This is a genomic window from Streptomyces sp. NBC_01716, from assembly GCF_036248275.1.
In the GTDB taxonomy this organism is placed as follows: Bacteria; Actinomycetota; Actinomycetes; order Streptomycetales; family Streptomycetaceae; genus Streptomyces.
On sequence record NZ_CP109181.1, the window covers coordinates 4,359,422 to 4,587,892 of the forward strand.

The following is a 228,471-nucleotide window of genomic DNA, read 5'->3' on the forward strand; positions in this document are numbered from 1 at the left end:
CAGCATCAGCGCGGCGACGCCCGCGGCGCCCACGAAAGCGACGTTGAACAGCACGTCGTAGAGGGAGAAGATCCGCCCCCGGTACGCGTCGTCCACCGACGTCTGCACCACCGTGTCCGTCGCGATCTTCGCGCCCTGGGTGACCAGACCGAGGATGAACGCGGCCGCGAGCATCGGGGCGGGAGCGAACGGCAGCCCGAGCGCCGGTTCCAGTACGGCCGCCGACCCGGCGCACGCGACCATCCAGCCGAACGAGCCGAGACGTCCGACCGCCGACGGTGTGACGAGCGCGGCGGCGAAGAAGCCCGCTCCCGATACGAGGAGCGCCACCCCCAGCAGGGCGAGTCCGTCGTCCTCGTCGGTGGTCCAGGCGTAGCGGCAGAGCATCAGCACGATCACGGTCAGCGCCCCGTAGCAGAAGCGCATCAGCGTCATCGCGATGAGCGCCGCGGCGGCGTCACGGCGCTCCGCCAAATGGTGCAGCCCGTGGCCGAGACCCCGTGCGGTCGACGCGAGAGCGGCCTTCAGATGCGGCTGTACCCGCCCCGGATCGGGGCCGAGGAGATCACGCGCCATGGTGACGGACGCGAGCGCCGACGACAGATACAGCAGGGCGGCCAGCAGCACCACGGCGGCGTCGGAGTCGGCGATCAGCAGCCGTACCAGAAAGGCGAGGCCGCCGCCCGCGGTCGCGGCGAGCGTGCCGGCCGTCGGGGAAAGGGAGTTGGCGACGACCAGTCGCTCGTCCTCCACGACGCGGGGCAGCGCGGCCGAGAGCCCGGCGAGTACGAACCGGTTGACGGCCGTGACGGCCAGCGCGGAGGCGTAGAAGAGCCAGTCCGGCAGCGAGGTGAGGATCAGCAGGGCGGTGCAGGCGGCCAGCAGGGCCCGCAGCAGATTCCCGTACAGGATGATCTGGCGACGCCGCCAGCGGTCGAGCAGCACCCCGGCGAACGGGCCGATGAGCGAGTAGGGCAGCAGCAGTACGGCCATGGCCGACGCGATGGCGCCCGGGGTGGCCTGTTTCTCGGGGGAGAACACGACGTGCGCGGCGAGCGCGACCTGGAAGACCCCGTCGGCCCCCTGCGACAGCAGACGCACGGTCAGCAGGCGGCGGAAGTCGGGCAAACGCAGGAGCACGCGCAGATCGCGCACGGCAGACATGTGGATCAGCGTCACACACGATGCCCGCGCCGTACGTGAGGGGTCCCCGGGCAGTGTGCCCCGGGGACCCCTCGGTGGTGCGTGTACGGGGAGATCCGTTCTCCCCGGACGTTCCGGCGCCCGGCGTTCTAGCGCTCGACGTCGCCGCGGATGAACTTCTCCACGTTCTCGCGGGCCTCGTCGTCGAAGTACTGCACCGGCGGGGACTTCATGAAGTACGAGGACGCGGAGAGGATCGGGCCGCCGATGCCGCGGTCCTTGGCGATCTTCGCCGCGCGCACGGCGTCGATGATGACACCGGCGGAGTTCGGGGAGTCCCAGACCTCCAGCTTGTACTCCAGGTTCAGCGGGACGTCGCCGAAGGCGCGGCCCTCAAGGCGCACGTACGCCCACTTGCGGTCGTCCAGCCAGGCCACGTAGTCCGAGGGGCCGATGTGGACGTTGGAGGCGCCCAGGTCACGGTCGGGGATCTGCGAGGTGACCGCCTGCGTCTTGGAGATCTTCTTGGACTCCAGGCGCTCGCGCTCCAGCATGTTCTTGAAGTCCATGTTGCCGCCGACGTTCAGCTGCATCGTGCGGTCCAGGACGACACCGCGGTCCTCGAACAGCTTCGCCATCACGCGGTGCGTGATGGTGGCGCCGACCTGCGACTTGATGTCGTCACCGACGATCGGCACACCGGCCTCGGTGAACTTGTCCGCCCACTCCTTCGTGCCGGCGATGAAGACCGGGAGGGCGTTGACGAAGGCGACCTTGGCGTCGATGGCGCACTGCGCGTAGAACTTCGCGGCGGCCTCGGAGCCGACGGGCAGGTAGCAGACCAGGACGTCGACCTGCTTGTCCTTCAGGGTCTGGACGATGTCGACCGGCGCCTCGGCGGACTCCTCGATCGTCTCGCGGTAGTACTTGCCCAGACCGTCGTGGGTGTGGCCGCGCTGGACGGTCACACCCGTGTTCGGGACGTCGCAGATCTTGATGGTGTTGTTCTCGCTGGCACCGATGGCGTCCGCGAGGTCGAGGCCGACCTTTTTGGCGTCGACGTCGAAGGCGGCGACGAACTCCACGTCACGCACGTGGTACTCGCCGAACTGAACGTGCATCAGACCGGGCACCTTGCCGGCCGGATCGGCGTCCTTGTAGAACTCGACGCCCTGCACCAGCGAGGCGGCACAGTTGCCCACGCCGACAATGGCTACGCGAACGGAACCCATCCTGGTTGCTCCCTGTGTGTGATCTCAATGTTGCGATGAAGCCCCGCGCTGATGCGGAACCTCATGGGGTGGTGTCCACGGACGGATCCGGCCGGCCGGGGGCTTCCGGAGGCGAACCCCCGGAAGACCCCCGGGGCCGGGGCAGGCCATCCGTGTCTCCCGTTGTGGTGCTGTTGGCCGTGCCGCTCGATGTACTGCCTGTCGCGCTGTCCCGCTCCGGAGCGGGGCTGTCCGGGCCGGGCCGTCGCTGGTCCCGTCCCGCCCGTTCGCTCTCGATGAGCTCGTTGAGCCAGCGCACTTCGCGCTCCACGGATTCCATCCCGTGCCGCTGAAGTTCGAGCGTGTAGTCGTCGAGGCGTTCGCGGGTACGGGCCAGGGAGGCGCTCATCTTCTCCAGCCGCTCCTCCAGCCGGCTGCGACGGCCCTCCAGCACGCGCATCCGTACTTCGCGCTCCGTCTGTCCGAAGAAGGCGAAGCGAGCGGCGAAGTGCTCGTCCTCCCAGGCATCGGGGCCCGTCTGCGACAGCAGCTCCTCGAAGTGCTCTTTCCCCTCCGCCGTCAGCCGGTAGACGATCTTGGCGCGCCGGCCCGCGAGCGTCGCGGCGAGCGCCTCGTCGGGCGCACTGCCCGGCTCCTCGATCAACCAGCCGTTGGCGACCAGCGTCTTCAGGCAGGGATACAGCGTCCCGTAGCTGAAAGCCCGGAAGATCCCCAGCGAGGTGTTGAGCCGTTTCCGCAGCTCGTACCCGTGCATCGGGGATTCGCGCAGCAGACCCAGGACGGCGAATTCGAGGATGCCCGAGCGTCTGCTCACTGTTCGCCTCCTCCGCCGTCCTGGCCGCGTATGTCGTCCCGATGTATCGACTCGATACATCGGGACGATAGAACACCGATGCTCATGGGACAAGAGGGGCCATCGTGAACGGCGTCACATCATCAATTCACAGCGAGTAACTTGCCTGGTTTGGGCTGAAGTTCAGAACTCGGCGGGGTTTGACCCTGCGTAGTCTGTGCGGCATGCAGACCACCGGGAACCGCGTGACGTGTGAGAGCGTCGTCGTTCTGGATGCATGCGGGATGAGCCCGACGGCGGGTACATCCGTATTCATCTCGGGGGACCGGAACTCAACTGCCGCTTCCAGGCGCCCGCGCCTGCCCGAGGAGTAGTCGTTCGATGAGTGAGCACCGTCGCAAACAGCCACAGCCGCAAGGTGGCCAGGGTGGCGGACGAGCCGCGGCCAGGCGTGCCGCACAGCGGCCGTCGGGCCGCCGCGCGGACCCCTCCCGTGGAGTCCCCACGGCCTCCCACTCAGACTCCTACGAACCCGAGCCTTCCTACGGAGGGCGCGCCGAAGCACGTAAGGCGGCCCAGCGGGGCCGCCGACGTGCCGCCGAAGGCGGCGGCGCCGGGGCGGGAGGCCACGGCGGGGGCCGCCGTGGCGGTGGACCCGGAGGTCCCGGCGGGGCCGGCCGGGGGCGTGGAGGACCGGGCAAGAAGCGGCTGATCGACTATCCGCGTCACGACAAGTACGGCTGGCAGCGCTGGGTGCCGTCCTGGAAGCTCGTGACCGGCCTCTTCATCGCCTTCATGGGCGGGCTTCTGGCCGCCGGCACGATCGCGTACGCCATGGTCGAGGTGCCGAAGGAGAATCTCGCCTCCAAGGCGCAGAACAACGTCTACCTCTGGGACGACGGCACGCCGATGGTCGCCACCGGCGGTGAGGTCAACCGGCAGATCGTCGGGATCGAGCAGATCCCCAAAGCTATGCAGAACGCCGTGATCTCGGCGGAGAACAAGACGTTCAGAAAAGACCCGGGTGTCGACCCGATGGGCATCGGCCGGGCCGTGTTCAACATGGCCAGGGGCGGTCAGACGCAGGGTGGCTCGACCATCACCCAGCAGTTCGTCAAGAACGCCATGCTCAACCAGGAACAGACCTTCAAGCGCAAGTTCGAGGAGCTGTTCATCTCGATCAAGGTCGGCGCGGACCTGAAGAAGAACGACATCATGGCGGGGTACCTCAACACCTCTTACTACGGACGCGGCGCCTACGGCATCCAGGCAGCGGCCCGTACGTACTACAACAAGGACGCCAGGGACCTGAACGCCAGCCAGTGTGCCTTCCTGGCGACGCTGCTGAAGGGCGCGACGTACTACGACCCCAACGGCAACGAGGCGATCGACAAGAACGCCAGCGCGAAGAACAACACCGAGCGGGCGGCGAAGCGCTGGAAGTGGATTCTCGACGAGATGGTCAAGGACGGCCATCTCAGCGCGCAGGAGCGGGCGACGTACAAAGAGTTCCCGATGCCCGGACCGCCGAAGAAGGACCAGCAGCTCAGCGGGCAGGTCGGCTACCTCGTGGACCTCGCCAAGGCCTACTTCATCAACAACAACGACCGGGGCATCACGGCCGACGACCTGGCCAAGGGCGGCTTCGAGATCAAGACGACCTTCAACCAGAAGAAGGTCAAGGCGCTCAACAAGGCCGTCACCGACGTCTACAAGGCGAACATCGACCCCAAGAAGCGCCCGGACAAGGACACCCACGTCCAGTTCGGCGGCGCCTCGGTGGAGCCCGAGACCGGCAAGATCGTCGCCATCTACGGCGGCGCGGACGCCACCAAGCACTTCACCAACAACGCCGACCAGACCGGTGCCCAGGTCGGATCGACCTTCAAGCCCTTCGTCCTGGCGGCGGCGATGCGTGACGGTGTCCGCGACCCCGACCTCGGGCCGGATCAGGGCTTGGACACGCGCACGCTGGTCTCGCCGGACAAGAGCGAGTACAGCGGCAAGAACAAGCTCAAGATCAAGGAGTACAACGGAGACATCTGGACGAACGAGGAAGGCAAGGAGTGGCTCCAGCGCAACGACGGTGACGAGAGCTACAACGACATCAATCTGCGCGAAGCCATGAAGGTGTCGGCCAACTCCCCCTTCGTCCAGCTCGGCATGGATGTCGGCATCCCCCAGGTCAGGCAGTCGGCTGTCGACGCGGGACTTCTCGCGGACAGCCTTCCGGGCGGCAGCAACCCCTCGTTCTCCATCGGTATCTCCGACCCCAGCGCCATCCGCATGGCCGGTGCCTACGCCACCTTCGCCGACGACGGCACGCAGCGTGAGCCGTACTCCGTCCAGGAGGTCAAGGAGAGGGGCGTCGTCGTCTTCAAGTACGACAAGAAGCCCCAGGCCAGGTTTGACGCCGACGTCGCCCAGAACGTGACGGACGTCCTGAAGTCCGTGGTCATGGAGAAGGGCGGCACGGGCACATCGGCCCAGCTGCCCGACGGCCGCGAGGTGGCCGGCAAGACCGGCACCACCGACGGCAACAAGTCGGCCTGGTTCGTGGGCTACACCCCCCAGCTGTCGACCGCCATCGACATGTACCGCCTGGACGACGACGCGAAGAACAAGAACCGCGAGTTCCTGGAGATGTTCGGCACCGGCGGCAAGGAAGAGATCCACGGTGCCTCGTTCCCTGCCGAGATCTGGCAGGCGTACATGACGGTGGCGATGAAGGGCAAGCCGGCCCTGAAGTTCCCCGAGCCCGAGCCGATCGGCGAGGCCGTCTACGGAGGGGGCCTGTCGTCCCCGGAGCCCACCCTGACCGAGAAGCCCTCGGAGTCGCCCTCGGAGTCGCCTTCCGAGTCGCCTTCCGAGTCGCCGTCGCCGACGGTCAGCGAGTCCGAGTCATGCAACCAGTGGAAGGGCTGTGAGGACGGTGGTCCCGGTGGCGGCAATCCGGGTGGTCCGGGCGGTGAGGATCCCGGCGGGGTGATCGGAGACCCGGGCGGCACCACGTCCAGTCCGCCACCCGACGAGGGAACCGATGAGGGAGCCGACGACGGAGGCCTCTTCGGCGGTCCGGGAGGCGGCTGAGCCCCCGACCTGTGGCACGGCGAAGGCCGCCGCACCAGCGCCGTACACACACCGTGTACGGGCCGGTGCGGCGGCCTTCGCCGTGCCACAGCGGCGTACGGCAGGATGGGCGGCATGCCGAGCACAGAAGACACCACGGTGCCCAAGGACCGGCCCGTCGTACCGCCCACCCGGCGGGACCGCATCGCCGCGTCCGGCAGCGAGCTGATCGGCGGTCCCATCGGCCGCTGGGCCTGGTACGGCGGCAGCCGGCTGACTCCGGTACGGGTGGTCGCGCTGGTGGCGATCGGCATGTTCGCGCTCGGCATGGTGCAGAAGATGCCCTGCTACGAGTGGGCGTGGTTCCGCGGCGCCGGCTCGCAGTACACGCACGCCTGTTACTCGGACATCCCGCACCTCTTCCTCGGGCGCGGTTTCGCCGACGGTCTCGTGCCGTACTTCGACCGGCTCGACGGCGACATGCAGTACCTGGAGTACCCCGTCCTGACCGGGCTGTTCATGGAGGTCGCGTCCTGGTTCACCCCCGGCGGCGGCTCGATCCAGCACCGCGAGCAGATGTACTGGATGGTCAACGCGGGGATGCTGATGATCTGCGCGGCGGTCATCGCCGTGAGCGTCGCCCGCACCCACCGGCACCGCCCCTGGGACGCGCTGCTCCTCGCCCTCGCGCCCGCCTTCGCCCTCACCGCCACCATCAACTGGGATCTGCTGGCCGTCGCGCTCCTGGCGGCCGGGATGCTGATGTGGTCGCGCGGGCGTGCGCTGGCCTTCGGCGTCCTCATCGGCCTCGCGACGGCGGCCAAGCTCTATCCCGTACTGGTGCTGGGGCCTCTGCTGCTGCTGTGCTGGCGCGCGGGGCGGCTGCGGGAGTTCGGGGCCGCGCTGGGCGGAACGGCCGCCTCGTGGCTGCTGGTGAACCTGCCGGTGATGCTGCTCGCGCCGGAGGGGTGGAAGAAGTTCTACACCTTCAGCCAGGAGCGGCAGGTCGACTTCGGATCGTTCTGGCTGATCATCACGCAGCGCACCGGCCGGTCCCTGGAGGTCGAGACCGTCAACACCTGGTCGATGGTGCTGATGGTCCTGGCCTGCGCGGGGATCGCGGCGCTCGCGCTGACCGCGCCGAGGCGCCCCAGGTTCGCGCAGCTCGCCTTCCTGGTCGTCGCCGCCTTCATCCTGACCAACAAGGTCTACTCGCCGCAGTACGTGCTGTGGCTGGTCCCGCTCGCCGCGCTGGCCCGGCCGCGGTGGCGCGACTTCCTGTTCTGGCAGGCCTGCGAGGTCATGTACTTCCTGGGCATCTGGATGTATCTCGCGTACACGACGAGCGGGGACGCCCACAAGGGACTGCCGACCGAGGGCTACCAACTGGCCATCGCGCTGCACCTGCTGGGGACGCTGTACCTGTGCGCCGTCGTCGTACGGGACATCCTGCTGCCGGAGCGGGACGGCGTACGGCGCGACGGTTCGGACGATCCGTCGGGCGGGGTGCTGGACGGGGCACGGGACGTGTTCGTGCTGGGGCAGGCGGCCCGGCCGACGGCGCCCGCGGCGCACACGGTGGAGGCGGCGCAGCGGGTGTCGTGGGGGGTACGGCCAGATCCGGACGGGGCCTAGCAAGCAGGCAGGCTAGCGGTCCACGAGCCGGTCGAACTGGGTGGTCGTGTGGCGCAGATGCGCCACCAGTTCGTCGCCCACCTTGGGCTCCTGCGCGTCGGCCGGCACGAACAGGATCGACACCTGCATGTGCGGCGGCTCGGCGAACCAGCGCTGCTTGCCCGACCAGACGAACGGCGACAGATTGCGGTTGACCGTCGCCAGGCCCGCCCGCGCCACGCCCTTGGCACGCGGCATCACGCCGTGCAGGGCCTTGGGAGCCTCAAGCCCGACCCCGTGCGACGTACCGCCGGCGACGACCACCAGCCAGCCGTCGGAGGCGGTCTTCTGCTGGCGGTAGCCGAACCGGTCGCCCTTGACGACAGGGGTCACGTCCAGCACGGCGCCCCGGTACTCGGTGGCGTCGTGGTCGCCGAGCCACAGCCGCGTTCCGATGCGGGCGCGGAACCGGGTCTGCGGGAACTGCCGCTGGAGACGGGCGAGTTCCTCGGCGCGCAGATGGCTGACGAACATGGTGTGCAGCGGGAGCCGGGCGGCGCGCAGCCGGTCCATCCAGCCGATGACCTCCTCGACCGCGTCGGAGCCGTCCGTGCGGTCGAGCGGTAGGTGCAGGGCGAAGCCTTCGAGGCGTACGTCCTCGATGGCCGCGTGCAGCTGGCCCAGCTCCTGCTCGCGGACGCCGTGGCGCTTCATGGAGCTCATGCACTCGATGACGACGCGGGCGCCCACCAGGGCGAAGACGCCGTCGACCGAGGAGACGGAGCGGATGACGCGGTCGGGCAGCGGTACGGGCTCCTCGCCGCGGCGGAAGGGGGTCAGGACCAGCAGGTCGCCGCTGAACCAGTCCTTGATACGGGCGGCTTCGTAGATCGTGCCGACCGCGAGGATGTCGGACTCGAAGCGGGTGGTCTCCTCGGAGAGCCGCTCGTGTCCGAAGCCGTAGCCATTGCCCTTGCAGACCGGGACGAGGCCCGGGAACTGGTCAATGACCGACTTCTGGTGCGCCCGCCAGCGCGCGGTGTCGACGTAGAGGGAGAGCGCCATGCCGGTCCGGAACCTTTCTCTCGGCTGCGGTGTATGAAGGATATGAACGTCATCGCGGGCCTTGGGGCCTTACGCGATTACTGGGCGCGCTGGTGCGGTTCACCGGTGTCCTGCTCCGCAGCGTGCTGACCACCGGCACTCCGCCGCCCGGGGGCCGGGATCAGCGGCGAGACATGTACATGTCGAGAGCCTTGTGGAGCAGCTTGTTGAGCGGGAAGTCCCACTCACCCACGTACTCGACGGCCTCGCCGCCCGTTCCCACCTTGAACTGGATGAGACCGAAGAGGTGGTCGGTCTCATCGAGGGAGTCGGAGATGCCGCGCAGGTCGTAGACGGTGGCCCCCATCGCGTACGCGTCACGGAGCATCCGCCACTGCATCGCGTTCGAGGGCCGGACCTCCCGCTTGTGGTTGGCCGACGCCCCGTAGGAGTACCAGACATGGCCGCCCACGATGAGCATCGTCGCGGCGGCGACGTTCTCCCCCTCGTGCCGGGCGAAGTACAGCCGCATGCGGTTGGGGTCCTCGGAGTTGAGGACGGTCCACATCCGCTGGAAGTACGAGAGCGGACGGGGCCGGAAGTGGTCGCGCTCGGCCGTGATCTCGTAGAGCCGCTGCCACTCCTCCAGGTCGTTGTAGCCGGCCTGGACGACCTCGACGCCCGCCTTCTCCGCCTTCTTGATGTTGCGCCGCCACAGCTGGTTGAAGCCCTTGAGGACATCGTCCAGGGAGCGGTTGGCCAGCGGCACCTGGAAGACGTAGCGGGGCTGTACGTCTCCGAAGCCGGCCCCGCCGTCCTCGCCCTGCTGCCAGCCCATCTTGCGCAGCCGGTCGGCCACTTCGAAGGCGCGCGGCTCGATGTGGGTCGCCTCGACGTCACGCAGCCGCTTGACGTCCTGGTCCTGGATGCCCGACTTGATGGCTCCCGCGTCCCAGCGGCGGATCACGACCGGCGGGCCCATCTTCACGGAGAACGCGCCCTGGTTCTTCAGATGAGCCAGCATCGGCTGGAGCCAGTCGCTCAGATTCGGGGCGTACCAGTTGATGACCGGGCCCTCGGGCAGATACGCCAGATACCGCTTGATCTTGGGCAGTTGGCGGTAGAGCACCAGTCCGGCGCCGACCAACTGGCCGTCCCTGTCGAACCAGCCCAGGCTCTCCGAGCGCCATTCCGTCTTCACGTCCGCCCACGCGGGGACCTGGCAGTGGCTGGCCGCGGGCAGACTCTGGATGTACGCCAGATGCTGCTCGCGACTGATGGTGCTCAGCGTCAGGGTCATGCGGGGCGCTCCTCGCAGATGTGTCCCCATGGAGTAGGGGGGCTCCGGCTCTCGCGCCGAAGCCTACTTGCCGATGGAGCGCCCCGGCTGGCCACGGGGCGGAGCGGGCACCGGGCCCGCCTTCGGAGCGGGCGTCAGCCCAGCACTCCGCCGAACAGGCCACCGTGTGCCATGCCGAGGTAGAAGCCGACGCCGGCCGAGCCCAGACCCATGAGCGTCGCGAACCGCTCGTGCGTCGTCACGGAGACGTACTGGCTGTACAGGCCGGTGAGGATGCCGATGAGCCCCGCCCAGGAGCTGAGCAGATGCAGGTTGTGGAACATCCCGGAGATGAACGCGAGGACGCCCAGCACCGCGGTCACCCAGAGCAGGGTGTCCTGGAGAGGATGGGGCCGGTGATCGGTGGCGAAGAGAGAACCGGTCGACTTCGGTCGCGTCTGCGTTGCCTGTGCCATGGGGCACCTCCTGGCGCCTTGCCGGAAGCGGCGCTTCGTAACGCCGCCCACACCCGATGTGTACAGAGTGCGTCCGTACCCGGCCGGATTTCAACCGGAAGCCGGTCTGCGGGTAGTCTGTACGGTCTGCACCGGTGTCTGCCCAGGCCAGAAATCGATCATCGCTCGTCGAATCGCTCGTCGAGCGGGATTGTCAGTGGCGGCCGATACCGTTGCTCACGCATCACGACCCTCCTGCCACGGAACGACCGTGGCCGCTGAGTCCAAAGGAGGTGGGTTCCACATGCGTCACTACGAGGTGATGGTCATCCTCGACCCCGATCTCGAGGAGCGAGCAGTCTCCCCGCTGATCGAGAACTTCCTCTCCGTCGTCCGTGAGGGCGAAGGAAAGGTTGAGAAGGTCGACACCTGGGGCCGTCGTCGTCTCTCTTACGAGATCAAGAAGAAGCCCGAGGGCATCTACTCGGTCATCGATCTGCAGGCTGAGCCCGCGATCGTCAAGGAGCTCGACCGACAGATGAACCTGAACGAGTCGGTCCTCCGGACCAAGGTCCTCCGTCCCGAGACCCACTGAGCTCCTAGCTCAGCGGTCATCGGGTCCGAGTAGCAGCCAGCAGCAAGAAGCAATCCCCGCCGAGAGGTTCACCCAATGGCAGGCGAGACCGTCATCACGGTCGTCGGCAATCTCGTCGACGACCCCGAGCTGCGCTTCACCCCGTCCGGTGCGGCGGTCGCGAAGTTCCGTGTCGCGTCCACTCCCCGCATCTTCGACAGGCAGACCAACGAGTGGAAGGACGGCGAAGGCCTGTTCCTCACCTGCTCGGTCTGGCGTCAGGCGGCCGAGAATGTCGCCGAGTCGCTTCAGCGGGGCATGCGCGTCGTCGTGCAGGGCCGGCTGAAGCAGCGGTCCTACGAGGACCGCGAGGGCGTCAAGCGCACGGTCTACGAGCTGGACGTCGAGGAAGTCGGCCCCAGCCTGAAGACCGCCACGGCCAAGGTCACCAAGACCACCGGTCGCGGCGCCCAGGGCGGTTACGGCGGCGGTGGCGGCGGTCAGCAGCAGGGCGGCGGCAGCTGGGGCGGCGGTTCCGGCGGCGGTGGCCAGCAGGGCGGCGGCGGAGCACCCGCCGACGACCCCTGGGCGACCAGCGCGCCGGCCGGCGGCCAGCAGCAGCCGCAGGGCGGCGGGGGCAACGGAGGCGGCTGGGGCGGAAGCTCCGGCGGTTCCGGCGGCTCCGGCGGCGGCTACTCGGACGAGCCGCCCTTCTAGGGCAGCTCGCTCCCACTTTCTTGATCACACAGGAGAAACACCATGGCGAAGCCGCCTGTGCGCAAGCCTAAGAAAAAGGTCTGCGCGTTCTGCAAGGACAAGACCCAGTACGTGGACTACAAGGACACGAACATGCTGCGGAAGTTCATTTCCGACCGTGGCAAGATCCGTGCCCGCCGCGTCACCGGCAACTGCACGCAGCACCAGCGTGACGTCGCCACGGCCGTCAAGAACAGCCGTGAGATGGCGCTGCTGCCCTACACGTCCACCGCGCGATAAGGGGAGGGTGACCTAATCATGAAGATCATCCTCACTCAAGAGGTCTCCGGCCTCGGCACCGCCGGTGACGTCGTCGACGTCAAGGACGGGTACGCCCGTAACTACCTGGTCCCGCGTGGTTTCGCGATCCGCTGGACCAAGGGCGGCGAGAAGGACGTCGAGCAGATTCGTCGCGCTCGCAAGATCCACGAGATCGCCACCATCGAGCAGGCCAATGAGATCAAGGCCCGCATCGAAGGCGTGAAGGTGCGTCTGGCCGTTCGCTCCGGCGACGCCGGCCGTCTCTTCGGCTCCGTCACCCCGGCCGACCTCGCTTCGGCGATCAAGTCCGCCGGTGGCCCGGACGTCGACAAGCGCCGTATCGAGCTCGGTTCGCCGATCAAGACCCTGGGCTCGCACCAGGTGTCCGTGCGTCTGCACCCCGAGGTCGCCGCGAAGTTCGGCGTCGAGGTCGTGCCCGCGTAGGGCTCTGACCGCATTGGTTCACCGGGTCCGCCTGGTGTCCGGCAGACAGTGGGAGGGCCGCGCCCCAGTCGGGGGTGCGGCCCTCTCGTGGTTTCACGTGCGTGGTTTCACGTGAAACCAGAGCGGTCCGGCCGGGCGCGGCCTGACTTGCCGGGGCCTGCCCGACCGGCCCGCCCCGGGGCCGGTCAGCGGGTGGCGCCCGTGACCAGCCAGTGGCCGGACCGGGTGCGGAGCCACAGCGTCAGCATGCGGACCGCCATCATGAGCGTCATGGCCCACCACAGGGCGGTGAGGCCGCCCCCGAACACCGGCACCAGGAGTGCGGCCGGGGCGAAGACCGCCAGCGTTACGACCATCGCCTTCGCCAGATAAGGGCCGTCGCCCGCACCCATCAGCACACCGTCCAGGACGAAGACGACGCCCGCGATCGGCTGGGTGACCGCCACCACCAGAAGCGCCGGGAGCAGTGTGTCCTGGACCACCCGGTCGCCGGTGAAGAGCGGGATGAACAGAGGGCGCGCCAGCACGATGAGCACCCCGAGCCCCACGCCGGAGACCACACCCCACTGCACCATGCGACGGCAGACGTCCCTGGCGCCCTGGGGATCGTTCGCCCCCAGATACCGGCCGATGATGGCCTGTCCGGCTATGGCGATGGCGTCGAGCGCGAAGGCCGTCAGGCTCCACAGCGACAGGATGATCTGGTGCGCGGCGACATCGGCGTCACCGAGCCGGGCGGCGACGGCGGTGGCGATCATCAGGACGGCGCGCAGGGAGAGCGTACGGACGAGGAGGGGTACGCCCGCCTGGGCGCTCGCCCGTATGCCGGCGAAGTCGGGCCGCAGTGAGGCGCCGTGGCGGCGCGCGCCTCGTACGACCACGATCAGATAGGCGGCGGCCATGCCGAACTGGGCGATGACCGTGCCCCAGGCGGAACCGGCGATGCCAAGACCGGCGCCGTAGACAAGGCCCACATTGAGGACGGCGTTGGCGGCGAAGCCGCCGATGGCGACGTACAGCGGGGTCCGGGTGTCCTGGAGACCGCGCAGGACGCCGGTCGCCGCCAGGACGACCAGCATCGCGGGGATGCCGAGGCTGGATATCCGCAGATAGGTGATCGCGTACGGCGCGGCGGTGTCGGAGGCGCCGAAGATGTCGACGAGCCAGGGCGCCAGGGGGAGGGTGACGGCGATGACGGCGGCGCCCAGCAGCAGGGCGAGCCAGATGCCGTCCACGCCCTGCCGGACGGCAGCCTGAAGATCGCCGGCGCCGACGCGACGGGCGACAGCGGCCGTGGTGGCGTAGGCGAGGAAGACGAAGATGCTCACGGCCGTGGTCAGCAGGGCCGCCGCGATGGCCAGACCGGCGAGCTGCGGAGTGCCGAGATGGCCGACGATCGCGCTGTCGACCATCAGGAACAGCGGCTCGGCGACGAGGGCGCCGAAGGCGGGTACGGCGAGTGCGACGATCTCGCTATCGTGCCGGCGCCGGTCGGCCTTGGGCGGTCCGGCCTTCGGCGGGCGAGCCTTCGACGGGCCGGCCTCGGACCGGCTGTCGGGCCCGGACCCGGGTGCCGTGGGGACCTGTGTCATGCGGTCAATCTAATCTTCCACAGGTAAGAGATGCAATGGGGAGTTGATCCTTACCGCTTGGGGAGAACCGGGCGCTGCTGTGCGCCGTTTGCTCGGATCTTGGACCAGCTTGAAAAGTTTTTCTCCCCCACAGCCGGTGGACGGAGAAAGTCCAGCTCAGAGGGGGTGTGGTGGCGGGTTCGCGAGGTTGTCCACAGTGCTGTCCCCCGGTCCGTGCACAGGTTCACCGGGGTTCTCCACAGCATATGGTCCTTCGTCCACATGGCCTGTGGATAACCAGATTGGCGGACGGTCCCCGCAGGCCTACCGTGGACCGGCGTCCGACGTGCCGGAACCGGAGTCAGGCCACTCGATTTGTCAGTGCGGTGCCGTAGAAAGAGTGGCACGGCCAAGGCCTGTCGTGTGGATCGGGCCGCGAGCCAGGCAAGATCCACACGACAGGCCCTAGGTCCGCTGGGCGGACGGGAGGAGGTGGCCGGATGAGCATCCCCGAGCCATTGGACGACCCCTGGACCGAAGCCGGGCCAAGCGATCGTCTGCCCGTCTCCCGCCAGCGCCGCGGTGAGGTGAAGGGCCGCGAGGAGCAGCACGAGCGCGGCAGGGACAACGCGTCGTGGGACGGCGGATCACCCGGCTTCGAGCGGGTGCCCCCCCAGGATCTGGACGCCGAGCAGTCCGTCCTCGGCGGCATGCTCCTCTCCAAGGACGCCATCGCCGACGTCGTGGAGATCATCAAGGGCCACGACTTCTACCGGCCCGCGCACGAGACGGTCTTCCAGGCGATCCTCGACCTGTACGCGAAGGGCGAGCCGGCCGACCCCATCACGGTGGCCGCCGAGCTGACCAAGCGCGGTGAGATCACCCGGGTCGGCGGAGCGTCGTATCTGCACACGCTGGTCCAGTCGGTGCCGACGGCGGCGAACGCGTCGTACTACGCGGAGATCGTGCACGAGCGCGCGGTGCTGCGGCGCCTCGTCGAGGCCGGTACCAAGATCACGCAGATGGGATACGCGGCGGACGGCGACGTCGACGAGATCGTCAACTCCGCCCAGGCCGAGATCTACGCGGTCACCGAACAGCGCACCAGCGAGGACTACCTGCCCCTCGGCGACATCATGGAGGGCGCGCTCGACGAGATCGAGGCGATCGGTTCACGCAGCGGTGAGATGACGGGCGTGCCGACAGGGTTCACGGACTTCGACTCGCTCACGAACGGGCTGCACCCGGGCCAGATGATCGTCATCGCGGCCCGTCCCGCGATGGGCAAAGCCCTTGCTCTGGACACCCCGCTGCCCACTCCCACCGGCTGGACCACCATGGGAGAGGCGCAGCCGGGCGACTTCCTCCTCGACGCGACGGGCCGACCCACACGGGTGGTGGCCGCGACCGACATCATGCGTGATCGCCCCTGCTACAAGATCACTTTTGATGACGGGTCGAGCGTCGTCGCCGATGCCGAACACCAGTGGCTCACGGACACGCGCGCCTCCGGCCGATCGGCTGGGGTCAGGACCACCAAGGAGATCGCCGAAACGGTCCGCTGTCTCACCTCCGACGGGCGCGCGAACCACTCCGTACGGACCACCGCACCTCTTGACCTGCCCGAGCGCGATCTCCCCGTGGCTCCGTACGCGCTGGGCGCCCGGCTCGGCGACGCGGGCGAGGACCCGGCGAGGGGACTTCTGGGGGACAAGCACATCCCCCAGGAGTACCTACGGGCCTCCCTCGCGCAGCGTCGCGCACTCCTCGCAGGCATTCTCGGCACCGACGGCGCGGTGACCGGCACGGGATCGGCGCGCTTCGCCGTTACGAATCGCGCTCTCGCCGAGGGCTTCCGTGAGCTGGTGCTGAGCCTCGGGCACCGGTGCGAGGTGTCGACCGAGCGCGTCGACCGCGTCGACGAAGGGCCGGAAGAGTCCTCCACGCGCTACACGATCAGTTTCACGACCGCCGACGAGGCGACACCGGAGCCCACGCGGCGTTTCATCACGGCTGTCGAGGAGGTGGACAGCGTCCCGGTCCGCTGCGTCCAGGTGGACAACCCCGCGCACCTGTACCTCGCGACTCGTTTCATGATCCCCACCCACAACAGCACGCTCGCGCTGGACTTCGCGCGCGCGGCCTCCATCAAGAACAACCTGCCGAGCGTCATCTTCTCCCTGGAGATGGGCCGCAACGAGATCGCGATGCGTCTGCTCTCGGCCGAGGCACGGGTGGCGCTGCACCATATGCGCTCGGGCACGATGACCGACGAGGACTGGACGCGACTGGCCCGCCGGATGCCGGACGTCTCCCAGGCGCCGCTGTACATCGACGACTCACCGAACCTGTCGATGATGGAGATCCGCGCGAAGTGCCGCCGGCTCAAGCAGCGCAACGGACTGAAGCTGGTGGTCATCGACTATCTCCAGCTGATGCAGTCCGGCGGCTCGAAGCGCGCGGAGAGCCGCCAGCAGGAGGTCTCGGACATGTCGCGAAACCTCAAACTGCTGGCGAAGGAGCTGGAGCTCCCGGTGATCGCGCTCTCCCAGCTGAACCGTGGCCCCGAGCAGCGCACGGACAAGAAGCCGATGGTCTCGGACCTGCGCGAGTCGGGCTGCGTCACGGCAGGCACCCGCGTCCTCCGTGCCGACACGGGCGCGGAGGTCACGATGGGCGAGCTGCTCGCCAGTGGTGAGCGGGACATCCCTGTCTGGTCGCTGGACGAGAACCTCAGACTCGTACCCCGCATGATGACGCATGTTTTCCCGAGCGGCGTGAAGGAGGTCTTTCGGCTGAGGCTGGCCTCGGGCAGGGAGATCGAGGCGACGGCGAATCACCCGTTCCTGACATACGACGGCTGGCGGCCGCTCGGCGAGCTGGGTGTCGGCTCGCGGATCGCGACTCCCCGTCGGATCGATGCTCCCGCGCGTACGACGTCGTGGCCGGAGCCGGAGCTGGTCATGCTCGCTCACCTCCTCGGCGACGGCTGTGTGGCGCCGCGCCAGTCGATTCACTACACAAGCAACGACGATGCGAACCTCCGCGCCGTCGAGGAAGCGGCGGCACACTTCGGGATCACGCCGCGCCGCGAGCAGCAGCAGTCGTGGTGGCACGTCTACCTGCCCGCTCCCTTCAAGCTGACTCCCGGTCGCCGCAATCCCCTTGCCGAGTGGCTGGATCGCTTCGGGCTCTACGGCAAGCGCGCGCACGAGAAGTTTCTGCCGCCCGAGCTTTTCGGGCTCCCGGACGAGCAGGTTCAACTGTTCCTGCGCCATCTGTGGGCGACGGACGGCTCGGTGACGGTCTCCAAGTCCGGCGCGGTGCGGATCTACTACGCGACGACGAGCGAGCGGCTGGCCCGCGACCTCCAGTTGTTGCTGCTGCGTCTGGACATCCGTGGACGGCTGCGCGCCGTGGACAATACCCGGGGGCGGCCGGGATGGACGGTTGATATCTCAGGTGTGGACGACCAGCGGCGATTCCTCCAGGACGTGGGGGTTCATGGGGCGCGGGCCAGGCACGTGATCACGGCCTCGGAGCGGCTGCGGGATGTCAAGCCGAACACCAACCTGGACACGGTGCCCAAGCAGGTATGGGACACCGTGCGCGAGCTGATGCGCGGACAGGCGGTGACGACCCGCGCCTTCCAGCCGGCGCTGGGTACGAATTACCGCGGGTCTGCGCTCTACAAAGCGTCACCGGGTCGTGCGCGACTGTCGAAGGTGGCCGAGGTTCTCCGGAGCGCCGATCTGGACATGCTGGCCACGAGTGACGTCTTCTGGGACGAGGTCGTTTCCGTGGAGAGCCAAGGAAGGCAAGAGGTCTACGACGCGACGGTGTTGGGGACGCACAACTTCGTAGCGGACGGGATCAACATTCACAACAGCATCGAGCAGGACGCGGACATGGTGGTGCTGCTGCACCGGGAGGACGCGTACGAGAAGGAGTCGCCGCGCGCGGGCGAGGCGGACCTGATCGTGGCGAAGCACCGTAACGGTCCGACGGCGACGATCACGGTGGCGTTCCAGGGCCACTACTCCCGCTTCGTGGACATGGCACAGACCTAGGGCGTGTTTTAGAAGTCCCGTCTGGCCCACGACGCCTGGCACGCACGCTCGCTGCGTTGTCGGAGTCATCCAAGTACGTCCAGTACGAGGATGATCCTCCGCCTTGCGATCGCACGCACCAGACGCCGTGGGCCCCGCCCGATGGGCGGACGACGCTACTTCTAAAACACGCCCTAGGCCCTGTCCGGTGGGTCTGGTCGTCCCGCAGCGCGGGTTCATCAGGTGGTGTGGTTTATCCGAGGTTCGGCCGTTTCGCTGAACTTGTCCGCCGATGATCGAGGAGCGCCCGGTCGCCGGCCTGGGGGATGTGTTCGTGATCTCCGGTGTGTCTGGTCGCACGCACTGTCCGACCAAGAGAAATGGCTCATCGTGCATTTGACTCCGCATGAGCGGGAGCGCCTGCTGATCCATGTCGCGGCCGACGTTGCACAAAGGCGCCGTGACCGCGGGCTGCGCCTCAACTATCCAGAAGTGATGGCCCTGTTGACGGTGCATGTCTTCGAGGCGGCACGCGATGGTGCGACGGTCAGCGACATCATGGACTCGGGGCGGCAGTTGCTCACCCGTGACGAGGTGATGGACGGCGTCCCGGAGATGATCAAGAACGTCCAGGTGGAGGCCACCTTCCCGGACGGCACCAAGCTGGTGACCATCCACGATCCTGTTCCGGAAGGTGCGGAGGAGCCGGGCGTCCACCCGGGGAAGGTCGAGCACCCCCGGCCGCCCAGTGAACCGGACTCATCGCAGGTCGGCCGGTATGACCCGATCTACTTCAACGTGCACCTCGACGGGGACACACAGGGCGTCAGCCTGCAGAGGGACGCCACCACCTTGCCGGGTCCTGGCAGGACGAGGATCAAGGTGAGGAACGAGTCGGACCGTCCCGTCCAGGTCGGCTCCCACTATCACTTCGCCGAGGTCAACCCGGGGCTCAAGGTCGTCGGCGTCGAGGTCCCCGCCGGCCAGGCGGTCCCGGATGACCGCGGTCTGTGGAACTGCGACGCGGCGAAGGGGCGACGGCTCAACATCGCCGCAGGCACGTCCGTGCGCTTCGAGCCCGGCGACGAGCGCTCCGTGGAACTGGTGCAGATCCAGGGTGATGTCACGGCCGGCGGCGGCGACACCAGCGACCTGACCAGGATCCAGGGACTGCGCGAGGGGATCGTCCGATGAGGGACCCGCGGGGACAAGGCCACGGCCAGGGGCCGAAGCCGGGCAACGAGCTGACGCGGGCGGACTACACCGCGCTGTACGGACCGACCACGCGGGACCGGGTCCGGCTCGCCGACACCGACCTCACGCTGGAGATCGAGGCCGACTGGAGCGGCGGTCCTTCGTACAGCGGCAACGAGGTGATCTTCGGCGGCGGCAAGGTGATCCGCGAGTCGATGGGAATGTCGCACCTCGCCAGGGACGGAAGGCACACCGACGGCACCGCCACGGACCACCGGCCAGTGGACACCGTGATCACAGGCGCGCTGATCCTGGACTGGTGGGGTGTGGTCAAGGCCGACGTCGGCATCCGCGACGGCGCGATCACGGCCATCGGCAAGGCGTACAACCCCGAGACGATGGACCCGATCGCGAGCGACAGGTTCGAGACGCCGAACCGTACGACTCCGGGCAACACGGTGCCGGTGCCGGTGACGCCGGTGAGTTTCGTCATCGGGCCGAGCACCGAGGTCATTTCCGGCAATGGGCGGATCCTCACGGCGGGTGGCGTGGACACCCATGTTCACTTCATCTGCCCCGGGGAGATCCACGAGGCGCTGGCCTCGGGTGTGACCACCCTGATCGGCGGCGGTACGGGACCGGCGGAAGGCAGTACGGCCACCACCGTGACCCCGGGCGCGTGGCACATCAGGCGGGTCTTCGAGGCGCTGGACGAGTTCCCGGTCAACATCGGTCTGCTCGGCAAGGGCAGCACGATGAACGAGTACGAGCTCAACGCGCAGGTGGACGCCGGTGTCTGTGGTTTCAAGATCCACGAGGACTGGGGCGCCACGCCCGCGGTGATCGACCGGGCCCTGGACGTCTGTGAAGAGCGCGGAGTCCAGCTCGCCCTGCACGCCGACTCGCTGAACGAGTCGGGGTTCCTGGAGAGTACGCGTGCGGCTTTCACCGGGGACGGCAGGGACGCAGGGGGGAAGCCCATGAAGATGAAGGCGCGCTCCCTCCACATCTTCCATGTCGAGGGTGCCGGCGGCGGTCACGCGCCCGACATGATCGAACTGGTCAAGGAACCGAACGTCCTCCCGGCCTCGACCAATCCGACGCGTCCTCTGACGGTCAACACCGTCAAGGAGCACGTCGACATGATGATCGTGTGCCATCACCTCAACCCGGACATCCCGGCGGACATCGCCTTCGCCGACTCCCGGATCCGGCCGTCCACCATGGCCGCGGAGGATCTCCTCCACGACATGGGCGCGATCTCCATGATGTCCTCCGACGCCCAGGCGATGGGCCGCATCGGCGAGATGGTCATGCGCACCTGGCAGACCGCGCACGTCATGAAGAGCCGCTACGGGGCGCTGAAGGAGGACCTCGAAGCCGCGGGGGTCCGCGCGGTCACCGACGACACGAACCACTCCTTCAACGACCGGCGGCGGCAGCCGAACGACAACTTCCGGGCCCGCCGGTACGTCGCCAAGTACACGATCAACCCGGCTATCACCCATGGCATCGACGGCCACGTCGGCGATGTGCGGACCGGGAAGCTCGCCGACCTGGTGCTGTGGGAGCCGAAGTTCTACGGCGTCAGACCGCACATGGTCCTCAAGGGCGGCCAGCTCGCGTACGCGCAGGTCGGTGACGCCAACGCGTCGATCACCACGCCGCAGCCCTATCAGGCGCGCCCGGTCTGGGGCTCCACCGGCCGCTCCCCGGGACGCAACTCGGTGAACTTCGTGGCTCCGGGCGTGGCCGGCAAACTGAACGGAGACGGCACCAGCGGCAATCCGGGTCTCGGTCTCGGCAAGGACTTCGTGGACATCGCACGCACCCGGGACGTGACGAAGGCCGACATGAAACTGAACGACACCGTGCCCGACAGCCTCGAAGTCGACCACAACAGCTTCGAGGTCACCATCGGCGGTGCGACCACGAGCGATGCCCGCACGGAGCTCAACGGCGCGACCGTGCCGCGCTCGTACGTCAGCGAAGTACCTCTGGCACAGCGGTACTTCCTCTTCTGAACGGCCACCTGCCCGGCCGTCGCGGCCGAGCCCCGGGCGGGTACGCCATGCCCGCCCCACGTCCGGCGCGACCTCCGACCCCGTGAATGTGAAAGGCAGCCGCTCACCCATGAGCCGTGCAGCCCTGCTCCTGCTGGCCGACGGCCGCTTCCCCGCCGGAGGGCACGCCCACTCAGGCGGCGTCGAAGCCGCGATCGCCCACAAAGCCGTACACGACACCGACAGCCTCCAGGCGTTCTGCCGCGGCCGTCTGCACACCACCGGCCTGACCATGGCCGGTCTGGCAGCCGCGGCTGCCGCCGGAGTCGACCCGCTGCTGCTGGACGAGGCAGCCGACGCACGCACCCCCGTCCCCGCGCTGCGCGCCGTCGCGCGTCGGCTGGGCCGGCAGCTGATGCGCGCGGCCCGTGCCACCTTCCCGTCCGAAGAGCTGGAACGGCTGGCCGCCGAGCGTCCTCGCGGCGCCCACCAGCCGCTCGTGCTGGGGCTCGCCGCCCGCGCTGCCGGGCTCACCCCGCTGGACGCCGCCTGTGCCGCCGCGTACGAGAGCGTCAGTGGCCCGGCCACTGCGGCGGTGCGTCTGCTCAGCCTCGACCCGCTCGATGCCTCGGGGCTGCTGGCCCGCCTCAGCGCCGAGACCGGCGCCGTCGCCACGGCCGCAGCCCGAGCCGCGGACCGCGTCGCGGTCGAGGGCGTCGACGCCCTGCCGTCGGCGTCCTCGCCGCTGCTGGACATCACCGGTGAACAGCATGCCGCCTGGACCGTGCGGCTCTTCGCCTCCTGAACCTCCCCATCTCTGGAGTTCTTCGTGCACCTCGACCAGCCCGTCACCATGCCGCTCCACCACACCCACAGCGCCGAGCCGTTCAGCGCCGACGGCACCCGCCGAGCCCTCCGGGTCGGCCTGGGCGGGCCCGTCGGCTCCGGCAAGACAGCGAGCGTCGCCGCGCTCTGCCGCGCCCTGCGCGACCGCTGGTCCATCGCCGTCGTCACCAATGACATCTACACCCGCGAGGACGCCGAATACCTGCTGCGCGAGGCCGTGCTGTCGCCCGAGCGGATCACCGCGGTGGAGACCGGCGCGTGCCCGCACACCGCGATCCGCGACGACATCTCGGCCAACCTGGAAGCCGTCGAACACCTGGAGCGGGCCCTCCACCCCCTCGACCTCACGCTCGTCGAGTCCGGTGGCGACAACCTCACCGCGACCTTCTCCAAGGGTCTCGTCGACGAGCAGATCTTCGTCATCGACGTCTCCAGCGGCGACGACATCCCCCGCAAGGGCGGCCCCGGCATCACCACCGCCGACCTCCTCGTCATCAACAAGACCGACCTCGCCCCGCACGTCGGCGCCGACCTCGCCACCATGGCCGCCGACGCCGAACGGCAACGCGGCGGCCTTCCCGTCATCTTCACCAGCCTCACCTCGGACGACGGCATCCGCGAGGTCGCCGACTGGGTCACCGCCCACCTCAACGAGTGGCACGCCAAGGCCGCCGTATGAGCCCCGCCGCGCAACTTGCCGTGGACCAGGGGGCATTGACCGGAGCCCCCTCCGGAGCCCCCGGAGCCCCCTCCGGAGCCGAGGAGCCCGCCGGGCACCCGGACGGGGTGCGGGCCACGGCCCGTATCCGCGCCACGTACAACGGGCGCGCCACCACGCTTCCGCAGCTGCGCAGTGACGGCCCGTTCCACCTCCGGCGCATGCGCACCGAAGGAAACACCGCCAAGGTGGGGATCATCGGTGCGATGAGTGCCCCGCTCGGCGGCGACCGGCTCACCATCGACGTGACCGCCGGGGACCGGGCCGTACTGGAAGTCACGACGGCCGCCGCCACGCTCGCCCTGCGCGGCCCCACCACCGCCCCGGCCACCTACGACGTACGGCTCACCGCCGGGGAACACACCACCCTGCGCTGGCTGCCCCAGCCGCTGATCAGCGCCGCAGGCAGCAACCTCCGGCAGACCTGCACCGTGGAACTCGCCGCCACCTCCCGGCTGTTGCTGCGAGAGGAGCAGCTCCTGGGCCGGGCCAACGAGGATCCGGGCCACCTCGTCAGCCGACTCCTGGTCCACCGCGCCGGAAGACCGCTGCTCGACCAGCGGACGGCGTACGGGGACCCCGAGCCCGGCTGGGACGGCCCGGCCGTCCTGCACACACACCGCGCCGCCGGCCAACTCCTGCTGGTCGACCCCGAGATGGGCACGCCCCGTGGCCCCGTCCTCCTCGGCGAGGGTTCCCGGGACGGATGCGCCGTCCTCACGCCGCTGGCCGGCGGTCCGGCGCTGCTCGCCACCGCCGTCGCACCGACCTCATCGGCCCTGCGGGAACTGCTGGACGAAGCCCTCGCGCACGCCCTGCGGAAGTAGAAGGGGGGCGCGGGCGCGCCCTCGCCGGACGCTTCCGGGGAGGGCACGCCCGCACCCCGTCCGGGTGCCGGTGTTCAGCTCGCCCGGGTGGGCGTCTGCTTGATGCCGTCGACGATGGCGCGGCTGGTCACGGCGCTGGTGTGGGTGACGGTGCCGGGCTTGATCAGCAGGTCCTCGGGGTTGGGGTTCTCGACCTTGGTGACCTGCACGTGCCGCGTGCCGAGGAAGGCGAGGGTCTTCTCCTCGAAGATCCACTCCTCGCGCTCACCGCTGACGTTGTCCAGGCGCGCCACGGCGATGCCCTCGCGTCCCTCGGCGTCGACGGCGCTGTCGACCTTGACGACACCGGGGATCTTCGCCGCGGCCTTGTACAGCGCGGCCTCCAGCCCGGACGGCGGGTAGCTCTCGCCGAGCAGGTCCCCGATCGCGGAGAACGCCGCCTGGTCTCGGCTGTTGCCCTGCCCTTCGCTCTCCGCGTAGACCTTCTTGAGGAGGGCGTCGGGGTCGGTGGGCAGCTTGCTCAGGATGTCCCACGACGAGGAGGAACCGTGCGGCGAGTCGAGCGTCTCGCCGCCCTCGGGGCTGACGCCCGGCTCGATCAGCCATCCCTTGCGCCCGTCGGGCGACTGCCAGACCTGCCGGCGGTGCGGCTTCTTGCTGACCACGGTGTGCTCGTCGCCGGAGGTCCTGACGTGGGTGCCGGCGGTGGTGGACTCCACGTAGAGGAACTGGTCGGCGCGCGGCTCCTGGGCCGGGGACTCCGCGGCGGCCAGGGAGATTCGGTCGAGCAGGGCGACGGTGCCGGTGGCGCTGGCGCTGCCGATCTCGGTGGTCAGGACCGGCCCGGCGATGAGGCCGGTGCCGCCGTCGGTGCCGTCCTGTCCGGCGAGGACACCGCTGGTCGCGATCACGCCGGCCAGGGCACACGCCGCGAGGGGCAGGACGATCGCCGGGCGCCGGAACCAGCCGCGCCGCTCCTGGGGGCGGGCGGGGGCGGCGGCGGGGGCGGTGGTGCGGGTCTCGTCGTGGATCTGGGCCATGAGGCGCTCCTTGTGGAACTCGTGGCGGCCCACCGGCAGATCCCGCTCGGCCGGCGGCAGGAGACCCTCGGTCTCCCGCCACTCGGCCGGACGCGGTGAACGATCGGTGTTCATCGGTTTCCCTCCCGTGCGGACCGGACCGCGGATGCGCGGTCTCCTCTTACCTGTCGAACTGGCGCGACGAGTTCCCTTTTCTCCGCGGCGAGTTCGGCGTCGGCGAGTTTGCTCAGCTTCTTGCGGGCGCGGGACAGCCGGGAGCGGACGGTACCGACGGGGATGCCCAGGACGGTAGCCGCCTCCGCGTACGGCATGCCCTCCCACAGGCACAGCACCAGCACCTCACGTTCGCGGCGCTTCAGGGAGGCCAGCGCGCGCAGGGTGGCGGCCAGTCGCCGGCGGTCGTCCACCCGGCCGGCGATCTCACCGGCGTGGTCGGGGATCTCCAGCGCGCCCCGACGGGCGTCGGTGACCGACGCGGCGGCCGCCGCGCGGTAACGCCGGTTGCTCCGCAAGTGGTTGCGTGCGACGTTGGTGGCGACGCCGAGCAGCCACGGACGCAGCGATCCCCCGTCCGCGTCCAGCTTCTCCCGCATCCGCCAGGCCGCCATGAACGCCTCCGCCATGACGTCCTCCGCGACGGACCAGTCGGCAGTCAGCCGGAAGGCGTGGTTGTACACGGCGCGCGCGTAGGCGTCGAAGAGCTCCGCGAAGGCGTCGGGGTCGCCGTCCCTGATCCGAGTGCGCAATTCTGTGGTCACGTCTGGGACCTGTCCGGCACCGTGTGGCGAGTTCCAGTGACGTGCGTCACGTTGCCCCCTTGGTACGGACTCACCGCGGAGTTGCCTGTTTCGGAGTGGGAAGGACACGATCCGGAGCGGCTGACCCGGGAGGAGTTCGATGAAGTCTGGGACATCGCCCGTCAGGGCATCACAGCCTGGCTTCGTTGATCCATCGGCGGTCCGAGGCACCTGCCATCCTCTTGGGGTGACCTCAGCCCTTCCGCGCACGGTCCGAGCCGTCGACACTGTCGGCCTCCTGGGCCTGGAACAGGAGGCCGCCGTATGTGGCTTCAGTCAGAGGCTCCCGGTCGACTGGCTCCAGGAGCACCTCGCTGCGGAAGCGACGCACTACCTGTTCCCGGCACTCGTGCACCAGCTCAGCCACCGTCCGGAGGTGTCACCACAGTGGAGGTGCGAGCTGCTGCTGACCGTCAGGACCGGCGAACAGATCCACGGCCTGCTCGACGTTCTTCCCGACACGTTCGACAAGATCCCGGAGACCTTGGACGCGGCGGCCAAGACGGACATCGTCAACCGCATCGAGCATGCCGTGAGCGTGCGCGAGTGGGTGGAGCGGGCGGCTGTTGATGCCGGGTCCGAGGAAATGCCGCGGGATGCCGGGTAGTTCGGCGCGATCGTTTATTGGTTTGCCGCCTGTCGGCCCGGTCGGATAGGAAGCCTGCATGCTACGAGGCAGTAAGGTCGGGCTCAGGGCCCGGCATGACGAGGACGTTCCGATTCTGGAGGCCGAGCTCTACGGCGACGTGGTCAACGCCGCGCGGGCCGAGGCGGGGCCGTGGCGGCCGATCACGCCCGGGTCGAAGGAATCGCCGGCCGTGGTGGACGACAAGGAGCAGGGGCACGTCCCGTTCTCCGTGGTGGAGTTGGACGGCGGCGCGCTGGTCGGCGCCGCGACGCTGTGGGGCATCGACACCCACAACCGGTCCGCGCACATCGGACTGGGGCTGCTGCCATCGGCCCGTGGCAAGGGTTACGGGACCGACGTGGTCGCGGTGCTGTGCCACTACGGCTTCGTCGTGCGCAGCCTGCACCGGCTGCAGATCGAGACGCTGTCGGACAACGCCGCGATGCTGCGCTCCGCCGAGCGCAACGGCTTCGTCCGCGAGGGTGCGCTGCGCTCGTCGGCCTGGGTGATGGGCGAGTTCCTGGACGAGGTGCTGCTCGGGCTGCTCGTGGAGGAGTGGAAGCCAGCCTCGGAGGAAACGCCCTAGGCCCGGTACGCCGGCGAGCCCGTACGGCGCCGTCCGCGTCACACAAGGGGGTCGGCGAAGAGTTCGACCAGCCAGCGGGCACTCTCCGCGTCCCCCGGGGCGACCGCGCCGTCGGATGTCCCGGGGAAGAGACGGCCCCAGGCGCAGGCTCGGCCGATCGCGCCGAGGCGCCAGGCCAGGGTGGCGGCGCGTCGCAGTTCGGCCGTGGTGTGGCCGGGGCCCGTCCATGGCTCCAGGTAGGCGTCCCGGAGTCGCGGCAGTACCTCGGAGCCGTATCGGTCACGGGCCGCCAGCGCGGGGACCAGCAGGCTGCAGAAGGGGTGTGAGACCGCCGCGTCGCCCCAGTCGAAGAAGGTGAAACGGCCCGGTTCCGGGGCGAAGAGCTGGCCGTCGTGCAGATCGGAGTGGTCGAGCGTGTCGGCGATGCCGATGTTCGCGAGCTCCGCGCACCAGTCCACGAGGCGGGGGCGCGACGCGCGCAGCGCCTCGCGGCCGGTGGGCCCCAGCTCGGTGTTGCTGTCGACGACGCTGTCGAAGATCTCCGGGAGAACGGCCGGACGGGCGTTGGGAACACCCAGCAGTTCGATCTTCTCGGAGTACGGCCGCAGGGCCCGCTGCATCTCGGCGTACTGGCGCAGCAGTTCCTCCCAGTCCCCCGGGCCGCCGGAGCCGCGGTTCAGTGCGTCCCTGAAGAGCGGCCCGCCGTCCGGAAGCAGTGACCAGCCTCGGTCGGTGTCGACGGCGAGCGGCTTCAGTACGTGCTCGGGGACCCAGCCCGCCAGCGCCTCGGTCAGTCCGGCTTCGAAAGCACTGCCGGGCGGGTTGGCCTTGAACCACACGGCTTCGTGCTCTTCGACCGGCATCCGCACCAGCACGGACCAGGGCCGCACCCGCACCGTACGCCGTCCCGTTTCGCGCAGCCCATGAGCCGCGAGCCGGCGCTCCGCCCAGCCGAGGGCGGTCTCCCGCCACTCGGCCTGTTCCCAGGGGGTCACCGCGTCCGGGTACTGCCCCCGGTCCGGGGCCACCGACGCATCACGTTCCATCGGTCCATCCCACCAGTGTGCCCGTCGGCGCACAACGAACTTTTGTGGCTCGGGCCCTGACCGGTCGTTTGATCCCGCCGGCCGCCACTCGCTTTGATGGCCGGGGTCGGCAGGCCAGCAGGTCAGAGGGGCGAGAGGGGCATGGGTATGGCGGGCGGGGGGAAGCTGGGGCGGCGGTTCGGGTGGCTGTGGGCGTCGTACGCCGTCAGTTCGTACGGTACGGCGCTCGGGTTCGGCGCCTTTCCCCTGATGGCTGTCCTCGTACTGGACTCCGGGCCGGCCCAGGTCGCGGCGCTGGCCGCCACCGGGCGGGCGGTTGGAGCGCTCTTGGCGGTGCCGCTCGGTCCGTGGGTGGAGTTCCGCCGCAAACGGCCGGTCATGGTGGCCATGGACCTGGTCCGGTTCGCGGCGCTGATGAGTGTCCCCGCCGCGTTCGCGTTCGGCAGGCTGAGCTTCGCCCAGCTCCTCGTCGTCTCCGTCGTCGTCGCTGCGGCCAACATCGCCTTCAACGCGGCCGGCGGCGCGTACCTCAAGACGCTTGTGCCGCCGAAGGACCTGCTCATCGCCAACGGCCGCTTCGAGTCCACGACATGGACCGCGACGATGGTCGGACCGCCGCTCGGGGGAGCGGCGATCGCGATCCTCGGCCCGGTGACGACCGTGGCGGCCGACGCCGTCAGCTATCTGCTCTCGGCCGCGGGCATCCGCGCCATCGGCGGGAGCGAACCGAGCCCGCCCTGCCGCGCGAGCCCGCCGCGCGCCGCCGCGCCGCAGCGGCTGCGCGCGGGCGATCTGCTCGAAGGGTGGCGCGCCATCCTCGGTCAACCCACCCTCCGCCGGCTGTTCTTCAACTCCCTCACGGTCAACTCCCTGATCATGGCGGCCGAGCCGCTGCTGGCCGTACTTCTGCTGGGCAGTCTCGGGTGGACACCCTGGCAGTACGGTCTCGCGTTCGCGCTCCCCTGCGTCGGCGGCCTCGTCGGCTCCCGCCTCGCGCGCCGGCTCGTGGCACGGTTCGGGCAGCGCAGGGTGCTGATCGTCTCCGGGGTTTCGCGCGCCTGCTGGCCGGTCGGGCTGGCGTTCGTGCAGCCGGGTGTGCCCGGGATCGCCCTCGTCATGGCCGTCCAATTCGGCCTGGTGACCTGCTGCGCGGTGTTCAACCCGGTCCTGGCCACCTACCGGCTGGAACACATCGCGGCCGACCGGGTCGCCCGCACCCTGACCTCGTGGTCGGTCAGCAGCAGCGCCGCCATCGCCGCGGTGACCGCCTCGTGGGGTCTGCTGGCCGCCCTCACCACTCCCCGTACGGCGATCGCCGTCGCGGGGCTCCTCCTCCTGGCCACCCCGCTGCTGCTCCCGCGAGCAACTTCTAGGTCCTGCCCGCCGGACAACACCTAGGGCGTGTTTTAGAAGTCCCGTCTGGCCGATGGGCGGACGACGCTACTTCTCAAACACGCCCTAGTCGCTGCCCCCGCCTCCGCCCCCACCGCTCCCGCAGCTGAAGCCGCCCGGTTCCGAGGGCGCGTGCGTGCCGGAGCCCGGGTCCGAGGACGAATCCGGGTCGTACGCGTAGTCGTAGTCCGGTTCGGCCGCCCTGCCCATACGGATCAGGGTCCGTCCCAGACCGGACGGGATCGACGTATCCGCGACGAGGCGGCGCAGCCGTCGGTCCGGGTGTCCGGCCGGGCCGTCGAAGATGTACGCGGGGAACGCCGCCTCCTTCTTGGCCGCGGCCAACTGCCGCCTGCCCGCCGGGGTGAGGCGGTACCGGCCCCGGGCGACGAGGCCGATGGCGACCAGCTCCCGCTTGATCTCCGCGACTTCAGGCCCGCCGCGCAGGGCGTTCGCGACGACCTTCAGGCTCCTCCCGCGCGGGCAACTGGCGAGGACCGCCCGTTCGACGGGGTGCTTCGCGAGGCTGTCGCTCTCCTCGGCCGCCCGCACCCGGGGGCCGACGATCGTGACGGCCCCCCGGTCGCGCAGCGCGAAGAGCGCTGCTTCCAGGACGCGTTGAGGTCCACCGGCCAGATAGGCCACTTCGTACGCTTCGAGTCGTCGTTCGGCCGCCGGGACGCGCCGTCGTATCGTGGTCCGCACAGGAGCCCCCGTCCGTGATGTCGTACCTGATGTCGTCTTTCGCCAGTATGGCTGCGATGCCCGGAACGGTCCCCGGCGCGACGGCAGTTCAGAGGAAGACTTGAGGTACGGCCGCGTGCGACGGCGCGGTCCGCGACGGGCCGAAATGTGGTCGACGCGGACCGGCCCTACCGATAGATGTGGACCATGACCTCACCTTTGGAAGACCTCCTTCCCGGTACGCGACGGGCCCTGCTGCACCGCATCGCCACCGCGCAGTCGGAGGGCCGCGCTCCCTCGCTCGTCGGCGCGGTCGCCCGCGACGGGCGCACCGTCTGGTCGGGCGGGCGCAGTTGTGTGGACGGGCACGAGCCGGACGCGGACACCCAGTACCGGATCGGCTCGATCACCAAGTGCTTCACCGCCGTTCTGGTGCTGCGGCTGCGCGACGAGGGGCTGCTCGATCTGGGTGACCCGCTGGAGAAACACCTTCCCGGCACCGGGGTCGGTGCGGTCACCATCGCCCAACTGCTCGGCCACGGGGCGGGCTTGGCGGCCGAGGCACCGGCGCCCTGGTGGGAGCGCACCCCGGGTACGACACGGCCCGAGCTGGCGGATGTCCTCGGCGAGCACCCCGTGCTGCACCCCGCCGGGCGGCTGCATCATTACTCCAACCCCGGCTACACCCTGCTCGGTTCGCTGATCGAGGCGATCCGCGGCGCGTCCTGGGAGGAGGTGCTGCGGCGGGAGATCCTGGAGCCGCTGTCCCTGCGCCGTACGAGCACACAGCCCGTCGCCCCGGCGGCAGGCGGCTGGGCCGTGCATCCCTGGGCCGACGCGATTCTGCCCGAACCCGCCGAGGACCTCGGTCTGATGGCCCCCGCCGGCCAGCTCTGGTCGACGGCCGACGACCTGTGCCGCTTCGGCGCGTTCCTCGCCGAGGGCGACGACCGTGTCCTGAGCGCGGCGTCCCTGCGGGAGGCCCGGACGCCCGCCACACCTCCGGAGAGCGGGGAGTGGGACGGCGGTTACGGGCTCGGCGTGCAGCTGGCCCGCCGGAGGGGCCGCACGCTGGCCGGGCACACCGGCTCGCTGCCGGGCTTCGTCGCCGCGCTCTGGGTGAGTGCCGAGGACGGGCTGGTCGCCGTCGCTCTCGCCAACGCCACCTCGGGACCGCTCGTTGGCGCCATCGCCGCCGATCTCATCGGCATCGTGGCGGACGCGGAGCCCCGTATCCCCGAGCCGTGGCGGCCGCTGCCCGAGGTCGACCAGACGCTGCTGGAGCTCACGGGCCCCTGGTACTGGGGCGCGAGTCCGTTCGTACTGCGCCTCACGGCGGACGGTGGGCTGGACTTCCGGCCGCTGCGCGCGGCGGGCCGCCGTTCCCGGTTCACGGCGCGGCCGGACGGGACATGGACGGGCCTCGACGGTTACTACACGGGGGAGACGCTGCGGGTCGTCCGGCGCCCGGACGGCCGGGTGAGCCATCTCGACCTGGGCTCTTTCGTCTACACCCGCGAGCCGTACGAGCCGGGGGACGCGGTCCCGGGCGGGGTGGACGAACAGGGCTGGCGCGGCCTGTGATGTTTCACGTGAAACCACACAAACGAGCTGCCAGGTCTACGCCCCGGTCTCCAGGCTCAGCTTCAGTCCGACATGGGACGCGGTGAAGCCGAGCCGCTCGTAGAATCGCAGGGCGTCCGTACGCGACGCGTCGGACGTCAGCTGCACCAACTGGCAGCCCTGGCGCCCGGATTCGTCGATGGCCCACTGGATCAGCCGGGTGCCGAGTCCGGAGCCGCGCTCGTCGGAGTGCACCCGTACGCCCTCGATGACCGACCGTGTGGCGCCCCGGCGGGAGATGCCCGCGATGATCGTCAGTTGCAGCGTCCCGACGACGCGTCCGTCGCGCTCGGCGACGACCTGGTACTGGTTCGGGTCGTCGACGAGCCGCTCGAAGGCCCTGCGGTACGGCGTGAGGTCGTCCGGCGACTCGCGCGCCGCGCCCAGCCGGTCGTCGGCGAGCATGGCGACGATCGCCGGGAGGTCGGCGGCTTCGGCGGGCCGTATACGCAGATCCGTGGCCGCATCGGTGTGCGGATCGGTATGCGGATCTGCGCGCGGATCGGTGTGCGGATCGGTCATGGACCGCAGGTTACGCCGGTGCCGACCGCGCCGGCACACGCAGCTCTTCCACGGCCCTGACCAGCGGCGCGAGCTCAGGGTTCGCCGCTGCCGCGTCCAGTGCCTCGCGCAGCGCGGTGTCGTTGGTCGGCCGTGCCTCGGCCAGCAGCCGCAGGCCCGTCTCGCTGACGTCGGTGTAGATCCCGCGCCGGTCGGTGGGACAGAGATAGCGGGTGAGGAGCCCCCGGTCCTCAAGGCGGGTGACCAGACGGGTGGTCGCGCTCTGGCTGAGGACCACGGCGTCGGCGACCTGCTTCATCTGGAGGTGTCCGCCTTCGCCGTCGTGCTGGCGGCTGAGGACGTCGAGCAGTGAGTACTCGCGGACGCTGAGGTCGTGCCCGCTCTGCAGAGCCCGCTCGATGTGCGACTCGATCCTGCTGTGCAGCAGGGAGAGGGCCACCCAGCCCTGGGCGAGTGCGGTGAGTGCGGGGTCCGTGGCAGTCATGGCGTCGTCTTCCTCCGTCGTCTCCGCAGTCTCCATCGACCGGAGCTTCCTCGGCCCAGGATAGGGCACGTCTGCAATATAGCGCGCTTGCAATTAAACGGCGTCTGCAAGTATTGTCCACGCTCGTAAAGCGCACACGCAAGCAGCGCCTGCCATGCGATCAGCGCCTGCCGCGCAAGCGGCGGCTACGCGGCCGGCGCCTCGTACCTCGTACTCCGGGAAAGGCCACACCCATGCCACTCGCCCTCCTCGCCCTGGCCATCGGGGCGTTCGGGATCGGGACCACCGAATTCGTGATCATGGGGCTGCTCCCCGAGGTCGCCTCCGAGTACGGCGTCACCATCCCCACCGCGGGCCATCTGGTCAGCGGTTACGCCCTCGGGGTCGTACTCGGCGCGCCGATCATGACCATCCTGGGCACCCGCGTCAGCCGCAAGCGCATGCTGATGCTGCTGATGGGCCTGTTCATCGCGGGCAACGTGGTGTCCGCCCTCGCCCCCACCTTCGGCCTCATGCTCACCGGCCGCGTCGTCGCCTCGCTCGCCCACGGCGCGTTCTTCGGCATCGGGTCGGTCGTCGCCGCGGGCCTCGTCGCGCCGCACAAGCGGGCCGGCGCCATCGCGATGATGTTCACCGGTCTCACTCTCGCCAATGTCGTGGGTGTCCCCTTGGGTACGTACGTCGGCCAGAACACCGGCTGGCGCGCGACCTTCCTCCTCGTCGCGGGCCTCGGAGTCGTCGGTCTCGCCGGTGTCGCCAAGCTCGTACCGGAGCAGCCGCGCCCGAAGGGCGTACGGATCCGCCACGAGGTGGCCGCGTTCCGCAACGTCCAGGTTTTGCTCGCCATGGGGATGACGGTCCTCGGCTTCGGCGGAGTCTTCGCCGCGATCACCTACATCACCCCGATGATGACGCGGACCGCCGGCTTCGCCGACTCCTCCGTCACCTGGCTCCTGGTGCTTCTCGGCCTCGGCATGGTCGTCGGCAACCTCGTCGGCGGCCGGTACGCCGACCGCCACCTCATGCCCATGCTGTACGTGTCCCTCGGCGCCCTCTCCGTCGTCCTCGCGCTCTTCACCCTCACCGCGCACGACAAGATCGCCGCCGCCGTCACGCTCTTCCTGATCGGGGCGCTCGGTTTCGCGACCGTGCCGCCGCTCCAGAAGCGCGTGCTCGACCAGGCGTCGGGCGCCCCGACGCTGGCCTCCGCCGTCAACATCGGCGCGTTCAACCTGGGCAACGCCCTCGCCGCCTGGCTCGGTGGCCTGGTCATCGGCGCCGGGCTCGGCTACACCGCGCCCAACTGGGTCGGCGCCGCCCTCGCCGCTTCCGCGCTGCTCCTCGCCGTCGTCTCGCACACACTCGAACGCCGTGCGGCCCATGGCGGCGACGGCGCCGCCACGGACCTCACCGGGCCCGGTGCCGCCGCCCTTGCCGCGTCAGTCCCCACGGCTTCAGCACCGACACGACGGTCATGAAGAGATACGCGCCGGTCGCCACGGTCGGCGCCGCGACCAGGCTGATGTCGGGCACGCCACCGCTGTCCGCGGCCTGCCCGATCCCCGGCCGCAGCGCGAAGACCGTCGCCGCGCCGGTGACCAGCGTGATCCAGAACTTGATCCGGACCCAGTGGTACCGGGCCAGCCCCCAGGGCGTACCCAGCGAGAGCACCAGACCACTGACGAGCGTGACGACGACGATGGGCGCGAGCAGCAGATCGGCGAAGACGTCCATCGAGCGGTAGGAGGCATCGGTGAGAGTGGGGTCGCCGGTGGTGTACGCGGTGATACCAAGCGTCAGCAGGCCGAGGGTGAGGCCCAGCCAGCTCACGGAGACGGCGACATGGACGACGAGGAGTGCCCGGCGGGCGGGCCGCTTGAGTGGTTTCACGTGGAACACGGTGTCGTGATTCGCACCGGAGGGCGTCTGACGGCGGGAGTAACCGTCCGTACTAACCTCGGCGTACATGGACAGCCCTGGGAAGCACATCGGCGACCGCCCTCGCACCCTGCACCTCTTCGACCTCGACGGCACGCTGATCCGGGGATCGGCCGCCGCGATCGAGCTGTCCCGGCAGCTCGGCGTGGGTGCCGAGATCGCCGCGCTGGAGCGGGAGTTCCTGGGCGCGCGACTGGCTCCGGACGAGTTCGCCGTACGGGCCAGGGAGCTGTGGGCGGAGCTCACCACCGCACAGGTGGAGGCGGCCTTCGAGGGAGCACCGTGGCTGGCCGGGATCCGGGAGGTCTGGGAGACCATCCGGGGGCGGGGCGACTACTGCGCCGTGATCACGCTGTCGCCCGACTTCTTCGTGGAGCGGCTGCTGCCGTGGGGCGCGCACGCCACGTACGGCTCGCGCTGGCCGGCGCCGCCGTTCACCGCGCCGGTGGACCGGGCGGGGATTCTCAACGCGGCGGCCAAGGTACGGATCGCCGGCGAGCTGTGTGCGCGGTTCGGGGTCCGGCCGGCGGACTGTGTCGCCTTCGGGGACTCCATGTCCGACGCGGCCGTCTTCGCGTCCGTACCGCGCGCGGTGGCGGTGAACGCGGACCACCATCTGACCGGGCTCGCCACGCACACGTACACGGGCGGCGATCTGCGTGAGGCGTTCGCGCTGATCGACGGCCCTTAGGAGCTGAGTCCGGCGTCAGCCCAGGTCGGGCGCGTGCATCGCCCGTACGCCCTCGATGTTGCCGTCCAGATAGTGCCGCAGCGACAGCGGTACGAGATGGACGGCGGCGATCCCGACCCGGCTGAACGGCACCCGTACGATCTCGTACTCCCCGGACGGATCGTCGATCTCCGGCCCGTGCCGCAGCGACGGGTCCATCGATTCGAGCCGGCAGACGAAGAAGTGCTGCACTTTCACGCCGGTGACGCCGCCGTCCGTGATGTGCTCGACGGTGTCGACGAAACAGGGCACGACATCGGTGACCTTGGCGCCCAGCTCCTCGTCGACCTCGCGGTGGAGTGCCGCCACGACCGTGGTGTCGTCCGGCTCGACGCCGCCGCCGGGAGTCAGCCAGTACGGATCCACACCCGGCTTGATGCGCTTGATGAGGACGAGATGGTCGTCGTCGAGCAGGATGGCGCGTGCGGTTCGCTTGACCACGGGACGTTCGGTCATGGGAAGAGCGTGGCCCGATACGGCCGGGTCGAAACTCCTCCGGGCCCGGCGGTCACCAGTCGACCGAAGCACGCAGCAGCCATTCGTGCGCCCGCGCGATGTGCGGCAGGGCGAGTGTGCCGGTGCGTACGACGAGGAAGTACGTGCGCAGCGGCGGCACCGGCGGGTCGTAGAGGGCGACGACCTCGCCGCGTTCCAGCGCGGCTTCGCACAGATAGCGCGGCAGTACGGCCAGTCCGGCGCCCGCCGCCGCGCTCTCCAGGACGGCGCGCAGGTCCGGCGCGATGACGGCGCCAGCGGCGGCCGGCCGTGAGTCGAAGACCGAGCCCCAGTAGCGCGAGACGAGCGGCAGGGACTCGTGGACTTCCACCACCGGCAGCTGCTCCAGGACGACATGGCCCTTGCGCAGTACGTCGTGGCCCAGCCGCGCGGCCCAGCGGGGCGAGGCGACCAGGACGTGCTCCTCGTCGCAGAGCGGGGTCGCGGTGAGCAGCCCGCCGCGTGGCCGGGCGGTCGCGATGGCGAGGTCGTGGTGTCCGGCGGCGAGGCCGTCCAGGGTCTCCTCGCTGTTGCCGAAGAAGGAGGCGCGGAGCGCGAGGCCCTGGCTGATCAGCGGGGTGAGCGCGGGCAGGGCGCGTATGGAGGTGAACTCCGGCGGCCCCGCGAGATGGAGCGTCCGGACGCCCGACTCGTCGAGCCCGGTCTCGGTGATCTCGACCAGGGCGTCGAGATGGGGCGCGGCACGGTGCGCGAGTTCGTCGCCGATGGTGGTGGGGGTGACGCCCCGGGCCTGGCGCAGGAACAGCGGGCGGCCCAACTGGCGTTCCAGGGTGCGTATCTGGCCGGTGACCGCGGGCTGGGAGAGCCCGAGCAGGGCGGCGGCGCGGGTGAAGGAGCCGGCTCGGTGGACGGTGACGAAGGTGCGCAGCAGGGCCAGGTCCATGTCAGCCCTCCTCAGCTTCCGGTCCCACGCGAGCCCGTCCCGGAGCCCGTCGCCGGAGCGTCCAACTATAAATAAGTCGATAGGCCGCTGTCGCTACTGTGATTGGACACTGACGCAGAGTCAACTAGCCTTGTGGACGTGGTTCTTCACGCGTGGGACCCGAGGGCGGCCCGAGCCACGAGGGGGGAGGCTCGGACCGCCCGTTCCGATTCCGGACCTTGTCACGGCGCCGCTTCCGTCAGCGCGCGCAGTACGTCGGCGATGAGGTCGTCCGGATCCTCGGCGCCCACGGAGAACCGTACGAACCCCTCAGGTACGGCGTCGCCGCCCCACCGCCCCCGCCGCTCGGCGGTCGACCGCACGCCGCCGAAGCTCGTCGCGTCGTCCACCAGCCGCAGCCCGTCCAGGAAGCGCTCGGCATGGCCCCGGTCGGGCAGTACGAACGACACCACGCATCCGTAGCGGCGCATCTGCGTGGCCGCGACGGCGTGCGACGGGTCGTCGGGCAGCCCGGGGTAGCGCAGCCCGCTCACATCGGCCCGCCCGCTCAGCGCCCGCGCGAGCAGCAGCGCGTTCGAGCACTGCCGGTCGACGCGCAGTTGCAGGGTGGACAGCGAACGGTGGGCGAGCCAGGCCTCCATCGGCCCGGGGATGGCGCCGGCGATCTTGCGCCAGCGCCGCACCCCCGCCGCCAGTTCGGGATCTTCGCAGGTCACATGACCCAGGAGAATATCGCCGTGGCCCGTCATGCCCTTGGTGTCGCTGGCCACGGAGAAGTCCGCGCCGAGCTCCAGGGGCCGCTGGCCGAGCGGGGTCGCGAGCGTGTTGTCGACGGCGACGAGCGTGCCCTGCTCGTGCGCCGCCGCCACCAGCCGGCGGATGTCGCAGACGTCGAGCCCGGGGTTGGACGGGGTCTCGATCCACAGCAGCCGGGCGCCCGCGAGCACGTCGAGCTGCGCGTCGCGGGCGGTGGGCGCGGTCCGTACCTCGATTCCGTACGCCGTGAGCTGCTCCCGCACCAGCGGCAGCGCCTGATAACCGTCGTCCGGCAGCACGACCGCGTCGCCGGTGCGCAGCTGGGAGAAGAGCACCGCCGAGATCGCGGCCATCCCGGAGGCGAAGGCGACCGTCTCGACCGCCCGGCCGGGGGCCTCCAGTTCGCCGATCGCCCGTTCCAGAAGGGTCCAGGTGGGGTTGGTGTCGCGGCCGTAGGTGTACGGGCCGGTGGGCTCGCCCGGCAGATGGAAGTGGGCGGCGAACACCGGGCCCGGCATGGTCGGTTCGTACTTGACCGGGTCGGGCAGCCCGGCCCTGACGGCACGCGTGCCGTCCCCGGTCCCGTGCTCCATGAGCGATCAGTCCTTGTCGTCGGGGAGCGCCATGTTCAGCGCCCACGACACGACCGAGATGATGAGCCCGCCGAGCACGGCCGTCCAGAAGCCGTCGACATGGAAGCTCAGGTCGAGCTTGTCGGCGAGCCAGGACGTCAGCAGCAGCATCAGCGCGTTCACGACCAGCGTGAACAGGCCCAGGGTGACGATGAACAGCGGCAGCGTCAGCAACTGGACTATCGGCTTGACGACGAAGTTGACCACTCCGAAGATCAGCGCCACGACCACCAGCGCCAGCGCCTTCTTGCCGGTGCTGTCTCCGGTCAGGGTGATGTCATTGATCAACCAGATCGCCACGGCCAGGGCACCCGCGTTGGCGATTGTCTTGACTACGAAATTTCTCATGGTGTGATCGTGGCATGAAGGCATTCCGACTGGACGAGCTGGAGGCGGAACGTGCCGCCAACGACGGGGCGTATCTGCAGTTTGTACGGGAACGGAACATGTCCGTCGGCCTGTACGCGCTGGACGCCGGCACCATCGACCCGCAGCAGCCGCACCGCCAGGACGAGGTCTACCTCGTGATGAGCGGGCGTGCGTCGATCACCGTGGGCATGGAGACGACGCAGGTGGGGCGCGGCAGCGTCGTCTACGTGCCGTCCGGTGTGCCGCACAAGTTCCACCACATCACCGAGGACCTGCGGGTGATGGTCGTCTTCTCCCCTCCGGAGGGCTGAGGCGGACCCTCACCCATGTCGTCAGGGTCGGATCAGGGGAGTTCCAGGGCTCCGGGACCTCCGCTTGGGCCCGCGCCGCTCTAGCATCGAAGGAAGACCGCAGGGACTCAGGGAACGAGGTAGGGACGATGGCGGTACGGGAGATTGTCGCGGGAATGCCCTGGTGGGTGAAGTGGATCGCGTTGCCGGTCGTCGTTCTCGTGGTGTTCGGCGGGCTGATCGCGAGCGTCGTCGGATTTGTGATCGGGCTGCTCTTCAAGGTGCTGATCCTGGTGGCCCTGGTCGGCGGGCTCGTCTACGGCGTTCGGAAGATCGCCTCGTCCTCGTCCTCGCGTGGCAACTGGTAGGACCGCCGCCGCCCCCACCGGGGCGGCCCTGCCCCCGCCGTTAGCCCGCGCGGGGGAATGGAGAAGGCAGAACTACGCCCCGCCCGCAAGCTGCCATTAGAGTGGCAACCCTCTGCTACACCCTGCGAAAACAGCGTCGATGGTCGCTTCGACCAACGCATTGTGCGAGTTTTCGGCGCCGGACCTCAGAACCCTGTCTCGGGTCCCCGGCGGGCGTGGCAGGCGCGGGGGCGGCCCCCGCGAGCGGGCGCACGCCCGTCGTACGCCTGGGGGATCTTTGGCCACCGCGACCACGCCAGCCGCCCCTACCCTCATCGGTTCGGTGCAGCGTGCGCTGCGCCTGCTGGAGTCGGCGGGCACCCATCCGAACGGCGCCCCGGCGAAACAGCTTGCCCGGGAGGCCGGTCTTCCTCTCCCCACCGCCTATCACCTGCTGCGCACCCTGACTCATGAGGGCTATCTGCGCCGGGAGAATGGCGTGTTCTTCCTCGGTGACGCGGTCGACCACCTGGTGACAGGTAAAGCCGCGCAGGCCGACCGGGCCAGGCGCGTAATGATCGAGTCCATGGAACGCTGCCGCGATCTGATCGGGGCTCCGGTGTATTTCGCGGTCTACCGCGAGGGCGAGATCGAGATCGTCGCGGTGGCCGAGAGCCGCGCCGCGCCCGCCGTCGCCGAATGGGCCGCCTTCCCCGAGACCGGGCACGCGCACGCGATCGGCCAGTGTCTGCTGAGCCAGCTCGACGACGAGTCCCGCCGGGACCATCTGGACCGGCATCCCGTGGGTCCGCTCACTCCCTATTCCGTCGCCGACGGGCGCACACTGCTCTCGCGCCTCGGCGCCATGGGGCGGCGTACGGGACCGGTGGTGGAGCGCCAGGAGTACGCGCTGGGCCAAGCCTGCGCCGCCATACCTGTCAGGGCCGGGGAGACGGTCGCGGCGGTCGGGACGTCCGTGCCGTTGCGTCAGGAGAAGAGACTGCTTCCCGCTGTCGAACTGCTATGCAAAGAGATCGGAAGCACGATCGGCTCGCTGGAATTCTCTATCAGTATCTGAAATATCACTCCTTGTGATCTGTTACAGCGTCCTGGACGATTAAGAAGAGGAGCAAGGGGCATCAATACCGGACGTTTCGCCCCTGAAACCCTCGAAAGCCCACTGAATTTCTTTACTCTCCGTGACTCTCTGTCATCCATTGCGGGGTACTTGATGCGCGAGTTTGTTCAGGCCGAAGTCCTGATGAGTTTCCTTGTCTCCGAGGAGCTCTCATTCCGAATTCCCGTGGAACTCCGTTACGAGACGGCGGATCCCTACGCGGTGCGGATGACGTTCCATCTGCCCGGCGACGCCCCGGTCACCTGGGCCTTCGGCCGCGAGCTGCTGATCGACGGAATCAACGAGCCCAGCGGCGACGGCGACGTGTACATCTCGCCGACCGATCCCGAAGAGCTCTCCGACGTCCACATCAGGCTCCAGGTCGGCGCGGAGCACGCGCTGTTCCGGGCCAGCGCCCCGCCGCTCGTGGCCTTCCTCGACCGTACGGACCGGCTGGTCCCGCTCGGCCAGGAGATGGCGCTCGGGGACTTCGAGACCAAACTGGACGACACCCTCGGCCGCATCCTCGCCGAGGAGAACGCCGGCTGAGGGCCCCGGCCCGCGTGCCGCTACGCTTTCCGCCGCCGTCCACCGCGGCCGCCACCGCGCGGCGCCGAGGACTCCGGCCGGTCGGCCGAGACCACCAGCGCCGCCAGCGCAGTGGTCACCGGCACCGAAGCGACCAGACCGATCGACCCCACCAGGGTCCGGACGATCTCCTCGGCCACCAGCTCGCTGTTGGCCACCGTCCCCACGCTCGACTCCGCGATCGAGAAGAGCAGCAGCAGCGGCAGCGCCGCGCCCGCGTACGCCAGCACGAGCGTGTTGACCACGGACGCGATGTGGTCGCGGCCGATCCGGATACCCGCCCGGTAGAGCGCGCGGGGCCCCATGTCGGGGTCCGCCTGACGCAGCTCCCACACCGCCGACGTCTGGGTGACCGTCACATCGTCCAGCACACCGAGCGATCCGATGATCACACCGGCCAGCAGCAGACCGCTCATGTCGATCTCCGGGAACAGTCCGTGGATCAGCCCGGTGTTGTCGTCCGTGTTGCCCGTCAGACTCGCCCAGCCGATGAACAGCGAGCCCAGCAGCCCGATCAGCAGCAGGGAGATCAGGGTGCCGAGCACGGCGACGGACGTACGGGCGGTCAGACCGTGGCACAGATACAGCGCGATCAGCATGATGGCGCTCGCACCGACCACCGCGACGATCAGCGGGTTCGAACCCTGGAGGATCGCCGGCAGGATGAAAAGCGTCAGCACGGCGAACGAGATGACGAGTGCGACCAGCGCCATCAGCCCCCGCAGCCGGCCCACCACGATCACCGCGAGCGCGAAGAGCCCGGCCAGCAGCGCCATCGGCACCGTGCGGTCCACGTCCGTGACCGAGTACTGGAGATCCTTCGGCGCGTCCGGGGCATACGCCACCACTACGTCCTGTTTCACGTGAAACTGCCGCGGCGCGTCCGGCTGGACGACCTCGACGAATCTGCGCCCCTTGTCCTTGCCGCTCTTCACCTCCACCGTCGCCTTCTCGCAGTCGCCGTTCTGCGCGCGCTCCGCCTCCCGCCCCTGGGGCGCCGACGTGTCGCCCGTGGACGGGACTTGAGCGGCGTTCACGTCCTTGCAGTCGACCTGCTCGATCTTCACCACCTGGCCCTGCTGGGTCTGCCGGTCGAAGCCGACACCGGTGCGTTCGTGGGCGGGGGCGCCACCGGGCCAGAGCACGATCAGACCGACAACTACGGCCGTCGCGAACGGAATCAGCACCGCGGCGATGACCTTGCGCAGGTGTCTGGAGACCGGCGCGGCCGGCCCATGACTGTGCGAGTGGCCGTGCGGATCAACTGTCTGCGGGGATGGGGTCACCGACCGATCATCGCAAGAACGGCGGAGGCACTCTGTTCAGCACGCCCGATATGGCGTTAGCGTGGTGGTGCCTTTACACACGCGGGAGCTCGGAGCACCGGGCTGAGAGGGCGCTGACTGTGGAGTTCCGGGGCTTCCCCGGATCCCTGAGCTGCGTCGACCGCCGAACCTGTTACCGGGTAATGCCGGCGTAGGGAGTAGGTCTCAAATGACCGTTCAGGACACACGCACGCCTGCCGCGCGAGCCATCGGCTGGCACAAGGGATACGTGGAAGGATCGCGCCCCGATCTCCGGGTGCCGGTCCGTCAGGTGCATCTCACCAACGGCGACGACGTGACGCTGTACGACACGTCGGGGCCGTACACCGACCCCACCGTCGAAACCGACGTACGCCGCGGACTCGCCCCGCTCCGGGAGAACTGGATCATCGGCCGCGGCGACACCGAGGAGTACGCGGGCCGCCCCGTCCGCCCCGAGGACGACGGACTCAAGCACACCTCGCCACGCGGCGGGCTACGCAATCTCGACGCGGTCTTCCCCGGCCGCCCGCGCCAGCCGCGCCGGGGCCGCGACGGGCAGGCGGTGACCCAACTCGCGTACGCCCGGCGCGGCGACATCACCCCGGAGATGGAGTACGTCGCCATCAGGGAGAACGTCGCGCCCGAGGTCGTACGCGACGAGATCGCGGCCGGCCGCGCCGTACTGCCCGCCAACGTCAACCACCCCGAGATCGAACCCATGATCATCGGCAAGCGGTTCCTCGTGAAGGTCAACGCCAACATCGGCAATTCCGCGGTCACTTCCTCCATCGAGGAGGAGGTGGACAAGATGACCTGGGCCACCAAGTGGGGCGCCGACACGGTCATGGACCTCTCCACCGGCCGTAACATCCACACCACCCGCGAGTGGGTGCTGCGCAACTCCCCCGTCCCCATCGGCACCGTGCCGCTCTACCAGGCACTGGAGAAGGTCGACGGCAAGGCCGAGGAGCTGACCTGGGAGATCTACAAGGACACGGTCGTCGAACAGGCCGAGCAGGGCGTCGACTACATGACCGTCCACGCGGGCGTCCTGCTGCGCTACGTGCCGCTGACGGCCCGCCGCAAGACCGGCATCGTCTCGCGCGGCGGCTCGATCATGGCGGCCTGGTGCCTGGCGCACCACAAGGAGTCGTTCCTGTACGAGAACTTCGAGGAGCTGTGCGACATCCTCGCGGCGTACGACGTGACGTACTCCCTCGGCGACGGACTGCGCCCCGGCTCGATCGCCGACGCCAACGACGAGGCGCAGTTCGCCGAGCTGCGGACGCTGGGCGAGCTGAACACCATCGCCAAGCGGCACCACGTACAGACCATGATCGAAGGTCCGGGCCATGTCCCGATGCACAAGATCAAGGAGAACATCGACCTCCAGCAGGAGATCTGCGAGGAGGCGCCGTTCTACACGCTCGGCCCGCTGACGACGGATGTTGCCCCGGCGTACGACCACATCACCTCCGGCATCGGCGCGGCGATGATCGCCTGGTGGGGTACGGCGATGCTCTGCTACGTGACCCCCAAGGAGCATCTGGGCCTGCCGAACCGCGACGACGTGAAGACCGGTGTCATCACGTACAAGATCGCGGCGCACGCGGCGGACCTGGCCAAGGGGCACCCGGGGGCGCAGGAGTGGGACGACGCGCTGTCGGACGCGCGGTTCGAGTTCCGCTGGGAGGACCAGTTCAATCTGGCTCTCGACCCGGACACGGCGCGGGAGTTCCATGACGAGACGCTGCCGGCCGAGCCGGCGAAGACCGCGCACTTCTGCTCGATGTGCGGGCCCAAATTCTGCTCGATGCGGATATCGCACGACATCCGGCGGGACCACGGCGGTTCGCAGGACGAGATCGAGGCGGGTATGGCGGCCAAGTCGAAGGAGTTCGCGGCGAGCGGGAACCGGGTCTATCTGCCGCTGGCGGAGTGAGCGGCAGGACGTGACGACGGAGGCCCCCGACCGGTACACGGACCGGTCGGGGGCCTCCTTTTTGTCTCTGTGCCCCTGCACGCGCGGAGTTCGGTGCTCCGGCTCCGTAGGTCGTAGCCGGGACTCCCACCAAAGTGGTGGTCGGGGCCGCGAAAGGTGGGGACGGGGCGGAATCACTTGTACCGGGGAGTGGCCGACGTATCGGATGAGTTCCGTGGAAGCAGGCGGCAGAGCGCTTTCACCGACATCCCCAACGTTCCGAGGGATAGACCTGGATGGCCACAGAAGCCGGCACCGGACACGCGGCGCCCGAATCGACACCGACCCCCGTCCCGCCGGCCCTGCCCCCGCGCTCCGGGCTTCTGCTCGGCATTCTGTCGTTGGCCGCCTTCATGGCCGGGCTCGATCTCTTCATCGTCAACGTCGGCTTCGACGCCATCGGCCGTGAATTCGACGGTGCCTCCCTCGCTGACCTCTCCTGGGTACTCAACGCCTACGCCATCGTCTTCGCCGCACTCCTGGTGCCCCTGGGGCGGCTGTCCGACCGCTACGGCCGCAAGGCCGGATTCCTGCTCGGCGTCGCCCTGTTCACCGCCGCGTCCGCGGCCTGCGCCATATCGACGTCGCTGTGGCAGCTGGTCCTCTTCCGGGTGCTCCAGGCGGTCGGCGCCGCGGCGCTGACGCCCGCCAGTCTCGGTCTGCTGCTCTCGGCGTTCCCGCCGGAGCGCCGGGCCGGCGCCGTCCGGATCTGGTCGGCGAGCGCCGCGCTGGCGGCGGCGGCCGGGCCGGTCGTCGGCGGACTGCTCGTCAGCGCGTCGTGGCGGTGGATCTTCCTGGTGAACATCCCCATCGGCGTCCTCGCGCTGGTCGTGGCGGTACGTATCGTGCCCGACTCCAGGGAGGCGGCGATGACCCGGCTGCCCGATCTGCCGGGAGCCGCGCTGCTGACGGGGGCGATCGGGCTGCTGGCACTCGGCCTGGTGAAGATCAACGACTGGTCAGCGGTCCGGACGTCCGCCGTGCTGGCCGGTGCGGTCCTCGGGATCGCGGTGTTCTGGTTCCGGTCGCGGCGCCATGCCTCCCCGGTGATCGAACCGGCGCTGCTGCGGGTGCGGGCCTTCGGCTGGTCGAACCTGACGGCGATCGCCTTCAGCGCGGCGTTCGCCGCGAACCTGCTCACCGCGATCCTGTGGATGCAGCAGGTCTGGCACTACTCCGCACTGCGTACGGGACTCGGGATCGCCCCGGGCCCGCTGATGGTCCCGCTGGGCGCGATCGTCGCCGCGAAGCTGGCGTCCCGTGTCCCGCCGGGCCGGATGGTCGCCGTCGGCTGTCTGCTGTGCACCGCCGGTGTGCTGCTGATGGCGGCGGGCATCGGGCAGAGCCCGCACTACGCGAGCGAGTTGCTGCCCGGCTGGCTGGTCGGCGGCGTCGGGGTGGGCCTCGCGCTCCCCACGATCCTCGCGACCGCCACGACGGACCTGCCGGCGGCCCGGTTCTCCACGGGCAGCGCGGTGGTCAACATGAGCCGGCAGATCGGCAGTGTGCTGGGGATCAGCCTGCTGGTCGCGATCCTCGGCACCCCGCTCACCTACGACGCGACCCACGAGGCGTTCGTCCACGCCTGGGCCGCGATCGGAATCTTCATGATGCTCGGCGCCGCGACCGCGTTCGGCATGACCTCGCGTCCTGCCGCCCGCGGCTCCCGGGCGCCGGCGAGCACGTAACCATCTCCTTTCGAGAGGAAACGTCATGAACACAGGCATCAACCTGGGCAGCGGCACCGACCTCGCCGCGGGCACCGACGGTGCGAGCACGAGCAAGACGCGCGTCGTCTTCGTCGACTGTCTGCCCGCGCTCACCCTCGGCCCGCAGCTCTCGCTGGCCCGCTTCGGTGAGATCGGCCTCGACCGGTCCACCCCGGACACCTTCGAGCGCTACCTGCACGACCTGGAGCCGGGCACCGAACTGGCCGTGGCCTTCATCGGCGGAAGCGGCTCGTCGGCACCGGCGGCCGTCCGGGGCCTGCGCGGTATGCGCGGCTTCTCCAAGACCCGGGTGTACGTCGTCGGCGACGGCGCCGGCGGCCCCGTACCCGGCTGGGCCGAGGTGCACGACGTCGAGGACATCATCGCCCCGGCCGCCTTCGACGGGTTCGGCTTCGCCGACACCGTCGAGATAGGCATGCGGGCCCACGGCTCGCTGATCCTCGACCCGCTCTACACCGACTTCTACCTCGACATGACGTGGAACAAGATCTTCGACTGGTTCGAGACGACCCGCTGGGACTGGCGTGAGCTGGACCTCGACAAGCTCAACCCCGAGCTGATGAGCGCCGACGAGGTCGACTTCCTCACCGAGGCGGCGATCATCGAGTTCGGCACCCTGCCGGGCGCGCACAACTTCCTGCGCGAGTGGGAGGGCGAGACCAGCTTCTCGTCCTGGGCGCTCAGCTGGGGCGCGGAGGAGGCGCGGCACTCGCTCGTGCAGGCCCGCTGCCTCGACAAGCTGGGCGTCAAGGTCCGTTCCAAGCACGCGCTCTACAAGCGCGAGCCGTACCCGATCGGCGACACCCGCGTCGGCACCCTGATGATGAACATCATCTCCGAGGCCCGCGCCGCCGAGCTGTACCGCGCGCTCGCGGCCGAGACCAAGGAGCCCGTGGTCAGGGGCATCTGGAAGCTCCTCGGCCGAGACGAGTCCCGGCACGCCCGCGCCTTCTACGTCTTCACGCAGGAGCTGTGCGACGGCAACCGGGAGAGCCAGATCGCCGCGCTCAAGATGGCGTACGTCTGGCTGGCGGACCGCAGCGACGGCCTCAAGCACCCGGCCGGACACTTCTACCCGCACTCGACGTCCGCGAAGGGCGTGCGGCGCATCGAGACGATCCAGGACGGCGCCACCGACGCCGCCGACGGCAAGGTGCTCTCCATGGTGCGACGGCTGGTCGAGGACGACTCCATCGAGTCGTCGAAGGACCTCAAGCGCAAGCTCCGCTCGCTCATCTGACCCGGCGTCGCCGCCGGCGGAAGCCGGCGGCCGACGACCGGACAGCAGCCGACGACTGACGACTTGAGGAGCGGGGTCTTGCCCGAGTCAGCGTTCAACGACAGCGACACCGGGGCGGCGGCCGACACGGCCAACTGCTTCGGCTGCGCTCCGCACAATCCCATCGGGCTGCGGCTGGTCTTCGAGGAGGAAGGCAACGGATTCGGCACCCGTATCAAACTCGGCGCCGACTACGAGTCGTTCCCCGGCGTCATCCACGGCGGCATCGTCGCCGCGATCCTGGACGAGACGCTGGCCCAGGCCGTCTACCGGTCCGACCGGATCTCCGCGTTCACCACCGGCCTGCGGATCCGTTACGGCAGGCCCATGGAGACCGGCGCCGAGTACACGGCCCACGCCGAGATCATCAAGCGCGACGCCCTGTCGGTACGGGCCTCCGGGGAGATCCGGCTGCCGGGCGGCGATCTGGTGGCCGCGGCCGACGGCACGTTCCACCTGCTCACGGACGACGTCCTCGGTACGTACGACAAGCGCCTGCCGACCGGACTCGTCGACGCGCTCCGCGCCTCCAACAGAACCGTCACCCAGGGGGATTGACCACCTATGGACACCACCGCGATACACGAGAAGATCCATCAGATCATCAGCGACGAGCTCAGCACCCCGGCCGCCGGTCTGACGCCCGACCAGCACTTCCGTTCGCTCCCCAACGTCGACTCGATGCGTGTGCTCCAGATCATCCTGAACACCGAGAAGGCGTTCGACATCGAGATCGAGGACGAGGTCACCTTCCGGGTCCAGACGATCGGGGAGTTCCAGGGCGTGGTGGAGGACCTGTGCCGGCAGAAGGACCTGGCATGAGCACGGGCGGCGGCGGGGGCGGGAGCCTGGTCGACGCGCTCGCCGCCGTCGCCGCCCGCGGCTCGGGCCACGGTATGCGCCTGTTCCGCGGGGACGAGGAGGCCGAGCGCCTCACGTTCGCCGGGCTCCACGCCGAGGCGGGGGAGGTGGCCTGCGGGCTGCTGGAGCGCGGGGTCCTGCGGGGGGAGCGGGTCGCGATCGCCCTCCCCACCTCGATCGACTTCGCCAGGGCGTTCTTCGGCGTGCTCGCCGCCGGGGCGGTGCCGGTGCCCGTGCCGCCGCCGGTGCGTTTCGCCTCGCTCGACATCCATCTGAAGCGGATCGCGCTCGTGATGCGCCAGTCGAAGGTGCGCGTCGTGCTCACCGACAAGATGCTGGGCGGGCTGCTGGAGCCGACGCTCGGCGGCGCCGGCGGCGAGTTCCGGATTCTCGACGTGGCCACGACACGCGCTCCGTCACCGGTGTACGTGGACGTGGCGGCGGGTGATCCGGCGCTCGTCCAGTACACGTCGGGGACCAGCGCGAGCCCGAAGGGCGTCGTACTGACCCATGCCAATCTCCTCGCGAACGTCGATGCCATCGCCGGGGGGCTCGGCATCGACGACACCGATGTGAGCTGCAACTGGCTGCCGCTCTTCCACGACATGGGTCTGATCGGCGCGTTCCTCTCACCGGCGCTGACCGACGCCGAGACATATCTGCTGCCGCCCGAGGACTTCCTCCGGGATCCGGGCAGATGGCTGCGGATCATCAGCCGGTACGGGGTGACCGCGACGACGGCGCCCAACTCCGGCTATCTCTACGCCCTGCGGCGCACCCCGGCCGAGCGCGTACCCGAACTCGACCTGTCCCGCTGGCGGTTCGCGCTCAACGGGGCGGAGCTGATCGACCCCGACACGCTGCGCGGCTTCTCGGCGCACTTCGCCCCGGCCGGCTTCCGCGCCGATGCCTTCCTGCCTGTGTACGGCCTGGCGGAGGGGAGTCTCGCGGTGACGTTCGCGCCGACGGGCAGGGCGGTACGCAGTACGTGGGTACGGCGCGAGCCGCTTTCCCGGGGCGTGGTGGAAATGGCCCCGGCCGGCGGCGACGGCGCCGAGGCGGGCCGGGAGATCGTCTCGGTCGGTCTCCCGGTGGCGAACACCGAGGTCAGGCTGGTCGGCGAGGACGGTACGGCGCTGACCGACCCCTCCCTGGTCGGTGAGATCCAGATCCGCGGCGACTCGGTGATGCGCGGCTACGAGGACAACGAACCGGCGACCCGCGCCACCGTCCTGGCCGGCGGCTGGGTCTCCACCGGCGATCTGGGCTTCCGGCAGGACGGCGAACTGTTCATCGCCGGGCGGAAGAAGGAGGTGATCATCGTCTTCGGCCAGAACTACTACGCGAGTGACATCGAGTCCGTCGCGGGCCGGGTCACCGGGGTGTCGAACGGCGCGGTGCTCGCGGCGGGGACGGCGTTCCCGGACGGTGAGGGGCTGGTGCTCGTCGCGGAGACGAAGGAGTCCGAGGGCGCGGCTCGTGAAGATCTGATCGCGCGGCTGCGGTTCGCCGTGTCGGACTCGCTCGGGCTCACTCCTCGGGACATCGTTCTCGTACGCAGGGGGCGACTCCCGCGTACCTCCAGCGGGAAGCTTCAACGGCACGGGGTGGAAGAGGTGTTGGCGGCAGTCGCCCCCGACTCCGCCCCAGCATCCGACCCCGTATGACGGACCGACGAAGAGAAGGTGAACTGACCCCATGAGCGCGGACCCCACTCCGGAACTCACGGCGACGCAGCGCGAGGAGCTGCTGCGCCGCTCGTGGATGGCCACCGACGGCCTCTGGTACTACCAGACCGCGTTGTCGGGCGGCGTCGACGGCGCCAACGAGGCCAACATCGCGGTGGTGCGCGAGTTCGGGCGCCAGGAGATGGTCCGGCTGATGCGCGGTCTCGGGATCGAGAAGGTCGAGACCGTCGAGCAGTACCGCCGGCTGTTCCAGGCTGCCGTGGATCTCTATCTCGGCTCACTGTTCGAGGCCGAGGAGTCGTTCGACAACGGCACACACGATCTCAAGGTCATCACGTGTTTCGCCTACAAGGGCGTCAAGAAGGCGGGAATCGACAAGGTCTACCACTGTGGTCCGGGTGAGCGGCTGACCGGCTGGATCAAGGCGATGGATCTGCCGGACGACATTGATCCGGATGTCGGGCTGTGCCAGATGGCGCACACCGGCTCATGCGGTTACCGGCTCGAAGTCGGCCTGCCGCACGAATCGTGAGATCGCGGAACTTGACCTAACTCATAACAGAGTTTTACTACGGAATGTAGGTGTTTGGCGGAATTGTGGTGAATATTGTTTCTTGAAAGCCCTGCTTGGCCACGTATACTCCCTAAATATCACGTGGGAGGCTGCGGGATAATGGCGGGGGGCTGCCGTGGCGATCGATCCGGAAGGGCATGCCGGAAATCCCGGTCTGCCGAACGAAGTTCGCGCTAATATTGTTGAGCCATTCTTCCAGCGCTTGCGGGCCATGGACAGCGCGCTGCTCGAAGAACCTGAAATAAGTGCGTTACTTGTCAACCAGGTCGAGTTATTGCTGGACGACATAGCGCGGGGCGCGCGAACCGGTTTCCGTACCAGGACGGCGCCGAGCCGGGAATCCCTTCGAGGGGCGGCCGAATTCAGCAGGACCCGGGCGTCGCGCGGCATCCATCCGACCGAGACGGTCCGCGCCGCCGAGCTGTTCTACGAGACCGCGCTTCCCGTCGTCGTACGCGAGCTCCTGCCGGCCACACCCTCGGCGGACCAATTCCTGGACACCGCGCTGACGTTGAACGACGCGGTGATGACACAGATCGCGCTCGGGTGTGTCGGCTACATTAAATTCCTTCGCGAGAAACTGCACAGTTCCCATCTCGACGAACGGCACAGGCTAGCCAGGGACCTGCACGACCGGGTCGCCCACGAAGTCCTGGTGGCCATGCTCGAACTGGAACTGTGCGATCCGCTGATCCAGAGCGAGAGCGCCGTCGTACGGTCGAAGCTGAAATCGGCCGAGGAAGCGCTCAAGGTGGCGCTGCGGGAAATCGGTGATCTCTCGGGTGAGCTGAGGGAATCGGTGTCCGAAACGGATCTTGAGCGCGCCCTCACCAAATTCATCGACTCCACGGTCCCGGACCGTGTCCGGGCCGAATTGACCGTCACAGGAAATGTCGACGAAATACCGGCGGCCGCGGCGGAAGAGCTCTACTTCATCATTCGCGAGGCGGCCAGAAACGCGCTGCGCCACTCCGACCCCGACGAACTGTGGATCACGATCAGGGTCACGGAGACGCTGGTCCAGGCGTCCGTCATCGACGACGGCGCCGGCTTCGAGGTGGCCACGCTCGCCAAGACCCGGCGAGGCGGCCTGATCTCGATCCGCGAGCGGACCGAACTGCTCGGCGGAAACCCCAGCATCCACAGTTCGGTCGGCGGCGGGACGACGGTCAACGTCTCCATCCCGCTGATCAACTGGCGCCGGCATGGCTGACGCCGGGAAGCCCGCGAGAGCCGACGTCACCAGCGTCGTCGTGGCCGACGACCACACCCTCTTCCGGGAGCTGCTCGCCGACCTGCTCTCCCTGGAGGACTGGCTGGAAGTCGTCGCCCAGGGCGCGAGCGGCACCGAAGCCGTGGAGCTGGTACGCCAACACCGGCCGGGCATCGCCGTACTGGACGTACAGATGCCGGGCCCGGGGATCCGGGAGACCGTACGGGAGATCGGCAGGCACTGCCCCGAGACCCGCTGCATCGTGCTGACGATGCACGACGACCCCGTGCTCTTCAGGGGCGTGCTGGACGACGGCGCCACCGCCTATCTGCTGAAGTCCGTCTCCAGCCGGGAGTTGGTCACCTCGATCCACTCCGTGATCCGCGAGCCGGAGCGGATCCACTTCTCGGTGACCCGGAACATGATCAGAGGTCTCGACGGGCCGGCCGCCGACCGGCTCCTGTCCGCGCGCGAGGTCGAGATCCTCAGCTACGTCGCGCAGGCGCGCAGCAACGCGGAGATCGCCGCCACGCTGTTCCTGGCCGAGACTACCGTCAAGCGCCATCTGACGAACGCGTACCGGAAGCTCGGCGCGGTGTCGCGGGTGGACGCGATCCGCCGGGCGATGGACGCCGGGATCATCGCCCCGTACCAGCAGCCGTGACGCCCGCCGCCGTGTGACGCGGGCCCGGCCGATTCCCGGTGACCTATTCCGGCCGGTGCTCGGGTCCGCCGAAGTCGGGGCTGGAGAAGTCCGGACTGGAGTACGTGGGGCGCTGGCCGCTCGAAGCGCCGTCGTCCGGGCTGGAGAAGTCCGGGCGGCTGTAGCCCATCTTCGGCAGATGCCGGGCCGGGCGGACCTTCGGCGCGGGCTCCACGCCGGGCGCGGCCAGGGCCTCCCGCAGGAACGGCAGGATCCCCCGCTCCAGCAGGGCGGTGCGCCACGCCTCACGGGCCCGTGACACCTCGTCGGGCCACCCGCTGTCCGGCTGGCCTGCCGGGACCTGCGTCGACCCGTTGCGCAGGGCTGTGATCAGCAGCCCGGCCCCGCCGGCGGCCAGACCGACGGCCGTGACGGCGCAGAAGAACAGACCGACCGTCACCAGGGTGTCGGAGAAGGCTGGCACCGGGCTGAGCAGTCTCAGCAGGAAGCCGACCAGCAGGAAGACGACGGCCGCCGCGCCTCCGAGAGCCGGCACCAGGACCGCGACGACGGCGGCCAGACCCGCGCCGGTCTCGCTCGGCCCTTGCACGGCCGGGCTCAGTACGGAGTTGCCCACCGGCGAGGTGGCCGGAGTACGGAATTCCTCCCGGACCTTCGCGTAGTGCTCGTACTCGACCGCCGCGGCGGTGGTTATCAGAGACGTCGCGCCCAGAGCCATGGTGCGCAGTTGTTCGGTGTTGAGGCGCTGCCCGACATCGGCGAGATCCGGACGGTCGTGCGCATGGCGCAGCGTCTCGTCGAGAATCCGCTCGAAATCGGCGCGATCCTCGTTCAGCAGATGCGGAGCGCTGTTCATGTGCGTCCCCCGATGCTCCGTAGGGCCGGATTGTCCGTACAGAACGGACGATTGGCGAAAACGGAGGAGAGCCTGCTACGGATGAGCCGATGGTAGAGCGATTAAGGCACGGGGTGACAGGGGGTTTACCGAAAACACCTGCCCCCACTCTGCTCAGTTATGCAGTGGGAGCCGTACGACCAGAAGCTTTCCGGCCATGGTCACTCCGCCGTCCATGGCGATGGCGAGCCCGTCCGCGTAGACATGCGGCCCGTCGACCACGGGTCCCGAATTCTCCTCGTCGTCCGACGCGTCCTCGGTGCCGACTTCGCCGAGCAGATACGGAATCGGGCTGTGGCCGTGGACAATCCGCTGCCCGCCGTACGCGGCCATCAGCTCCCTGGCCGCTTCCGAACCGCCGTTGTCGCGGAACGCGAAACGCTTGGTGAGCTTGCGGAAGATGTCCCAGCACTCGTCCGCGTCGTTGCGGGTGAGGATGGCGCGGACGTTGTCGTTGACGTCCTCGATGCTGTCGCCGTAGTCGAGATACGCGGTCGTGTCGGAGTGCATCAGCAGATGCCCGTCCTCCTCCACGAGGGCGTCGAGCCGGGACATCCACTGGAGATGGACGTCCTGGAGGCGCTCCATGTCCGTCTTCTGCCCGCCGTTGAGCAGCCAGGCGGCCTGGAAGGTGGCGGTGCCGGCACCGGAGTTGACCGGGGTGTCGCCGAAGCGGCGGGCGCCGAGCAGCAGCAGTTCGTGATTGCCCATCAGGGCCTTGCAGTAGCCGCCGGCGGCGGCGGCCTCGGCGGAGAGCCGCATGACGAGGTCGATGACACCGACGCCGTCGGGGCCCCGGTCGGTGAAGTCGCCGAGGAACCACAGGCGGGTGTTGCCCGCGGCCCAGCTGCCCTCACCGTCGATGAGGCCCTGTTCGGCGAGGGCGGCGACGAGTTCGTCGAGATAGCCGTGGACGTCGCCGACGACGAAGAGCGGGCCGAGGCCGTCCGCGGTGCCGGGGCTCGGGACGGGGGCGACGGTCACCTGCACGGTGTCACCGCGCTTGATCACCGGGAGGTCGCGCTCGGTGGGCGTGTAGCCCTCGGGGACCTCGTCGCGGGGGACGGCGTTGCCGGGATGGTCGGTGGGGGTGACGTCGGCGGCGGGCGCGGCGGGGGTCACGGCGGCCGTGACGGGGGGTGTGACGGCCTGGGAGGGGATCGCGGGGCCCGCGTACGCGTGGCTGCGCGGATCGGGGCGTGACGGGGCGTCAGAAACCCCCGTGGCCACCGGCGTCGGCCCGGGGGCGGACTCCGCCGCCTCGGGCGTCGGGAACGTGACGCCCCGCGGGTCCGTACGCGGCGCGATACCGAGTCCCGCCGGAGCGCCCGGCGGCGTGGCGGCGGCCGGCCGGCCGACGGCGGTCTCGGAGGTTTCGGCTGTCCCGGTGGGCGCGACCGCGACCGCGGTCAGCTGTGGCGCGGACTCGCCGGACCGGCCCGACTCCCCGGCCCGCGTGGTCTCTTCGGGCGGCGCGGGCTGCTCCGGGCGCTCCGGCCGTACGGGAACCTGCGTGTACGGCGGCACCCGGAAATCGCGCAGCGTCGCCGTGCGCACCACGGGTCCCTGACCGGTCCCGGCCCCCTGAGTCATCGACCCCTCCACCACCGTCGCGCCTCCGTACACCTCTGGGTCCGCCTGTTCGGGCGGGGCATCCCCACCGGAGGTAGGGGAAGGTCCGCGGTGTCGTGCGCCCATCATAGGAATGCAGCCACCCCTGTGTGACGCACCAGGGGTGGTCAATCCGATTCCACCCACGTTTCGTCGGCTGTTTTCACGCGGATCGCCCGAATTGTGTGATGCGGAGCGTGTCCGTCCGCCTCAGTCCCTGGCGGGAGACCTCGGAGCGCTGACGGTGGTACGGGGCGGGCGCCGCTGGGACGAGGTCCGGACGATCAGCTCCGTCGGTATCACCTGTTCGACGGGACGCCCGGTGTCGGTCCCCTCGATGGCGTCGATGAGCAACTGGACGACGGCGGTGCCGATACGGCGCGGCTTGAGCGAGAGTGTCGTGATGGGCGGCTCGGTGGTCGCGTACACGGTGGACTCGCTGCAGCAGACCAGCAGCAGGTCCTCGGGCACCCGCAGGCCGTAGCGCCGCGCGGCGGCGAGCAGGTCGGTGCCGTTGGGGTCGAAGAGCCCGTACACCGCGTCGGGCCGGTCGGGCCTGGCGAGCAGCCGGTCGGCGGCGACGGCCCCGGCGCAGGGGTCGTGCGCGGGGTAGGACTCGTAGACGGGGTCCTGTCCGACCCGCTCGCACCAGCGCAGATACGCGGTGGTGGAGAGCCGGGTGTACGTGTCGGTGGTGGTCCCGGTGAGCAGCCCGATCCGGCGTGCGCCGGCCGCGGCGAGATGGTCGAGCAGATCGAGTACGGCGGCCTCGTGGTCGTTGTCGACCCAGGCGGTGACGGGGAGGGTGCCGGCCGGGCGGCCGTCGGAGACGACGGGCAGGCCCTGGCGGACGAGCTCGGTGACGACCGGGTCGTGGTCGGAGGGGTCGATGACGACGGTGCCGTCGAGCGCGACGTTCGACCAGACGTCGTGGCGGGAAGTGGCCGGGAGGATGACGAGCGCGTACCCGCGGGCGAGCGCCGCGGAGGTCGCGGCCCGTGCCATCTCGGCGAAGTAGGCGAATTCGGTGAAGGTGAAAGGTTCGTCCCCGTATGTGGTGACGGTCAGGCCGATCAGGCCCGACTTGCCGGTACGGAGGGTTCGGGCCGCGGCGGACGGGCGATAGCCCAGCCGCTCGGCGACTTCTCGGACATGCCGGCGTGTGGCGTCGGGTAACCGTCCCTTGCCGTTGAGCGCGTCGGAGACGGTCGTGATGGAGACACCGGCTGCGGCGGCCACGTCCCGGATGCCCGCCCGACCTTGCCGGCTGCCCCGGCGGGATGTGTCCGTCCGGCTCACCTGGTGTTTCCCTGCTGGTGTCATGGCGAGCCGATAGTAGGGCTCATCAAGGTGGTGGGGCCGGTCGCACATTCACCTCCCAAGAGTCACGTTTCTGCATGATCAACAACGCTTGGAAGGCGTGGAAAACAAGGTCGCTGAGCGATTCGGTTGTGGTCTGTCAAGCGTGGAGCTTGATGGGCCTGGCGACAGTCCGATGTTTCGAAGAGGTCTCAACTCACCCTTATGGGTGACGCACGCCATGGAGTCAGCCACCGGCGCGGGCCGGATGCGCTAGGGCTCCCCCGCTCGGAGCCCGGTCCTCACTTGCCCGGCGGCGCCTCGGGGCCCGTGCGGGGGCCGTCCGGGGCCCGGTTCCGGGAGGGGTATTCGCAGGGCCCGGCAATCCTCTTAGGGTGAGCAGTATTGGTACATCCGCATGAGGTGGGTCGATCATGTGTACGGAGACCCCAGAGCGCCCGAGGAGGACCCCGCGGTGAGCGACACGAGCCCGAAGCTGCGCGCCGAGCTGGACGGCATCCCGACCTACAAGCCGGGCAGGCCGGCGGCGGTGGGCGAGGCCGTCTCGTACAAGCTGTCGTCGAACGAGAACCCCTATCCGCCGCTGCCCGGCGTGATGGAGTCCGTGCTGGCGTCGGCCGGGGCGTTCAACCGCTACCCCGACATGGCGTGCACCGGGCTGACCAGCGAGCTCGCCGACCGCTTCGAGGTGCCGGTCTCGCATGTCGCGACGGGTACGGGCTCCGTGGGCGTCGCCCAGCAGCTGCTTCAGGCCACCTCCGGCCCCGGCGACGAGGTGATCTACGCGTGGCGGTCCTTCGAGGCGTACCCGATCATCACGCAGATCTCGGGCGCCGCTTCGGTGAAGGTGCCGCTGGACGCGGACCAGGTGCACGACCTGGACGCGATGGTGGACGCCATCACCGACCGGACCCGGATGATCTTCGTCTGCAACCCCAACAACCCCACGGGCACCGTCGTCCGCCGGGCCGAGCTGGAGCGCTTCCTCGACCGGGTGCCGACCGACATCCTGGTCGTGCTGGACGAGGCGTACCGGGAGTTCATCCGCGACACCGAGGTCCCCGACGGCGTCGAGATCTACCGGGAGCGCCCGAATGTGGCCGTGCTCCGGACCTTCTCCAAGGCGTACGGCTTGGCGGGCCTGCGGGTCGGCTTCGCCATCGCCCACGAGCGGGTGGCCGCGGCCCTGCGCAAGACCGCGGTGCCCTTCGGGGTGAGCCAGATCGCACAGGACGCGGCGGTCGCCTCGCTGCGCGCCGAGGAGGAGCTGCTGGAGCGGGTGGCGGAGCTGGTCGTCGAGCGCACCAGGGTCAGCGAGGCGCTGCGCGGTCAGGGCTGGACCGTGCCCGAGACGCAGGCCAACTTCGTGTGGCTGGGTCTGGGGGACCGTACGACCGACTTCGCGGCGGAGTGCGAGCGCGCGGGTGTGACGGTCCGGCCGTTCGCGGGCGAGGGCGTACGGGTCACGATCGGCGAGTACAAGGCGAACGACCTGTTCCTGCGGACGGCGGAGTCCTTCCGCGAGGAGAGCTGAGCGGATCCGGGCGGGGCGCCCGCGGGGCGCCACGGTACGCGGGCCAGGGCGCGGTCGGAGCGCGGTCGGGGCGCGCGGTCACGGCGGGATGTTCGAAGGGGACCCCCCCCTTGAAGATCCGGTCGGGCCGTGCGCCATACTTTTGCTTGTGAATGTGAACGCGTTCACAAGCATGCTCGATGCCTCCTGTTTCGTCCGCTTCCTACCGGGACTTTCGGGACAGGCCGCAGCCCCCGGCGCGGGGCCCGTAAGGAGAAGGAGAGAGACGACGTGGACATCGCACTGGCCCCCGAGACTCTCGCGCGATGGCAGTTCGGCATCACCACCGTCTACCACTTCCTCTTCGTCCCCCTCACGATCTCGCTCGCCGCGCTGACCGCCGGCCTGGAGACCGCCTGGGTGCGGACGTCGAATCCGAAGTACCTCAAGGCGACGAAGTTCTGGGGCAAGCTCTTCCTGATCAACATAGCCATGGGTGTCGTCACCGGCATCGTGCAGGAGTTCCAGTTCGGCATGAACTGGTCGGACTACTCCCGCTTCGTGGGCGACGTCTTCGGCGCTCCGCTCGCCTTCGAGGCGCTGATCGCCTTCTTCTTCGAGTCCACCTTCATCGGACTGTGGATCTTCGGCTGGGACAAGCTGCCCAAGAAGATCCATCTGGCCTGTATGTGGATGGTCTCGATCGGCACAATCCTCTCCGCCTACTTCATCCTGGCGGCCAACTCCTGGATGCAGCACCCGGTCGGCTACCGCATCAACGAGGAGCGCGGCCGGGCCGAACTCACCGACTTCTGGGCCGTACTGACGCAGAACACCGCGCTCGCCCAGTTCTTCCACACCATGACGGCGGCCTTCATGGTCGGCGGCGCCTTCATGGTCGGCATCTCCGCCTTCCATCTCGCCCGCCGGGGGCGCAAGGGGCACCAGCAGCACATCCCGGTGATGCGGACCTCGCTCCGGCTCGGCCTGGTCACCCTGGTGACGGCCGGTCTGCTCACCGCCGTCAGCGGCGACACGCTCGGCAAGATCATGTACGAGCAGCAGCCGATGAAGATGGCCGCCGCCGAGGCCCTCTGGGACGGCGAGGCGCCCGCGCCGTTCTCGGTCTTCGCGTACGGGGACGTGGACAAGGGCCACAACAAGGTCGCCATCGAGGTCCCCGGCCTGCTCTCCTTCCTCGCGCACAGCGACTTCGAGTCCTTCGTGCCGGGCATCAACGACGTGCAGAAGGCCGAGCAGGAGAAGTACGGGCCCGGCGACTACCGGCCCAACATCCCCGTCGCGTACTGGGGCTTCCGCTGGATGATCGGCTTCGGCATGGCGTCGCTGGGCATCGGGCTCCTCGGACTCTGGCTGACCCGGCGGAAGTTCCTGCTGCCGAAGCGGCTGCGGACCGGCGAGGACGAGGTGCCCCATCTCGTGCTCTTCCGCAACAAGGCGCTGAGCCCCCGGTTCGCCCACATGTACTGGCTCGTCGCCCTGTGGACGATGCTCTTCCCGCTGATCGCCAACTCCTGGGGCTGGATCTTCACCGAGACCGGCCGGCAGCCCTGGGTGGTCTACGGGGTGCTGCGCACGGCCGACGCCGTCTCCCCCGGTACGTCGCAGGGCGAGGTGCTCACCTCGATGATCGTCTTCACTCTGCTCTACGCCGTGCTCGCCGTCGTGGAGGTCAAGCTGCTCGTGAAGTACGTCAAGGCGGGTCCGCCCGATCTCACCGACGACGACCTCAACCCACCCACGAAGATCGGCGGTCACGACGCGAAGGACGCCGACCGCCCGATGGCCTTCTCGTACTGAGGAGTTGAACCGAATCATGGAACTCCACGACGTCTGGTTCGTCACTATCGCCGTCCTGTGGACCGGCTACTTCTTCCTTGAGGGCTTCGACTTCGGGATCGGCGTCCTGACGAAACTCCTCGCGCGGGACCGCAAGGAGCGCAGGGTCCTCATCAACACCATCGGGCCCGTCTGGGACGGCAACGAGGTGTGGCTGCTGTCGGCGGGCGGCGCGACCTTCGCCGCGTTCCCCGAGTGGTACGCCACCCTCTTCTCCGGCTTCTACCTGCCGCTGCTGGTCATCCTGGTCTGTCTGATCGTGCGCGGTGTCGCCTTCGAGTACCGCGCCAAGCGGCCCGAGGAGCGCTGGCAGCGCAACTGGGAGCACGCGATCTTCTGGACCTCGCTGCTGCCGGCGCTGCTGTGGGGGGTGGCCTTCGGGAACATCGTGCGCGGCGTGAAGATCGACGCGGACCTGGAGTACGTGGGAAACCTGGCCGATCTGCTCAACCCGTACGCGCTCCTCGGCGGGCTGGTGACGCTGACGCTCTTCACCTTCCACGGCGCTGTGTTCGCCGCGCTCAAGACGGTGGGGGACATCCGGGCGCGGGCACGGAAGCTGGCGTTCACGCTGGGGCTGTTCACGGCCGTGCTGGCGCTCGGGTTCCTGGGCTGGACCCAGCTCGACAACGGTGACGGCGGGAGCCTGGCCGCGATGGTCGTGGCCGTGCTCGCGCTGGCCGGTGCGGTGGTGGCGATCAGGGCGGGGCGAGAGGGCTGGTCGTTCGCGCTCTCCGGGCTGACGATCGTGGCCGCCGTCGCGATGCTCTTTCTGACGCTCTTCCCGAACGTCATGCCGTCCTCGCTCAACGAGCAGTGGAGCCTGACGGTGACCAACGCGTCCTCGACGCCGTACACCCTGAAGATCATGACCTGGTGCGCGGGCATCGCGACGCCGTTGGTGCTGCTCTACCAGGGCTGGACGTACTGGGTCTTCCGCAAGCGCATCGGTACGCATCACATCGCGGACGCGCACTAGCTGACTGGGCGGGTGTTTCACGTGAAACCGATCGATCCGCGTCTGCTGCGGTACGCACGGGCCACCCGTGGCTTTCTGGTGGCGGTGGTGCTCCTGGGACTGGCCGGTGCGGGGCTGGTCGTGGCCCAGGCGATGATCATCGCCGAGGTGGTGGTGGGGGCGTTCGAGGACGGCCTCGACGCCTCCGGGCTCCGTACGCCGCTGCTCCTGCTGGGCGCGGTCGCCGTCGGGCGCGGACTGGTCGCGTGGCTCACCGAACTGGCCGCGCACCGCGCGAGCGCCGCGGTCAAGTCCGAACTGCGCGGCCGGCTGCTGGAGCGGGCCGCCGAGCTGGGGCCGGGATGGCTGAGCGGGCAGCGCACCGGTTCGCTGATCGCGCTGGCGACCCGTGGCGTGGACGCGCTGGACGACTACTTCGCGCGCTATCTGCCGCAGCTCGGGCTCGCGGTGGTGGTGCCGGTGGCGGTGCTGGCGCGGATCGTCACCGACGACTGGGTGTCGGCGGGCGTCATCGTGCTGACCCTGCCGCTGATTCCGCTCTTCATGGTGCTCATCGGGTGGGCCACCCAGTCCCGGATGGACCGTCAGTGGCAGCTGCTGTCACGGCTGTCCGGCCACTTCCTGGACGTGGTCGCCGGGCTGCCGACGCTGAAGGTCTTCGGACGGGCGAAGGCGCAGGCGGAGTCGGTGCGGGCGATCACCTCCGAATACCGGCGGGCCACGCTCCGTACGCTGCGCATCGCCTTCCTGTCGTCCTTCGCACTGGAGCTGCTGTCGACCCTGCCGGTGGCGCTGGTCGCGGTGGGCATCGGGATGCGGCTGGTCCACGGGGACCTGGATCTCTACACGGGCCTGGTGGTGCTGATCCTGGCGCCGGAGGCGTATCTGCCGCTGCGGCAGGTGGGCGCGCAGTACCACGCGGCGGCGGAGGGGCTGGCGGCGGCGGAGGAGATCTTCGCGGTGCTGGAGACGGCGCCTTCGGGTCCGGGGACGGGTGGTGAGGTACCGGGGACGGGTGGTGAGGTACCGGGCTCGCCACGCCTGGAGCTGGAGGGCGTGACGGTCCGCCACGAAGGCCGCGCCGAACCGTCGTTGGACGCCGCCACGCTGGTGGTCGAGCCGGGGGAGACGGTCGCGCTGGTCGGCCCGAGCGGGGCCGGGAAGACGACGCTGCTGAACGTGCTGCTCGGCTTCACCGCACCGACGGAGGGCCGCGTACGGGTGGGCGGCACCGATCTGTCGTCCCTGGACCTCGACCGCTGGCGCGAACAGATCGCCTGGGTGCCGCAGCACCCGTACCTCGTCGCGGGGACGATCGCCGAGAACGTGACCCTGGCCCGCCCGGACGCGGACGCCGCCGCCGTACGCGACGCGCTGCGGGACGCGGGGGCGTACGACTTCGTGGCCGCGCTCCCCCGGGGCGTGGACACCGTGCTGGGCGAGGACGGTACGGGCCTGTCGGCCGGGCAGCGCCAACGCCTCGCCCTGGCCCGCGCCTTCCTCGCCGACCGCCCGGTGCTCCTGCTGGACGAGCCGACGGCGGCGCTGGACGGCGAGACGGAGGCGGGCATCGTGGACGCGGTCCGCCGGCTGGCGGTGGGCCGCACGGTGATCCTGGTGATTCACCGACCCGCGCTGCTGTCGGTGGCGGACCGGGTGATCGAGCTGGGGGGAGGGACGGCGGGGACGGGCGTGGCTGTCGAGTCCGCCGCGGTCGCACGTCCGGCGGCCCCCGGTCCGGCGCGTGGCGACCTGGATGCGGGGGGACCCGACGAGGGCGACGCCGGTGCCGGGACCCGCGTCTGGGCGCACCCCCTCCGCCGTACGCGCGCCGCCGTCGGGGCCCTGCGGGGCCGGTTCCTGCTGGCCTTGGTGCTGGGGAGCCTGGCCCTCGGGTCCGCCGTCGGGCTCATGGCCGTGTCCGGGTGGCTCATCTCGCGCGCGTCCGAGCAGCCGCCCGTGCTGTATCTGATGGTCGCCGTGACCGCGACCCGCGCCTTCGGAATCGGGCGCGCCGTCTTCCGGTACGCCGAACGCCTCGTGTCCCACGACGCGGTGCTGCGGATGCTCGCCGACCTCCGGGTCTCCGTCTACCGGCGGCTCGAACGGCTCGCCCCCGCCGGGCTGCGCGAGGCCCGGCGCGGTGACCTGCTCTCCCGGCTCGTCGCCGACGTCGACGCCCTCCAGGACTACTGGCTCCGCTGGCTGCTGCCGGTCGGCTCCGCCCTGCTCGTCGGCGCGGGAGCCGTCGGATTCACCGGCTGGCTGCTCCCCGAGGCGGGCGCGGTACTGGCCCTCGGCCTGCTCGCCGCCGGCGTCGGCGTGCCGCTGGTCAGCGGCGCCCGCGCGCGCCGTGCCGAGCGGCGGCTCGCCCCCGCGCGCGGCCTGCTCGCGACCCGGGTCGCCGAACTCCTCGACGGCTGCGCCGAACTGACCGTCGCCGGCGCCCTCCGGAGCCGTATCGGCGCGGCCCGCGACGCCGACGTGACGCTGACGGCCATCGCCTCGCGCGGCGCCAGTGCCACCGCGCTCGGCGGCGGCCTGTCCGCGCTGATCTGCGGGCTGACCGTGGCCGCCGCCGCGTACGCCGGTGTGGGCGCCGTGCACGACGGGCGGTTGCCGGGTGTCGCGCTGGCCGTCGTCGTACTGACCCCGCTCGCCGCCTTCGAGGCGGTCGCCGGACTGCCGCTCGCGGTCCAGTACCGGCAGCGGGCCGCGCGCGGCGCCGAGCGGGTGTACGAGGTGCTGGACGCGCCCGTCCCCGTACGGGAGCCCGAGCGCCCGGCCGCCGCTCCCGCGACGCCGTTCCCGCTGGAGGTACGGGGGCTCTCGGCCCGGTACGCGGGGCAGGAGAGCGACGCGCTGAGCGGCGTCGATCTGACGCTGACCGCCGGGAAGCGGGTGGCCGTCGTGGGGCCGTCCGGGGCCGGCAAGACGACCCTCGCGCAGGTGCTGCTGCGCTTCCTGGACGCGCGCGAAGGCGGAGTACGGCTCGGCGGGACGGACGCGGCGGCGCTGGACGGCGACACGGTGCGGCGTTTCGTCGGGCTGTGCGCGCAGGACGCGCACCTCTTCGACAGTTCCGTACGCGAGAACCTCGCCCTCGCCCGCAAGGACGCGACGGAGGACGACCTCCGCGACGCCCTGCGCCGCGCCCGCCTGCTGGAGTGGGCCGACGGGCTGCCGGCCGGTCTCGACACCCACGTCGGCGAGCACGGCGCGCGGCTCTCCGGGGGCCAGCGGCAGCGACTGGCGCTGGCCCGCGCGCTCCTGGCCGACTTCCCCGTCCTCGTACTGGACGAGCCCGCCGAACACCTCGACCTGCCGACGGCCGACGCGCTGACGGCGGACCTGCTGGCGGTGACGGAAGGGCGTACGACGCTGCTCATCACCCATCGGCTCCAGGGTCTCGACGCGGTCGACGAGGTGATCGTGCTCGACGCCGGGCGCGTGGTGCAGCGCGGGCCGTACGCCGAGCTGGTGGGGGTGGAGGGGCCGTTGCGGAGGATGTGGGAGCGCGAGCGGGGGCCGGTGGGGCTGGTCGGCCACGGCTCTCGACTTTCCACCGCAAATGGGACTAACTAATGTCAAGGGCATGAAGGCGCCCGAACCTCAGGACTTCCCCAAGGACTCCCCTCAGGGCGGTCCCGGCGACGGGACCGCGCCTCGTGACGCGGACGCGGACGCCGAAGCCGAGGCCGACACCGAGGCCGACATGGAGCGCCGGCTCCAGAGCAGGTCCACCGAGCTCACCGCCCGCGTCCCGCAGCTGCTCGAAGCCATGCGCTCGGTCGGTACCGGCCTCGAACTGCACTCCACCCTCGACCGCATCTGCGAGACGGCCGCCCGCCTCGTCGGCGCCCGTTACGCGGCGCTCGGCGCTGTCGAGGAGGCGGGCGGCCCGCTCTCCGACTTCGTCACCTACGGCGTGGACGCGGACGTCGAGCGGCGGATCGGCCGCCGCCCGGACGGCCACAGCGGGCTGCTCGGCGAGCTGATCCGCCGTTCCGAACCCATTCGGCTCGCCGACCTCACCGCGGATCCGCGCGCGGTCGGATTTCCGCCGCACCACCCGCCGATGCGGACCTTTCTCGGCGTTCCGATCCGCGTCCACGGCGAGAGCCTCGGGAATCTCTACGTCACCGAGAAGCACGACGGAGCCGAATTCACCGAACACGACCAGCACATGATGCGGGTGCTGGCGACGGAGGCGGGCCTCGCCATCGGCAACGCGCGGCTGTACGAGGCGGCACGGCAGCGCGAGCGCTGGATCGACGGTTCGGTGGCCGTCACGACGGCCCTGCTGTCGGGGAATTCGGCCGACCATCCCGCTGACCACCCCGCCGAGCCCGCTGACGGGCACCCCGCAGACCATCCCGCCGAACACGCCGACGGCGGCGAGCACGCGGACCGGCCCGAGCACACCGACTCCGCCGAGCACACCCACCACGCCCTCACCGTCGTCGCCGAACAGGCCCGCAGGCTCGCCGACTCGGCCGCCGGCTTCGTCCTGCTGCCCACCCCCGAGGGAGGGCTGGAGGTCGTCGCCGCCTCGGCCGACAACCCCGAGGTCTTCCTCGGCACCCGGATCCCGGGCAAGAGCCCCGTCGTCGCCCAACTGCTCGCCGGCGAGGCCACGTACGTCGCGGACTGCACCACGGACCCGCGTCTGATCTCCCCGCTGTCCTCCCGTTTCGGCCCGGCCATGCTGCTGCCCCTGCACAGCGACGGCCGGGTGCTCGGCGTACTCGTCACCCCGCGCGCGATCGGCGCCCGCCCCTACACCGAGTCGGAACGCACCCTCGCGACCCAGTTCGCCTCCCAGGCCGCACTCGCGCTGATGATGGCCGAGGCGCAGCGCGACCGGGAACGTCTCGCGGTGTACGAGGACCGCGACCGCATCGCCCGCGACCTCCACGACCTGGTCATCCAGCGCCTGTTCGCCGCCGGGATGATGCTGGAGACCGCGCAGCGGCACTCGGACGTGCCCGAGGTGCGATCAGGTGTGGGCAGGGCGGTCGACGAACTGGACGTCACCATCCAGGAGATCCGTACGGCCATCTTCGCCCTGCAACAGGGCCCGGCCGAGGCGCCGTCCGGGCTGCGCACCCGGGTCCTGCGCGAGATCAACATGGCGGCCGTGCCGCTCGGCTTCAAACCCACCCACCGCTTCGTCGGCGCGGTCGACTCGGCCGTTGGCGAACTCACCGGCAAGAACCTCATCGCCGCCCTCCGCGAGGCCCTGTCCAACACCTTCCGGCACGCGCGGGCATCCCGCATCCATGTCACGGTCGACGCGAACGCCCGACTGCCCGACGGCACCCCCGCCGTACGGCTGTCGGTCGCCGACGACGGCGTGGGCATCCCGGCGGGCGGCAGGCGCAGCGGCCTGCGCAATCTGGGGCGGCGCGCCGAGTCGCTGGGCGGATCGAGCGAGGTCGGACCGGGTCTGGGCGAGCACGGCGCCGGCACGTCGGTGCTGTGGCAGGCGCCGCTCTAGGCCGTGCCAGACGCCGCGGGCCAGGCGGGACTTCGAAGACACGCTTTAGGGTGCGACGACGCGGGCGATGAGCTGCTCGATGATGACGGCGACACCGTCCTCGTTGTTCGCCACGGTGCGGCCCGACGCCGCCGCGATCACATCCGGGTGCGCGTTGCCCATCGCGTACGACGTACCGGCCCACGCCAGCATCTCCACGTCGTTCGGCATGTCCCCGAAGGCGACGACCTCGTCGGAGGAGATGCCGCGCTCGGCGCAGCAGAGCGCGAGCGTGCTCGCCTTGCTGACCCCGAGGCCGCTGACCTCAAGCAGCGCGGTGGGGCTGGAGCGCGTGAAGGAGGCCAGGTCCCCGGCGGCGGTACGGGCCAGGGTGAGGAAACCGTCGGGGGTCAGGGTCGGGTGGTGCGCCAGCAGTTTCACCACCGCCTCGCCGTCACCGTCCTCCGCCACCTGAAGCAGCTTCTCGGCGGGGGCCACGTGCGCGCCCGGGTCGTCGAGGAAGGGCGGGTACTCCGGCTCGTAGTTGAAGCTGGTCGTCGTCTCGACGGCGAACACCGTGCCGGGCGCCGCGTCGCGCAGAGCCTGTACGACGCCGAGCGCGGCGCCCCGGTCCAGTCCGCGCACCTCGACCAGCTCCCCGCCTCGGCGCAGGTCGACGACGACGGCGCCGTTGGCACAGATGGCCAGCCCGTGACGGTGCACATGATCGCTGACGACCTCCATCCACCGGGCCGGCCGCCCGGTGACGAAGAAGACCTCGATCCCGGCCTCCTCGGCCGCGGCGAGGGCGGCGACGGTCCGGTCCGAGACGGTCTTGTCGTCCCGTAGCAACGTTCCGTCAAGATCGGTGGCGATCAGCCGGGGGCGGGCGGGAAGCGGGGACTCGCTAGCTGAGGTCACCCGTCCATACTCCCGCACAGGTGTGCAGGTGAACGCGGAGGAACGCACATGTGAGCGCCCTCACGCACCGAGCTGCGCGGGGGCCTCGGTGGCGATCTTCTCGAAGACGGCCTCGTCGGCGGCGAAGTCCGAATCGGCGATGGGCCAGTGCACGACCAGCTCCGTGAAGCCCAGATCCTGGTGGCGCCCCGCGAAGTCGACGAACGCGTCGACCGATTCCAGCGGGCGGGCACGGTCCGGGGTGAAACCGGTGAGCAGGATCTTGTCCATCGGCCCGGCGTCCCGGCCGATCTCGGCGCGGGCGGCGCCGAGCTTCCCCATCTGGCCGCGGATGGCCTCCACCGACTGGGCCGGGGTGCCCTCCTCGTACAGACTCGGGTCACCGGTGGTCACCCAGGCCTGGCCGTACCGGGCGGCGAGCTTCAGCCCGCGCGGGCCGGTCGCGGCGACGGCGAAGGGGAGCCGGGGGCGCTGGACGCAGCCGGGGATGTTCCGGGCCTCGACGGCCGAGTAGTGGGTGCCGTGCCGGGTGACCGCGTCTTCGGTGAGCAGCTGGTCAAGAAGGGGCAGGAACTCCCCGAACCGGTCGGCCCGCTCACGCGGGCTCCACGCCTCCTGCCCCAGGGCGGTGGCATCGAACCCGCTGCCGCCGGCGCCGATGCCCAGGGTGAGCCGGCCGCCCGAGATGTCGTCCAGGGAGATCAGCTCCTTGGCGAGGGTCACCGGATGCCGGAAGTTGGGCGAGGTGACGAGCGTCCCCAAGCGGAGCCGTTCCGTGGCGACCGCGGCGGCGGTGAGCGTGGGCAGGGCGCCGAACCAGGGGCCGTCGCGGAAGGTCCGCCAGGAGAGGTGGTCGTAGGTGTACGCCGTGTGGAAGCCGAGCTCCTCGGCACGCTGCCACTTCGCGCGCCCTCCCTCGTGCCAGCGGTCAACAGGAAGGATCACGGTGCTCAGACGCAGACTCATGCTCCGAGCGTACGTCCGGCTCCCGGCGGCCGAGGCGCCGGTCTCCTCGCCGCTCAGGCGCCGAAGCGGAGGTAACGCGGGGGTACGGCGTCGGCCAGCCAGACGCCGTTGGCGCTCACCCGGAAGACGTGGCCGTCGCGGTGCATCGCCGCCGCGTCCACCGGCAGGACGACCGGGCGGCCGCGGCGGGCGCCGACGCGGGTCGCTGTCTCGCGGTCGGGGGAGAGATGGACGTGGTGGCGGTTCATGGGGCGAAGGCCCTCGGTGCGGATCGCGTCGAGGCTGCGGGCGACCGTGCCGTGGTAGAGGTACGCGGGCGGCTCGGCCGGTGGCAGGTCCAGGTCGACCTCGACCGTGTGGCCCTGGTTGGCGCGGATCCTGGTGCCTTCGATCGTGAAGCGCCGCTTGTCGTTCATGGCCACGACGTGGTCGAGCTCGGCGCGGGTGAGGGGGAAGCGGTGCTCGGCCGTGGCGCGGAGCAGGGCGTCGACCTCCACCCAGCCGTTCGGGTCGAGCGTGAGGCCGATGCGTTCGGGCTGGTGGCGCAGGTGCTTCGAGAGGTATTTCGACACCTTCACGGTGCGTCGTTCGTCGGGCGTTCCCGCGCCCGGTGTGTGTGTTCGGGTCATTCACACAGCGTGCCCGGTGGCGTCGGGCACGCGCCACTCATTTCGGTCCGGTCCGGCACGCTTCGATCCGATCCACAAACGATCAGCGCGAGAATGTTTGATCCACAGTCAACTCAGGTTATCCACAGGCTATTTGGCGAATCTGTGGACAACGAGTGCCTGAATTAACCCATTTGGTCAAGTTGACTGTTCTGTCTGTGGGTTGCGGTGAGCGCGTCCAAGGCCCGTGCCCGCACCTCCCGTTCGGTGGCCGTCGCGATGAACTCCGGAACGCTCTCCTCCCCAACGAGCCCCTGGACCGCGTCGATCGTCCCGGCCGGAAGCGCCACGGACCGGGTCCCGGCGTCCGGCGGCCCCAGGTCCCCCGACACCAGGTGCCTCTGAAGATGCCGGGTCGCGAACACCCGCATGGCGCGGGCCAGTTCGGCGTCGACCGTCTGCCGGGCGAGCGGGCGCAGACGTCGTACGAGCGACGCCGCTTCGGCCGCGTCCGTGTCCGTCGGCGGGCGATGGCCGAGATAGCGGGCGAAGACGTGCTCGGTCGTGAACTCCAGGAAGCGCGCGGCGATGTGCTCGACCTGCCCGCGAAGTTCCCGCAGATGGCCGGAGATCGCGGACAGTGGCACCCCCGCCGCGTACAACTCGGCCGCCACCGCCAGCTCCTGGGGGCTCGGTACGAGGAACTCGTCGTCCCGCCCGGGGATCCGCTCCAGCACCCCCAGCTCCACCGCCTCGGCGAGCGCCGCCTCGTCGGGGGAGCCGCCGAACCGCTCATTCAGCTCCGCGCGGGTGACCCGGGTGGCCCGCTCGTCCGTCCACGGCCCGTGCACCTCGGCGACCAGGCCCAGCACCCCGCCCAGACCGCGCCCGGCGTCCCACGCCTCCAGCAACTCCTTGATGGACGCCAGCGTGTAGCCCCGGTCCAGGAGGTCCGCGATCTGCCGCAGCCGGGCCAGATGCGGGTCCCCGTACACATTGGCCCGGCCCCGCCGCTGCGGGGCGGGGAGCAGCCCGCGGTCCAGGTAGGCGCGGATGGTCCGGACGGTGGCGCCGCTCGCGTGCGCCAGGTCCTCGATCCGGTACCGGCCTCCGGCCGGGGGCCGCGACGTCCCCGAGTCCTCCGACACGCTTACTCCTCCCACGGCCCCGGCACGCCACTGTCCCGGCTGTCCCGGCTGTCCCGGCTATCCCAGCGCTGCCCGGCCGACCGCTCCGGCAGCCGCACGGGCCGCGGGAGAGGTCGCCAGATACTCGACGGCCCTGCGGAGCGAGCCTTCCCGCGAGGGATGGTACGACCGCCGGAAGTACCGGGGCACCGCCGCGCCCAGCTCGCCCCAGGCCGGCAACAGGCCTTTGGCCACCGCCCGGTTGTGCTTGCGCAGCGAGTAGCGCGGCCGCCCCGCGAGCTGCGGATCGTGCCGGATCAGATACGCCGCCCCGCGCACCCAGAACCAGAGCATCACCGGCGCCGCGACGGCCATTGTCTCCAGCCGGCGGGCGTAGCGCACCGGATCGGGGCCGCCGCAGTGCTGGTACATGTCGAAGGCCACCGACCGGTGTTCGACCTCCTCGGCGCCGTGCCAGCGCAGCAGGTCGAGCATGACCTCGTCCGCCCCCGCGTGGTCCAGCGCGTCCGCGCGCAGCACCCAGTCCCCCAGGACCGCCGTGAACTGCTCGATCGCGGCGACGATCGCCAGCCGGAACCGCAACCACTCACGACGTGGCCACGGCACCCCGAACGGCGGTTCCTCGCCGAGGAGTATCTCGAAGAGGTAGTCGACGTGCCGGGTGTACGGCTCGGTGTCCAGGCGCTGTTCCGCGAGGTGGTTGAGCACATACGCGTGCTGCACGCTGTGCGTGGCCTCCTGGCCCATGAACCCCTTGACGTCCTTGAGCAGCACCGGGTCACGCACCAGCGGCAGGGCCTCCTTGAAGACCTTGACGAACCAGCGCTCGCCCGCGGGGAGCAGCAGATGCAGCACGTTGATGACATGCGTGGCGGTCGGCTCGTCGGGTATCCAGTGCAGTGGAGTGTCGCGCCAGTCGAACGACACCCGCCGGGGAGCGATCACATACGGCTCGTCCGAAACGGCTATCCCTTCAGGAGCCTGGGAGTTCAGGGTCTCGCCGTCGCGGTTCACGGCTTCTTCGTCCCTGTTCACAGCGGCGGTTCCAGACGGGCGATCGCGCGCAGCGTCCTGGGCGCGAAGCGGGACAGCAGCCGGGCGCCCCGGGCCTCCGGCGTGACCGGCACGACGGCCTCGTTGCGGACGACGGCCCGCAGGATCGCGTCGGCGACCTTCTCCGGCGGGTAGTTGCGCAGCCCGTACAGCCGGGCCGTCCGCTTCCGACGCCGTTTCTCCTCCTCCGCCGAGACCCCGGTGAACCGCGCGGTGGCCGTGATGCCGGTGTTCACGAAGCCGGGACAGATCACGCTGACCCCGATGTCCTGTCCGGCGAGCTCCGCGCGCAGGCATTCGCTGAGCATCAGGACCGCCGCCTTGGAGGCGCTGTAGGCGGGCAGCGCACGCGACGGCTGATAGGCCGCCGCCGAAGCGGTGTTGACGATGTGCCCGCCCTCGCCGCGCGCCGCCATCTGTCCGCCGAATATCCGGCAGCCGTGGATGACGCCCCAGAGATTGACGTCCAGGACCTTCTTCCAGTCCTCGCTGGTGGTGTCCAGGAACGGCCCCGAGAGCCCTATCCCCGCGTTGTTCACCAGCACGTCCACGGTGCCGTACTCGGCGGCGCACTTCTCGGCCAGCTTCTCCATCGCCTCCTCGTCGCTGACGTCGACGGTCTCGGCCCACGCCCGCGGGGCGCCGATCAGCCGGGCCATCTCGGCGGTCCTGGCGACCCCTTCGGCGTCACGGTCGACCGCGACGACCCGGGCGCCCGCCTCGGCGAAGGCGAACGCGGTCGCCCGCCCGATGCCGCTCGCAGCCCCGGTCACCAGGACCAACTGCCCGCCGAACCGCTCCCCGTAGGGCCCGCTCGCCACCAGGTCCCGTGCCCGGCGGGCCCGGCTCTCCCGGCGGGCCTTGCCCGCCGGCCCGAGCGCCGCGCCCTTCGACGCCTTCGCCGTGCCCTCTGCCTCGTCCGCCTCATCCGCCGGTTCGGGCTCGTGAGCGGTGACGAAGTCCGTGATCCAGGAGGCCAGTTGATCCGGCCGCGTCCGTGGCACCCAGTGCTTGGCCGGGAGCGTACGACGCACCAGCTGCGGCACCCACCGCTCCAGATCGTCGTAGAGCTGTTCGGAGAGGAAGGCGTCCCCGGTCGGGGTGATCAGCTGGACGGGTGCGTGCGCGTGCGCGTCGGTGCGCGGTCTGCTCAGCCGCGCGTGGACGTTGTCCCGGTAGAGCCAGGCGCCGTGCGCGGCGTCGTCCGGCAACGAGGCCGTCGGATACGGGTCGGCCTGCCGCCCGCCCCCGGATTCCGCCCCGCCGCCCGGTGCCGGGGACCTCCGCCCCGAAGGCACCTTCTCGAACCGCTCAAGAATCCTCGGCCACTGCCTGCCCAGCGGCCCGCGCCACGCGAGCTCGGGCAGCACCGGCGTATGCAGCAGATACACGTACCAGGACTTGGCGCCCTGGCCCAGCAGTTGGCCCAGCGCGCGCGGCGTGGGCCGGGTCATCCGCCGCTTGATCCAGTGTCCGAAGTGGTCCAGCGACGGCCCCGACATCGAGGTGAAGGAGGCGATACGGCCCGACGTGCGCCGTACGGTTACGAACTCCCAGCCCTGCACGGACCCCCAGTCGTGCCCCACCAGATGGACCGGCCGGCGCGGGCTCACCGCGTCGGCGACCGCCAGGAAGTCGTCCGTCAGCTTCTCCAGGGTGAAGCCGCCACGCAGCGGCTTCGGCGCCGTCGAGCCACCGTGCCCCCGGACGTCGTACAGCACCACATGGAACCGCTCGGCGAGCCTCCCCGCGACCTGGGACCAGACCTCCTTGCTGTCCGGATAGCCGTGCACGAGCAGGACGGTCGGGCGCGCCGGGTCACCCAGCTCGGCCACGCACAGATCGACCCCGCCCGTGCGCACCCGGCGCTCCCGCACCTCCACCGGCCCGCCCGACGGCGACGGAACAGACTGAAGCGACATCACGCACCCTTCGCCCAACGCCGCACATGCGGCAGATCATCATCCAGCCAGAACGCGCTCTCGGCCGGGTCCCCGGAGTCGGTGACCACCAGGATCTCCTCGAACTTGGCGCCCGTACCGCGGAATCCGAGGTGCGGCTCGACCGCCCACAGCCCGGGTCTCGGCGGGTGGTCGGAGAATCTGTACGGGCTCCACAGCGGCGACCAGCCGTCCCGGTGCCCGTGCAGCGCGTCGCTCGCCAGGCCCTTGAGCGCCTGCGTACCGAAGCCGAAGACATGCGGTGACCAGCGCCGGTCCCGCACGCGGTCGATCTTGTGGGCGATCACACCGAAGGGGTAGGCCCGGTGTCTGTTCTCGTATCCCTGGCGGACCATCAGCCGGTCCACGTCCTCGTAGATCTCCCGCAGCGAACGCCGCTCGCGCACCTCGCGCAGGATCAGCTCACGGTGTGCCCGGAGATCGGCGAGCAGTTTGTCGTGCAGTGGATTGGTGCCGTCGGCGCCCAGACAGCCCGAGTAGCCGACATCGGCGGTGAAACCCCCGTGGACCGGTGCCATGTCGAGGATGTACGGCATGCCCTCCGTCAGCCTGCGGTTGGTGGGGAAGAACTGGAGCGGGATCCGGAACCCCGTGAAAGCCGTGCGGTCCCCGAACCAGGCGAAGGGCAGATGGAACCAGTCGCGCACCCCGCGCGCCCGCAGCCACTCGCGCTGCATCCGGGCGGCCTCGCGCTCCGTGACCCCCGGCCGCAGGCGCGCGGCCACCGCTTCGGCGCACTCGTAGGCCAGCCGCTGCACGGATCTGAATCCCCGCAGCTCCGCGGCCTGTTCTGCCGTCACCGCTGAAGCCATGCCACCCCTCCGTGCCGATCGCGGGCGTGCTGCCCGACCGCCCTCGCCGCGCCCGATCGCCGTACGTGCCCGTAACTTGACACTGATGAATGTGACAATGTCCGGCGGCTGCGTCAAGGCCCCCTCCCAGCCTGTGGATAACCTCGCCGACCCGGAACCTTCGTCGTAACTTTTTACGCTGCCCTTACGGGTCCGTACGTCTCAAGGGGGACCCCGAGACAGCCGCCAGGGCTGACGTCCGCTGTGGTGTGCGCCACTACCGTCATGAACGTGACTGTGATCGCCACTGAAGGCCTGAGTAAGCGGTTCCCCCGGGTAACCGCGCTTGACCGGCTCTCCTTGGACATCGGACCGGGCGTGACCGGTCTGGTGGGTGCCAACGGAGCCGGCAAGTCCACCATGATCAAGATCCTGCTGGGTCTGTCCCCCGCCACGGAAGGCCGGGCCGCAGTGCTTGGGTTCGACGTCGCCACCGACGGCGCCGCCATCCGCGAGAGCGTCGGATACATGCCCGAGCACGACTGCCTGCCGCCCGATGTCTCGGCGACCGAACTCGTCGTCCACATGGCGCGCATGTCCGGCCTCCCGCCGACCGCCGCCCGTGAACGCACCGCGGACACGCTGCGCCACGTCGGCCTGTACGAGGAGCGGTACCGCCCCATCGGCGGCTACTCGACCGGTATGAAGCAGCGCGTCAAACTCGCGCAGGCGCTGGTCCACGACCCCAAACTCGTCCTCCTCGACGAGCCGACGAACGGCCTCGACCCCGTCGGCCGCGACGAGATGCTCAACCTGATCCGCCGCGTCTACACGGACTTCGGCATCTCCGTCCTCGTGACCTCGCACCTCCTCGGCGAGCTCGAACGCACCTGTGACCACGTTGTCGTCATCGACGGCGGCAAACTGCTGCGCTCCAGCTCCACGAGCGACTTCACGCAGAACACCGCGACACTCGCCGTCGAGGTCACCGACACCGACACCCACCCGGACGGCACCCGCGCCCTGCGCGAGGCCCTCACCACGGCCGGGCTCTCGCTCCACGCGGGCGAGGAGGACGGGCTGCCGGGCGCCGGCCACATCCTGCTCATCGAGGCCAAGGGCGAGGAGACGTACGACGTCGTACGCGACACCGTCGCCGAACTCGGGCTCGGTCTCGTACGGATGGAACAGCGCCGCCACCACATCGCCGAGGTCTTCCGCGCGAAGGACGCCGCGCAGGAGGCCGCGCGGGACGCCCGGACGGCCACCGGTGACGGACAGCCCGTACCGGCGCAGCAGGGCACCGCGGAATTCGCACTTCAGAAGGGAGGCGGCAGCGATGAGCGCTGATCTCACCCAGATCCACAACATCGGCTACCGCAACTACGACGGCCCGCGGCTCGGCCGCGCCTACGCCCGCCGCTCCCTCTACTCGCAGTCCCTGCGCGGCTCCTACGGCCTCGGCCGGTCCGCCAAGTCCAAGATCCTGCCGATGATCCTGTTCGCCGTGATGTGCGTACCCGCGGCGATCATGGTCGCGGTCGCCGTCGCCACCAAGTCGAACGACCTGCCCGTCGAGTACACGCGGTACGCGATCTTCACCCAGGCCCTCATCGCGCTCTTCCTCGCCGCCCAGGCGCCGCAGTCCGTCTCGCGCGACCTGCGCTTCAAGACGGTGCCGCTGTACTTCTCGCGGCCGATCGAGCGCTTCGACTACGTCGTCGCCAAGTACGGCGCGATGGCCTCCGCCCTCTTCGTCCTGACCGCCGCACCGCTCCTGGTCCTCTACATCGGCTCGCTGCTCGCCAAGATGGACTTCGTCGACCAGACGACGGGCTTCGGACAGGGGCTCGTCTCCGTGGCGCTTCTCTCGCTGCTCTTCGGCGGACTCGGCCTGGTGCTGGCCGCCCTCACCCCGCGCCGCGGCTTCGGTGTCGCCGCCGTGATCGCCACGCTGACCATCACCTACGGCGCTGTCTCCACCGTCCAGGCCATCGCCTTCGAGACCGGCTCCTCCGGCGCCGTCCAGTGGCTCGGCCTCTTCTCACCCATCACGCTCATCGACGGCGTACAGACCGCGTTCCTCGGCGCTTCCACGTCGTTCCCCGGCTCGGACGGGCCGTCGGCCGGTGTCGGAGTCGTCTATCTGCTGGTCGTTCTCGCGCTCATCCTCGGCTCGTACGCCGTCCTCATGCGCCGTTACCGGAAGGTCGGGCTGTGACCACCATCAACATCGAGCACGCGTCGCGCTGGTTCGGCAACGTGGTCGCCGTCAACGACGTGACGATGACCGTCGGCCCCGGCGTCACCGGGCTGCTCGGACCCAACGGCGCGGGCAAGTCGACGCTCATCAACATGATGGCCGGCTTCCTGGCGCCCTCCAACGGAAGCGTCACTCTCGACGGCGACGCGATCTGGCGCAACGAGTCCGTCTACCGCCAGGTCGGCATCGTCCCCGAACGCGAGGGGATGTACGACTTCCTCACCGGGCTCGACTTCGTCGTCGCCAACGCCGAACTGCACGGCCTCGGTAAGAAGGCGGCCCAGAAGGCGCTCGCCACCGTCGAGATGGAGTACGCGCAGGACCGCAAGATCGCGACGTACAGCAAGGGCATGCGGCAGCGCGTGAAGATGGCCTCCGCGCTCGTCCACGAGCCGTCCGTACTGCTCCTCGACGAGCCCTTCAACGGCATGGACCCGCGCCAGCGCATGCAACTGATGGAGTTGCTGCGGCGCATGGGCGACTCCGGCCGCACCGTCCTGTTCTCCTCGCACATCCTTGAGGAGGTCGAGCAGCTGGCCTCGCACATCGAGGTGATCGTCGCGGGCAGGCACGCCGCGTCCGGCGACTTCCGCAAGATCCGCCGGCTGATGACCGACCGGCCGCACCGCTACCTCGTACGGTCCAGCGACGACCGCGTCCTGGCCGCCGCGCTGATCGCCGACCCCTCGACGGCCGGCATCGAGGTCGACCTCACCGAGGGCGCGCTGCGCATCCAGGCCGTCGACTTCGGGCGCTTCACCGAGCTGCTGCCGAGGGTCGCCCGTGAGCACTCCATCCGGCTGCTCACGGTCTCGCCGTCCGACGAGTCCCTCGAATCGGTCTTCTCGTACCTCGTAGCGGCCTGAGCGGCCTTGACAAGGAGCTGTGACGTCCATGTACCACCCCACAGTCGCCCGGCTCACCTACCGGGCCCTGCTCGGCCGGCGCCGGGCCGCCGTCCTCCTCATCCTGCCGGCCCTGCTGGTCCTCATCGCCGTGGCCATAAGGGCCTTCAACGGCGTGGACGACCAGGTCGCCGCGGACGTCCTGGGCGGCTTCGCCCTCGCCACGATGATCCCGCTGATCGGCGTGATCGCGGGAACGGGCGCCATCGGCCCCGAGATCGACGACGGATCGATCGTCTATCTGCTGGCGAAGCCGGTCACGCGGCCGTCGATCATCTTCACGAAGCTGATCGTCGCGATCTCCGTGACCATGGTGTTCTCCGCGGTCCCCACCTTCATCGCCGGAATGATCCTCAACGGCAACGGCCAGCAGATCGCGGTGTCGTACACCATCGCCGCGCTGGTCGCCTCGATCGCCTACAGCGCGCTGTTCCTGCTGCTCGGCACGGTCAGCAGGCACGCGGTCGTCATCGGCCTCGTCTACGCGCTGGTGTGGGAGACGCTGTTCGGCAGCCTGGTCGCGGGCGCGCGGACGCTCAGCGTCCAGCAGTGGTCCCTCGCGGTCGCCGAGAAGACCAGCGGCGAGGGCATGATCGCCTCGGACGTCGGACTGCCGTTGGCCGTCGTGCTGCTGGTGGGCGTGACGGCCGCCGCGACCTGGTACGCGGGGCGGAAGCTGCGCACGCTGACGCTCGCCGGCGAGGAGTGAGCGGAGGGCTTCCCACCGCCGTAGTTGAGTGTGCGCGCCGCCGCGACCCCCTCCCTTCGGGTGGGGGGTTGCCGCGTAACTGTACGTTTATCGGCTCGTTGTTCCGTGTGCGTGGAGGCAACTGGAGTCCGTGACGTCGAGAGTTCGTGAAACTGGGGATTGCCGGTGCCGATTCGAAAGCCGCACCGGTCATTGAGTGAGTAGCCACCGTGAGCCGACCTCCACCCCTGAAGCCCGGGGTGAGGGCCGTCCATCATCGGTTCACGAATGGAAGGCACACACTCATGCCATCGGAAGTCACCCTGCTCGAATCGCGCACCATGCGCGTCGAGCATCTGGGGCGCGTCGAGGCGCTCGACAAGGTGAAGGCCTTGATCATGCTCCCGGACGGTATCCACAACACGACAGACGGAGTCGCGCGCTACTTCGAAGTATCCACAGGCGTCATCAGGCAGTTGACGGCGCGCCACCGCGCCGAGCTGTCCGAGAACGGGATGCAGGTGCTGCGCGGTCCTGACCTGCGTGAATATCAGAGTGACAACATGTCACTCTCATCCGGGAGCGACGGAAGTTATCCACAGAGGCGCTCGGGACTCACGCTCTACACCCGTCGCGCCGCCCTCAACATCGCGATGCTCCTTCGCGACAGCGACATCGCCCGACGCGTCCGCACGTATCTCCTCGACGCCGAAGAAGGCTGGCGTGAGGGGTACGCGTCGCTCGACCGGCGCGTCACCGACGTGGAGTCCTGCCTCGGCGGTGTCGGCGTGGCGCTCCAGGAGCTGGGACCGGTGCTGAACCGGATGTCGTACCGGCTCGACAGTCTGGACCGGCGGCTCGACGCCACCAATCAGGTCGTCGGGGCGATCAGCAACCGGCTCTGCCAGATGTCCGAGGACATCAACCGCGTGGATGCCCGGGTGGACGATGTCGTCCATCAGCTGAAGGATCTGCGCCGCGGCCGTAAGCGCCGCTGACCCGCTCCAGCGGGCTCGCGTCCGTCCGTGGCACATTCGCGGGCGGACGCGGGCAGACGCCGGCAGGCTGTCGACGCGGGCCGTACGCCGACTTCCGGAGCCGGTCACGAATAACTCGGTGGCGCCGGACTCCCGCTCCGGTGCACAGTGGTGGTGGCAGGTACCACTGGACCGGGAGAGGAGCGCGGCGATGACCGGCAGTACGAGTCCGTCGAGTTCCCGACAGGGCAGTCCCGACCCGGCACCGGAGTAACCACTTCCGCTCCGTGCGGCCGACGGTGACCCGCCCGAGGGGGCGGTCGCTTCGAGCGCGCGTCCGCGCGGACCGCCCCCTTCCCCGACGCCCGCGTTCAGCCCTGCTGAAGCAGCTTCTCCAGCACCACCGCGATGCCGTCGTCGTCGTTCGACGCCGTCACCTCGTCCGCCACGGCCTTCAGCGCCTCATGCGCGTTGGCCATCGCCACACCGTGCCGCGCCCACCCGAACATCGGGATGTCGTTGGGCATGTCGCCGAACGCGATCGTGTCGGCCGCCGTCACACCGAGCCGCCGCGCGGCCAGCGAGAGCCCCGTCGCCTTGCTCAGACCCAGCGGCAGGATCTCCACGACCCCAGGACCCGCCATCACCACGGCGACCATGTTCCCGACGGTCTCCTGCGCGACCCCCGCCAACTCGTCGTCGCTCAGCCGCGGATGCTGGATGTAGACCTTGTTGATCGGCGCGGTCCACATCTCGGCGGGATCGTCGAGGAAGACCGCGGGCAGCGGGCCGTCGTGCACCCGGTACCCGGGTCCGATCAGTACGTCACCGTCGAGACCGTCCCGGCTCGCGGCCAGCGCCAGCGGGCCGACCTCCGCCTCGATCTTCGACAGCGCGAGGACCGCCACCTGGCGGTCCAGGGTCACCGACGTCAGCAGTCTGTGCTCGCCGGCGTGGTAAACCTGCGCGCCCTGGCCGCAGACCGCCAATCCGTCGTACCCGAGATCGTCGAGGATGCCCCGCGTCCACGGCACCGCCCGCCCGGTGACGATGATGTGCGCGGCGCCCGCCTCCGTGGCGGCGGCGAGCGCGGCACGCGTCCGCGCGGAGACGTCGTGATCCTCGCGCAGCAGCGTCCCGTCGAGGTCGGTCGCGACGAGCTTGTACGGGAACGCGGAGGCGGAGGCGGAGTCGGAAGAGGCCACCGGGCCGGAGGCGGAGCTCACTTGGCGATCGGTTCCAGCGTCTCGCGCCCGCCCAGATACGGACGCAGCACCTCCGGCACCCACACCGAACCGTCCGCCTGCTGGTGGTTCTCCAGCAGCGCCACGATCGTGCGCGTGACGGCGCAGAGCGTGCCGTTCAGCGTCGCGAGCGGCTTCACCTGCTGCTTGCCGTCCTGCGCGGCCCGCATCCGTACGGAGAGCCGACGGGCCTGGAAACCGTCGCAGTTGGACGCCGACGTCAGCTCGCGGTACTTGCCCTGCGTCGGGATCCACGCCTCGCAGTCGAACTTGCGCGAGGCCGAGGCACCCAGGTCACCCGTCGCCACGTCGATCACCTGGAAGGGCAGCCCGAGGCCGCTGAGCCACTGCTTCTCCCACTCCAGCAGCCGCGCGTGCTCGGACTCGGCGTCCGCCGGGTCGACGTACGAGAACATCTCGACCTTGTCGAACTGGTGCACCCGGAAGATCCCCCGGGTGTCCTTGCCGTACGTCCCCGCCTCGCGGCGGAAGCACGGCGAGAAGCCCGCGTACCGCAGGGGCAGCTTGTCGGCGTCGATGATCTCGTCCATGTGGTACGCGGCGAGGGGCACCTCCGACGTACCGACCAGGTAGAAGTCGTCCTTCTCCAGGTGGTACACGTTCTCCGCCGCCTGGCCGAGGAAGCCCGTGCCCTCCATCGCGCGCGGGCGGACCAGCGCGGGGGTCATCATCGGGATGAAGCCGGCCTCGGTTGCCTGCGCGATCGCCGCGTTCACCAGGGCGAGTTCGAGCAGGGCTCCGACGCCCGTCAGGTAGTAGAAGCGCGAGCCGGAGACCTTCGCGCCGCGCTCCATGTCGATGGCGCCGAGCGCCTCGCCGAGCTCCAGGTGGTCCTTGGGCTCGAAGCCCTCGGCGGCGAAGTCGCGCGGGGTGCCGATCGTCTCCAGGACGACGAAGTCCTCCTCGCCGCCCACGGGCACGTCCGGGTGCACGATGTTGCCCAGCTGGAGGAGCAGCCGCCTGGCCTCCTCGTCGGCCTCGTGCTGCACGGCGTCGGCCGACTTCACGGCTGCGGCCAGCTCACGCGTACGCGCCAGCAGCTCGGTCTTCTCCTCGCCGGCGGCCTTGGACACGAGTTTGCCGAGGCTCTTCTGCTCGGAACGCAGCTCGTCGAAGCGGACGCCGGAGGCCCTGCGCCGCTCGTCGGCGGAGAGCAGGGCGTCGACGACGCCCACGTCCTCTCCACGGGCGCGCTGCGACGCGCGGACACGGTCGGGGTCGTCTCGGAGCAGGCGAAGGTCAATCACCCCACCAGGCTACCGGTGCGCGGTTCCGCCACCTCACCTCCTTTTTCAACGCGTGGCATTTTGTCCGGATTGCCGCAATTGGGGACAGTGAGGAAAGGGTGAAAAGGAGGGGTCGCTTACGTCAATAACGGGTTGCCAATTCCCCGGAAAGAGGCACCGGTCCGTGTGTCGTTGACCCATTTCCCTTGTGGTGAGCGGCACTTGGGGCGACGTTGTCCACAGAGGGTGCCTGCTCGGAAAGTTATCCACAGGCTGTGTGGGGAATCTGTGGATCGCGAGCGATTTCGCGGTGAAAGCCCAAGAGGGGCCAAGGGGATTCTTCTCCCCAACCCGCCTCACGCGCTCATTCGGGTGGGACTTGGTCCCTCTGACGAGTTGAACAAGGGAATTGGGGTGACACGGGCCACTCGCGTGCCCTGTGGACGGAAGGATGGTCGCTGAGGAGATTTGTCGACCGAGTCCGCCGAACCTGTCGACTTGTCCCCAGGGTGGACGGTCGGCCTGTGGATAACTCTGGGGACAACCGGGGCCGACCGCCGCCCCCACCGCCCCCGGCGGCTCAGATCCGGCCGTCCTGGCTCCGCGCCAGCCAGTCGGCGGCGTCCATGAACTCCGCGTCCGACGTCCCCGCCCGCAGCCGCCCCACGTCCTCCGGAGCCACGCCCGCCCTCGGGTACGACCCGAGGAAGCGCACCTTCGGGCTGATCCGCTTCAGCCCCATCAGCGCCTCGCCCACACGCCGGTCCGCGATATGACCCTCGGCGTCCACGGCGAAGCAGTAGTTACCGATGCCCGCACCCGTCGGACGCGACTGGATGAGCATCAGGTTGACCCCCCGTACGGCGAACTCCTGGAGCAGCTCCAGCAGCGCGCCCGGGTGGTCGTCCCCGAGCCAGACCACGACCGACGTCTTGTCCGCGCCGGTCGGCGCCGACGGCCGCGCGGGCCGGCCCACCAGGACGAAGCGCGTCTCCGCGTTCTCCGCGTCGTGGATCTCGGTGACCAGGGCTTCGAGCCCATACGTCGCCGCCGCGAACTCGCCCGCGAAGGCCGCGTCGAACCGGCCCTCCTGGACCAGCCGCGCGCCGTCCGCGTTCGACGCGGCCGACTCCCACAGCGCGTTCGGCAGATTGGCCCGCAGCCAGTTGCGCACCTGCGGCTGCGCCACCGGATGACCGGTCACCGTCTTGATGTCGGACAGCGACGTCCCCGGCCTGACGAGGAGCGCGAAGGCGATGGGCAGCACCACCTCGCGGTAGATCATCAGCGGCTCGCCCGACGCGAGTTCGTCGAGGGTCGCTGTGACGCCGCCCTCCACCGAGTTCTCGATCGGTACGAGGGCTGCCGCGGCGTCCCCGTGCCGTACGGCGTCGAGGGCCGCGGGCACCGACACCATCGGGATCAGTTCCCGGGTGGCGGATTCCGGAAGGGTGCGGAGGGCGGCTTCGGTGAAGGTGCCCTCGGGGCCGAGGTACGTATAGCGCGTGGCCGACATGTGGTCACTTTAGTCCGGCCGGCGGACAGCGCAGGACCGGACCGGGGACCGGCATCGGGACCCGCATCGTGGGCCGGCTCCGCCCCGCCTCAGGACTCCAGCAGACGCTGGCCCACGTACTCGCCCTCGCGCGGTCCGCCCGGCACCGCGTACAGCCCGCTCGACTCGTGCCGTACGAACGCCGACAGCGCGTCCCCCCGGTCGAGCTTGCGCTGCACCGGCACGAAGCCCCTCAGCGGATCGGCCTGCCAGCAGACGAAGAGCAGGCCCGCGTCCGGGGCGCCGTCAGCGGCGATCCCGTCGTGGAAGGAGAACGGGCGGCGCAGCATCGCGGCCCCGCCGTTCTGCTCCGGCGCCGAGATCCGGGCGTGCGCGTTCTCCGGGATGACGAGCCTGCCGTCCGGGCCGGTCCTGTCGAGGTCGAGCGCGGTCGTCTCCGTACCTCCGGTGAGCGGGGCGCCGTCGGACTTGCGGCGGCCGATGACGAGCTCCTGGCGGTCGGCCGGCAGGGCCTCCCAGTCGTCGAGCAGCATGCGGATCCGGCGTACGACGGCGTACGAGCCGCCCGCCATCCAGTCGGGTGTCCCGGCCGGCGGCTTCGCGGGGACGAAGATCCGCCGGTCGAAGTCGGGTTCCGAGGGCTTGGGGTTGTTCGTGCCGTCGACCTGGCCCATCAGATTGCGTGCCGTCATCGGGCGGGCGGTGGCACCGGGCGAACGGTTGAAGCCGTTCATCTGCCACCGCACCTTCGCCGCGTCGCCCGCCTCCTTGAGAAGGGCGCGCAGCGCGTGGAAGGCGACGAGCGCGTCGTCCGAACCGATCTGCACCCACAGATCGCCCTCACTGCGGCGTGCGTCGAGGTGGTCCGAGGAGAAGGCCGGCAGCGGGTCCAGCGCGGAGGGGCGCCGCGCGGCCAGTTTCGTGCGGTCGAAGAAGGTCCGGCCGAAGCCGAAGGTGACCGTCAGCGCGGAGGGTCCCGCGTCCAGGGCGACCCCGGTGTCGCGTTCGCCGGCCGGTTCGCCCGCCATGAGCCGCCGCGCGGTCTCCGACCAGCGGCGCAGCAGCGCGGCGGCCTCCTTGCGGCCGGCGCCCGGTGCGAGGTCGAGGGCGACCAGATGGCCGCGGGCCTGCGTCGGGGTGGTGATACCGGCCTGATGGGCGCCGTGGAAGGCGACGGCGGCCGAGCCGACCGTGGCGAGCGCGGTCGGCTCGTCGGGGCGCGTGGCGGCGTACGTGGCGCTCCCGCCGGCCGCTCCGGCGACGAGGCCCGCCGCGCCGGCCGCACCGGCCGTACCGATCAGCCGCCGCCGGGAGATCGCGCGGGTGGAATCAGCTCCGGCGCCGGCGGTGCCGCCGCCGGCATCGGTGCCGCTGGTCGTTGTACGGGTGTCGCTCACGGTCAACCGATCTTCACGTTCTTCTCGATGGTGGTCTGGTCGATGTCCGAGGTCCGCACGGTCACCTGGAAATGCCATTCGCCCGGCATCGGGATCTGTACGGTGCCTGAGCTCCAGTGTCCCGGTGCCAGAAGTTCAGGGACGACGGGGAGGGGGCCGATCTGTTCGGACTTGAGGGTGTACGCGACCTTCACCTCGGGCACGTCCATCGGCTTGCCGTCCGGGCCGTCGACCCAGACGTGCATGACGTTGCCGCCGGGGCTCGCGGGGTCGACGGTGAGCCGCACCGTGCCCTTGCCCTTCGCGCCTCCGGTGTCGAACGGCGCGGTGAACTCCACGGGACCGGCGGGCGCGGCAGGCGCGGCGGCGGCCGTGCCCGAGCGGCCGACCTCCTTCTCCTGTGTACGTCCGGGCTCGGTGCCCGTCAGCGCGGTCGTGACGGCGAGCACCACAAGGGCGACGCACGCCTCCGTAAGGACGGAGCGGCGCAGCCCGGAGCGCTCGGTGTCGGCGTCGCGGACGCGCTTCTTACGGGCGGTGGCCAACGCGGTCCGCTGACGGGCGAGTTGAGCGGCGCGCCCGGGATCCGACCCGCCCTCGGCCCCACCCTCCGCTTCAGCTTCCGCTTCTTCGCCGGCCTCGGTCTCAGCTTCGGTCTCGGTCTCGGTTTCGCTCTTCGCGTGCTCGCCCAGCAACCCGGTCCAGCGCCGCGAGAACCAGGCGGCACCGAGCAGTACGGCGATCAGCGCGACCTTGGCCAGCAGGAGCTGCCCGTACGACGTACCGGTCAGCGCCGACCACGAGCCGACCTGTCGCCACGCCTGGTAGAGCCCGGTCGCGGCCAGGACGACCACGCTGCCGAAGGCGATCCGCGAGAAGCGCCGCACGGCGGCGCGTTCGATGTCCGGTGTCCGGTAGAGGGCGACCAGCAGTGACACGAGGCCGCCGAGCCAGGCGGCCACGGCCAGCAGATGCAGTACGTCGAGCGGCATGGCGAGACCGGTCTGGATCCCGGTCGACGCGTGCTCGGACAGCGCCCAGGTCCCGGCGATGCCCGCGGCGACGACCGTCCCGCCCAGGCCCAGCCCGAAGGTGAGGTCGGCCTTCGCCTTCCCCGCGTCGGACACCGCGTCGGACCCGGCCCCCGCCCCCTCCCCGGACTCCGCTTCCGATTCCGCTTCCGCTACACGCTTCGCGTACGCGCCGAACAGCACCGCGATGAAGAGCGCCGCCGCGCCGAGCAGCAGCAGCCGCGAGACGAGCGCCGCCCCCGTCTTGGTGTCCAGTACGTCCGTCAGCCCGCCCAGGTCGAACGCGTCGCCGAGCTTCCCGGACCCGGTGTACGGCGTCCTCAGTAGGAGGAGGACGAGTGTCGCCGCGGTCAGGGTGACCCAGCCGCCGACGACGAGGCGTTGCAACGGCCGTACGGACGAGCCGCGTTGCCAGCACGCGAGGACGAACGCCGCACCGCCGACGAGCAGCACGAACCCGGCGTACGAGATGTAGCGCACCGTGTCGTACAGGAAGCCGACCAGTCCGCCCCCGGCCTCCTGGTCGGGCACGGTGGCCGTGGTCTTCGACGGCGCTCCCACGGAGAAGGTGAACGCCCCCGACACCGGATGGCTGTCGGCGGAGACCGCCTGCCACGCGACGGTGTACGTGCCGTTCGGCAGTCCGGGCTTGAGGTCCACCGCGTAGCGGACGGTCCCGCCCTCGCTCAGATCACGCATCTTCGCGACGTCGACGCGCTTGCTGGTGGGGTCGAGGACCCGGATGGATTCGTCGCCCATGGCGATCTGTTCGGAGAAGGTGAGCGCGACCTCCTTGGGAGCGACATCGACCACCGCCCCGTCCTTCGGATCGCTGCCCGTCAGCGCCGCGTGCGCCGACGCCGTACCGGAGAGCGCGCCGAAGAGGCCGACGATCAGTACGGCGGTGATGAGCAGCAGCCGTATGGGCCGTGTTCCGAAGCGGGGGGCGGTGGCCGTCATGGTGAGTCAGTCCCTCAGTGCCGCGTGGGGTTGTAGGTGGTCTCCTTGACGGGAAGGTCGACCTTGATCGGGCCGGTCTTCTCGAAGTGCAGCTCCACCGAGATCCGTTGGCCTTCTTCCAGCTTCTTCTTCAGGCCCATGAACATCAGATGGTTGCCGCCGCGCGCCAGATTCAGCTCGCCGCCGGCCGGGATGCCGAAGGACTTCACCTGCCGCATCTTCTGGTCCTTCGTCTCGTGGATCGTGACGTCGTCCGAGATGTCGCTGGTGACGGAGGTGAGCTTGTCCGCCGCGCCACCGCTGTTGGCGACCGTGAGGAAGCCGGACGCCATGTCGCTGACGGGCCGGGGCATGAACGCCCCGGTGACCTTCAACTGAGGCTCGTCCTCGGACGCGTCCGCCGACGAGCACCCGGCGAGCGAGGCCACCGACGCCAGTGACACCGCGGACACCAGCACCGCCCCGGCGACCGGGCGACGAATCACCCCTCGGCGTACGGGACGGCCGCCGCGCCCCCTCACGGGGTCTCGCCCTTGATGAGTTTCGGCAGGTCTTCCGTGTAGTCGTCGGCCGTCGTGTCCTCGCCGTACAGGACGTAACCGCCGTCCGTCTTCGGCGAGAACGCGATCACCTGCGCCCCGTGCATGGAGACGACGGAGCCGTCCTTCTCCTTGGTGGCCGGCTCGATCCCGATGCCGACCTGGCGCGCGCCGGCCTGGATGGTCGGGAAGTCGCCGGTGAGGCCGACGAACGACGGGTCGCCCGCGCTCGGCAGCCACTTGGCGAGTTCGGCGGAGGTGTCCCGCTCGGGGTCGGTGGTGACGAACACGACCTGGAGCTTGTCCTGGTCGGCCTTCGGGAGCGCCTTCCTGGCGATGGCGATGTTGCTCATCGTCAGCGGGCAGACGTCGGGGCAGTGCGTGTAGCCGAAGTAGATCAGCGTCGGCTTGCCCTTGGTCTCCTCGCGGAAGTCGTACGTCTTGCCCTCGGTGTCCTTCAGGACGAGGTTCGGCTTCTCGAAAGGCTTGTCGAGAACGGTCGCCGCCTTTGTCTTCGGCTGGGCGGAGACGTCCGCCACCGGCTTCGACGCGGCGTCGTCGCCGCCGCTTCCGCAGGCGGACAGGGTGAGTGCCGCGACCGCCGCGAGTGCGGCGGCGGTGAGCAAGGTCTTCTTGCGCATGGAGGTAGTTCCCATTGGTGGAGTACGGGTCGCCCGCTGATCAGCTGGCGGGGGTGCCGGTGGACGGGTTACGGCGGCGTCCGCCCAGGACGCCGTAGGCGACACCGGCAACGCCGATGACGATGCCGGCGATACCGAGGCCCCGGGCCATGCCGTCGCTGCTGTCGGAGGAGGCGGCGCTCTCGGTGTCCGCGCCCCCGCTCTCGTCCGACGCCTTGTCGGCTCCGGCCTTGGCGGCGTCGCTCGCCTTGGCGCCCGCCGCGGCGCCGTGGCCGTCCTCGGATGCGGCGGTCAGGGTCAGCACCGGCGCCGGGCTCTCGGGCTCGGCGCCCTCGGTCGGGGCGTCGATCCAGCGCACGACCTCGTCGTTGTCATACGTCTGGAGGGTCTTGAAGACCAGCTGGTCGGCGTCCTCGGGCAACTGGCCGACGGAGAGCGGGAACTGCTGGAAGTAGCCGGGCGCGACCCCGCCGCCGGCCGCGGCGGTCCAGGTGACCTTCGACACTGCTTCGGTGATCTGCTTGCCGTGCATCTCGATGGGCTCGGCGAGCTTGCTCTTGGTGACGGCGATCTTCCAGCCGGGCACGGCCTGTGGTGACACCGAGGCCAGCGGGTGCTCGGTCGGGAAGTTCACTTCGAGCTTGACGGTCGATGCGTCGTCGCGCTCGTTCGGCACCTTGAAGTTGACCGTCGCGTAACCGCCCTTGGCGGCTTCGCCGACCGGCTGCACACCGACGTGCGCGAGGGCGGGGCCGGCGAGCAGCACGACGGCGGTCGCGGCGACGCCGCCGACGACCACCACGCGGCGCGCGGCGCGGGTACGGCCGGTGGTGGACGGCCGCGGGACGGCGTGACGAGACGTGTTCGTACGAGAGGCGTTCATGACAGGAGACACTCCACGGTGTGGGGGAGACGTTGGGCCGCGCGCGGATACGCGACGGCATCGCGACGTCACCGCCCTACGTACTCCGTACGGAAGGTGCCGTCGCGTCAGGCGGCGAGAGCGAGTCCGGCCGGCGGGCCGCGCCTGATCACCGAGTGCTGGAGTGCCTCCCCCGCGTACGGCGGCGGAGTGTCGTGGCGCGGGCCCGGCCGGGCGGCCGGCCCGGGGGCGGGCGTGAGCGGGAGTCCGGCGCTCAGGGCCCGTACGAGGCCGAGGGCGGCCCGCAGCGCCCGCAGCCGCGCCTTGTCCGCGACGACTTCACCGAAGCCGTCGCCGAGGCCCTGGGAGGAGAGCGCGGCGAGCCGGGCGAGCGCGAGGTCGCCGCGGCGCATGAGCCAGCCGGTCGCGAGGGCCGCCAGCAGATGCGCGAGGAACATGGGCAGGGTCGGCAGCTCGGGCAGCAGCCCGCCGGCGCCGCCGGTCCCACCGGCCGCCGCGTGCACGGCTGTTCCGGCGGAAGCGCCGTGCAGGTGACCGCCCTGCGCGAGTCCGCCGCCGACCGTGGCGGGGTCGATCCCGGCGTCGGTCACGATGCGGCGCGCGTCCCCGGCGCTGAGCGAGGCCGGGCCGGCGCCGCAGATCAGCTTGGCCGCGACACGGATCAGTACGTCGTCGGCGCCGCCGCGCATCGTGAGGTGGTGCTGGCTCATCCCGAACAGGGCGTGCAGCGCGAGCTGTCCACCCGTCAGCGCGAGCGCGATGGCGGGCAGCGAACGCACGCGTCCGGCGAGCGGCGCGGCGACGGCGAACACCCCGGCGAAACCGACGAGGAGCGTCCACCAGGGGACCGCCTGACAGGCCGCGAGTACATGTCCTGTCCCGGACAGCACGACACAGACCGCGGTGAACACCGCGGCCCTCAGGAGCCGCAGACCGGCTCCGGTGTGTGCTGCACGATCCGGCATGGCCGGGTCATCATCGCACTGCGGCCGGCGGCTTCGTACGGCAGGTCCGGAAGATCAGGTTCTGTCCCCTACAACGGCGGGCACCTCATGCGCGTCCGCCGAATGAGTTGTTTCACGCGGACGGTGTGCTTACGAGTCCCCTACAGGGGCAATACGTATCGGTATGTCGAGCTGTGGCCAGGAGGCTGGAGCATGAGCATCTGGTGGTCCCTCCATTTGCGGCGCGAAGCCGCGAGCGTCCCGCTCGCACGCCGTCTCCTGATCGGCACGATGGAGACCGCGGGCGTCGACCCCGACATTTCCTTCGATCTGTCCGTCGCACTGACGGAAGCATGCGCGAACGCCGTCGAGCACGGCGGTGACGACCTGCCCGGTGACCCGTCCCAGCCCTCGGCGGCCTACCGGGTGACCGCCTATCTGGACGGCGAGAAGTGCCGTATCGAGGTGTCCGACTCCGGCCCCGGATTCCCCGCCCGCCGAGCCGTGCCCCGGACCGCGGCCCTGGCCGCCTTCACCGCCGAGAACGGCCGTGGGCTCTCCCTGATCGAGCAGCTGGCCGACCACGTCCACTTCCGTAACCGGCCGGGGCGCGGAGCGGTCATCAGCTTCGACAAGATCCTGAAGTGGCGCGAGGAGACCCCGCTGGTGGCCCTCGGCGGCACGACCGCCGGAGTCTGAGCAGGCCCCTTCCGCCTCATGGACGCGCCGGCCCGGCCGCGCGCGAGGCGCGGCCGGGCCGGCGACCGGTGACTGTCCGGCGGCTCCGGCGAGTGTCCGGAGCCGGGATGATCCCGGGTCAGCCCTGCTTGACGGCCGCCATCCAGGTCTCCACGTCGGCGGACGTACGCGGCAGCCCGCCCGACAGATTCCGGTTGCCGTCCTCCGTGACCAGGATGTCGTCCTCGATCCGGACCCCGATGCCCCGGTACTCCTCCGGCACCGTGAGGTCGTCCGCCTGGAAGTACAGCCCCGGCTCGACCGTGAGGCACATTCCGGGCTCCAGCGTGCCGTCCACGTACGCCTCCGTCCGCGCCGCCGCGCAGTCGTGGACGTCCAGGCCGAGCATGTGACCCGTGCCGTGCAGCGTCCAGCGGCGCTGGAGGCCCAGCTCCAGCACCCGCTCGACCGGGCCTTCGAGCAGGCCCCACTCGACGAGCCTCTCGGCGAGCACCCGCTGCGAGGCGTCGTGGAAGTCCCGGTACTTCGCGCCCGGCTTCACCGCGGCGATACCGGCCTCCTGCGACTCGTACACCGCGTCGTAGATCTTGCGCTGCAGCTCGTCGAACCGGCCGTTGATCGGCAGTGTGCGCGTGACGTCCGCCGTGTAAAGGGTGTGGGTCTCCACGCCCGCGTCGAGCAGGAGCAGATCGCCGGGGCGTACGTCCCCGTCGTTGCGCACCCAGTGCAGGGTGGTGGCGTGCGGTCCGGCCGCGCAGATCGAGCCGTAGCCGATGTCGTTGCCCTCCACCCGGGCCCGCAGAAAGAACGTTCCCTCGATGTAGCGCTCGCTGGTCGCCTCGGCCTTGTCGAGGGTCCGTACGACGTCCTCGAAACCGCGGACGGTCGAGTCGACGGCCTTCTGGAGCTCGCCGATCTCGAAGTCGTCCTTCACCGCGCGCGCCTCGGACAGAAAGACGCGCAGCTCGCTGTCCCGCTCCGCGGTGACCTTGTCCTCCAGCGCGCCCTCGATGGATGCGTCGTGCCCGCGGACGACCCGCACCGGGCCCGTGGCCTCGCGCAGCGCCTCGGCCAGCTCGCGGACGTCCTTCGCGGGCAGGCCGAGCAGCTGCTCCGCCTCGGCGAGCGAGTGCCTGCGGCCGACCCACAGCTCGCCGTAGCGGCCGTCGAGCCAGAACTCGCCGTTGCCCCGGTCGGAGCGGGGGACGAGATAGATCGTCGCCCGGTGGCCGTCGCCGGCGGGCTCCGGCTCCAGCACGAGGACGCCGTCCTCGGTCTGGTCACCGGTGAGATACGCGTACTCGGTGGAGGGACGGAAGCTGTACTCCACGTCGTTCGACCGGGTCTTCAGGCCGCCCGCGGGGATCACCAGGCGGTCGCCCGGGAATCGCGCGGACAGGGCGGCACGGCGGGCAGCCGCGTACGGCGCCTGCGCGACGGGCTCCAGGTCGCGGAGCTCGGTGTCGGCCCAGCCCGACTTCATGTTCTCGGCCAGCTCGTCGGACACGCTCACATACAGGCCGTTCTTGCGCTGCTTCACGGGCTTGCCGGCCGACGCCTCGTCGGCGTCGTCGAGCACTGTGTCCTGATCTCCCAGCGATTCCGGGGTCTCCGGCGTTGTCGGGATGAGCTCCTCGGCCACGGTCTGCCTCCTCTGTACGACATTGGACCTTTCGGGTCCCGGCACCATCGTATGTCTGTACGGGCGGCTGGCCAGGGGGCCTGTGGACAACTCGTCAGGCGGGTGGACCACAGGGGGTGTGCCGTTCGGAGCAGGCCGGAGAGGGATCCTCCGGTTCTGCTCGGGTTCAGTCGAAGCGGACCGCGAGCATCACGATGTCCTCCGCGCTCCCGCGCGCGTCCGGGCCGCGTGCTTCCGGGCCCCGCGCGTCCGCCCCGCCGGGGAGCACCAGCCGCAGCACGTGGTCGGCGATCGCCCCCGGATCGTCCCGCAGGCTCCTCGGCACGCTCGCGGCCGCCGCGTGCAGCCGGGCGAAGGCCCGGTCCATCGGGTCGCCGGTACGGCGCAGGAGGCCGTCCGTGTAGAGCAGCACCGTTTCCCCCGGCGCGGGTGAGAGACCCACGCTCGGCGCCTCCCAGCAGGACAGCATTCCCAGCGGCGCCGACAGGGTCGTCTCGACGAACTCCGTACGCCGCTCGCCCACGATCAGCGGCGGCGCGTGCCCGGCCCCGGCGAGCACGATCCTGCGCAGCGCGGGTTCGGCGTAGGCGAAGAGCGCGGTGGCGGTGCGCGCGGGCTCGGTCAGCCGCAGCAGCAGTTCGAGGTCGGACAGTACGGCGACGGGATCCTCGCCCTCCATCACCGCGTACGCCCGCAGGGAGGCGCGCAGCCGTCCCATCGCGGCCAGGGCGCTCGGCCCCGATCCGCTCACCGAGCCGACGGCCAGCCCCAGTGCGCCGTCGGGCAGCGGCAGCGCGTCGTACCAGTCGCCGCCGCCGTCCCCGCCCGCGCGGTGGCGTACGGCGAGCCGTACCCCGGGAACGCGGGGGAGCCGGCCCGGCAGCAGCTCGTCGGCGATCGTCGCCTCACGCGCGCGGGAGGACTCCAGCTCCAGGAGGCGCGCCAGATGCTCGGCGGCGTACCGGGCGTAGAGACCCACCAGATGGCGCTGCCTTTCGACCGGTTCGGCGGGTTCGTCGTAAAACCAGACCGCGGCGCCGATCCGGCCCGCCGTCTCGGCGGCGAGAGAGACCGCGTACGTGGCGCTGTAGCCGAGCCGGACGGCCACGTCACGGTGGCGCGGGTCGAGACCCGGGTCGCCGAGGACGTCTCCTACGGACTCGGCCGCGGTCGCGGGCGCGGTGGTCTCGTCGAGCAGCCTTCCGTAGGAGGTCGCGGCGCGCGGCACCGTCTCCAGCTGTCCGAGGTCTCCATGGCTGAAACCGAGTCCTACGGTCGTACGGGGGAGGTGCTCGTCCGCGCGGGACGCAGGGGCGAGGACGACCAGGCCGCGCGAGGAGCCCACGAGGGCGGCGCCCGCCCGTACGACCTCGTTGAGCGCCGCGTCCACCGAACCGGTCCTGGTCAGGCGTTCGGTGAGTTCGTGGAGGGTGGTCAGATCGGAGACCCAGCCGGCGAGCCGGTCCTGGATCATCACCACCGGCGCGCCGGTGGGCTCGTCGAGGGGCGCGACATTGTGCGCTGGAGCCGGAACTGCTGAATCGATTCCAGCCACTTTCGGCATGTGCGGAGCGCTCATGGCAACCGGCTTTCTGACTGGTGCGTTTCGCGCAATAGCATCGCAAACCACCAGGTGATTCTGCGCCACTATCAGTGCATCCACATGTACACGCACAACTGAGGCGATGTCCAGCATTGTCCTGGCGGAACAACTGGTGTCTGTGCGACGGTTAACTTGGCGAGAAAATGACCCCAGCGCAGTATTCTGCGATCGACTGAGGGAACTCGACAGGGGCCTCCCCGGTGAAGCGCAGGCGACATCGAGGAGGAGCGTCATTCCGCACGTGACGGGTACGTGAACGGTGACGGACAGGGGCAGTTGGGACGGCCTCGGAACCTGACGGACGGCTCCGGCGTCTTAACCGCCGTAGCCCGCGCGCCATCCCGGAGTGGCAGGACTGTCACAGCACGACGGCAGACCATTGAGTGCGCCACCCATCGCCACGCGTTAACGAAGACAGACTGCGTTCGGCCCAGGAGCGGTGAGCCCTGCCGCAGGTTGGCGAAGTCCGACTGTGCCCCGTCCAAAGGGGCGGCGGAGCGTCGACGACATGCGTCGACTGTACGCACAGCGATACGCACAGTGAAGCCATGCACACAGATTTTCCGGTGTGGCATGGGGACCTCGGCGTTCAACGGAAAGGAACGAGCGCTCATGCGCGAGATCCTCGGAAGGCGACGCAGGCTCCTGTTCAGGCGCAAGGGGATGCCTGCCCCACTCGAAGCGGCGCTGACCTGCGCCACGGCGTGGCAGTGGCCCGTACTTCCCGGAGCCGGCCTCAAGACGTCCGGCGGCCGGGGTGATCGCGGCCGTGGCTGCGCCTGCCCGGATCCCGAGTGCGCCGTACCCGGCGCGCACCCCTTCGACCCAGGCCTGCTGGCCGCCACGACCGACGAACGCATGGTGCGCTGGTGGTGGGCCAACCGGCCCACGGCCCCGATCGTGCTCGCCACCGGGGGCACCGCGCCCTGCGCGGTGAGTCTGCCCGCGGCCGCGGCGGAACGTGCGCTGGTGGCACTGGAGGAGATGGGGATGCGCCTCGGCCCGGTCGTGGCGACCCCCACGCGCTGGTCGCTGCTGGTGGCCCCGTACACCCTGGAACGGCTCGGTGAGCTGCTCTTCGCCAAGGACTGGGTGCCCAGTTCGCTCCGCTTCCACGGCGAGGGCGGCTATCTGGTGCTCCCGCCGTCCGAGGCGGTCGGCGGTCAGGTCCGCTGGGAGCGGGCGCCACTGCCCGGCTCGGCGTCGCCGTGGCTGCCGGACGTGGAGGCGGTCGTGGACGCACTGGTCGAGGCGAGCACGAGCGCGCCGGACGGCGGCAGCAGGCTCGCGTACTGAACACGGGGGCGCCGGGATGCCTACGCACCCCGGCGCTCACGTCGCGTGACGGGATCGGCGCCCAGACCGGCGTTCCGGACGGGAACGGGGGTACCCGGGGCCGTACGCACCACCGAAATGCGTCAGGTGATGAATTTGCGTTCCGCGCTCGGCCTGATGGGGCCCGAGGGGCGCACCGTGCGGTCCCACCGCGTGGCCGAAGACGGCGACGAGCCGGGTTCTTGTGAAACTCCGCGTGAACATACGGCGGGAAAGCCCGAGCGGTACCGGACGGTGGCCGAGTTCGCGGAAAGTGACGAGGGGACCGGGCCGCTGTGGATCAGGTCCGGCAGCAACTCGGCTGCTCGGTCGGCCAGTTGAGGGGCCGGGTCCACTTCGCGGTAGCGACGGCCGGGAGGCCCGCATCGCCGCGGCAACTCTGCAGTCTCCACTCCGGAAATTACAGGAAGGGCGCCGGGGAACGAAGGCGCCCGGTCGCTGGCGACGGGGGATGCACCAGCGACCGGGCTTCTAGAACGGTAACAAGAGATCGGCGGTTAGCAAATTCGATCTGATGTATTCGGACAAGAAATTACTTGCCGGTACGGGCAGTTGTGACCACTGTCACTGTGTGCGACGGTGCCCGTCACGCTCAGCTGAGGGTCACTTGACGGTTGGTGAGACCGCCCCGCGCGCGCCGCTCGTCCCCGGTCAGCGGAGCGTCCACCGCGAGGGCGGCCGACAGCCGTTCCTGGAGCTCGGCGGCGGGCTTCTCGCAGTCCTCCGCGCGCATCGCGCTCGGCAGGTCCCAGACCGGGACCGTCAGCCCGTGCGCCCGGAAGGAGCCGACGAGCCGCGTCCCCTCCCCGAGGCTCGACGTGCCTGCGGCGTGCAGCCGGGCGAGCGCGTCGAGCAGCTTCTCCTCGGGGTGCGGCATGACCCACCGCAGATGGTTCTTGTCGGGCGTCTCGCACCAGTACGCGGCGTCCGTGCCGGTGAGCTTCACCGTCGGGATCGCCGCGGCGTTGGCGCGCTCCAGCGACGCCGTCACCTCGGGGGTCGTGTTCTCGGCGTCCGGCACCCAGAACTCGAAGCCGGGGTGGACGACCGGCGCGAAGCCGGCCGCCGGGTCCAGCAGGTCCTGCAGGCGCGGCCCGTCGGCCGGAACGCGCTGCGCGGCGACCGGGTTGCCGGGCTCGGCGGTCAGTGCCCGCTGGAGCGTGTCGGCGAGGTCGCGGCTGAGGTCGCCGGAGGACGTGTCGTTCTGGAGGGCGAGCAGGACGGAGCCGTCGTCGCGGCGCAGCGCGGGCCAGGCCATCGGCAGGACGGTCGCGAGCGTCACGGACGGTACGCCGTCGGGCAGGCCGCCCTTGAGGGTCAGTTCGGCGGTCGCGGCGGGCACCAGCTCGCGCAGCGCGATCCAGTCGCACTCGCCGGCCAGCCCCTCGAAGGGGCGCTGGACCAGCTCGGTGACGGCGTGGGCGGCTTCCCGGCCGTGACAGGCCTTGTAGCGGCGGCCCGAGCCGCACGGGCAGGGCTCGCGGGCGCCCACGACCGGAATCGGCCCGTCCGTGAGCTGAGCTTTCGCGGACTGAGCCTTCGCGGCCTTGGTCTGGGGGCGCTTCTTGGCCATGGTGGCTTCTCCCGTTGGCGGCAGTGCGGTGTCGGCGCGAGCCTAGCCGTACCGCGTATCGCCATGGGCGCAACGCCCCTTCGGGGAGCGCCGGGTGGGGCGCGTACGGGGCTGTCCGCCGGTACGTCCGCCCGCTTGTCGGCTCAGTCGTCAGCTCAGTCGTCGGCCGAGTCGAACGCGTCGGCGAAGTCCAGTCCGGGGACGTCGACGCGCGTAGCGAAATCGTCGGACCGGTGCCCATCGGTGACGATGACCCACACCGTCACCTCGCCGGCGGAGCCGTTCCGTACGCCCCAGTTCTGGGCGAGCGAGCTGATGATGTTCAGACCGCGCCCACCGCGCGCGGTGACCGAGGGTGTGGCCGGAACGGGTCGCGTCGGGCCGCCGCCGTCCGTCACCTCGACGGTCAGCCGGCCCGCTCCGTCGACCTCCCAGGCCGCGCGTACGTCGCCGTCGCCGATCTCCGCCCGGCCCAGCGGCCTGCCGTGCCGGCAGGCGTTGCTCAGCAGTTCGGAGAGGATCAGTACGGCGTCGTCGACGACCGTGTCCGACATCCCCCGGCGGCGCAGCTGCTCGCGCATCCGATGTCTTGCCTGTCCCACGCCCGCAGGGCCATGGGGAACGGCCATGCTCGACGACGTGGGCACTTCGTGTGCCACCACAAACGCCACCCCCGAGACCTCCTTTGCCCCACGCCACGGTGTGAATGCCCCAATGGCCTGGACCGGAAACCGGCCAAGGGAAGACCAGTGACGCACTCAACAGGCTCGAACACGTACCGAACGCGCCGGTGCACTCCAAGTCACCCTCTGTGCACTCCAATCCCCGGCAAATCAGGCAAGGCGCCCCAGTTGGGACAGCACCTGTTTGGGGCGGTTCGTAATGATTGCCTCCACTCCGAGGCTCGCGCAGAGTTCGACGTCTTCCGGTTCGTTGACGGTCCAGACATGGACACGGTGACCCGCTCTGTGCAGCCGCTCCACATAGCCCGGCTGATTGCGCACGATGCGGATGCCGGGCCCCGCGATCCGGGCTCCCGCGGGCAGCCGTCCGTCGCGCAGCCGGGGTGAGACGAACTGCATCAGATAGACGGTCGGCAGTTGCGGCGCCGCGTCGGCGATGCGGTGCAGCGAGCGGGCCGAGAAACTCATGATGCGTACGGGCGACTCCCCGGGGGCCGGACCGTCGAGTCCGAAGCGCTTGAGCGTCTGGAGCAGCCGCTCCTCCACCTGTCCGGCCCAGCGGGTGGGATGTTTGGTCTCGATGGCGAGCTCGATGCGCCGGTCGGTGTCGGCGATGAGTTCGAGCAGGCGCTCCAGCGTCAGTACGGAGGTGAGGGAGCGGTCCTTCCAGTCCGGGCTCTCCTCGCTGTCCATGGTCTCCATCCACGAGCCGAAGTCGAGGGTGGCCAGATCGGCGAGCTCCAGGGCGGAGACGGCGCCGCGTCCGTTGGAGGTGCGGTTCACACGGCGGTCGTGTACGCACACGAGGTGCCCGTCGGCGGTCAGCCGTACATCGCATTCCAGTGCGTCGGCACCGTCCTCGATGGCCTTCTTGTATGCGGCCAGAGTGTGTTCAGGGGCGTCCTCGGAGGCTCCTCGGTGGGCGACGACCTGGATGCTGGGCTGCCGTGCTTGAGTCACCCCGCCATGGTGTCACCGAGACGGGGTAAGCGTCGGGCGGTGCCCCTCCTGGGCCCTCCTGCGGATGCGTCCCGTTTGTCCAGTAATAAAGGATGGCGGGGAGACACACAGGTCCTGCTTACCGTGGCCTGACGGGCGGTGGGAAAAGCTGAGGGCAGAGACGTACGAGAGACATGTCCATGCCGAAGGGGTCTACCGACACCTGAACGCGGCGGAAAACAGCGGAACTCTTGCCGAAGACTGATGCGGAACCTGAGGAGTAAAAGACTGTGAGCACCGAGAACGAGGGCACAGCGGTCCCGTCCGCCCCGTCCGTACCTCCCGTGCCGGTTGCCGCTCCCGAGGGCACGCCCGCGTCCGCCCCGGGGGAGTTCACCCACGAGCGGCAGTACGCGGGGCGGACGGGCAGCCCGGATCAGCCGGGCGATCCCGGTCGGCCGGGCCGGTCCGGTGAGCCCGGTCACGGCTCCGAGCCCACCACGCAGTTGCCCGGAGCCGTACCGGCGTACCTCCCCGGCTCGACGGGACCCGGCGGCTCGGCCCCCGACGCCGGGTGGCCGCCGCCCCCGCCGAGCCAGCCTCATTACGGAGGCGGCGGCGGATGGGGCGAGCCGCCCGCGTCCGGCCCCCAGCCGTCGCGCAAGCGCCCCGGCGGGCTCATCGCCGCGGTCCTCGCGTCGGCGCTGGTCGCCGGTGTGGTCGGCGGCGGGATCGGCTTCTGGGCGGCCGACAACAGCGACGACAGCGTCGGCGGCGGATCGACCACGGTCTCCGCGGCCGACCCGGCCCTCAAGCGCGACGCGGGCAGCACGGCCGCGGTGGCCGGCGAGGCGCTCCCGAGCGTGGTCACCATCACGGCGCAGGGCCAGGGCGGCGACGGCGGCACGGGCACGGGCTTCATCTACGACAAGCAGGGCCACATCCTCACGAACAACCACGTGGTGGCCTCGGCCGCCGACGGCGGAGACCTGACGGCGACGTTCTCCAACGGCAAGGAGTACGCGGCCGAGGTCGTCGGCCGCGCCGAGGGTTACGACGTCGCCGTGATGAAGCTGAAGGACCCGCCGTCCGGGCTGAAGCCGCTGGCGCTGGGCAATTCGGACAAGGTGGCCGTCGGCGACTCGACGATCGCGATCGGCGCGCCGTTCGGGCTCTCCAACACCGTCACCACGGGCATCATCAGCGCCAAGAACCGTCCGGTGGCCTCCGGCGACGGCACCAGCGACAAGAACTCGTACATGAGCGCCCTTCAGACCGACGCCTCCATCAACCCCGGCAACTCCGGCGGTCCGCTGCTGGACGCGCGGGGCGCGGTGATCGGTATGAACTCGGCGATCCAGCCCACGGGCGGCGGCGGTGGCGGTGGCGGCGGCCAGTCGGGCTCGGTCGGCCTCGGCTTCGCCATCCCGATCAACCAGGCGAGGAACGTCGCCGGGGAGCTCATCAGGACCGGCCAGCCCGTCTACCCCGTCATCGGTGCGACGGTCTCCATGTCGGAGGGCGGCGACGGCGCGACGATCTCGGGCGACGACGCGAGCGGCAGCCCGGCTGTGACGCCGGACGGGCCGGCCGCGAAGGCGGGGCTCAAGTCGGGTGACGTCATCACGAAGTTCAACAACGTGCAGATCGACAGCGGCCCGACGCTGATCAGCGAGATCTGGACGCACAAGCCGGGCGACAAGATCAAGATCACCTATACGCGCGACGGCAAGCAGTCCCAGGTCGACGTCACGTTGGGCGAGCGCAAGGGCGACACGCGGTAGGAGCGGGCGGGGGACTGTAGAAGGACGGGCCGGGTGCCGAGTTGGGGTTCGGCGCCCCGCCCGGCTGACCGCCTGCGGCCGGTCTTCGCCAGGCGGCTGCGGCAGCCGCGAAACGCTGATTTAACCGCGACGGCCGGGCCGTGAAATATGCCTCGGACACCTTTCTCCCAGATCTGACGTAATGACCCGTCCGGGAGAGGTATGGCATGCGAGGAATCCTGCGTCGAACCGCGTTGCTGACGGCGGTCGTCGCCCTGACCGCCGGCACGGCCACCGCCGCCGAACAGAACAAGTCACCCGCCAAGCGCCCGAAGGTGGCGGTCATCGGCACCGGCGGAACGATCGCCGGAGTGAGCGAGAGCAGGGTGGACTTCCAGGACTACCAGTCCGGCAAGATTCCCGTCTCCGAACTCGTCGGCGAGCTGAAGCCGGAGGTGAACGAGATCGCCGACGTGTCCACGGTGCAGTTCGGCAACAAGGGCTCGGGCAGCTACTCCATAGCCGACTTCCGCGAGTTGACCCTGGCGGTCGACAAGGCCCTCCGTACGAATGACGCGGCCGTTGTCACCACCGGCACGGACACGATGGAGGAGTTCGCCTACTGGCTCGATCTGACGGTCCGCAGCGACAAGCCGGTGATCCTCACCGGTGCGATGCGCCCGTGGACCGTCCTCGGTACGGACGGCCCCGCGAACCTCTACAACGCCATCCAGCTCGCCGCCAGCCGTAAGACCACCTGCTTCGGCAGCGTCATCATGCTCAACGACGAGATCCAGGCCGCGCGCGAGGTGCGCAAGACGGACGCGCTGCGCATGGACACCTTCAACAGCGGCGCGAGCGGGTCGCTGGGCGTGGTGGACCAGGAGCGCGTCCGGATCAACAGGGCGCCCGCGCGGGTCGAGAAGTGCGGTAAGCCGGGCTGGCGCACTCCCTTCGACGTCGGCGGCATCGCGGCCAAGGACCTGCCGAAGGTCGAGATCGCGTACAGCTACCAGGGCGCGGGCGGCGAGGCCGTGAAGGCATTCGCCGACGCGGGCGCTGACGGCGTCGTCACGGCGGGTACGGGCGCGGGCGGCATCTCGTCGTCCATGTCGGCGGCGCGCGCCGACGCCACCAAGCAGGGCGTGGTGTTCGCTTCGACCACGCGTACGGGCAACGGCGCCGTCTACGACGCGGGAGGCGAAGGCGCGGTGATCGGGGCGGCGGACCTCACCGCTCAGAAGGCCCGCATCCTGCTGCTGCTCTCGCTGGCGAAGACGGACGACGTGGACAAGATCCGCGGGTGGTTCACGACGCTGGGGACGGCGGAGTTCACGAGTCACGGGTAGTCGAAGGGGCGGGCCGGGGCGCCGGGGCGGGCGGCGAGCGCGGTCGTCGGCCCGTCGACCATGGCGACGACGACGGCCCGGTTGAGCGCGACGACCGGGGACGACCAGACCGCCAGCAGGGCGTCGTACAGGACCAGGATCTGCTCCCGGTCCGTCTCGGCGTACGTCGGCCTGGAGCGCGTACCGCCCCGGGCCGCCACCCCGGAGCGCGCCCATGAATCGACGACGCGCGCTCCCATCGCGGCGATCTGCTCCCCGACGCGCAGGTTGGCCTCCATGACGTCGGGCGGGATGTCGGCGACACCGCCCGGGGTCTCCTTCTCGTAGATCAGAATCGCGTACTGCGGCAGGCCACTTGCCCCCCGGTCCGCCCCCCGGTCCGCCCGCTCACCGCGCGGTTCGCCAGTTGTCCGTCTCCGGGCCCATCGCCCCGTACTCGATCTCGCCGCCCCGCGCGTATGTACTGACGACGACTCCGCTCTCGGACCTGGTGGTGTCGATCAGCTTGAGCCCGGTCGGGACCGTGCCCTTCCCGAACAGCCGCTTGCCGGAACCGATGAGCACCGGGAAGACCAGCAGGTGGTACTCGTCCACGAGGTCGTGCTCGATGAGCGTCTGAAGCAGTTCACAGCTGCCGTGCACCTGGATCTCACCGCCGTCGCCCTCCTTGAGCGCGGCGACGGCATCGGCGACGTCGCCCGTCAGCAGCGTCGAGTTCTGCCACGGCACGGAGTCCAGTGTCCTCGACGCGACGTACTTCGGCATGGAGTTCAGCTTCGACCCGATCGGATCGTCGTCGGCTGCGAGCGGCCAGGCGGCGGCGAAGATCTCGTACGTCCTGCGCCCGAGGAGCAGCGCGTCCGCGCGGCCGACCACGTCGGTCATCCGGTCGAGGAGGTCCATCCTGAAGAGCGGCGCGGACCATCCCCCGTGCTCGAACCCGCCGTCGCGGTCCTCGTCACCGCCGCCGGGGGCCTGCATGACCCCGTCGAGGGAGAGGAATGTGGTCACCATCAGCTTTCGCATGCGCGTTTCCTTCGCTCGTTGGCTCGCAAGCCCTTCAGCAGCTCGCGGGCTCTTCGGTTCGTACGGCTTGCGCCGCCCCTGTGCCGGCGGCCTCACTGACAACGTCGAACGGGACTGCCCGCCATCGACAGGGCGGGAGAAACAAACATTCAGGCGGGGACGTGAGGTGCGCGGCGTGACACCCCGGCCCGGAGATGGTCCGGCGTCGACGAGGGCTTCGTCTTCCGTACGAAGGCTGAGCGCAGTGCGTGGTACGGCGCGCCGGGATCGAAGAACGTGCGCCGCATCCGGGCCAGTTCCGCCTGCCGGTACGAGCTCAGCGGCGCGACGGCCTCGTCCCTCTCGCGCGCCGCTTTCTTCTTACTGATGCGCTGTCGCGTTCCCGGCGCCGACGCGAGACGCGAGGCGTGGCGCGCGACCGCGGAGCCGAAGTCCTCGGGCGTGCTGTCGATGACGACGTCCACCAGCCCGATCTCGCGCGCGCGGGCCGCCGTCACCGGGAGGGCGCGCCGCGTCAGGCGCTCGGCCTCCTCGTCGCCCACCCGGCGGGGCAGCGTGTAGGTCCAGTACTCCGACCCGTACAGCCCCATCAGCCGGTAGTGCGGATTGAGTACGGCCCCGGCCCGGCACCAGACCTGGTCGGCGGCCAGGGCCAGCATGGCGCCGCCGGCCGCCGCGTTGCCGCCGAGCGCGCTCACGAGCAGCCGGTCCGTCGTGGTCAGCAGGGCCGCCACGAGGTCGTCCATGGCGTTGATGTTCGCCCACGACTCCCGCGCGGGGTCGGCGGACGCCTCGATGACGTTCAGATGGATGCCGTTGGAGAAGAAGTCCCGGCCCCCGCCGAGCACCAGCACCGTGGTCGGCCGGGAGCAGGCGAACTCGTACGCCCGGAGCAGGCGCCGGCACTGCGACGTACTCATCGCGCCGCCCGGAAAGGCGAACGACAGGAAGCCGGCCGGTCCCTCCTCGCGGTAGCGGATGTCACTCCACGTGCGCCGTCCGGCGGACAGCTCCCAGGGGACGTCGGCCTCGGGCAGCACCGGCATCCGGTCGCCGAGGGCGAGTACCGCGGGCAGCTTGAAGGTGGCCGCCTCGCCCGCCTTACGGCGGGGACGCAGCTCGGGGATCCACACCGCGCCGTCCACGGTCGCCCGGCAGATCGCACCCGCCCTGGTGGCCAGCAGCTCTCCCGGCTCGCCGCGCAGGGTGTCCTCCGGGTGGCCGCCGTGCAGGTACCACTCCTCTTCGAGGAGTACGTCCCGTACGCCGGGCTGCGAGTCCGCCCCGCGCAGCTTGCGTACGACGGTCCCGGTCGGGTCCGAGGCCCAGTCGACGCGTCTGAGACTCTGGTCGAAGTACGGGCGAGCGCACACCGCCGCTCCAGGGGCGTCCTGCGGTCGCGGAACGTAGGTCCCGGAGGCGAAGCGCTCCACCGCGAGCAGCACGGCTTCGAGGGCGGCGTCGGACACCTCGTTGCGGTAGAGATCGCTCTTCCCGACCGCCGGTACGGGACACCGGACGGAGGCCCACACGTCCCCGCCGTCCATTTCCGCCGAGGCTTGCAGGACGGTCACGCCCCAGTCGGCGGCGCCCGTGTGGACGGCCCAGTCCAAGGAGGACGGCCCGCGGTCGCCGACCGGTCCCGGATGGACGATCAGACAGACGTGCGCGGACCAGATGTCGGCCGGGATCGCGGTCCTGAGCATGGGGGCGATGACGAGATCGGGGGCGGTGCGGCGTACGGCTTCGCGCAAGTGCTCGTCGCCCAGGGCCAGTTCGACACGGACGCGGTGCCCGCGGTCCCCGAGCTCGGCGAAGACGCGCTGGGTCAGGCTGTTGAACGCGCTCGCGACCAGCAAGATGTCCACGACAAGCTCCCTCACGCCGACCGGTCGGGGCGGCCCGTACGCCGCCCGTCGCCGATCATGGCCCACGCACGGGCTCCGGTCCGCCGCCGACCCGCCAAGCGGCGGAGTGCCGTGCCCCGCGCGCACGAGCGGAATTCCCAATCCCCGGACCGGGAAATTGCCACGTACTGGTGAAAGCGGTCGCGGCACCCATTCGTCACGGCTTTACGAGGTATTGATCTCCCCGGTCTCCCCGGGCGAGGACCGCGTCGAGTACCCCACTGCAAGGGGGCCAGAAAAGATGGGCACCATGGACCGGCCGGCCGAGTCCCGGCAAGGGAATCCAAGGCATCAAAGGCGTCCAAGGAATCAAAGGCGTGATGGACGTGACGGGCGTACCGGACGTGCCGGGCGTACCGGGGAGAAGGTCGCGGACTGGGCGGACGGCCGATTGGGCCTCCACAAAGTGGTCAGGGCCACGATGCGGAAGGCTTTCCCGGATCACTGGTCCTTCATGCTCGGGGAAATCTGTCTCTACAGCTTCGTCGTCATCGTCCTCACGGGTGTGTATCTGACGTTCTATTTCCACCCGTCGTCGGCACAGGTCACATACGACGGCAGCTACGCGCCTCTGCGCGGCCGGCTGGTCTCGGAGGCATTCGACTCGGCGCTGCACATCTCCTTCGACGTCCGCGGCGGCCTTCTCATCCGACAGGCCCACCACTGGGCGGCGTTGGTGTTCGTCGCCGCCGTGCTGGTGCACATGATGCGCGTGTTCTTCACCGGCGCGTTCCGCAAACCCCGCGAGGTCAACTGGCTGCTCGGATTCGCGCTGCTGCTCCTCGCCATGTTCGCGGGGCTGACCGGATACGACCTGCCGGACGACCAACTGTCAGGAACCGGCCTCGCGATCGTGAACGGAACGCTTCTGTCCACCCCGATCATCGGCTCCTACCTGTCGATGTTCCTCTTCGGCGGGGATTTCCCGGGAAACGATCTGGTGGCGCGTTTCAACACCATCCATATCCTGGTGATCCCCGGCCTCATGGCGGCACTTGTGGTCGCCCATCTGGCCTTGCTGCTCTACCACAAGCACACGCAGTACGCCGGCCCCGGCCGCACGAAGAACAATGAGGTCGGTCTGCCGGTCCAGGTGTACGCGGTGAAATCGGCCGGGTATTTCTTCATGGTCTCCGGTGTGATCTTCATTGCCGGAGCCATCGCGCAGATCAACCCCATCTGGATGTACGGCCCTTACCGGCCCGACCAGGTTTCGGCGGGCTCACAACCCGACTGGTACATGGGTGTGGCCGACGGTCTTCTCCGTGTCATGCCGGGCTGGGAGATCAATTACTGGGGCCACACCCTGGCGCTCGACAACTTCCTCCCCTTGCTGGCCGGCGTCGGCCTTTTCCTGGCCATGGGCGTATATCCCTTCATCGAAGCCTGGGTCACCGGCGACGACCGCGAACAGAACCTCCTCGACCGTCCCCGCGACCGCCCGGTCCGCACCGGGCTCGGTGTCGCGTGGCTGAGCGTCTACCTGGTGGCCCTGCTCGGCGCGGCCAACGACCTGATCGCCACCCACTTCCATCTCTCCGTCAACACGGTGACATGGGCGGTCCGTTTCGGCCTGTTCGCGGTCCCACTGGTCACCTACGTGATCGCGAAGCGCTGCGCCCTCGGCCTCCAGCGCCGCGACCGCGAGAAGGTCCTGCACGGCCGCGAGACGGGTGTCATCAAGCGTCTGTCGTACGGCGAGTTCGTCGAGATCCACGAACGCCTCACCCCGGCCCAACTTCACACGCTCACGGCCCACGAACAGTACGAGCCCCTCCCCCCACCCCCCGAACGGGCCTGGACCGGGCGCCTCCGCACCCGGCTCAGCCGCGCCTACTACGGCCCCGCCGCACAGATCACCAAACCCACGGCCCGCGAATACGAGGAACTCACCGGCGGCCACTGACCGCCTTGTCGACGGAGACGTTGTCGAAGGCCGCGGCGGTGTTGAAGACCCGTACCCCGTTGGCTCCGCTGCCGTAAGTGGCATCGGTCACCGAGATCTTCGGCGTGGCCATGTCGTCGACGTACACCTTGATCGCGGAGCCGACCGCCGAGATCCGGATGTGGTGGGACGGCCCGGCGGGGCGGGACAGCTGGGCTGAACCCAACTGTGTCCAGGAGTCGTTCGCCCTGCCGAGCACCACCTTTCCGTTCTGGCTGATGCCCGCGTAATAGCCGGTGTAGCTGTCGACGCCGGCCGACGGTCGCGTGGCGCGGAACACCAGACCCGCGTCACCGCGCCCCGAGGTGACCTTGACGTCGGCGTCGTAGGTGAAGTCGGCGAAGTTGGTGTCGAGCAGTGCCTTACCACCCGGGGAGCTCTCGGCCCGATAGCGTCCGCCGTCGGCCGACCAGGACCCGCCGTAGGTCTTCCAGCCCAGGGCGTTGCCGTCGGCGAAGTTGTCCCCGACCCGCATCGTGACCGGTTCGATCGTGCCGTCGGCGTTGAAGTACATGCGGTCGTAGGCGAGTTGGCGGTTGTTTCCGGCGGTCTCGCTGAGCGGCCTGCGGTGATAGACGATGTACCAGATGTCCGTGCCGGGCACATTGACCACGGAGTTGTGACCCGAGCCCTTGGCCACGGCGGGGTCTTGGGCGAGTACCTTCTCAATCTTGGTGAAGGGCCCGGTCGGTGAGTCGGACATGGCGTACGAGACCGAATAGTCCGGACCGGTCCAGCCTCCCTCGGACCACATCAGGTAGTACTTGCCGTCGCGCTTGAACATCTGCGAGCCCTCGACATAGTCGGCGGGCGTGATCTCCTTGTACGTGCTGCCGTCGGCGAAGGTGCCGAGGCTGGTCATGTCGTCGTTGAGCTTGACGACGTTCGCGTGCCCCCAGCCTCCGTAGTACATGTAGGCCTGACCGTCGTCGTCGATGAAGACGTCCTGGTCGATGGGCTGGGCGCCGTTGTGGAACTGCCCGATCAGCGGCCGGCCGATGGCGTCGGAGTACGGCCCTTCAGGCTTGTCCGCGACGGCGACGCCGATACCGCCGAGGCTGTCGTTGTTCTGGATGTCGTTGGCCGCGAAGAACAGGTAGTACTTCCCATCGCGCTCGACCGGCGCCGGCGCCCACACGGCGTACTCGGCCCAGGAGATGTCCTCCGTCGTCAGCGCATCGCTGTGCTTGGTCCAGTTGACCATGTCGGTCGACGAGAAGGCGTCGAGGTACGTCTGCTCCCCGTACGCCTTCGACGTGGTCGGATACACCCAGTACGTGTCGTCGTACACGGCGATGTCCGGATCGGCGTACCACCCGTCGACGAACGGATTACCGGCGCCGATCTCCGGCTGTCCGGGCACCGCGACGGCGGTACCGGGCGAGAACGTGGCGACCAGACAGCCCGCGAGCAGTGCGGCCATGGTCTTCGCGTGGAATCTGAGCATTCGAGCGTTCATCGTCGGCAGCTCCGCATATGGGGGTCGGCAGCACGAACACCGGTCTCGGAAGAACATTCCCGCACACTAAGTAACAGGAACGTACACGTTCCATCAATGCTGCCCGCCCGGCTGAGGGGGCGTCAATAGTCGGTGAGTTCCGCTTCGTTCGGAGCCCGCGCCGGCCGTACGCGGGTCAGCGGGATTCGAGCGCGTCGAGTGCCACGGCCTGGGTGATGGCCAGGCGGCGGTCGATGTCGGGGGCGAGGATGTCCAGCACGTACCGGTCCCGCAGCCCGAACTTCTTGTCCACCGCCATCAGTCGCTTGCCGCTCTCGGTGAAGTCGAAGTGGTACGGCCACAGGAACGGGACGAAGTCGGTGAACGGCAGCAGCCCCCAGATCCGGCGCACCACGCCCACCACCCGGTTGCGCTCCTGGCCGGTGAGGTCCATCGTGCCCGGCTGCCGCACGTTCCACGTCGTGCGCGCCACCGAGGCGAGAGGGTCCTGACGGAACGACCCGATGATCTGGCCCGTCCCGCTCCGCACCTCGTACTCGGCCCCGATGTCCAGGACTTGGCTGGCCTCGAACGTGGACAGGACGCTTTTCCTGGACTCGTCCGTGTAGATGGTCATCTGTTCCTTGAGCGATATCCGTTTCTGCTCGGCGAACGCCACGACTTCACCGTCGGAACCGTCAGGCCGGGCCACGGTCACCACGTAGCGGTTGGTCGTGAGGCTCATCCGCTGCCGGATGTTGAACCGCTCGTACGCCTGTATGTCCTCTGCCCGCATGCGTGTGTTGTCCATGTGACGCCACGTCTCCCATTTCTTGTCTCTCCGGTACTGCCCGGCGTGCGCCGCCCCGGTGTGTGCCGCCCGCCGGCGTTCCCGCTCGGCCGTCCCATCGTCACCGCGGCGGCGGGCCCGGCGCAGTCGCCGGAAGTCGCGGCCCACGGCGACGAAAGGTGGCGGAGCGAGGGCGCGGGCGATCCGGTGATGTCCAGGCCGGTCACGCGTTGTTGACTTTCGTCGTACGGCGCCACGACGGAGGAGCGATGCCGGCGGCTCCAGGGCGCTGCCTATCGTTCATCCGTGGAATCGAGAGTGGAACAAGCAGACGCCGCCCGCATCGCACGGACCCTCCGGCGCCGGCTCACGGCAGGGGTTCCCTGGAGCACGGGCCGGATCGTCGGGGAGACCGTGCTCGCCATCGCCCTCGCCGGGTTCGCCGGGCTGGTCGACGGCGTGGCGGCCGGGTTCGGGGGACGGACCCTCGCGGTCACGGCGGGCGTCGCCCTGCTGTCGGTGGCCCGGCGCGCGCTGCCCGCGACGGTGCTGGTCCTCTCGGCCGCCCTGGCCGGGGAGTTGATAGCGGCGACCCCTCTGCTGGTCTACGCGAGCTGGTCGGCGGGCAGCCGCATCACGAAGCCCTGGCGCGTGGCCGCCGCGTACGGCGCCGCGCTCGCACTCAATACCGCGCGTGCCGTTCACGACGACATCAGCACGGGGTCCGGACTGCCCGTCACGAGCGGGCTGGGCGCGGGGGCGTTCCTGATCCTGTCGATCGTGCCGGGGCTCGCCGCCCGATACCGGGCGCAACGCCGCGCGCTGCTGGAGGCGTTGCGGCGGAACAACGATCATCTCGTGCGTGAGCAGACGGTGGTGGCCCGTGAGGCGCGCCTGCTGGAGCGCAACCGCATCGCTCACGACATGCACGACAGCCTTGGCCACCAACTCGCGCTCATCTCGGTGCACGCGGGCGCCCTCCAGGTCGATCCGGAACTGACCGATCGCCAGAGGGAGGGGGTACGGATCCTGCGGGAGGCCTCCGTCACCGCCATGGGGGAACTGCGTGAGGCCGTCGGCATCCTCCACGGGGCGGCCACCGACGGCAACGGCGGAGAGGGCGGCGGGGATGGCGGCGGGCATCCGGTTCCCCGGACGGTCGCCTCCATCGACGGTCTGGTCGCCTCGTCCCGGGCCGCGGGCGCGACGGTGGAGCTGCACCGGTCGGGCGTCCACCGGCCGCTGGCGCCCGCCGCCGACCACGAGGCGTACCGCATAGCCCAGGAGGGCCTGACGAACGCTCACAAACACGCGCCGGGCGCCCCGATCAGGCTGTCCCTGCGCTACGAGCCGGACAGCCTGGTGGTGGAGGTCGCCAACGGGCCGGTGCCGGGCGGCGGTTCGGAGGTACCGGCCGCCATCAGTGGCCAACAGGGCCTGAAGGGGCTGCGGAAGCGGGTGGCGCTCGTCGGCGGCATGGTGCACACCGGCCCTACGGCGGACGGTGGTTTCCGTATCGCGGGGATGCTGCCGTACGGCGGTGGCGCCGCAGGGAGTGGTGGTGAGGCAGGGGACGGTGTGTACGGCGGGGACGGCGCGACCTCCGGCGGACGGGCGAACGACTTTGTGGGGCAGATACCGCCGGGTGCGGTGGACCACGGTGGAACGGTCACCAATCGTTCCGAACCACAGACGGAGTTCACCACCATCATGAGCACCAGGAAGAACGTGGCCATCGGCTGCGCTGGCACCGCCGTCGTCCTCATCGCCGGAATCATCGCCTTGGGCGTGTGGGGGGTGGGCGCGCTCAAGAGCGAGTTCGAGAAGGCGGAGATATCGCCGAGCGTGTACGAGTCGGTGAAGGTCGGCGATCCCGAGGCGGACGTGCAGGGCAAGCTGCCGGACGAGGACTCGGCGCTGACATCGGACCTGAAGGACCAGGGCCCGGCCCTGCCCGAGGGCGCGAGCTGCCGTCACTTCGTCTCCGCCGCCGACAACCTCGACACCACGACGGTCTTCCGGTTCTGCTTCCGCGACGGGAAGCTGGTCGCGAAGGAGACCTACAACGCCGTGTGAATGACTGCTTTCGCCCCTCTGTGCGATGCGTCAGGCCGGTCCAGGGCATGATGGCGAGGCCACGCCATCCGCTTCATGACCAACACGCGCAGGAGGCTGTGTGATCCGGGTCCTCGTCGCCGACGACGAGCCGCTCATCCGGGCCGGCATCAGGATGATCCTCACCTCGGCCGACGACATCGACGTGGTCGCCGAGGCGGGGGACGGCCGCGAGGCGGTGGACAAGGCGCGGGGCAACGCCGTCGACGTGGCCCTGCTGGACATCCAGATGCCGGTGATGGACGGGCTGACGGCCCTGGCCGAACTGGGCCGCGCCGCCCCGAAGGTGCGGGTGCTGATCCTCACCACGTTCGGCGAGCGCGACAACGTGCTGCGGACGCTCGGCCACGGTGGCGCGGGCTTCCTGCTCAAGGACTCCGCGCCCGGCGAACTGATTCAGGCGGTGAGGGCCGCGGCGGCCGGCAACGCGTACCTCTCACCCGCGGCCACCCGCCACGTCGCGGACGCCCTCGCCTCCTCCGAGGCAACCACCCGCTCGGACGCCGCGAGACGCCGCCTCGACGGGCTGACCGGCCGGGAACGCGAAGTGCTGGTCCTGCTCGGGGAGGGCCTGTCCAACGCGGACGCGGGCAGACGGCTGCACATGAGCGAGGCCACGGTGAAGACGTACGTCAGCCGCATCCTGACCAAACTCGCCTGCACCAACCGCGTCCAGGCGGCTCTCCTCGCCCGCGACGCCGGCTTGCACGCATGAGGGCCGCCCCCGGCCGCGGTATGAGACCGCCGAGCATCCCGACGCCACCGAAACGACCATGATCCCCGCCCGCCGCAAGGCCAACCCCCCAACCGCCTGACGCCCCCAGCCTCGCCGCCCTGAACGACCCCCGCCCCGGACCAGGGACAGCCCAACGCCACGGCGAACCGCCCACACCCGGTACGCTGTACCCGCTCCGCCGCTGGTGGGCGGGGCGTGGGTGGGTTGCCCGAGCGGCCTAAGGGAACGGTCTTGAAAACCGTCGTGGCAGCGATGTCACCGTGGGTTCAAATCCCACACCCACCGCAGATGAACGGCCCCTGACCAGTACGTGTGGTCGGGGGCCGTTGCCATGCCCGCTCCCTGCTGGGTACTGCGGTTCCCCCTGGTTTCCCGCTCTATCGGGCACGCAAGGGGCACGCGGGGGGCACGGCCATGCAGTGCTTTGGAGCTGCCGAGGACTGCCCGCTACTGGCTGATCGGGATCTCGTAGACGATCTCGCAGTGCGCCGCGGGCACCACGATGTCGGCCGTTTCCACGGGTCGGCCTTGGTCGCTGTAGTACGTCCGCCGGATATGCGTCACGAGTGCGGCCTTCTGGATGCCGAGTAGCGACGCCTCCTCGGCGGTCGCCTGCCGCGGCTCCGGCTGCTCCACCGCATGGCTGACGGTCACTCCGATCACGGCCATGCGGTTCACGACACCAGCCCCGGCGTGCGGCCCTCCCTCGGGGAGGACGACGAGTGTGCCGCCGGTGAGGTCGTACGGCTCCCAACTCGTCGACAGCTGAACCGGCCTGCTGTCCGCCAGGAACTCGTACGTCGTCCGCACGCACAACTCGGCCTCGGCGATCCCGAGCCGCGCGGCGATCTCCGTCGGGGCCGGCACCTTCGCCTCGGTCCGACTCTCCCAATCACTCTGCCTGCCGAGAGCCTTCATGTCCTGGCGAAACGGGGACCCCGTGGGCTGTTCGCGTGCCGACGACCGCACGACTCGAACCCGTTGCCGGACTTCGGCGACGTAGGTGCCCGATCCGGCCCGGCCTTCCAGCACTCCCTGGGAGATCAGCAACTCCTGTGCCCGGCGCACCACGTTCTCGCCCACGCCGCACTCATGGCCGATCTGGGCGCGGGAGGGGAGACGGTCCCCCGGTCCCCAGACGTGCTCCGCGATGCGCCGCCGGAGTTCATCGGCGATGCGGATATACGGCGGCTGCTCAGACATATGGAAAATCTAGTCCACTAGCTCTAATCTAGTTAACTAGCTTCACTGAAAGTGATCGCTGGTGACGGAGGCTGCCCTGTGTCTGCTTCGGGAGTGACTGCGGCGGCCATCGCCGCCCGGCTGTCCGCCGCCGGGCTCCCCACGCGCGTGGAGGAGCGCAACCGGTTCACGACGGTCGAAGCGGAAGTGCCGGAAACGCTCGCCGCCGAGTCATGGCGGGAGGTCCTGGACGTGGTGGCCGAGGCCGATCGATTCGGGCTCCTGGCCACCAGCTTGAACGGCCGCACCTTATGGGCGGTCGTACGCAAAACGGTCCCCCCGACGAGCGATGTCGGGGGACCGGGCTATCAGCGATAGGAGCTGAACAGCGTGCTCAACCGTATCCGCCGTGCCGCCTCGCTCACCAGAGAGCGGTACTTCTCCAAGGGCCGGCATCGCCGCCCCTTAACGCCCTCCCGTCCACTGACCGCTCCCACCTCCGCCGCGCCGGCTGACGCGTCGACCGCTTTCCCGGGCCAGGCTTCGGCTGGCGCGGTCCACCGTCGCCCCTTGAGGGGTGAGGACGTCGCGCTTGTCCGTCCGTACCTGGTGGCGTGGGAAGCGCGTGTACGGACGCGAGCGGTGGTCGTCGCGCCTCGTGTGCCGGCCGATGCCTGGTCGGCCCTCGCAGGGGTTCGCTGATGCCCCCTCGTCGACAGCCGCGCGGTGCGGACACCACGTCCGTCCCCTACCGCTCGATCGCGTGCCGGATCGGCACCCACCCCTCCTGCGTTGAGTCCTCCCCGTTCTTGGCACCCGCCGACGTCCCGGTGATCTATGAGGCGTGTGACTGCCCGTGCCATTCGACGCCCGACCGGTCCGCGCCAGTGGATGTGACGCTGTGAGGCCTCAAGTCCCCGGCAGCGCACTGGTTTCCCACATCGAAGTCACTGCGGCCACCGTGCAGCGCGGCGACATCATCCAACTCGGCGGCCACGCATGCCGGGTGAGAGACCTCTTTCAACTCCCTCAGGGGGCCAAACAACTGGTCTTCGAGTCGGGCGAGCTGCTGGCCATACACACACGTACCCGGCTCGCCGCCGTGCGACTGCTGAGAAGGCGGTGACCGGCTCCGTGCCCTCTCGTCACCACGACATCGCCGACGATCTCCGCCACCAGATCACGACGGGCAGCATCAAACCTGGCGAGCGCCTACCGTCCGAAGTCGGCCTGGCCGACCGGTACAAGGTCAGCACAGTGACACTGCGACGTGCCCTCGCCGTACTCCAGGGCGAAGGGCTCATCGAGAAGATCCACGGCAAGGGCAACTACGTCCGTCGCCCTCGCCGCAAGATCATGTACGTCGGCGGCTGGGGCACGCTGGACCCCTGGACCGCTGCCGAGCCAACGTTGCGCGTCACGGTTCGCAGCACCACGGTTCCGGCCTCCGTACACCTGACGACGTTGCTGAAGGTGCCAACGGGCAGCCCTCTCGCGGAGTACTCCTGCCTCAGCCTTGAACAGGGGGCGCCGCACGGTTTGGCCCGCATCTACATCCCGCGAGACCTGGCACCGGCCGGAGTGCTCGACGACGACTCCGTGTGCCGGGAGGCGGTCACGAGATTCGCCGTCCTCGGTCCGTCGCCAGCCACCGTCCGAGAAACGGTTTGCGCCCGCTCTCCGACCCTGGCTGAAGCTTCGGCCCTCCGGATCGGACCTACCACGGCCGTTCTCGCGATCACCCGCATCGCCATCGACGCCACCGGACGCGTCGTCGAAGCCGCGCTCCTGGCCTTCCCGGGAGACCGAGTCGACGCCGTCTTCACCGCCCACCACGGGCTCAACGAGAGGCAAACCCGAGGATGACGACACCGAACGAACTTCGGCTCCTCCCATGGTCGGGCTCGGGCGACAAGCCCTGCTACCTGAGCACTGACGACCCGGACGGCTACATGTCCCGCCTGGCGGACAACATCGAAGCAGTCCAACTCGGCACGGCGGCCGAACTGCTGGAGGTGGTATCGGAAACTCTTGACGACGAGGACGCCGATCCGATTGAACTTCGCCGCCTGGGCCGCACCCTGACCGGTGTACTGAGGGACGTGCTCCGTGTTGCGGTCAGCCGTGGTCATCTATTGGCGGCGGGCGGGCCTCACCGAATCTGATCGGACGCAGGCAAGACGGCCTTCTTCCGCGCGGGGAGGGGAACCCGAGCACAGAACCGGGGCGCCCCTCCCCGCCGCGCTGTGCCCGCACGGATCTGCGGCGCGAACTGGTGCAGTAGGCATAGCTCTTGTACTGGTGCCGTCGATCAGGGGAAGCCTCGTCAGCCGGTCAGTAAGTCACCATGCATGCGATGAGCTTGGGAATCACTGGTCAGCTTGCGGTCCCAAGTCCCCTGAGCGGCAGGAACGGCAATCTAGGGCGTGCTCGTGGTACTTGGTCTCTGCCCGGTAATGACCGATGAGCAGCGCACTTCGGTGCTCTGGTGGGACTTCCAGTAACCGCTCCGAAGTGCATGGTTACATGGTGTGATGGGAGCCTAGGCGCAGGGTGGACCGCCTTGGTAGGGACGTTGGAGGATTAATGGTTTCGGTTGATTTGCCCCAGCTTGTTAGCAGGATCGCCTCGCGGGACAGTGGACGTAGCGAAGCGGACTTGACGTCCGACATCCGATCCCTCTTGCTCTACGGCGGACTCAACCTAAACACTGCAGATGTCGAAGACGTGAGCGTTCGCTTGGAGTCGGCTGCCAGCATGCGCAGGCGTATCGACATCGAGATCGGTACGACCGTCATCGAGGTGAAAAAGGACCTACGGCCGGATAGCGTTCGTGAGGATGCCATTCTCAGTTGGCCGGGTATGTGACCGACAGGTCGGCAGCGACTGGACAGCCTTACGTCGGAATCATCACCGATGGGGTCGAGTGGCGCGCTTTGCACCTCAGCGATGGGAACCTTCGGCAAGTAGGAAGCACCTTCATCGTTGACGCGCGTCGACCGGATGGAGCAGCAAGCAGCCTATGCTCCTGGCTAGAGTCCGTTCTCTCGACTCAGGCCTCTGTTCGTCCCTCGCCTCATGAAATTGAATGCCGCCTCGGAGTGAATTCCCCGTCATATGACTTGGATGAAGCTGCCCTGTGGGACATTTGGGAAAGTTCGCAAAGTAATTCAGAAGTGCAAGTGAAGCGACAACTCTGGGCAAGGCTAGTCGCCACGGCACTCGGAACCCAGTTCCCAGACACGGACGAGTTGTTCGTTCAGCACACTTATCTGGTCATCTCCTCCGGTCTCATCGCTCACGAACTGCTGGGCATTGACGTAACTGAAACAAGTCGTACCGTCGAGTCTCTGCTCAGAGGATCAGAATTTTCCGATTCCCAGGTGTACAACGTCGTCGAAGCTGGCTTCTTCGACTGGGTACTTGATAGCCCGAGAGGAAGCGGATTTGTTCGCCGCCTTGCTCGTCGCATTCACCGCTTCGCGTGGTCGGATGTCGAGCATGACATCTTGAAGGTTTTGTATGAGTCGGTAATTAACGAGGAACAGCGTAAGCAGCTTGGTGAATTCTATACTCCTGACTGGCTGGCGGCTGCTGTAGTCGACACCTCTCTGGACGAGCCGCTTTCTATGCGTATCCATGACCCTTCATGCGGATCTGGTACTTTCCTCTTTCATGCTGTGCGAAAATACCTTGCCAGTGCGGAGGAGGGTGGAGCGTCCCCCGGTGTCGCTGCGGTGGAGGTAACCAGGCACATCTCCGGAATTGACATTCATCCGGTAGCCGTCGTCCTAGCGCGCGTGACCTACCTTCTCGCTATTGGAGCGGATAGGCTCTCTTCGCAGGAACGCAGTTCGATCACCATCCCTGTTTACCTCGGGGACTCGCTCCAATGGAACGAGTCCTCTGATTTGCTTGCAGTCGACGATGTTGTCGTGCCAACCAAGGTGGGATCGAGCTCGTACGAGCAAGAGCTCCGTTTTCCTCGGAGGCTGTTGGCCGACGCTGGTAGGTTCGACGAGCTTGTCGCTGAGCTTGCTATTAGGGCGACTTCACGCACGCCTGACACTGCGGCACCTCGTCCGAACATCGATCCCGTCCTTGATCGGTTCGAGGTGCCAGCATCTGACAGGCCGACTCTGGTCGAGACTTTCGGACATATGTGTCACCTGCATGATGTCGGAAGGGATGGAATATGGGGTTTCTATGTACGAAACCTCGTCCGCCCCGCTTGGCTCAGTCAGGAGAGTCAGCAGGTAGATCTGCTGATGGGAAACCCCCCATGGTTGGGCTATAGGTTCATGACCCCAGCGATGCAAGAGGCTTTTAAGGCTCGTACGGTGGGGTACGGTATTTGGGCTGGCGGCCACAATGCCACTCAGATGGATTTGTCAGCGATGTTCGTCGTTCGCGCTTGTGAACTATATCTCCGTAATGGAGGAAAGTTCGCGTTCGTAATGCCGAGATCTGTGTTGTCAAGAGAGCAATACGCAGGTTTTCGCAAGGGGACTTGGCCGCTTGAAGCCGGCGACTGCCTGCGGGCCCGCTTCAGTGAACCGTGGGATTTGTTTCGGATACGGCCACATTTCTTCCCTTACCCGGGAAGTGTAATCTTTGGGACTGCTGGGCGTGTGGATTACTTTGCGGCCCGCGAAGAAACTCACATGCCGCACACAATGGAATCTTGGGTCGGTCGTATCGCTGAGGTGAGGCGAGCTACCTGGGATGCGGTAAAGAGTGTGATTGAAAAGACTTCGCTTCCTAGGGCTGAAGTCGGAGACTACCGGGCGCATCCCTATTTCGCGGAGTTCTCGAACGGGGCAACACTGTATCCGCGAGTGTTGATTTCTGTAAACGAGACCTCTGGTGGCCTAATGGGGGCGGGGGCTGGACGTGTCCGAATTGAGAGCGCGCGAAGCAATAACGAAAAGAAGCCGTGGAAATTCGTACCCAATTTGCGCGGCACAATCGAGCGTAAGTTTCTGCATCGGTATTACACTGGGAATACCCTGCTGCCGTACAGGCTTATCGAACCTGGAAATGCTGTCATTCCCTGGGATAAAGAATCCCGGGAGCTCCTCGATGGAGACCATAAAAGAATCGATTTGTACCCTGCTCTAGCACAGTGGTGGCGGGAAGCGCAACGCCTGTGGGATAAGCATAAGGAAACTAAGAGCAAAAACCTATCCCTGCGGGGAAGGTTGGATTTTCAGCGCAATTTGAGCGCCCAGTATCCGATTGCGGAACACCGAGTAGTCTACAATAAGTCCGGGCTGCATCTGTTCGCTTCGTATCTTAGCGATCGTGATGCGGTAGTAGATAATGGCCTTTACTGGGCGACGGTAGAGTCCGAAGAAGAGGCGCACTTTCTGTGTGGAATTCTCAACAGTGACATTGTTGAGGATCTCGTGACTCCGCTAATGTCGAGCAGTAAGGATGAGCGTGATTTCGCCAAGACGGTATTCGCCGTTCCGTGGGCCAAGTATGTCCCAGACGACTCTCTGCACGCCCGCATCTTGGCGGTCGCCCGGCGTGCTTCTCAAGTGGCATCCGAAGTAGATGTTTCAGACCTCTACTTTGTCCGTGCTCGACAGATTGTCACTACGCATCTTGAGCAAGAGGGAATTGCCGCAGAAATGAACGATCTGGTAGTAGAGCTGCTCGAACGCGAGACACCTGGAGAGGCCTAGCGTCGCCGACGCAGTTCCAGGGACTGCTGCGTTCAACGGTCTGCGGGAACGGCGAAGCGTTAGGTCGGAGGAGCGGCTTTGGGCGGGAGCTGCTTTGGGGCGAGTGATCATGGCCCCTTAAGCTTCCGGCGAGTCGGGCAGTCTGTGGACCTGCCCGTTAAAGCACGAGGTTGGGGCCATGATCTTAGAGGCTCGCCCCAAAGTGGCTGCCTAAAGCCGTGGAGCCGACCGCCCCAGCCACAGAGGGCGTATCCCCATTTCACGCCCGCAGTCGCCGAGCGCGCCGCCGGGCGCGGCCAGCCGGGGCGGAGACAGGAGGCAGGCCGCGCCGCTGAGGCGGCGCGCGCCCGCGCCGCGCGCGGGCCTTGATGAAGTAGAGAAAGTCTTATCCCGCCGGGATGAGCTGCTTGCCGTCGTGGCTCCGCACGTGAGGGCCGTTGTCGTCCAGGGCGTCCAGGAGGCGGACCGCGTAGACCTCGGACATGCGCTCGCTGACCTCGTCGGGCGTGAGCCAAGAGACTGCCGTCGACTCGCTTGATGTGCGCTCGGTGCCGCCGGAGGGCTTGCAGCGGAAGACCAGAGCGACGATGCCTCGGGTCGTGTTCTTGTAGACGCCGGTGAGCTGGTCCACCTCGACGTGGATGCCTGTCTCTTCCCAGACCTCGCGGGCAACACCGGCCTCGGGTGTCTCGCTGAGTTCGAGGATGCCGCCGGGGAGCTCCCAGGTGCCGTTGTCGGCTCGGCGGATCGCCAGGAGGCGGCCGTCCTCGCGCACCACTACTCCGGCGACGGACACGGAGTGCAGGGGAGTGGGTGCCGCTTCCTGTGGTTGACTCATGTAGAGGAGCATAGGAGGCAGGGAAGGACTATGGGAACTGCGGCGGGAGGGGCCGGTTCCGGTCCTCGGTATGTGCAGATCGCTGATGACCTCGTGCAGCAGATCCGGGCAGGGGTTCTCAAGGCCGGCGACATGGTGCCGAGCGAATCCGAGCTGGTGGACCGCTACGGCGTCTCCGGCGGGACGATCCGTAAGGCCATGGTTGAGGTACGGGCGAGCGGGCTCGTCGAGACCAGGCATGGCAAGGGCTCGATCGTGAAGAACCGGCCCCCTGTACGGCACCGTTCCTCCGATCGCTTCCGGCGCTCGCTCCGGCAGGGTGGCCAGGCCGCCTACCTCGCGGAGTCCGCACAGTCCGGCGCCACCGCCAAAGTCAGCGTCCTCTACATCGGTCCCATGGGCGCGCCCGAGGATGCCGCCGAGCGTCTGGGCGTTCCCGCCGGTACACAGGTGTTGGCCCGTCGGCGCCTCTACTTCCGTAACGGCACGCCGGTGGAAACCGCCTCGTCGTACCTGCCCTGGGACGTGGTGAAGGAGATCCCCGAGCTGTTCGCCGAGAACCCCGGGGGCGGTGGCATCTACGCCCGACTCGAAGACCACGGGCATGAGTTCGCAGAGTTCGTCGAGACGCTTCAAGCGCGCCCGGCGTCGAAGTCGGAGACGTCGGAACTGGCGCTCAGCCCTGGTGCGCCCGTGGTTCACCTGATCCGGGAGGCCCGTACGACCGCGGGTCGGGTGGTCGAGGTGTGCGACACGCTTATGGCCGCTGACCAGTTCGTTTTCGAGTATCGGATCCCTGCCGACGACTGACGTCCGCTCAACTTCCCTCAACCCGTCGTGAGTTCTTCTTCGCGGCGGGTTGACTCATGTACAGGAGTCATGCACTCTTCTTCATGTCACTCATATACATGAGTGGCGGAGTTCAGCATCTATAGAGGAGTGATCTGCTGTGCGTCAGATTCCCGTCGACACCTCCAGCGCTGTCGTGATGGTCGCCAAGACTCCGCAGGTCAAAGTCCGTGACCGCCGCACCGGTGAGATCGCCACCGACATGGAGACCGGTGCTCAGCTCATGACCGTGGACGTGATGTTCGCGGCGAACGAGGAGGTAGAGATCCTGTCCGTCACCGTTCCGGAGCCCGGGATCACCGGTGAGCTGTCCATGGGTACGCCGGTCGCACTCACCGGCCTGGTCGCCCGTCCGTGGGAGAACGACTTCAACGGCCAGCGGCGGCACGGCATCGCGTTCCGCGCGGTCGCGGTCACCTCGCTCGCCGACGTCGCCGCCGCAGGGTCGAAGGCGGCCTGATCATGACCGCCTTCACGGTCGCTCTGGTGCTGGTCGTCGCCGCTGCGGGTCTCCTGCGGTGGCGGCGCCCCGCCTGGTACTGGCTGGCTTTCGGGGTCACTCTGGCCGCGCTGCGGGTCCTGGTCCGGTATCGCTCGGTCATGGACGCGTGCGGGTTGACCGTTCCGCCGGCGCGGTGGCGGTTATCTCTGGCACGGGCCACCAACCGGCCGATACCTGAGCCCCGCCCACCGCGTATCCAGCGACTGCGGCCGACTCGCACCGGCCTGGTCCTCCGACTCAAACTCCGTCCCGGCCAAGACGTCTTCGACATCGCTGCGGCCTCGGACCGGCTTCGGCACTCGTTCTCGATGTTCGGCGTGACCTCGCGTGAGGTGCGGTCCGGTGTCGTCGAGGTGCGGATGACCGGATACGACGTGCTCAAGCGGGTGCAGATGCCTGCTGAGACGGAGACCCGGGCGATGCGGGTACCGGTCGCCCTTCGGGAAGACGGGTCGGTGCACTACCGCGACTACCGCGCGATACCTCACGCCCTCACCCTCGGCGCCACGGAGTCCGGCAAGTCGGTCTACCAACGCAACCTGGTCGCCGGCCTTGCTCCTCTGGACGTTGCCCTTGTCGGCATCGACTGTAAGCAGGGGGTCGAACTCTTCCCGCTGGCGCGCCGGTTCTCAGCGCTGGCCGACAGCCCGGACACCGCTGCCGAACTCCTCGATGCACTCGTGGCGCGGATGGCGGACGTCTACCGCCTCATCCGTACCCAGCAGCGCATCACCGTCGATGTGCCGGACGCGGAGATCGCCGCTGACATCTGGGACCTGCCTGATGAGCTCCGCCCGACCCCGGTCGTCGTCCTGGTCGACGAGGTGGCCGAACTCGCCCTGTACGCAACGAAGGAGGAGGAGAGGCGGCGGGACCGCATCATCACCGCCCTGGTCCGTCTCGCGCAGCTCGGCCGCGCCGCCGGTATCTACCTCGAAATCTGCGGACAGCGCTTCGGCTCCGAACTCGGCAAGGGCATCACCATGCTCCGCGCCCAACTCACCGGCCGCACCGCCCACCGTCTCAATGACGAGACCTCCGCCAACATGGCCTTCGGCGACATCGCCCCGGACGCGGTCCTCGCCGCCATCCAGATTCCCGCCGAACTGCGAGGCCTCGCCATCGCGGGAGACGCTTCCGGCGGTTGGCACCGCATCCGCGCTCCGCACACCTCGCTCCGCCAGGCCGTGAACCTCTGCAACCGGTACGCCGACAGGACCCCGGACCTGCCCGAGCTGGCCCCCTTCCGGCCCGCCATGACCGGTACCGCCACCGAGCTTGTGCCGCCGGCGAAGGCATCTCCGGCCACCGCCTGATCTCTCCCCCACCCGGTAGGCGCGACCGTCTTCGCGCCGAGTCCCTACCACTGCCATGCCCAGAGAAGGGAGAACCGCCATGTGCCCCGACTGCGAGGACTTCGCCCGGACCGTGCTCCTGCTCGGCCAACTCGCCCTGTACGCCGACATGGCCGGCGCCGACCTCGACTTCGTGGACGTCGTCAGCCCGTCCCTCGCCGTGTCGCTGCCGGAGCCGCCGCCGGGCACGTTCCCGGACGACTCCGACCCCGCTGAGGACTCCTGATGGGCGCCCGGCACGGTCTCCGGATCGACGCGGTGTTGATCCAGGCGGTCATCGCCGGAGCTCTGTCCTTCGCGCACCTGCACGACCTCGCCGCCGCGGCCGGACAGGACGGCTGGAAGGCATGGGCCTACCCGGTCAGCGTCGACCTGCTCCTTGTCGCCGCCTGGCGTCGGCTGCGCAGCGAGGGCCCGTCTCGGTTGGCCTGGTGCTGGTTCCTGATCGCCCTGTTCGCGTCGCTCGGCGCCAACGTCGCCACCGCCGGGTTCCTCGACCTGGCCGACCCGCCGGCCCCGCTCCGGCTCGGCATCGCCGGATGGCCCGCACTCGCCTTCCTCGGCGGCACTCTCCTCGCCCACTCGTCGGGGAAACCGGAGCCGGCTCCGCCAGCCGCCGTCACAGAGACAAAGGACGTCGGGCCGAGGCGTGTGCCTGACGCCGCCCCGATCCCATCCCAGGCCGATGAACCCCCTGCGACGACGGCCCTGTCCTCGCCCCCGGCCCCGTCCCCGGATACGCCCGTTCCCGCCGTGCTGATCGACCACGCCCGCAAGGTCGCCGACGAGTACCGCACCCGCACCGGATCACCGATCGACACCGACACTCTCCGCTCCCGCCTCGGTGTTCCGCCCCACCTCGCCGACGCCATCGCCGCCCGCCTCAGCTGACCGCAAAGGAGAACTGAGATGACCCACGATCCCGCCGACCTGACCGTGGCCGACTACCTCGACGGAGCGCGTGAGATGGCCGCAGCCGGACGCCCCTTCCTCGCCCACCTGCTCGCCGAGGAAGCCGCACGACGCGTCGACGACCCGGCCAACGCCCGCAGCATCCGCGCCCAGTACACCGACCCGACGACCGACAGGGGCTGACCGGCATGCCCGCTCGCGACAGCTTCCACTCCGTGATGCGTATCGGCCCTGTGCAGATCGGCACCCACCGCGACCGTACCGGCCGCACCGTCCACGCCGCCGTCTGCACTGCCGACCGCTGCGGCTGGTCCGCCGACTACTCCAACCGGACCGCCGCCCAACTCGCCGCCCGTACCCACCGCTGCACCGTCCGTTAGGAGACAGCGTCCATGGACGTCCCCCTCTGGATCGCCCTGCTGGTCGTCGGCTACCTCGGCATCAAGCTCTTCCGCCCGCCGGTGTGGCTGATCTGCGTGCTCCTCCTCGGCGGCTACCTCCTCGCCGACAGCCTCTTCGGCTCCGTCATCGACACCGCCGTCAAGTAACCCGCGCCCGGGAGAGGAGAACCACCCATGTTCCAGCCCAAGATCCCGACCATGCCGCAGCCCTCTGGCCTGGTCACCCCGCCCGCCGTCGTCCAGCCGACCACCATCACGCCGGGCACGCCTGCCCCGGCACCCGCCGCCGCCCCTGAGCCGTCCCGTCCGGTCGTACAGCTCACCCCCGGCACTGCGGTCGCGCTCGTCGGTGCCGGTACTGCCGTCGTCCTGGTCGTCGGCACCGTCCTGGTCTCGCTGCTCCTGGCGGTCGCCGTCACCGGTGCCTCGGTCGCCGTCTGCGCGGTCGTCCTGCGCTCCCTGACCGCGTCCGACGCCAAACGCCGCTGACCGGCCCCCGGGCGGCCTCGATACCGCCAAGCATCCGCCGCCCGGGAGCCGTGCCCACCGATCGATCTCGCAACCGGAAGGAACCCCCAGCATGGCCCACCGGCCCTCACCCTCGAAACAGAAGCGGTCCATGCCCGCCCCACAGCTCGATCCGACCGTCCTCGGGGACGTCCTCCGGGTGGCCTCGGCCTCCGACTACACCCGCTGGGAGGACCAGATCCGCCGCACCGGCGGCTGCGCGGACCCCGTCCACCTGAGCGGCTGGGTCACCCACAAGGACAAGGCCACCGGCGAGACCCTGCACCGCTACTCCACCGCGTACGAGCCGGGCGGGCGCCTCCGCATCGCCTGCGGCAACCGCCGCGCCTCCCGCTGCCCCTCCTGCGCCTGGACCTACGCGGGCGACACATACCACCTGATCCGTGCCGGCCTCGCAGGAGACGACCGCCGCGACATCACCGCCGGCGTCCGCGACCACCCGCGCGTCTTCGCCACCCTCACCGCACCCTCGTTCGGCCCTGTCCACAACCGCCCCGACCGGGGCACCTGCCGGTGCGGCACGGCGCACGCCTCGGACTCCGGGGACCTGGGATCCGCCCTTGATCCGGAGACCTACGACTACGCGGGCGCTGTGCTCTTCAACAACCATGCTGGGGAGCTCTGGCAGCGTTTCACCACCCGACTCCGCCGCGAACTCGCCATCCACGCAGGAATCCCACGCCGTGAGCTGGGTGACCACCTCCGCGTCTCCTTCGGCAAGGTCGCCGAATTCCAGAAGCGCGGAGCCCTCCACTTTCACGCCGTCGTACGTCTCGACGGCCCGGAGGGACCTTGTACGCCGCCGCCCTCTTGGGCCACGGTTGATCTCCTCACGGACGCGATACGCGCCGCAGCCGCGCACTCGTACACGTCAGTCGCCGTCCCGGCTGCCGGTGATCAGTCGTCCCGGACCTTCCGATGGGGACGACAGCTCGATGTCCGCCCGGTCAAGGCCTTCGGTGACGGTTCCGACGTCACCGAACAGGCAGTCGCCTCGTACGTGGCCAAGTACGCCACCAAAGCCGCCGAGAACACCGGCACCCTGGACCGCCGTATTGGTGAACTCGCCGAACTCGACCGCCACCGCGTTCCCGATCACACCCGTCGGCTCATCACCGCATGCCGTGAGCTCGACAGCCTCTATCCGGACCGGCGCCTCTGGGCCTGGGCGCACATGCTCGGGTTTCGCGGCCACTTCTCGTCCAAGTCCCGCACCTACTCGACCACCCTCGGCGCCCTCCGCCAGGAACGCGCCGACTACCGCGCCGCCCAGGAAGCTCCCGCCCTCGGCCTCGCCGACCGTGAACCGGACACGGTCCTCGTCCTGACGGACTGGCAGTACGTCGGCCACGGGCACACCCCTGGCGAAGGGGCTCTAGCCGCCACCATCGCCCGTGACCTCCAGACCAACCGCGAGACCGCCCGCGCCGCACTGAAGGACCGCACAGCCAACGAGGGGGAGTGGTGACCGTGGCGGACCGACTGCTCACCGTGAATCAGGTCGCCGAACGCCTCGGCACCGGTCTTCGCTTCCCTCGCCGGCTCATCGAGGAACGCCGCATCACGTTCGTCAAGGTCGGCCGACACGTCCGCATCCCCGAGAGTGCCGTGGAGGAGTACGTCAGTGCCCACACGGTGGCGCCGATCGTCCTGCGGCCCGCCTCGGCGTACTCGTACCGGAGGGCTGCCTGATGGCCGCCAAGCGTAAGTCCCGACGTGCCTTCGGTCGGATCCGGAAGCTGCCGTCCGGCCGGTTCCAGGCTCGGTATCCGGGGCCTGACGGCGTGCTGCGTGCCGCTGATCAGACGTTCGCGACAACGACGGACGCCGATCGCTGGCTGGCACGGAAGCGAATCGAGATGGAGGAGGGCCGCTGGCTCGACCCCGCCGAGGGACGGACCACCGTCCGCGATTGGTCGGCACGATGGCTCACCGCGGTCTCCCCGCAGCTCAAGCACAAGACACAGGCGTCGTACCGGTCCCTGATCAACTCGCTGATCGTTCCGGCGCTCGGTGATCGTGAGCTGTCCAGCCTCCGGCCGATCACCATCGTGGAATGGGTCGGTGCGATGAAGACACGCGGTCTCAGCGCATCGCGGATCAGGCAGGCCTACCGGGTGCTCTCGCAGATCATGCGGGCGGCCGTCGACAACGAGATGATCGGGCAGACCCCGTGCCGGGGTGTGAAGCTGCCTCGAATGCCGCAGACCGAGCCGCACATCCTCACCCCGCTGGAAGCCTCACGGATTGTGCGGAGCGCGACGAAACCGCATGACCTGCTGATCTCTTTGCTCGCCTACGCGGGTCTGAGGGTTGGTGAGGCGTTCGCGCTGCGGCGGGCGGACATCGATGTGTCCGGCGGCCTGGTCCTCGTTGATGAGAACCTGGCCGAAGCGAACGGCACTCTTGTCTTCGACACCCCCAAGTCCCATCAAAAACGGGTCCTGCGCATCGGGCCGTCACTCGCGGCGCGGATCGGCCGGCACCTGGAAACGCTGACCGGCGGGGAGGACGCTCTCCTCTTCGTCACGCCCGGCGGGAAGCCTCTGCGCTACAACCAGTGGCGCAAGGCGTACTTCGACCCCGCCGTCTCGGCTGCTGGCCTGACCGATGTCACCCCACATGATCTGCGTGCCTCGCACGGCACATGGGTCGCCGACCGGTACGGCGTCATGACCGCTGCTCATCGGCTCGGCCACTCGAACGCGAGCGTCACTACCCGGCACTACGCCCGGCCTGTCGTCGGCCGTGACGAACAGGTTGCCGAAGCGGCGGACTCCTGGCTCAGTGGCAACGAAGACAATGACGACGGCTCCGCTGCGGTGCCTGCTCAGACGTGATCTAGAGTCCGTCTTCAAACGGATCTCGCCCAGAGCAGGAATGTCACCAGACTGACCGCTGCCTCGTAGGAGGTGGCGGTCTTGTCGTATCTGGTCGTGATACCGCGGAGCCTTTAGCCGGTTGAAACAGCGCTCGGCGACGTTGCGTCGGCGGTAGACCTGCCGGTCGAATGCCGGTGGCCGGCCGCCGTCCGTTGTCGGTCTATGACGAGTTGACCGGCACCCACCCCTTCACCACCCACCCGACCACGAGGTGATCTTCCCGTTGTGCGGTACTCAGCCCTCGGTGGGGTAGGCGACAAGCTCACGGTCCACCAGTACCAGGCCCTGGTACTCGTTTACCAATACTGGAGCGACGTCGAGCCCGGCGGGCCTGTCCTTGCCGGTCCGGGCGTCAAGGGCCACCGCGGTGGTCGACGAGGCGCGGGCGTAGATCCTGCCGTGCCAGGATGCTGTGACCTTGGGGGCGAAGCGGCCGTCAGCCTGGCCGTCCTCCAACCGCCAGAGTTCCTTGCCGCTGGTGGAGTCCAGGGCGACGAGAAGGCTCTGAGACGTGCAGACGAGAGTCTTGGCCTGGTCGAACGGGCAGCTCAAATTGTCCAGGCCCTTGGGCACGTCCGTCTGTACCTTGCCGGTGCCAGGCTTCAGGAGCCGGTCGAAGCGCGTGCCCTCGTCGCCGGCGTAGCCCCGCACCCGAACGAGGGACGGGCCGGCAGATTCGACGGTGGTGTCACCGATGTTCTTCTCTGTCCGCCACTTCTCCTTGCCGGTGGCCGGGTCGGCCCCGACCAGCTGGTCGGGGCCGAATCCGCCGAGAATATCGACGCCCACCGCGGCCTCGGCGGTGACGGCCCGCGTCCTCATGTTCTGTGCTGTCCACCGCACCTGGTGCGTGGCGATGTCGATACCGGCCGTCGCCGCGTTGTAGCCGGTGTACACGGTCACGATGACGTTGCCGCCCGCGAAGCCGACCACGTGAGCCTCGGGCGTGGAACTGTCGCGCTCTGCCCATGCTCGCGGGATTCTGAGCGATGTACTCCAGGCGGCCTTTCCTGTCTCTGGCGTGGTGGCGACGACCTCGAGCTCCATCGAGGGAGACTGCGTTCCAGCGCCGGGCTGTCTGGTGACGAACGGCGTCACGACCAGGGAGCCGTCGGCCGACACGAGCGGCGCGGTCGCATCATCGTCTTCGCCCAGGGCCTCCGCGCGCGGGCGCGCCACCGCCACCACCTTCCCGGTGGTCAGGTCGACGGTCTGCATTCGGTCGGCGGAGGCCACATACGCCGACGTGCGGTGCAGGGCCACCGCGAGGTCACGCACATCGCCCAGCAGATTGGTCCGGCCCGCCGTCGCCTCCGGCGGCAGGGCCACCGCTCCCCGGGCGGTGAACGACTCTGGCGGATCGTGCTGAACGCGCTCCGGCCTCCCCTTTTCTGCGGGCCCCTCCGAGGAAGAATCCGACGGCACCCCGTCTGCAGGACCCCTGTCCGCCGGTGAACCGCAGGCCGAAAGGCCAATGGCGAGAAGTGCAACAAGACAGAACCGCCGCGCGCGCATGAACTCCCTTTCCACCCGCAGCGAGGCAACGCTGCCGCTGATGATCAAACCGCAGCATGTCACGACCCGTACACGGTCGGATGCGGGTGCTCGGACACTGGCCGAAAGCCGACGAACGAGCCGCGTGCCCCGATAGCCGTGGCTGGGGTGTTCGCTGTCGGAGAGGTACTCCGAGCACGACAAGAGAGCCGATCGGGTGCTGGGGCACGTAGCGGGCACGACACCGAGGGCGACGGCCGGAGCTGGGAGCGCACAAGCCTCTGAGCTGCGAAGGGGACCAAAACGTGCCCGACGAGCGAAAGGTCTTGAAAACCGTCGTGGCAGCGATGTCACCGTGGGTTCAAATCCCACACCCACCGCAGCAGGCCAAGGTAGTTGCAGGTCAGAAGGGGCGCCTCCAGGCAGGAGGCGCCCCTTCAGCGTTGCCGCCCCCGGGGGCCGGCCGGTGGGAGGGAGTGAGAAGCCGGGTTGGAGGAGTAGTTCCCGACGCTCCAGGGATCGCGTTGGAGCACTCCCAGCAGCCAAGGCATGTTCTTCCGGTTCGTGACCAGGAGCACCCGGACGCCCCCGTCCTCGCACTCCAGCACCACTGGTCCGGGTCCGTCCAGTACGGCGGGCGGGTGCCGAGAGCGGTCAGGGGCGCGGGGATGCGGCGGCGGAAGGCGGCGCCCGTGTGGTCGGGGGACGACCACAGCGATGTGGGGCCGGCCACCAGGAAAGCGTTGGTCGCGTACGGGACTTCGCCCACGATCCGGCCAGGGAAGACATGTTCCTCGGCCGGCACGGACGGTGTCAGCACGATCGTGTCGTCGCCGTGCATACGGCGGCTGAGGATCAGGGCCGTCACCGAACCGGCCGCCAGGATCACCAGTGCGGCCGGCCCGGCCACCCGGATCGCCGCCCCCGAAGCTGTCGGTGACCCATGGCGCGGCCGCCGCCAGCAGGGTGAGGGGGATCGTGCCCATGAGTGGCACGCCGACCTGCCAAGGGTCGGCCCTGGCCGTGACGCCGGAGTGGCGGGCCCACCAGTACCAGACCCACAGCATTCCCAGCCCGAAGGCGCCGAAGCCGAGGCCGAAGGCGCTGAAGGGTTTGTAGTCGTCGCGTGGGTCGGCCGTCGTGTACGAGCGGGCGGAGTCGAAGTCGACATACCTGATCTGCCCCCGCCAGTACGTGACTTCGACGCTCGTCCCCGCCCCGGATACGGGGGCTGCTGGACGTACCGTCCGCCTCGGTGAGGTGGAGGAGGTACGAGGGTGTCTTCCGTCCCTCCACGGGTTCGGTCCGGTCGATCCGTGCCGCCGCGGTGCGCAGGCAGTCCTCGCCCGATTCGCATCTGACCGCGGCCCGGAACGCGCGCCCGTCGTCGAGCGCCCTGGGCACGTTGAACAGCAGCAGCCACGCCGCCACCGGCGCGCGACGGCGCGGGGGGAACCGGCAGAGGGCCGACCGCAGAGCAGGGGCGGACGTCGGCGCCGGTCATCGTTCCTCCACATCCGTGGGCACAACCAGGCATGGAATTTCGATGTCTAGCAGATGACCAGCGGGACTCACGCTCCCGGCTCCGCATGTTCGAGGAGACCCACCGTGCATCACCACAAGCGCCTCTCGCGCATGACCTCAACTGCCTTGGCCTCAGCTGCGGTTGCCGCTGCCCTGCCGCTCGCCCTCGCGCCCGGGGCGTACGCGGATGAGACCGTCGCGCCGGATCTCGCCGTGTCTGAGCTGTCGGGGAATCAGCTCAGCCCCGGCGAGGTCCGTCACGACTCCGTCACCCTCACCAACAACGGCACCGCCGCCACCGACGGCGTGACCTTCCGGCTGCGGCTCACGCGCGGGCTGGCCTTCACCGAGCCGGTCGACGGCTGCACGTACTCGACGGTCGGGGACAGGATCAAGCAGGCGCTGTGCGAGCTGGACGTCGGCATCGCGCCCGGCGAGAGCCACACGGTGCCGGTGACGTACAAGGTGCTGAAGAACGCGCTGATGGAGGTCGTCGAGTACGGCACGGACCGTACCGGCGGGGCCCCGGGCGAGGGTTACGACGAGGCCCACCGCCGGCTCGCGCTGAACACGGACAGTTCGGCCGATCTCGTCGCGACGGGGGACGAGGCCGCGGGGAAGCCCGGCGCCAAGGTCGTCGTCACGCCCGCGATCCGCAACGACGGACCGGGCTGGATCCAGAACAACGAGAGCGACGACCACCCGGCGCTCCTCGTGAACATCCCCAAGGGCACGACGGCCGTCGAAGTCCCCGAGGAGTGCAAGCCGTTCGGGATCGACGGCCCGACCGGGCCCTCGGAACCGGGGCACCCGAAGTACGTTTGCCAGGAGGACGACTACACCCTGGAGGTCGGTGAGATCGAGGCGTTCGCCATCGTCCTGAGGATCGACAAGGGGCGGCGGGCCGATACGTCCGGCGAGGTCAAGGCCACGTCGAACTACGACATCGACCCGGTCTACGACACCGACAAGTCCAACAACAAGGCGACGTTGACGATCGACGTGCGGTAACCACCGTCGTACGCGGGCCGCTACACGGGGCGCTACGCGGGCCCCGCCGTCAGGCGTGACGCCGAGGCGATCGTCGCGCGCGCCTCGTGTTCGGTGAGGCCCGTTCGTACGGCGGCGTCGACCAGCGACTCCGCGAGGGCCTCGCCGAAGCCGTGCTCGTACGCCCGGCACGCCGCCCAGAACAGCCGGGTGTTGCGCTGGCCCGCGTGCGCGGCGAGGACGAACTGCACCAGGCCGTGGCCCTGCGCCGGGCGGCCCCGGCGTCCGCCCGGCCCCGCGTGGCGAGCGCGCTCGGGGGGCGTGAGCAGGCGCAGGAGGGCGCGTGGGCAGGGCGCGGGGGTGAGTCCGGCCGAGCCGGGGGCCAGCCGGTACGCGCCGCGGGCGGAGACGGAGCCCGGCCCGACGAGATAGCCGCCCGCGCCCCGTACGTCGATGCCGGGCGCGAGGCGGCCCGCCGAGTTGGGGACCGTGACTCCGGCGGGGCCGGACAGCCAGATGTGCCGGCCGCCGCTCGGGGTGAGCACGACGACGGTCTCGGGCAGCGTGAACAGATGCTGGAAGGCGAGTTGTTGGAGCGCGGCCGCCGAGTCCGGCGTGGCGTCGACGCCCGCGCCCAAACTGGAACCCGCCCCCGTCCGCGTGACGTCCAGGTCGATGCCGACGAGATGGTGCGGCGCCCGTCCGCAGGCGATGCCGTAACCCGTCGCCCAGGGCGCGGCGGCGAACAGCGCCCGTACGGCGGCCGGGTCGGTCGTGGCGTCGTGCACCCCGTGACCTGGGAGGCCGCACTCACCGCGGCAGGGGCTGGCCCCGGAACCGGGCCGGTCCCGATGGGGTGAGCGCAGGGCGGGGAGCTTGCTGGGGGACAGCGGGATGACGGGGAACCCGCTTTCGGCTGCTGAGAGCGCGTACGCGAGGGCCAGGGTGGTCGAGTGCGGGGCGGTGATGGCCATGCGTCCATGTTCGCACTGTTGTTCGAATAAAGGGAGTGGGAAAGATTGGCCGAAACTGTGCCGAAACGCTTCCCCCCTTGCGGGCGCTGGCTCCTGGCGCGCTCCGTACGGGTGCATACGGACCGAACTGGCCTGTTGATGCCATGAAGGGGGTTTATCGACATGTCCTCACGCTTGCGAGGGAATAACCCGCTGAGGGCTGGTTCGCCGGGGATTCGGTGGGCAATTCTTGATCCGCGACGTCGCGAACAACGTCGGGGCGGTCGGCCAACTGCCCTGGCAAAAGCCGTACTTCTCGCTCAGAAGATCTCGTTCCTGGAGGAACTGACATGGCAAGCTTCCGTACCGCCCGCGTCTTCGCCGCCGTCGCCGCCCTGCCCCTCGCCGCGGCGCTGTTCACCGGCTCGGCGTCCGCCGCCGACTTCGCGGACGACGGATCGAACGCCAGCGTGGCCACGATCGTCGGCAGTGGTGTGGGCGACGACAATTCCGGCAACTCGACGACCACACAGCAGACGGCGACCGGCGCGGGTGCGTCGAACCAGAACAACACCGCCAACGTCAACGGCTCCGGCTTCACCGTGATCGACCAGTCCAACGAGAACATCGCGGTGAACTTCATCGATCTCTGGTAGCGCGCGGCCCGACGGGGGGCCTGGCTGAGGGGTGAGCGGCGGTCTGCGCGACGGCACTTCGGTGCTGCCGTGCGGACCGTCCTCGTTTTCCCCCTCGGCCAGGCCCTCGCCGCCCCGCGACCCCCCGCCGCCCCCCCGGTCCCACCCCATACCCCCGCCCGACAACCCTGGTAGTACGTCCCGTCCCCCGGTACGACACGCCGCGGCACGTCTCTTCCTCATCACCAAGGTGTACGGCTCCGACACCCCCGCCCTCGCGTGCGCGGCCCGCACCGCGCCCACCTGCGGAGTCAGTTGGCACAAGGCCTCAGGGCCACCCCGCCACACACCGCCGAAGATCAACAGCGACCCCCCGCCTCCGGGGCCGACCCTGACGAGAGTGATCCCCTCCTCCATCTACAGGAGGTGTGGCCGGCACCACCTCTACTCCCTGAGGCGGACGTACCTTCGGGACCTGGGGCCGATCCCCTGAGAAGGGCCCGCTCCTAGCGTGGAGCCATGACCACGCCTGTCTGCACGAGCGCCTCGAAGGCCGCCTCGTATTCGCCGTACCTCCCGAACTCGCACCCACCCGCCCACGCCCATGCGCAGCAGTCGCACCCGCATCAGCCGTCGCACCCTCACACGCCCTACAAGTCCTTCTCGTCGTACGTACGGGCGCGGGGGCCCGTGCTGCTGCGTACCGCGCGCTCGCTCACCGCGAATCCGAGCGACGCCGAGGACCTGCTGCAGACCGCTCTCACCAAGACGTACGTCGCCTGGGACCGGATCGAGGACCACCGTGCCCTCGACGGCTACGTCCGCCGGGCCCTCGTCAACACCCGTACCTCGCAGTGGCGCAAGCGCAAGGTCGACGAGTTCGCCTGCGAGGAACTGCCCGAGCCGGCCGGTCTGCCCGCGCCCGACCCGGCCGACGAGCAGGTGCTGCACGACGCGATGTGGCGCGCGGTGATGAAACTGCCCGACAGGCAGCGCGCGATGGTGGTGCTCCGTTACTACGAGGACCTGAGCGAGGTCCAGACCGCCGAGGTGCTCGGGGTCTCCGTCGGCACGGTGAAGAGCGCGGTGTCGCGTGCGCTCGGAAAGCTGCGCGAGGACCCGGAGTTGACGCCCGTCCGCTGACCCGCGACTTCCGTAACTCCGGCATCCGCAGGGGACGCCGCGTCGGACGCCCCGTTCCGCACCGAGTGTCTCCGCGCCTAGTATTTCGTACTCCTGGGTAGTGACATACCGATCGGTATGTGCGCAGAATCTCCGCAAGCCTTTCTGCCACACCGCGCCGCTGTCGCCTGGCCGACGGCGCCCACCGGGAGGACGCCGTGCTGAGCACCATGCAGGACGTACCGCTGACTGTGACCCGCATCCTGCGCCATGGGATGACCATCCACGCGAAGTCGCAGGTCACCACCTGGACCGGGGAGAGTGAGCCGCGGCGCCGCAGTTTCGCCGAGATCGGCGAACGCGCGGCACAGCTCGCCGGCGCCCTGCGCGACGAGCTCGGCGTCACGGGCGACGACCGGGTCGCCACTTTGATGTGGAACAACTCCGAACATGTCGAGGCATACTTCGCGATCCCCTCCATGGGGGCCGTCCTCCACACGCTCAACCTGCGCCTGCCTCCTGAGCAGTTGGTCTGGATCGTCCGGCACGCCGCCGACCGCGTCGTCCTGGTGAACGGTTCCCTGCTGCCGCTCCTCGCGCCGCTCCTTCCCCATCTGACGACCGTCGAGCACGTCGTCGTGTCCGGCCCCGGCGACCGGGGCCCGCTGACGGAAGCCGCCGGCAGCGCCGTCCAGGTGCACGAGTACGAGGACCTGATCGCCGGCCGGCCCACCACGTACGACTGGCCCGAGCTGGACGAACGCACCGCCGCCGCCATGTGTTACACCTCCGGCACCACCGGTGAGCCGAAGGGCGTCGTCTACTCGCACCGTTCGATCTATCTGCACTCGATGCAGATCAACCTGGCCGAGTCGATGGGGCTGACGGACAAGGACACGACGCTCATCGTCGTACCGCAGTTCCATGTGAACGCCTGGGGCCTGCCGCACGCCACCTTCATGACCGGCGTCGGCATGCTGATGCCCGACCGCTTCCTCCAGCCCGCCCCGCTCGCCGACATGATCGAGAGCGAGAAGCCCTCGCACGCCGCCGCCGTGCCGACGATCTGGCAGGGGCTGCTCGCCGAGGTCCTCGACAAGCCGCGCGATCTGACCTCCATGCTCCGGGTCACCATCGGTGGCGCTGCCTGTCCGCCCGCGCTGATGGAGGCGTACGACAAGCTCGGCGTACGGCTCTGCCACGCCTGGGGCATGACGGAGACCTCGCCGCTCGGCACGACGTCCAACCCGCCCGCCGGTCTGACCGCAGAAGAGGAGTGGCCGTACCGCATCACCCAGGGCCGTTTCCCCGTCGGCGTCGAGGCGCGGCTGACCGGTCCAGGCGGCGACACGCTGCCGTGGGACAACGAGTCGGCCGGTGAGCTTGAGGTACGCGGGCCCTGGATCGCGGCCTCCTACTACGGCGGCGCCGACGCCGAACCGCTCAGGCCCGAGGACAAGTTCAGCGAGGACGGCTGGCTGAAGACGGGCGACGTCGGCGTCATAAGCCCCGACGGCTATCTCACCCTCACCGACCGCGCGAAGGACGTCATCAAGTCCGGCGGCGAGTGGATCTCCAGCGTGGCGCTGGAGAACGAGTTGATGGCGCATCCGGACGTCGCCGAGGCCGCCGTCGTCGCCGTGCCCGACGAGAAGTGGGGTGAACGGCCGCTGGCGACAGTGGTGTTGAGGGAGGGCGCGAGCGTCGACTTCACCTCGCTGAAGGCCTTCCTCGCCGGGACGGTCGCCAAGTGGCAGCTGCCGGAGCGGTGGTCGGCGGTGGAGTCGGTGCCGAAGACGAGCGTCGGGAAGTTCGACAAGAAGGTGATCCGCAAGCGGTACGCGGACGGGGAACTGGACGTCACCGAGGTGTAGGTCCTGTCCGGCGGCACTTCACGGATGCCAACTGGCCTTGTCCGAAAGGTCAGTTGGTACCGATCTTCGCGAGCAGGTCCACGATCCGCGCCTGCACGTCCTCGCTCGTGGACCGCTCGGCGAGGAACAGCACGGTCTCCCCGGCGGAGAGCTGCGGCAGTTCGTCGCGGTCGATGCTCGTGGAGGTGTAGACGACCAGCGGCGTACGGTTCAACTGGCCGTTCGCGCGCAGCCAGTCGATGATGCCCGCGCGCCGGCGCCGTACCTGCATGAGGTCCATGACCACCAGGTTCGGCCGCATCTGGCCCGCGAGTGTCACCGCCTCGCTGTCCGTCCCCGCGCGCGCCACCTGCATGCCACGGCGCTCCAGCGTCGCGGTCAGCGCGAGCGCGATCTCCTCGCTCTCCTCTATCAACAGCACGCGCGGCGGGTGCTGTTCGCTGTCGCGTGGCGCCAGCGCTTTGAGGAGTACGGCGGGGTCGGCCCCGTACGCCGCCTCACGCGTCGCCTGCCCGAGCCCGGCGGTCACCAGCACCGGGACCTCGGCGGCGACCGCGGCCTGGCGCAGCGACTGGAGCGCGGTGCGGGTGATCGGGCCGGTCAGCGGGTCCACGAACAGCGCCGCCGGGAAGGCCGCGATCTGGGCGTCGACCTCCTCGCGGGAGTGGACGATCACCGGGCGGTAGCCGCGGTCGCTCAGGGCCTGCTGGGTGGAGACGTCGGGGGCGGGCCAGACCAGCAGCCGGCGGGGGTTGTCCAGCGGCTCGGGGGGCAGTTCGTCGTCGACGGGCCGGGGCTGGGGGCGGTTCGCGACCTCGACCGCGCCGCCGGGGCCGTCGAGCGGCTGGGGGCCTTCGGCGCCCTCGTCCGGAGCTTCTATGGCGTAGGCGCGGCCCTCGGAGTGCGGGCCGTGGGCGAGGGGTCCGCCCTGGCCGCCGTGGGAGGGGCCGGAGGCGCCGGCGCCGGTGTCGTCGGGGTCGTGCGGGGAGGAGAGCCTGCGGCGGCGGCCGGAGCCGAGGCTCTGGTTCTGCTGCTTGGTGATCTGCTGCGAGAAGGGCACGCCCTGGCCGAGCGTACGGACGCTGTACGCCCGCCCCTGTGTGGAGTCGGCCGGCATCGGCTCCTCCTCGGGCAGGGGCTGGGCGGGGGGCAACGGCTGGGCGGCGCGGGGGTCTTGGGGGGTGGCGGCGGTGTTGCTTCCGCCGGTCCCGTTGCCCGTGCCGTCGGTGTCGGCCGGGCCTGTGGTGCTGTCGGGGCCTGTGGTGCTGTCGGTGGCGGCGGGGCGGTCGGGGCCGTCGGTGTCGTCGTCCGGATGAGTGTGCGTGTGCTGCTCGGGCGGCGGTACGGCTCCGGGGACGGGCCACGAGGGTTCACCGGGAGCGCCTTGGCCGGGTGCCGCCGGGCCGGGCGCGCCCGGCATCACGCCGACGCCCGATGAGGTCGGCATCGCGGGCGCCCAGCTGTTGGGGTCCGCGGGCGGCGCGCCGTTGTCGCCGGGCTCCGGCGCGAGCGCCCGGCGCGGGTCCTTCGTACGCGGGTCCTTGGTGCGGGGGTCCGTCCTGCGCGGGTCGTTGGGGCGCGCGGGGGCGTCCGTGAGCCCCCCGGGCCGCCGCCCCGGCTGGGAGGTCTGGGCCGCCACGGGATGGGGCTTCAGCGGTGTGTGGTCCGCGCGAGGGTCTGCCCCCACGGCGTCGTGGCGCCCCGGCAGCGAGGCGTCGGGCGTGCGGTCGGCCTCGGCCGGGGGGAGCGCGAACTGTGCGCGCGCGGGAGCGGCGTCGCCGGCGGGCGCCGGCGCGGGCTCGGGCCGCTGCTGCGTGGGCGCCAGCGCGCGCCGGGGACGACGGACGGCCGGTTGCTGCTGGGCGGGCACGGGGTGCGCCGCCGCCTGCTGCTGTGCCGGAACGTGCCGGGGGGTCTGCGGCGGTGCCTGCCGCGGTGCTTGTTGGAGTGCCTGCTCCGGGGCCGGGGCAGGCGCAGGCACCGGCGACGGACCGGAGGGCAGGGCCGGGAGGGCGTTCTGGCCGCCGTGCCGGGCACGGCGCCCCGTACCGGCAGCCGCGGCCTCCTGCTGTGCGCCGTGCGGTACGCCCTGCGGCGGAACGGCCTGGCCCAAGGCGGCGCGCCCGTTCGGATGCGCCCCCTCGGCGGCGGTCACGACCGACCCCTCGGAAGCGGCGGCCGACAGAGTGGGGGGAGCGGGCGGAGCGGGCCGGGCCGACACCGCGAGTTCCGCGCCCGGTACGGCGGCGGCCGCGCTCTCCGCCGGGCTGGGCCGGCCGCGCCTGCGGCCGGTACCCCCACCACCAGGAACGCTGCCGCCGCCGGTGCTCTCACCGGAGTCCTGAGCCGGTACGGGCACCGGCTGCCCGTCCGTGCCCGGGGCCGCATCCGTACGAGCCCTGCGCCGCCCCGTCGGCTCGCCGGGCTCCTCGCCCGGAGCCCCGAGGAACGCGTCCGTCGAAGCCCGTCGCGCACGCCGCCGCCCGCCGCCGGGCCGCCCGGAGCCACCCGTCGACCCGGGCGCCGACTCCGGCTGCACCGGCTGTACCGGCTGCGCCGGTGTCTGGCTCTCCTCGGGCGCGGGCGGGTGGTACGTCCCCGACCCCTCCCCCAGCGGCACTTCGAGTACGTACGCGCTGCCGCCCATGCCCGGCATCTCGTGCGTCTGCAACACCCCGCCGTGCGCCCGTACGATCCCGCGCACGATCGGCTCGTGCACCGGATCGCCGCCCGCGAACGGCCCGCGTACCTCGATCCGTACGACATCGCCGCGCTGCGCCGCCGCCACCACGATCGTGGAGTCGACGTAACCGCCGCCCGGCACCACCCGCGTACGCCCGGTGGAATCGACCCCGGCCACGTCCGCCGTGAGATGCGCGAGTGCCGTCGCGAGCCGTACCGGGTCGACCTCCGCCTCGATCGGGGGGGCGTGCACGGCGAACTGCGCCCGGCCCGGACCGATCAGCTCGACCGCGCCCTCGACCCCGGCCGCCACGACCCCGTCGAGCAGCACCTTGACCTTGGTCAGCCGGTCCAGGCCCTCGTCGAGCCGCTGATAGCCGAGGACGTTGTCCACCAGCGTCGTCATCCGCGCGTACCCGGCGGACAGGTGGTGCAGCATCTGGTTGGCCTCGGGCCACAGTTGCCCTGCCGGGTCGGCGGCGAGCGTCGACAGCTCACCGCGCAGCTCCTCCAGCGGACCGCGCAGCGCGCCGCCGAGGACGGCGGTCAGCTGGTGGTGCCGGCGGGCCGTGTTGTCGTACCGCTCCGCGAGCTCCTCGATCTCGGCGGCGTAGCGGTCGCTGCGGTCGGCGAGTTCGGCGGTGTGCCGCTCGACGGCCTCTTCGAGTTCGGCCGTATGGCGCTCGATTGTCTCCGCGAGCTCCGCCGCGTGCCGCTCGGCCGTCTCGCCGGCCTCGGTCGCGTGCGCCTCGACCAGTTCCTCGTACGGACGCCGGTCGGTGAACGTCATCACCGCGCCGACGAGCTGCTCCCCGTCCCGTACGGGCGCGGTGGTCAGGTCGACCGGTACCTGCTTGCCGTTCTTCGCCCACAGCACCTGCCCGCGCACCCGGTGCTTGCGCCCCGACTTGAGGGTGTCGGCGAGGGGCGAGTCCTCGTACGGGAACGGCTCCCCGTCCGCGCGCGAGTGCAGGATCAGCGGGTGCAGCTCCTGGCCGCCCAGATCGCTGGCCCGGAAGCCGAGGATCTGCGCGGCGGCGGGGTTGACGAGGACGACGCGGCCGTCGGTGTCCGTACCGACCACGCCCTCGGCGGCGGCCCGCAGGATCATCTCGGTCTGGCGCTGCGAACGCGCCAGCTCCGCCTCGGTGTCGACGGTCCCCGAGAGGTCGCGGACGACGAGCATGAGCAGCTCGTCGCCGGTGTAGTTGTGCAGGTCGTTGTAGGCCTGCCGGCCGTCCTCCAGATTGGCGCTGGTGACCTCGACGGGGAACTCGCCGCCGTCCGTACGGCGCGCGATCATCCGGGTCGGCTTCGTACGGCCCCGCTCGTCGGAGGCCTCGGGGCGGCGCATCGAGCCGGGGATCAGGCGCGGGTCGAACTGCGGCAGCAGATCGAGCAGACCGCGCCCGACCAGGGCCGTACCAGGGGTTTCGAAGGTTTCGAGGGCGATGGTGTTCGCGTTGACGACGGTGCCGTTGCTGTTGACGAGCACCAGTCCGTCGGGAAGCGCGTCAAGTATCGCCGCGAGGCGAGCAGCGCCTCGGGATGGCCTGCTGCTCACGACGACGCTTCCTCCCTGACCCACTGCACCTTGCGGACGGCCGGTCCCATCTTGCCCCTCGGAGTCTCAGCCTGTCACTGGAGGGAGTCTAAGGGCTGGGGGGCGGGGCGGGGCGGCGGATGAGGGGGAGCTCTCACCAAGGTTGTGTGCGGACCCGGTACGTACGCCGTCCCCGCGCTCCCCCACCCGCCCCCACCTGCCCCGCGCGTGCCCGCGTGCGGCTGAGTGTGGCTGGCTGTGGCTACGCGTGGCTCAGCCCCGGGCGGCGGGGAGCACGGGGACGAGGTTCTGCCAGCGGGAGATCTCGCAGCCATTCTTACGGCTGAACGTCGCGTCGACGCTCCGGCCGTGCCACGTCCCGGTGACCCGCGCGGTGGCGGGCCCGCCCATCTGCATGGTGCACATCTGGCCATCGGGCACCGGCGCGAACGGGTTCTTGTCCTCGGCGGCCAGCTCGTCCAGCCGCGCACAGGCGGAGGCGGCTTCGGGGTGCGTACCGCCGGAAGGCCCGCAGCGCAGCTCGTACGTACCGTCCGCGCGGGTGATGTTGGTGTCGACGACGGTCACGGTGAGCCGGTCCGGCTCCTGCTCCTGCTCCTGGAAGAGCGAGTGGAGCGGCAGCGGCGCGAGGTCGAACGGGCCGACCGCGGCGGCGGTGGGCGCGAAGGCGCCCAGGGCGGCGAGCGAGCCGGCGAACACGCCGGTGGCGGTGAGGGAGAAACGACGCGACACGGGAACTCCTGACGGCAGACGATTCCGAAGGGCCCGACGGTGCGCGCCCGGCATCACTAACGCGCGCGCGGCCCAGTCGTTGCGCCCGGGCCGGGGGCGCGAGGAAGTGCTTTGCCCTGCGGGCTTCCCGCCTAGTACCGTGGGCGGCGATTGGTGACACCGCGCTCGGCTGTGTCATCATCTGACACGCACCATCCGCGCCCGCGCGGGTGTGCTGGAGGCGTCGCCTAGTCCGGTCTATGGCGCCGCACTGCTAATGCGGTTTGGGTCTTAAAGCCCATCGAGGGTTCAAATCCCTCCGCCTCCGCGCATCGATCACCGAAGCCCCGTCCACCAGGCCGGGGCTTCGGCCGTTCAGCCCGCCAGTTTCATGACGTTTCCGCAGCTCAGGCGGGGTGCGGCTAATGGATTTCACGTGACGCCGCAGGTCATGTAATGTTGTTCTCGCAACGCAGGGGGCCCCAAAAAGCCCAGCACGGCAAGCACTCGTAGCTTAACGGATAGAGCATCTGACTACGGATCAGAAGGTTGCAGGTTCGAATCCTGCCGAGTGCACAGCAGACGAGAGGCCCCGGACGACGAGTCCGGGGCCTCTCGCGTGTGCCGTGACGGGGGGATCCGGTGGGCGGCTGCGTTGGACCACCTCGTCCTCGAAGGGTAGGACGGGTACGAGGCACCTGAGTCTCAAGAAGTGCCCCTGCCTGAGGGGCGGTCAGCATCCCCCACAGGGCGTTGGTTCTGATGCGCCGTTCGGCTGGTGGACGTGTCGTCTCTGATCGGGGCCTGCGGGTCGCTTCGCGGCGATCTTGATGGAATCGGAGAATGCGGGGCTTGCGGCGGAACACCTGGCGACCAGCGCGAGCGAGGACGGGCATGGCCAGTGCGGGCGGACGGGAAGAACGGCCCGTTCACACGGGGAAGGTCATGAGCGGGCTGTCGAAGGTGTTCGAGCTCAATCCTGCGGGGCTCAACTGGCCGCGAGGGGTGATGTTCCTGGACGTCGCGCTGGTGCCGCTGATCGTCTTCCGGGCGATCGGGCATGAGCAGTATCTTCTCAGTGCGTTGTTCGGCCTGCTGTTCGCGTGGCTGGCTGACCCTGGAGGCGGCTACGGGTACCGCGCCTGGCACATTGCCGTCTTTGCTGTGATCGGTGCGGGCCTGACCGCGCTGGGATCCGGCATCGGGGGAGACGCCTGGGGCTGGATGGTTCTCGCGGCTTTCGCGGTCACTCTGGCGGCCGGCCTGGCAGCCGCGTTCGGGGTGCGCAGGTTCGTCACCGCCGTGCTTCTCAACCTCTGGTTCATCATTGCCCTCGGGAACGCGTTCAGCCTTCATCATCACACCCATGTCACCAGCCACACCTGGGCACAGGTGCTCGCCTGGACCGGAGGGGCGGCGCTGTGGATCGCGGTTACGTTCGTTGTGTGGCTGATCCGCAGGCGCGAGGACCGGCCCCAGCCGGTCGCGGAACTCCCCGGTGGCACCGCACGGCGGAAGCTGACCCCACCGTTGATCATGTTCGCGTTGATCCGTGCTCTGGTCATGGCCTGTACCGTCGCGCTTGCCTTCGGCCTGAACCTGTCGCACGGCACCTGGCTGCCGATCGCGGCCATGGTAGCGATGAAGCCCAGCCTGGAGCAGGCCACGCTCGTATCCGCTCAGCGCCTCACCGGCGCGCTGATCGGCGCCGCCGCAGCCGCGCTGCTGCTGCTGGTGCCCGCCGGTGAGCAGGGACTCAGGCTCTTCGCAGTCGATCTTGGACTTGAAGTGGTCGCGCTCGTCCTGTTGATGCACGCGGTAGCAATTCGCTTCTGGAACTACGCGCTCTACTCTGCGGCCGTCGCCATGGGAGTGCTCCTCCTCGTGGACGTTGGGCAGCCCTCCGACTATGCCGCCGAGGGCTACCGGGTGCTGTGGACGTTCTGTGGCGTGGGGATCGCTCTGCTCGTCATGCTGCTTGCAAGCCTGCTCGCCAAGCACACCGCCGAAGCGCCACCACAATCAGCCTGAGGGTGTTCCGCTCACATTCAGCCGCCGACCGAGACCTTCCATCGCGATGAGATTCTTGCGGCGCCGGAATGGCACGCACATTGCCGCACTGATCCGACCGGGAGCCGGACGAAGTCCGAAGGCAGCGTTCACCCTGCTGGCGGCGTGGCGCAGGAATCGCATCCGCCCGTGTTCAGTAGGCCGTCCCGCGCCATTGCGTCGGACCCGGACCGCCGTCGCTCGCTCGACCTCGGTCTCCGGGTGCCAGGTTGGTCCGCAGCGCGCATCCTGGCACTGCTGGAGCGGACCGCACGCTCCTGACCGCCGCCGGTATCCGCCGCCCACGGGCTTCGTCCTGCGGCCTCGCACCCATCGCCGTGATCATCCGGACATGGCGCAGACAGACAGGACGGAAATCATGGCGCGTCCCGACGCACTGTTCATCTACATCGGCACCTACCCGAGCGAGGCTGCGGCCCGGGCCGACTACGACATCGTCAAGGACCTCCACTCCGCCGGTGCGATCGGCACCTACGACGCCTCCGTGATCACCAAGGACGACACCGGCAAGGTGCACGTCAACAAGGACGAGACGTCTACCCGGCACGGGGCGTGGCGCGGTGCCGCCGTCGGTGGGCTGGTCGGCCTGCTGTTCCCGCCCGCGATCATCGGCGGCGCCGTCGTCGGTGCGGCGGCGGGCGGGGTGGGCGGCCACCTGTGGCGGGGCATGTCCCGTGCGGACGTCAAGGCGTTCGGGGAGACCATCGATGAGGGGGAGGCCGCTCTGGCCATCGTCGGAGAGAGCAAGCTCCAGCAGGCTGTGGAGAGGGCGGGACTGAAGGCCGAGAAGCACGTCGCCAAGGAACTCGGCGTGAGCTCAAAGGACTTCGACAATGCCATCCAGGAAGCCACGACCGAAGTCGACTGACCAGCCGTGTCCGGAACACCGTGGCTGCCGCCGCGTCAGACGGCGGGCGCCCCTCCCAACAGGCTGGCAGATCCCTCCAGGGTGGCTGCTCGCCGTCAACGAAGCCGACGAGCGGGAGGACGTCGCTACGTCGCGGTGATCTCGTCGATCAATCCGCGGATCCGCCGCTCGATCTCGTCGCGGATGGGGCGCACCGCCTCCACGCCCCGGCCCGCCGGGTCGGGCAACTGCCAGTCGAGGTAGCGCTTTCCCGGGAAGACGGGGCAGGTGTCGCCGCAGCCCATCGTGATCACGACGTCGGATGCCTGCACGGCCTCGACGGTCAGCACCTTCGGAACCTCGGCCGAGATGTCGATGCCCGCCTCGGCCATCGCGGCGACGACGGCAGCGTTCACCGTGTCGGCTGGGGTGGATCCGGCGGAGCGTACGTGTACGCGGTCCCCCGCGAGGTGCGTGAGGAACGCGGCGGCCATCTGGGAGCGGCCCGCGTTGTGGACGCAGACGAACAGCACGGTGGGCAGGGCGAGTTCAGACATGGGCGGCGGGGTCTTCCTCGGTCACGGGTACGGGGGAGGGGAAGAAGCGGCGGGCGTACAGCGCGACGTGGACGAGGCCGATCAGCACCGGCACTTCGATGAGCGGTCCGACCACGCCGGCGAGTGCCTGCCCGGACGCGGCGCCGAACGTGGCGATGGCGACCGCGATGGCCAGCTCGAAGTTGTTGCCCGCGGCTGTGAACGCGAGCGCCGTCGTACGCGGGTGGTCGAGTCCGACGGCGCGGCCGACCGCCATCGAGCCGGCCCACATGACGGCGAAGTAGACGAGCAGCGGCAGCGCGATGCGTACGACGTCGAGCGGCTGGGACGTGATCGCGTCGCCTTGCAACGCGAAGAGAACGACGATCGTGAACAGGAGGCCGTACAGGGCGAACGGCCCGATCCTCGGGATCAGCTTCGCCTCGTACCAGGCGCGGCCCTTGGTCTTCTCGCCGATCCGGCGCGTGAGGTAGCCGGCGGCGAGGGGGATGCCGAGGAAGATCAGTACGCTGCGGGCGATCTCCCATACGGACACGTCGAAGCCGGCCTGCTCAAGGCCGAGCCACCCGGGGAGTACGGAGAGGTAGAACCAGCCGAGGGCCGAGAACGCGATCACCTGGAACACCGAGTTCAGCGCGACCAGGACGGCGGCGGCCTCGCGGTCCCCGCACGCCAGGTCGTTCCAGATGATGACCATGGCGATGCAGCGCGCCAGCCCCACGATGATCAGGCCGGTGCGGTACTCGGGGAGGTCCGGCAGGAACAGCCACGCCAGCGCGAACATCAGCGCCGGGCCGACGATCCAGTTCAGCAGGAGCGACGGCAGGAGCAGGCGGCGGTCGCGCGTGACGGTGTCGAGGCGGTCGTAACGCACCTTCGCGAGGACCGGGTACATCATCACCAGCAGGCCGAGCGCGATCGGCAGCGATACGCCGGTCACGGTGACCTTGGCGAGCGCGTCCCCGAGGCCGGGCACGGCGCGGCCGAGTCCGAGGCCGAGCGCCATCGCGGCGAGGATCCAGACGGCGAGATACCGGTCGAGGAACGACAGGCGGCCAGCGACCGCCTGGTCGGGGGCGGCGCTCACGAGGTCACGTCCGCGGGGCGGGTCAGGACGCCCGCGAGGCGGTCGGTCATCTCGGGCAGCGGCCAGTAGTAGACCCACGTACCGCGCCGTTCGCAGTCGATGAGCCCGGCCTGCCGAAGCAGCTTGAGGTGATGCGAGATCGTCGGCTGGGAGAGGTCGAAGGCGGGGGTCAGATCGCATACGCAGACCTCCCCGCCGGCGCGCGAGGCGATCATCGAGAGCAGGCGCAGCCGCACCGGGTCGCCCAGCGCCTTGAACACCTTGGCCAGGTCCACTGCCTGCTCCTCGTCGAGGGGAGCGGTCAGCAGGCCGGGGCAGCAGGCGTCGGTCTCGTCGGTCTTGTCGCTCTGGCCGAGCACCACGAGCTCTTGTTTCGACATGCTTCTATGTTGACGTTCTTCGATGCAAGGCGCAACCTTGAATCGACAAGCATCAATACAAGCCGATCGGAGTCGCATCATGTCCCGTGCCCAACTCGCCCTGCGCGTCGGCGACCTTGAAGCGTCGGTCACCTTCTACACGAAGCTGTTCGGCACCGAACCGGCCAAGCGACGCGAGGGGTACGCCAACTTCGCCATCACCGAGCCTCCGCTCAAGCTCGTACTGATCGAAGGCGAGCCCGGACAGGAAACCCGCCTCGACCACCTCGGCGTAGAGGTCGAGTCCACGGACCAGGTGACGGCCGCGACCGCTCGGCTCAAGAGGGCCGGCCTTGCCGCGTTCGAGGAGAACGACACCTCCTGCTGCTACGCCCTCCAGGACAAGGTGTGGGTGCACGGCCCCGGCAAGGAGCCGTGGGAGGTCTACGTGGTCAAGGCCGACGCCGACACCCTCGCCAAAAGCGCCGACCCGGGCGCCGACGCCTGTTGCGCCAACGAGCCCGCCGGGGCGGCAACCTGAGCGATCGGCCCTTCGGGCCGTCGGTAGCCCCGGTAAGGGGCCTGTCATGCTGAAGGCTCTCGTGGGCGCTGTCGGTCGGCTCGTGGATCGGGTGGGATGAAAACAGGGTGGACGTCGGCGCGGTCGGCTGAAGGTGGGCGGGGCTCGGTTTCGAGGGGGCCTGTTGCCCGCGCTTTTGGTGCGGTCAATCGTGAAATGCTGCGCGTCGTCGCGCTGTTCTGCGCTGTGCGGCTCTTCTGCCTTCTCGTTCTCGGGGTTTGGTCTCGATCCGCCGGGGCCGGCATGCGGGAACTGCTCTCGCAGCGGTGGGACTCCCTCTGGTACGAACGCGTCGCCCAGCATGGATATGACTTCTCGTTGGTCGCGCCCGATGGGCGGCAGCTGTCGAGTACGGCGTTCTTTCCTATGCTGCCGTGGCTGGAGGAAGGCATTTCGGCGGTGTTCGGAATGGGCTTCGCGGATGCGGGGCTGGTGATCAGCGCCGTAGCTTCGGTCTTCGCCGTGTGCGGGATCTACCTGATCGCCGAGCATCTTTACAGCAAGTCCGCTGCCCTGATCGCGGTGTGTCTCTGGGCCGCTCTTCCTGTCAGCATCGTGCAGTCCATGGCCTACAGCGAGTCGCTGTTTGTGGCCTTGGCTGCTTGGGCGCTGTACTCGGTCATGCGGGGCAGGTGGCTGTCGGCGGGGCTCCTGGCGTGTGCTGCGGGGCTGACTCGGCCGGTGGGGCTCGCGGTGGCCGCCGCCGTTGTTTTCGCCGGGGTGCGGGAAGTCCTGCGGTGGAGGAGGGAACGGGGCGTCGGCGGGGCGGAGTTGTGGCGCGTTGTCGTGGCCGGGGTTGTCGCGCCGCTGGGGGCTGTTGGGTTTGTTCTCTGGGTGGGTATTCGGCAGGGGGATCTGTTCGGGTACCTCGATGTTCAAGCTCAGTGGGGCAACGGGTTCGACGGTGGGGTCTCCTTCTCGCGCTTCGTGGCGTCAGGCGTGGGTGTCGGGATTGGCTGGCCGCTGTTGCTGGTGGCGATGATTGCCGCTGCTTTCTTTGTTCATCGAATAGTGTTCAGGCAGTCGCGATCCTACGAGTTGGTTATTTACTCGGGCATTGTGGTCGCCATGGCGATCGGCGCCTCCGGCTACTTCGGCTCGAAGCCCAGGCTGTTGATGCCGGCTTTCCCGTTGCTGCTTCCCCTGGCTGCCGCGATGGTCAAGGCCAAACCCCTTCTTGTCTACGCCGTATTGGGGGCGGAGATACTTGTCGCCGCCCTCTACGGCGCGTTCTGGCTCAATGGGTCGGGGCCGCCTTAGCTCGGCGGCCTGTCGAGAAGTCCGGTCCGGCTCCGACGTCTCCTCAGGGTGGGGTCGTCCCGCCCCGAGGATCTTGAAGGAGTAGCTGTGCAGACACTGACTGTCGATATCTTCGTCTCCGTCGACGGATGGGCCGGCGGGGAGAACTCGCCCGGGTACTTCGGGTACTTCGGCCCCGACCTGGAGCAGTGGATCACCACCGAGTCGGCCAAGCCGCAGCTCGTCGTCTTCGGGCGGCGGACGTACGAGGCGCTGGCGGGGCTGCCCGAGGAGGCGCGTGACGAGTCGTGGCAGCGGATGAGCGAGCTGGACGCGGTCGTGTTCTCAACCACGCTGGAGACGGTCTCCTGGCCGAACACCCGCGTCTGCCGTGACGACCTCGTCGGCGAGATCGGCCGGCTCAAGGCCGGGAGCGACGTACCGCTGCGCACCATGGGGAGCCTCTCCGTCGCCCGGCAGCTTCTCGACGCGGGCGTCGTCGACCGGCTCCGGCTGATGACGTTCCCGCTGCTCGTGGGGACGTCGGGCCGCGAACCGTTCTTCGCGGGCGTGGCCGCGGGGGACCTGGAGCTGGTCGGGCAGCGGGTGCTGGACGGTCGGGTGCTGCTGGTCGAGTACCGGCAGACCGGGCGGGACATTCCGCGGGCCTGAGCCGCCGGGAGCCGCCGGTGTGCCCGGCGCGACGGGCGCCCGGCCGCAGGCCGTAGAGTGCGCCGCCTCGGTGGCGGAAGCGCTCAGCCCCCAGGGACCAGGGATCAGGGAGACGTCACGGTGTGGGAAGACCTCGTTGCTCGGTACGCGTGGGCCGATACGGACGCGCCGGAGGCGTACACCTTCTCCGTCGTCGCCGGGAAGTCCGAGGACGATGTGATCCGGGCGTTCGGTGGTGATCCCGGGGATTCGCGGCTCATGACGTTCGCCGAGGCCGCCGACGAACAGGCGGATCATCTGTACGAGGACTACGAGCTGCTACGCGTGGTCACCGCCAAGGAGCATGTCGCCGCCATCGAGTGGGGGTACCACGGCAGCCTTCCGGAGATCGCCCGGCGGGCGTCGGCGGACGGTGGTGAGTTCTTCAGCGTCCACCTCGACGTCAACGCCCGCAGTCAGGTGATGCGCGCCGTCGACGGCCGGGTGGACGGTGTCTTCGACCCCTTCGAGATGGAGGACGCGGACTGGCTGGACCCCCGGCCGGAGGTTCCCGCGTGGGCGGAAGACGTCGCCTTTCACATGGAGCACCTCTGTGCGGAGTCGCTGGCGCTCATGGAACGTACGACGGGCCTCGCGTTCGATCCGGTCTGGATCGAAACGCCGCTCCGTACGGTGCTCCTTGCGGCACCCGGCGAACTCTTCGGCGGTCCGGACAGCACGTGGCTGCGGTGAGCGCGTGCGCGTGAGCGCGTACGGCGGCTTCGCCGGCAGTGTCAGTAGTCGGGGAAGACGGCCGCGATGCCGCCCAGCACCACCAGCAGCCCCGGCGCGAGCACCGCGATGGCGAGCAGCGCCACGAGGATCTTCATGGCTGTCCAGCCGAAGCGGGTCGCTCGTTCCGCGCGGGCCAGCGCCTCGTGGTACTCCGTGTCGTCGTCCCAGTCGCGCTCCGTCATGGCGGCCCCCTGCGGTGAGCTTAAACGTTTGCGGGGTCCTGGTACGCCGCGTCGTACCAGTCGTTGCTCCTGCGCCAGAAGCTCCACTGCTCGGGGACTGGAACCGGAGGTAGTGGATGTGGTGGACGCTGGGGAGTGGCATTCGGGAGTTCTGGCAGAGCGAGGAGCGCGTATGGCGTGGCGGTGCCAGGGGCTGCGGTGGAGCGACGGCGGTGGTGAGCTCCTGTGGCGGGACGGTGTGCGGGAGCGGCGCAGTGCGCTCGTGTACGGGCGGGAGCTCGGGTTCCGGGCCGGCGGGGTGCGGCGCTGTGCCGGGGTGCGGGGGCAGGACTGCCCCCGCGGGGCCGTCGTGGGCGGGCGGAGTACCGGTGGGCAGTGCGCCGACTGCGCGCGGCTCGACCGGTCGCGGTCCGTGGCCGCCGACACCGTCGCCGACGACCCGCAGCCGTACACCGTCTACCTGGCGTGGTTCGGGCCCGGCATGGTCAAGGTCGGGATCACCGCCGAGGCGCGCGGGGCCGCGCGGCTGCTCGAACAGGGGGCCGTCGTGTTCACCCGGCTCGGGCGCGGGCCGCTGATGGCCGCGCGGCGGACCGAGGAACTGCTGCGTACGGCGCTGGGTGTGCCGGACCGCGTCCCCTACGCCGCGAAGCGCGCCGTACGCGCCACACTGCCCACCGGCCGAGCCGAACGCGCCCAGGAAGTAGGCGAGTTGTACGGGCGGGCCGTCGCCCTCACCGGATGGCCCGAGTCGTTGGAGCGCGCCGCACTCGAACCGGTCGATCACGTCGACGTCTTCAGGATCGCCGGAACCCCGCCCGTCACCGGCGTGATCGGCGAACTGGTCGACGGAGGCCACGTCGCCGGGCGCCTCGTCGCCGCCGCCGGGCCCGATCTGCATCTGGAGTGCGGGGACGGCGCGGTGCTCGTCCTCGACACCCGCCTCCTGCGGGGCTGGGACCTCACCGGAGCGGCGGGCGCGGACAGGCCCGGCGTGACCGTTCCCGTACGCGAGGTGGGGGACGGCGCCGTACAGGACGGGCTCTTCTGACCCCCCTGGACAGCACGCCCCTCCGGGCCGGAGGCTGGAGGGATGGATGATCAAGCAGCCGCGGAGATCGAGGCCGTGCGGGAGTTCCGGGCACGGCTCTCGCTGCCCGGACTCGTCGACATACACACGCACTTCATGCCCGACCGCGTCCTGCGGAAGGTGTGGGCGTACTTCGACAGCGTCGGCCCCCTCACCGGCATGGAGTGGCCCATCACCTACCGGCACGAGGAGGACCGGCGCGTCGCGCTCCTGCGCGCGTTCGGCGTCCGCGCGTACACCTCGATGCTCTACCCCCACAAGCCCGGCATGGCCGACTGGCTCAACGGCTGGGCCGCCGGATTCGCCGCGCGGACGCCCGACTGCCTCCAGACCGCGACCCTCTTCCCGGAGGAGGGCGTGGAGACGTACGTACGCGAAGCCGTCGAGTCCGGCGCGCGGATCTTCAAGTCCCATCTCCAGGTGGGGGGTTACGACCCCAACGACGAACTCCTCGACCGCGTCTGGGGGTTGCTCGCGGAGGCCGCCGTGCCGGTCGTCATGCACTGCGGATCGGGCCCGCAGCCCGGCAAGTACACCGGACCCGAGCCCGTCGGGCGGCTGCTCGCGCGCCATCCACGACTGCGGCTGGTCGTCGCGCACATGGGGATGCCGGAGTACGCGGACTTCCTGGACCTGGCGGACCGGTACGACGGGGTGCTGCTCGACACGACGATGGCGTTCACCGACTTCAGCGAGGCCTACGCGCCCTTCCCGGCGGGGGCGGACGCCAGGGCGCGGCTCGCGGATCTGGGGCACCGGATCCTGCTGGGGACGGACTTCCCGAACATCCCGTACCCGTATCTCCACCAGCTGGAGGTCCTCGAAAGGCTCGGTCTCGGCGACGACTGGACACGCGCCGTCTGTTACGGGAACGGCGTCCGCCTCTTCGGGCTGGACCTGAAAGGGCTGGCCTGAGGAGCGCCATTCCCCTTATCCTGAAAGGCTGTTCACAACAATGAAGGAGGTGAGTGCCGTGAAGCGGACGACCTAGCCGCCCGCCCGGAGGCTCCGGGAGCACGGGCGGCGGGTTCCGAGAGGAACGAGATGTCCCGCACGGACAAGACCAAACCGCCGTGGGTCCGCCACGCGGAGCACCACCCCCTGCCCGTTCACGACCACCGTCACGGCCCCTGCGATCTGCCGCCCCGCCCGACGCGCGAGGACACGGACACCCGCTGCCGCTGGGTGTGCACCCTCATGTCGCTGATCAGCCGCCCCTGCTGTGCCGGGTGCAAAGTGCGCTCCCACATCAAGGAACGGCAGGAGTGGGCCAGGACCGGTAACCGCAAGGAGCGCTACGCCGGCCGCCGCGAGGCCCGCCGCGCCGCCGCGCGTGAGGACCGCGAAGAGCGCGAGGACCGCGACTGAGGCGTCCCCCCCCGGCCTACCCCACTGACCGGTGACCCCCGGAGCTTCCGGCTCCGGGGGCACCGCGCGCCCGCCCGCGTTCTCAGGGAATTCACAGAAAGCGGCAAGGGCGTTCTCAGGCGGACTCCCCAGTGTGGGTTCCATGACCGTCACCTCGCCCAGGGGGCGCACCGAGATGATCAAGCCGGACGGCAGCCCCGTCCGGGTCCTTGTCGTGGACGACGAAGCCTCGCTCGCCGAGCTCATGTCCATGACCCTTCGCTACGAGGGGTGGGACGTCCGCAGCGCCGGCGACGGTGCGGGCGCGCTGCGTTCGGCGCGGGAGTTCCGGCCCGACGCGGTGGTGCTGGACGTGATGCTGCCCGACATGGACGGTATCGCCGTCCTCGGGCGGCTGCGTGCGGAGCTGCCGAGGGTGCCCGTCCTCTTCCTCACCGCCAGGGATGCCGTGGAGGACCGGATCGCCGGGCTCACCGCGGGCGGTGACGACTACGTCACCAAGCCCTTCAGCCTGGAAGAGGTCGTGGCACGGCTGCGCGGGCTGATACGACGCTCCGGCGCCGCCGCCGTACGCAGCGAATCCGCCCTGGTCGTAGGTGACTTGACGCTCGACGAGGACAGCCACGACGTCAGCCGGGGCGGGGAGTCCATCCATCTCACCGCGACCGAGTTCGAGCTGCTGCGCTTCCTGATGCGCAACCCGCGGCGCGTGCTGAGCAAGGCGCAGATCCTCGACCGCGTGTGGTCGTACGACTTCGGCGGCCAGGCGAACGTCGTGGAGCTCTACATCTCGTATCTGCGCCGGAAGATCGACGCCGGCCGGTCGCCCATGATCCACACCCGGCGCGGGGCGGGATACCTGATCAAGCCGGGGGAGTGACCGAGGTGGCGACGATGAGGGATCGAGTACGAGGGCTTGCCCGGCGACCGGCGAACACAGCCACGCCCAGGGCGTGTTTGAGAAGTCCCGTCTGGCCCACGACGCCTGGCACGCACGCTCGCCGCGTTGTCGGAGTCATCCAAGTACGTCCGGTCCATCTACGGGGATGATCCTCCGCCTTGCGATCGCACGCACCAGACGCCGTGGGCCCCGCCCAGTGGGCGGACGACGCTACTTCTCAAACACGCCCCAGGCGCTGGTCCCTGCGCACCCGCCTCGTCGTGTCCGCCGTCTCGCTCATCGCCGTCGTCGCCGCGGTGATCGGCGCGGTGACGACCATCGCCTTCCGTTCGTACCAGTACGACCAGCTGGACGCCCAGGTCCACGCGATCGCCGAACGCGCCGCCGGGCCGCACAGCCGCGACGAACTGCCGGCCGGCTTCCCGCCGCCCAGCCTGGCCGGGGGGAGGGAGCCGCTCAGGACCATCACGGGCGGCGGCGCCCCGATCGGCACGGTCGGCGTCGAGCTGACCGGGACCGGTCCCAGCGATGTCGGCCGGGGCTTGATCAGCGCCCCGACCAGCGGCGACGAGCCGGGCCAGCAGGTCACGGGGCACGCGCTCGGCGACTCCCGGACGGCCGCACTCGCCGCTGTCCCGCGCGACGGGGATTCGCACACCGTCACCCTCGCGGACCTGGGCGAGTACCGCGCCGAGTACGTCGAAGGTGTCAACGGCTCCTTCGTCGTCGGCGTCCCGCTCAGCGACGTCCAGGACACCCTCGCCACCCTGATCGTGGTCGAGGTGTGCGTCACCGTGGCCGCCCTCGCGGCCGCCGGGATCGCGGGCGGGGTCCTGGTCGGGGTGGCGCTGCGACCGCTGCGGCGCGTCGCGACGACCGCCACCCGTGTCTCCGAACTCCCCCTGCACAGCGGTGAAGTGGCGTCTCTGACGCACCTTCAGGACGCCGAGGCCGACCCGCGTACCGAGGTCGGGCAGGTCGGCGCCGCGTTCAACCGGATGCTGGGGCACGTCGGTTCGGCGCTCGCCGCGCGGCAGGAGAGCGAGACTCGGGTACGGCGGTTCGTCGCCGACGCGAGCCATGAACTGCGCACACCGCTCGCCTCCATCCGCGGTTACGCCGAACTCACCCGGCGCGGACGGGAGATGATCGGCCCCGACACCCGGCACGCGCTCGGCCGGATCGAGTCCGAGGCGGAACGGATGTCCGGGCTGGTCGACGATCTGCTGCTGCTGGCGCGGCTCGACGCGGGACGCCCGCTCGCGTACGAGACCATGGACCTCTCGCCGCTCGTCGTGGACGCGCTCAGCGACGCGCGGGCCGCCGGACAGGAACACCACTGGCGGCTGGAACTGCCGGACGAGCCCGCGTACGTGTACGGCGACGCGTCCCGGCTCCATCAGGTGCTGGTGAACCTGCTGGCCAACGCCCGCAAGCACACCCCGCCGGGCACGACCGTCACGGCCCGCGTACGCACCACGGGCACCCCCGAACCGTATGTGCTCCTCGACGTGGCGGACGACGGGCCTGGCATCCCGCCCGCTCTCCTCCCGCATGTCTTCGAACGCTTCGCGCGCGGCGACGCGTCCCGCTCCCGCTTCCACTCCCGCACGGCGAACCCACCAGGCACGGCGAACGCCGCAGGGACGACCAACGCCCCACGCACCGCCGCCGACTCCACCGGTCTCGGCCTCGCCATCGTCCATGCCGTCGTCACCGCGCACGGCGGCGATGTCTCCGTACGGAGCGAGCCCGGCCGCCGCACCGTGTTCACCGTCCGGCTCCCGGCCGCCGTACCCGCCCTACGCGCCCTACCCGCCGACCGCCCGCCGCCCCTGAACTCACAGCCGCACCACAGGCTCACCACACTGCGGTGACAGCCTGACCGCCGAGTGTCGGTGCCATGCGAACTGACACCGACACTCCGTGGGGCAGCCTCCTGGCCAGGGAACATCTCCCGGCCGGAGCGCCCGGCGCGAGCGCCCCCACCGGCGTCCCCGACCTCCCCGTGCTCGACGTCGTGATCCCCGTCCACAACGAGGAGCGGGACCTGGAGCCCTGCGTACGCCGGCTCCACGACCATCTCGCCCGCACCTTCCCCTACCGCTTCCGCATCACCGTCGCCGACAACGCGAGCACCGACCGCACGCCCGCGGTCGCGGCCCGTCTCGCGGCCTCGATCGCCGAGGTCACCGCGTACCGGCTGGAGGAGAAGGGACGCGGACGCGCGCTGCGTACCGTCTGGTCGCACTCCGGCTCCCCCGTCCTCGCCTACATGGACGTCGACCTGTCCACCGACCTCAACGCCCTCCTGCCGCTCGTCGCGCCGCTGATCTCGGGCCACTCGGACCTGGCGATCGGCTCGCGCCTCGCGCGCTCGTCGCGCGTCGTGCGGGGCCCGAAGCGGGAGTTCGTCTCGCGCGCGTACAACCTGATCCTCAAGTCCTCGCTCTCCGCGCGCTTCAGCGACGCGCAGTGCGGCTTCAAGGCGATACGGGGCGAGGTCGCCCAGCGGCTGCTGCCGATGGTCGAGGACAGCGGGTGGTTCTTCGACACCGAGATGCTGGTGCTCGCCGAACGGTCCGGGCTGCGCATCCACGAGGTGCCGGTCGACTGGGTCGACGACCCCGACAGCCGGGTGCACATCGTGAGTACGGCGGTCGACGACCTCAAGGGCGTGTGGCGGGTCGGGCGCGCGCTCGCCGTCGGCGCGCTGCCGCTCGACCGGCTCGCGAGGCCGTTCGGTGACGATCCGCGCGACCGCGCGATCAGCGGTGTGCCGGGCGGGCTCGCCCGCCAACTGGTCGGCTTCTGCGTGGTCGGTGCCCTGTCCACGCTGTTCTACCTCTTGCTCTACACACTTTTTCGTACGGCCTCCGGGTCCCAAGCGGCCAATGCTGCCGCGCTGTTGGTGTCGGCGGTCGCGAACACCGCGGCCAACCGCAGGCTGACGTTCGGAGTGAGGGGCCGGGGGCGCGCCGTGAGACACCAGGCGCAGGGCCTCGTCGTCTTCGCGATCGGGCTCGCGCTGACCAGCGGTTCGCTCGCCGCCCTCGAAGCCGCATCCGGGAACCCGGCCCATGCCACCGAACTCGCCGTACTGATCTGCGCCAACCTCGCGGCGACGGTGCTGCGTTTCCTTCTCTTCCGTGCCTGGGTCTTCCCCGACCGCAGCGGCGGTGGCGGAGACGACCGGCCCAAGTCCCAGGAACGGAACGACCGATGACTCACACCCCCCACACCGGCACTCTCCTCCGGCGGCTTCGCCGCGGCAGGCCCGAGGACGCGCGCTGGGTGCGGCCCGCCTTCCTCGCGCTGCTGCTCGCGGCGCTGCTCGTCAACCTCTGGAGTCTCGGCGACTCCGGCTACGCCAACTCCTTCTATTCGGCGGCCGTTCAGGCCGGCGGCGAGAGCTGGAAGGCTTTCTTCTTCGGCTCGTCGGACGCGGCGAACTCCATCACCGTCGACAAGCCCCCGGCCGCGCTGTGGCCGATGGCCCTGTCCGTACGGCTGTTCGGGCTCGGCTCGTGGCAGATCCTGGTGCCCGAGGCGCTGATGGGGGTCGGCACGATCGCGGTCCTGTACGCGGCTGTCCGCCGCCGCTTCAGCGCCGCGGCCGGGCTGCTCGCGGCAGCGGTGCTCGCGCTCACCCCTGTCGCCGCGCTGATGTTCCGCTTCAACAACCCCGACGCGCTGCTGGCGTTGCTGATGACCGTCACCGTCTACTGCGTGCTGCGCGCGCTGGAGGGCGCGCGGACGCGCTGGCTGGTGTGGGCGGGTGTCGCGATGGGGTTCGCCTTTCTGACGAAGACGCTCCAGGCGTTCCTGATCCTGCCGCCGCTCGCGCTGGTGTACGCGGTGTGCGCGCCCACGTCCGTCCGGCGCAGGATCGGCCAACTGGCATCCGCCGGGGCGGCGTTGGTGGTCAGCGCCGGATGGTGGGTCGCGATCGTCGAGCTGTGGCCGGCCGACACCCGCCCGTACATCGGCGGCTCGCAGAACAACTCCTTCCTCGAACTCACCTTCGGCTACAACGGTCTTGGCCGTATCAACGGCGAGGAGACCGGCAGCGTCGGTGGTGGCGGATTCCCCGGCGGAGGCGGCGGGGGCGGGTGGCGCGGTGGTGAGACCGGGCTCGGCCGGATGTTCAGCGACGGCATCGGCGGTCAGATCTCCTGGCTGCTGCCTGCCGCGCTGTTCCTGCTCGTCGTCGGCGTGGTGCTCACCCGGCGGGCCGAACGCACGGACACCGCGCGTGCCGCGTTCCTCGTCTGGGGCGGCGCGCTGCTGATGACGGCGGGGGTCTTCACCTTCATGGCGGGCATCTTCCACGAGTACTACACGGTGGCCCTGGCGCCGTACATCGCCGCCCTGGTCGGTATGGGCGTGACGGTGCTGTGGCAGGAGCGCGCCAGGTTCCTGGCGTCGGCCGCGCTCGGTGTGACGGTGGCAGGGACGGCGGTCTGGGCGTTCGTCCTGCTCGGCCGTACGCCGGACTATGTGCCGTGGCTGCGCTGGGCCGTGCTGGTGGGCGGGCTGAGCGCGGCCGTCGCCCTGACATTCGTGGGCCGGCTCGGACGGGAGGGGCGGTTCCGTACCGTCGCGCCCCGACTCGCGGTGTGCGCCGTTGTGTTGGCGGTCGCGGCGTCGCTCGCGGCACCGCTCGCGTACACGCTGTCCACGGTTGGCACCCCGCACACGGGGTCGATCGTCACGGCGGGCCCGGCCGCGGCACGCGGCGGGTTCGGTGGGTTCGGTGGGTTCGGCGGTGATAGCGGTGGCGGTGGCGGTGGCCGCGGTGATGGCGGTCCCATGGACGTCGGTGCCGACGCTGCCCGGGGCCCGCGCCCCGGCGGCGGTCAGGCCCCAGGCCAGGCCCCGCCAGCCGGCGGAGGCGGAGGCGGCGCTGGAGGTATGGCCGGTCTGCTCAACGGCCAGTCCGTCAGCTCCGAGGTCGTCGCCGCGCTGAAGAAGGACGCCGACGACTACACCTGGGTCGCCGCGACGACCGGCTCCCAGAACGCCGCGAGCAACCAACTCGCCGCCGAGGAACCGGTGATGGCGATCGGCGGCTTCAACGGCAGCGACCCGTCGCCGACCCTGGAGCAGTTCAAGCGGTACGTCGCCGACGGGAAGATCCACTACTTCCTCGGCGGCGACGGATTCGGCGGTGGATTCGGCGGCGGTCGCGGCGGCGCGGAAGGCACCGGATCGAGCATCACCACCTGGGTCCAGTCCACGTACAAGGAGGTCACCGTGGGTGGCACGACCCTCTACGACCTGACGGCCGAAAAGTAGCCACACGCCGTAAGGGAGTCTCCTCCTGCCGCACCCGGCGGCGGGCGGTCTGCTCGCCGCCGGGTGCTGCGCCGTGCCGAACGGACGGACCTTCACCGGACATCCGCGGCATAGCATCGGATCCGCGCCAACGGGCTGAGGAACCGAGGAGGCTCATCGATGGAGTCGGCTGCCGACAAGGCCAAGCAGTCCCTGCGGACCAGCGTATGGCTGGAGGGAAAGCCCGCAGCCCGCGGCCGCAGGAGTGAGCGTTCCGACCATCCGACCGGGCTGGACAGGGACCGGATCACCGCGGTCTCGGTGCGGATGCTCGACGCGGAGGGCCCGGCCAAGTTCTCCATGCGGCGGCTGGCGGCCGAACTGGGCGTCACGGCGATGTCCCTGTACTGGTACGTGGACACCAAGGACGACCTCCTCGAACTCGCCCTGGACTCCGTCTACACGGAGATCGGCGTCCGTGAACCGGCGGGCGCCGCCTCCGACTTGGGCACGGGCGCCGGCTCCGACTGGCGCGGCGAGCTGCGCGCCCTCGCCGTCAGCTACCGGGCCCTGCTCGTCCGCCACCCCTGGGTATCGCCGCTCGTCGGCAGATTCCTCAACATCGGCCCGCACTCGATGGAGTTCTCCACCGCCGTGCGGCGGGTCATGCGCGGCACGGGCCTGCCCGCGCACGGCCAGATGGGCGCGCTGTCGGCCGTCTTCCAGTTCGTGTACGGCTTCGGCACGATCGAGGGCCACTTCGTCCAGAGATGCGCCGAGGCGGGGATGACGCAGGATCAGTACTACCGGCACGCCATGGGGACGATCCACGAACAGCCGGAGTACCGGGGCCGTTTCGACCAGGCCAAGGAGCTGATGGAGGCGCGCGGCGGCGAGACGGTCGAGGAGATGCGCGAACGGGACTTCACGTTCGCGCTCGAAGTCCTCGTCGCGGGCATCGAGGCGATGCGCGCCCGCAGTTGAGCGAAGCCCCCCGGCCCGGCTGAGCCAAGCCCCCCGCCCTCGCTACTCCGGCGGAGCCAGCCGCGCCGGGAAGCCGCCCGTGGCGATCGGGCTCCAGCGCTCCGGCGTGATGCGGATGAGCGACTTCCCCTGCCGCACCATCGCCTCGCGGTACTCGTCCCAGTCCGGGTGCTCCCCCGAGATGTTGCGGAAGTACTCGACCAGCGGCTCCACCGACTCCGGGACGTCCAGCACCTCCGCCGTACCGTCGATCTGCACCCACGGACCGTCCCAGGTGTCCGACAGGACGATCACGCTCGCGCGCGGGTCACGCTTCGCGTTGCGCGTCTTCGCGCGCTCCGGGTAGGTGGAGACGACGATTCGCCCCGAGTCGTCGACGCCGCAGGTCAGCGGTGATCCCTGGGGGCGGCCGTCGGAACGGGTGGTGAGCAGGATGGCGTGGTGCCTGGGCCGGACGAACTCCAGCAACTCGTCGAGCGCCACGGTGGTGTTGGTCGCGATGTTGGGTGCCATGGCGCGCAGCCTACGACCCGGACGTGTCCCGCGGATCAACCTCCAGCACTGCCTGAATGTCGAGTTCCACCCGCAGCGTCGTGCCGATCGCCGCGATCCCCGCCTGCACCATCTGGTTGTAGTTGATGGCGAAGTCCTCCCGCCGCAGCTCCGTCGTCGCGTGGAAGGCCGCCCGTTCGCCGCCCCACGGATCGGGCCCGGTCCCGAGGTACGACAGGTCCAGCCCCACCTTCCGTACGACTCCGTGCAGCGCCAGCTCACCCCGTAACCGCCAGCGGTCCGGACCGGACTGGCTGACCCCCGTGCTGTGGTACGTGATCTCCGGGAACCGCTCCACGTCCAGGAAGTCCGGCGACCTCAGGTGCTTGTCCCGCACCCCGTTGCCGGTGTCGATGCTCGCCGCGTCGATGACCGCGTCCACGCGGGAGCGCTCCGGGACCGCCGAGACCTTGATCTGCCCGCCGAAGTCGCCGAACCGCCCGCGCACGCTGGAGAATCCGAGGTGCTGGGCGACCGTGGCCACCGACGAGTGCACGGGGTCGATGTTCCACAGGCCCGGCGGCGGCATGTCGACGCCGGCCTGCCGGGTCAGGACGACCGTCCCGGCGTCGGCGACACCGCTGGAGGTGACGAACGCGGTCGCGGCGGCGGGCGCGAAGCCGGTGGCCGTCACGATCACGGTGTACGGCCCCGGCGTCAGCGCCGTGTCGGCGGCCACCACCCCGTCGGCGTCCGCGTCGGCGCGCACCACCTGGATTCCGGTTCTGTCGGTCAGGGTCACGACGGCGTGCTGGACGGCCCAGCCGTCCGATGTCCTTACCAGTGCGCGAAGTCCCATCCCGTTTCTCTCTCCTCGTTCGCGGTCGTTCGCGGTCGTGCGGTTCTCCCGGGGCCCGCCCTGATCCGCGAAGACCCGCCGGACAGGAGCTGGAGGTGGGCCCCGGCGTGGTGGCGGCACGCCGTCCCCAGGCTTGCCGCCATCTCACCGGGGCCCCTTTCCACCGGACCGGGCGCGCCTCCGCTGAGGGACGCGCCCCGTCCGGGGGCTTCGGTCCGGCTCACTCGCCCCGGCTTATTCTCCGGGGTGCGCGAGCTCGATGTCATGGCCGTCGATTCCGCTTCCGGCCACGGTCAGGGTCCCGGCGGCCGGCGGGTAACCGGTCGCTATGACCGTGTACTCACCCGCGTCCAGGTCCGCGAAACCGTATGCCCCGTCGTCACCGGTCGTCGCCGTGGCGACCACGTTCCCCGCCGCGTCGATCAGCGTGACGCGCGCGTCGGGCAGCGGACGCCGGTCGGCGCCGGCCCGGACGGTGCCCTGCACGAGCGCACCCGCCCGCAGGACGGCCTCGACACGGGTCACGCCCTGGGCGCCGATCTCCACCGGGAGGGCCAGCGGCCGGAAACCGGTCGCGTTCACGGCCACGGTCACGGAGCCGGGCAGCAGCTCACCGAAGGCGAACTCGCCCTGGTCGGTGGACTTTCCGGTCGCCAGTACGTCGCCGCGTACGTCGGTCACGATGACCATCGCGCCCTCGACGGGCGTATCGCCCTCCTCGCTCCGTACGGAGCCGGTGAGCCCGCTCGTACCGGCGAGCAGGATGTCGTACGCCAGCGGCTTCGCGCCGACGGCCACCGTGACGGCCTGCGGCTGGAAACCGTCGGCCGAGGCGATCAGGACGTACGAGCCGGCCTCGGGCGCGTTCACTGTGTATCCGCCGTCGTCCCCGGCGACCGCGCGGCCCAACTGCCGCCCGCCCGGGGTGATGAGGGTGATCGCGGCCCGCGCCACGGCGCCGCCCTCGCTGCCGCGTACGAGGCCATGGACGGTGATGCCGCCAGGGCCTTGCGCGCTGCCCTGCGCGCCGTCTGGGGCGCTTCCCGCGGCCTCACCGGCGGTCGCCACGCCCGGCACGGGAGCCGGAGCCGTCGCTTCCACGGTGACGAGTGCCTCCACGCCCACGTCCATCGGCACCGCCGACCCGTCCGGCGCCTCCTCCGGGCTCTCCGCAGCGTCGTTCCCGGCACGCGTCTTCAGTGCGACCTCCTTGATGAACAGGGTGACGAAGAAGGCGAGCAGCGCGGCCGGAGCCGAGAAGAGGAAGACGTCGGCGACGCCGTGTCCGTACGCAGCCTCCACGACGGTCCGCATCGGACCGGGCAGCGTGTCCAGATTCGGGATGCCCCCGCCGCCCGTACCGGCGTGACCGGCCGCCGCGTCCGGACCGAGGTCGGCGAGACCGTCCTTGACGTACGAGGTGACCCGGTGGCCCAGCACCGCGCCCAGCGCCGAGACGCCGATCGCACCGCCGAGCGAGCGGAAGAAGGTGACGACGGAACTCGCGGCGCCCAAGTCCTGGGGGGAGACCTGGTTCTGGGTGCACAGGACCAGGTTCTGCATCATCATGCCGATGCCGAGGCCCATGATCGCCATGAAGGCCGCGATGTGCCAGTACTCGGTGTCGTACCGGATGGTGCCCAGCAGTCCGAGACCGGCCGTCACCAGCACACCACCGCTGACGAGCCACGCCTTCCAGCGCCCCGTCTTGGTGATGACGAGGCCGGAGACGGTCGAGGAGAGGAAGAGTCCGCCGATCATCGGGATGGTCATCACCCCGGACATCGTGGGTGACTTGTCGCGCGCCAGCTGGAAGTACTGGCTGAAGAAGACCGTGCCGGCGAACATCGCGATACCGACGAAGAGCGAGGCCAGCGACGCGAGGGTGATCGTGCGGTTGCGGAAGAGGCGCAGCGGGATGATCGGCTCGCTCGCCCGCGACTCGGTGTAGAGGAAGAGCGCGCCGAGCACGACCGTGCCGGCGAGCATCGCGTACGTCTGCCCGGAGATCCAGTCGTACTTGTCACCGGCGAAGGTGACCCAGAGCAGCAGCAGCGAGACGGCCGCGCTGATCAGGAACGCGCCGGTCCAGTCGATCTTGACCTTGCGCTTGACCACCGGGAGCTTGAGGGTCTTCTGCAGCACGATCAGCGCGATGACGGCGAAGGGGACGCCGACGTAGAAGCACCAGCGCCAGCCGAGCCAGGACGTGTCGGTGATGACACCGCCGATGAGCGGGCCGCCGACGGTGGCGACGGCGAAGGTCGCGCCGAGGTAGCCGCTGTAGCGTCCGCGCTCACGCGGGGCGATCATCGCGGCCATGATGATCTGCGCCAGGGCGGTGAGACCGCCGACGCCGATGCCCTGGATGACGCGGAAGACGATCAGCGTCCCCGCGCTCTGGGACAGTCCGGCCGCAGCCGAGGCGACCACATAGAGGGTCAGTGCTATCTGGACCAGCAGCTTCTTGCTGAACAGGTCGGCGAGCTTGCCCCACAGGGGAGTGGTGGCCGTCATCGCCAGCAGCGAGGCGGTCACCACCCAGGTGTACGCGCTCTGTCCGCCGCCGAGGTCGGAGATGATCTCGGGCAGGGCGTTGGTGACGACCGTCGAGGAGAGGATCGCCACGAACATGCCGAGCAGCAGCCCGGAGAGCGCCTCCATGATCTGACGGTGAGTCATCGGTGTGCCGGGCGCGGCGGGGGCGGGGGAGCCGCCGCCGTGCTTGGGGTGGCCGCCCCGTACACCCGTGGATGTGGTGGTCGTAGCCATTGAATTCCTTTGTCGTTCACGTCTGTTGTTGCCGCGCGGGCGAATCACGCTGTGCGGGTGCGGGTGCGGGTGCGGGTGCGGGGCCGGAGGCGGGTGTGGGGGCACGGGCAGAGGAGCCGGGGCTGTCGTCGTAACGGCCGGGCCGGCAATCACCGAAGTTCTCACGCAGGCGCGCCAGCATAGTGTTGAGCTGCCCCACCTCGTCGTCGGTCCAGTCGGAAAGAGCGCGGGCGAACATCTCGGTCGTGCGCCGTGAAAGTTCGTCGAGCAGTTCGCGGCCCGCCGGCGTGAGCCGCAGGATGCGGGACCGCCGGTCGGCGAGGTCGGGGGCGCGCTCGATCCAGCCGCGCTCGGCCGCGTGGGCCACATGCCTGCTGGTCACGGACATGTCCACGGCCAGCAATTCGGCGAGGCGGCTCATCCGCATCTCGCCGTGCTGCTCCAGCAGGGCCAGTACGGCGGCGGAGCCGCCCGGACAGTCGGGGGGCAGGACACGGGAAAGTCCCCGTTTCACGGCGCCGATGGCGCTGAGTTGGTGGGCCAGTTCCGCGTACCGGCTCTTGGCGGCCATGACCCCTCCGTAGACCCCTCGGCCATGTTGTTGCTTGGGGCAACCATAGAAGCGTTTGGTTGCTGAAGGCAAACTAAAAATGGGCATCAGGAGTAAAGGAACCCAAAAGGCTCGGCATGGCAGGGGTCAATGAGGTAAAGGGGGCCGGGAGGGGCGCGGGAGACCGGCTGACGCGACCCGTACGGCCTTGAAACGGCCCCGGGGGTTGGGCGCGGGTGCGGTGTTCGCTAGGGTCCTGGCTCATGGCACACAACCCCCATGCCCCGCAGGGCCCCGAGGGAAATCCCGACCCCGCGGGCAGCACCCAGATGTTCCGCGCCTTTGTCGACGACGGTGAGCCGCAGCGCCGACAGGCGCCACAGCAGAGCGGATCGAAGACCGGACTGATCGTCGGCGTCGTGGCCGCGATCGTGATCCTGGGCGCGGTCGCCTGGCTCGCGCTCGGCTGACCGCAAGCCCGCCGGCTCCAAGTCCCACTGATCGCCGGCCCACCGGGCGTAAGCCCCAGGTCTCACACCTGAGCCCCAGGTCTCACTCCTGACGGTGGCGCTCCGCTCCCTGCGGGGCGCCACCGCGGTGACCGCACCCGGACCCGCTGCCGGCTCCGAGCGGTGGCTCGCGGGCCGTGTCGTGGCCCGGCGCGCCCGTCGTCCTCGCGGTGACGTCCCTCCTCAGTCCGCGATCAGCCCTTCCCGCAGCTGCGCCAGCGTGCGGGTCAGCAGCCGTGAGACATGCATCTGCGAGATGCCGACCTCCTCGCCGATCTGGGACTGCGTCATGTTCGCGAAGAAGCGCAGCATGATGATCTGCCGCTCGCGGGGCGGGAGTTTGGCCAGCAGCGGCTTCAGCGACTCGCGGTACTCCACGCCTTCCAGGGCCGTGTCCTCGTACCCCAGACGGTCCGCGAGCGATCCCTCGCCGCCGTCGTCCTCGGGGGACGGCGAGTCCAGCGAGGAGGCCGTGTACGCGTTCCCGACCGCGAGGCCGTCGACAACGTCCTCCTCCGACACGCCCAGCACCACGGCGAGTTCGGGAACGGTCGGCGAGCGGTCGAGCTTCTGGGCCAGCTCGTCGCTGGCCTTCGTCAGCGCCAGCCGCAGCTCCTGGAGCCGGCGGGGCACGCGCACGGACCACGACGTGTCGCGGAAGAAGCGCTTGATCTCGCCGACGACGGTCGGCATCGCGAACGTGGGGAATTCCACGCCCCGTTCGCAGTCGAACCGGTCGATCGCCTTGATGAGGCCGATCGTGCCGACCTGGACGATGTCCTCCATCGGCTCGTTGCGGCTGCGGAACCGGGCCGCCGCGTAACGCACCAGCGGCAGATTCAGCTCGATGAGGGTGTCACGTACGTAGGTCCGCTCCGGGCTGTCCTGGGCGAGCACGGCGAGCCGCAGGAACAGGGAGCGGGACAGAGTGCGGGTGTCGATGACTTCCGGCTGGGACGCGCGCGGTTCGGCCGCGCGGTCGAGAGCATCCGGCGCGTCGTTCGGTGCCTGGTCGCTCTTGTTGAGCGTGAGCACCTTCGAGCTGCCCTGTTCTACGGACATGCCACCCCCTTGAGGTCGCTGACGGTCGCGGTGGCCGCTCCCGTCGAAGGAACGCAGCCTCCACCTGAATACCGGCGGTGGGACTGCGGCAAACGCGGTTCCAGCAGAATGTCACATGTCGTCAACACGCTGTAGCGCCAAGTCGACATATCTGCACCGGAATGTGGGGGTATGCGAATTTGCGGCAGGTGGGGACGCTCCGGGGTTATTACCCGGAAGAGCTATGCCTCGATCCTGTTTGCGGATCGCAAACGCGCGAAGCTTCGCGCCAGGAGCCTTGACACATGCATCTGGGAGACGCCCAGTTCCTGGCTGATCTGCGACTGCGTCAGGTTGTTGTAGTAGCGCAGCATCAGGATCCGCTGCTCCCGCTCGGGCAGCTGCACCAGCAGATGCCGGACCAGATCGCGGTGCTCGACACCGGCGAGCGCGGGGTCCTCGTAGCCGAGCCGGTCGAGCAACCCTGGCAGCCCGTCGCCCTCCTGGGCCGCCTCCAGGGACGTCGCGTGGTACGACCGGCCCGCCTCGATGCAGGCGAGGACCTCCTCCTCGGAGATCTTCAGCCGCGCGGCGATCTCGGCGGTGGTGGGCGAGCGGCCGTGAGCCGTCGTCAGGTCCTCGGTGGCGCCGGTGACCTGGACCCACAGCTCGTGCAGCCGGCGCGGTACGTGGACGGTCCGCACGTTGTCGCGGAAGTAGCGTTTGATCTCGCCGACGACGGTCGGCATCGCGAAGGTCGGGAACTGCACGCCGCGGTCCGGGTCGAACCGGTCGATCGCGTTGATCAGACCGATCGTGCCGACCTGGACGACGTCTTCCATCGGTTCGTTACGGCTCCGGAAGCGGGCGGCGGCGTAGCGCACGAGGGGCAGATTCGCCTCGATCAGGGCGCTGCGTACGCGGGTGTGCTCGGGGCTGCCGCGCTCCAGGTCCTTGATCTGCGAGAAGAGCAGCTGGGTGAGGGCCCTGGTGTCGGCACCGCGGGTGCCCGGCGTGGAGGGCCGTGGCTCGTTCTCGTTCGGGGTCTCGACGAGGGGGGCGTCGGTCTGATCGTTGCTCCGGGCGTCGGTCCGGGCGTCGATCTGGGCGTCCGACCGGTCGTCGTCGTCCCGGGTGTCCGACCGGTCGTCGTTCGACCGGGACTCGATCTGGGGCGGCATTTGAGGCGTTGTACTGGCCGGCACGGTCACGCCACCCCTTCACGGTCAACTACGGTCAACTCATCCGTCAAAAGCGGTCATAGCATCACAAGACTTGCCCACTGTGTGCAAGCACCAGAAAACTCCGTGTTGACGGAGAATCCCCTGTTCAAACTCGAAAAGCCCCACGCCGGTGAGGTGTGGGGCCAGGAGGGTCAAGGGCCGGAAAACCGGTCGGAACCGGTCAGAACTCGTAGTCGGCGATCACCCAGGTGGCGAATTCCCGCCACTGGGCGACGCCCGCCTGATGGTCGGGGTGCTCCAGATACCGGGTCAGGGCGCCGGCGTCGGCGACAGCCGCGTTGATGGCGAAGTCCTGGGCGACCGGCCGGTCGCTGGTGTTCCAGCCGCACTCCCAGAACTCAAGCTCCGGGATCTTGCCGCCGAGCTCCGCGAAGGCGCGTGCGCCCGCGATCACCCGGGGTTCGTCGCGCGAGACGCCCTCGTTGAGTTTGAAGAGGACCAGGTGCCGGATCAAGGGGATCTCCTAAGAAGGGCGCGTCGCGGGCCGGGCGGAACACGGCGTCCGGGCGGGGCCCGTCGTCAGGAGCTGCCGTCCGGGGCCGCCGTCCGGCCGTGACTACTCTACGAGCTCGGTCATGAACTCACCGACACCCTGGGCCGCGTCCGATATGCCTTCGAAGCCGACCTGGACCAGATCGGCCGCCCGCTCGGGCGAGGTGATGATCGTATACAGCACGAAGACAACGACCAGATAGAGCGCGAGCTTCTTCGTTTGCACCATCAGCGCTGCCTCCCCTGCTGTCTCCGGTGCGATCGCGTGAGTCTAACCGTACGAATGGGCCGGTTCGGAGGCCGATTTCGATCACCCGCATGACCGCTTCCGGCCGCAGCGCGTCCGCGCGTGGTCGCCGCGCCTCCGGTCGGGGCGCCGTACGCGAGGTGCGCCGGGCCCGCGCCGTCAGGAACTGAACGGACACTCCGCACGACGGCTGGCGAAAATGAGCAAATGCCTCGCCAGGTCGGTTAGTTGTTGTTCGGAGACCAACCGACGACGGCTTGTCTGCGCACAACTCTTGACGTGTACGAAACACGGGAGAACCATCTGCGATACGAGAGAGCGCTCTCTGGGTATCCCCCGGATCTCTCCGCGCATCCCGAACTCCCCCACGTCGTCCGAGACTTCAGGAGACCTGCCCATGCACGCTCCGCTGTCCGTTGTTCCGGTGTTCAGGAGACCCGCGTCGGTACGCCGCCGCGGCATAGCCGCGTCCATCGCCGCCACCCTGGTCGCCTCCCTGCTGATGCTCATCCCCACCGCCACGCCCGCGAGCGCCGCACCGACCCTGCTCTCCCAGGGCAAGCCGGTGACCGTCTCCAGCACCGAGAACGGCGGCACACCCGCCGCCGCGGCCGTCGACGGGGACACCGGCACCCGCTGGTCGAGCGCCGCCGCCGACCCCCAGTGGATCCAGATCGACCTCGGCTCCTCGGTCGCGCTCAGCCAGGTCGTGCTGCGCTGGGAGGCCGCGTACGCCACGGCGTACAAGATCGAGCTCTCCACGAACGGCACCAGCTGGACGAGCGCGTACTCCACCACCACGGGCCCCGGCGGCAACGAGACGCTGAACGTCTCCGGCAACGCCCGCTACGTGAAGCTGACCGGCACCACCCGCGCCACCCCGTACGGCTACTCCCTCTGGGAGTTCCAGGTGTACGGCGAGAGCGGCGGCCCCGGCGGACCGATCCAGGGCGGCGGTGACCTCGGCCCCAACGTCAAGGTCTTCGACCCCTCGACGCCCGGCATCCAGGGCACGCTCGACCAGATCTTCCGGCAGCAGGAGTCGGCCCAGTTCGGCACCGGGCGCTACCAACTGCTGTTCAAGCCGGGCACGTACAACAACATCAACGCCCAACTCGGCTTCTACACCTCGATCTCCGGTCTGGGCCTCAAGCCGGACGACACGAACATCAACGGCGATGTGACGGTGGACGCCGGCTGGTTCAACGGCAACGCCACGCAAAACTTCTGGCGCTCCGCCGAGAACCTCGCGCTCAACCCGGTCAGCGGCAGCAACCGCTGGGCCGTCGCGCAGGCCGCCCCCTTCCGCCGTATGCACGTCAAGGGCGGACTCAACCTCGCGCCGAACGGATACGGCTGGGCCAGCGGCGGTTACATCGCCGACAGCAAGGTCGACGGCACCATCACGCCGTACTCCCAGCAGCAGTGGTACACCCGTGACAGCGCCATCGGCGGCTGGGGCAACGGGGTCTGGAACATGGCGTTCTCCGGCGTCGAGGGCGCGCCCGCGCAGTCCTTCCCGAACCCGCCGTACACCACCCTGAACAACACCCCGACCTCTCGCGAGAAGCCGTTCCTCTATCTGGACGGCAACACGTACAAGGTCTTCGTGCCGGCCAAGCGCACCAACGCGCGCGGCGTCTCCTGGAACGGCACCCCGCAGGGCGAGTCCCTGCCGCTCGACCAGTTCTATGTGGTCAAGCCCGGAGCCACGGCGGCCACGATCAACGCGGCGCTCGCCCAGGGTCTGCACCTGCTCTTCACCCCGGGCATCTACCACGTCGACCAGTCCATCAACGTCAACCGGGCGAACACCGTGGTCCTCGGCCTCGGGTACGCCACGATCATCCCGGACAACGGCGTGACGGCGATGAAGGTCGCCGACGTCGACGGAGTGAAGCTGGCCGGCTTCCTGATCGACGCCGGACCCGTGAACTCCCCGACGCTGCTTGAGGTCGGCCCGCAGAACTCGTCGGCCGGTCACTCCGCCAACCCGACGACCGTCCAGGACGTCTTCATCCGCATCGGCGGCGCCGGCCCCGGCAAGGCGACCACCAGCATGGTCGTCAACAGCAACGACGCGATCATCGACCACACCTGGATCTGGCGGGCGGACCACGGGGACGGTGTCGGCTGGGAGACCAACCGCGCCGACTACGGCCTCCAGGTGAACGGCGACAACGTGCTCGCGACCGGGCTGTTCGTCGAACACTTCAACAAGTACGACGTGCGGTGGAGCGGTGAGAACGGCCGGACGATCTTCTTCCAGAACGAGAAGGCGTACGACGCACCGAACCAGGCCGCCATCCAGAACGGCGGTATCCAGGGCTTCGCCGCGTACAAGGTGGATGATTCCGTCGTCAACCACCAGGGCTGGGCGATGGGCAGCTACTGCAACTACACGTCCGATCCGAACATCCGTCAGGATCACGGATTCCAGGCGCCGGTGAAGCCGGGGGTGAGGTTCCAGAACATCCTGGTCGTCTCTCTCGGCGGCATGGGCCAGTACAACCACGTGATCAACAGCACCGGATCACCGACGTCGGGCACGTCGACGGTCCCGTCGAACGTGATCAACTTCCCGTAGAAGCCGCATCTCAGGGCCCGGTCTCCCGGCGGAGAGACCGGGCCCTGAGCACGCCATGACTATCATGAGTAAAAGAGGCTAAATCTACCCTCTTGGGACATCGATCCCGTCGAGAGGAAGCCATGTCCACCCGCCCCTTCCGTTTCGGCGTCAGCATGACGTCCACCGGATCGCACGAGGCCTGGCAGGCCAAGGCCCGGCAGGCCGAGGAGCTCGGTTACGACGTGCTCCACATCCCCGACCATCTGGGTGCGTCGGCGCCCTTCCCCGCCCTGGTGTCCGCCGCCGACGCGACCACCACTCTGCGAGTCGGCACCCTCGTCCTCAACTCCGGCTTCTACCGGCCCGCCCTGCTGGCCAGGGACATCGCGGACACCGACCAGCTCACCGACGGCCGGCTGGAGGTCGGGCTCGGCGCGGGCTGCGTGGGGGCGGAGTTCCACGCGGCGGAGCTGGCGTATCCCAGCTCCGAGGAGCGGGTCGACAACCTGGCGCACACGGTCGCCGAACTGCACCGGATGTTCGCCACCCCGGAGCAGCGGCCCGCGGTCCGCCAGCGTCCGGGGCCACCGCTCCTCCTGGCCGGCCTCAGCGACCGTATTCTGCGGCTGGCCGCCCGCGAGGCGGACATCATCGGCTTCCCGGTCATGACGCACCGGACCCCACCGGGGCTGGACCCGCAGCAGGTCCTCGCGGACCGGGTCGATCACGTCCGCGCCGAGGCGGGCGCGCGCTTCGGCCGTCTGGAACTGAACCTGTTCGTATCGTCGGTGGTCCTCGGCGACGCCAACTCGGCGTCGGAATCACTGGACCTGACGGCCGTCCACCGTACGGCCCCGAATCTGACCAGGGAGCAGATCCTGCGACTGCCCAACGTACTGGCGGGCACGGTCGAGCAGATCGCCGAGACGCTGGACCGCTACCGGGACACGTACCGCCTGACGTACTTCTCCGTACTCGAACCGCACATGACCGACTTCGCGAAGGTCATCGACCGACTGCGCTGACCGCCCCGGCGTGCCTGGCGGCCGGCCTCGTACGGCCACGCAAAACACCCTCCCGATCCACGTTTCCGCAGATCAGGAGGGTGTGAGAGCGGTAGCGGAGGGATTTGAACCCTCGGTGAGTTTCCCCACACTCGCTTTCGAGGCGAGCTCCTTCGGCCGCTCGGACACGCTACCGAGAGAGAGCTTAGCCCAAGGTGGCCCCTGCTCAGAAATCGGTATTCCGGCGGTCCCGGAAGAAGGCTCTGAGCAGCTCCGAGCACTCCTCGGCGAGCACCCCGTGGATCACTTCCGGGCGGTGGTTGAGACGGCGGTCGCGTACGACGTCCCAGAGCGAGCCCGCCGCTCCCGCCTTCTCGTCGAGCGCCCCGTACACGACGCGGGCGACCCGCGACTGCACGAGCGCGCCCGCGCACATCGTGCACGGCTCCAGGGTCACCACGAGCGTGCAGTCCGTCAGCCGCCAGGTGCCGAGCTCCGCCGCCGCGCGGCGGATCGCCAGGACCTCCGCGTGCGCGGTGGGGTCGCCGGTCAGCTCGCGTTCGTTGTGGCCGCCGGAGAGCGGGGTGCCGTCGGGTGACAGCACGACGGCACCGACCGGCACATCGCCGGCCGGCGTCGCACGCGCGGCCTGCTCCAGGGCGAGACGCATCGCGGCCCGCCACGGGTCACGCACCGGATCGGTCTCCGGCCCGTTCACCTGGTCGTTCACCGGGTCGCGCGACGGTCCGTCGCCCGGGTCGCGCTCTGTCACTACCGGGCGGTCTCCAGGACCTCGGAGGCGCCCAGCGCGTCCGCGATCTCGGCCATGGCGTCGGTGTCCAGCGCCAGCAACTCCGCCTCCGAGAGGCCCAGGTCGGCGAGGATCGTGCGGTCGCCCACCGGTCCCGCGGGTACCGATCCGGGGCCGGCCGCGTCGGCGGCGGCGGTGCCGTCGTCCGGGTCCTCCGTGTCCTCCTGCTCTTCAGTCTCGCCGTCCTCGGTACCGTCGAGGTCCAGCGTGTCCAAGGCGTCGGCGAGGTCGTCATCGTCCCCGCCGAGCAATTCGTCCGTCAGGATCTCCCCGTACGAGGAGCGTGCGGCCATGGCCGCGTCGGAGACGTAGATGCGAGGATCTTCCTCGCCCTCCACGCGGAGCACGCCGAACCAGGCGTCCTCCTGCTCGATGAAGACGAGCACCGTGTCCTCGTCCACCGAGGCTTCCCGGGCCAGGTCGGTCAGATCCGACAAGGTCTCCACGTCGTCGAGCTCTGTGTCGCTCGCTTCCCACCCGTCTTCGGTGCGCGCGAGCAGTGCGGCGAAGTACACCGTGACTCTCCCACTGGTCAGAGGTGACGATTCGGCGGTGCGCTGCGCTCTGCCCCGCCCACTACTCGGAATCGTGGCAGAAAGCGGGCGATTGCGAGAGGTCTTCCGTCGTTGCGTCGTGGAGGCATTTTATTGGACGCCGCCGGATGCGCTGCGCGCGGAGGGGGTCCGAAGCCCCGGGAGCGGAGGCCGGCCGATGCCCAAGTGGCCGTCCCGCGAAGGCCGGAGGGCTGCTGGGTGACCTGTAGGTGACTACCAGCGGAACGTCCGCATCCGCATCTGCTGGCGCATCCGGGCAGCACGGGCCTGCCGAGGTTTCACCCGCTCGCGCAGGGCCTTGGCCTCGTTCAACTCCCGCAGGAACTGCGCACGCCGTCGCCGGCGGGCCGCGCCGCTGTCGTCGGAGACGAGATCCGCGGCGGGGTCGGGTATGGGGTCGGGCGTGGTGTCGGGCGTTATGTCGGACACAGGTTCGGGTGTGAGTCCGGGGCCCGTGACGGGTCCGGCGGGCTCCCGGGCCGGGAGCCCGAGGGGATCCCCGGCCTCCGCCTCGGCCGCCCGGCCGTCGCCCCGCCCCTGAGGATTTCGCCGCTGCCGGTCCGGCATCGCCGCCTCACCACCCCACGACTCGGTTGACTCTGGCCCCCGCGTCCCCTTGTACGCGTGCCCAGTCACCTTCCCTTCGGGCGGAGGATTGATGCCCGCGGGAGCCATGGGCCGGGCCACGGTTACTGTGGAGGCATGCGGATTCATGTCGTCGACCACCCGCTGGTCGCGCACAAACTCACCACGTTGCGCGACAAGCGCACCGACTCCCCTACCTTCCGACGCCTCGCCGACGAGCTGGTCACGCTGCTCGCGTACGAGGCCACCAGGGACGTGCGCACCGAGCAGGTCGACATCGAGACTCCGGTGACGCCGACCACGGGTGTGAAGCTGTCCCATCCGCGCCCTCTCGTGGTGCCGATCCTCCGGGCCGGTCTCGGCATGCTCGACGGCATGGTGCGGCTGCTCCCGACCGCCGAGGTCGGTTTCCTCGGGATGATCCGTAACGAGGAGACGCTTGAGGCGTCGACGTACGCGACCCGGATGCCCGAGGACCTGTCGGGCCGGCAGGTGTACGTCCTGGACCCGATGCTGGCCACCGGCGGCACGCTGGTCACGGCGCTGCGTGAGCTCATCAAGCGCGGCGCCGACGACGTGACGGCCGTGGTGCTGCTCGCGGCGCCCGAGGGCGTCGAGGTGATGGAGCGCGAGCTGGCGGGCACGCCGGTCACGGTCGTCACGGCGGCGGTCGACGAGCGGCTGAACGACCGCGGGTACATCGTTCCTGGGCTGGGCGACGCGGGTGACCGTATGTACGGGACGGTCGACTAGCGCGACCGGCGCGCGTACGGCGAACTCTGGGCCCTGTCCGACTCCGGCGGACAGGGCCCTTGGCCTTCGGCGTGGCTCACGTGGCTCAAGAGGCTCAGCAAGGGCCGCCGGGCGCGGGCCTGGTGAGGGTGGCCAGGGCCTGGTCGGCGTCCTTCTTGACGCTCAGGCTCTTGAAGGCCGTACCGAGCAGCAGATCGACGTCCTTGCTCGTCCGGGCGTCGTGCTCGGACTTGGCGCCCTTCAACTGGGCGCCGAGCACCGTGAGGGGCCCCTCCGCGGTGCCCGGGGCGCCGAGCAGTATGCCGGTGCCGGGGATCTTCTTGTCGTACTCCGCCGGCGCGTTGCCCACCTTGCCGATGACGAAGCCGCGCTTCTTGAGCTCGTCCGCGGTGGCCTTGGCGAGTCCCGCGCGTGGAGTCGCGTTGTAGACGTTGACCTTGATCTGGGCCGGCTTGGGCAGCGGCTTGGCGACCGCCGCCGCCGACGCGGACGGCGACGGCTCGCAGTCGCGCCCGCCGGCCGACGCGGTCGTGGTCTTTTCCTTCGTTCCGTCGTCCGCCGTGAACACGTCGATGAGCTGTACGGTCCCCCAGCCGACCAGACCGAGGGCGACGAACGCGGCGACGGCCGCGAGCACGATCCTGCGGCGGTGCCGGGGGCGGCGCATGCGCGGGTACTTGGACCCCGTAATACGGTACTTGCCGCCCATGCCAGGGGGGGTGAGCATGCTCATGGCCGCAGCGTAGTGCGCGCCGGTAGTGATTCCTACTAAATGATCAATAGGTTGGGCCTGAAGCGGCCGGAAAGACCCCGAAAGGCTCAGTGGCCGCCCGCTTGAGGGGGCGTCGGCGGTCCGCCGGGCCTCGGTCTGTCAGACCTCGGACCCTCGGTCGCTCAGCCCAGGTCCAGTTCGAGAACGCGCGCGTGCAGCACCTGTCGCTGCTGGAGTGCGGCGCGGACGGCGCGGTGCAGTCCGTCCTCCAGATACAGGTCGCCCTGCCACTTCACGACGTGCGCGAAGAGGTCTCCGTAGAAGGTCGAGTCCTCGGCGAGCAGCGTCTCCAGATCCAGTTGGCCCTTCGTGGTGACGAGCTGATCGAGGCGGACCGGGCGCGGCGCTACGTCCGCCCACTGCCGGGTGCTTTCCCGGCCGTGGTCGGGATACGGCCGCCCGTTACCGATGCGCTTGAAGATCACACGGAAAGCCTACCGGGCGACCGCCTCCGGGCGCAGCCATGGCGCGGTGGTGCAAACAGATCCATACGGGTCAAAGTAGGAGCGGCGTATGAGTGGAACCGTCCCGTCCGGTGACGTCGTCGCCCATATCGCCTCCTTAGGAGGCCCTCGCGGCCGCTGCCCGAGCGGTGGGCGGACGCACGGCGGGCGCCGGGGGAATCAGCTTCCCCGGCGCCCGCGGTGTATGGCTTTCCGTCAGCCGGACTGTCGGTCAGAACGTCAGGCTGCTGGACCCTCAGACTTCTCGGGCCGTCAGGCCCGGGACTCGTGCTCGTGGGCGTTCGACGCGCCGACGCCCGTGTCGCCGCCGGTGGTGTGCTCCACCTTGGCGGAGGGGGCCGCGCCCGCCGCACCGGCCGCGCCCGCGCCCGCCTTCGCGGTGAGCGGACTCAGGTCGTGGGCGTAGTGGCCGACGGCGTTGGCGATGACGTCGATGTTGACGTCGAACGCCTCCTTGTTGATGTTGTCGAGGTCGTCGCAGGCCGCGTGGTAGCAGGCGTCGTACGCGACCCCGGCCTCGCCGCCGAACTTCGCCGCCTGCTCGGCCGTCTTGATGCCCTCGGCGCCGGTGAAGGTCCCCCCGGAGGGAATGCCGACCTCTATGAAGGGCCCGTAGTCGGAGCGGCCGGTGAAGTCGGTGCCCTCGTGCGGATAGTCGACGCTGTCGAGGAAGTCGGTGATGCCCTTCTCCAACTGCGCGGATCCCTCCGGCCCCGGGCCCTCGCCCACGCCGTCCGAGTTGTCGCCGTCGTAGACGAACTGGCCGAAGTTCGGCGAGCCGATCATGTCGAAGTTCAGGTAGAGCTTGATCTGTTCGGCCTGCTCGGGGCTGAGGCCCTTCACGTAGTCCTCGGCGCCCAGCAGCCCGAGCTCCTCGGCCGACCACCACGCGAAGCGCACCTTGTTGGCGGGCTTCTCGTGCGACTTGGCGAGGTCCAGGGCGACTTCGAGGAGCCCGGCTGAGCCCGACGCGTTGTCGTTGATGCCCGGTCCCGCGGTGACGGAGTCCAGGTGGGAGCCGAGCATCACCGTGTTGGCGGCCTTGCCGCCCTTGGTCTCGGCGATGACGTTGCGCGTGACGCGCTTCTCCTGGAGCTGACGGATGTCCACCGAGACCTTCACGGGGCCGGCCGCGGCCTCGGCGGCGAGCTTGGCGCCCTCGGCCTGGGTGACACCGCCCGTGGGGATCCTGGCCGCCGCCGGGTCGCCCAGGGTGCCGCTGAGGGCGCCCTCGGTGTTGTTCGAGACGATCGCGGCGACCGCTCCCGCGCCGGCCGCCGTCTGCTGCTTCACGGCGAAGTCGCAGCCGCCGCGCTGGATGAGCGCGATCTTGCCGGTGAAGGCGCCCGCTGCGTAGTCACCGGGCTCGCAGCCGGTGGTCGCGTCGACCGGCACGACAGCGAGTTCGGCCTCGATCCCGCCCTTGGGCGTGGACTTCGTGTACGACATGGCCGTGATCTCGGAGTCGCGCGGCGTCGGCGCGGTGACCTTCAGCGTCTGGGCCTGCGTCTCGATGTACGTGAACTCGAAGCTGTCGTACGAGACGTCGTAACCGGCCTTCTTGAGAAGGCTGTAGACATACGCGGCGGAGGCGTCGTGGCCGAGCGAGCCCGCGGCGCGGTGGCCGCCGGCGGAGTCGGCGATGTCCTGGAACTTCTTCAGGTGCTTGTACGCGTCCTTTCCGGACGCCTCCTTGACGAGCTTCCTGGCGAGCTTCGCCGCGTCCTTCGCCGGGTCGGGCCTGTTGTGCGCGGAGGCGGCGGATGCGGACAGCAGAAGCGGGGCGGTGAGCGCGGTGGCGGCTGCGACTGCCAGGAGTCTGCGGGACGTTGCGTTCACAGGGGTCCTTCCGATGCGAACGGGCGAGATTGAACGAGAAAGCTAGCGACCCGGGAGCTCGTAGGGGAACAGATGTGCCACAAGTCATGCGCTTACCTCGGTGGCCTGTGCCGCTGCCTGACGTGCGCTCAGCTCCTGGTGCTCTCCGCCGCCTTCGCCGCCTTGGCGGCGCGCTTCGTCTCCTGCTTGTGCTCGCGGACCTTGACCAGGGTCTCGGGTCCCGTGATGTCCGCCGCCGAGCGGTACGAGCCCTCCTCCCCGTACGCGCCGGCCGACGCGCGCCAGCCCTCGGGCCGTACGTCGTACTGCTTGCCGAGCAGCGCGAGGAAGATCTGGGACTTCTGCTTGCCGTAGCCGGGGAGTTCGCTCAGCCGCTTCAGCAGCTCCGGGCCGGTGGCGACATCTCGCCACAGCGCGGCCGCGTCCCCGTCGTAGTGCGCGACCAGGAACTGGCAGAGCTGCTGCACACGCTTGGCCATGGACCCCGGGTACCGGTGCACGGCGGGCTTCTCGGTGAGCAGCGCGGCGAAGGCCTCGGGGTCGTACGCCGCGATCGTGTGCGCGTCCAGATCGTCACCCCCCATGCGGACGGCGATGGTGTACGGCCCCGCGAAGGCCCATTCCATGGGCACCTGCTGGTCCAGCAGCATGCCCACCAGCGCGGCCAGCGGGCTGCGGCCGAGTAGCTCGTCGGCCTCGGGTTGCTGTGCGATGCGAATCGTCGTGCTCATGGGCAGATGGTGGACCGGGAGGCGGAAAATTTGAGGGAGGCCACGCCCTGAAGGTGTGTTCATACGACTGTTTTGTGGCGCGGATGGCGGTACGCGGCGGGGGGTAGAGCTGAACACGGACAGTTACCGGAATGCTCAGGAATCCTCGGGAAAGGCCGCACAGCAGTGACACAGCCCTTTGAACTGCCGGATTTCTACATGCCTTATCCGGCGCGCATCAACCCGCGTCTGGAGGAGGCCAGGGAGCACTCCCGGACGTGGGCGCGGGACATGGGGATGCTGGAGGGCTCCGGGATCTGGGAGCAGAGCGATCTCGACGCCCACGACTACGCGCTCCTGTGTTCGTACACCCATCCCGACTGCACGGGGCCGCAGTTGTCCCTGGTCACGGACTGGTATGTGTGGGTCTTCTTCTTCGACGACCACTTCCTGGAGATCTTCAAGAGAACGCAGGACCGCGAGGGCGGCAAGGCGTATCTCGACCGGCTCGCCGCGTTCATGCCGATGGATCTCGCCGACGGATTTCCCGTGCCGACGAATCCGGTGGAGGCGGGTCTCGCCGACCTCTGGAAGCGGACGGTCCCGTCGATGTCCCTGGACTGGCGGGCGCGATTCGCCGAGAGCACGGAGAATCTGCTCAACGAATCCCTCTGGGAACTCGCCAACATCAACGCCGAGCGGATCGCGAATCCCGTCGAGTACATCGAGATGCGCCGCAAGGTGGGCGGGGCGCCGTGGTCGGCCGGGCTCATCGAGTACGCGGCGGGGGCGGAGGTCCCGGCCGCGATCGCCGATTCCCGTCCGCTGCGGGTCCTGCGGGACAGCTTCTCCGACGGGGTCCATCTGCGGAACGACCTCTTCTCGTACCAGCGGGAGATCGAGGAGGAGGGCGAGCTGAGCAACGGGGTGCTCGTCCTGGAGACGTTCCTCGGCTGTACGACGCAGGAGGCGGCGGACGCGGTGAACGACCTGCTGACCTCCCGGCTCCACCAGTTCGAGAACACGGCCCTGACGGAGCTGGGCCCGCTCTTCGTGGAGAAGGGGGTCGACCCGGTCGCGGCGGCCGGGACCCTCGCGTACGTGAAGGGCCTCCAGGACTGGCAGTCCGGCGGCCACGAGTGGCACATGCGCTCCAGCCGGTACATGAACGGCGCGGGCGCGGACGGTGGGCCTGGGGCGGGTGAGACGGCGGGGCCGCTGTTCTCGCAGACCCCCGTCGGGCGCTGGACGGCGGCGTCGGACTGTCTCAAGAGCCTCACCAGCGGCTCCTCCGTCAGGGCGCGCGCCCACAGCCATGTGCCGTACCAGCGGGTGGGGCCGTCGATCGTCCCCGAGTTCGAGATGCCGTTCGAGGCGTCGCTCAGTCCGCATCTGGAGGCGTCGCGGGAGCACGTCGTGGAGTGGGCGGGCCGGATGGGCATCCTGGAGGGGCAGCCGGGCATCCCGGGCTCGGACATCTGGGACGAGGACCGGATCCGGCGCACCGACCTCCCGCTCTGCGCGGCCGGTATCCACCCGGACGCCACGCCCGAGGGGCTCGACCTGACCTCGGACTGGCTGGCCTGGGGGACGTACGGCGACGACTACTTCCCCGTCGTGTACGGCCACGCCCGCAATCTGGCGGCGGCCAAGGCCTGCAACGAACGGCTGTCGCTGTTCATGCCGCTCGACACGCTCGCCACCCCGCCACCGCTCACGGCCCTGGAGCGCGGCCTGGCCGACCTGTGGACCCGTACGGCGGGCCCGATGGACATGGACGCCCGCCGGGACTTCCGCGCGGCGGTCGAGGAGATGACGGCGAGCTGGGTCTGGGAGCTGGCCAACCAGATCCAGAACCGCGTCCCGGACCCCGTCGACTACATCGAGATGCGCCGCCAGACCTTCGGCTCCAACCTGACGATGAGCCTGTGCCGCATCGGCCATGGCGGGACGGTGCCGCAGGAGATCTATCGCAGCGGCCCGATGAAGTCCCTGGAGAACGCGGCCCAGGACTACGCCACTTTGATGAACGACCTCTTCTCGTACCAGAAGGAGATCGAGTTCGAGGGCGAGGTCCACAACGGCGTCCTGGTCGTGCAGTCCTTCTTCAACTGCGACTACCCGACGGGTGTCGCGATCATCCACGACCTGATGAAGGGCCGCATGCGCCAGTTCCAGCATGTGGCGGCCAACGAACTCCCCGTCCTGTACGACGACTTCGCCCTCGCCCCCGAAGCACGCGCGGTCCTCGCCGGCTACGTGAAGGAGCTGGAGAACTGGCTCTCCGGCATCCTGGTCTGGCACCAGGGCTGCCACCGCTACAAGGAGGAGGACCTGCTCCACGACCACGCCCCCCTCACCTACCGACTCCCCTCGCCCCCGAAGGGCCCAGGCACCTCAGCCATCCGCATCCACCTTCCCGCACCGGCACTTGGGGCTGCTCCGGGGGGCCTGCGGGAGGACGCGGCTCAGGCCGGGAGATAGCCTCGCAGCGTTGTCTGGGGAGGGGAGCGCGTCGTGCGGGGGCGGTTGCTGAGCGGGCGGTACGAGTTGGGGGAGTTGCTCGGGGCCGGGGGGATGGGGGAGGTCTGGCGGGCGCGGGATCGGGAGTTGGGGCGGGAGGTGGCCGTAAAGCTGCTTCTCGCGCCCGGGGGTGAGGGGGAGCGGAAGGAGCAACTGGCGCGGTTCCGGCGGGAGGCGCGGGCCGTGGCCTCGTTGGACAGTCCGCACATCGTGGCCGTGCACGACCACGGGACGGACGGCGACAGCCCGTACCTGGTGATGGCCCTGGTGGACGGCCGTACGCTGCACGACGTTCTCGCCGAGAACGGGCGGGTGAGCGTGGCCGACGCGCTCGGGTGGGCCGTGGATGTGTGCCGGGGGCTGGAGGTCGCGCACGCCGCGGGCATCGTGCACCGCGACATCAAGCCGGCGAACATCATGGTCACCGGTGAGGGCGTCGCCAAGGTCGTGGACTTCGGCATCGCCAAGTACACCGAGGAGCGGTCCAGCGATCCGCGGCTGACCCGGACCGGGGAGGCGCCGTTCGGCAGTGTGCTGTACATGGCGCCCGAGCGGTTTCAGCAGCGGAACGGCGACGGGCGCACGGATCTCTACGCGTTGGGCTGTGTGCTGTACGAACTCCTGGTCGGGCGGCCGCCGTTCGTCGGTCATGCGGCCGGGATCATGTACAACCACTTGAACGACGAGCCCCTGCGGCCGAGCCGTGCACGTGCCGAACTCGGGCCCGACGTCGATCGGTTGATCCTCTCCCTGATGGCCAAGGACCCCGACGACCGGCCGTCGGACGCGCGTGCGGCGCGCGTGGAGCTGGAGCGGGTGCTGAGGGGCGGGGGCAAGGCTGAGGGCGCGGCGGCTGTCGTCGTACCTGAGCCCGTGCCCGCGGTCGTTCGCCCGCCCGAGCCCGAGCCCGACGACGTACATCCGCCCGAGCCCGAGCCCGAGGACATGCGTCCGAGCCCTCGGCCTCATGTCGTTGCCAAGGTCCCCTCCCCGCTTCCCCCGCCGCCTCCCCCGCGCCGTGGTCGGCGCAACGCCCTCGTCGGGGCCGCCGTCGCGCTCGTTGTGCTCGGCATACCGACCGCGGTCGTGCTCTCGTCCTCGGCGACGTCCTCCTCGTCTTCGCCGTCCGGTCGGGCGCCGGTCGGCGGGCCCAGCGCGGCGATGGCGGACGAGTACGTCGTGGGGGTCGCGTACGACTGGTCCATCGACGAGTCGTACGGCGAGGAGCGTGCCGCGATCGTCGAGGCGGCGTTCAAGGACGCCGAGCGCACCACGCACAAGAGGCTGCCCGTGCGCGTCGTCCCGGTGAAGGACGACCAGCAGACCCCGGCGACCGAACTGCTGGACAAGTACCCGGGCATGATCGCGTTGATCGGTGACACCAGCAGCGTCGACGGCGTCGAGACCGACTTCGACCAGGACATGGCCGCGATCGACACGTGCAAGGGAGGCTCGGGCCCGGACTTCGCCTTCGGCATGATGCCGTCGGAGTTCGAGGTGGGCGAGCAGGAAGGGCGCTATCTGCGCGGCGCGTACGACGCGGACAAGCTGATCGTCGGCTCCGACTACCACTGGGACGACAAGCTCGCCGAGGAGGATCCGAACCATCTCAAGCTCGGGCACGGCCTGCGCGAGGCGGGTGTCGACGCCGTCGAGTCCGCGGCGTATCCGGAGGAGATGAACGAGGCGGACGTCGCGCGGGACGTCCAGGACAGCCGGCCCGACACCGTCACCCTGCCCAACTCCCGTCAGCGCGACGGGTGGGTCGACGCCGTGAAGAAGTCCGGGCAGTTGATGGTCGTGCAGGACAACTACGAAGCGTCGTGCGACTCCGAGGACGACCACGAATACACCGACGCGCGCGACAAGTTGGTGCCGGACGGCACGCTGCGCTTCCGTTCCTTCCATGACGAACGGCAGCCGAAGGCGGACTGCGAGCTGTTCCCGCGGGTCTGCGCTGCCCCGGCCGCGCAGCGGAAGATGTTCGAGGCGCGGGGCGGGGTCGAGCTGTACGACGGCACGCTCGTGCTCGCCGCCGGCATCCGGCAGGTCATGGACGACGGGGCCCTGCCCGAGCGGGGCGGTGAGGACGAGGACCCCGGGAGCGCGCGGATCGCGCTGCGGAAGGCCATGGACGCCGTCGACGTGAAGGGGCTGCTGGGCCGGTACCGCTTCAAGGACCACCAGGCGCTCGACCGGCCGGTGTGGATCGATGTGCGCGAGAAGGGCACGTGGAAGCAGCTCGGGACGGTCGGCAGCCTGACCGGCTGACGGGGCCGCGGGCTGTTGCCGCGCCTCTCCGTGTCCTGTTTAATGAATGAACATACATTTATTAATCGAGCGAGTGAGGGAGGAGTGGCCGTGGCCGGACGTCCCCGTGGTGTCGACGACTCCGTGATCCTGCGCGCGACCGCCGACGTCGTCGGACGTGTCGGGCCCGCCGGGCTCACGCTCGCGGCGGTGGCCCGCGAGGTCGGCCTCGTACCGGGCACGCTCATGCAGCGCTTCGGTTCCAAACGGGGCCTGCTGCTGGCGCTGGCGGAGCGAGCCGCCGAGAGTGCGCGGGACCAGGCGCGTACCTCGCCGGAGCGGCTGCGGCGCGCGAACGGGTCGGCGCTCGCCGCGCTGACCGCGCTGCTCGTGGAGTCGATGGAGCCGATGACGACTCCGCAGACGTACGCCAACCATCTGGCGTTCCTCTGTCTGGACCTCGGCGAACCGGAGTTCCACGCGCACGCCCTCACCGTTCACCGGGCCGAGCGGCGCGCCGTCGAGGAGTTGCTGTCCGCCGCGGTCGCAGCGGGGGAGTTGAGGGCAGGGACGGACGTCGGAGCGCTGGCCCGTTCCGTGCAGGCGATGTCCGCCGGTGCCGGGCTGGTCTGGGCGCTCGACCGCGAAGGGACGCTGGAGCAGCGGATACGTCAGGAGATCGACGCGGTGCTGGCGCACCACGTGTCGTCGCCCGTACACCGGCCCGGCCACTCCGAGTTGGAGGAAGCATGAGAGACGTCGAGAATTCGGCTGGGGCGGCGGGCGAGCGGTCCCGCCCGCTGGCGGGCAAGGTCGCGCTCGTCGCGGGCGGTACCCGGGGCGGCGGGCGCGGTATCGCGGTCGAACTCGGCGCGGCCGGGGCGACGGTGTACGTCACCGGCCGCAGCAGCTCCGCCGGGCGCTCCGACCTGGACCGCCCCGAGACCATCGAGGGGACGGCCGGTCTGGTCACCGCCGCCGGTGGGCGCGGCATCGCCGTCCGTACCGACCACAGCAGTCCCGACGAGGTGCGGGTCCTGGTCGGCCGGATCGCAGCAGAGCAGGACGGTCGGCTCGACATTCTCGTCAACTCCGTATGGGGCGGCGACCCGTTGACCGACTGGGAGCATCCGCTGTGGGAGCAGGACCTGGACGCCGGGTTCCGGCTGCTGCGGCAGGCGGTCGACACGCATGTGATCACGAGCCGTTACGCGCTGCCGCTGCTGGTCGCCCGCCGCAGCGGGCTGGTCGTGGAGGTGACGGACGGGAACACCGCCCGCTATCGGGGGTCCTTCTTCTACGACCTCGTGAAGTCCTCGGTGATCCGCCTCGCCGTCGCGCAGGCAGCCGAGTTGAAGCCGTACGGCGTCGCAGCCGTCGCGATCACGCCCGGCTTTCTGCGCTCCGAGGCGATGCTGGACGGACTCGGCGTCACCGAGGAGACCTGGCGGGACGCGGTGGCCGAGGACCCGAACTTCGCCCACTCCGAGAGCCCGGCCTATCTGGGACGCGCGGTCGCCGCGCTGGCCGCGGATCCGGACATCATGACCAAGTCGGGCCGGGCGCTGGCGACATGGGGGCTGTACGAGGAGTACGGCTTCACGGACGCGGACGGTACGCGGCCGGACTTCGCCGCCCACTGGGCCAGGTCGCTGGTGGCGGAGTACGGGCCGCTCGGCGAACCGCTGTAGGACCGCGGGGCGGAGGTCAGGCGCGCAGCCGGGCCGCGCGCATCAGCAGGTAGCGCGTCTCCGGGAGGCTGAGCGTGCGTTCGGCCGCCAACTGATAGGCGGCCACGGCGCCTTCCTTGTCACCCGCCTTCTCCAGCAGATGCGCCCGCACCGCGTCGAGCCGGTGGTGCCCCGCCAACTCCTCGTCGAGGTCCTTGAGTTCGGCGAGTCCGGCCTCCGGACCGTGCGCCATCGATACCGCGACGGCCCTGCTCAGCGCGGCCATCGGCTCGGGCCCGGGGGCACGGCGCAGCAACTCGTCGTACAGAGCCACGATCTGGGGCCAGTCGGTCTCATCGGCGCTCGGCGCCTCGTCGTGCAGCGCGGCGATGGCGGCCTGCAACTGATAGGCACCGGCGGGACCTTGGGACAGAGCCTCCTCGACCAGCGCCGTACCTTCGTCGATCGCGGCACGGTCCCAGCGGGTGCGGTCCTGCTCGTCCAGGGGGATCAGCTCACCGTGCGGTCCGGTGCGGGCCGCGCTCCGCGCCTCGGTCAGCAGCATCAGCGCGAGCAGGCCCGTCACCGCGCCCTCCGTCGGCAGCAGCCGCCGTATGGCTCGCGTGAGCCGGATCGCCTCGTACGCGAGGTCCGCGCGGTGCAACGTGCTGCCGGAGGTGGCCGTATGGCCCTCGTTGAAGATCAGGTAGAGCACTTGGAGGACGGTGGCGAGCCGGCGGTCGCGGTCCTCCGGCCCCGGCTGCCGGAAGGGCGCACCCTTGATCTTCTGCTTCGCCCTGCTGATGCGCTGCGCCATCGTCGCCTCGGGCACCAGATGGGCGCGGGCGATCTCGGCGGTGGTGAGACCCCCGACGGCGCGCAGGGTGAGCGCGGTCCGGCCGGCGGCGGGCAGTTCGGGATGGCAGCATAGGAAGAGCAGGGTGAGGGTGTCGTCCTCCGAGGGGGCACGGCCCTCCCCGGGCGGCGGTGCGGTGAAGGCGTCCCTGGGGGTGAGCGCGGCTGCGCTCTCCTCGCGCCTGCGCCGAGCCTCTTCGCTGCGGAGCTGGTCCACGAGACGGCGGGAGGCGGTCTTGATCAGCCAGCCGCGGGGGTTGTCGGGGCGGCCGGCGGCCGGCCATTGCTGGGCCGCGGCGATGAGCGCTTCCTGTACGGCGTCCTCGGCGAGGTCGAAGTGGCCGTAGCGGCGGACGAGCGCGCCGAGGACCTGCGGCGCGTTTCGGCGCAGCAGGTCCTCGATCGGGGTGGGGCCGGTCGGTGGGGCCGCACTGTTCGTGCGGCGCGCACCGGCCTGGCTCTCGTCGCTCGTGCCGTTGTCCGCGGTGTCGTCCGTGCCGTGGTTCACACCGCGTATTACACCCCGGGCGTACCCAGGTGTGCGCGGTGTCTCAGCCATCCACCCCCGGACCGTCCGGGATGGGCCGGATGACGACGGGGTAGACCGGGGCGCCCTCGGGCTGGGGGCAGGCGGCGACGCGCGCGGCGATCTCGGTGACCCGCTCCAGGCTCGCGCAGTCGAGCACCCAGTAGCCGGCGAGCAGTTCCTTCGTCTCGCCGTACGGCCCGTCCGTGATCACGGGCTTGCCGTCCTTGTCCGCGCTGACGAAGCGGGTCTCCGAGGGCGCGGCCAGGCCGTTGGCGTCGACCAGTTCACCGGACTCGGCGAGGTCGTTGTTGACCTCCCCCATGAAGGCGAACATCGCCTGCATGTCCTTCTCGCTCCAGGCCGGGCTCTGCGCGGACCCTTTGCCGGTCATGGCGTCGTAGTCGACCTGGGAGCCCTGGACCATCACCAGATACTTCATGACTTCACTCCTTGTTTCTGTGTTGTCGCCTCTTCCGGGCAACTCTCACAGGGGACGTCGGAGCCGATGACGGGTTCTCGACAGCTCGGGAGGATTTTTTTCGAATCACTCCGTCGGGCCACGTAGGCGCAGGTCGGAGGGGGGTGGGTAGCGGGCCGGCCGGTGATGGCGTAGCGATGTTACGGAAAGGGGTAGCGATGCTACGTTGAGCATGTTAGCGTTGTTGTTGTCGCGAGGCGGAGACCGCTTTCCCGGTCGATGTCTCGCTTGTCACGTCGATAAACGTCGGTACGTCCTTACGTCGATACAGGGAGCAACGTCATGAGTGAGCAGGGGAGCGCGGCGCGTCGGGTGGTGATCGTCACCGGAGGGTCTCGGGGCATCGGTCGGGAGAGCGCGCAGCGCCTGGCGGCGGACGGGCACGCCGTCGTCGTCAACTACGCGGGGAATCAGACGGCGGCGGAGTCGGCGGTGGCCGCCATCACGGAGGCGGGCGGGACGGCCATCGCCTTCCGCGCCGACGTGGCGGACGAGGTCGCGGTGTCGGCGCTGTTCGACGCGGCGGAGGAAGCCTTCGGAGGCGTCGACGTCGTCGTGCACGCGGCGGGTGTCATGGCGGTCACGCCGCTGGTCGACACCGAGCTGGACGCGCTGGACAGGATGCACCGCACCAACATCCGCGGCACGTTCGTGGTCGACCAGCAGGCGGCGCGCCGGCTCCGGAACGGCGGGGCGATCATCAACGTCTCCAGCTCGGTGCTGGGCCTGGCCTTCCCTGGATACACGGCGTACGCGGCCAGCAAGGGCGCGGTCGAGGCGATGACGCTGATCCTGGCCAGGGAGCTGCGCGGGCGTGACATCACGGTCAACGCGGTGGCGCCGGGGCCGACGGTCACGGAGCTGTTCCTGGAGGGCAAGGACGAGGAGACCATCACGAGGATGGCCGCCCAGGCACCGCTGGAGCGGCTCGGCCGGCCGGAGGACATATCCGAGGTCGTCTCCTTCCTCGCCGGACCCGCGCGCTGGGTCAACGGCCAGGTCCTGCGTGCCAACGGCGGCATCATCTGAGGCCGCTCGTGTCAGGCACCCCACGGATTCCTGCGGCCGATTCTTCCCGGCGATCGAGGAGATCCGTCATGAGTAACAGCGCTACGGAGCCCTTGATACGGTCGTCCGCCATGAGCACACGAGCGCGGATCCTCGAAGTCGCGGCACGACTGGTCGCCGAGTCGCCCAACGGGGACGTCTCCACCCGGGCCGTGTGCGACGCCGCGCAGGTGGGTGCCCCGGCGCTCTACCGGCACTTCGGGGACAAGGAAGGGCTGCTCTCCGCGGTCGTGGACCACGGCTTCGACAAGTATCTGGAGACCAAGCGGGAGCGGACCCCGCAGGACGATCCGATAGAGGATCTGCGCAAGGGCTGGGACAACCACGTGGAGTTCGCGCTGGACAACCCGAATCTGTACCGGCTGATGTACTCCCCCGCGATGCGTACGCCCCCGGCGGCGGCCCTGGAGTCGCACGAGATGCTCACCAGGGATCTGCGGCGGGCGGCGGCGGACGGCAAGTTGAGTCTGGCGCCCGAGGCCGCTGCCCAGGTCGTCATGTCGGCCAACGTCGGGGTGGCCCTGATGCTCGTCGCCCGTCCATCGACCTTCACCGACAGGGACACCTCCCGGCGGGTCCGCGACGCCGTGCACGCCACTGTCTTCACCTCGGAAGCGCTGGCGGAGCGCGCCGACAGGCCCGCGAAGAGGACTCAGCTGCCCGCGGCGGCGGCCCAGTTGAACGTCCTGCTGGGGCGGTCGGGGGAGTCGGGGCTCAGCACCGCCGAAATGGCCCTGATGACGGAGTGGCTGCGCCGGCTCTCCACCACCTCCGCGACGTCCGCCGGCTCCACCACCTCCGCCGGCTCGATGACCTCTACGACCTCGGCGGTCGCCGAAGGCGACGAGTAGCGGCTCCGGACGCCGTCGAGATCCCGGGGGCGCATGTCCCGCACCCGCGGGTCATGTGGGCAGATCGGCGCAGGTGTCCGACGCGGGGAGTTCGTCCGCCAGAAATACGGTCTGGGCCATCATCCGGTATCCGCTCATCTTTTCGCGGAATGTCTCAACGGACTCCTCGGGGTGCACGGAATCGATCACGGCGTGCTCGCCGACGGCGTTGAACTGGTGGCTCACCCCGCGCGGGATCTGCATGTCCACGAAGGAGCAGGGCGGCACCACCAGGTTGTAGCGGGTCCGCACCACACCCGGCGGGGTGTCGGGCAACGTGTCCTCGAAGGAGCGCAATGTGAAGGGAGTTACCCCGGAGACGCCGGTGATCTCGAACCGGGAGAGGCTGCTCACCCGGATCCGCGTATCCGGGCCGGTCATCATCCGTACGAATCGCAGACCGGTATGCAGATGCATACGGGAGCAGACGCCGCGCTCCTCCACATTGTAGAAATCCATCAGATAGCGGTCGGCGAAGAAGTCGTCGAAGGGCGCTTCGAGCATATAGACGTCGCCCTCCTCGAAAGTCTGGAAACGGGTTATCCCGTCCTGGTCCGTCGTTGTCGCCGATTCGCTTCTCTTCGCGTCTCTCACGACTTTCGTGAAGGCGTCCACCACGGCGAGAGCGATGTCCGAGGGAAGCTGAAGGACCGGTGTGACCACGTTCCTTGCCGCGTCACGGAATTCGGCGATGTCGTGGACCTCGTTCTCCGCGTTCGCCTCACGTTTCATTCGCGTACCTGAATTGGACATCTCAATCAAGCTCCATCGTCTAGGATCTGTCCGTTCGACACAACGAAACCATGCGCTTCTCAGGGCAGTTGGAGGGGGCCGCCGTGATCTGCCCGCACTGTGGCAAAGACGCTCGCTACCGGGAACGAGGGAACGGGCTCTGCCCGGTCTGCAAGCGCGCGTTCGCCCTCGAACCCAAAGAGAACAAGCTCCGCCTGCACGACGTCCGGATGCGCAAGCTCATCCACAAGCTCAGCAACGGCGGGGGCCTGCGCTACACGCCCACCCAGCTCTACTACGCGGCGGCTCGTGGGCGGACTCCCGCCGAGAGCGGTATGTACGGATGTGTCGCCCTCGGCCTGCTGGTGCTCGGGGCGATCGCCTCGTGGGTGATCATCAGCGTCTCCGGATTCGACCGGGACGTGATCCTGGGCACTCTCACGGTCGGCGGCGTCTACGTCGTCCTGGTTGTCGTGCTGTCGATCCGCGGTGCGATGCGCGCCAAGCGGACGGGCAGGGTTGAAGTGCCGATGCCGTTCAGCGACTTCAAGACCTCGGTGATAGACCGCTGGGCCGCCGTCTACGGCAAGCCGCCGATCGGGATGGCGCCCGAGGGGAACAGGCTGTACCCCGTGCTCCCGGCCGGCGAGGTGCCGAAGCTGGTGCTCCTGTGTCCGGACTCCACCGTGCTGGCCTGCCTCGTACTGAACGGCGCGCCCGAGAAGCACTCCCTCGCGCTGGTGCAGTCCGTGCACCAGCTCGCGCGGATACCCGGCGACCCGAGCGCGAGCGGTGGAGCGGGGCCGGTGGGGATAGTCCTGCACGACGCCAGCCCCGCGGGGCTCGCCTTCGCCTCCGAGGCCAGGGCCGCGCTCGGCGGGCGGGTGGTGGTCGCCGGAATGCTGCCGCGCACCGTGAAGGACAACCCCAACGCCGTACGGCTGAGAAGTCCGCTCGGCCCGGCGGATCTGGAAGCCATCCGTGTTTCGTCGTCGCGGCTCACCGCTGCGGAGGCCGACTGGCTGACCCGTGGCTGGTGGTCGCCCATCGCCGCCGTGACTCCGGTGAAGCTGCTCTCCGTGGTCGCGCGGGCGGTGGACCGGGCGGAGGGGATAGCCGACCCCGACCGGGGGCGTGCGCAGCAGGTCGGGTTCCTCACCTGGCCGACGGCGTCATGAGCGGTACGGGCCACCTCACGGGCGCGGGCCGTGCGGCGGACAGCGGGCAGACAGGAACGGGACTCGCGACGGACCCCGGGCACACGGGGCACACGGGCCAGGCGGGGCACATGCGGCAGGCGATCCTCGACCGCGTGCTGCGTACGGCGGCCGAGAAGGCCGCCGCACCCGGTCAACTGCACTTCACCGAGCGGCAGTTGTACTACGAGGTGTGCCGGGTGCTGCTGCCGTGGCACCGGGCGCCCCGGCGTACGCACTTCACGTCGGCCCCCGCGCTGACGTACGGCGCCTTCCGGGCCGCGCTGCACCGCATCGGTCCCGACACGGTGGACGGCCTCCTGCCGCCCGTCGTGCCCAGGCCCCCGCAGGCGGCCGGGCGGCACACCCCGGAGCCTGACCTGTTCGACTACGGCCTGCCGAGGCTGCTGGTCTGCGAGTCCGACGACATCGCCGCCATGCTGCGGGCCAACGGGGTGCCGATGGAGTCGGCGTGCCCGGTCTACGGCGCCTCCGAACTGCCCCTGGACACAGGGGTGCTGAGGATGCTCGCGCTGGCCGAGCGGGCGACGGTCTACCTTCTGCACGACGCGAGCGCGCACGGGCTCACCTTCCCCGCGCGGTTCGCCCGGTCCGTCGATGTACCGGACGGGGTGCGGGTCGTCCCGCTGGGGTTGCGGCCCCGGCAGGCGGGCGCGCTCCATCTGGTCCATGGGCGTGGTCCGGCGTACGCGGCGATACCCGGCCACTGGCCGGGCCCCGCGACCGCCGCCGCCTCGGGTGCCGCTCCGGGGCTTGCGTCCGCACTCAGCCGCTGGGAGCGCGACTGGCTGCGGCGCGGCAGATTCGTGGAACTGGCCGCCGTGAACCCGGCGTCACTGATCCGTACGGTGCACCGTCTCGTACGGGAAGTGCGCACGCCCCGCTCGCAGCTGACCGACCTTCGCCAGGTACGCCAGGCGGGTTTCCTGAGCTGGCCCACCGCATGAGAGGAACCGCAGTGCCGCAGCCGCATAGGCGGGAGATCACCTACAGCGACGAGCTGCTCGCCGACCGCACGGTCCACCGGCGTTACTTCGACGGCCGCCAGGAGTGGCGCAGTGCCGACAGCGCGAGCCGTCGCACTGTGCGGTGGCGGGACGACCGCGGTGCTTCGGGCAGCGACGAGCTGCTGGGCCGGCGGATCGTCAAACGGGTCTACGCGGACGGGCGCCCGGTGATCTACGGCAGGGAGGCCGGTTACGGCCGCACGCTGTGGAGCGACGGGGTGCTGACGGTGAACCGGACGTCGTTCGGCGGCCGGCTGGGCACCGTCCTGGCCGCGGTGACCGCGGGGGCCGTTCTCGGCACGCTGGCCATGCCGCCCGCCTCCCTCAGTCCGGAGGAAGAGGAGGAGATGCGCCGCCAGGCGGAGGCGAGCGCGTCGGGCGGTGACGGCGGTGGCGCGGGGGACGCCGGTTACGGGGACTGGGACGACGGTTCCGCCGACAGTGACGACGACTTCGGCTGAGCCGGGAGCCGGGAGCCGGGAACACGGAAGGAAAGAGGACGCGATGTCCCGCTGGTGTGCGTGTCTGACCGCCGACGACCCGGCCGGGCAGGTGGCGGCCATGGGCGGCCGGCCCGTGCCGACGCGGGCGGGGCACCATGCGCTCGGCCTGCTCGACGGCCCCGGCGCCGCCGAAGGGCCGTACCGGGTGGGAGACGTCCACGCGATCGGCGAGGTCACGCTCCACAACGCGCCCGAGCTCCGGGCCCGGCTCGGTTCGGCCGGCGCCGACGGCATCCCCGGCGACTGCTCCGACGGTGAGCTGCTCCTGCGCGCCTACGTCAGGTTCGGTGCCGCCGGACTGGCCGCCGCCGACGGCATGTTCGCCCTCGCCATCGCCGAAGGCGACGAACTTGTCCTCGTCCGCGACCACATGGGCGCCCGCACCCTCTTCCACGCCCGCGCCGGCACCGGCCGGCGGGCGGCCTGGGCGGCCTCCACCTCCCTGCGGGCGCTCCAGCGCTGGCCCGCGCTCGACACCGGACTGCATCTGCCTGCGGTCAGATCGTTCCTCACCTTCGCGTATCTCCCGGGCAGGGAGACCCTGTTGCGCGGGATCCACGAGGTGCTGCCGGGCCGGTGCGTACGGCTGAAGGCGGACGGTTCCACGGTGGAGGAGACGTACTGGGAGCCGGCCGAGGTGGCCGACGAGCGGCCGGCGGCCGAACACGCCCGGGAACTGCGCGAGTTGCTGGAGTCCGCCACCGCGCGCCGGCTGCCGGTCGCCGAGCCGGTCGGTGTGCTGCTCTCCGGCGGTGTGGACAGCAGCCTGGTCACCGCGCTCGCCGCCAAACTGCACGACCAGGCCGTCCGGTCGTACTCGATCAGCTTCGGCGGCGACGCCCCGAACGAACTGGCCTACTCCGGACTGGTCGCCGCCCACTGCCACACCGAGCACCAGGTCCTGACCGTGCCCGGCGAGGCGGTCGCGGCACGCCTCCCGGAGACCGTCGCGCTGCTGGACAGCCCGGTCGGCGACCCGCTCACCGTGCCCAACCTGATGCTCGCCGAGGCGGTGGCGGCGGACGGTATGAGCGTGGTGCTCAACGGGGAGGGCGGCGACCCGGTCTTCGGCGGCCCCAAGAACCTGCCGATGCTCATCCACGAACTGCTTCGCGACGAGGCGGGTGTGGACTCCCGGGCGCGTGCCTACGTGGACTCGTACCGCAAGTGCCACGCCGACCTGCCGGTGCTGCTGACGCCGGGAGTGCTGGCCGAGCTGGCGGACGCGCCGCCGGTGACGGACCTGCTTGCGCCCTATCTGACACAGGGTCGGATGAAGAGCCTGCTCAACCAGTTGCTGCACACCAACCTGCGGACCAAGGGCGCCCATCACATCCTCACCAAGGTGGAGCGCATCACCGCGTCGCAGGGGCTGGAGGGCCACGCCCCGCTGTTCGACCGCGCGGTCGTCGACCACGCGTTCCGTGTGCCGCCCCGGCTGAAGCTCGCGGGGACGAGCGAGAAGTGGATCCTCAAGGAGGCGGTACGGGACCTGCTTCCGCCGACGATCGTGGACCGCCCCAAGAGCGGGATGCGCGTCCCGGTCCAGCAGTGGCTGGACGGACCCCTGCGCGAGCTGGGCCACGACCTGCTCCTCGGCAGGTCGGCGCGCGCCCGAGGGCTGTTCCGTGAGGACACGATCCGGTCCTGGCTGCGGAGGGAGGGGACGCTGCTGCCGCGCCAGGGAGGCAAGTTGTGGCTGGTCCTCACACTGGAGCTGTGGCTGCGCTCGTTCGAGGTCGGGACTTGAGGTGAGGGTGTGCGCCCGAGGGCCAGGTTCGAGAACTGAGGCCCCTTCCTGCGCGTCCCACAGGATACGTTCAGGATGGGGGAACAAGTGCACTGCTTTTCAGGGGGGTTCATGGTGAGCGGAGGACCTGGCCGGCTGCGATCGGGCACCGTCGCACTCGCGATCGGTCTACTGCTGGCAGGGTGTTCAGGCGACGGCGACACCTCCGCCACGGACACGACGAAGCCCAGCCCGGCGAAGTCCGGTACCGAGGAGAAGACCGACGGGGAGGCGAAGGGCGCCGCGCCGAGCCCGTCGGCCACCAACGGGCTGGACTTCTCGCCCGACGACAGCCGTAAACCCCGGACGCGTGCCGAGGCCCTGCGACTGGCCCGCGCCGTCACCGCGGAGCCCAGCCGGTACGGGGCCGGCTACGTCAAGCGGAGCCCGTACGAGAGCGACCCCGGCTCGCTCGCCGTGCTCGACGAGGACTGCGTCTGGCAGCGCGAACCGCTCCCGCCCTCGGTACTGACCAGCTTCACCCGCTACAGCGAACTGCCCGCGCAGGGCGACAAGGGCCCGATCCGGATAGCCGCCACCGTCCTCGTGCACCGCGAAGAGGCCGACGCGAACTGGGACATGGCGCGCACCCTCGAAGAGGCACTGCGCTGCCCCGAGCAGCAACTCAGCGACGGCGAGCGGATCACCGGACTGCTGTCGGCGGGCCTGGCGTTCGGGGCCGGTCAGTTCGCCAGCGAGGACTCGATCTCCGAGAGCGGTGAGTACCACAGCGACGAACTCGGCGGCCCGCACTACTACACCTGGGGCCAGAGCCGCCTGGGCCAGGTGACCGTCTCGTCGGTCGGCAAGGGTTCCAAGGGCTGGACCTCGAAAGAGATCGACAAGGCCGTCATCGAGGGAACGGCCGCCATGCTCGTCGATGTCCAGAATGAACTGGAGGCGTCGGCATGAGCGAGCCGCTGCTGCCCACCGATCCCGCCTCGATCGGCGGCCACCGGCTGCTGGCCCGCCTCGGCGCGGGTGGCATGGGCGTGGTCTATCTCGGCCGTACGGAGGCGGGGGCGCTGGCCGCCGTCAAGGTCATCCAGGCCGAGTACGCGGACGATCCCGGGTTCCGCGCCCGCTTCCGCCGCGAGGTCGACCTGGCCCGCCGGGTGGCCAGCCCGTGGGCGGTGCCCGTCACGGGCGGGGAACCGGAAGCGGCGGAGCCCTGGTTGGCCACCGAATTCGTACCGGGCCCGTCGCTCGGCGAGGCGGTCACCCGGCACGGACCGCTGCCGGTACACAGTGTGCGGGCGCTGGCCAGGATGCTCGCAGGGGCGCTGGGAGCCGTGCACGACGCGGGGCTTGTGCACCGCGACATCAAGCCGGGCAATGTCCTGCTGGCCGTGGACGGTCCACGGCTGATCGACTTCGGGATCGCCCGCGCGACCGACGAGACCGCGCTCACCTCCCCCGACATGGTCGTCGGCACGCCCGGCTATCTCTCGCCCGAACAGGCCGAGGCGCGCGGCGCCGGGGTGGGGCCGGCGAGTGACGTGTTCTCCCTGGGGTGCCTGCTGGCGTACGCGCTGACGGGACGGCCCCCGTTCGGCGCGGGTTCGGCCGACGCGCTGCTCTACCGGACGGTGCACGACGAGCCGGACATCGGCGGATCGCGCGGTTCGGGCGGTTCGGGCGGCTCATGGGACGAGGAGGACGCGGAACTGCGCCAACTCCTGCTCTCCTGCCTGGCGAAGGACCCGGCCGACCGGCCCACGGCCGAGCGGATCGCCGAGGAGCTTGCCGACGACCCCACGTCCGACGGCGGCGGAGCGGCCGACTGGCTGCCGGAAGACGTCGTACGGGGCATCGCCGACCGCGCGGCCGAGATGCTGGCGCTGCCGGACATCGAGCCGACGGTCGCCGACGCGCCCGGCGTCGGCGGCGACGGCGCGGGCGACGACGGCGCAGGCAACGACGGCGCCGACGACAACGGTGCGGGCGGTCAGGGCGGCCAACAGCCGTCCCGCCGAAGGCTGTTCGTCCTTTCCGGCGCCGCGCTGCTCGCCGTCGCCGCCGGTGGCGGAGCCTGGGCCGCCCTGCGGGACGACGACCCTCCCGCGTCCGGGGACTCCGGCCCGCGCTGGGCCATCGGCGTCCAGGCGGACCTCTCCGGTACGGACAAGGTGGCCGGCCGGGCGCAGGAACAGGGCGCGCGGCTGGCGATCGAGCAGTACAACGCCCGTAAGCCCGGCAAGGACAGGCCCTTCGAACTCGCGCTGAGGACCGCCGACGACGGCGGCACCGCCCAACGCGCCCCGGCCGCCGCCAAGAAGCTGATCGAGGACGCGGACGTACTCGCCGTACTGGGCGCGACCAGCGATGTGACGACGGAAGCGGTCGTCGGCGCGTACGACGAGGCCCTGGTGCCCCTGCTGACCGTCTCGGCCGCCGGGATGCTGATGTCGTCAGGGCAGCCCCGGTCCCTCGTGCACTGCCGTCCCGGCAACGCCGCACTGTCCATCCCGATCGCCGTCTACCTCACCCAACAGGCGGCGAAGGACAAGGAGATGGGACGGCCGGGACTGCTCCAGGACCGTACGGCCCAGACGTACGCCTGGGAGTCCGCCACCATCACCGCGCTCGTGCTGCGCCAGTCCGGGATGCCGGCCTACCCCCGGGTGATTCCGGCGGACATCGAGGACATGAAGCCCGTGGTCACCGACATCCTGCGGGCAGGTACGGGCTCCTTCGTCTACGCCGGTTACGCGCCGGGGGCGGCGAAGGTGGCGCGCGAGCTGGCGGCGGCCGGGTTCGACGGACCACGGCTCGCGTCACAGGCCGTGCTCGACCCGGAGTTCCTGGAGCTGGCGGGGGACGCGGCCGAGGGCTGGCTGCTGACCGCCTCGTTCGTCTCCGCCGCCGACAAGCCGGAGGCCGCGGACTTCACCGCCGCGTTCCGCGAGCGCTTCGGCAGCGAGCCGCCGTACTTCGCGGCGGAGGCGTACGACACGGTGAATCTGGTCATCCAGGAACTGGTGAAGGGCGCGAAGCCGGCTGCCCCGGCGAAGGGATCCCCCTCTCCTGCGGGGCAACAGCCGCCGAAGCGGGCGGAGTTGGTGGGTCTGCTGCGCAAGAGCACGTACCAGGGGATCACGAAGCGGTTCGCGTTCGACCCGGAGCAGGGCAGCTTCGCGGGGGAGGGCGTGTTCCTGTACGAGGTCAAGGACGGCGGCTTCCGCTTCCTGGGGCCCGCCCCCACCGGCGCGTAAGGGATGGCCGGGATCCAGCCTCTCAAGGCCGCCGATCCGCCCGCCGTCGGCGGTTACCGGCTGCTCGGGCGGCTCGGCGCGGGCGGGATGGGCGTGGTGTATCTGGCCCGTTCGCCGGGCGGCGCGCTGATCGCGCTGAAGGTCATCCGTGCCGAGTACGCGGCCGACCACGGCTTCCGTGTCCGCTTCCGGCGCGAGGCGGAGGCGGCGGGGCGGCTCACCGGGCGCTGGGTGGTCCCGGTCGTGGCCGCGGCGGCGGAGGAGCGCGAGCCGTGGCTGGCGACCGGCTTCGTCCCCGGGCCCTCGCTGGCGGAGGCCGTCACGCTGCACGGTCCGCTGCCGCCGGAGGCCGTACGCACCCTCGGTGCCCGGCTGGCCGAGGCGCTCACCGAGGTGCACGCGGCGGGGCTGGTGCACCGCGACGTCAAGCCCGGCAACGTGCTGCTCGCCCTGGACGGCCCCCGGCTCATCGACTTCGGCATCGCGCGGTCCACCGGCGCCACCGCGCTGACCGAGAGCGACGTGGTGATCGGCTCGCCCGGCTATCTCTCGCCCGAGCAGGCACAGGCCCGCGCCGGTGAACTCGGGCCGCCGAGCGACGTGTTCTCGCTCGGGTGCGTGCTGGTGTACGCGGCGACGGGGCGGCGGCCGTTCGGTACGGGCTCGCCGGCGGCCATTCTGTTCCGCACGGTCCACGAGGAGCCGGACCTCGACGGCGTACCGGAGGAACTGCTCGATCTGCTGACGGCCTGCCTCGCCAAGAACCCCCGGGACAGGCCGGGTTCGGGGGATGTGCGGGAGGCGCTGGGGGGTGCCGGCGGCGAGTCGGGGGGCTGGCTGCCGGGGCCGCTGACCCGGCTGGTCGCGGAACGGTCGGCGGCAGTGCTGGCGCTGCCCGACCCGCCGCCGGGGCGTACGTCCGGCTCCGACTCGGCCTCCGGCTCCGGCTCCCCGGCGGACCCGGTCACGGTCACGGCGGTACCGGCGGCACCGGCCGCCGCCCCCGGGCCGTCGCGGCGCCGTGTGCTCACGCTCGCTTCCGCGGCCGGAGTCGTCGCGGTCGGCGGGGGGCTGGCGGCCTGGGCGGCATCCCGGCAGACCGGCGACGGCGGCTCCGGCTCGGGCGCCGGTGCGTCCCGGCCGCGCTACGTCGTTGGGCTGCACGCCGATCTGTCCGGCCGGGACAAGGCGGCCGGCCGCGCCCAGGAACGGGGCGCGCGGCTGGCCGTCGCCGACCACAACGCCCGTGCGGACCGCCCCTTCGACCTGGCGCTGCGCGTACGGGACGACGGAGGAGACGCGAAGCGGGCCGAGGCGACGGCGGGGAGGTTCGTCGCGGAGGACGAGGTGTTCGCGGTGATCGGGCCGACCGGGGTCGCGGGAGTCGAGGCCGTCGCGGCCCGGTACCAGGAGGCGCTGCTTCCTCTCGTGACCGTCTCGTGCGACAGCGACGCGGTCTCGTCGGTCGGCACGAAGGCCTTCTTCCAACTCAGACCGGACGGCAACAGCCTGACCACGGGCTTGGTCGACTATCTTGTCCGGGCCCGGGGGGACCGCAGGACCGTCCTCGTCGACGACCAGGCGGCGGGGCGCACCAGTCAGCGGCTGGTGGTGAACCTGGCCGACACGCTGCCCCAGGGCGTCGGCACGACCACGACCAGCACGGTGCCCGCCGACAGTGACGACTTCGGCCCGGTGGCCGCCGCCGTGACATCGAGCGACGCCGACTCGGTGGTGTACGCCGGCACCTCTCCCGCGCGCGCGGCCCGCTGCGCCCGCGCGCTCGCGGAAACGGGCTTCCGCGGCACACGCCTGGCACGCGAACCGGTGCTCCAGCCCGCGTTCCTCGACGAGGCGGGCGCCGCCGCCGACGGCTGGGTGATCGTGACGACATATGTCGATCCGGCCGAACTGCCCGCCGCGAAGGGCTTCGTGACGTCGTACGAGAAGCGCTACGGCCCGCGCACGGGCGAGTTGTTCGCGGTCGAACCGTACGCCGTGGAGGCGTACGACGCGCTGAACTTCATCGCGCGGGGGATACGGGAGCTGGGCGGCATCGGCGTCGAACGGGGCGCGATGGTGAGCCGGCTGCGGTCCCTCACCTACCACGGCCTCGGCAGAATCATCGACTTCGACGACTCGACGAAGGCCTTCGTCTTCACCAACGGCCTGTTCCTGCACCGGGTGGAGGCGGGCACGCCCCGCTTCCTGGGCCGCTACGGCGAGGCGAAGTAGTCCGAGCGTCCCCTCCCGGGAGCCGCGCCCCGGCGGCCCCCGTTGTCGGACCCGGCGCCTATCCTGCGGTGCCATGAGCACCTCTCGGACCGACGGCACCTCCGACGGGGCGGACGAACTCGACGCCCCGCGCGCCCTGTTGGCCACGGTCCGGGCCCGCGAAGCCCGTAAGGCCGTCCGTGAACTTCTCGTCCGGGCCGCCGGCTGGAGGGCGTACGCCGGCTGGAGTACCGGTATCAGCCGTGGCCGGACTTCGACTTCCTGATCGGCAGCACCTCGGTCGATTCGGTCAGGGCCTACTCACTCGGGCTGCTCGATGTGTCCGGACTGGCCGGGCTGCCCGTCCTGACCAAGGTGCGCGCGGGGTCAGCACCTACGCGTTCTGAGCGGCGCCGGAAGCGCCTCCGGCGCCGCTCACCCGCCCGGGGCCCGAGGCCGGACGCCCGGTCAGCTCTCCTTCGTGGAGTACGAGTGCGCCCCCGTGCCCGCGAGCGCCCCGCCCTCCACGATCAGATACTCGTCGCGGATGGGGTTCCCCGCGAAGTACGACTCCAGGATCTCCCGCGTACCGGCCGCGTACCGCGCCTGCGCGGAGAGCGACGAGCCCGAGATGTGCGGCGTCATCGCGTGGTGCGGCATGGTGCGCCACGGGTGGTCGGCCGGCGCGGGCTGCGGGTACCAGACGTCGCCGCCGTAACCCGCGAGCTGACCGCCGCGCAGCGCCCGGTCGACGGTGTCGCGGTCGACGATCTTCGCGCGCGCGGTGTTGATGAGGTACGCGCCGCGCTTCATGGTGCCGATGAGCTTGTCGTCGAACAGGCCCTCGGTCTCCGGGTGCAGGGGCGCGTTGATGGTGACGACGTCGCAGTGCGGCACCATGGCGGCGGTCGACTCGTGCCAGGTGAGGTTCAGCTCCCGCTCTACGGCCGCCGGCAGCCGGTGCCGGTCGGTGTAGTGGAGGCCCACGTCGAAGGGGGCGAGTCGGCGCAGGACGGCGAGCCCGATACGGCCGGCCGCGACCGTACCGACCTGCATGCCCTCCAGGTCGTACGAGCGCTTGACGGCGTCCGCGATGTTCCAGCCGCCGTCGAGCACGATCCGGTGCGAGGGGATGAAGTTGCGTACGAGCCCGAGCACCGTCATCACCACGTGCTCGGCGACGCTGATGCTGTTGCAGTACGTCACCTCGGCGACGGTGACGCCGTGGGTGATGGCGGCGTCGAGGTCGACGTGGTCGGAGCCGATGCCGGCGGTGACCGCGAGCTTCAGGTTCTTGGCCGTGGCGATCCGCTCGGCGGTCAGATACGCCGGCCAGAACGGCTGCGAGATCACGATGTCCGCGTCGGCCAGCTCGCGGTCGAAGACCGAGCCCGCGCCCTCTTTGTCGGAGGTGACGACGAGGGTGTGGCCGCGGCTCTCCAGGAAGGAGCGGAGGCCGAGTTCACCGGAGACGCTGCCCAGCAGATGGCCGGGGGTGAAGTCGGTGCTTTCGGGGGTGGGGGTGGTCTGGCCGCCGGGGTAGTGGTCGATGACCGGGAGGTCGTCGCGGGCGTAGGTGGTGGGCTGCCCGTCGGTCGGGTCGTCGTACAGCACACACAGGATCTTGGCCATGGCGTTGCGGCTCCTCGTCCGTTGCTGCGGAGTGCTTCGGAAGGTGCCTCTTACGGTCGGCCCTGGCGTCGGCGCTGGTCAAAGCGACTGTTTCTATGCCGGGATAGACGCCGGCTATCGCTCGGGGTCGGGGGCGGGTCCGGGCGTCGCGGCGTCGGCCGGCGCGAGATACGTCCCCAGCAGGCTGTCCAGCACCTCGCGCAGGCTCACCCGCCGCGCGGTCTCCAACAGCGCCTTCGCGAGCACCGGTTCGGGGCTGCGGTCGGCGATGACCAGGCCCACGCGCGGCCCGTGCGCGGGGTGCGCCAGCGGGACCACGCGCATCGTCTCGGGGACGCCGAACATATGCAGCCAGGCGTGCGAGATCACGCTCGACCACCGGCCCGCCGCCATGTGTGTGTAGAGGCCGGCGACGGTGTCGGTCTCGATCGCCGGGGTGACGCTCGCGCCTTCGGCGGCGAAGTACTCGTCCATGATGCGGCGGTTGCGCATCTGCGGTGAGAGCAGGCACAGCGGCAGCCCGGCGACCTCGGCCCAGCGCACCGAGCGCTGTTCGGCGAGCGCGCTGTCGCGGGGCGTGAGCAGCAGATACCGCTCCTCGTACAGCGGTGTCCTGCGTACCTGGCGCAGGCTTTCGTCGTCCAGATACGTGAGCGCGATGTCCAGCTCGAAAGAGGTCAGGCGCCGCGTGATGTCGCGCGACGACAGCGACTCCAACGAGACGCGTACGAGCGGGTGTTGCTCGCAGAAGGGGGTGGTCAGGAGGGACGCGGCCGTCAGCGCGGTGGGGATGGCGCCCAGCCGCAGCGTGCCGGTGAGACCGCCGCGCATGACCGACAACTCGTGCTGGAGCGCGTCGCGTTCGGCGAGTATCCGGTGCGCCCAGAGCAGCACCCGCTCGCCCTCGGGCGTGAGCCCTTCGAAGCGCCGGCCACGGCGCACGATCGGCACCCCGAGTTCGTGCTCCAGCTTGCGTATCGCGGCGGAGAGCGAGGGCTGGGAGACGAAGCAGGCGTCGGCGGCCCGCGCGAAGTGGCGCTCGCGGGCGAGCGCCACGAGGTACTCCAGTTGCCGCAGCAGCACGACGGTTCGCTCCCTTTCGGCTCGACGCCTCCCCGCGACGCTTCCCCGATGCTCAAGGCGGGCCGGTCCCGGCCATCCTCACCCACGGGAAGCGGCCGTGGTACGGGCCGGGCCGGACGAGGTTGCCGCAAACCCGGCGCGGGGGCGATTTCGGTGGATACGCTGATCAGCCAGCGGAGGGAGCGATCATGGATCCGGCAGTCACCACCGCACGGCTCGCGTCGGGCATCGTCATACCGTTGATCAAGAAACTGTTCGTACGGGACGGGCCCGGCGCCGGGTTGGTCGACCGGCCGGTACGGATATCCGGCCTGGTCAGCTTCCGTGGCGAGAAGCGCACCCTGTCCGACAAGGACCTGCACAAGATCGCCGCCGAACTCGTCCGGCGCGCCGTCGACCCGGTCGGGCCCGGCGAGCGGCCGGTGCCGCCCGACGAGGACGAGGCCGTCGTGCGGGCCCTGGCCCGTACCCTGCACTGCCTGGGCGACCTCGACATGGAGGACGTACAGGCCGTCCAGCCCGGCCCGCAGGCGCTCGCCCGCGCGTTACAGGCGGTCGAACCGAATGCCACCCGCGATCTGTCGGCCAACGCCACCGGCCTGTACGACGCGCTCCTTGAGACCGCCTGCCTGTACATCCTGCACCTCTTCACGCAGCGCTCGACCTTTGTCGCACGCACCCTCGTACGGCACACCGCGACACTGGCCGACCTGACGTGGTGAGGGGGGCCGGTGGGCGGGAGGTCACGCGAGGGCGGCGGCCTCGGTCGCGGCGACGCGGGCCGCCGTCCGCGCGAACGTCTCGATCGCGGCCGTCGTGTGGCCCGCGCGCCACACCAGGCCGTACCCGACCGGGGCCGCGTCCGAGAGCGGGACGTAGGTGACGCCGGGGCGGGCGTAGTACGTGCCGGTGTGCGCGGGCGCCACGAACGCGCCCTGGGCGCCGCCCACCAGGGTCAGGGCCTCCTGCATGTTGGTGACGGCGGGGCCGCGTCCGATCGCTCGGCCGGCCGGGGTGCGGGACGGAACATGGTGTTCCAGCCAGGAGGCGGGGGCCGGTCCGGCGATCGTGAGGAGGGTGACGTCCGCCAGGTCCTCCAGCGAGAGCGCGGCACGGGCGGCGAGCGGATGCGAGGAGGGGAGCGCGAGAACGCGTTCCTCCGCGAGCAGCGCGGGACCGCGGCCCAAGTCCTCCTCCAGTACCGGGAACTCGGTGAGCTGGAGATCGAACGCGCCCTCGCGCAGCTGCCCGTACGGGTCCGCGAGCGGGATCTCGCAGATCTCGACGGCGAGGGAGGGGTGGGTCTCCCGTAGAGCCTCGGTGGCCTTCATGACGATCTCACCGGTCAGCGGGTTGGAGAAGCCGACGTTGAGGACGGTGTCGATGCCGCGCACGGTGGCGGTGGCGCGTTCGAGAGCCTCGGCGATGGCGCGGTGGTGCGGTTCGAGGTCGGCGCGGAGCCGGCGGCCGAGGGAGGTGGGCACGACGCGGCGGCTCGTACGGACGAACAGCGGTGCGCCGACGCGGCGTTCGAGACGCTGGACGAGCTGGCTGACACGGGCGCGGGAGAGCCGCATGCGTTCGGCGGTGCGGCCGAAGTGCAGCTCCTCGGAGAGGATGAGGAAGCACTCCAGCTCGTCGCGTTCCATTCGACGTCCTCCCACGGGACTCGGATCGATGAGCGTGCCGGATCGGTAAGCCTGGCTTAACGAACGTTGCGATCTTCGTTGTTGTTCCGCCGTGAGCCCTGATCGAGGGTGGTTGAGCCGCCAACCACCCCTCGATACAGCAGGGAATCGACATGCGTGAGAAGAGATCCGGGACCGATGCCGGCCTGGCAGAACGCCGTACCGACCGACCGGACGCGCTGACAGGGCGCGACTTGGGTGTCCTGCTCGTCCTGTGCGGGGCGATCTTCCTCGAAGGTATCGACGTGGCGATGCTCAACGTCGCGCTGCCGTCCATCCGCGCCGATCTCGGTCTGTCCACCGGGTCCCTCCAGTGGGTCATGAGCGCGTACGTCCTCGGCTACGGCGGTTTCATGCTGCTCGGCGGCCGGGCGGCGGACCTCTTCGGGCGCCGCCGGATGTTCACGTTCTGGCTGCTGGTCTTCCTGCTCTTCTCGGGGCTCGGCGGCTTCGCCACGGACGGCTGGATGCTGATCGTCGCGCGCTTCGTCACCGGGGTCGCCGCCGCCTTCATGACCCCGGCGGGCCTGTCCATCATCACCGCCGGATTCGAGGAGGGGCCGCGGCGCAACAAGGCGCTGCTCTTCTACTCCGGCACGGCCGCGGGCGGGTTCTCGATCGGTCTCGTCGCGGGCGGGCTGCTCACCTCCGTCGGGTGGCGCTGGGTCTTCTTCGTGCCCGTCCTGCTGGCCGCGCTGATCCTGCCCGCCGCACTCGCCTTCGTACCGAAGTCGGCGCGTCCGGACCGTACCGGGCAGAGTTTCGACGTGCTGGGCGGCGTCACCGTCACCGCCGCGATCGTGCTGCTGGTGCTGGGAGTGGAACGTGCCTCGCACTCGGGCGCCGGCGCCACGATCGGCACGCTCGCCGCGGGGCTGGCACTGCTCGCCGCGTTCGTCGCCGTCGAACGGCGCGCGGCGGAGCCCCTCGTACGGCTCGGCATCTTCCGCAACGGCCCGCTCGTACGCGCCAACCTGGCCGGGCTGCTCTTCGCGGCGGGCTTCTTCGGATTCCAGTTCCTGGTGGTCCTCTACCTCCAGGAACTGCGCGGCTGGTCGACGCTCGAAACGAGCTTCGCGATGCTGGTCATCGGCATCGACGCGGTGCTCTCACCGCTCCTCACCCCCAAACTGGTCGACCGCTTCGGCAACGCCAAGGTGATCTTCGGCGGCCTCTTGCTCGCCGCCGTCGCGTATGCCCTGTTCCTGCCGGTCGGCGCGGACTGGACGTATCCGGCGATGTTCCCGAGCCTGATCGTCCTCGGTCTCGCCTTCTCCCTCGCGTACGGTCCGCTCACCATCGTCGCGACGGAGGGCGTGAAGGAAGAGGAACAGGGCCTGGCGGGCGGGCTGCTCTACACGTTCTTCCAATTCGGCGCGGCACTGGGCCTGTCGGCGGTCACCGCCGTCAATGTCGCGGCCACGGATGGGACTTCGGCCACGTCGATGCTGGACGGCTACCGGTCGGCGCTGTGGGTACCGGTGGGAACGGCACTGGTCGCGGTACTGATCGGGGCACTCGGGCTGCGCCGGGTCCAAGGAAGCCCGGCGCCGGCCGAGGCGCGGGGTGGCGCGGGCGAGGGACGCGAGGAGGTTCCCGCGCCGCGCTGAGCGGGCCGAGCTCTTCCCGGCGCGCCGCGGGTGGGGCGGCTACTGCCGGGCGCGATCCTGCTTCGGGCCGTGGGTGACGCGGATCTTCGACTGGCCGTGGGGGAGGTCCTCCCAGTCGGTCATGAAGCGGGCCGTCAGGCCGTGCCGCTCGGCCAGGGCTGTCAGGGTCTCGGTGCGGTAGTAGAAGTCCTCCCGCAGCACCTGGTGTTCCTCGCCCTCGGTGCGGTCGAAGGTGAAGTCGAACCAGCCGCCCGGCGCCAGTATCCGGCCCACATGGGCCAGGCACTCGTCGATCACCGGGAGCGGTGAGTGCGAGAAGACGCTGTGGGCGTGGACCACGTCGAAGTGCGCGTCCGGGAGGAAGCTCAGCTTCAGGTCGCGGACCGGGGTGAGGGTCGGGAGGCGGTCCTGGAGGCCGTGGCGTACCAGGGTGTCCTGGGCGGCGGCGAGTATGTCGGGAGAGATGTCGATGCCGTAGTAGTGCCCCGGCTCCAGGTGGCCGATGAACCGCCAGCCCGCGCGGAGGTTGCCGCAGCCGATCTCCAGCATCCGGTGTCCGGGGCGCAGCCCGTGGCCGATGAGGTAGTCGAACTGCATCGATCCGAGGGCCAGCCACCGTTCGTGGCTGCGGCTGCCGACGGCGGCGTTCGGGTCGGCGCGGGTGTCGGAGCGCATCACCGCGCGGTAGTACGAGATGTGGTCCGGCCAGCGGTGGCGCAGCCAGGTGTCGCGGGCGGCGCGGGCCAGGTAGCGCGGCGCGCGGTCGGGGTGGCGCAGCGCGTAGGCGACGCGGTGGGCGAGGGCGGCGCGGTTGACGGTGAGGTTCTTGGCGGGCATGGGGCGGGTCCTCCGTGTGGCGGGGCGTTGTGGCGGCGGGGCGTTGTGAGTTCAGCCTCGGGGCCGGTCGGGGCGCGGTGGTACGGCGAACCGGCCGCGGTTCGCGAGTCGTACGGGGGACGGGCGTGTCAACCGATCGGCTGATGCGGGAAGGTGGCGGGCACGTTAGGACTGGGATGAGCGGGGCGCGCTCACCGCCGCGACGGAGAGGTGGACGTGACGACAACGACGGCAGATCCCGACCGCAGGTGGCTCTCCGCCGTCATGGACGCCGCGTTCGTCCTGCTCGTCGGCGCCTCGCTCGCGCGTTATCTGATCCGGCACGAGGGCGAGAGGCACACCCACTGGGTGGTGGGGCTGTTCGTGGTGTTCGGGCTGCTCTATCTGCTCGGCCGGTTCCTGGCGCCCGCACCACGCTCCGGTACGCGTCCCGATGCCCGCTATCTCGCCTGGGTGGGCGCCGTGCTCGCGGTCTGGGTCGTGCTGCTCGCGCTCGCGCCGAGCGCCGCGTGGTGCGCGATGCCGCTCTTCTTCACCGGCCTGCACACCCTCTCGACGCGAACGGCGGTGTCGCTCGCCGCCGTACTGACCCTGCTGGTCGTGGCATCCAAAATGCGTTTCGCACAGGGCCAGTTCGACCCGAACGCGCTGCTCGCCCCGCCGGCCGTCGCCGCGGTCGGGACCGCCGTACTGATCCATCTCAAACGTCAGGCCGCCCGCCAGCGCGCCCTGATCGACGACCTTCTCCGTACGCGCCGGGACCTCGCCGCCACCGAGCGCCGGGCGGGGATCCTCGCGGAGCGGCAGCGGCTGTCGACGGAGATCCACGACACCCTCGCGCAGGGCCTGTCCAGCCAGCAGATGCTGCTCCAGGCCGCCGAACGCGTCTGGCACGCGGACCCGGATTCGGCGCGCGGACACATGCGGGACGCGGCCGAGATCGCGTCCAGGAGCCTCGCCGAGGCGCGCAGGTTCGTGCACGACCTGGCCCCGGCCGACCTCGCCGAGCGCACACTCGCCCCGGCGCTCGCCGCGCTCGCCGACCGCGAGAGCGGAGAGGACCTGACGGTGGTCTTCCACCTCGACGGCGACCCGGGCCCGTTGCCGGAACGGGTCGAGGCGGCGCTGCTGCGCATCGCGCAGGGCGCGCTGGCCAACGTACGCGAGCACGCCGGGGCGACCCGGGCCGCGCTGACGCTGACCTGCCTGGACGACCAGATCTCGCTGGACGTCGCGGACGACGGCGGCGGGTTCGTCGTCGGCGCCCCGCCGGGCCGCGCGGGGCGCGGGCACGGGCTGCCGGCGATGCGCGCGCGGGCACGGCAGTTGGGCGGCACGCTCACCGTGGAGTCGGAGCCGGGCGAGGGCACGGTTGTCTCGGCGGCGGTGCCACTGGAGCCGGTACGCGTGCCGGTATCCGTACCCGTATCCGATGAGGCGGTGTCATGAGTCCCGTACGGCTGCTGCTCTGCGACGACCACGCGGTGGTACGGGCCGGCCTGCGCGCGCTGTTGTCCAGCACCGACGGCATCGAGGTGGTCGCCGAGGCGGGCAGCGGCGAGGAGGCACTGGCGATGGCGGCGCGCGTACGGCCCGACGTCGTCCTGATGGACCTCCAACTCGGCGACGGCATGGACGGCGTGGCGGCCACGAGACACCTGCTCACGGGTGAGGGGTACGGTCCCGCGGCCGGGGGCGGGCCGCGCGTACTGGTGCTGACGATGTTCGACACGGACGCCGACATCACGCGCGCCATCGAGGCGGGCGCGACGGGCTATCTGCTCAAGGCGGAGCAGCCGGAGGAACTCTTCGCCGCCATCCGCGACGCGGCCTCCGGCCACACGGCGCTCTCGCCCCCGATCGCCGACCGCGTCCTGGCCCAACTGCGCAGCCCGCGGCCCACCTTGTCCGTACGGGAGCTGGAGATACTCCGCCAACTGGCGCGCGGCCTGGGCAACCGCGACATCGCCCGCGCGCTGTTCATCAGCGAGGCGACGGTGAAGACCCATCTGGGCCGTATCTACGGCAAGTTGGGGGTCGATACGCGGGCGGGGGCGGTGGCACTGGCGAAGGAACAGCGATTGCTTCCCTGAAACTGTCCGGCAGCTCGAAGAACATCTCGATGGCGAGCCGCGGATCCCCTGTTCTGCCGCGCACTGCTACGCCGTCACCTACGTTGGACCGTCATGACGGTCTACGGCGATGACGCGACGGCAAGCAACATCCTGACCAACACCGGAGACATCTGGGCAGTGGTCGGCCTGTCCAGCAACCCCGAACGGGCCGCCTACCGCGTGGCCGACAAACTGCGCCGCATCGGCAAGAAGGTGGTGCCGGTGCACCCCAAGGCCGAAGCGGTGGAAGGCGAACAGGGCTACGCCTCCCTGGCGGACATCCCCTTCCCGGTGGATGTGGTGAACGTATTCGTCAACTCCGACCTGGCCGGGGCCATCGCGGACCAGGCGGTGACGCTCGGCGCGAAGGCGGTCTGGTTCCAACTGGAGGTCATAGACGAGCCCGCGTACGCCCGCACACGGGCGGCGGGCCTCCAGATGGTGATGAACCGCTCGGCGGGACGGGAGATCACCCGCCTGGGCCTGCTCTGACAGACCGGACCAGCCCTCACCAAGGAAACGCGCACCCTCCAGCCCCCTGACCAACAAGCCCCGGTCCGGGCACCCCACGGGGTGCCCGGCCCACAACCTCGGCCAGACTGCCGGGTTCCGGCGGCGCGAACTCCTCGCAGGGGGACCAGGGGTGGAGCCGTGACGCGCAGGAGGTTCGGCGGTACCTCTGCGTCGGGACTGTCGATGAGCTGGCCCGATGCGCCCGTGCGACCCCGGTGGCGACCTTTCTGACGTTTGGTCATAAGGCGACCGTCGAGCATATGACGTCACCTCTGGAACGCATATGCGCAGGATGTGATCGCTTATGGCCGATAGGGGAAACGTACGAGCGGAGAGACGGTACCTATCGGTGCGAAAAGTGCAACGAAGACGCGGAGTTGGATCACCTCATACCTGAGCGGCGACTACAGAGCGACACCGCTCTGACGCGGCCTCTTGGAGATTCCGGCGAAGTCGGCCGTGGCGGAAGTACGGCTGCCTGAAGGAATGGTCCAAACGGCAAGTCACCCCCAGGGCCTGCGCGCGCCCCTGAAACCGCTGGACTGCTGGTCAGGGTACCTGTCAGGCTCCGCCTCGTGGAGATTCTCGATGTCCTGGCCAATACGGCGAAGACGGGCGGACTGGGCCCGGTTTTCCGCGGAGCCGATTGGAGCGAGGTGACCGCAGCTCTCGGCGAGCCGTGGGACATCGGAACGATGAGCCGGAACAGCAAGTGGCCGAGGCTCTTCGCCTACGGAGACCTTGAGCTGTGTGTCTGCCGCTGCCGGAAGGTATCGCTCATCTCCGTCCAGACCTGGCGTGACGTCGTCGAACTCCCCACGTCGATTGTCGGCGGGACGGGCACCTTTCCGGCAGGGCTCAAGCACGCTGACGTCGTTTCCGCCCTGAACAAGGCCGGGTGTTCCTGGGAGCCCTATCTGCCGATGACCTTCGGCAACCAGTGCTCGCTCGTGGCCGTCGGGACCAGAGCGAACTTCACCTTCGGGATTCCTGAGGGCGAGGAACCCGTGTTGCACGGCATGGGACTGCCCGGTGACGGACACGACTGCGCGCGGCCGGCCCGGCTCGGGGGCTTGTAGCGCGGACGAGAGGGATCGGCTTGGCAGGCCCTGCTCTGCATCGCCCGACGCCGGGCCGACGTCCTCTTCGCGATGCTCCGCGACGGAACCTTCCACGAACCGCAGCCCGTTGGGGCCCCTAGGGCGTGTTTGAGAAGTCCCGTCTGGCCCACGACGCCTGGCACGCACGCTCGCCGCGTTGTCGGAGTCATCCAAGTACGTCCGGTCCATCTACGGGGCTGATCCTCCGCCTTGCGATCGCACGCACCAGACGCCGTGGGCCCCGCCCGATGGGCGGACGACGCTACTTCTCAAACACGCCCTAGACCATGGTCAGGAGGTGATCCGTGGGTCCGTAGTCGATCTTCCAGTCGGAGTAGATCCCGCAGAACCCGTCCTTGACGCACCGCAGGCCCACGGTCACCCAACGGACCAAACCGTCATCGCCGAGCGAGAACGCGACCGCCGCCTCGAACTCCTCGCTCCCGCACGGGCAGCCGGCAGCACCGGGCTCGTCGTCCTCCCAGGACTCTTCGTCCCAGAACTCCTCGCTGTCCGCGATGAACGCACGGCTGCCGCAGCCCGAACACTCCCGTTCCGCTCCGGACGCGTTGACCAGCACGAAGAACACACGACCGCCGCACCCCTCACAGACGGAAGGAGCGATCTTCACCGGGTGCCGCCCGTCGACCGCACCCCGCAGGAATACCGCGAGCTCCGCAGGGACACCCTCGCCAACCTGATCATCAGCATGCACGGACACATCGTTCCAGACGCCCCGAACCAACATCCGACCAGAGTTTCCGGGTGCGTCCTAGCCCACCCCCTACCGGGGTATCACTTCCGACTTGGCTCCCCAGCGTGACGCCCCGCTGCCGGCCGGCTTCCTACCTTCCTCTCCGTCACCACCGACGAGACAGAGGGAGACGGACGGATGCGTCGCTTCAGGAAGATCCTCAGCACCGCCGTACTGACCGCGCTGCTGGTCGGCGGTACGGCCGGTGGGGCCTCGGCGAGCAGCGTTTCCGTGCCCGGTGGGCCGCTTCCCGGGACCGCCGCGTGGCTGGCGGACGACTCTCTGGGCAGGCAGCTGCCGGACCCGGGCACGGCCACCCCGTCCGACGTCGCGGCCTTCTTCGGCGGGCTCACCGGTGCTCAGCGGCAGCGGCTCGTCGAGGAGCATCCCACCGTGGTGGGCAACCTCGACGGCGCCCCCGTGGAGCTCAGGTACGAGGCCAACGCCCCCGCCGGCGAGCAGGTTCTCGCGTACGACCCGCGTGGTCGCGGGCTGATCGCGCAGGTCGTGGGGGATCTGGAGAACGCCGCCCACGTCTCGATGATCGTCCCCGGTTCGGACATCGACGTCTCGACGTTCGACCGTACGGCACAGCGGGCCGCCGACCTCCAGGAGGAGGCGGGCGACGACACGGCCGTCATCGCCTGGGCCGGTTACACCACCCCCTCGGGCATCGGCCTCGACCAGGCGACGGGCCGGCTCGCCGAGGCCGGTGCCGAGCGCCTCGGCCGGTTCACCGACGGTCTGGACGCGGCCGGCCTCCCGGACCCCACCCTCTTCTGCCACAGCTACGGCTCCGTGGTCTGCGGCCTCGCCGCCGCAGACACCGACGCGGGCGACATCGTCGTCATGGGGTCGCCCGGCATGCGCGCCGACGACGTCACCGCGCTGGACACCGATGCCCGCGTCTGGGCGGCGAAGTCCCCGGAGGACTGGATCGGCCGCGTCCCCCATGTCGAGTTCCTGGGCCTGGGCCACGGCGCCGACCCCACATCGCCCGACTTCGGCGCGACCGTCCTGCCCGCCGACGACGTCCCGGAGCACGACGCGTACTTCACGCCCGGCACCTCCACCCTGACCGCGTTCGCGGCGATCGCCGAGGGAGACCTGCGATGAGGATGCCTACGAAGTCGACCAAGCTCGCCGCGCTCACCGCCAGGATCGACGAGCGGACACCCGCCCACCGCGACCGCGCCATCGACGGCCTGCGCGCCCTCGCGCTCCTGGCCGTCCCGGCCGGCCACTGGCTGGTCGGCGGCTTCACCCTCGACACCGGCGGCGGACTGCACAACGCCAGCCCGCTGGCCACGTTCGGCGCGCTGGCCCCGGCCAGCTGGATCCTCCAGCTGCTGGGCATCTTCTTCCTGGTCGGCGGCTACTCCTCGTACCTCTCCTACCAGCGCCGCAAGGGCTCCACCCGCCAGTGGATCACCGGCCGGCTCGCCCGTCTGGGGCGTCCCGTTCTCGGTGTCACCGCCGTATGGGCGCTGCTGCTTCCCACCCTCCATTACGGCTTCGGCGTCCCGACCGGCACCCTGCACACCGCGTCGACGCTGGTCGTCCAGCCCCTGTGGTTCGTCGGCGTCTACGCGGTGATCACGGCCCTCACGCCGTACTGCGTGCGCGCCTCGCGGCGTCTGGGCTTCTGGTCCGCCGCCCCGCTGCTCGGCTCGGTCGCGGTGGTCGACTTCCTGCGTTACGGGCCGTACGCGGAGGCGATGCCGTCCTGGGTGAGCCTGCTCAATCTGCTGCCGGGCTGGATGTTCGCGTACCAACTGGGCGTGACCTGGGCGGACAAGCGGCTGGGCCGCCGCGAGGCGTGGCTGCTGCTGGTGGGCGGCACGGCCCTGTTCGCCACCCTGCTGCTCGCCTTCCACTACCCGGCGTCGATGGTGGGCGTGCCCGGTGAGTCCCGTACCAACTCCCACCCGCCGTCCCTGCTGGTCCTGGCGCTCGCCGCCGCCCAGTCCGGCGCGGCGATCCTGCTGCGCGACCGGCTGGCCCGGCTGCTGCGGCGCCCCGCCGTATGGGCCCCGGTGGTGATCATCAACCTGTCGGCGATGACGATCCTGTGCTGGCACCAGACGGCGATGCTCGCCGCTGCGGTCCCCGCCTCGTACTCCGGCGAGATCCCCGGCCTGACCGCCGCGCCGGACACGGCGGGCTGGCTCCTGGCGCGGCTGGCCTGGATGCCGCTCTTCGCGGGGCTGCTCGTGGTGATCGCGAAGTTCGCCCGGCCCCTGGAGACCCCGTGGGACCGCACCGGCATGGCCCGTCGTGCGGCGGCGGGCGTGCTGGCGGCGGGGTTCGGCTACTTCGCGCTGGCGGCGTGAGCGATGGAAGCGACAGAAGTGACCCAAGTGACCCAAGCGATCCAAGTGATCCGCACGTCCGTTCAGACCGAGCATTCACCGAACAACAGGAGTACGACCATGTCCTCGGCCGGCGAAACCGCTCTGCCGCACCCCGAGAGGGCGCACCCCGAGAGTGCCACCGCGAGCCAGCCCCCACCGGACACGGGCAGCGAGTTCACGTCCCTGCTGCGCGACGTCAGGGGACAGGACCTGCTCGCCCGGCGCACCGGCTGGTACGCACGCACCATCGCGGCCAACGCGCTCTGCCTGGCCGCCGTCGCCACCGGCATGGCGCTCATCGGCGGCTCGTGGTGGGTGCTTCTTCTCGCCCCCGTCCTCGCCGTCCTGTGCGCCCGGACGGCGTTCATCGGACACGACGCGGGCCACGCCCAGATCAGCGGCGACCGCGCCACGAACCGCCGTATCGGGCTCATCCACGGCAACCTGCTGCTCGGCATGAGTTACGCCTGGTGGAACGACAAGCACAACCGCCACCACGCCAACCCCAACCACATCGACAAGGACCCGGACGTCGCCGCGGACGTCCTCGTCTTCACCGGCGAGCAGGCCGCCACCCGCACCGGCTTCCGCGCCTGGCTCACCCGCCACCAGGCATGGCTCTTCTTCCCCCTCACCCTCCTCGAAGGCATCGCCCTGAAGGTCTACGGCTTTCAGGACCTGCGCAGTCAGACCGGCCGCGAGCGCCTGGTGGAGGGCGCGCTCCTCGTCGCCCACGTCGCCGGGTACGTCACCCTGCTCCTGACGACCATGCCGCTCGCGCACGCCCTCGTCTTCGCCGCGCTCCATCAGGCCCTGTTCGGGCTCCACCTGGGCATGGCCTTCGCGCCCAACCACAAGGGGATGGACATGCCCGACCCCGACGGCGAGAAGTGGGGACACCTGCGCCGCCAGGTCCTCACGTCGCGCAACATCAGGGGCAGCGTCCTCACGGACTGGTTCCTCGGCGGTCTCAACTACCAGATAGAACACCACCTGTTCCCCAGCATGCCCCGCCCCCACCTGAAGCTCGCGCGACCCATGGTGGAGGCCCACTGCCGCGACCTCGGTATCCCCTACGCGGAGACCGGCCTCGTCGACTCGTACCGGCAGGCGCTGCGGCACATGCACGACGTGGGAGAACCGCTGCGCGCGGAGCCGGTCCTGACGCCGTCCCGCCGCGCATAGGCTGACGCTCATGACCTCAGTGGAGGAGGAACGCCCGCGGAAGGGGAAACGCGCGCGGAAGCGGGGACGCGAGCGGCAGGAGGAACGCGCGCGGCAGGAGGAACGCCCGCGCGTGCTGCTCGCGGGGGCTTCACGCCGGTGGGTACGGCTGCTGCCGTGGGGCGTGGCGTTCCTGCTGTTCGTCGCCCTGCTGCCCACCACCATCCAGGTGCTCACCGCCGACTACGGCCTGAACGGCGGCATCGCGAGCGGGCTGGCCGTCGCGCAGACGGCGCCGCTGCTGCTCGCCATCGTCCGTCCGCTGCGGGCCTGGTACGTGATCTTCGTCGCCGACATGGGCGGGGCGCTCGTCCTGCTCACCGTCGACTTCGAGGAGCGGCTGTTGTGGCCGTTCCCGCCCATGCAGATCGTCGGGTACGTCGGCCTCTGCCTCGCCCTCGGCCTGCGCGAGCCGCTCCGGACGCTGCTGGTGGTGTGGCTGGCGACGGCGGCCGCGGGTGTCGGCCTGGAGTTCGTCACGCCCCACGGCACGGGCGGCAACAGCCCACTGCTCATCATTCTCAGCGGCGTCGCACTCGTGCTCGGCGCGGCACTCCGCGAGCGTTCCGAGGTACAGCGCAGGCTGGTCGAGCAGGAGACGATCAGCGAGGCCGAGCGCGGCCGGCGGACGCTGCTGGAGGAACGCGCCCGCATCGCCCGCGAGTTGCACGACGTGGTGGCGCACCACATGTCCGTCATCACGGTGCAGGCGGACACCGCGGCGTACCGCCTCCAAGGGCTGCCGCCGGACGTGCAGGAGGAGTTCGCGTCCGTCGCGGCGACCGCGCGCCAGTCGCTCGGTGAGATGCGACGGCTCCTCGGCGTACTCCGGAACGAGGAAGCGCACGGCGAACTCGCACCCCAGCCGGGCCTGACGCAGATCGGGCAACTGGCGGAGGCCACGGCGAGGGCGGGCGTGCCGGTGGAGTTCACCCCCTGCGACACCGACGTGCCGGAGGCGGAGGCACTCGCCGCGTACCGCATCGTGCAGGAGGCCCTTGCGAACGTCGTCCGGCATGCGCCGGGTGCTCCGACGCGGGTGTCGGTCTCCGTGTCGGGGATGGGATCGGGGGCGGCGCCGGAGGACGGGGAGCGGCTCACTGTCCTCGTCGTCAACGGGCCGCCGCCCGTGCCGCCCGCCGCGCCGCTGGAGGTGGGCGGCACCGGTCACGGCCTCGTCGGCATGCGCGAGCGCGTGCGGATCCTCGGCGGCACGCTCGACGCGGGGCCGCTGCCGGACGGCGGCTTCCGTGTGATCGCCCAAATTCCCCTGACAGAAAGGGACTTCACGTGACGACGCGCGTCATCATCGTCGACGACCAGGCGATGGTACGAGCCGGCTTCGCCGCGCTGCTGGCCGCCCAGAGCGACATAGACGTGGTGGGCGAGGCCCCCGACGGTGCGCAGGGCGTCGAGCTCAGCCGGCGCACCCATCCCGACGTCGTGCTGATGGACGTCCGCATGCCCGAGATGGACGGCCTGGAGGCGGCGCGCCGGCTCCTCTCGCCCCCGCCGGGCGTGACGCACCGGCCGCGTGTCCTGATGCTCACCACGTTCGATGTCGACGACTACGTGTACGAGGCGCTGCGGGCGGGCGCGAGCGGATTCCTGCTGAAGGACGCGCCGCCGGCGGACCTCATCGCGGCGGTACGTGTCGTGGCCTCGGGCGACGCGCTGCTCGCCCCCTCGGTGACCCGCCGCCTCATCGCGGACTTCGCCCGCCAACGCCCCACGCCCCCGGGCAAGCCCGCGCTGCGGCTGAAGGCCCTGACGGCACGCGAGACGGAGGTGCTCACGCTGGTGGCCCGCGGCCGGTCGAACACGGAGATCGCGGAGACGCTGGTGCTGGCGGAGCAGACGGTGAAAACACACGTGAGCCGCGTCCTCACCAAACTCGACCTGCGCGACCGCGCGCAGGCGGTGGTGTTCGCGTACGAGTCGGGCCTGGTGTCCGCGGGCGAGTAGTCGCACCGACCTGGGCGGCCGGCCGCGCGGCTCTGCGGCGGGTTCCGAGCAGGGGGTGCGCCGTTGCCCCTGTGCCAGGGCGTGTCCGGGGGAGTGGCGTCGTCCCCGCGCGGGGCGGCGCCGCCCGCCCGCTGCGGAGGGGGCGGGCCCTTCTCCAAGCTTTCGCAGGTCTGAGCAGCAGGGGCTTCCCCGTTCCGCCGCAGGACGGGGCCGCGCCCCCCAGGCCCCGCGCGGCCGGCTCCCTGGTGCCCCATCGCAACCCGGCGCCCAGGCCCGGAGGCCGTAAGCCGGAACCCGCTCCCCCGATACACCCCGGGCCCCGTCCCTCCTCCACCCCCTACCGGGGTAGCACCTCCACATTGGCTCCCGGGTATGACGCCCCGCCCGCAGCCCGCCCCGCACTCTGCATTCCGTCAGCACGAGACGCACGAGAAGCACGAGTGGCGCGCGAAAGGGCAGAGCATGAGGCTACGCAAGAGCAAGCGGCAGAAGGCGGACGAGCGGCCGGAGGTGCCGGTCGGGGCGGCCGGGCTCGCCGTTGAACTGCGGGGGGTACGGCGGCAGTACGGTCGTGGTGCCGGCACCGTGCACGCGCTCGCGGGTGTCGACCTCGCCCTGCCGCGCGGCACGTTCACCGCCGTCATGGGCCCCTCCGGGTCCGGCAAGTCCACCTTCCTCCAGTGCGCCGCCGGGCTCGACCGGCCCACCTCGGGGTCGGTGCGGCTCGGTGGCACCGAGATCACCGGTATGAGCGAGAACGAGCTCACCGAGCTCCGCCGCAGCCGCCTCGGTTTCGTCTTCCAGGCGTTCAACCTGCTGCCGTCGCTGACCGTCGAGCAGAACGTACTGCTGCCCATGCGCCTGGCCGGGCAGCGCCAGGACCGCCGCCGGGCCGCCGAGGTGCTCGGGCAGGTCGGGCTCGCCGACAAGGCGCGGCGCCGGCCCGGTGAGCTCTCCGGCGGTCAGCAGCAGCGCGTGGCCGTCGCCCGCGCCCTGGTCACCAGCCCCGACGTGGTGTTCGCGGACGAGCCCACCGGCGCCCTCGACACCGGCACCGCCGCCGAGGTCCTCGGCCTGCTCCGGCAGGCGGTGGACACCCTCGGCGCCACCGTCGTCATGGTCACCCACGACCCGGCCGCCGCCGCCTGGGCCGACGGCGTGCTGTTCCTCGCCGACGGCACCTTCGCCGGCGGCCTGGACCGGGGTACGCCGGAGCAGATCGCGGCGCGGATGGCGATGCTCGCCGCCCGTACCTCCGGCGCCGGCGCGATGGCGGGTGCGGCGGCATGATGCGCCCCAACGGACTCGCCCGCGAGGCCGTCCGCTTCAAGCCCGCGTCCTTCGCGGGGACCTTCCTCGCGCTGCTGATGTCCGCGCTGATTGTCTCGGCCTGCGGAATCCTGCTCGAAACCAGCATGCGCGCGTCCGTGCCTCCGGAGCGGTACGCGCAGGCGCCGGTCGTCGCGGCGGCCGACCAGTACGTGCGCGTGGCCACCGGCAGCGGCGAGGACCGCGAGGAGGAGGCGACCCCGCTGCCGGACACGGCACGCGTGGACGCCGGGCTCGCGGCGAAGGCCACCGAGGCGCCGGGCGTGGCCACCGCCGTCCCGGACTTCACCTTCCCCGTGCGCGCTGCGGCCCAAGGCGCGGGCTCCGGCGACGCCGGGCTGGCCGTTCCGGGCGGTGTGCTCACCGGGCACGGATGGGGCTCGCACGCCTTCACCGGTACGGCGCTGACCTCCGGCTCCGCGCCCCGCGACGGCGAGGTCGTGCTCGACGCGGGTACGGCCCGCGCCGCGAAGGCCGCCGTCGGCGACACCGTCGCGCTGCAGACCGCCGACGGGGAGCGGGACTTCCGCGTCGCGGGCGTCGCCAAGGCCGGACCGGCGGACACCACCCGTAACACCGACACCGACACCGACGCCGCCGGCGCCATCGCCTGGTTCGCCGACGCCCAGGCCCCCACGCTCACGGGCCACCCCGGCAAGGTGGACGCCATCGCCGTACTGGCGAAGCCCGGCACCGACGCCGACACCCTCGCCGACTCTGTGAAGAAGGCCCTGGCCGGCTCAGGCGCCGACGTGCACACCGGCGACGACCGCGGCGCCATCGAGGACCCGGGCCTCGGTTACGCGAAGGAGACGCTCTTCGGAATCGGCGGCTCCTTCGGCGGCATCGCCGCCATCGTCGCGATCTTCACAGCGGCCGGGACCGTGGCCCTGTCCGTGTCCCAGCGCGCCCGCGAGTTCGCGCTGCTGCGCGCCGTCGGCGCCACCCCACGGCAGATCCGCCGCGCGGTCGCCTCCGAGGCGCTGCTCGTCGCGCCGCTCGCCGGGATCGTCGGCTGTCTGCCCGGCATCGGGCTCGCGCACTGGTGGTTCGGGCAGTTGCAGGACCGCGGCGCGATCCCGGAGGCGGTGCGGGTGCACGTCTCCTGGCTCCCCCTCCTCGTCGCCGTCGTCGTCGGGCTGCTCACCGCGCTCGGCGCCGGCTGGATGGCCGGGCGCCGGCCCGCGAAGATCAAGCCGGGCCAGGCGCTCAGCGAGGCGTCGGTGGAGCGGCTGCGGCCAGGCGTGATCCGTACGACGCTGGGCATCGCCGCCCTCGTCGGCGGCGGGTTCCTCACCGGGCTCTCCGCCAGTTCCTCCGGGGACGACGCGGCCGGCGCCGCCCTCGGCGTCGTCATGGCCTTCATGCTCGCCGTCGCGCTGCTCGGCCCGCTGGTGGCGCGGCTGTGCGCGGGTCTCTTCGGCCTCCCGCTGCGCGGCGCGGGCCCGGCCGCCGGGCTCGCGGCCGCCAACTCCCGTACGAACTCCCGCCGTCTGGCCTCCGCGATCACCCCGATCGTGCTCGCCATGGCCTTCGCCTCGACCCTCGTCTTCATGAACACGAGCCAGAACCACGCCGCCGACAAGCAGTTGCGCGCGGGCATCACCGCGGACCACGTGGTCAGGGACCCGGCAGGCCTCCCGGTGGACGCGGTGGCGGACGCCGCCCGCGCGCCGGGGGTTGACGCGGCCGTCGGCCTGCTGAACACGCAGGTGCTGGTGCCGGTCGGCTCGGGCGAGTTCAAGTCGCTCCAGGGCGCTGCGGTCCAGGGTGTGTCCGGCTCCGGCGCCGAACTCGCGAAGGTGCAGGACCTGGACGTACGCGAAGGAAGCCTCCGCCAACTCGGCGAGGGCCATATCGCCATCGACAAGACCCTGGCGGACTCGGCGGACGCCGCCGTCGGCGACCGGCTCCCGCTCTACCTCCCCGACGGCACCAAGGCCCGCCCCGAGATCGTCGCCGTCTACGGCCGCGGCCTCGGCCTGGCCACGGTGACCATGGACCGGGCGTCCCTGGCCGGGCATGTCAGCTCGGGCTTCGACAGCACGCTGCTGGTACGGGGCGGCTCCGAGAAGTCGCTCACCGCGCTGGGCCAGGTCACCGACGCCTCCGGCTATGCCACCGAGCAGAACCTCGACGCGAAGCTGGGCGCCTGGACCAACAACACCATGGCCGCCCTCCTCGGCGGCTTCGCCGCCATCGCCGCCGTCAACACCCTGGTGATGACGGTCCTCGACCGCCGCCGCGAGCTGGGCACGCTGCGCCTCGTCGGCTCCACCAGGCGCCAGGTGCTGACGATGCTCCGCTGGGAGAGCCTGCTGGTCTCCGCGGTGGGCGTGGTCCTCGGCTCGGCGATCGCCGCGGCCACGCTGATCCCGATGATGCGCGGCATGACGGGCGAAGGACCGTACGTGCCCCCGCTGTTGTACGGATCCTTCGCGGCGGCGGGCGGCGGCCTGGCACTGCTCGCGGTCACGCTGCCGGCGCGCGCGGCGCTGCGCCGCTGGTCGTAGCGCAGGCGTACGGGGCGGTGGCCGGCCGCCCGCAGGCTCCCTGTCCCGTACGCCCTCGCACGACCCCGCATGGCTGGATCTCGCTCATCACTGGCTCACTCCGGGCCCGTCGAGCGGCCCGGCGGCTCGACTCATTGTGGCCGGACACCCTGAAGGCTATGGTCTTATCTGAGAGAGTCACCTTATTTAAGAATGGAGTGCCATCGTGTTCATCGCTGAGGCCACGGACAGCGTGTCCATCGCTCCGAGCTGGGACCGCACAGCGGCGGCGGAGACCCGCCGACTGGGAGAGGTGCCGGCCGCCAACGTCGGCGACGCGCTGCAGCGGATGACCGTCATGGACGGCGGCATCCGGCTGTTCACCGAGCACGCCGCGCTGCTGGGAAACGCCCTCACGGTGAACGTGCGGTCGGGTGACAACCTCGCCATCCACCGGGCGCTGGACGAAGCCCGGCCGGGCGACGTCCTGGTCGTCAACGGACACGGGGACATGACCCGCGCGCTGGTCGGCGACCTCATCGGCGAGATCATGGTGAACGCCGGGGTCACCGGCGCGGTGGTCGACGGCGCCATCCGCGACGTCCAGGCACTGTCCGAGATGGGCCTGGCCGTCTACGCGCGGGCGATCACCCCTGCCGGCCCTTTCAAGAACGGGCCCGGCACCATCGGCGCCCCGGTGGCGGTCGGCGGCGTCGTGGTGGCCGCGGGTGATGTGCTCGTCGGTGACGCCGACGGCGTCGTCGTCGTTCCGCGCCGGCGCGTGAAAGAGGTACTCGACGCGGTCGGCGGGATCGTCGAGAAGGAGGAGCTGCTACGGCGGCGCATCCTCGCCGCGCGCCCCGACCGGGCGGCGGTGGCCCGATGACCGCGATGTCGCCCGCCATGAAGCCCGCGTTCCGCGTCGAGGAGCTGCGCCGCGGTTCGCGGCGCCCGGCCCTCGCCCCGGCCCCGCCGGGAGCCGTCTCCCTCGCCATGGGTGAGCCGGACTTCCCGACACCGCAGCCGGTGATCGAGGCCGCCGCGGCGGCCCTGCGCGACGGGCACACCCACTACGCCGACCAGAAGGGCCTGCGGCAGCTGCGCGCCGCGCTCGCCTCCGGGCTGCCGGCGCACCCCGGCCGGACCTGGACCGCGGACGACGTCGTGGTCACCCACGGCGCCACCGCCGCGCTGGCGGCGGTCGTGCTCGCGACGGTCGGCCCCGGCGACCACGTGGTCATACCCGAGCCCGCCTACTCGCTCTACGCGGACCTGGTCGTCCTCGCCGGGGGTGAGGTGGACTTCGTCCCGCTCGCCCCGGACCTGCACTGGGACCTCGACGCGCTAGCCGCCGCGCTTCCCGGCGCCACGATGATGATCTTCTCCAATCCGTCGAACCCGACCGGCATCGTGCACAGCGAGCAGGAGCTCAAGGCCCTCGGAGAACTCCTCGACGGCTCCGGCGTCCTGGTCGTCAGCGACGAGGCGTACCACCGGCTGGTCTACCCGGGGCACGCGTTCACCTCGGCGCTGGCGGTCGAATCGCTGCGGGACCGGACCGTGTACGTGCAGACGTTCTCCAAGACGTACGCGATGACCGGCTGGCGGGTGGGCTACCTGACCGGGCCGCGCGAGGTGGTGGACGCGGCGGCCCATGTGCACCGGACCCTCAACGGCTCGCTGAACACGGCGGTCCAGTACGCGGCCCTCGCCGCCCTCGATCTGCCGGACAGTGTCGTGGACGCCATGGTCGACAGCTACCGGCGGCGCCGCGAGCTGGTGGTCGAGCAGTTGTCGGGCGTCCCCGGCCTGCACCTCGTTCCGCCGGAGGGAGCGTTCTACGGGTTCCTCCGCTACGACGCCGGCCGGGACTCCGAGGCGGTCGCCCGCGAACTCGCCGAAGGGAAGGTGATGGTCAGGGCCGGCGCCGAGTACGGACCCTCGGGCGAGGGGCACATCCGGATCTCGTTCGCGGCCTCCGAGGACGACCTGCGGACGGGGCTGGCCCGTATCGTCCGGCACCTCGGCGTCGCGAGATCCGGATGAGGCCGGGCATGCGTACCGCGTACCGCATACGCCGAAGTGGTCGAACGCACCTCACTTGGGAGGCGATACCCTTTGCCTGCACTTCGATGAGGCGGGGGAGGCCCGTGACCGATCAGCAGGCCGACCCACGCGGGGGGCGCAAGCTGCGCAGCGACACCCGCCGCAACCGCCGGCGCCTCCTTGAGGCCGTCGGCGAGCTCGCCCGGGAGTCGCCCGACCAGCTCACCATGCAGGCGGTCGCGTCCCGCGCGGAGATCGGCCCGGCCACCGCGTACCGCTACTACTCCTCGATGGACGACGTACTCGCGGCTTACGTGCTCAGCGTTGTCGAGGAACTCCGCGACTTCAGCGAGGAGTCGACCGCGCAGGGGCGACCGCTGTTCGACGCCGTCGTGGACAAGTGGGTCGACCTTCTCGCCGAGCACGGCCCGGCGCTGGTGCGGCTTCGATCGCGACGGGGCTACCTGGAGCGGCTCCACAACGGGAACGAGATCATCACCGCCCTGCGGGACGGCTGGACCGAGCCGGTGCGGGGACTGCTCGACGACCTCGGCCTCCCGGCCGAGATGCTCGAATACGCCCTGTTCCTCAACAACATGATCTTCGATCCGCGGGAGATCCAGGACCTGTTGCAGGAGACGGGTCTGTCCCGCCGGGAGGTCATCACCCGGCTGTCCGAGGCCTACCGCGGCGCACTGCGCGGATGGGCGCGGGCAGGCTGACCGGCCCGCTCCCGGGGTCTGTCGTCCGGATCCTGCCGGACACTCCCTAGAGCCGGCGCGGGACCGCTTCACGTACGTCGGCCGCTTCGCCGTCGGTCGGCATGGCTCGGCCATGCCTTTTGCCCCGTTTCACAAGGGCACCTTCATCCCACCTCAGCCCGCCCCGTTCCCCGGGATCTGACAAACGGGACCCAGCGAAAAGGGGCACTCCTCACCTGATCCGGTGTAGGCATTAAATGATACGCTCCTCTCAAATTGTAGGAGCGTCTACGTACCACCTCGACAAGGAGGTCACGGTGGCAACGCAAAAGGTAGAGTGTGAATCGGCCGAATCGGCCAGTTCAACCGTACGAGCGGGTGAGCTCGTCGTCGGGTTCATCGACAGCGGTGAGGGTGTGCCGCTCGTGCTCGTCCATGGCGGCGAAAGCGACCGCACCCAGTTCGCGACGCTTCGCGCGCGACTCGGCGCGGGGATACGGGCGATCTCCTACGATCAACGCGATTCGGGGATCACCGTGAACCCGCCGGTCCCGTACTCGCTGGAGGTCCTCGCCGACGACCTCGTCGCCCTGCTGGACGCGTTGGGGCTCCGGCGCGCACATCTGCTGGGCACCTCCTTCGGCGGCGCCGTCGCACAGCACGCCGCGCTCCGGCATCCCGAACGGGTCGCGTCCCTCACCCTGGTCGCCACCACGCCGAGCTACGCGATGGGCGGCGAGGCGGTCGACGAGCTCCTGAACATGACCCACGACCAGCGGCGGAACGCGGTCGCGGACTTCTTCTTCACAGCCGAGAACCAGGCCGAGCTGCACGCCCGGCCCCAGACGCTCACCGCCCGTGATCCCGAGCAGAGCGCCCGTCGGCACGCTGTCGCCCGACAGCACGAGGTCCGGGACCGCCTTGAGCGGATCGCCGCACCCACCCTGGTCGTGCACGGCACGGCGGACCGGCTGGCGCCCTACGCCGGCGCCGTCCTGATGGAGGAGCGGATTCCGAACGCCGAACTGCGTTCGATCGAGGGCGGGCGACACGGGATCGCGGTGGAGTTCGCGGACACGATCGCCCGCTGGGTGCGCGAGTACCTCGGAGTGAAAGCGGCATGAGCGGCACGGCGTACACCCACCTGCGACATGTCACCCGTTACGGCGTCGGGCCGCGGCCCGCGCGGCCGCGCAGCCATGACTGACGCCGGCCGCGAGGTCGCGAACCGGATGGCCGAGGCGGCCCGCGCGTGGCTGGACTCCCTGGACGCGGACCAGCGCGCGGTGGCCGTCGGACCGCCGCCGGGCGCCGACGGCGCGGCCGAGGCCGAACGCACCAGCTGGTACTACACCCCCACCGACCACGGCGGCCTGACGTTCCACCAACAGCGCCCCGCCCAGCACCGGTTGGTGATGCGGCTGGTCGCGAGCGGACTGTCCGAAGCCGGGTACAACACCGTCGCCACCGTGCTCGGCCTGGAGAATGTGCTCGACCACGTCGAGGGCTTCTCGGTGAACTGGGGGCGGGAGCGAACTCGCGACCCGAGCATGTACTACCTGCGGGTCTTCGGTGAGCCCGGCGGACCGCGGCCGTGGGGATGGCGGTTCGGCGGCCACCACGTCTCGCTCAACAACCTCGTGGTGGACGGGCGGGTCGCCGCCACCACCCCGTGCTTCATCGGCGCGGACCCTGCCGTGTCTCCCCTGCTGGGCGGCGAGAAGCTGCGCCCGCTGGGGACGGCCGAGGACCTGGCCCGCGAGCTGGTCCGCTCCCTGCGCCCCGAGTCCGCCGCCCGCGCGCTGCTGCTGCCCCGCGCCCCGAACGACGTCGTGGCGGGCAACAACACCCGTGTCGACGACCGCGTGCTGAAGCGCGCCGAACTCTGGCGCCCCGGCGGGCACATCCCGGACCGCGCCGAGCACCCGGCCACCGGCCTCGACGGTGCGAACCGGCGGGCGCTGGCGCTCACCCCGACGCCCAAGGGCGTGCCGGGCGCCGAACTCGACGCCGGGCAGCGGGAGTTGCTGCGCACCCTGCTCGGCACCTACCTCGACCGCGTACCGGACGGGGTGTCCCCGCTGCCCCGCTACGACGACCCGGCGGCGCTGGACGCCGTGCACCTCGGCTGGGCCGGCTCGACCGCGGCGGGCGAACCGCACTACTACCGCCTGCACGGGCCGCGGCTGCTCATCGAGTGGACCAACATCCACCGCGGCGTCAACCACGCGCACGCCGTGTGGCGGGACCCGGAGACCGACTTCGGCGGCGATGTCCTGGCCGCCCACCACGCCGCCCACCACGCGCCGTAAGCCCTAGTTGCCAAGAGCAGCGCCGTAAGCCCCACGCACCCAGAGCCACCACCTGCCATACGAACGGAATGTGACAGACATGGCCGGTCCGAAACCGACACCGACCGACGGCACTCCCCCGCACACCTCGCGCCCCACGCTGCGCGGATCCTTCGGCATGTGCGCGTCGACGCACTGGCTGGCCTCCGCGACGGCCCAGTCCGTACTGGAGCGGGGTGGCAACGCCTTCGACGCGGCCACCGCCGGCGCCTTCGTACTGCACGTGGCCGAGCCCCACCTCAACGGGCCGGGCGGCGATCTCGTCGCCGTACTCGCCACCGCCGGCGAACCGTCGCCGCGCGTGCTGGCGGGACAGGGGCACGCCCCACGGGGAGCCACGATCGAGCACTTCCGCGCCGAAGGGCTCGACCATGTCCCGGGCGCGGGTGCCCTCGCCGCCGCAGTCCCCGGCGCCGTCGACTCCTGGCTCTGGCTGCTCGCCGAGTTCGGTACGTGGGAGCTCGCCGACATCCTGGCCTACGCGATCCACTACGCCGAGCGCGGAGTTCCGGTCGTACCTCAACTGGCGCGAGTCCTCGGCACCGTTGAGGACCTCTTCCGTACGCACTGGCCGACGTCGTACGCGCAGTGGGTGCCCGGGGGACGGGTCCCGCGGCCGTACGACACCCTCGTCAACCCCGCCTACGCCCGCACCCTGCGCCGGCTGAGCGGCGAGGGCGAGCCGGGCGCCGGGGGCAGCGCGGGCACCGTGGTCACCGCGGGTACCGGTGGGACGCGAGCCGTACGGATCGACTCGGCGCGAAGCGCCTGGCGCACCGGGTTCGTGGCAGCGGCCGTGGCCGAGTCCGCGGCCGTACCGCATCGGCATTCCTCGGGCAGCGACCACGCCGGAGTGATCACCGCGGCCGACTTCGCCGACTTCCTGCCGTCCCTGGAGCCCGCGGTCACCGCGGAGTTCCGGGGGATCACGGTGGCGAAGGCGGGCCTGTGGTCCCAGGGGCCCGTGCTGCTCCAAGCCCTCACCATGCTCGACCACTTCGACGACGAGCGGATCGATCCGTCGACCGCAGGCGGCATCCACACCATCACCGAGGCCCTGAAGCTCGCCATGGCCGACCGGGAGGCGTACTACGGGCATCTGGATCCGGCGGACGCGGAAGCCGTCGTGCGCCGACTGCTGTCCCCCGGGTACAGCAAGGAGCGCGCCGGTCTGATCAGCGCCAACGCGTCAACGGAATTCAGGCCCGGCGACATCGGCGTCAGCCCGTACATACCACCGCTCGTCACCCGTGGGCACGCCGTACAGGCCGACGGCGTGGGCGAACCCACCGTGCAGCAGACCGGGGAGACGCGCGGCGACACCTGCCACATCGACGTGGTCGACCGCTGGGGGAACATCATCTCCGCGACACCGTCGGGGGGTTGGCTCCAGTCATCGCCCACCGTGCCGGGTCTCGGTTTCGCGCTGGGCACCCGGCTCCAGATGACCTGGCTGGACCCGGCCGCGCCGTCGCGCCTGACGCCGGGGCGGCGGCCTCGTACGACGCTGACTCCGACCCTGCTGCTGCGCGACGGCAGCCCCGTGGCCGCGCTGGGCACACCGGGCGGTGACCAGCAGGACCAGTGGCAACTGATCTATCTGATACGCACGTTGGCCCTCGGGATGGATCCGCAGGAGGCGATCGACGCACCCGCGTTCCACACCACCGCGCTGCCGAGCTCGTTCTGGCCGCGGACCTGGACGCCGGGCGGGCTGGTGATCGAGGAACGGGCGGACGAGGCGGTCATCCACGAGCTGCGTGAACGCGGTCACGACGTGACCGTCTCCGGACCGTGGAGCCAGGGCCGGCTGTCGGTCGTCACGCGTGATCCGGACAGCGGCGACCTCCGGGCGGCGGCGAACCCGCGCGGTGCCCAGGGTTACGCGGCAGGACGATGAACGGCTCCGCGGCGGGCACCGGTACTGGCAGCGCTAGCGGCGGTCGGAGAAGCAGCCGTCTTGTACGACGGCGGGTGACGCCGCTCGGTCTGATGCTCGCCCTCACCTTCGCGACGGGCGTGGTCGACGCCGTCGGATACCTGCGCCTTGACCAGGTGTTCGCGGGCAACATGACCGGCAACGTGGTCATCCTCGGGATGGCGGCCACGGGCGGGACGGACCTGCCGGTGCTCGGTCCGTCCGTCGCGCTGGTGTCCTTCCTCGTCGGCGCGGCCGTGACCGGGCGGGTGCTGCGCACCGCCGCCCCGGGCTGGACCCACCGGTGCACGGGTCTGCTGGGCGGCGCCGGACTGGTCCTGGCGGCCACGGCGCTCGTCCTCGGCGTGACGGGGGTGGGTGATCCCGGCACCCGCGCGTCGATGGCGGCGTCGCTCGCACTCGCGATGGGGGCGCAGGCGGCGACGGCCCGCCACCTGGCGGTGAAGGACGTCACCACCGTGGTCGTGACCTCCACGCTGACCGGTCTCGCTGCGGACTCCCGGCTGGGAGCGGCGCGCGGTCAAGGGGCAGGGCGCCGAGCCGCGGCCGTCACGCTCATCATCGCCGGTGCGGTCGCCGGTGCGGCGCTGTGCCAGGTGAACGAAGGTCTCGCGGTGGCGTCGGCGGCGTTCGTCGTGCTGGCCGTGACCGTCCTCGGCCACGCGTCGGCTCGCCACCCGGCGGCGACCACAACTCGACTGTCCACGCCCCCCCGCTACCCCGCCACCGAAGGCCCGCGCGGGCGGCAGCACACGTACCCCCGCGTAAGGAGGCAGCACCAGGCGTACCGCAGACCCCTTATGCCCCAGCAATGACGGAAAGGACGCATATGACCACAACCTTGGCTCCCCCGGTCCCCATCGGGAAGGCCGCTGTCGGGGCCCTCGGCATGCTGGCGGTCGCCACCGGTGCCCTGGAGTCGGTGGTGACACCGACGCTCCCGCTCCTGCAACGCGAGCTGGACATGAGCCCGGCCGAAGGGGCGCTGCTCAGCATCGTGCTCCTCATCACCGGCGCGCTGATCACACCGGTCGCCGGCAAGTTCGGCGACCGCTACGGCGGGAAACGGGTCCTGATCCGGCTGATGGCGGTGGTCTGCGCCGGCGGTCTGGTCTCCGCCCTGGCGCCGAACCTGCCGGTGCTGCTGCTCGGCCAGGTACTCCAGGGGGCGATGGTGGGCGCGCTGCCCCTGTCGTTCATCCTGGTCCGAAAACACCTTCCCGAGGGTGAGTCGAAGGTCGCCATCGGGGTGGTCAGCGGGCTGTTCGTGGGTGGCGGGATGGCGGGAACGCTGTCGGCCGGGCCCGTGGCGGAACAGCTGTCCCGGCACTGGATGTTCGCGCTGCCGACGTTCGCGGTCATCGGGTCCACCGTGCTGGTGAGCAGGCTGATGCCGGAAGATCCGCCGGGCGGCTCGGACGACGGCGGGATCGACTGGCCCGGCCTGGCGCTCCTGAGCGGGACTCTGGTCACACTCATGCTCGTGCTCGCGCTGGCGCCCGACATCGCCTCGCGGCCACTGGTGCTCCTGGCCCTCCTCGGGGTCCTGGCCGCCTTCGTGTACGGATGGACAGCAGTCGAGCGCCGTGCGGCCTCGCCGATGGTCGATCTGCGCATGCTGGCGCGGCCCGCGGTGTGGAAGTCGTGTGTGCTGACCTTCGTCATATGCGTCGGTACCTCGGCGGCGGTCTATCTCGTACCGCAACTGTTCGCGGTGCCCTCCGACGAGTACGGATTCGGGGCCGGCGCCACCGCGATCGGCTTCTTCCTGCTGCCCGGCGCCGTGGCCGCGTCACTGGCCGGGCCGATCGGCGGGATCGGGGCGCGGCGGTTCGGCTCGCGTGCCGTGGTGATCGCCGGGGTCGTGATCATGGCCTTCGGCCTGCTCGCCATGGCGGCCGTGCACACCGAGAGCTGGCACCTCGTCGTCGGCAAGGCGCTGGTCGCGCTCGCCAACGGCCTGTGCGTCACGGCACTGGTGACCACCACCGCCACATCCGTCGACCAGAACGACACCGGCATCGCCACCAGCCTGGTCCTGGTGACCCGCGTGATCGGCTTCGCCGTGGGTGTGCAGCTCAGCGGTGCGCTCCTCACCGCCGCGACCCCCGCCGGGTCGGACGTCCCTGCCGAATCGGCCTTCGTCACCGGCTTCGTCATCGCCGGCGCCCTCACGGCGCTGTCCCTGCTTGTCGTCCGCACCATGAACAAAGGAGTCAAGGAATGACCCGTACCACGAGGAGGCGCGAGGTCCTGATCTCCGGGGCCAGCATCGCGGGTCCCACCCTCGCGTACTGGCTGAACCGTTACGGATACGAGGTCACCGTCGTCGAGAAGGCGGGCACACTTCGCAGCGGTGGCTACCCGATCGACGTACGCGGCACCGCACTTGAGGTCATCCGGAGGATGGGCGTCCTGCCGCGCCTGCGGGAGGCGCACATCGATCTGCGCCGGCTGACCTTCCTCGGCGGGGACGGCGGCCAGGTCGCCTCGGTCCACCCGCACAGCGTCACCGGCGGTGTCGAGGGACACGACCTGGAGGTGCGGCGCGGGGATCTGACCGACGCCCTCTACACGGCGGTCCGTGACGACGTGGAGTTCCTGTTCAACGACTCCATCGACACCCTCGTCCAGTCCGATCACGGGGTGGATGTCACCTTCCACGGGGGCGGCAGCCGTAGGTTCGACATGGTGTTCGCCGCGGACGGTATGCACTCACGTACCAGGGAGATGGTGTTCGGTCCCGAGGAGCAGTTCCACCGGTATCTCGGCTACTGCTTCGCCGTGTTCACCATGCGCAACACCTTCGGGCTCTCCCACGAGACGGTGATGTGGAACACCCCGGGCAGGGCCGCGGCGCTCTACGCCGTGGGGGACCACGACGACGTGCACGCCTTCCTCAACTTCGCCCGGCCGCAGTCGCCGTTCGAGGCGTTCCCGGACCCGAAAGCGCAACGGGCCCTGGTCGCCGACGTGTTCGCCGACGCGGGTTGGGAGGTCCCGGGCATGCTGGCCGCGATGCACGACGCGGACGACGTGTTCTTCGACGCGGTCAGCCAGATCCGTATGCCCCGCTGGTCCAGCGGCAGGGTCGCGCTGGTGGGCGACTCGGCGTACGCGCCCTCGTTCCTCACCGGCCAGGGCACCAGCCTCGCGCTGGCCGGCGCGTACATGCTCGCCGCTTCCCTGGCCGACCGTGACCACACTGCGGGCTTCGCCGCGTACGAACGCGACACCCGTGAGTTCGTGACCCTGAACCAGGGGCTGGTGGGCGAGGGCGGCGCCACTCTCTTCCCGACCACGGCCGAAGCCCTGGAACAGCGCAACGAAAGGCTCCGCGGCCTCCGCGCCATCCCCACCCCGGAGGGCCGCCCGGCCCACTCGGCACTCACCCTGCCGGAACCGACGCCCACGGCGTAGGCCGGGCGTCGCGGGATCCACCGACTCCGCTCGGTTTCAATAGCGCCGTTGCCCGAGCGGAAAATCCCCGGCCACCCCACAAGGGTGGCCGGGGACACCACACGTCGAAGGCCCGCCAGCGCTGGCGTCGGCGGGCCTTCGACTATTGCCCGGTGAGATGAAGGGCTGCGGGTACGAGATTCGAACTCGTGAGGGGTTGTCCCAACACGCTTTCCAAATGTTCGTCCGGGGGTCCGGGGTAGGTCATCAGCATCCTGACCTGCGCCGGAATGAAAGGCGGGGCGCCCGGTGAACCATGTAGAGGCTCTTCTTGAGCCCGGAAAACGCCTCTATGCGGGTGCCGTTAAGGCGGTAGACGTGGTCGGTACCGACGAAGTCGATGCCATGTATGCGGTGCTCCTCATCTCGCGGCCTGGCCGTGTTGGCGTGGACATCGTGCTGGAAGTGGCGCCGCCCTTGTTCCTTGGTCAGGTACTGAGCGGTGGGTTTGCCGCCTCCGGTGAAGGCCGTGAGCGTGGCTGCTTCCGTCCGTGCCAGCACGACGCTGAACCAGGCAAAGGAGTCGGGCAGTACCTGGAATCCGGGGACGGTCGCCTCTCCGCGGTCTGCGGGCCGCGCGACGTCCGCCATACGGTTCTCCTGCTCCAGGGCGAGGTCCAGGCCGGCTTCTGATGTCTCTCCGGACGGGCGGAGGACGGTCGTGCCCGGCGCCTCCAGGATGTGCCCGGCAAGGCTCTCCGTGGTGGGGATCTCGGTGCCGATGAGCAGGTACGGGACTGCGCCGTAGGGCCCGATGTGCACGGACTCAACGTGGGCGCTGGCCGTACTGAGCTGCTTCTGCACCTGATGAACGCTGCTGTGGGTGCCCTTCGAGGCGAGGAGGAGGACCTTGGACGGCTGCCCTGGTTGCCAGGCTTCGACGAAGAAGTGAGGCCGCCGCTGTAGTGGCTCCGGGCGAGCGCCGATACCGGTGCTGCGCAGGGTCCAGCCGGCCTTCAGGGCGACGTCCGCCGGGATCACGGAGACCGAGTGGTCGGGGTAGCGGGTGCAGATCGGCCGAGCTGACAGAAATTCGAGGGGCGGAGAGTCCACCCGTCGGGTTCTAGGAGGCGGTTCAACACCTCCACGCGCCGCAACGACTGGTCGATGTCGGACATTACCTCTGGAGGGATTCAGCACGCCACGTCGCTGAGGCACCGGCTGACACGATCAGTCCCATGCCGACGATCACCGGTGCGGAGAGACTTTCGGCGAGGGCGAGGGCTCCGACCAGTGCGCCCATCACCGGGTCGAGGGAGAACAACGTCGCGACCACTCTGGCGGTGGCCATCTTCACGGCTTGGAAGTCCAGGGTGAAAGCGAGGGCCACGCCGACGGCGCCGGAGACGGCGACCATGCCCCAGTCGGACCCGTTCAC

The 228,471-nt window shown here is 70.1% G+C and carries 207 protein-coding genes, 4 tRNA genes and 1 pseudogene (2 of these 212 only partly in view); 128 read left to right on the plus strand and 84 right to left on the minus strand.

All coding sequences use genetic code 11. The features are described 5' to 3' along the window. The 3 genes from OIE74_RS18955 to OIE74_RS18965 all read right to left on the minus strand — a co-directional run. A protein-coding gene (locus OIE74_RS18955; RefSeq protein WP_329385019.1) for an MFS transporter crosses the window boundary here: on the minus strand, positions 1 to 1,164 show its 5' portion. 111 nt of this gene lie to the left of the window's left edge; only the first 1,164 of its 1,275 coding nucleotides appear in the window; it begins with the start codon at positions 1,162 to 1,164; its stop codon lies off the left edge, out of view. A 128-nt stretch (positions 1,165 to 1,292) separates the two neighbouring features. After that, entirely contained in the window at positions 1,293 to 2,375 is a 1,083-nt protein-coding gene (locus OIE74_RS18960) for an inositol-3-phosphate synthase (protein ID WP_329385021.1), read from the minus strand. A gap of 61 nt (positions 2,376 to 2,436) precedes the next feature. Then, a complete protein-coding gene (locus OIE74_RS18965; protein WP_329385023.1) occupies positions 2,437 to 3,189 on the minus strand; it encodes a PadR family transcriptional regulator in 753 nt (250 codons plus the stop codon). Positions 3,190 to 3,549: 360 nt separating this feature from the next. Here OIE74_RS18965 and OIE74_RS18970 point away from each other — a divergent pair, with 360 nt between their 5' ends. Both OIE74_RS18970 and OIE74_RS18975 read left to right on the plus strand, forming a co-directional pair. Then, entirely contained in the window at positions 3,550 to 6,258 is a 2,709-nt protein-coding gene (locus OIE74_RS18970; protein ID WP_329385025.1) for a transglycosylase domain-containing protein, read from the plus strand. Between the two features lie 114 nt (positions 6,259 to 6,372). Continuing rightward, a complete protein-coding gene (locus OIE74_RS18975; protein WP_329385027.1) occupies positions 6,373 to 7,872 on the plus strand; it encodes a glycosyltransferase family 87 protein in 1,500 nt (499 codons plus the stop codon). A 12-nt stretch (positions 7,873 to 7,884) separates the two neighbouring features. Here OIE74_RS18975 and OIE74_RS18980 read toward each other — a convergent pair whose 3' ends face one another. The 3 genes from OIE74_RS18980 to OIE74_RS18990 form a co-directional block, all read right to left on the minus strand. Then, complete coding sequence (locus OIE74_RS18980; RefSeq protein WP_329385029.1) at positions 7,885 to 8,916, minus strand: alanine racemase; 1,032 nt, start codon at positions 8,914 to 8,916, stop codon at positions 7,885 to 7,887. A gap of 160 nt (positions 8,917 to 9,076) precedes the next feature. Then, complete coding sequence (locus OIE74_RS18985; protein WP_329385031.1) at positions 9,077 to 10,195, minus strand: lipid II:glycine glycyltransferase FemX; 1,119 nt, start codon at positions 10,193 to 10,195, stop codon at positions 9,077 to 9,079. A 134-nt stretch (positions 10,196 to 10,329) separates the two neighbouring features. Next, positions 10,330 to 10,650 carry a hypothetical protein gene (locus tag OIE74_RS18990; RefSeq protein ID WP_329385033.1) on the minus strand — a complete coding sequence of 107 codons (321 nt, stop codon included), beginning with the start codon at positions 10,648 to 10,650 and terminating at the stop codon, positions 10,330 to 10,332. Positions 10,651 to 10,933: 283 nt separating this feature from the next. Between OIE74_RS18990 and rpsF the strand changes: the two genes are divergently transcribed. From rpsF to rplI, 4 genes are all read left to right on the plus strand, one after another. After that, on the plus strand, positions 10,934 to 11,224 hold the full coding sequence (rpsF, locus tag OIE74_RS18995; protein WP_069626054.1) for a 30S ribosomal protein S6: 291 nt from the start codon (positions 10,934 to 10,936) through the stop codon (positions 11,222 to 11,224). 75 nt (positions 11,225 to 11,299) lie between these two features. Beyond that, positions 11,300 to 11,920 carry a single-stranded DNA-binding protein gene (locus tag OIE74_RS19000; protein ID WP_329385036.1) on the plus strand — a complete coding sequence of 207 codons (621 nt, stop codon included), beginning with the start codon at positions 11,300 to 11,302 and terminating at the stop codon, positions 11,918 to 11,920. Between the two features lie 42 nt (positions 11,921 to 11,962). Continuing rightward, positions 11,963 to 12,199: a 30S ribosomal protein S18 gene (gene rpsR / locus OIE74_RS19005; protein WP_003967857.1), complete on the plus strand. Its 237-nt coding sequence runs from the start codon at positions 11,963 to 11,965 to the stop codon at positions 12,197 to 12,199. Positions 12,200 to 12,217: 18 nt separating this feature from the next. Next, on the plus strand, positions 12,218 to 12,664 hold the full coding sequence (gene rplI, locus OIE74_RS19010; protein ID WP_329385038.1) for a 50S ribosomal protein L9: 447 nt from the start codon (positions 12,218 to 12,220) through the stop codon (positions 12,662 to 12,664). A 185-nt stretch (positions 12,665 to 12,849) separates the two neighbouring features. On the opposite strand, the gene OIE74_RS19015 is transcribed toward rplI, so the two are convergent. Next, positions 12,850 to 14,256, minus strand: coding sequence for an MATE family efflux transporter (locus OIE74_RS19015; protein WP_329385040.1), 1,407 nt, complete (start codon positions 14,254 to 14,256; stop codon positions 12,850 to 12,852). A 479-nt stretch (positions 14,257 to 14,735) separates the two neighbouring features. Between OIE74_RS19015 and OIE74_RS19020 the strand changes: the two genes are divergently transcribed. The 7 genes and pseudogenes from OIE74_RS19020 (at position 14,736) to OIE74_RS19050 (ending at position 23,872) form a co-directional block, all read left to right on the plus strand. Further along, positions 14,736 to 18,305, plus strand: coding sequence for a replicative DNA helicase (locus tag OIE74_RS19020; RefSeq protein ID WP_329385042.1), 3,570 nt, complete (start codon positions 14,736 to 14,738; stop codon positions 18,303 to 18,305). Positions 18,306 to 18,674: 369 nt separating this feature from the next. Beyond that, positions 18,675 to 18,971: pseudogene (locus OIE74_RS19025) on the plus strand (urease subunit gamma); the annotation flags it as partial. Positions 18,972 to 19,082: 111 nt separating this feature from the next. After that, the gene (locus OIE74_RS19030) at positions 19,083 to 19,478 is read left to right on the plus strand and encodes an urease subunit beta (RefSeq protein ID WP_329392347.1); all 396 of its coding nucleotides are present in this window, start codon (positions 19,083 to 19,085) and stop codon (positions 19,476 to 19,478) included. Then, on the plus strand, positions 19,475 to 21,502 hold the full coding sequence (locus OIE74_RS19035) for an urease subunit alpha (RefSeq protein ID WP_329385044.1): 2,028 nt from the start codon (positions 19,475 to 19,477) through the stop codon (positions 21,500 to 21,502). Before OIE74_RS19030 ends, OIE74_RS19035 begins: the two co-directional genes overlap by 4 nt. 109 nt (positions 21,503 to 21,611) lie before the next feature. Next, positions 21,612 to 22,286: an urease accessory protein UreF gene (locus OIE74_RS19040; RefSeq protein WP_329385046.1), complete on the plus strand. Its 675-nt coding sequence runs from the start codon at positions 21,612 to 21,614 to the stop codon at positions 22,284 to 22,286. Between the two features lie 24 nt (positions 22,287 to 22,310). Continuing rightward, positions 22,311 to 23,006: an urease accessory protein UreG gene (gene ureG / locus OIE74_RS19045; protein WP_329385049.1), complete on the plus strand. Its 696-nt coding sequence runs from the start codon at positions 22,311 to 22,313 to the stop codon at positions 23,004 to 23,006. Then, the gene (locus tag OIE74_RS19050) at positions 23,003 to 23,872 is read left to right on the plus strand and encodes an urease accessory protein UreD (RefSeq protein WP_329385051.1); all 870 of its coding nucleotides are present in this window, start codon (positions 23,003 to 23,005) and stop codon (positions 23,870 to 23,872) included. The genes ureG and OIE74_RS19050 overlap by 4 nt, the downstream gene beginning before the upstream one ends. 74 nt (positions 23,873 to 23,946) lie before the next feature. On the opposite strand, the gene OIE74_RS19055 is transcribed toward OIE74_RS19050, so the two are convergent. Both OIE74_RS19055 and OIE74_RS19060 read right to left on the minus strand, forming a co-directional pair. Continuing rightward, positions 23,947 to 25,026, minus strand: a complete 1,080-nt coding sequence (locus tag OIE74_RS19055; RefSeq protein ID WP_329385053.1) for a CU044_5270 family protein — start codon at positions 25,024 to 25,026, stop codon at positions 23,947 to 23,949. Continuing rightward, a complete protein-coding gene (locus OIE74_RS19060; RefSeq protein ID WP_329385055.1) occupies positions 25,023 to 25,670 on the minus strand; it encodes an RNA polymerase sigma factor in 648 nt (215 codons plus the stop codon). The genes OIE74_RS19055 and OIE74_RS19060 overlap by 4 nt, the downstream gene beginning before the upstream one ends. A 226-nt stretch (positions 25,671 to 25,896) precedes the next feature. Between OIE74_RS19060 and OIE74_RS19065 the strand changes: the two genes are divergently transcribed. Both OIE74_RS19065 and OIE74_RS19070 read left to right on the plus strand, forming a co-directional pair. Then, the gene (locus OIE74_RS19065) at positions 25,897 to 26,316 is read left to right on the plus strand and encodes a hypothetical protein (protein WP_329385057.1); all 420 of its coding nucleotides are present in this window, start codon (positions 25,897 to 25,899) and stop codon (positions 26,314 to 26,316) included. A gap of 58 nt (positions 26,317 to 26,374) precedes the next feature. After that, entirely contained in the window at positions 26,375 to 26,923 is a 549-nt protein-coding gene (locus tag OIE74_RS19070) for a GNAT family N-acetyltransferase (protein WP_329385059.1), read from the plus strand. Positions 26,924 to 26,961: 38 nt separating this feature from the next. Here the strand turns inward: OIE74_RS19070 and OIE74_RS19075 are convergent, their stop codons facing one another. Further along, complete coding sequence (locus OIE74_RS19075; RefSeq protein WP_329385061.1) at positions 26,962 to 27,969, minus strand: aminoglycoside phosphotransferase family protein; 1,008 nt, start codon at positions 27,967 to 27,969, stop codon at positions 26,962 to 26,964. Positions 27,970 to 28,116: 147 nt separating this feature from the next. Here OIE74_RS19075 and OIE74_RS19080 point away from each other — a divergent pair, with 147 nt between their 5' ends. Next, positions 28,117 to 29,367: an MFS transporter gene (locus OIE74_RS19080; RefSeq protein WP_329385063.1), complete on the plus strand. Its 1,251-nt coding sequence runs from the start codon at positions 28,117 to 28,119 to the stop codon at positions 29,365 to 29,367. 60 nt (positions 29,368 to 29,427) lie between these two features. Here OIE74_RS19080 and OIE74_RS19085 read toward each other — a convergent pair whose 3' ends face one another. Continuing rightward, positions 29,428 to 30,066 (minus strand): TIGR04222 domain-containing membrane protein, encoded by a 639-nt coding sequence (locus tag OIE74_RS19085; protein WP_329385065.1) that lies wholly within the window; start codon positions 30,064 to 30,066, stop codon positions 29,428 to 29,430. Between the two features lie 186 nt (positions 30,067 to 30,252). On the opposite strand from OIE74_RS19085, the gene OIE74_RS19090 reads away from it, so the two are divergent. Then, positions 30,253 to 31,629: a serine hydrolase domain-containing protein gene (locus OIE74_RS19090; protein WP_329385068.1), complete on the plus strand. Its 1,377-nt coding sequence runs from the start codon at positions 30,253 to 30,255 to the stop codon at positions 31,627 to 31,629. A gap of 36 nt (positions 31,630 to 31,665) precedes the next feature. On the opposite strand, the gene OIE74_RS19095 is transcribed toward OIE74_RS19090, so the two are convergent. Both OIE74_RS19095 and OIE74_RS19100 read right to left on the minus strand, forming a co-directional pair. Further along, positions 31,666 to 32,190, minus strand: coding sequence for a GNAT family N-acetyltransferase (locus OIE74_RS19095; RefSeq protein WP_329385070.1), 525 nt, complete (start codon positions 32,188 to 32,190; stop codon positions 31,666 to 31,668). A 10-nt stretch (positions 32,191 to 32,200) separates the two neighbouring features. Further along, complete coding sequence (locus OIE74_RS19100; RefSeq protein ID WP_329385072.1) at positions 32,201 to 32,674, minus strand: MarR family winged helix-turn-helix transcriptional regulator; 474 nt, start codon at positions 32,672 to 32,674, stop codon at positions 32,201 to 32,203. Positions 32,675 to 32,907: 233 nt separating this feature from the next. On the opposite strand from OIE74_RS19100, the gene OIE74_RS19105 reads away from it, so the two are divergent. Further along, a complete protein-coding gene (locus OIE74_RS19105; RefSeq protein ID WP_329385074.1) occupies positions 32,908 to 34,152 on the plus strand; it encodes an MFS transporter in 1,245 nt (414 codons plus the stop codon). Here OIE74_RS19105 and OIE74_RS19110 read toward each other — a convergent pair. Beyond that, entirely contained in the window at positions 34,082 to 34,564 is a 483-nt protein-coding gene (locus OIE74_RS19110; protein ID WP_329385076.1) for a DUF2269 domain-containing protein, read from the minus strand. The two genes, OIE74_RS19105 and OIE74_RS19110, sit on opposite strands and share 71 nt — an antisense overlap. Positions 34,565 to 34,640: 76 nt before the next feature. Between OIE74_RS19110 and OIE74_RS19115 the strand changes: the two genes are divergently transcribed. Next, positions 34,641 to 35,303: an HAD family hydrolase gene (locus tag OIE74_RS19115; RefSeq protein ID WP_329385078.1), complete on the plus strand. Its 663-nt coding sequence runs from the start codon at positions 34,641 to 34,643 to the stop codon at positions 35,301 to 35,303. 15 nt (positions 35,304 to 35,318) lie between these two features. On the opposite strand, the gene OIE74_RS19120 is transcribed toward OIE74_RS19115, so the two are convergent. The 4 genes from OIE74_RS19120 to OIE74_RS19135 form a co-directional block, all read right to left on the minus strand. After that, positions 35,319 to 35,798: an NUDIX hydrolase gene (locus OIE74_RS19120; RefSeq protein ID WP_329385080.1), complete on the minus strand. Its 480-nt coding sequence runs from the start codon at positions 35,796 to 35,798 to the stop codon at positions 35,319 to 35,321. A 52-nt stretch (positions 35,799 to 35,850) separates the two neighbouring features. After that, on the minus strand, positions 35,851 to 36,741 hold the full coding sequence (locus OIE74_RS19125; protein ID WP_329385082.1) for a LysR family transcriptional regulator: 891 nt from the start codon (positions 36,739 to 36,741) through the stop codon (positions 35,851 to 35,853). Between the two features lie 221 nt (positions 36,742 to 36,962). Next, positions 36,963 to 38,090 (minus strand): cystathionine gamma-lyase, encoded by a 1,128-nt coding sequence (locus OIE74_RS19130; protein ID WP_329385084.1) that lies wholly within the window; start codon positions 38,088 to 38,090, stop codon positions 36,963 to 36,965. 6 nt (positions 38,091 to 38,096) lie between these two features. After that, positions 38,097 to 38,477, minus strand: coding sequence for a phage holin family protein (locus OIE74_RS19135; protein ID WP_329385086.1), 381 nt, complete (start codon positions 38,475 to 38,477; stop codon positions 38,097 to 38,099). A gap of 14 nt (positions 38,478 to 38,491) precedes the next feature. On the opposite strand from OIE74_RS19135, the gene OIE74_RS19140 reads away from it, so the two are divergent. The 4 genes from OIE74_RS19140 to OIE74_RS19155 all read left to right on the plus strand — a co-directional run bounded on the left by OIE74_RS19140 (position 38,492) and on the right by OIE74_RS19155 (position 40,801). Beyond that, the gene (locus tag OIE74_RS19140; RefSeq protein ID WP_329385088.1) at positions 38,492 to 38,809 is read left to right on the plus strand and encodes a cupin domain-containing protein; all 318 of its coding nucleotides are present in this window, start codon (positions 38,492 to 38,494) and stop codon (positions 38,807 to 38,809) included. A 128-nt stretch (positions 38,810 to 38,937) separates the two neighbouring features. Continuing rightward, a complete protein-coding gene (locus OIE74_RS19145) occupies positions 38,938 to 39,156 on the plus strand; it encodes a DUF5326 family protein (RefSeq protein WP_329385090.1) in 219 nt (72 codons plus the stop codon). Positions 39,157 to 39,433: 277 nt separating this feature from the next. Beyond that, positions 39,434 to 40,213: an IclR family transcriptional regulator gene (locus tag OIE74_RS19150; protein WP_329385092.1), complete on the plus strand. Its 780-nt coding sequence runs from the start codon at positions 39,434 to 39,436 to the stop codon at positions 40,211 to 40,213. Positions 40,214 to 40,366: 153 nt separating this feature from the next. Beyond that, positions 40,367 to 40,801: an SsgA family sporulation/cell division regulator gene (locus tag OIE74_RS19155; RefSeq protein ID WP_329385094.1), complete on the plus strand. Its 435-nt coding sequence runs from the start codon at positions 40,367 to 40,369 to the stop codon at positions 40,799 to 40,801. 20 nt (positions 40,802 to 40,821) lie between these two features. Here the strand turns inward: OIE74_RS19155 and OIE74_RS19160 are convergent, their stop codons facing one another. Then, positions 40,822 to 42,126: a YibE/F family protein gene (locus tag OIE74_RS19160; protein ID WP_329385096.1), complete on the minus strand. Its 1,305-nt coding sequence runs from the start codon at positions 42,124 to 42,126 to the stop codon at positions 40,822 to 40,824. Between the two features lie 208 nt (positions 42,127 to 42,334). Here OIE74_RS19160 and thiC point away from each other — a divergent pair, with 208 nt between their 5' ends. From thiC to OIE74_RS19205, 9 genes are all read left to right on the plus strand, one after another. Then, entirely contained in the window at positions 42,335 to 44,089 is a 1,755-nt protein-coding gene (gene thiC / locus OIE74_RS19165; protein WP_329385098.1) for a phosphomethylpyrimidine synthase ThiC, read from the plus strand. A gap of 275 nt (positions 44,090 to 44,364) precedes the next feature. Further along, positions 44,365 to 45,816, plus strand: a complete 1,452-nt coding sequence (locus tag OIE74_RS19170) for an MFS transporter (protein WP_329385100.1) — start codon at positions 44,365 to 44,367, stop codon at positions 45,814 to 45,816. Between the two features lie 25 nt (positions 45,817 to 45,841). Continuing rightward, complete coding sequence (locus OIE74_RS19175; RefSeq protein WP_329385102.1) at positions 45,842 to 47,098, plus strand: ferritin-like domain-containing protein; 1,257 nt, start codon at positions 45,842 to 45,844, stop codon at positions 47,096 to 47,098. 78 nt (positions 47,099 to 47,176) lie between these two features. Then, positions 47,177 to 47,695, plus strand: a complete 519-nt coding sequence (locus OIE74_RS19180) for a PaaI family thioesterase (RefSeq protein ID WP_329385104.1) — start codon at positions 47,177 to 47,179, stop codon at positions 47,693 to 47,695. 6 nt (positions 47,696 to 47,701) lie between these two features. Then, positions 47,702 to 47,959, plus strand: a complete 258-nt coding sequence (locus tag OIE74_RS19185; RefSeq protein ID WP_329385106.1) for an acyl carrier protein — start codon at positions 47,702 to 47,704, stop codon at positions 47,957 to 47,959. Next, a complete protein-coding gene (locus tag OIE74_RS19190; RefSeq protein WP_329385108.1) occupies positions 47,956 to 49,665 on the plus strand; it encodes a fatty acyl-AMP ligase in 1,710 nt (569 codons plus the stop codon). The genes OIE74_RS19185 and OIE74_RS19190 overlap by 4 nt, the downstream gene beginning before the upstream one ends. Positions 49,666 to 49,696: 31 nt before the next feature. Next, positions 49,697 to 50,218 (plus strand): hypothetical protein, encoded by a 522-nt coding sequence (locus tag OIE74_RS19195; RefSeq protein ID WP_329385110.1) that lies wholly within the window; start codon positions 49,697 to 49,699, stop codon positions 50,216 to 50,218. A 157-nt stretch (positions 50,219 to 50,375) separates the two neighbouring features. Next, positions 50,376 to 51,473, plus strand: coding sequence for a sensor histidine kinase (locus OIE74_RS19200; RefSeq protein ID WP_329385112.1), 1,098 nt, complete (start codon positions 50,376 to 50,378; stop codon positions 51,471 to 51,473). Further along, on the plus strand, positions 51,466 to 52,137 hold the full coding sequence (locus OIE74_RS19205) for a response regulator transcription factor (RefSeq protein ID WP_329385115.1): 672 nt from the start codon (positions 51,466 to 51,468) through the stop codon (positions 52,135 to 52,137). The genes OIE74_RS19200 and OIE74_RS19205 overlap by 8 nt, the downstream gene beginning before the upstream one ends. A gap of 43 nt (positions 52,138 to 52,180) precedes the next feature. Here OIE74_RS19205 and OIE74_RS19210 read toward each other — a convergent pair whose 3' ends face one another. The 3 genes from OIE74_RS19210 to OIE74_RS19220 all read right to left on the minus strand — a co-directional run bounded on the left by OIE74_RS19210 (position 52,181) and on the right by OIE74_RS19220 (position 55,966). Continuing rightward, positions 52,181 to 52,993 (minus strand): hypothetical protein, encoded by an 813-nt coding sequence (locus OIE74_RS19210; protein ID WP_329385118.1) that lies wholly within the window; start codon positions 52,991 to 52,993, stop codon positions 52,181 to 52,183. Between the two features lie 153 nt (positions 52,994 to 53,146). Next, complete coding sequence (locus tag OIE74_RS19215; protein WP_443076161.1) at positions 53,147 to 54,625, minus strand: metallophosphoesterase; 1,479 nt, start codon at positions 54,623 to 54,625, stop codon at positions 53,147 to 53,149. Between the two features lie 228 nt (positions 54,626 to 54,853). Then, positions 54,854 to 55,966, minus strand: a complete 1,113-nt coding sequence (locus OIE74_RS19220) for a LacI family DNA-binding transcriptional regulator (RefSeq protein ID WP_329385120.1) — start codon at positions 55,964 to 55,966, stop codon at positions 54,854 to 54,856. A gap of 451 nt (positions 55,967 to 56,417) precedes the next feature. On the opposite strand from OIE74_RS19220, the gene hisC reads away from it, so the two are divergent. The 5 genes from hisC to OIE74_RS19245 all read left to right on the plus strand — a co-directional run bounded on the left by hisC (position 56,418) and on the right by OIE74_RS19245 (position 65,815). Beyond that, positions 56,418 to 57,497, plus strand: a complete 1,080-nt coding sequence (gene hisC / locus OIE74_RS19225) for a histidinol-phosphate transaminase (protein WP_329385123.1) — start codon at positions 56,418 to 56,420, stop codon at positions 57,495 to 57,497. A 270-nt stretch (positions 57,498 to 57,767) separates the two neighbouring features. Then, positions 57,768 to 59,297 carry a cytochrome ubiquinol oxidase subunit I gene (locus OIE74_RS19230; RefSeq protein WP_329385125.1) on the plus strand — a complete coding sequence of 510 codons (1,530 nt, stop codon included), beginning with the start codon at positions 57,768 to 57,770 and terminating at the stop codon, positions 59,295 to 59,297. A gap of 16 nt (positions 59,298 to 59,313) precedes the next feature. Then, entirely contained in the window at positions 59,314 to 60,315 is a 1,002-nt protein-coding gene (cydB, locus tag OIE74_RS19235) for a cytochrome d ubiquinol oxidase subunit II (protein WP_329385128.1), read from the plus strand. A gap of 21 nt (positions 60,316 to 60,336) precedes the next feature. Further along, positions 60,337 to 63,900, plus strand: coding sequence for a thiol reductant ABC exporter subunit CydD (gene cydD, locus OIE74_RS19240; protein WP_329385131.1), 3,564 nt, complete (start codon positions 60,337 to 60,339; stop codon positions 63,898 to 63,900). A gap of 130 nt (positions 63,901 to 64,030) precedes the next feature. Beyond that, positions 64,031 to 65,815: a GAF domain-containing sensor histidine kinase gene (locus tag OIE74_RS19245; protein WP_329392349.1), complete on the plus strand. Its 1,785-nt coding sequence runs from the start codon at positions 64,031 to 64,033 to the stop codon at positions 65,813 to 65,815. Positions 65,816 to 65,860: 45 nt separating this feature from the next. Here OIE74_RS19245 and OIE74_RS19250 read toward each other — a convergent pair whose 3' ends face one another. The 7 genes from OIE74_RS19250 to OIE74_RS19280 form a co-directional block, all read right to left on the minus strand. Beyond that, positions 65,861 to 66,715 (minus strand): Cof-type HAD-IIB family hydrolase, encoded by an 855-nt coding sequence (locus OIE74_RS19250; protein WP_329385133.1) that lies wholly within the window; start codon positions 66,713 to 66,715, stop codon positions 65,861 to 65,863. 60 nt (positions 66,716 to 66,775) lie between these two features. After that, on the minus strand, positions 66,776 to 67,681 hold the full coding sequence (locus OIE74_RS19255; protein WP_329385136.1) for an LLM class flavin-dependent oxidoreductase: 906 nt from the start codon (positions 67,679 to 67,681) through the stop codon (positions 66,776 to 66,778). 53 nt (positions 67,682 to 67,734) lie between these two features. Beyond that, positions 67,735 to 68,310 carry an RNA 2'-phosphotransferase gene (locus OIE74_RS19260; protein ID WP_329385139.1) on the minus strand — a complete coding sequence of 192 codons (576 nt, stop codon included), beginning with the start codon at positions 68,308 to 68,310 and terminating at the stop codon, positions 67,735 to 67,737. A 164-nt stretch (positions 68,311 to 68,474) separates the two neighbouring features. Next, positions 68,475 to 69,437 carry a MerR family transcriptional regulator gene (locus OIE74_RS19265; RefSeq protein WP_329385142.1) on the minus strand — a complete coding sequence of 321 codons (963 nt, stop codon included), beginning with the start codon at positions 69,435 to 69,437 and terminating at the stop codon, positions 68,475 to 68,477. A gap of 57 nt (positions 69,438 to 69,494) precedes the next feature. Next, a complete protein-coding gene (locus OIE74_RS19270; protein ID WP_329392350.1) occupies positions 69,495 to 70,406 on the minus strand; it encodes a metal-dependent hydrolase in 912 nt (303 codons plus the stop codon). A gap of 62 nt (positions 70,407 to 70,468) precedes the next feature. Beyond that, positions 70,469 to 72,412 (minus strand): SDR family oxidoreductase, encoded by a 1,944-nt coding sequence (locus OIE74_RS19275; RefSeq protein ID WP_329385145.1) that lies wholly within the window; start codon positions 72,410 to 72,412, stop codon positions 70,469 to 70,471. Beyond that, entirely contained in the window at positions 72,412 to 73,263 is an 852-nt protein-coding gene (locus OIE74_RS19280; protein ID WP_329385147.1) for a M24 family metallopeptidase, read from the minus strand. Before OIE74_RS19280 ends, OIE74_RS19275 begins: the two co-directional genes overlap by 1 nt. Before the next feature lie 264 nt (positions 73,264 to 73,527). Between OIE74_RS19280 and OIE74_RS19285 the strand changes: the two genes are divergently transcribed. The 5 genes from OIE74_RS19285 (at position 73,528) to OIE74_RS19305 (ending at position 78,096) form a co-directional block, all read left to right on the plus strand. Further along, the gene (locus tag OIE74_RS19285) at positions 73,528 to 74,592 is read left to right on the plus strand and encodes an ABC transporter ATP-binding protein (RefSeq protein ID WP_329385150.1); all 1,065 of its coding nucleotides are present in this window, start codon (positions 73,528 to 73,530) and stop codon (positions 74,590 to 74,592) included. After that, complete coding sequence (locus OIE74_RS19290; protein WP_329385153.1) at positions 74,582 to 75,463, plus strand: ABC transporter permease subunit; 882 nt, start codon at positions 74,582 to 74,584, stop codon at positions 75,461 to 75,463. Before OIE74_RS19285 ends, OIE74_RS19290 begins: the two co-directional genes overlap by 11 nt. Further along, on the plus strand, positions 75,460 to 76,371 hold the full coding sequence (locus tag OIE74_RS19295) for an ABC transporter ATP-binding protein (RefSeq protein ID WP_329385155.1): 912 nt from the start codon (positions 75,460 to 75,462) through the stop codon (positions 76,369 to 76,371). Before OIE74_RS19290 ends, OIE74_RS19295 begins: the two co-directional genes overlap by 4 nt. 28 nt (positions 76,372 to 76,399) lie before the next feature. Continuing rightward, positions 76,400 to 77,119 (plus strand): ABC transporter permease, encoded by a 720-nt coding sequence (locus OIE74_RS19300; protein WP_329385158.1) that lies wholly within the window; start codon positions 76,400 to 76,402, stop codon positions 77,117 to 77,119. Between the two features lie 284 nt (positions 77,120 to 77,403). Continuing rightward, positions 77,404 to 78,096: a hypothetical protein gene (locus OIE74_RS19305; RefSeq protein ID WP_329385161.1), complete on the plus strand. Its 693-nt coding sequence runs from the start codon at positions 77,404 to 77,406 to the stop codon at positions 78,094 to 78,096. Positions 78,097 to 78,446: 350 nt separating this feature from the next. Here the strand turns inward: OIE74_RS19305 and OIE74_RS19310 are convergent, their stop codons facing one another. The 9 genes from OIE74_RS19310 to OIE74_RS19350 all read right to left on the minus strand — a co-directional run bounded on the left by OIE74_RS19310 (position 78,447) and on the right by OIE74_RS19350 (position 88,498). Next, the gene (locus OIE74_RS19310; protein WP_329385164.1) at positions 78,447 to 79,301 is read right to left on the minus strand and encodes an HAD family hydrolase; all 855 of its coding nucleotides are present in this window, start codon (positions 79,299 to 79,301) and stop codon (positions 78,447 to 78,449) included. Further along, positions 79,298 to 80,587, minus strand: a complete 1,290-nt coding sequence (gene serS / locus OIE74_RS19315; protein WP_329385168.1) for a serine--tRNA ligase — start codon at positions 80,585 to 80,587, stop codon at positions 79,298 to 79,300. The genes OIE74_RS19310 and serS overlap by 4 nt, the downstream gene beginning before the upstream one ends. A gap of 559 nt (positions 80,588 to 81,146) precedes the next feature. After that, complete coding sequence (pheA, locus tag OIE74_RS19320) at positions 81,147 to 82,082, minus strand: prephenate dehydratase (protein ID WP_329385171.1); 936 nt, start codon at positions 82,080 to 82,082, stop codon at positions 81,147 to 81,149. A gap of 89 nt (positions 82,083 to 82,171) precedes the next feature. Further along, positions 82,172 to 83,398 carry an iron uptake transporter deferrochelatase/peroxidase subunit gene (efeB, locus tag OIE74_RS19325; protein ID WP_443076362.1) on the minus strand — a complete coding sequence of 409 codons (1,227 nt, stop codon included), beginning with the start codon at positions 83,396 to 83,398 and terminating at the stop codon, positions 82,172 to 82,174. Positions 83,399 to 83,481: 83 nt separating this feature from the next. Continuing rightward, positions 83,482 to 85,470, minus strand: coding sequence for a copper resistance CopC/CopD family protein (locus OIE74_RS19330; RefSeq protein WP_329385176.1), 1,989 nt, complete (start codon positions 85,468 to 85,470; stop codon positions 83,482 to 83,484). Positions 85,471 to 85,484: 14 nt separating this feature from the next. Continuing rightward, positions 85,485 to 85,952, minus strand: coding sequence for a copper chaperone PCu(A)C (locus OIE74_RS19335; protein ID WP_443076363.1), 468 nt, complete (start codon positions 85,950 to 85,952; stop codon positions 85,485 to 85,487). A 35-nt stretch (positions 85,953 to 85,987) separates the two neighbouring features. After that, complete coding sequence (locus OIE74_RS19340) at positions 85,988 to 86,650, minus strand: SCO family protein (RefSeq protein WP_329385178.1); 663 nt, start codon at positions 86,648 to 86,650, stop codon at positions 85,988 to 85,990. A 40-nt stretch (positions 86,651 to 86,690) separates the two neighbouring features. Next, positions 86,691 to 87,533, minus strand: coding sequence for a YcnI family copper-binding membrane protein (locus OIE74_RS19345; RefSeq protein ID WP_329385179.1), 843 nt, complete (start codon positions 87,531 to 87,533; stop codon positions 86,691 to 86,693). A 107-nt stretch (positions 87,534 to 87,640) separates the two neighbouring features. Then, positions 87,641 to 88,498 carry a hypothetical protein gene (locus OIE74_RS19350; protein ID WP_329385181.1) on the minus strand — a complete coding sequence of 286 codons (858 nt, stop codon included), beginning with the start codon at positions 88,496 to 88,498 and terminating at the stop codon, positions 87,641 to 87,643. A 192-nt stretch (positions 88,499 to 88,690) separates the two neighbouring features. On the opposite strand from OIE74_RS19350, the gene OIE74_RS19355 reads away from it, so the two are divergent. Then, a complete protein-coding gene (locus OIE74_RS19355; protein ID WP_329385184.1) occupies positions 88,691 to 89,176 on the plus strand; it encodes an ATP-binding protein in 486 nt (161 codons plus the stop codon). A 118-nt stretch (positions 89,177 to 89,294) separates the two neighbouring features. Here the strand turns inward: OIE74_RS19355 and OIE74_RS19360 are convergent, their stop codons facing one another. Next, positions 89,295 to 90,866 (minus strand): aminopeptidase P family protein, encoded by a 1,572-nt coding sequence (locus tag OIE74_RS19360; protein ID WP_443076162.1) that lies wholly within the window; start codon positions 90,864 to 90,866, stop codon positions 89,295 to 89,297. Positions 90,867 to 90,984: 118 nt separating this feature from the next. Then, positions 90,985 to 92,514: a PP2C family protein-serine/threonine phosphatase gene (locus tag OIE74_RS19365; protein WP_329385188.1), complete on the minus strand. Its 1,530-nt coding sequence runs from the start codon at positions 92,512 to 92,514 to the stop codon at positions 90,985 to 90,987. 519 nt (positions 92,515 to 93,033) lie between these two features. Here OIE74_RS19365 and OIE74_RS19370 point away from each other — a divergent pair. Next, a complete protein-coding gene (locus tag OIE74_RS19370; protein ID WP_329385190.1) occupies positions 93,034 to 93,717 on the plus strand; it encodes a bifunctional DNA primase/polymerase in 684 nt (227 codons plus the stop codon). 631 nt (positions 93,718 to 94,348) lie between these two features. Here the strand turns inward: OIE74_RS19370 and OIE74_RS19375 are convergent. The 3 genes from OIE74_RS19375 to OIE74_RS19385 form a co-directional block, all read right to left on the minus strand. Next, on the minus strand, positions 94,349 to 95,329 hold the full coding sequence (locus OIE74_RS19375) for a DUF5926 family protein (protein WP_329385193.1): 981 nt from the start codon (positions 95,327 to 95,329) through the stop codon (positions 94,349 to 94,351). Between the two features lie 155 nt (positions 95,330 to 95,484). Beyond that, complete coding sequence (locus OIE74_RS19380) at positions 95,485 to 96,087, minus strand: ATP-binding protein (RefSeq protein ID WP_329385195.1); 603 nt, start codon at positions 96,085 to 96,087, stop codon at positions 95,485 to 95,487. Positions 96,088 to 96,162: 75 nt separating this feature from the next. Further along, a complete protein-coding gene (locus OIE74_RS19385) occupies positions 96,163 to 96,972 on the minus strand; it encodes a glycerophosphodiester phosphodiesterase (protein WP_329385198.1) in 810 nt (269 codons plus the stop codon). Between the two features lie 269 nt (positions 96,973 to 97,241). Here OIE74_RS19385 and OIE74_RS19390 point away from each other — a divergent pair, with 269 nt between their 5' ends. After that, positions 97,242 to 98,735 carry a S1C family serine protease gene (locus OIE74_RS19390; protein WP_329385201.1) on the plus strand — a complete coding sequence of 498 codons (1,494 nt, stop codon included), beginning with the start codon at positions 97,242 to 97,244 and terminating at the stop codon, positions 98,733 to 98,735. A gap of 206 nt (positions 98,736 to 98,941) precedes the next feature. Beyond that, positions 98,942 to 100,063 (plus strand): asparaginase, encoded by a 1,122-nt coding sequence (locus OIE74_RS19395; RefSeq protein WP_329385204.1) that lies wholly within the window; start codon positions 98,942 to 98,944, stop codon positions 100,061 to 100,063. Here OIE74_RS19395 and OIE74_RS19400 read toward each other — a convergent pair. From OIE74_RS19400 to OIE74_RS19410, 3 genes are all read right to left on the minus strand, one after another. Beyond that, positions 100,054 to 100,341 (minus strand): hypothetical protein, encoded by a 288-nt coding sequence (locus OIE74_RS19400; protein WP_329385207.1) that lies wholly within the window; start codon positions 100,339 to 100,341, stop codon positions 100,054 to 100,056. The two genes, OIE74_RS19395 and OIE74_RS19400, sit on opposite strands and share 10 nt — an antisense overlap. Positions 100,342 to 100,450: 109 nt before the next feature. Then, positions 100,451 to 101,089: a dihydrofolate reductase family protein gene (locus OIE74_RS19405; RefSeq protein WP_329385210.1), complete on the minus strand. Its 639-nt coding sequence runs from the start codon at positions 101,087 to 101,089 to the stop codon at positions 100,451 to 100,453. A gap of 149 nt (positions 101,090 to 101,238) precedes the next feature. Further along, the gene (locus OIE74_RS19410) at positions 101,239 to 102,957 is read right to left on the minus strand and encodes a hydrogenase maturation protein (RefSeq protein ID WP_329385213.1); all 1,719 of its coding nucleotides are present in this window, start codon (positions 102,955 to 102,957) and stop codon (positions 101,239 to 101,241) included. Between the two features lie 289 nt (positions 102,958 to 103,246). Here OIE74_RS19410 and qcrB point away from each other — a divergent pair, with 289 nt between their 5' ends. Beyond that, entirely contained in the window at positions 103,247 to 104,902 is a 1,656-nt protein-coding gene (gene qcrB / locus OIE74_RS19415; protein ID WP_443076364.1) for a cytochrome bc1 complex cytochrome b subunit, read from the plus strand. On the opposite strand, the gene OIE74_RS19420 is transcribed toward qcrB, so the two are convergent. Together OIE74_RS19420 and OIE74_RS19425 are read right to left on the minus strand one after the other, a co-directional pair. After that, positions 104,886 to 106,400, minus strand: coding sequence for a family 43 glycosylhydrolase (locus tag OIE74_RS19420; RefSeq protein WP_329385217.1), 1,515 nt, complete (start codon positions 106,398 to 106,400; stop codon positions 104,886 to 104,888). The two genes, qcrB and OIE74_RS19420, sit on opposite strands and share 17 nt — an antisense overlap. 175 nt (positions 106,401 to 106,575) lie before the next feature. After that, positions 106,576 to 107,190: a hypothetical protein gene (locus OIE74_RS19425; RefSeq protein WP_329385220.1), complete on the minus strand. Its 615-nt coding sequence runs from the start codon at positions 107,188 to 107,190 to the stop codon at positions 106,576 to 106,578. A gap of 285 nt (positions 107,191 to 107,475) precedes the next feature. On the opposite strand from OIE74_RS19425, the gene OIE74_RS19430 reads away from it, so the two are divergent. The 3 genes from OIE74_RS19430 (at position 107,476) to OIE74_RS19440 (ending at position 110,305) form a co-directional block, all read left to right on the plus strand. Continuing rightward, positions 107,476 to 109,245: a sensor histidine kinase gene (locus OIE74_RS19430; RefSeq protein WP_329385223.1), complete on the plus strand. Its 1,770-nt coding sequence runs from the start codon at positions 107,476 to 107,478 to the stop codon at positions 109,243 to 109,245. A 100-nt stretch (positions 109,246 to 109,345) separates the two neighbouring features. Then, entirely contained in the window at positions 109,346 to 109,999 is a 654-nt protein-coding gene (locus OIE74_RS19435) for a response regulator transcription factor (protein ID WP_329385225.1), read from the plus strand. A gap of 219 nt (positions 110,000 to 110,218) precedes the next feature. Next, positions 110,219 to 110,305 (plus strand) — tRNA-Ser (locus OIE74_RS19440). 162 nt (positions 110,306 to 110,467) lie between these two features. Here the strand turns inward: OIE74_RS19440 and OIE74_RS19445 are convergent. Then, positions 110,468 to 111,223: a GntR family transcriptional regulator gene (locus OIE74_RS19445; RefSeq protein ID WP_329385228.1), complete on the minus strand. Its 756-nt coding sequence runs from the start codon at positions 111,221 to 111,223 to the stop codon at positions 110,468 to 110,470. 78 nt (positions 111,224 to 111,301) lie between these two features. Between OIE74_RS19445 and OIE74_RS19450 the strand changes: the two genes are divergently transcribed. The 6 genes from OIE74_RS19450 to OIE74_RS19475 all read left to right on the plus strand — a co-directional run bounded on the left by OIE74_RS19450 (position 111,302) and on the right by OIE74_RS19475 (position 116,892). Beyond that, complete coding sequence (locus OIE74_RS19450) at positions 111,302 to 111,580, plus strand: hypothetical protein (RefSeq protein ID WP_329385231.1); 279 nt, start codon at positions 111,302 to 111,304, stop codon at positions 111,578 to 111,580. 523 nt (positions 111,581 to 112,103) lie between these two features. Further along, positions 112,104 to 112,328, plus strand: coding sequence for a hypothetical protein (locus OIE74_RS19455; protein WP_329033907.1), 225 nt, complete (start codon positions 112,104 to 112,106; stop codon positions 112,326 to 112,328). Then, positions 112,325 to 113,068 carry a GntR family transcriptional regulator gene (locus OIE74_RS19460; protein ID WP_329385234.1) on the plus strand — a complete coding sequence of 248 codons (744 nt, stop codon included), beginning with the start codon at positions 112,325 to 112,327 and terminating at the stop codon, positions 113,066 to 113,068. The genes OIE74_RS19455 and OIE74_RS19460 overlap by 4 nt, the downstream gene beginning before the upstream one ends. After that, positions 113,065 to 113,367, plus strand: a complete 303-nt coding sequence (locus tag OIE74_RS19465; protein ID WP_329385236.1) for a hypothetical protein — start codon at positions 113,065 to 113,067, stop codon at positions 113,365 to 113,367. The genes OIE74_RS19460 and OIE74_RS19465 overlap by 4 nt, the downstream gene beginning before the upstream one ends. Positions 113,368 to 113,860: 493 nt before the next feature. Continuing rightward, positions 113,861 to 114,070, plus strand: a complete 210-nt coding sequence (locus tag OIE74_RS19470; protein WP_329385240.1) for a hypothetical protein — start codon at positions 113,861 to 113,863, stop codon at positions 114,068 to 114,070. Between the two features lie 314 nt (positions 114,071 to 114,384). After that, positions 114,385 to 116,892: an N-6 DNA methylase gene (locus OIE74_RS19475; RefSeq protein ID WP_329385243.1), complete on the plus strand. Its 2,508-nt coding sequence runs from the start codon at positions 114,385 to 114,387 to the stop codon at positions 116,890 to 116,892. Positions 116,893 to 117,277: 385 nt separating this feature from the next. Here the strand turns inward: OIE74_RS19475 and OIE74_RS19480 are convergent, their stop codons facing one another. Further along, positions 117,278 to 117,742 carry an NUDIX hydrolase gene (locus tag OIE74_RS19480; RefSeq protein WP_329385246.1) on the minus strand — a complete coding sequence of 155 codons (465 nt, stop codon included), beginning with the start codon at positions 117,740 to 117,742 and terminating at the stop codon, positions 117,278 to 117,280. 18 nt (positions 117,743 to 117,760) lie between these two features. On the opposite strand from OIE74_RS19480, the gene OIE74_RS19485 reads away from it, so the two are divergent. From OIE74_RS19485 to OIE74_RS19540, 12 genes are all read left to right on the plus strand, one after another. Next, on the plus strand, positions 117,761 to 118,540 hold the full coding sequence (locus OIE74_RS19485; RefSeq protein ID WP_329385249.1) for a GntR family transcriptional regulator: 780 nt from the start codon (positions 117,761 to 117,763) through the stop codon (positions 118,538 to 118,540). Positions 118,541 to 118,679: 139 nt separating this feature from the next. Further along, positions 118,680 to 119,039, plus strand: coding sequence for an SCO3933 family regulatory protein (locus OIE74_RS19490; RefSeq protein ID WP_032781844.1), 360 nt, complete (start codon positions 118,680 to 118,682; stop codon positions 119,037 to 119,039). 2 nt (positions 119,040 to 119,041) lie between these two features. Then, a complete protein-coding gene (locus tag OIE74_RS19495; protein ID WP_329385252.1) occupies positions 119,042 to 120,397 on the plus strand; it encodes an FtsK/SpoIIIE domain-containing protein in 1,356 nt (451 codons plus the stop codon). Between the two features lie 79 nt (positions 120,398 to 120,476). Next, entirely contained in the window at positions 120,477 to 120,662 is a 186-nt protein-coding gene (locus OIE74_RS19500) for a hypothetical protein (RefSeq protein ID WP_015577979.1), read from the plus strand. Then, positions 120,662 to 121,327, plus strand: coding sequence for a DUF2637 domain-containing protein (locus OIE74_RS19505; protein WP_329385254.1), 666 nt, complete (start codon positions 120,662 to 120,664; stop codon positions 121,325 to 121,327). Before OIE74_RS19500 ends, OIE74_RS19505 begins: the two co-directional genes overlap by 1 nt. A gap of 18 nt (positions 121,328 to 121,345) precedes the next feature. Beyond that, positions 121,346 to 121,531, plus strand: coding sequence for a hypothetical protein (locus OIE74_RS19510; protein ID WP_266423594.1), 186 nt, complete (start codon positions 121,346 to 121,348; stop codon positions 121,529 to 121,531). Positions 121,532 to 121,536: 5 nt separating this feature from the next. Beyond that, complete coding sequence (locus OIE74_RS19515) at positions 121,537 to 121,728, plus strand: mobile element transfer protein (protein ID WP_329385258.1); 192 nt, start codon at positions 121,537 to 121,539, stop codon at positions 121,726 to 121,728. A gap of 12 nt (positions 121,729 to 121,740) precedes the next feature. Continuing rightward, the gene (locus tag OIE74_RS19520) at positions 121,741 to 121,896 is read left to right on the plus strand and encodes a hypothetical protein (protein WP_329385261.1); all 156 of its coding nucleotides are present in this window, start codon (positions 121,741 to 121,743) and stop codon (positions 121,894 to 121,896) included. 27 nt (positions 121,897 to 121,923) lie between these two features. Beyond that, positions 121,924 to 122,238, plus strand: coding sequence for a SpdD-like protein (locus OIE74_RS19525; protein WP_329033878.1), 315 nt, complete (start codon positions 121,924 to 121,926; stop codon positions 122,236 to 122,238). A gap of 91 nt (positions 122,239 to 122,329) precedes the next feature. Beyond that, the gene (gene repSA, locus OIE74_RS19530) at positions 122,330 to 123,745 is read left to right on the plus strand and encodes a replication initiator protein RepSA (RefSeq protein WP_329385264.1); all 1,416 of its coding nucleotides are present in this window, start codon (positions 122,330 to 122,332) and stop codon (positions 123,743 to 123,745) included. 2 nt (positions 123,746 to 123,747) lie between these two features. Next, positions 123,748 to 123,969, plus strand: a complete 222-nt coding sequence (locus OIE74_RS19535; RefSeq protein ID WP_014155129.1) for a helix-turn-helix domain-containing protein — start codon at positions 123,748 to 123,750, stop codon at positions 123,967 to 123,969. Then, positions 123,969 to 125,117, plus strand: a complete 1,149-nt coding sequence (locus OIE74_RS19540; protein ID WP_329385269.1) for a tyrosine-type recombinase/integrase — start codon at positions 123,969 to 123,971, stop codon at positions 125,115 to 125,117. Before OIE74_RS19535 ends, OIE74_RS19540 begins: the two co-directional genes overlap by 1 nt. Positions 125,118 to 125,393: 276 nt before the next feature. Here OIE74_RS19540 and OIE74_RS19550 read toward each other — a convergent pair whose 3' ends face one another. After that, the gene (locus OIE74_RS19550) at positions 125,394 to 126,722 is read right to left on the minus strand and encodes an outer membrane protein assembly factor BamB family protein (RefSeq protein ID WP_329385272.1); all 1,329 of its coding nucleotides are present in this window, start codon (positions 126,720 to 126,722) and stop codon (positions 125,394 to 125,396) included. A 1,539-nt stretch (positions 126,723 to 128,261) separates the two neighbouring features. Between OIE74_RS19550 and OIE74_RS19555 the strand changes: the two genes are divergently transcribed. After that, positions 128,262 to 129,188, plus strand: coding sequence for a hypothetical protein (locus OIE74_RS19555; RefSeq protein WP_329385274.1), 927 nt, complete (start codon positions 128,262 to 128,264; stop codon positions 129,186 to 129,188). Between the two features lie 32 nt (positions 129,189 to 129,220). On the opposite strand, the gene OIE74_RS19560 is transcribed toward OIE74_RS19555, so the two are convergent. Next, positions 129,221 to 130,141: a bifunctional DNA primase/polymerase gene (locus OIE74_RS19560; protein ID WP_329385277.1), complete on the minus strand. Its 921-nt coding sequence runs from the start codon at positions 130,139 to 130,141 to the stop codon at positions 129,221 to 129,223. Between the two features lie 329 nt (positions 130,142 to 130,470). Between OIE74_RS19560 and OIE74_RS19565 the strand changes: the two genes are divergently transcribed. From OIE74_RS19565 to OIE74_RS19575, 3 genes are all read left to right on the plus strand, one after another. Next, positions 130,471 to 130,776 carry a hypothetical protein gene (locus tag OIE74_RS19565; protein ID WP_329385280.1) on the plus strand — a complete coding sequence of 102 codons (306 nt, stop codon included), beginning with the start codon at positions 130,471 to 130,473 and terminating at the stop codon, positions 130,774 to 130,776. Between the two features lie 498 nt (positions 130,777 to 131,274). Further along, positions 131,275 to 131,898, plus strand: coding sequence for a SigE family RNA polymerase sigma factor (locus OIE74_RS19570; RefSeq protein WP_329385282.1), 624 nt, complete (start codon positions 131,275 to 131,277; stop codon positions 131,896 to 131,898). 197 nt (positions 131,899 to 132,095) lie between these two features. Continuing rightward, positions 132,096 to 133,751 carry a long-chain fatty acid--CoA ligase gene (locus tag OIE74_RS19575; protein ID WP_329385285.1) on the plus strand — a complete coding sequence of 552 codons (1,656 nt, stop codon included), beginning with the start codon at positions 132,096 to 132,098 and terminating at the stop codon, positions 133,749 to 133,751. A gap of 49 nt (positions 133,752 to 133,800) precedes the next feature. Here OIE74_RS19575 and OIE74_RS19580 read toward each other — a convergent pair whose 3' ends face one another. Further along, positions 133,801 to 137,997, minus strand: coding sequence for a hybrid sensor histidine kinase/response regulator (locus tag OIE74_RS19580; RefSeq protein ID WP_329385288.1), 4,197 nt, complete (start codon positions 137,995 to 137,997; stop codon positions 133,801 to 133,803). Positions 137,998 to 138,249: 252 nt separating this feature from the next. After that, positions 138,250 to 138,729, minus strand: coding sequence for an SSI family serine proteinase inhibitor (locus OIE74_RS19585; RefSeq protein ID WP_329385292.1), 480 nt, complete (start codon positions 138,727 to 138,729; stop codon positions 138,250 to 138,252). Positions 138,730 to 138,945: 216 nt separating this feature from the next. Between OIE74_RS19585 and OIE74_RS19590 the strand changes: the two genes are divergently transcribed. The 4 genes from OIE74_RS19590 to OIE74_RS19605 all read left to right on the plus strand — a co-directional run bounded on the left by OIE74_RS19590 (position 138,946) and on the right by OIE74_RS19605 (position 141,646). Continuing rightward, positions 138,946 to 139,036 (plus strand) — tRNA-Ser (locus tag OIE74_RS19590). A gap of 175 nt (positions 139,037 to 139,211) precedes the next feature. Then, a tRNA-Arg gene (locus tag OIE74_RS19595) sits at positions 139,212 to 139,284 on the plus strand. A gap of 369 nt (positions 139,285 to 139,653) precedes the next feature. After that, complete coding sequence (locus tag OIE74_RS19600) at positions 139,654 to 140,739, plus strand: FUSC family protein (RefSeq protein WP_329385295.1); 1,086 nt, start codon at positions 139,654 to 139,656, stop codon at positions 140,737 to 140,739. A 370-nt stretch (positions 140,740 to 141,109) separates the two neighbouring features. Further along, entirely contained in the window at positions 141,110 to 141,646 is a 537-nt protein-coding gene (locus tag OIE74_RS19605) for a DUF1269 domain-containing protein (protein ID WP_329385298.1), read from the plus strand. 125 nt (positions 141,647 to 141,771) lie between these two features. Here OIE74_RS19605 and OIE74_RS19610 read toward each other — a convergent pair whose 3' ends face one another. From OIE74_RS19610 to OIE74_RS19620, 3 genes are read right to left on the minus strand one after another with little or no spacing between them, the layout of a single operon-like run. Beyond that, positions 141,772 to 142,182 (minus strand): arsenate reductase ArsC, encoded by a 411-nt coding sequence (locus tag OIE74_RS19610; protein WP_329385300.1) that lies wholly within the window; start codon positions 142,180 to 142,182, stop codon positions 141,772 to 141,774. Next, a complete protein-coding gene (arsB, locus tag OIE74_RS19615; protein ID WP_329385303.1) occupies positions 142,175 to 143,269 on the minus strand; it encodes an ACR3 family arsenite efflux transporter in 1,095 nt (364 codons plus the stop codon). The genes OIE74_RS19610 and arsB overlap by 8 nt, the downstream gene beginning before the upstream one ends. Next, the gene (locus tag OIE74_RS19620) at positions 143,266 to 143,649 is read right to left on the minus strand and encodes an ArsR/SmtB family transcription factor (protein ID WP_329385307.1); all 384 of its coding nucleotides are present in this window, start codon (positions 143,647 to 143,649) and stop codon (positions 143,266 to 143,268) included. Before OIE74_RS19620 ends, arsB begins: the two co-directional genes overlap by 4 nt. Positions 143,650 to 143,728: 79 nt before the next feature. Here OIE74_RS19620 and OIE74_RS19625 point away from each other — a divergent pair, with 79 nt between their 5' ends. The 4 genes from OIE74_RS19625 to OIE74_RS19640 all read left to right on the plus strand — a co-directional run bounded on the left by OIE74_RS19625 (position 143,729) and on the right by OIE74_RS19640 (position 146,851). Next, on the plus strand, positions 143,729 to 144,169 hold the full coding sequence (locus tag OIE74_RS19625) for an ArsI/CadI family heavy metal resistance metalloenzyme (RefSeq protein WP_329385310.1): 441 nt from the start codon (positions 143,729 to 143,731) through the stop codon (positions 144,167 to 144,169). A 195-nt stretch (positions 144,170 to 144,364) separates the two neighbouring features. Next, on the plus strand, positions 144,365 to 145,468 hold the full coding sequence (locus OIE74_RS19630; RefSeq protein WP_329385313.1) for a glycosyltransferase family 39 protein: 1,104 nt from the start codon (positions 144,365 to 144,367) through the stop codon (positions 145,466 to 145,468). 87 nt (positions 145,469 to 145,555) lie between these two features. After that, a complete protein-coding gene (locus OIE74_RS19635; RefSeq protein ID WP_329385316.1) occupies positions 145,556 to 146,119 on the plus strand; it encodes a dihydrofolate reductase family protein in 564 nt (187 codons plus the stop codon). A gap of 120 nt (positions 146,120 to 146,239) precedes the next feature. After that, positions 146,240 to 146,851, plus strand: a complete 612-nt coding sequence (locus tag OIE74_RS19640) for a DUF6461 domain-containing protein (RefSeq protein WP_329385319.1) — start codon at positions 146,240 to 146,242, stop codon at positions 146,849 to 146,851. Between the two features lie 41 nt (positions 146,852 to 146,892). On the opposite strand, the gene OIE74_RS19645 is transcribed toward OIE74_RS19640, so the two are convergent. Then, positions 146,893 to 147,075, minus strand: a complete 183-nt coding sequence (locus OIE74_RS19645; protein WP_329385322.1) for a hypothetical protein — start codon at positions 147,073 to 147,075, stop codon at positions 146,893 to 146,895. A gap of 172 nt (positions 147,076 to 147,247) precedes the next feature. Between OIE74_RS19645 and OIE74_RS19650 the strand changes: the two genes are divergently transcribed. The 8 genes from OIE74_RS19650 (at position 147,248) to OIE74_RS19685 (ending at position 156,695) form a co-directional block, all read left to right on the plus strand. Beyond that, positions 147,248 to 148,126 (plus strand): DUF2797 domain-containing protein, encoded by an 879-nt coding sequence (locus OIE74_RS19650; protein ID WP_329385325.1) that lies wholly within the window; start codon positions 147,248 to 147,250, stop codon positions 148,124 to 148,126. Between the two features lie 42 nt (positions 148,127 to 148,168). Beyond that, positions 148,169 to 149,080 (plus strand): amidohydrolase family protein, encoded by a 912-nt coding sequence (locus OIE74_RS19655; protein WP_329385328.1) that lies wholly within the window; start codon positions 148,169 to 148,171, stop codon positions 149,078 to 149,080. 129 nt (positions 149,081 to 149,209) lie between these two features. Further along, positions 149,210 to 149,533: a hypothetical protein gene (locus OIE74_RS19660; RefSeq protein ID WP_329385331.1), complete on the plus strand. Its 324-nt coding sequence runs from the start codon at positions 149,210 to 149,212 to the stop codon at positions 149,531 to 149,533. A 142-nt stretch (positions 149,534 to 149,675) separates the two neighbouring features. Continuing rightward, entirely contained in the window at positions 149,676 to 150,413 is a 738-nt protein-coding gene (locus OIE74_RS19665; protein WP_329385334.1) for a response regulator transcription factor, read from the plus strand. A gap of 203 nt (positions 150,414 to 150,616) precedes the next feature. Beyond that, on the plus strand, positions 150,617 to 152,311 hold the full coding sequence (locus OIE74_RS19670; protein ID WP_443076365.1) for a HAMP domain-containing sensor histidine kinase: 1,695 nt from the start codon (positions 150,617 to 150,619) through the stop codon (positions 152,309 to 152,311). Between the two features lie 26 nt (positions 152,312 to 152,337). Then, positions 152,338 to 153,660, plus strand: coding sequence for a glycosyltransferase (locus OIE74_RS19675; protein WP_329385341.1), 1,323 nt, complete (start codon positions 152,338 to 152,340; stop codon positions 153,658 to 153,660). Beyond that, positions 153,657 to 155,732: an ArnT family glycosyltransferase gene (locus tag OIE74_RS19680; protein ID WP_329385343.1), complete on the plus strand. Its 2,076-nt coding sequence runs from the start codon at positions 153,657 to 153,659 to the stop codon at positions 155,730 to 155,732. The genes OIE74_RS19675 and OIE74_RS19680 overlap by 4 nt, the downstream gene beginning before the upstream one ends. 159 nt (positions 155,733 to 155,891) lie before the next feature. Beyond that, positions 155,892 to 156,695 carry a TetR/AcrR family transcriptional regulator gene (locus OIE74_RS19685; protein ID WP_329385346.1) on the plus strand — a complete coding sequence of 268 codons (804 nt, stop codon included), beginning with the start codon at positions 155,892 to 155,894 and terminating at the stop codon, positions 156,693 to 156,695. Positions 156,696 to 156,737: 42 nt separating this feature from the next. Here OIE74_RS19685 and OIE74_RS19690 read toward each other — a convergent pair whose 3' ends face one another. From OIE74_RS19690 to OIE74_RS19705, 4 genes are all read right to left on the minus strand, one after another. Continuing rightward, positions 156,738 to 157,208, minus strand: a complete 471-nt coding sequence (locus tag OIE74_RS19690; RefSeq protein WP_329385347.1) for a PPOX class F420-dependent oxidoreductase — start codon at positions 157,206 to 157,208, stop codon at positions 156,738 to 156,740. A 10-nt stretch (positions 157,209 to 157,218) separates the two neighbouring features. Next, the gene (locus tag OIE74_RS19695; protein WP_329385350.1) at positions 157,219 to 158,046 is read right to left on the minus strand and encodes a YceI family protein; all 828 of its coding nucleotides are present in this window, start codon (positions 158,044 to 158,046) and stop codon (positions 157,219 to 157,221) included. 234 nt (positions 158,047 to 158,280) lie between these two features. Then, positions 158,281 to 160,818 (minus strand): MFS transporter, encoded by a 2,538-nt coding sequence (locus OIE74_RS19700; protein ID WP_329385353.1) that lies wholly within the window; start codon positions 160,816 to 160,818, stop codon positions 158,281 to 158,283. Positions 160,819 to 160,834: 16 nt separating this feature from the next. Then, complete coding sequence (locus tag OIE74_RS19705; protein WP_329385356.1) at positions 160,835 to 161,389, minus strand: MarR family winged helix-turn-helix transcriptional regulator; 555 nt, start codon at positions 161,387 to 161,389, stop codon at positions 160,835 to 160,837. A 242-nt stretch (positions 161,390 to 161,631) separates the two neighbouring features. Here OIE74_RS19705 and OIE74_RS19710 point away from each other — a divergent pair, with 242 nt between their 5' ends. Further along, positions 161,632 to 161,838, plus strand: coding sequence for a hypothetical protein (locus OIE74_RS19710; RefSeq protein ID WP_329385359.1), 207 nt, complete (start codon positions 161,632 to 161,634; stop codon positions 161,836 to 161,838). 222 nt (positions 161,839 to 162,060) lie between these two features. Here OIE74_RS19710 and OIE74_RS19715 read toward each other — a convergent pair whose 3' ends face one another. From OIE74_RS19715 to OIE74_RS19730, 4 genes are all read right to left on the minus strand, one after another. Next, a complete protein-coding gene (locus tag OIE74_RS19715) occupies positions 162,061 to 162,939 on the minus strand; it encodes an RNA polymerase sigma factor SigF (RefSeq protein WP_329385363.1) in 879 nt (292 codons plus the stop codon). A 221-nt stretch (positions 162,940 to 163,160) separates the two neighbouring features. Next, positions 163,161 to 164,123 carry an RNA polymerase sigma factor SigF gene (locus OIE74_RS19720; protein WP_443076163.1) on the minus strand — a complete coding sequence of 321 codons (963 nt, stop codon included), beginning with the start codon at positions 164,121 to 164,123 and terminating at the stop codon, positions 163,161 to 163,163. Positions 164,124 to 164,322: 199 nt separating this feature from the next. Then, positions 164,323 to 164,616 (minus strand): Dabb family protein, encoded by a 294-nt coding sequence (locus tag OIE74_RS19725; RefSeq protein WP_329385368.1) that lies wholly within the window; start codon positions 164,614 to 164,616, stop codon positions 164,323 to 164,325. A 102-nt stretch (positions 164,617 to 164,718) separates the two neighbouring features. Next, on the minus strand, positions 164,719 to 164,883 hold the full coding sequence (locus tag OIE74_RS19730) for a hypothetical protein (RefSeq protein ID WP_329385371.1): 165 nt from the start codon (positions 164,881 to 164,883) through the stop codon (positions 164,719 to 164,721). Between the two features lie 520 nt (positions 164,884 to 165,403). Between OIE74_RS19730 and OIE74_RS19735 the strand changes: the two genes are divergently transcribed. Beyond that, the gene (locus OIE74_RS19735; protein ID WP_329392352.1) at positions 165,404 to 167,488 is read left to right on the plus strand and encodes a discoidin domain-containing protein; all 2,085 of its coding nucleotides are present in this window, start codon (positions 165,404 to 165,406) and stop codon (positions 167,486 to 167,488) included. Between the two features lie 122 nt (positions 167,489 to 167,610). Continuing rightward, the gene (locus OIE74_RS19740; RefSeq protein WP_329385373.1) at positions 167,611 to 168,495 is read left to right on the plus strand and encodes a TIGR03621 family F420-dependent LLM class oxidoreductase; all 885 of its coding nucleotides are present in this window, start codon (positions 167,611 to 167,613) and stop codon (positions 168,493 to 168,495) included. Between the two features lie 89 nt (positions 168,496 to 168,584). Here OIE74_RS19740 and OIE74_RS19745 read toward each other — a convergent pair. The 4 genes from OIE74_RS19745 to OIE74_RS19760 form a co-directional block, all read right to left on the minus strand. Further along, positions 168,585 to 168,669: transfer RNA gene (locus OIE74_RS19745), tRNA-Ser, on the minus strand. Positions 168,670 to 168,700: 31 nt separating this feature from the next. Next, positions 168,701 to 169,204: a tRNA adenosine(34) deaminase TadA gene (gene tadA, locus OIE74_RS19750; RefSeq protein WP_329392353.1), complete on the minus strand. Its 504-nt coding sequence runs from the start codon at positions 169,202 to 169,204 to the stop codon at positions 168,701 to 168,703. A gap of 41 nt (positions 169,205 to 169,245) precedes the next feature. Beyond that, a complete protein-coding gene (locus OIE74_RS19755; protein ID WP_329385375.1) occupies positions 169,246 to 169,800 on the minus strand; it encodes a tRNA adenosine deaminase-associated protein in 555 nt (184 codons plus the stop codon). Positions 169,801 to 170,052: 252 nt separating this feature from the next. Further along, positions 170,053 to 170,232, minus strand: a complete 180-nt coding sequence (locus OIE74_RS19760) for a hypothetical protein (RefSeq protein ID WP_329392354.1) — start codon at positions 170,230 to 170,232, stop codon at positions 170,053 to 170,055. Between the two features lie 309 nt (positions 170,233 to 170,541). Between OIE74_RS19760 and upp the strand changes: the two genes are divergently transcribed. Next, positions 170,542 to 171,177: a uracil phosphoribosyltransferase gene (gene upp, locus OIE74_RS19765; RefSeq protein ID WP_329385376.1), complete on the plus strand. Its 636-nt coding sequence runs from the start codon at positions 170,542 to 170,544 to the stop codon at positions 171,175 to 171,177. 94 nt (positions 171,178 to 171,271) lie between these two features. Here upp and OIE74_RS19770 read toward each other — a convergent pair whose 3' ends face one another. The 4 genes from OIE74_RS19770 to OIE74_RS19785 all read right to left on the minus strand — a co-directional run bounded on the left by OIE74_RS19770 (position 171,272) and on the right by OIE74_RS19785 (position 174,983). Further along, entirely contained in the window at positions 171,272 to 171,910 is a 639-nt protein-coding gene (locus OIE74_RS19770) for a LytR C-terminal domain-containing protein (protein WP_329385378.1), read from the minus strand. Positions 171,911 to 172,071: 161 nt separating this feature from the next. After that, positions 172,072 to 172,374 carry a type II toxin-antitoxin system VapB family antitoxin gene (locus OIE74_RS19775; RefSeq protein ID WP_023540426.1) on the minus strand — a complete coding sequence of 101 codons (303 nt, stop codon included), beginning with the start codon at positions 172,372 to 172,374 and terminating at the stop codon, positions 172,072 to 172,074. 291 nt (positions 172,375 to 172,665) lie between these two features. After that, complete coding sequence (locus tag OIE74_RS19780) at positions 172,666 to 174,252, minus strand: M28 family metallopeptidase (protein WP_329385381.1); 1,587 nt, start codon at positions 174,250 to 174,252, stop codon at positions 172,666 to 172,668. 128 nt (positions 174,253 to 174,380) lie between these two features. Then, a complete protein-coding gene (locus OIE74_RS19785; protein WP_329385383.1) occupies positions 174,381 to 174,983 on the minus strand; it encodes an HhH-GPD-type base excision DNA repair protein in 603 nt (200 codons plus the stop codon). A 165-nt stretch (positions 174,984 to 175,148) separates the two neighbouring features. Here OIE74_RS19785 and OIE74_RS19790 point away from each other — a divergent pair, with 165 nt between their 5' ends. The 4 genes from OIE74_RS19790 to OIE74_RS19805 all read left to right on the plus strand — a co-directional run bounded on the left by OIE74_RS19790 (position 175,149) and on the right by OIE74_RS19805 (position 181,426). Then, entirely contained in the window at positions 175,149 to 177,446 is a 2,298-nt protein-coding gene (locus OIE74_RS19790) for a terpene synthase family protein (protein WP_329385386.1), read from the plus strand. Between the two features lie 33 nt (positions 177,447 to 177,479). Then, entirely contained in the window at positions 177,480 to 179,756 is a 2,277-nt protein-coding gene (locus OIE74_RS19795) for a serine/threonine-protein kinase (protein ID WP_329385388.1), read from the plus strand. A 90-nt stretch (positions 179,757 to 179,846) separates the two neighbouring features. After that, positions 179,847 to 180,488 carry a TetR/AcrR family transcriptional regulator gene (locus tag OIE74_RS19800; protein WP_329385390.1) on the plus strand — a complete coding sequence of 214 codons (642 nt, stop codon included), beginning with the start codon at positions 179,847 to 179,849 and terminating at the stop codon, positions 180,486 to 180,488. Further along, the gene (locus OIE74_RS19805; RefSeq protein WP_329385393.1) at positions 180,485 to 181,426 is read left to right on the plus strand and encodes an SDR family oxidoreductase; all 942 of its coding nucleotides are present in this window, start codon (positions 180,485 to 180,487) and stop codon (positions 181,424 to 181,426) included. The genes OIE74_RS19800 and OIE74_RS19805 overlap by 4 nt, the downstream gene beginning before the upstream one ends. Before the next feature lie 16 nt (positions 181,427 to 181,442). Here OIE74_RS19805 and OIE74_RS19810 read toward each other — a convergent pair whose 3' ends face one another. Next, positions 181,443 to 182,663 carry an RNA polymerase sigma factor gene (locus OIE74_RS19810; RefSeq protein WP_329392355.1) on the minus strand — a complete coding sequence of 407 codons (1,221 nt, stop codon included), beginning with the start codon at positions 182,661 to 182,663 and terminating at the stop codon, positions 181,443 to 181,445. 148 nt (positions 182,664 to 182,811) lie between these two features. Further along, positions 182,812 to 183,228, minus strand: a complete 417-nt coding sequence (locus tag OIE74_RS19815) for a YciI family protein (RefSeq protein WP_329385395.1) — start codon at positions 183,226 to 183,228, stop codon at positions 182,812 to 182,814. 321 nt (positions 183,229 to 183,549) lie between these two features. On the opposite strand from OIE74_RS19815, the gene OIE74_RS19820 reads away from it, so the two are divergent. Next, on the plus strand, positions 183,550 to 184,296 hold the full coding sequence (locus OIE74_RS19820; protein WP_329385397.1) for an SDR family oxidoreductase: 747 nt from the start codon (positions 183,550 to 183,552) through the stop codon (positions 184,294 to 184,296). Positions 184,297 to 184,406: 110 nt separating this feature from the next. Further along, positions 184,407 to 185,186, plus strand: coding sequence for a TetR/AcrR family transcriptional regulator (locus tag OIE74_RS19825; RefSeq protein WP_329385400.1), 780 nt, complete (start codon positions 184,407 to 184,409; stop codon positions 185,184 to 185,186). A gap of 51 nt (positions 185,187 to 185,237) precedes the next feature. Here OIE74_RS19825 and OIE74_RS19830 read toward each other — a convergent pair whose 3' ends face one another. Beyond that, positions 185,238 to 185,957, minus strand: a complete 720-nt coding sequence (locus OIE74_RS19830) for a hypothetical protein (RefSeq protein ID WP_329385403.1) — start codon at positions 185,955 to 185,957, stop codon at positions 185,238 to 185,240. Positions 185,958 to 186,028: 71 nt separating this feature from the next. Between OIE74_RS19830 and OIE74_RS19835 the strand changes: the two genes are divergently transcribed. The 8 genes from OIE74_RS19835 (at position 186,029) to OIE74_RS19870 (ending at position 196,188) form a co-directional block, all read left to right on the plus strand. Beyond that, the gene (locus tag OIE74_RS19835; RefSeq protein ID WP_329385406.1) at positions 186,029 to 187,135 is read left to right on the plus strand and encodes a hypothetical protein; all 1,107 of its coding nucleotides are present in this window, start codon (positions 186,029 to 186,031) and stop codon (positions 187,133 to 187,135) included. Further along, positions 187,132 to 188,121 (plus strand): hypothetical protein, encoded by a 990-nt coding sequence (locus OIE74_RS19840; protein ID WP_329385409.1) that lies wholly within the window; start codon positions 187,132 to 187,134, stop codon positions 188,119 to 188,121. Before OIE74_RS19835 ends, OIE74_RS19840 begins: the two co-directional genes overlap by 4 nt. Positions 188,122 to 188,132: 11 nt before the next feature. After that, on the plus strand, positions 188,133 to 188,642 hold the full coding sequence (locus OIE74_RS19845) for a hypothetical protein (RefSeq protein WP_329385412.1): 510 nt from the start codon (positions 188,133 to 188,135) through the stop codon (positions 188,640 to 188,642). 43 nt (positions 188,643 to 188,685) lie between these two features. Then, positions 188,686 to 190,434 (plus strand): asparagine synthetase B family protein, encoded by a 1,749-nt coding sequence (locus tag OIE74_RS19850; protein ID WP_329385414.1) that lies wholly within the window; start codon positions 188,686 to 188,688, stop codon positions 190,432 to 190,434. Between the two features lie 111 nt (positions 190,435 to 190,545). Next, positions 190,546 to 191,385 carry a hypothetical protein gene (locus OIE74_RS19855; protein WP_329385417.1) on the plus strand — a complete coding sequence of 280 codons (840 nt, stop codon included), beginning with the start codon at positions 190,546 to 190,548 and terminating at the stop codon, positions 191,383 to 191,385. Continuing rightward, positions 191,382 to 193,688, plus strand: coding sequence for a bifunctional serine/threonine-protein kinase/ABC transporter substrate-binding protein (locus tag OIE74_RS19860; RefSeq protein WP_329385420.1), 2,307 nt, complete (start codon positions 191,382 to 191,384; stop codon positions 193,686 to 193,688). The genes OIE74_RS19855 and OIE74_RS19860 overlap by 4 nt, the downstream gene beginning before the upstream one ends. Before the next feature lie 3 nt (positions 193,689 to 193,691). Continuing rightward, positions 193,692 to 195,923, plus strand: coding sequence for a bifunctional serine/threonine-protein kinase/ABC transporter substrate-binding protein (locus OIE74_RS19865; protein WP_329385422.1), 2,232 nt, complete (start codon positions 193,692 to 193,694; stop codon positions 195,921 to 195,923). A 73-nt stretch (positions 195,924 to 195,996) separates the two neighbouring features. Continuing rightward, positions 195,997 to 196,188, plus strand: a complete 192-nt coding sequence (locus OIE74_RS19870) for a hypothetical protein (RefSeq protein ID WP_329385426.1) — start codon at positions 195,997 to 195,999, stop codon at positions 196,186 to 196,188. Positions 196,189 to 196,370: 182 nt separating this feature from the next. On the opposite strand, the gene OIE74_RS19875 is transcribed toward OIE74_RS19870, so the two are convergent. Continuing rightward, positions 196,371 to 197,534 (minus strand): NAD-dependent formate dehydrogenase, encoded by a 1,164-nt coding sequence (locus OIE74_RS19875; RefSeq protein ID WP_329385428.1) that lies wholly within the window; start codon positions 197,532 to 197,534, stop codon positions 196,371 to 196,373. A gap of 114 nt (positions 197,535 to 197,648) precedes the next feature. Next, positions 197,649 to 198,617 carry a LysR family transcriptional regulator gene (locus tag OIE74_RS19880; protein ID WP_329385431.1) on the minus strand — a complete coding sequence of 323 codons (969 nt, stop codon included), beginning with the start codon at positions 198,615 to 198,617 and terminating at the stop codon, positions 197,649 to 197,651. Between the two features lie 188 nt (positions 198,618 to 198,805). Between OIE74_RS19880 and OIE74_RS19885 the strand changes: the two genes are divergently transcribed. Beyond that, entirely contained in the window at positions 198,806 to 199,339 is a 534-nt protein-coding gene (locus OIE74_RS19885; protein WP_329385434.1) for an NACHT N-terminal Helical domain 1-containing protein, read from the plus strand. Positions 199,340 to 199,360: 21 nt separating this feature from the next. Here the strand turns inward: OIE74_RS19885 and OIE74_RS19890 are convergent, their stop codons facing one another. Beyond that, entirely contained in the window at positions 199,361 to 200,266 is a 906-nt protein-coding gene (locus OIE74_RS19890) for a LysR family transcriptional regulator (protein WP_329385437.1), read from the minus strand. 218 nt (positions 200,267 to 200,484) lie between these two features. Between OIE74_RS19890 and OIE74_RS19895 the strand changes: the two genes are divergently transcribed. Next, positions 200,485 to 201,915 carry an MFS transporter gene (locus OIE74_RS19895; protein WP_329392356.1) on the plus strand — a complete coding sequence of 477 codons (1,431 nt, stop codon included), beginning with the start codon at positions 200,485 to 200,487 and terminating at the stop codon, positions 201,913 to 201,915. 39 nt (positions 201,916 to 201,954) lie between these two features. Here the strand turns inward: OIE74_RS19895 and OIE74_RS19900 are convergent, their stop codons facing one another. Further along, positions 201,955 to 202,752, minus strand: a complete 798-nt coding sequence (locus OIE74_RS19900; RefSeq protein WP_329385439.1) for a class I SAM-dependent methyltransferase — start codon at positions 202,750 to 202,752, stop codon at positions 201,955 to 201,957. A gap of 264 nt (positions 202,753 to 203,016) precedes the next feature. Here OIE74_RS19900 and OIE74_RS19905 point away from each other — a divergent pair, with 264 nt between their 5' ends. The 4 genes from OIE74_RS19905 to OIE74_RS19920 all read left to right on the plus strand — a co-directional run bounded on the left by OIE74_RS19905 (position 203,017) and on the right by OIE74_RS19920 (position 206,458). Continuing rightward, positions 203,017 to 204,201, plus strand: a complete 1,185-nt coding sequence (locus tag OIE74_RS19905; protein ID WP_329392357.1) for a sensor histidine kinase — start codon at positions 203,017 to 203,019, stop codon at positions 204,199 to 204,201. Then, positions 204,198 to 204,845: a response regulator transcription factor gene (locus OIE74_RS19910; protein ID WP_329385442.1), complete on the plus strand. Its 648-nt coding sequence runs from the start codon at positions 204,198 to 204,200 to the stop codon at positions 204,843 to 204,845. Before OIE74_RS19905 ends, OIE74_RS19910 begins: the two co-directional genes overlap by 4 nt. Positions 204,846 to 204,938: 93 nt before the next feature. Further along, positions 204,939 to 205,358 carry a CoA-binding protein gene (locus OIE74_RS19915; RefSeq protein WP_329385445.1) on the plus strand — a complete coding sequence of 140 codons (420 nt, stop codon included), beginning with the start codon at positions 204,939 to 204,941 and terminating at the stop codon, positions 205,356 to 205,358. Between the two features lie 596 nt (positions 205,359 to 205,954). Beyond that, positions 205,955 to 206,458: a hypothetical protein gene (locus OIE74_RS19920; RefSeq protein ID WP_329385447.1), complete on the plus strand. Its 504-nt coding sequence runs from the start codon at positions 205,955 to 205,957 to the stop codon at positions 206,456 to 206,458. A 301-nt stretch (positions 206,459 to 206,759) separates the two neighbouring features. Here the strand turns inward: OIE74_RS19920 and OIE74_RS19930 are convergent, their stop codons facing one another. Next, on the minus strand, positions 206,760 to 207,194 hold the full coding sequence (locus tag OIE74_RS19930) for a hypothetical protein (RefSeq protein ID WP_329385450.1): 435 nt from the start codon (positions 207,192 to 207,194) through the stop codon (positions 206,760 to 206,762). Between the two features lie 177 nt (positions 207,195 to 207,371). On the opposite strand from OIE74_RS19930, the gene OIE74_RS19935 reads away from it, so the two are divergent. The 16 genes from OIE74_RS19935 to OIE74_RS20010 all read left to right on the plus strand — a co-directional run bounded on the left by OIE74_RS19935 (position 207,372) and on the right by OIE74_RS20010 (position 227,054). Beyond that, positions 207,372 to 208,349, plus strand: coding sequence for an alpha/beta hydrolase (locus OIE74_RS19935; protein WP_329385452.1), 978 nt, complete (start codon positions 207,372 to 207,374; stop codon positions 208,347 to 208,349). Positions 208,350 to 208,351: 2 nt separating this feature from the next. After that, the gene (locus OIE74_RS19940; protein ID WP_329392358.1) at positions 208,352 to 209,566 is read left to right on the plus strand and encodes an acyltransferase family protein; all 1,215 of its coding nucleotides are present in this window, start codon (positions 208,352 to 208,354) and stop codon (positions 209,564 to 209,566) included. A gap of 99 nt (positions 209,567 to 209,665) precedes the next feature. Further along, on the plus strand, positions 209,666 to 210,772 hold the full coding sequence (locus tag OIE74_RS19945) for a fatty acid desaturase family protein (RefSeq protein ID WP_329385455.1): 1,107 nt from the start codon (positions 209,666 to 209,668) through the stop codon (positions 210,770 to 210,772). A 10-nt stretch (positions 210,773 to 210,782) separates the two neighbouring features. Beyond that, positions 210,783 to 212,105, plus strand: a complete 1,323-nt coding sequence (locus OIE74_RS19950; protein ID WP_329385457.1) for a sensor histidine kinase — start codon at positions 210,783 to 210,785, stop codon at positions 212,103 to 212,105. Next, positions 212,102 to 212,776, plus strand: a complete 675-nt coding sequence (locus OIE74_RS19955) for a response regulator transcription factor (protein WP_329385460.1) — start codon at positions 212,102 to 212,104, stop codon at positions 212,774 to 212,776. The genes OIE74_RS19950 and OIE74_RS19955 overlap by 4 nt, the downstream gene beginning before the upstream one ends. Before the next feature lie 462 nt (positions 212,777 to 213,238). Then, positions 213,239 to 214,066 (plus strand): ABC transporter ATP-binding protein, encoded by an 828-nt coding sequence (locus OIE74_RS19960; RefSeq protein WP_329385463.1) that lies wholly within the window; start codon positions 213,239 to 213,241, stop codon positions 214,064 to 214,066. Then, the gene (locus OIE74_RS19965; RefSeq protein WP_329385466.1) at positions 214,063 to 216,618 is read left to right on the plus strand and encodes an ABC transporter permease; all 2,556 of its coding nucleotides are present in this window, start codon (positions 214,063 to 214,065) and stop codon (positions 216,616 to 216,618) included. Before OIE74_RS19960 ends, OIE74_RS19965 begins: the two co-directional genes overlap by 4 nt. A 205-nt stretch (positions 216,619 to 216,823) precedes the next feature. After that, a complete protein-coding gene (locus OIE74_RS19970; RefSeq protein ID WP_329385469.1) occupies positions 216,824 to 217,483 on the plus strand; it encodes an RraA family protein in 660 nt (219 codons plus the stop codon). Further along, positions 217,480 to 218,643: a pyridoxal phosphate-dependent aminotransferase gene (locus OIE74_RS19975; RefSeq protein WP_329385472.1), complete on the plus strand. Its 1,164-nt coding sequence runs from the start codon at positions 217,480 to 217,482 to the stop codon at positions 218,641 to 218,643. Before OIE74_RS19970 ends, OIE74_RS19975 begins: the two co-directional genes overlap by 4 nt. Positions 218,644 to 218,747: 104 nt before the next feature. Next, the gene (locus OIE74_RS19980) at positions 218,748 to 219,365 is read left to right on the plus strand and encodes a TetR/AcrR family transcriptional regulator (protein WP_329385475.1); all 618 of its coding nucleotides are present in this window, start codon (positions 218,748 to 218,750) and stop codon (positions 219,363 to 219,365) included. Positions 219,366 to 219,661: 296 nt separating this feature from the next. Next, positions 219,662 to 220,468: an alpha/beta fold hydrolase gene (locus tag OIE74_RS19985; RefSeq protein ID WP_329385478.1), complete on the plus strand. Its 807-nt coding sequence runs from the start codon at positions 219,662 to 219,664 to the stop codon at positions 220,466 to 220,468. A 75-nt stretch (positions 220,469 to 220,543) separates the two neighbouring features. Continuing rightward, complete coding sequence (locus OIE74_RS19990; protein ID WP_329385481.1) at positions 220,544 to 221,656, plus strand: DUF3500 domain-containing protein; 1,113 nt, start codon at positions 220,544 to 220,546, stop codon at positions 221,654 to 221,656. 79 nt (positions 221,657 to 221,735) lie between these two features. After that, positions 221,736 to 223,595: a gamma-glutamyltransferase family protein gene (locus tag OIE74_RS19995; RefSeq protein WP_329385484.1), complete on the plus strand. Its 1,860-nt coding sequence runs from the start codon at positions 221,736 to 221,738 to the stop codon at positions 223,593 to 223,595. A gap of 74 nt (positions 223,596 to 223,669) precedes the next feature. After that, positions 223,670 to 224,449, plus strand: a complete 780-nt coding sequence (locus OIE74_RS20000) for a YoaK family protein (RefSeq protein WP_329385488.1) — start codon at positions 223,670 to 223,672, stop codon at positions 224,447 to 224,449. 14 nt (positions 224,450 to 224,463) lie between these two features. Beyond that, positions 224,464 to 225,861 carry an MFS transporter gene (locus OIE74_RS20005; protein WP_329385490.1) on the plus strand — a complete coding sequence of 466 codons (1,398 nt, stop codon included), beginning with the start codon at positions 224,464 to 224,466 and terminating at the stop codon, positions 225,859 to 225,861. Next, entirely contained in the window at positions 225,858 to 227,054 is a 1,197-nt protein-coding gene (locus OIE74_RS20010; protein ID WP_329385493.1) for an FAD-dependent monooxygenase, read from the plus strand. Before OIE74_RS20005 ends, OIE74_RS20010 begins: the two co-directional genes overlap by 4 nt. A 246-nt stretch (positions 227,055 to 227,300) precedes the next feature. Here the strand turns inward: OIE74_RS20010 and OIE74_RS20015 are convergent, their stop codons facing one another. Both OIE74_RS20015 and OIE74_RS20020 read right to left on the minus strand, forming a co-directional pair. After that, positions 227,301 to 228,146: a hypothetical protein gene (locus OIE74_RS20015; RefSeq protein ID WP_329385495.1), complete on the minus strand. Its 846-nt coding sequence runs from the start codon at positions 228,144 to 228,146 to the stop codon at positions 227,301 to 227,303. A 64-nt stretch (positions 228,147 to 228,210) separates the two neighbouring features. Then, positions 228,211 to 228,471, minus strand: partial view of an EamA family transporter gene (locus tag OIE74_RS20020; RefSeq protein ID WP_329385498.1) — the 3' portion only. 375 nt of this gene lie beyond the right edge of the window; 261 of the gene's 636 nt are visible here — the last part of the coding sequence; the start codon falls outside the window, past its right edge — the gene reads right to left on this strand; it ends in the stop codon at positions 228,211 to 228,213.

Bases quoted from the DNA above. Each gene is read 5' to 3' on its own strand.
- OIE74_RS19915 (WP_329385445.1), top strand. From the start codon at position 204,939: ATGACGGTCTACGGCGATGACGCGACGGCAAGCAACATCCTGACCAAC.
- OIE74_RS19050 (WP_329385051.1), top strand. From the start codon at position 23,003: ATGAGCCCCGCCGCGCAACTTGCCGTGGACCAGGGGGCATTGACCGGA.
- OIE74_RS19350 (WP_329385181.1), bottom strand. From the start codon at position 88,498: ATGCCGGATCGTGCAGCACACACCGGAGCCGGTCTGCGGCTCCTGAGG.
- OIE74_RS19655 (WP_329385328.1), top strand. From the start codon at position 148,169: ATGGATGATCAAGCAGCCGCGGAGATCGAGGCCGTGCGGGAGTTCCGG.
- OIE74_RS19075 (WP_329385061.1), bottom strand. From the start codon at position 27,969: ATGGAACGTGATGCGTCGGTGGCCCCGGACCGGGGGCAGTACCCGGAC.
- OIE74_RS19515 (WP_329385258.1), top strand. From the start codon at position 121,537: ATGCCCGCTCGCGACAGCTTCCACTCCGTGATGCGTATCGGCCCTGTG.
- OIE74_RS19185 (WP_329385106.1), top strand. From the start codon at position 47,702: ATGGACACCACCGCGATACACGAGAAGATCCATCAGATCATCAGCGAC.
- OIE74_RS19630 (WP_329385313.1), top strand. From the start codon at position 144,365: ATGCTGCGCGTCGTCGCGCTGTTCTGCGCTGTGCGGCTCTTCTGCCTT.
- OIE74_RS19330 (WP_329385176.1), bottom strand. From the start codon at position 85,470: ATGACGGCCACCGCCCCCCGCTTCGGAACACGGCCCATACGGCTGCTG.
- pheA (WP_329385171.1), bottom strand. From the start codon at position 82,082: ATGTCGGCCACGCGCTATACGTACCTCGGCCCCGAGGGCACCTTCACC.
- OIE74_RS19040 (WP_329385046.1), top strand. From the start codon at position 21,612: ATGAGCCGTGCAGCCCTGCTCCTGCTGGCCGACGGCCGCTTCCCCGCC.
- OIE74_RS19665 (WP_329385334.1), top strand. From the start codon at position 149,676: ATGACCGTCACCTCGCCCAGGGGGCGCACCGAGATGATCAAGCCGGAC.
- repSA (WP_329385264.1), top strand. From the start codon at position 122,330: ATGGCCCACCGGCCCTCACCCTCGAAACAGAAGCGGTCCATGCCCGCC.
- OIE74_RS19260 (WP_329385139.1), bottom strand. From the start codon at position 68,310: ATGACCCGAACACACACACCGGGCGCGGGAACGCCCGACGAACGACGC.
- thiC (WP_329385098.1), top strand. From the start codon at position 42,335: ATGACCGTTCAGGACACACGCACGCCTGCCGCGCGAGCCATCGGCTGG.
- OIE74_RS19285 (WP_329385150.1), top strand. From the start codon at position 73,528: ATGAACGTGACTGTGATCGCCACTGAAGGCCTGAGTAAGCGGTTCCCC.
- OIE74_RS19505 (WP_329385254.1), top strand. From the start codon at position 120,662: ATGGGCGCCCGGCACGGTCTCCGGATCGACGCGGTGTTGATCCAGGCG.
- OIE74_RS19865 (WP_329385422.1), top strand. From the start codon at position 193,692: ATGGCCGGGATCCAGCCTCTCAAGGCCGCCGATCCGCCCGCCGTCGGC.
- OIE74_RS19900 (WP_329385439.1), bottom strand. From the start codon at position 202,752: ATGCCCGCCAAGAACCTCACCGTCAACCGCGCCGCCCTCGCCCACCGC.
- OIE74_RS19855 (WP_329385417.1), top strand. From the start codon at position 190,546: ATGGTGAGCGGAGGACCTGGCCGGCTGCGATCGGGCACCGTCGCACTC.
- OIE74_RS19715 (WP_329385363.1), bottom strand. From the start codon at position 162,939: ATGTCCGTAGAACAGGGCAGCTCGAAGGTGCTCACGCTCAACAAGAGC.
- OIE74_RS19610 (WP_329385300.1), bottom strand. From the start codon at position 142,182: ATGTCTGAACTCGCCCTGCCCACCGTGCTGTTCGTCTGCGTCCACAAC.
- OIE74_RS19495 (WP_329385252.1), top strand. From the start codon at position 119,042: ATGACCGCCTTCACGGTCGCTCTGGTGCTGGTCGTCGCCGCTGCGGGT.
- OIE74_RS19710 (WP_329385359.1), top strand. From the start codon at position 161,632: ATGGCACACAACCCCCATGCCCCGCAGGGCCCCGAGGGAAATCCCGAC.
- OIE74_RS19905 (WP_329392357.1), top strand. From the start codon at position 203,017: ATGGACGCCGCGTTCGTCCTGCTCGTCGGCGCCTCGCTCGCGCGTTAT.
- OIE74_RS19340 (WP_329385178.1), bottom strand. From the start codon at position 86,650: ATGCGCAAGAAGACCTTGCTCACCGCCGCCGCACTCGCGGCGGTCGCG.
- OIE74_RS19950 (WP_329385457.1), top strand. From the start codon at position 210,783: ATGACCTCAGTGGAGGAGGAACGCCCGCGGAAGGGGAAACGCGCGCGG.
- cydB (WP_329385128.1), top strand. From the start codon at position 59,314: ATGGAACTCCACGACGTCTGGTTCGTCACTATCGCCGTCCTGTGGACC.
- OIE74_RS19135 (WP_329385086.1), bottom strand. From the start codon at position 38,477: ATGAGAAATTTCGTAGTCAAGACAATCGCCAACGCGGGTGCCCTGGCC.
- OIE74_RS19680 (WP_329385343.1), top strand. From the start codon at position 153,657: ATGACTCACACCCCCCACACCGGCACTCTCCTCCGGCGGCTTCGCCGC.
- OIE74_RS19560 (WP_329385277.1), bottom strand. From the start codon at position 130,141: ATGGCCATCACCGCCCCGCACTCGACCACCCTGGCCCTCGCGTACGCG.
- OIE74_RS19395 (WP_329385204.1), top strand. From the start codon at position 98,942: ATGCGAGGAATCCTGCGTCGAACCGCGTTGCTGACGGCGGTCGTCGCC.
- OIE74_RS19070 (WP_329385059.1), top strand. From the start codon at position 26,375: ATGCTACGAGGCAGTAAGGTCGGGCTCAGGGCCCGGCATGACGAGGAC.
- OIE74_RS18990 (WP_329385033.1), bottom strand. From the start codon at position 10,650: ATGGCACAGGCAACGCAGACGCGACCGAAGTCGACCGGTTCTCTCTTC.
- rpsF (WP_069626054.1), top strand. From the start codon at position 10,934: ATGCGTCACTACGAGGTGATGGTCATCCTCGACCCCGATCTCGAGGAG.
- OIE74_RS19345 (WP_329385179.1), bottom strand. From the start codon at position 87,533: ATGAACGCCTCTCGTACGAACACGTCTCGTCACGCCGTCCCGCGGCCG.
- OIE74_RS19190 (WP_329385108.1), top strand. From the start codon at position 47,956: ATGAGCACGGGCGGCGGCGGGGGCGGGAGCCTGGTCGACGCGCTCGCC.
- OIE74_RS19730 (WP_329385371.1), bottom strand. From the start codon at position 164,883: ATGGTGCAAACGAAGAAGCTCGCGCTCTATCTGGTCGTTGTCTTCGTG.
- OIE74_RS19015 (WP_329385040.1), bottom strand. From the start codon at position 14,256: ATGACACAGGTCCCCACGGCACCCGGGTCCGGGCCCGACAGCCGGTCC.
- OIE74_RS19770 (WP_329385378.1), bottom strand. From the start codon at position 171,910: ATGAGCATGCTCACCCCCCCTGGCATGGGCGGCAAGTACCGTATTACG.
- OIE74_RS19445 (WP_329385228.1), bottom strand. From the start codon at position 111,223: ATGTCTGAGCAGCCGCCGTATATCCGCATCGCCGATGAACTCCGGCGG.
- OIE74_RS19425 (WP_329385220.1), bottom strand. From the start codon at position 107,190: ATGGACAACACACGCATGCGGGCAGAGGACATACAGGCGTACGAGCGG.
- OIE74_RS19835 (WP_329385406.1), top strand. From the start codon at position 186,029: ATGCGCTTCTCAGGGCAGTTGGAGGGGGCCGCCGTGATCTGCCCGCAC.
- OIE74_RS19565 (WP_329385280.1), top strand. From the start codon at position 130,471: ATGGCAAGCTTCCGTACCGCCCGCGTCTTCGCCGCCGTCGCCGCCCTG.
- OIE74_RS19705 (WP_329385356.1), bottom strand. From the start codon at position 161,389: ATGGCCGCCAAGAGCCGGTACGCGGAACTGGCCCACCAACTCAGCGCC.
- OIE74_RS19275 (WP_329385145.1), bottom strand. From the start codon at position 72,412: ATGTCGCTTCAGTCTGTTCCGTCGCCGTCGGGCGGGCCGGTGGAGGTG.
- OIE74_RS19885 (WP_329385434.1), top strand. From the start codon at position 198,806: ATGGATCCGGCAGTCACCACCGCACGGCTCGCGTCGGGCATCGTCATA.
- OIE74_RS19850 (WP_329385414.1), top strand. From the start codon at position 188,686: ATGTCCCGCTGGTGTGCGTGTCTGACCGCCGACGACCCGGCCGGGCAG.
- OIE74_RS19625 (WP_329385310.1), top strand. From the start codon at position 143,729: ATGTCCCGTGCCCAACTCGCCCTGCGCGTCGGCGACCTTGAAGCGTCG.
- OIE74_RS18970 (WP_329385025.1), top strand. From the start codon at position 3,550: ATGAGTGAGCACCGTCGCAAACAGCCACAGCCGCAAGGTGGCCAGGGT.
- OIE74_RS19875 (WP_329385428.1), bottom strand. From the start codon at position 197,534: ATGGCCAAGATCCTGTGTGTGCTGTACGACGACCCGACCGACGGGCAG.
- OIE74_RS18975 (WP_329385027.1), top strand. From the start codon at position 6,373: ATGCCGAGCACAGAAGACACCACGGTGCCCAAGGACCGGCCCGTCGTA.
- OIE74_RS19645 (WP_329385322.1), bottom strand. From the start codon at position 147,075: ATGACGGAGCGCGACTGGGACGACGACACGGAGTACCACGAGGCGCTG.
- OIE74_RS20005 (WP_329385490.1), top strand. From the start codon at position 224,464: ATGACCACAACCTTGGCTCCCCCGGTCCCCATCGGGAAGGCCGCTGTC.
- OIE74_RS19300 (WP_329385158.1), top strand. From the start codon at position 76,400: ATGTACCACCCCACAGTCGCCCGGCTCACCTACCGGGCCCTGCTCGGC.
- OIE74_RS19195 (WP_329385110.1), top strand. From the start codon at position 49,697: ATGAGCGCGGACCCCACTCCGGAACTCACGGCGACGCAGCGCGAGGAG.
- OIE74_RS19105 (WP_329385074.1), top strand. From the start codon at position 32,908: ATGCCACTCGCCCTCCTCGCCCTGGCCATCGGGGCGTTCGGGATCGGG.
- OIE74_RS19740 (WP_329385373.1), top strand. From the start codon at position 167,611: ATGTCCACCCGCCCCTTCCGTTTCGGCGTCAGCATGACGTCCACCGGA.
- OIE74_RS19870 (WP_329385426.1), top strand. From the start codon at position 195,997: ATGAGCACCTCTCGGACCGACGGCACCTCCGACGGGGCGGACGAACTC.
- OIE74_RS19370 (WP_329385190.1), top strand. From the start codon at position 93,034: ATGCGCGAGATCCTCGGAAGGCGACGCAGGCTCCTGTTCAGGCGCAAG.
- OIE74_RS19115 (WP_329385078.1), top strand. From the start codon at position 34,641: ATGGACAGCCCTGGGAAGCACATCGGCGACCGCCCTCGCACCCTGCAC.
- OIE74_RS19685 (WP_329385346.1), top strand. From the start codon at position 155,892: ATGGAGTCGGCTGCCGACAAGGCCAAGCAGTCCCTGCGGACCAGCGTA.
- OIE74_RS19840 (WP_329385409.1), top strand. From the start codon at position 187,132: ATGAGCGGTACGGGCCACCTCACGGGCGCGGGCCGTGCGGCGGACAGC.
- OIE74_RS19210 (WP_329385118.1), bottom strand. From the start codon at position 52,993: ATGAACAGCGCTCCGCATCTGCTGAACGAGGATCGCGCCGATTTCGAG.
- OIE74_RS19170 (WP_329385100.1), top strand. From the start codon at position 44,365: ATGGCCACAGAAGCCGGCACCGGACACGCGGCGCCCGAATCGACACCG.
- OIE74_RS19090 (WP_329385068.1), top strand. From the start codon at position 30,253: ATGACCTCACCTTTGGAAGACCTCCTTCCCGGTACGCGACGGGCCCTG.
- OIE74_RS19145 (WP_329385090.1), top strand. From the start codon at position 38,938: ATGGCGGTACGGGAGATTGTCGCGGGAATGCCCTGGTGGGTGAAGTGG.
- OIE74_RS19815 (WP_329385395.1), bottom strand. From the start codon at position 183,228: ATGAAGTATCTGGTGATGGTCCAGGGCTCCCAGGTCGACTACGACGCC.
- OIE74_RS19305 (WP_329385161.1), top strand. From the start codon at position 77,404: ATGCCATCGGAAGTCACCCTGCTCGAATCGCGCACCATGCGCGTCGAG.
- OIE74_RS18960 (WP_329385021.1), bottom strand. From the start codon at position 2,375: ATGGGTTCCGTTCGCGTAGCCATTGTCGGCGTGGGCAACTGTGCCGCC.
- OIE74_RS19540 (WP_329385269.1), top strand. From the start codon at position 123,969: ATGGCCGCCAAGCGTAAGTCCCGACGTGCCTTCGGTCGGATCCGGAAG.
- OIE74_RS19405 (WP_329385210.1), bottom strand. From the start codon at position 101,089: ATGCGAAAGCTGATGGTGACCACATTCCTCTCCCTCGACGGGGTCATG.
- OIE74_RS19120 (WP_329385080.1), bottom strand. From the start codon at position 35,798: ATGACCGAACGTCCCGTGGTCAAGCGAACCGCACGCGCCATCCTGCTC.
- OIE74_RS19140 (WP_329385088.1), top strand. From the start codon at position 38,492: ATGAAGGCATTCCGACTGGACGAGCTGGAGGCGGAACGTGCCGCCAAC.
- qcrB (WP_443076364.1), top strand. From the start codon at position 103,247: ATGGACCGGCCGGCCGAGTCCCGGCAAGGGAATCCAAGGCATCAAAGG.
- OIE74_RS19155 (WP_329385094.1), top strand. From the start codon at position 40,367: ATGCGCGAGTTTGTTCAGGCCGAAGTCCTGATGAGTTTCCTTGTCTCC.
- OIE74_RS19525 (WP_329033878.1), top strand. From the start codon at position 121,924: ATGTTCCAGCCCAAGATCCCGACCATGCCGCAGCCCTCTGGCCTGGTC.
- OIE74_RS19785 (WP_329385383.1), bottom strand. From the start codon at position 174,983: ATGAGCACGACGATTCGCATCGCACAGCAACCCGAGGCCGACGAGCTA.
- rpsR (WP_003967857.1), top strand. From the start codon at position 11,963: ATGGCGAAGCCGCCTGTGCGCAAGCCTAAGAAAAAGGTCTGCGCGTTC.
- OIE74_RS19695 (WP_329385350.1), bottom strand. From the start codon at position 158,046: ATGGGACTTCGCGCACTGGTAAGGACATCGGACGGCTGGGCCGTCCAG.
- OIE74_RS19360 (WP_443076162.1), bottom strand. From the start codon at position 90,866: ATGGTGCCGGGACCCGAAAGGTCCAATGTCGTACAGAGGAGGCAGACC.
- OIE74_RS19130 (WP_329385084.1), bottom strand. From the start codon at position 38,090: ATGGAGCACGGGACCGGGGACGGCACGCGTGCCGTCAGGGCCGGGCTG.
- OIE74_RS19055 (WP_329385053.1), bottom strand. From the start codon at position 25,026: ATGAACACCGATCGTTCACCGCGTCCGGCCGAGTGGCGGGAGACCGAG.
- OIE74_RS19700 (WP_329385353.1), bottom strand. From the start codon at position 160,818: ATGGCTACGACCACCACATCCACGGGTGTACGGGGCGGCCACCCCAAG.
- OIE74_RS19485 (WP_329385249.1), top strand. From the start codon at position 117,761: ATGGGAACTGCGGCGGGAGGGGCCGGTTCCGGTCCTCGGTATGTGCAG.
- OIE74_RS19280 (WP_329385147.1), bottom strand. From the start codon at position 73,263: ATGGCTTCAGCGGTGACGGCAGAACAGGCCGCGGAGCTGCGGGGATTC.
- OIE74_RS19860 (WP_329385420.1), top strand. From the start codon at position 191,382: ATGAGCGAGCCGCTGCTGCCCACCGATCCCGCCTCGATCGGCGGCCAC.
- OIE74_RS19000 (WP_329385036.1), top strand. From the start codon at position 11,300: ATGGCAGGCGAGACCGTCATCACGGTCGTCGGCAATCTCGTCGACGAC.
- OIE74_RS19500 (WP_015577979.1), top strand. From the start codon at position 120,477: ATGTGCCCCGACTGCGAGGACTTCGCCCGGACCGTGCTCCTGCTCGGC.
- OIE74_RS19100 (WP_329385072.1), bottom strand. From the start codon at position 32,674: ATGACTGCCACGGACCCCGCACTCACCGCACTCGCCCAGGGCTGGGTG.
- OIE74_RS19990 (WP_329385481.1), top strand. From the start codon at position 220,544: ATGACTGACGCCGGCCGCGAGGTCGCGAACCGGATGGCCGAGGCGGCC.
- OIE74_RS19650 (WP_329385325.1), top strand. From the start codon at position 147,248: ATGGCGTGGCGGTGCCAGGGGCTGCGGTGGAGCGACGGCGGTGGTGAG.
- OIE74_RS19215 (WP_443076161.1), bottom strand. From the start codon at position 54,625: ATGACTCAGGGGGCCGGGACCGGTCAGGGACCCGTGGTGCGCACGGCG.
- OIE74_RS19400 (WP_329385207.1), bottom strand. From the start codon at position 100,341: ATGGAGGCCAACCTGCGCGTCGGGGAGCAGATCGCCGCGATGGGAGCG.
- OIE74_RS19830 (WP_329385403.1), bottom strand. From the start codon at position 185,957: ATGAAACGTGAGGCGAACGCGGAGAACGAGGTCCACGACATCGCCGAA.
- OIE74_RS19205 (WP_329385115.1), top strand. From the start codon at position 51,466: ATGGCTGACGCCGGGAAGCCCGCGAGAGCCGACGTCACCAGCGTCGTC.
- OIE74_RS19420 (WP_329385217.1), bottom strand. From the start codon at position 106,400: ATGAACGCTCGAATGCTCAGATTCCACGCGAAGACCATGGCCGCACTG.
- OIE74_RS19660 (WP_329385331.1), top strand. From the start codon at position 149,210: ATGTCCCGCACGGACAAGACCAAACCGCCGTGGGTCCGCCACGCGGAG.
- OIE74_RS19890 (WP_329385437.1), bottom strand. From the start codon at position 200,266: ATGGAACGCGACGAGCTGGAGTGCTTCCTCATCCTCTCCGAGGAGCTG.
- OIE74_RS19675 (WP_329385341.1), top strand. From the start codon at position 152,338: ATGCGAACTGACACCGACACTCCGTGGGGCAGCCTCCTGGCCAGGGAA.
- OIE74_RS19125 (WP_329385082.1), bottom strand. From the start codon at position 36,741: ATGGACCTGGCCCTGCTGCGCACCTTCGTCACCGTCCACCGAGCCGGC.
- OIE74_RS19735 (WP_329392352.1), top strand. From the start codon at position 165,404: ATGCTCATCCCCACCGCCACGCCCGCGAGCGCCGCACCGACCCTGCTC.
- OIE74_RS19375 (WP_329385193.1), bottom strand. From the start codon at position 95,329: ATGGCCAAGAAGCGCCCCCAGACCAAGGCCGCGAAGGCTCAGTCCGCG.
- OIE74_RS19570 (WP_329385282.1), top strand. From the start codon at position 131,275: ATGACCACGCCTGTCTGCACGAGCGCCTCGAAGGCCGCCTCGTATTCG.
- OIE74_RS19620 (WP_329385307.1), bottom strand. From the start codon at position 143,649: ATGTCGAAACAAGAGCTCGTGGTGCTCGGCCAGAGCGACAAGACCGAC.
- OIE74_RS19960 (WP_329385463.1), top strand. From the start codon at position 213,239: ATGAGGCTACGCAAGAGCAAGCGGCAGAAGGCGGACGAGCGGCCGGAG.
- OIE74_RS19825 (WP_329385400.1), top strand. From the start codon at position 184,407: ATGAGCACACGAGCGCGGATCCTCGAAGTCGCGGCACGACTGGTCGCC.
- OIE74_RS19095 (WP_329385070.1), bottom strand. From the start codon at position 32,190: ATGACCGATCCGCACACCGATCCGCGCGCAGATCCGCATACCGATCCG.
- OIE74_RS19690 (WP_329385347.1), bottom strand. From the start codon at position 157,208: ATGGCACCCAACATCGCGACCAACACCACCGTGGCGCTCGACGAGTTG.
- OIE74_RS19245 (WP_329392349.1), top strand. From the start codon at position 64,031: ATGGAGCGCCGGCTCCAGAGCAGGTCCACCGAGCTCACCGCCCGCGTC.
- rplI (WP_329385038.1), top strand. From the start codon at position 12,218: ATGAAGATCATCCTCACTCAAGAGGTCTCCGGCCTCGGCACCGCCGGT.
- OIE74_RS19355 (WP_329385184.1), top strand. From the start codon at position 88,691: ATGAGCATCTGGTGGTCCCTCCATTTGCGGCGCGAAGCCGCGAGCGTC.
- OIE74_RS19255 (WP_329385136.1), bottom strand. From the start codon at position 67,681: ATGAGTCTGCGTCTGAGCACCGTGATCCTTCCTGTTGACCGCTGGCAC.
- OIE74_RS19510 (WP_266423594.1), top strand. From the start codon at position 121,346: ATGACCCACGATCCCGCCGACCTGACCGTGGCCGACTACCTCGACGGA.
- OIE74_RS19520 (WP_329385261.1), top strand. From the start codon at position 121,741: ATGGACGTCCCCCTCTGGATCGCCCTGCTGGTCGTCGGCTACCTCGGC.
- OIE74_RS19480 (WP_329385246.1), bottom strand. From the start codon at position 117,742: ATGCTCCTCTACATGAGTCAACCACAGGAAGCGGCACCCACTCCCCTG.
- OIE74_RS19940 (WP_329392358.1), top strand. From the start codon at position 208,352: ATGCCTACGAAGTCGACCAAGCTCGCCGCGCTCACCGCCAGGATCGAC.
- OIE74_RS19220 (WP_329385120.1), bottom strand. From the start codon at position 55,966: ATGACACCAGCAGGGAAACACCAGGTGAGCCGGACGGACACATCCCGC.
- OIE74_RS19465 (WP_329385236.1), top strand. From the start codon at position 113,065: ATGACGACACCGAACGAACTTCGGCTCCTCCCATGGTCGGGCTCGGGC.
- upp (WP_329385376.1), top strand. From the start codon at position 170,542: ATGCGGATTCATGTCGTCGACCACCCGCTGGTCGCGCACAAACTCACC.
- OIE74_RS19175 (WP_329385102.1), top strand. From the start codon at position 45,842: ATGAACACAGGCATCAACCTGGGCAGCGGCACCGACCTCGCCGCGGGC.
- OIE74_RS19290 (WP_329385153.1), top strand. From the start codon at position 74,582: ATGAGCGCTGATCTCACCCAGATCCACAACATCGGCTACCGCAACTAC.
- OIE74_RS19035 (WP_329385044.1), top strand. From the start codon at position 19,475: ATGAGGGACCCGCGGGGACAAGGCCACGGCCAGGGGCCGAAGCCGGGC.
- OIE74_RS19910 (WP_329385442.1), top strand. From the start codon at position 204,198: ATGAGTCCCGTACGGCTGCTGCTCTGCGACGACCACGCGGTGGTACGG.
- OIE74_RS19080 (WP_329385063.1), top strand. From the start codon at position 28,117: ATGGCGGGCGGGGGGAAGCTGGGGCGGCGGTTCGGGTGGCTGTGGGCG.
- OIE74_RS19820 (WP_329385397.1), top strand. From the start codon at position 183,550: ATGAGTGAGCAGGGGAGCGCGGCGCGTCGGGTGGTGATCGTCACCGGA.
- OIE74_RS19995 (WP_329385484.1), top strand. From the start codon at position 221,736: ATGGCCGGTCCGAAACCGACACCGACCGACGGCACTCCCCCGCACACC.
- OIE74_RS19945 (WP_329385455.1), top strand. From the start codon at position 209,666: ATGTCCTCGGCCGGCGAAACCGCTCTGCCGCACCCCGAGAGGGCGCAC.
- OIE74_RS19935 (WP_329385452.1), top strand. From the start codon at position 207,372: ATGCGTCGCTTCAGGAAGATCCTCAGCACCGCCGTACTGACCGCGCTG.
- OIE74_RS20010 (WP_329385493.1), top strand. From the start codon at position 225,858: ATGACCCGTACCACGAGGAGGCGCGAGGTCCTGATCTCCGGGGCCAGC.
- OIE74_RS19805 (WP_329385393.1), top strand. From the start codon at position 180,485: ATGAGAGACGTCGAGAATTCGGCTGGGGCGGCGGGCGAGCGGTCCCGC.
- OIE74_RS19365 (WP_329385188.1), bottom strand. From the start codon at position 92,514: ATGCTGGACATCGCCTCAGTTGTGCGTGTACATGTGGATGCACTGATA.
- OIE74_RS19965 (WP_329385466.1), top strand. From the start codon at position 214,063: ATGATGCGCCCCAACGGACTCGCCCGCGAGGCCGTCCGCTTCAAGCCC.
- OIE74_RS19020 (WP_329385042.1), top strand. From the start codon at position 14,736: ATGAGCATCCCCGAGCCATTGGACGACCCCTGGACCGAAGCCGGGCCA.
- OIE74_RS19600 (WP_329385295.1), top strand. From the start codon at position 139,654: ATGAGCGGGCTGTCGAAGGTGTTCGAGCTCAATCCTGCGGGGCTCAAC.
- OIE74_RS18985 (WP_329385031.1), bottom strand. From the start codon at position 10,195: ATGACCCTGACGCTGAGCACCATCAGTCGCGAGCAGCATCTGGCGTAC.
- OIE74_RS19975 (WP_329385472.1), top strand. From the start codon at position 217,480: ATGACCGCGATGTCGCCCGCCATGAAGCCCGCGTTCCGCGTCGAGGAG.
- OIE74_RS19605 (WP_329385298.1), top strand. From the start codon at position 141,110: ATGGCGCAGACAGACAGGACGGAAATCATGGCGCGTCCCGACGCACTG.
- OIE74_RS18980 (WP_329385029.1), bottom strand. From the start codon at position 8,916: ATGGCGCTCTCCCTCTACGTCGACACCGCGCGCTGGCGGGCGCACCAG.